This window comes from Microbacterium sp. STF-2 (assembly GCF_034650155.1).
GTDB lineage: Bacteria > Actinomycetota > Actinomycetes > Actinomycetales > Microbacteriaceae > Microbacterium > Microbacterium maritypicum_A.
This window is the reverse complement of sequence record NZ_JARKMW010000001.1, coordinates 2,208,329-2,432,050: the sequence shown is the minus strand read 5'-3', so window position 1 is coordinate 2,432,050 and position 223,722 is coordinate 2,208,329. Positions and strand designations below refer to the sequence as shown.

The window sequence follows — 223,722 nt, the reverse complement described above, 5'->3', positions numbered from 1 at the left end:
AGAGGATCCGACCCCCGTGCGCGAATCGGATGCGTCGGGCATCGAGGCCGTCCTCACGCACTCCGGTCATGCGCGGCTCTTCCGCATACGCAGCATCAGCAGCGCGAACACGGGGCCGCCGATCAAAGCGGTGACGATCCCGACCGGGAGCTCGCGTGGCTCGAACACGGTGCGGGCGATGGTGTCGGCCCAGATGAGGAACACGGCGCCCGCGAGGAACGAGACCGGCAGCAGCGCACGATGCCGGGCGCCGACGACCGCCCGAACCGCGTGCGGCAGGATCAGTCCGACGAAGCCGATCGACCCGCTCACCGCCACGAGCGCTCCGGTCAGCAGCGCCGTGCACACGAAGAGCAGCACGCGCAGCCGGGTCACCGGGATGCCGAGTGCCTCGGCCGCGGTGTCTCCCAGTACGAGGGTGTCCAGTGGCCGGGCTGCAGCCAGCAGGGGGACGGCGCAGACCGCCACGGCGACCCCGGCGAGGGCGGCGTCCGCCCAGTCGGCACCTCCGAGGGAGCCGAGCAGCCAGCTGAGGATCTCACGGTAGCTGTCGTTCGTCGCGCTCCAGAAGATCACGAGGCTGGTCAGTGCCGCGAGCACGGCCGACACGGCGAGACCGGCGAGGACCACGGCGGTGGCTCCTGCGGAACCGGCCGCGCGCGCGAGGCCCAACGTGAGTGTCAGGGCGAGCAGCGCACCCGCGAACGCGGCGAACGGCAGTGCCACCGCCGCACCGAGCACGATGACGATCACCGCGCCGGTCGAGGCGCCGGAGGACAGACCGAGCAGGTAGGGATCGGCGAGCGGGTTGCGGGTGAGGGCCTGCATCACGGCACCGCACAGGGCCAGGCCGCCTCCGACCGCCGCGGCCGTGAGAACGCGGGGTACTCGCCCCTCCCAGATGATCGCGTCGCGGAGCGGGGTGAGGCCTGTGGCCGCGCCGGTCAGGTGCGACCACACGCTCGCCGCGAGCTCGGCCGGGGCGACGTCGGCCGGCCCGATCGCGACCGCGGCGACCACCGATCCCGCCAGGGCGAGCAGCAGCACCGTGATCGCCGAGACGGTACGTCCCCGGGGGGTGGGGAGCGGATGCCGCCGCGACAGGGAGCGCCGTGCGCAGCGGAACCGTGACGCTCACTGCTCTCCGAGCTGCGTCACGATCGATTCCACGGCCTTCACGTTGCGGATGCCCGCCTCGGTCGCCGGGAAGTCGACCAGCACGTACCGCTCGTTCCGCACCGCGTCGAGCTGTGCGGTGACCGGGTTGGAGGTGAGCAGCGCGATCTTCGACGCGGCGGTGTTCCAGGCGGCGTCCACCAGCACGATCACGTCGGGGTCGGCCTCGGCGATCAGCTCCCACGAGCTCGACGTCCAGGTGTCGTGCACGTCGGCGAAGACGTTCTCGAGCCCGGCGGCCGACATGATCATCTCCGGCGCGCCGATGCCGGCGCCCACGAAGGGCTGGTCGGTGCCGGACGAGTACCAGAGCGCCGTGAGGCCACGGTCGTCGGGGGTGATCGCGTCGAGCTCTGCGCGCTGCTCGGCGATCAGCGCGCTCGCCGCCGCCGTCTCGCCGAGCAGTTGGCCGGCCTCCGCGAAGCCATCGAAGACCGTGTCGAATGTGAGCGGGTCGGGCATGTAGCCCGGAGCCTTGCAGGCCGCGGGGGCGACGTAGGTGGTGATGCCGAGATTCTGCAGGTCGGCTCGCTCACCGGCGCCGTCGACCGAGAAGTTCGACTCCCATCCGGCGAACACCAGGTCGGGCTCGAGGTCGAGCACGGCCTCCTTCGACGGCACCTTGTCGGAGACGACCGGGATGTCCTCGGCATCCGCCGCGAGATCGTCAGGCAGCGGGCCGTCGGAGAAGGCGGAGCCGATGATCCGATCCCCGGCGCCGAGGGCCAGCGCGAGTTCGAGAGTCGACGACTTCAGGGTGAGGATGCGCTGCGGCGTGGCGCCGAGCGAGACCTCGGTGCCGCAGTTGTCGAGCACGATCGGCTCGGTGCTGGGGGTTTCGGCGTCGGGCGCTTCGGCCGATGACGCCGGCGCGCCGGCGCAGCCGCTGAGTCCGGCGGCGATGAGCAGGGCGAGGGCGGGGAGGGCGCCGAGGGCGCGGGCGGTGGCAGGCATGGTTCTCCGGGAGACGAGGACGGGAAGGGCGCAAGAGAGAGCACGTTCGCAGTCCAGGTCGGGACCACCGGCGTCGGCCAATCGGGTCGACGCGATGGGGTCATGGTAGCGCGGATACTGGATCCAAATCAATACTGGATTCTGGATCCAAAATGGATAAGGATGGGAAACGCCCCACCGCAGCGGCGCACATCGCCGATCGCGACGCCGCGTTCAGCCGAGAGGAACCCATGCAGACCACACCCGTCTCGTACTTCAGCGAGGGTCAGCGCATCTCCGCCGTGTGGCGCACCCCCGACCACGCGGGGCCGTATCGCGCGATCGTTCAGGGCCCCGGTTGGCTCGGGCTGAAGGACGCCAAGCTCTACGTCCGCTACCACGAGGCCCTGGTCGAGGCCGGCTTCGCCGTGCTCGTGATCGACTACCGCGGCTTCGGCGACTCCGAAGGCGACCGCGGCTATCTCTCTCCGGCCTGGCAGCTGCAGGATCTGGTGAACGCCGTGACCTACCTGACCACGCGCGACGACGTGATCGCCGACGCGATCGGGGTCTTCGGCACCGGCGGCACCGGAGGCGGCAACGCCGTGCTCCTCGCCGACGCCGACCCGCGCATCAAGGCCGCGGTCAGCCAGGTGCCGGTCGCCGACGGCGAGGACTGGCTGCACCGCATGCGCAGCGAGTACGAGTGGCTCGACTTCCAGAAGTCCCTCGAAGAGGACCGCCGCCAGCGCGTCGCCACGGGGGAGGGGCGGATCGTGCACCCCCGTGAGGAGATCATGATCCCCACGGCCGAGCGTCGGGCGACGAAGATCAAGGCCGACGTCGACGACCGCATTCCGACAGCCGTGCCGCTCGCGTGTGCCGAGGGCATCATCGCGTACCGGCCGATCGACGCGGCAGGCCGCCTGACCACACCGCTGCTCGTGATCGGCGTCGAAGGCGACGCCACCACCCCGACCGACCACGCCGAGGCGCTGTACGAGGCGGCACGTGGACCGAAGCAGCTCATCATGCAGCGGCACACCACCCACTACGCCGCCTACGACGCGTACTGGGAGCAGACCACCCCGGTGATCGTGGGCTGGTTCGACCGGTACGTGCGCCCGGCGCACCTCATCCACCGGTCTTCGCCGTCGCCCGCGATCGGCGAATCCCTCACCACCGAAACCGTGCAGACACAGTCCGACAGCAAAGAGGAGGTCGCGCGATGAGCGTGGATCTGAAGATCACCGGCGGCACCGTCGTCACCCCCGCAGGGCCGGTCCTGGCCGACCTGCTCGTCGCCGACGGCAAGGTCGCGGGCATGGTCGCGGCCGGTACCGACGTCGCGGCTGCGCGCACGATCGACGCCGCGGGCAAGCTCGTGCTTCCCGGCATGGTCGACGTGCACGTGCACACCCGCGAACCCGGCTACGAGCACAAGGACGACATCTACACGACGAGCCTGCAGGCCGCGGCCGGTGGCGTCACCACGATGTTCGGGATGCCCAACCTCAAGCCGCCGACCACCGACGTCGCCACGTTGACCGACGTGTTCCACCGGTATGAGGAGTCGTCGATCGTCGACTGGAACCACAACCCCGCGCCGACGAAGTTCGATGAGATCGCCGGCATGAGCGAGATGGGCATCCGGGCGTACAAGATCTACATGGTCGTCGACACGGGCCGCGACTACCCGCACCCCTCCGGCACCGGCATCCACAACCACGGCCACCTGCTCGAGATCATGGATCACATCGCCCAGACCGGCAAGCGCTTCATCGTGCACCCGCACGACCAGGCGCTCATGGATTACATCGAGGGCGCCTACCTCGCCCGCGGCGAGAACACCCCCGAGGGCTACGCCTCCGCCTACGCCGCGCGCGAGGGTGTGATCTGGGACACGGCCATCGACGTCGTGCTGCGTCTCGCCGAGGCCTCCGGCTGTCCCGTGCACATCGCGCACATCCAGACCCGACGCTCGATCGAGGCCGTTCGGCGCGCCAAGCAGAACGGCATCGACGTGACCTGCGAGGTCAACCACTGGGCGCCGTTCCTGTCGACCTGGAACGACGTCGAGACCCTCGGCCCGTACGCGCTCAGCTACTGGGTGCCCGACGACAACCGCGCGGCCGTCTGGGAGGGCATGCGCGACGGCACGATCGACATCGCCGCCAGCGACCACGCCCCGCACACGCGCGAGGAGAAGGAGGTCGGGTGGACGCAGATGTGGAGTTCGCACACCGGCACCCCCGGCATCCAGTACTACTACGAGCTCATGCTCGACGCGGTCAACAAGGGCGAGCTCGACCTGCAGCGCGCGATCGACATGGTCGCCCACATCCCCGCCGCCAAGTTCGGCCTGGAGGGTGTGAAGGGATCGCTCACGATCGGGGCGGATGCCGACATCGTCATCGCCGACCTCGCCGACGAGTGGACGATCACGAATGACGGCGTGCTCTCGAAGATCGGCTGGACCCCCTACGACGGGCGCACCATCAGCGCGCGCATCCAGCGCACGCTCGTGCGCGGTGTCGACGTCTATGTCGGCGACGAGGTCGTCGGCGACCGCACTTTCGGAAAGCTCGCCGCATCGGCGGAAGACAGGGCGGCATTCGCCGCTGGAGAGGAACTGACATGAAATTCGGACTGCTGCTGCCGCACTTCGGCGAGGAGGCGAGCAAGGAGAAGCTCCTGGAGGGATCGAAGCTCGCGGAGAGCTTCGGATTCGACTCCGTCTGGGTGCGCGACCACCTGGTGTTCGAGCCGCACGGCGAGATGGAGAAGCCGAACCGCACGTTCTACGACGCGCTGACGACTCTCACTGCCATCGGTGCCGTCACCGACAAGATCGAGCTCGGCACCGGATCGCTCATCCCTTTCCGGCACCCGCTCGTCACCGCTCTCATGGCCGGCACGATGACCCAGCTGCTCGGCCCGCGCCTGATCCTCGGCTTCGGCGCCGGAACGTTCGATCACGAGTTCGACGCGATCGGCTGGGGCGACCTCGACCGCGTCGAGATGGTGCGCTCGAACGCCGAGATCCTGCGCCGTGTCTTCACCGAGAACGACGTCACCTACGACGACGGCATCTTCACATTCGAGAACGTCACGATCGAGCCCAAGCCCGTGGGGGGACGCATCCCGTTCTGGTACTGCGGCGCGACCCCGCGTTCGGCCCGTCTCGCGGCGGAGTTCGCCGACGGGTGGATGCCCGGACGTACGGGCCTGCTCACCATGGAGAAGCGCATCAAGACCATGCGCGAGATGACGGACGAGAACGGCCGCCCGATGCCGACCATCGCCGTCATCCCGCCCACGTCGATCGAGGACACCCGCGAAGAGGCGCTCAAGCACGTGAACATCCCGGGCCTTCTCGCCTGGGCGAACAAGGCCAAGTTCGCGGTGAAGCCGCCGTCCGGCAGCTTCGAGACCGTCGAAGACCTCGAAGGACAGCTCATCGTCGGCAGCCCCGACGAGGCGGTCGAGCAGATCAAGCGGTTCGAGGAGGTCGGCACCGAGCACCTGGTGTTCGACTTCCGCTTCAAGTTCGATCGGTTCTTCGAGCAGATCGAACTCCTCGGCACCGAGGTGCTTCCGAAGCTGCGATAAGCCGCGCACCGACGCGCGGCGATGAGACGAGAGGTCGACGATGACTGACGTGAACGACACCGCACGGGACTCGGCGGATCCGCTGATCTCGGTCACCGGGCTCTCGGTGAGCTACGACGTCGCGCGGACGGGGAAGAAGCTGATCGCGATCGAGGATGTCGACCTCGACGTGTTCGAGGGCGAGTTCATCACGGTGCTCGGCCCGTCGGGGTGCGGAAAGACGACGTTCATGAACGTCATCGCCGGCCTCGTCGCGCCGAGCACCGGGGCCGTCCTCGTCGATGGGAAGCAGGTCGACGGCCCCGGTCCCGACCGGGCCGTGGTCTTCCAGGACTACGCCCTCCTGCCCTGGCGGACCGTGTTCGACAACGTGAAGTTCGGACTCGAGATGCAGAAGGGTCTGCGCACCGCCGACTGGCGTGCGAAGGTGCAGGAGGCCATCGACATGGTGGGGCTCAAGGGGTTCGAGTCGTCGTACCCCCGTGAGCTCTCCGGCGGCATGCAGCAGCGCGTCGGGCTCGCCCGCGCGTTCGTCGCGGAGCCGCGCATCCTGTTGATGGACGAGCCGCTCGGCGCCGTCGACGCCCTCACCCGCGAGGTGATGCGCGACGAGATCGAGAAGCTCATCGAGGCGACGGGCAAGACCGTGCTCTTCATCACGCACTCGATCGAGGAGGCCATCCTCCTCGGTGACCGCATCGTCGTCTTCAAGAGCCACCCCGGTGCGATCAAGGAGATCATCACGACCGGCATCCCGCGCCCGCGCTCGGAACGGTCGGTGCAGCACGATCCGCGCTTCCTCGAACTCCGCGACCACCTCTGGGAGGCGCTGGAGGGTGAGGCCACGGCAGCGGCGGTGTCGAAATGACCGCGCTGCTCGCCACCGGGCCGAACCTCGGCAGGGGTGGCCTCGCCGCCTGGCTCGCGGGGCTGAGCGCCCGGGGCAAGGCGGCGGTCATCGCGATCGAGGTCGTCGTGCTCCTCGTGCTCTGGCAGCTGGTCGTCGGGGCGTTCGGCTGGATCAGTCCGGTCTTCCTGCCGCCGCCTCTGGCCATCGCGCAGGGGTTCGGCGAGATCGTGGCGAACGGATCGCTCGCCGCCAACGCCGGCATCTCGGTGCAGGCGTGGCTGACCGGTTTCGCGCTCGCGGTGGTCGTCGGCATCCCGGTCGGGCTCCTGATGGGAACATCGCTTCCTGTCGACCGCGTGATCGGTCCGATCGCGTGGACGATCTACGCCACGCCGTCGATCGCCTATCAACCGCTGGCGAAGGCGTGGTTCGGCTTCGGCATCGGTCCGGTGATCTTCCTCGTGACGATCAGTGCGATCTTCCCGATCCTGCTCAACGTCGCCGCGGGCATGCGCACCACGAACCCGTCGATCATCCGCGCCGCCCGCGTGTACGGGGCAGGGCGGATGCGGCTGTATCGCTCGGTGTACCTGCCGTCGACGATCCCGTTCCTGTTCGCGGGGCTGCGGCAAGCGGTCGTCCTCGCCACGATCGGCATGGTCGTGGCCGAGCTCGCGGGCTCGTCGAGCGGCATGGGCGCGCTCATCATCCGCGCCTCGAACACGTATCAGACCGACCAGGCGTTCGCCGCGATCGCCGTCGTCGTGCTGTGGAGCGTGGGCATGACCCAGGTGGTCACGGCCATCGAACGCGGGGTCGCGCCGTGGACGAGGAAGGGCACGCGATGAGCGTCGTCTCGGCAACCGGAACCGTCCGCATCGTGCGGCCGCGGCGTGTGGTGCGCTCCGGCGAGGGAAAGTGGACCCTGCTCCTGATCGGGGTGATCGCCGCAGTGCTGCTCCTGTGGGAGGCAGCCGTCAGCTGGTTCCACTGGATACCGGCGGCCTTCCTGCCCGCACCGACCGCGGTGGCCGTGGCGTTCGGCCAGCTCATGGTCGACCCCGAGTTCTGGAGCGCTTTCGCGTTCAGTGTCACCAACCTGCTGATCGGCCTCGCGATCGCGATCGTCGTCGGGGTCGTCGTGGGGCTTGCGGTCGGCTGGTCGCCGGTGCTGCGCTTCATGGTCGCGCCGTTCCTGTGGGTGCTGTACTCCACGCCCAAGGTCGCGCTCGCCCCGCTGTTCATCCTCGGCCTGGGCCTCGGCAGCGAGTCGAAGATCGCCCTCGTGATCCTGCTGGCGGTGTTCCCGATCCTGCTGAACACGATGGAGGGCGCGGTCACCGTGAACCCTTCGCTCGTCAACGCGGCCAGGGTGTACGGCGCGAAGGGGATCGGCCTCGGCTGGAAGGTGATCTTCCCTGCCACGCTGCCCTACAGCCTCTCCGGCATCCAGCGCGGTGCGGCCCTCGGCTTCACGGGCGAGGTGCTCGGCGAGTTCCTCGGCGGCACCGGCGGCCTCGGTCACCTGCTCGAGTTCGCCGCATACCAATTCCGGATGGACGAGGCCATCGCGATGGTCGTGGTGATGGTCATCATCGCCAACCTCACGCTGCTGCTCATCTCGATCCTCCGGCGCCGGCTCGCGCCCTGGTACGACGAGCGCAAGATCGTCGGCTGACCGGCACCGACGCAGACTCCCGACGCCCCTCGACTCCCGACCCCCGTCTCATGCGCGACGGGGGTCGGGTCCGTTCGGCGGGCATTCACTCGCGATCGAGTGGTACGCTTTGTTGTACCACTAGGGAGGTGGAGGATGTCCGCGATCTCGGCTACCGAGGCCCGCAAGAGCCTGTTCGGCCTTATCCAGCAGGTGAACGATGACCATGCGCCCGTCGAGGTCGTCTCCCGACGTGGGAACGCCGTCATCATGTCGAAGGACGACTACGACGCCCTCACGGAGACGGCGTACCTGCTGCGAAACCCTGTGGGTGCAGAGCGACTTCTCTCGGCGATCGAGCGTGCGCGCCGCGGTGAGGCCGAGCAGCACGACCTGATCGACGAGTGACTCGGAGATTGGCCTTCGACCCCCATGGGTGGGAGGACTACACGTACTGGCAGGGCCAGGATCGCAAGACGCTGAGGCGGATCAACCAGCTCATCGCCGACGTTCTCCGTGATCCCTTCGAGGGCATCGGGAAACCGGAGCCGCTGAAGCACGTGCTCTCCGGGGCATGGTCCCGCCGCATCGACCAGGCCAATCGCCTCGTCTACTACGTGAGCGACGAGCAGATCGTCATTCTCCAGGCTCGCGACCACTACTAGGACGCGGACCGAAGGGCCGTCTAGTCGACTGCCGGCTGGGTGTGAAGTGGCATCGCTCTGTATCCCGCGGGAGTTGCGGGGCCTAAGCGAACACGCCAGCCGCCATACAAAGAGGCCCCACCGCCATGCGCAACGGTGGGGCCTTTCGTGCGAGTCAGCGACTCACGGGTAGGTCAGCGTGGCCGGTCCCTCGTTGTCGAGGCCCAGGAGCTCCTGCGCCTTGCGGAGGTAGACGAGCTGCTCGTCATCGAACTCCAGCGGTTCGAGCTTCTGCGTCTCGATGGTGGTGTCCCACGCCTCGCCGTCGAAGTACAGGTTCGGGCAGGCGAGGTGTCCGTCGAGGATCCAGACGCTGTCCGAATCACGCAGTTCCGCGACGTCGAAGTCGTTGGCCTCGTAGATGTCCAGCGCCTCCTCCGCGTTCTCGGGGAACTCGCCGGGTGCGGGCGCCGTCATGAAGTCGGTGCCCTTGAGCGTGGCCCGCAGGAACCGTACGAGGGTGTTCGGATTCTCCTGCGCCCACTTCGTGCCGGCGATCTGCACGTCGTTCGCCCAGTTGCGCAGCGACTCGACCACGATGTTCGCGCCGTGTGATTCGAGGGCTGCCCTGTCGTCGGCGTAGAACGGCTGCAGGCTGATCTTGTCGTTGACGAAGAACTCCGTCCACGACTCCGATCCGGGGCCCGGGTAGACGACCTCGGTGTTTACGGATGCGACGTCCCAGCCCTCCTCTTTCAGCACCTGGGCGCGCTGGAACTCGGCGGGGTCGCCGGGAGTGCCGGCCAGCACGATCGACGTGCCGTCGAGGTCGTCGACGCTCTTCACGTCGGACTGCACCGCGAAGTCGAAGTTCTGCCGGCAGTAGTGCCCGGAGACCAGATCGATCTCGACGCCGCCGCGGATGGCGTCGATCACGGTGCCGGTGGATTCCACGCCGATGTCGGCGCTGCCGCTGGCGACGGCGGCGGTGACGTTGTCGGCGGTGATGACCTCGACGGTGAGGCCCTCGTCTTCGTAGTAGCCGAGGTCGGACGCCAGGACGAACATCGAGTACATCGTGATGTCGGGGAAGGGGATGGCCACCGTGATGCTGGTGTCCTCCGCGGCTCCGGGTTCGCCGTCGCCGAGGTCGACGGGTCCTTCCGGTGTCGGCGTCGGCGAGGCGCAGGCGGCGAGCAGCGTCAGTGCTGCTGCGCCCCCGACCACGGCGATGCCGAGTCTGTTTCGTGTCGTGCGCATGACTCTCCATTCGGGCAAGTGCGTGCGACTCCTCCGTGGAGTGGGGCGCCTCACGCGGATTTTGGGATACGGTATCCAATTTGGAATCGGGTGTCCATGGTTTGCGGGATATCGTGCTCGAACAGGGTCTAGACGACCGTGATGAAAATTGGATACAGTATCCCAAACAGATTCCCGCGATGAAGAGGTGAAGATGCGTGCCGCCGTGCTGAGCCGTCATGACCTGGACGGGCTGACCGTCGCGGAGACGGATGTGCCGGCACCCGGCGACGGCGAAGTGCTCGTGCGCGTCGAGACGGTCGGGGTGAATCAGCTCGACCTCAACGTCATCGCCGGTGTCGGCCCAGGAGCACGGGCGCAGCTGCCTCGCATCCTCGGGATCGACCCGGCCGGCGAGATCATCGCCGTCGGAGCGGGTGTCGACCAGAAGCGGATCGGCCAGACCGTGGTGGTCAAACCCAACATCGCCTGCGGGCAGTGCGCCCATTGCCAGGCCGGAGACGAAGCCGATTGCCCGAACCAGACCGTCGTCGGCGTGCACCGCGACGGGGGCGCCGCCGAGTACGTCGTCGTCCCCTCCCGCAACGCGATCGACCGCCACGGCCTCGACGCGGCACAGGCGACCGCCGTGGTGCACAGTGCCTCCATCGTGATCAACGCCGTGCGCACGGTCGCGCTCGCCGCGGGCGACAGGGTCCTCGTCACCGGCGCGGGCGGCACCCTCGGCCGTGCGGCGGTGGCCATCGCACTCGCTCGCGGGGCCCAGGTCGTCGCCGCGTCGCGCCGTACTCTCGCACCGCTCGGAGACGAGCAGCTCATCCAGGCTTCGGGAGCTGCTGCGCTGGCGGCGGCCCTCGACGGGGGAGAAGGGTTCGACGTCGTGCTCGATGTCTCCGGCCACGCTCCGACCCTGAGCGCCGGGATCTCGGCGTTGCGGTGGGGAGGTCGGGCCGTGTTCTGCGCGGCATCCGTCGACAGCGACCTGCGCATCGACGCCCGCGACTTCTACCTGCGTCGCAAGCGGCTGTCGGGTGTGGCCAGCGCACGCTACGACGATGTGGCCGAGGGTCTCGCGCTCGCCGCCGCCGGGGCCCTGCCCTCGCTCGTCGGCCGCCGCTACGCGCTGGACGACATCGCCACGGCGTATCGCGATTTCCCCCGCAAGGGCGACGGGAAGGTCGTCGTCGATGTGCGCTGACCGCCCTCGGTATCGAAGAGGAGACCAGAAGTGACGAATTCCGCATCACCCGGCGCGGGTGCGCTGGCCGGGATCCGCGTGGTCGAGCTGGGCCAGTACATCTCGGGTCCGTTCGCGGCCAAGCTGCTCGCCGACCTCGGCGCCGACGTCGTCAAGGTCGAGTCGCCCGAGGGGGACCCGATGCGCCGATGGGAGGGGCGGGCGACCATGAGTCCCCAGTTCGCCGCCTACAACCGGGGCAAGCGCGGGGTCGTGCTCGACCTCAAGAGCGACGAGGGGCTCGCTGCGCTGTTCGGCCTGGTCGACGATGCCGACATCGTGCTGGACAACTTCCGCCCCGGTGTCGCCGAGCGGCTCGGGTTCGGCCCCGATGCGCTGCACGAGCGCAACCCGCGGGTGATCACGTGCTCGATCACCGGTTTCGGCCCCACCGGGCCGGCCGCGAAGCGCCCTGCCTACGACACCGTGATCTCGGCGACTGGCGGCATGTACAGCCAGGTGGTCCCGGCCTCCACGATCCGTCCGCTGGGGCCTGCGTTCTCCGATCTGCTGTCGGGGATGTCGGCCGTACAGGCCGTGCTCGCCGCCCTGCACGCCCGTGACGTCAACGGGGTGGGCGAGCATGTCGAGGTCACGATGGTGGGTGCCCTGCTCGACTTCCTCACCGAGTCCGCTTCGGCGTTCCTCGAGACCGGACAGGTCTCATCGCCCGACTCGCGTCCGCGCCGCGCGCAGGCCTACGCCTGCCGGGGGTCGGACGACAAGGCCTTCGTGATCCATATGTCGGTGCCGGAGAAGTTCTGGACCGGCTTGCTCGACGTGCTCGAGCGGCCCGATCTCGCCGACGACCCGCGCTTCTCGACCCGGGAAGCGCGCGTGCGCAACTATGACGAGCTCGACGTGGTGCTCAAGGAGATCGCCGCCACCCGACCCCGGCAGTACTGGCTCGACCGGCTCGCCGCGCACGACATCCCGCACGGTCCGCTGAACACGATGGGCGACCTGTTCGACGATCCGCAGATCGCGAGCATGGGTCTGGTCGAGGAGATCGAGGGGCCTGACGGCGTGCTGCGCGTCCCGGTGCCCAGCATCGGGTTCCAGCGGTCCGGTCGACCCGAGCTGCGGTACGCGCCGGCGCTCGGCGCCGACACCGAGGAGATCACGGGACTGCGGACCGAATCTGAATCCGAACCCGCACGAGCGAAGGAGGGGGCAGCCTGATGCCCGGTATCGACGACCTCGTCGCGATCGACGTCCACACCCACCCGCAGACCGAGGAGTTCATCGCGGCGATGGGCCAGCGGCACTCCCAGATGTCCGCGCACTTCGGGCGCGAGCGGCCGGTGGTGTCGTTCGCCGAGCAGGCCGATCAGTACCGCGACCGCAGGATGATGGCCGTGATCGTGAACTCCGACTCGGAGACCACGAGCGGAATCAAGGGTGCACCGAACGACCTCCTCGGCAAGGCGCAGCAGGACCACCCCGATGTGTTCCTCGCCTTCGCCGGCATCGACCCGTGGAAGGGCGAGGCCGCGGTCGCCGAGATCCGTCGGATGCACGCCGAGTACGGCATCAAGGGCGTCGGCGAACTCAACCCGTCGCGGCAGAAGTTCCTCGCCAACGACCGTCGCTTCTTCCCGATCTGGGAGACCTGCGCCGAACTCGGGCTCGTGGTGATGTTCCACTCCGGGTTCCCCGGTGCCGGTGCGGGTACTCCCGGTGGCGGCGGGTATCGGCTCGAGAACGCACGCCCTGTGCCGTACATCGACGACGTGGCTGCAGAGTTCCCCGAGCTGAACATCATCAGCGCGCACCCGGCATGGCCGTGGCACCTCGAGAACCTGGCGATGGTGTGGCACAAGTCGAACGTGTACCTCGACCTGTCGGGGTGGGCGCCGAAGTACCTGCCGCCCGAGGTGGTCCGCTACGCCGACTCGCTGATCTCCGACCGGGTGCTCTTCGGGTCGGATTGGCCCGTGATGACCGCCGACCGCTGGATGGCCGAGTTCGACGAGCTCGGGCTCAAGGAGGAATCGCGTCGGAAGATCCTGCTCGACAACGCACGCACGCTGTTCCGACTGTGAGCGCGAAGGAAGGAGCCGATCGTGGCTGAACTGGTGATGGCCGCAGCGACCCCACACAACCCGCTGCTGTGGCGGGCGATGCGCGAGCCGATGCCCGACGATCTCGTGACGGTCGAGGCGAACTTCCGTCGCATCCGTGAGGCGATCTCGGATGCCGGGGTCGACACTCTCATCGTGCTCGGCACCGACCACGTGCGGCAGTTCTTCTCCGACAACTCACCTGCCTTCATCGTCGGCAAAGCCGCCTCGTACCACGGCACCTACGAGAACGAGGTGCGCACCTTCGGCATGGAGTACGCCGAACTGACCGGCAACCCGGAGCTGGCGACCCAGATCACCGGCCGCGAGGTGCTGCCCGAGACCATCGACTTCTCGGTCTCGCACGAGTGGCGGCTCGACCACAGCTTCGTGCTGCCGCTGCAGTACGTGCGTCCGGAGCTCGACCTGCCGATCGTGCCGATCCACGCGAACTCGATCCTGCCTCCGCTGCCGACCGCCGCCCGCTTCGCCGCTCTCGGACACCACCTGCGCACCGCGGTCGAGTCCTGGGACAGCGACGCCAGAGTGGGCCTGCTCACCTCGGGGCACATGGCAACCGACGTGGGTGGCCCGCGCACCTTCAACGGCTCGCCCGATCCGGAGTTCGACGCCGAGGCCGTCGGGTGGATGCGTGACGGCGACCTCGACGGGGCGATCGCCGGATGCCGGTTCGACCGCATCATGGCCGCCGGCAACGTCACGTACCAGTACGTGAACATCGTCGCCGCGCTCGCCGCCATGCAGGGGCGCCCGGCCGAACTCGCGGAGGCCACGACCTCGCGCTTCGCCTCCAGTCCGTTCTTCCTCTGGAGGGCCGCATCGTGAGCCGGTACATGATGAACAAGTTCATCCGCGCTGTCGAGATGAGCACCGCGAACGTGAACGCCTACGTCGCCGACACCGAGGGGTTCGTCGACGGGTGGCTCGCCGGGGGAGCGGGGCCCGACGCGGTCGCCGACGACCGGGTGCTGACCCCCGAGGAGCGCACCGCCTTCGTCAACCGCGACTACGGCGCGCTCTACGGTCTCGGCGCGCATCCGTATCTGCTGTGGCACTTCACCGAAGCCGTCTACGAGCACGAGTACACCGAGGGCTTCGGATGGCGCGAACTCGTCGAGCGATACCGCGCCGCGATCATCCCGTACGGCGAGGTCGACGACATCCCCTGACCTCGTGGAACGCCTGTGCGCAGGCGCGACGGATGCCCCGTGGGTGGGGTTTCCACGGGGCATCCGCCCATTCTGCGCCGGCGTCGAACGACGGTGTGAGCTGGGGGCTACGAATCCGTCGACGTGTGGGGTGGACGCAGCGGCGCACCGGCGGTGCGGGTCTCCTCCCCCGAGGACGGCCGCACCACCGGCGTCCTCACTACGCCGTCACGAGACGACGTCGCAGGAGTCCGGCGCTTCCGAGGAGGAGCAGGACGGCGGCGATTGCGAGCAGTCCGACCGGCGACGGAGCGCCGGTCATCGCGAGCCCTGACGCCTGACCGGTCGTCGCCGCGCCCGAGGCGAAGGCGGCTCCGGCCGTCGAGACCGGAGTCGTTCCGGGCGTCGTTCCCGGGTTGGTTCCGGGGTCGGTACCGGGATCCGTTCCGGGGTCGGTGCCGGGGTCGGTGCCGGGGTCGGTGCCGGGGTCGGTTCCCGTGCCGGGGTCGGTCACCGTCGCCTCGCCGATCACGGAGATGGCGTTTCCGCCCAGCGTGATGGGAAGGCTGATCGGCAGCGCCAGTTGGGTGCCGCCGAGGATGCCGTCGGTTCCGGTGGTGGTGTTGCCTCCGGTGGTGGGGGCGGTTCCTCCGGTGCTGCTGCCGGTGCCGGTGCGGGTGACGGTGGCGTCGTCGAGGACGGAGATCGCGTTGCCGGTCACGCCGATGGGGGCGGTGACGGGTGCCGTGATCTGGGTGCCGCCGAGGACGCTGTCGGTTCCGGCGGTGGTGTTGCCTCCGGTGGCGGGGGCTGCCGGTGCGGGACCAGCGGCTCCGGTTCCTGTCGAGCTCGTGTCACCGAGCAGCGAGATCGCGTTCCCCGACACCGTGACCGGTGCCGTGACGGGAGCGGTCGCCTGCGTGCCGCCGAGGACCGCGTCGTCACCCGACGTTCCCGCCGACGTGGCGGGAGCGGGGGGAGCGGTCGAGCCGGCGGTGCCGGTTCCCGTGGAGCTCGTGTCACCGAGCAACGAGATCGCGTTCCCCGACACCGTCACCGGTGCCGTGATGGGCGCGATGACCTGTGTGCCGCTGCCGATGCCGTCGTCACCGGATGCGGTCGCACCCACGGGAGCGGAGGAGGCCGGTGCCGCGGCCCCCTGCGCGTTCGGAGTGGTGCTCTCGGTGTCGCCGACCAGCGACACGGCGTTGCCCGTGACGGTGACCGGTGCGTTGACCGCGAGCAGCGCCTGCGTGCCCGAGAGCACACCGTCCAGACCGTTCGTGGTCACGAGAGGCGCTTCGGCCTGGGGAGCCGGGCTCGGGGAAGTGGCAGCCGGGGCGCTGGTCGTCGATGTGTCGAGCACGCTCACCGCGTTGTTCGACACGGTGACGGGAAGGTTCACGGTCACCGCGGCCTGAGTGCCGGATGCCGTGCCCGAGTCACCGCTCGTCTGTGCGGGTGCGGGTGCGGGTGCGGGTGCGGGTGCCGGGGCAGGCGCGGGCGCCGGAGCCGGGGCAGGCGCGGTGGACACGGCGTCGCTCAGCACCGAGATCGCGTTGTTCACGACCGAGATCGGTGCGGTGATCGCTGTCTCCACCTGTGTGCCGGAGAGCAGTCCGTCGTCTCCGGTCGTCTCAGCCGCGTTCGCGGCCGTCGCGCCGAGGAGCGTGATGCCCCCGGCGATGAGCGTGCCCCAGAGGGCCCGCTTGATGAAAGTACGCATGATCGTTCTCCTGACTGGATGGATCGTCTGATGGGTGCGCGCGATCACATGCGCGCGCAGCACGGCATCTGTCGTTCCCGGGGGAACGACGTGACGATCCGTCAGTCAGGAGAGACGTCGGTGTCGGCGACCGTCGACGAGGGAAGCTCGTCGTCGGAGGCGCCGGATGTCCGCTCGCCAGCACGGAGCGGAGAAGAGTTCGCGTCGCTGAGGCGCGCGGGGGATGCGCCGCTCCCGCCGCCGGAACCGGCGGAGGAGGACGCGGGGACTGTGGTGCCTGGCGGGCTCCCCGACGGGGGAGCAGTGGGCACAGAAGTGGCGTCGTCGGTGGTGGCGCCGATCGCGGTGGTGAGCGCGCCAGACGGCGGGGACACGGTCGACGGCACAGCTGTCGACGAGACCGCCGGCGTCGCTGCGGAGCTCTCCGTCGCGGGGGCGGCCGTCGGGGGGACCGGGGCCTCGGCGACGTTCGCGGGACCTTCGCCGGATCCAGGCGTCGTCGTCGACGGGTTGAGCGCTTCGAGCACGGGCGGAACCGTCTCGTTCGTGACGTTCCCGAGAAGAGCAGTGGTGTCATCGACGACGCCGACGACGTCACCCACCGCGGAGATCAGACCGAGGTCGGAGACGAGTCCGCCGACCACGGGGATGCGGGAGACCGCGTCGAGAATCGGATCGGTGATCTGAGAGACCGGTGCGTCGGTCAGGGCATCGGTGACAGGGGTGACGACCGCGGTCGCGGTCTCGGTCACGGTGTTCACGACGGGTGCGACGGCCGGACCGACGACCGGAGCATTCACGATCGGCTCGGTCACGGTGGCGACCACGGCGGGGACGGCCTGCTGCACGGGCGCGACCACCTGTGTCACCACGGGGGCGACCACCTGCGTGACGACCGGGGTCACGGGGGCCGTGACGGCCGACACCGTGTCGCTGACGAGCGAGGTGAGTCCGTCGAGCGGGCCGTCCTGTTCGTCCGCGTGCGCGGATCCGCCCGCGAGGAGAACCGTGAGCGTCGCCCAGGCGAGCACGCCGATGCCACCCCAGAAGACGGCGGCAGGTATGCCGCGTCGGGTGGCCCGAACGTCCACGTCGACCTCCCCCTCCGAAGGCAACGTACGTCGACGCCGTTGCGTCGATTGGGGCTGACGATACTCGCGCACGGACGTCGTGTCTAGAGGGTTCTCCGCGCGTTTCCGGGGATGTCCGGGTGTGACGCGCCCGGAGAAATCTCGGCTTGACTTTCCCCAAGTTCTACACATCCCATCCCCGCGGAGGGCAACCTTCAATGCCCGATTTAAACTGATTTCCATCCACAGGCTGGGGAAACGATAAAAGCCAGTTCAAATGGAATAAAAAAGTTTCGTATCCCGGTCCTCCACGGGGTTATCCACACCCGTTGTGCACAGACACTCCGAGTTTGTTCGCACGCTCTCCACAGAGTTATCCACAGGCCGTCTTGCATGTGGAAACAGTCGCTCGTAGCGTGGGCGAGCGACCGAATGTCGGAGGCAGCTGTTTTGCTGTTCAGAGCGGTGTGAGGGCCGAAGGCCGCACGGGCCCCGCCGTCGAAGCGTCTCATCAGAACATCGCATCGGAAACGTCGCATCGAAGGGAAGACTGTGTCGATCGCTGACATCTCAGAAGAGCGCATGGGCGCGAAGCGCGCGCCGGAACGCACGCCTCCCCACGACCTTCTCGCCGAGCAGAGCGCGCTGGGCGGAATGCTCCTGTCGAAGGATGCGGTCGCCGATGTGATCGAGACGCTCAAGGGTGCCGACTTCTACATCCCGAAGCACGAGCTCATCTTCGAGGCCATCCTCTCGTTGTACTCCCATGGCGAGCCCACCGACGTCGTCGCCGTCACCGACGAGCTCATCAAGACAGGCGAGCTCGGCCGCGCCGGCGGTGCCGACTACCTGCACACGCTGACGTCGATCGTCCCCACGGCGGCCAACGCCGGCTACTACGCGGGCATCGTCTCCGAGCGCGCGATCCTGCGCCGGCTCGTCGATGCGGGCACGCGCATCGTGCAGCTCGGGTACGCCGGTGAGGGCGATGCGACCGACATCGTCAACAACGCGCAGGCCGAGATCTACTCGATCACCGGATCCGAGACCGCCGAAGACTACGTCCCGCTGCAGATCGCCGTCGACGCCGCGCTCGAGGAGATCGAGGCCGCCAGCGGCCGCGACGGATCGATGACCGGAGTGCCGACCGGCTTCAAAGAGCTCGACGAACTGACGAACGGCCTCCACGGCGGGCAGATGATCGTCGTCGCCGCTCGACCCGCCATGGGTAAGTCCACGCTCGCGCTCGACTTCGCGCGCGCCGCATCCATCGGCCACAACCTCCCCTCCGTCTTCTTCTCCCTCGAGATGGGCAAGAGCGAGATCGCCATGCGTCTGCTCAGCGCCGAGGGTGCGATCCCGCTGCAGAACATGCGAAAGGGAAACCTCGACCCGCGCGACTGGACCACCGTCGCCGCGACCCGAGGGCGCATCAACGACGCCCCGCTCTACATCGACGACAGCCCGAACATGACGCTCGTCGAGATCCGCGCGAAGTGCCGTCGACTCAAGCAGCGCGAAGGACTGCGCATGGTCATCATCGACTATCTGCAGCTGATGACGTCGGGCAAGCGCGTCGAGTCGCGTCAGCAGGAGGTCTCGGAGTTCTCCCGAAGCCTCAAGCTCATCGCCAAGGAGCTGCAGGTTCCGGTCATCGCCCTCTCGCAACTGAACCGTGGTCCCGAGCAGCGCACCGACAAGAAGCCCGCGATCAGCGACCTGCGAGAGTCGGGCTCGATCGAGCAGGACGCCGACATGGTCATCCTGCTGCACCGCGACTCGGTGTACGACAAAGACGTGCGTCCGGGCGAGGCCGACCTCATCGTCGCCAAGCACCGTAACGGACCTACCGCGACGATCACCGTCGCGTTCCAGGGGCACTACTCGCGCTTCATGGACATGGCCCCCGGCGGCGACTTCAACTTGTAGGTTCCACGCCGAAATGACATATTCCACGGGTAGTTGGCAGGCACTTGGCATCCCTGCCATTTGCTGTGGACGATTGAGGGGTTCGGTGTGACTGATGCCAGCGAGACGGTGACCAGTCCACTGAGGCTCGAGTCGCTCGTTCCACGGTTCGTGAGCGACCAGCACGGCACTTATCGCGACGAGCTCGTCGACCTGCTCACCGACGACGATCGACGCGCGCGCGTATGGAATATCGCGTTGACCGGGGGGTACGGCAGCGGGAAGAGTAGCGTGCTCGCGGGCGTGCGAGACCAGCTCGGCAAGCGCGTGGTTGAGATCTCACTGTCGTCGCTCAGCGACGTCGGTGTTGAGCGTGGTGACGACCTCAACAACTACATCCAGAAGGAGATCGTCAAGCAGCTGCTCTATCGTGAGCGCCCCAGCCGCGTCCCGGGATCGAGGTTCAAGAGGATCAGCAGGCTGCCAGTAGGGCGAACGCTGGTTGCATCCGCGCTGGTCGCTGTCCTCATAGCACTCACCTTATGGATCACAGGTTGGGGAGCACCGTTCCAACTCGCCCCCGCCAACGAGGGCATGCGAGTCCCATTGCTGCTTTCTGCAGCGTTGATCGCCGGCGTGATCGCGTACGTGGTTATGGCGCTCCTGCACAACCGGATCCGAATCGACAAACTGGGAACCTCAGCGACGTCGGTGAGCCTGACCGCGGAGTCCGACGGTGGCAGCTACTTCGATGAGTACCTCGACGAGATCGTCTACTTCTTTGAAAAGACTCGTCGCGACATCGTGATCATTGAGGACCTGGACCGGTTCGAGGACCCGACAATCTACGCGTCTCTGCGTGAGCTCAACACCGTGCTCAACACGTCGCGACAACTTCGAAAGCGTCCGGTCCACTTCGTTTACGCTGTCCGGGACAGCATCTTCGAAGACCTTGAGGTGCCGCGCGATACGCCGGATGGCCCGGACGCAGCACCGGGCGTGTGGCAGGCCGACCGCGGACTGTCGGATGCGGCGACGCAGCGAACCAAGTTCTTCGAGCTCGTTGTCCCGATCGTGCCGTTCATCACACACCGCTCGTCTGCCGACCTCCTGTTCGATCTGGCCGCCGAGGTTGACTCGGCGATCTCCTTCGAGGCGGTCCGCGTGGTGGCGAAGCACGTGACAGATATGCGGCTTCTGCGCAACATCCTGAACGAGTTTCGGGTCTTCCACGCTCGTGTGCTGGCGGGCGGAAAGCTCGGCGGGCTCACCTCAAGCGGGTTGTTCGCGCTTGTTGCTTACAAGAACACCCATATGAAGCAGTTCGAGCTGATCCGGGTCGGATCAAGTGAGCTGGACGTGCTGTACCGACGCTCGCGAGAAATCATCGCGAGTGGGATGGATACTGCGTCGGCGACGCTCGCTGCGCTGCGTGAGCAGGGTACGCAGATTGCAGCGACTGATGCGCGCGCTGAGCAACTTGGCGCTGCGCTCCAAGATCTTGTCGAACGCTGGCTTCCACGGGTACATAGGCGTGGACACACTGCGACCTATCGAATTGGCGGAGCCGATTGGGCACCCGCCGCGCTCAGTACTGCCCGCTTCTGGGAAGCGGCAATCGACTCCGGCCACGCTCTGCAGGTCGTCGTGAATGGAGAGGTTCTTTTCGAGCTCACCGCTGACGAGATCGCTGCGGATCTGGGCGTGCCCGTCCCGGCGCGTTGGAGCGACCAAGTCGTCGCCGATACCGCGGCGGCTTCTGAGGATGCGCGCGCTGAGCTGCAGTGGTACCGCACGGCCGACTTCCAACAGTTGCTGATGCGACAGACGAGTGACTCTTCCTCGAGACTTATCCGCGGCACCGTCGACCCGCTTCTGCACGACCTCCTCGCAGAAGGGCTGATCGATAGGAACTTCGCACTCTACGCTTCCGAGTTTTACGGCGTCATTGCCTCTGCAGCCGCGATGACCTACGTGATCCAACACCTGCAAGCAGACACCCCGGATCACGACTACCCACTCGACGAGAAGGACGTCGACGCGGTGCTCGAGCTCGGCGGCCCGCGCGCGTTCGAATCGACCGGGCTGTTCAACATCGCGATCTACGACCAGCTGCTGGCGCGAGAAGACGGTCGGTTGGCGAAGAACATCGCCGCTCTCGCCGTTGCTGACCCCGCCGCCGTCGGCTTCATGCGCAGCTATTTGCAGCGTGGTCGGCTCCCAGCGACGCTCATCAGTCGCGTCGCAGCGCAGTGGGAGGGGGTCTTCAAGTTCATCGATACTGAAGGACCCGCCGTCGCGGCGGATCAGCTCGATCTCGTCGTCGCCGCCTTCGAGTCCTTGAATCCAGAGCTGGAGTACGAGGTACCCGACGACGTCAAGCGACTTCTCGCTGAGAACCCAGGGCGCCTCACGGAACTGAGTGCTGACGGTACGCCCCAGCGAGCGACTGCTGCGCTTACCCAACTCGGCGTCAGTCTCGCAGATATCCGAGCGCTCCCACCGGCCGCGCAGCGGTCTGTCGTGGTCGCGCGCCGTTACGAGGTAAATGCGCCGAACCTCGAGGTGGCAGTCGGCGGGGGCGACATCGCGCTCGATGCAATCATGCAACTCGAGGATCCGACGTTCGACCACGTTCTCGGGCACTTCGAGGCGTACCTGTCAAGCATCGACGCATCCCACCGCCCGAGTATCACCGACGTTGACATGGCAGTGGATGTGATGGAGGGCCGCGGAGCTTTCAAGGGCCGGCGCGGCAAGCGAGATCGCGCGGCGGATGCCCGCGGAGATGCTCATCCGAGACATCAATGCAGTGCCGGCGACGCTGCTTCCCGTTCTTGCTGAATCACACCGATTCCCCCTCACCTTCGCGAACGTCACGAACTACATCGCCGTACGCTCCCTGGACGCTCCTCTGATCGAGTACCTCGCTGCTTCGCCCACTCTCGCCGTCCCGCCAGAGACCGACGTGACCGCGCGCATCACTCTCGCCGCGCGCCTCGTCTCTGAGGATGAGCTCGATGTCGCCGCTCGTGTCACGCTTGCCGGACAGCTCGTAGACACGGTCCCAGCATCACGATCGATGGGGGATGAGGCGGATCTTGTCACGGCACTCATGAACGCAGGATTGCTCGACGACAGCGCTAGCACCTTCCAAGCTCTCGCCACCGCGCACGCACAGGAAGCATTTGTCGTGGAGTCTCAGACGGCGCCAGACTGGATCGTTTCGTCGAACGCGTCGGCGACATTCGTGGCGTCGCTCCTTCGCAATCCCGATGTCTCACCCCGGGTCAAGACTCTGCTTGCTGATGCGATTCCTCGAAACGCCGCTTGGGGATCAACCGATGTGCTTGAGGCGCTCGGCGCCTGGGCGGAGGTGACCCGCGAGCCCCTACCAGCCGAAACTCTACAGTTGATGCAGATGTCGGGAGCGTCGACCAGCTCAAAGGTCGCTGCGCTCAGCGCATCCGTGGCGACCGTGCCCGGCCTCGTACCGCAATACGTGGCCCAACTCGGCGGTGCGTACGCCGAGGTTCTTCAGCCCGCAAACACTTATGTCGATCTTCCGCTCGTCCCAGATCCGACACCGTTCCTGGAGTTGCTCAAGGACTCGGACACCGCCGTCTCATCCTTCAATGAAGTCGACGGCGTCATGCGTGTATACCGACACCGCCCGAGACCCAACGGTGACTAACCTACGATGCGGAGCGCTCGGTAGCGCGATCCTCTTCGACGTACTGGCTCGCCGCATTCCACCAGGGATTCTCGCGGACCCGATACAGAATGGTCCGCTCTCCAGGCACGCGCTCCACGAACTCGATGAAGTTCGCGCGGCGGAGCTTCTGGATCAGCGGATGCACGATTCCAGGAGAGAGTCTCGTCGCGTCGGTGATCGTCTTCGATGAGAACTTCCCGCCGCGCAGGCCCGCGATCTCGACCATGACGCTGTACATGTAGCTGTTGCCGAAGACGAGCCGGGATTCCTCCGGCGCGATGGGCTCCAACATCGTCATGTCCTTGAGTGTCGCACACGCGGCCGACGTGGGGTTCAGGCGGGCCTGCGCGCGTTGATTTCGTGGTCCCTATATTTGTATCCCTGACGGTGACTGTTGTGTATATGACATCGACTACAGTGAATGTCACATTCATTGGTATTCGTAAATCGCATATACCGAAGTAGCCCAGGAAATCAAGAGCGCGATCCTGAATCGTAATTCGCGAATCTATGGCAGAAGCGTGCATTCTCCCGGACCGATTCGACCCTCACGCTGGCTTCATGACGGCGCGCGAGCAACTCGAGACGCGGGGCGGAACGCGCCAGGCGGATGTCGGGCTGATGGTTCGCAAAATGGGTGGCGAGGTGGACGTTGTTCCGCTGCAGTCAGCTCGATTGAGCGTCTTCGACGCCGCCGTCCCGTGGCGTGAGTTCCGCTGGTACCGGGGGCAGCGGCACTTCTCGGGCAGCTACTGGTCGGCGACCATGCAAGCGCATGTCGGGTACGAGTCGCGACTCGAGTACGCGAACCTGCTGCTGGCCGACTTCGACCCTCGCGTCGACTGGATTCTCTCTCAGCCGTTCCTCCTCGAGGGGGAGGACAAGGGTGCACGCCGTCGCCACATTCCCGACTATCTGATGGTCCACGCGGACCACACCGTCTGCGTGGTGGATGTGAAGCCCGCCGCGAAGCTCACCGTCCCGAAGGTGCGTGACTCGCTGAGCTGGTCGCGGCGCGTGATCGAACCGCACGGGTGGGAGTACCGCGTCCAATCCGAGCCCGATGAAGTGTTGCTGCGCAACGTCCAGTTCCTTGCCGGCTACCGCCGGTCGTTCCAGTTCGCCGGCGGCGACGTCACCGCCGCGCTCGGCGAGCTGAGATCGCCCATGGCGTTCGGCGAGGCAGTGCGCGCGATCGTGCCCGTCACCGGCGGGCTTCTCGCAGCACGCGCGCTCGTCCTGCACCTGCTGTGGGCTCGCCGGCTGAGCACCGACCTGACTCGACTTCTGAGCGCCACGAGCATCGTGACGCGGGCCTGAGATACCACCACCTCAACACTTGAAGGAGATAGCGATGAGCAGCACGTGGACCCTGAAACCAGGCGTGGATATCGTCTACGACGGCGACGCCTGCACTGTTGCGGAGATCTGCGATGGCGCGGTCGTCGTCCGCACTCGAACTGGGCAGGTTCGGCGCCTGCGGATGATCGACCTCCTACGGCCACGCACTGAGGGAGGTACGACACACATCCCCGGAAACAGTCGCAATGAAGACGCGGGTCCACTGGGCGTCATCTGGGCCGATGCCAGCGACGCGGCCCGCGCGGTGTCCGCCGAGCGCGCTGATCATGTGCGAGAGGTCCTCACCGGCTACCGGTCGGGGACGGCCGAGATCGCACGTGAGGGCGAACCGAAGCTCGCCTACCATCCGGAGCGTCGCGTCGAAGAGCGGATCGCGGCGAAGGCGCTCGAGCTCGGTAAGGGCCGCCGGACCGTCGCGAGGTGGGTGGCGCGGTACAAGGATGCCGGCGAGATCGGACTGATCGATCACCGCAAGGCGCAGCCGGGCAATCTGCTCGTCAACTTCGACGACCGCTGGGTCACGGCGGCACGCGAGGTCATCGATGAGCAGACGCCGGAGTCGAAGGTCGCGAAAAGCATCATCATCGCGAGAGTCAACGCCCGAGCCGACCGCACCCACGGGCCAGGTATCGTCGCCGCCCCTTCTCGAAGCGCCGCATACAAGATCCTCGACGAGCTCTCCCGTGGCCGCGCGACCTTCTCCGGGAGCACCAAACGCAAGCGCTCCAACGCGAACCGGCCGCCCGCCCCCTATGGTCGCCTGCACGCCACCGCGCCCGGCCATTACGTCCTCCTCGACACGACACCGCTCAACGTCTTCGCCGTCGCCCCGGTGACCGGCAAGTGGGTCGCCGCAGACCTCACGGTCGCGATCGACCTCTACTCCCGCTGCATCCTCGGCATGCGGCTGACGCCCGGCTCAACGAAATCCATCGACGTATCCGGCGTGCTCATGGAAGCGTGCCAACCCTTCGACACTCCCGCGGAGTGGGGCACGAGCGCACGATGGCCCTTCCACGGCGTCGCCGGTTCCGTGCTCGTCGACCCGACGCGCATCCGCGTCCCGCGGTTCGTCCGTGCGGGGATCCTGCCCGACACGATCATCGTCGACCACGGCGCACCATACCTCTCGGAGCACGTGACCAGCGCGTGCGCACGCCTGGGCATATCCATCCAGCCAGCTCGCGTCTACCAGCCCACCGACAAGAGCCCCGTCGAGAGGTTCTTCCGCACCCTCGACACGTTCCTCCAGGAACTCCCCGGCTATAAGGGCGCCGACGTCGGCGGCCGCGGCGACGACGTCGAAGCCGACGCGGTCTACACGGTCCCGCAGCTGGAGCAGATCATCCGCGAATGGGTCGCGACGGTCTACCACCTCCGACCCCACGACTCCCTCGAGGATCCCCGCCTCCCCGGCGTCAAGCTCAGCCCCGCCGAGAGATACGACCAGGGGCTCGCCGTTGCCGGGCAACTGCGGATGCCGATCGACCGGAGCGTTCTCCTCGAGCTGCTGCCGGTGGTGAAACGGCAGTTCAACCATTACGGGGTCGAGATCCACAAGCTGCGCTACACCGGAGACTCGGTCGCGAAGTACCGCAACCGCGCCCGGTCGATCCACCGAGACAAGGGCACGGAATGGCCGTTCGTGGTCAACCCCGACGACCTGACGCAGATCTACTTCCACGACCCCGAGGACGGCACCTGGCACACCCTCGAGTGGGAGCACAAGGGAGCCTTCGACACACCGTTCAGCCTCGACGCGCTGGAGTACGCGAAGAAGATCGCGATCCGCCAGGGCCGCCCCTCTCAGGTCGACGACGTCGCCGCGCAGCTGCTCGAGGACTGGGGCGCGGGACGCGCGCTCACCCCATCGGAGAGGCGGATGAGTTCCCGCATGGCCGCGCAGCTCAACGAGAAGGATCCCGCGGCTGACGGGGTGTGGTCGCTACGCACCGTGCAGCGGATGCTCGAGGCCGAACTGAACCCCACCACAGATCTCGGACGGGAGCTCACCGGCGAGGTCCGCGACCCACGCAAACGCGTCGACATTCCCGAAACGGGCGATGACGACGACGAGGACGACATCGACGAACCCACGATCCGATCCGACTACCACTTCGAGCCGATGGAGATGATCCAATGACCACCACAGTCCCGGGCGAGCACGACGCGCCTCGCCGGCAGCGGAGCCTGTCGACCTACGAGGGATGGAAGGACTTCGCCGAACGTCCCCCGCGCGATAAGCCCGCGCTGCTAACGCCGGAGCAGCTTGCGTCGTTCGGCCCGGACGAGTTCGCGCGGTACAACGCGGACCGGCGGGCGTGGCACGCGAACATCCTGCTGCGCACCCGGCAGGTGCACGGGGTGCACCTGCAACTGGGCGACATCCTGGACAGCAACCTGCAGGACTCCGACCGGGTCAAATCCGCCGCCGCCCTCGACGCCCCACCGGCCCTCGGGAAGTCGACGGTGGTCAACACGTTCGGGCGCGACTTCCACCGTCAGCGGATCGCGGAAGTGGGCGAGTACCTCGACGAGGATCGCGACATCCTCCACCTCCCGGTCTGCCACATCACCGTCCCAGGGCGCCTCACGATCAAGGGCCTGCACATGATGATCCTCGGGTTCTACGCCCACCCCGCGACCGCGGGCATCCTGCACCGTTCGATGGCCGGCCGAGATCTGGCGCGGGCGGCCGCGGACTGCATCGAACGGCACGACACCCGCCTCGTGATCATCGACGATCTGCACTTCATCCAGATGCGCACCCGCGACGGTGTCGAGGTCGCGAACCAGCTGAAGTGGCTGTCCAACGAGTACAGCGCCACCTTCCTGTTCGCCGGCGTCGCGCTCCGCGAACGCGGCCTCGTCGGCGAGGGCGCGACCGGGAAGGAAGCGGCGATGGCGCAGACGTTCCGCCGCTGGACCGTGCTCAGCCTCGACCCGTACAGCCTGCGCACCAAGCAGACCCGCCAGGAGTGGGACAGCCTGCTCTGGCACATCGAACAGGCCCTCGTGCTCGCGGACGCGCACGAAGGGATGCTCGTCGACATGTCGCGGTACCTGTTTGCCCGCACCACCGGCAACATCGGCTCGCTCATGGACCTCATCCGCCGCGGCGCGTCCCGCGCCATCCGCACCGGCGCCGAGCGGATCGACCGGAAGCTCCTCGACGACATCCGCATCGACGAGGGAGCAGAAACGGAGCGCACCGAGCTGCAGGCCAAGCACGACCAAGAGGATCGGGCACGCCGTGAGCGGCGCCGACGCCGACTGAAGAGCGACGGCGCCGAAGAGACCGGCGAGGAGGCCGCCTGATGAGCGAGACGGCCGGTGCCGTGCGCGTCCTTCCGTTCCGGGTCCGCCCCTTGCCGGATGAGCCGTTCGACTCCTGGCTGGAGGCCTCGGCGGCCGCGAACCGCGCGACTGTCGCGGAGATGGCGTGCGCGCTCGGCCTGGTGGAGCAGGAGGGCGGCAGGGCGGTGTCAGCGACATCGTGGATGGCCGCGCAGTGGGCGACCGAGCTCACCGATGAGCAGGCGTCCCGGCTGGAGCGGTCGACGGGGATCCCGGCGGCGCAGTTCCAGGAGATGACGCGGATGCGGTTCGCACGCCACGCGATCCGCTACACCCGGCAGGGACGGATCAGCTTCCGCTGCCCCGTCGGCGGGATGGCGGGACGGTACTGCCCCGAATGCCTGGCGGACTCCGGAGGCAGGTGGCGGATGTCGTGGCAGTTCCCATTCACCTTCGCGTGCGTCAGACACCGCCGCATCCTCGCCGACAACTGCCCGGTGTGCCACAAGCCACCGCGTCACACCGGGCACCCGCTCGCCGGGATCCCACATCCCGGGCACTGCCACAATCCCGTCGCCGGTGCCGGGACGGGCCCGATCGCGAGCCGCTGCCGCGGCGACCTCACCGCGCATCCCGAACGCATCGCCGCACCCGACCCGGCGCTCCACGCACAGCGCCGAATGATGCAGATCCTCTCCACCGGCGAGGGCCGGTTCGGGATCTATGCGGACGCCCCGCAACCCGCGATCACCGTCCTCGAAGACATCCGTCTCCTCACCCGCGCCGCAGGAGTTACGCTCTGCGATGGCGGCGACCTCGACATGCCAGAGCTGGAAACGGACCTCCTCGCGGCGGTGCCTCGAGACAAGCATGAGTGGACGTGGGCGGGACCGCCCACAGCGGCCGGCGGCGCGGTCGGTACGACGATCGCGATCGCCGCACTCGAAGACCCCGACCGTGCGGTTCGGCTGCTGGCTGGGCGCCTCGCGGTGAGCACGTCGTACACCGGTCAGACGCCGCAGCTGCAGCGACTGATCGCCGCGTCCCTCGGACGCACCCGACGACCGACGCTGTTCCTACAAGCTGCGCCAGCCTCGGACGTAAACCCGGAAGAGCGGGCACGGAAGGTGCCCGCACAACTCTGGGATGAATGGACGAACGCGCTCACCCCACGCCGCATCAACGGCGACGTCGCCGCCTCCGCGCTGGCCGCGGCCGTCGTGTTCACCGGCACACGGCTGACCCACTCCGCTGCCCTCGCCCTCCTGGACTCGACGGCGCCCATTCGTCAGGTCACTCATGTGATGCGCGAGTTCGGGAGGCCGGGCGCGGAGACGCCCGCCCTCGCGGCGATCCTCAACCTCGCCGCCTACCTCGACAGCCACGAGACACCGATCGACTACGCACGCCGCCGCAGACTCGACTGCACTGAACTCCTTCCCGAAGAGGAATGGCAGCAGCTGTGCGCCCGACTGAATGTCCAACCCGGCTCCGGCGCCCGACACCGCCATGCGCGCGCCCACCTCTACCGGGCCATCACCGGCAACTCGATGCGACGCGCACCGGAAGCATGGGACGCGGCCGGGATATCTCCGCGGACGGTCACGACGTTCACGAAGACGCTGCCGGACACCGTGCGCCGCGAGCTGAACGATATCGGCCGCGCCTTCCTGCTCCGCCGAGGGATCGACGAGCCACTCAGCTGGGCGCCCCCGCTGTCGACGCACATCGAACCCGCCGTCCGCAGCGACCCCGTCGGTGAGTGGGCGACGGCCAGACCCGTCCGTGGCGCACTCGACACACCATCTCGCAGCCGCGAACTCATCGCCCAATACGGTGAGGGCGCGACCACCTATGAGCTCGCACGGCGGACGGGAGTATCGCGGCAGACGGTGTCGCGTGTGCTCGCCGACGGCAACAGCACCCTCCGCCGCGGACGGCCCACCACGTTCGTCATCGACGAGGCTTGGCTGCGCGAGCGGTACGAGACGGAAGGGATGACGCTGCGACAGATCGCGGCGCTCGTCGGCTGCAGCGCTCCCACGATCGCGCACCGCATCCAAGCGGCAGGCATCACGATGCGACCCGGCCCACACGACCGCACCCCTCACCCACTGGCCGGCCGGTCACGGCTCCTCCAGCGCGCCCTCGTCGGCCGCCACCCCATCGAACGCGCGCGCCGATTCCTCATCGCCACACAGCACGACAACGTGCGCGCCGCCGCGGCGACCATCCGCACGACCCAAAGCTCACTGAGCGCCCAGCTCGCAAGCCTCGGCGCCGACGTCGGCGGGGGCCTGTTCGTTGCCGCGGCACGCAACAGGCCGATGCGCCTCACCCCACTCGGCGAACGGCTCGCTCGCGAGCTCCATCGCGCCCTCGCCGCCGACCCCCATACCCAGACCACATCACCTACCGAAGAGAAGAAGGCATCATGGCCGAGAAGAAGCGGACCTCCAGTCGTCTGCAACGGGCAGCACGGGAGCGCATGAAGGTGACAGGGGAGAAGTACACCGCGGCGCTGATGGCCGTGACGGAGGACGCCGGGTCACAGACTGAGCTCAGCTCCCCGCCGACCACGCCCGCTGGTTCACTGCGCGCGTCCGTCGACCCCGAGGCGCGGCGGTGAGCCCCGGCTCTACCGAGGATGGCGAGCCGGTCCTCCAGCCCGACACGATGCAGTGGAACAACTCCGGGTGGACCGAAAAGCCGTGGTCGGCACCTCACCTGGCGCCGCTGTTCACCGAGCTCACGTCAGCGAAGAGCGCGCCGAGCTGGGCGCGTCGCGCTGTGAAGATCATCCACCGGTACACCCGCGAGCACGGCGAACCGCCGACGTTCCGCGAGCTGTTCACCGAGCTCGCCGCACAAGACCCCGACTACGCCGACCACGAGGAGGCGTGGTCGTCACGCGCAGTCCGGAGCCTCGTGATGGTGCATTGGCGAAGGCAGGGATGGGTGCGCTACCGGACCGAGACGCGCACTCTCCGATCCGGCCCCACCGCGAACGGCGACCTGTTCCCGGCTACCCGTCCGCCTCGTCGGGAGGGAGCGCGGCGAGAAGCTCCTCGAGAACGATGACGAGCTCGTTGTATCCCTGTGTGTAGAACAGCGCGTCCGAGCCCGGGGTTTCGCCGCCGACGATATCGGCGAGCACGGTGCGCGCTTCCCGAGTTGCGGCCTGCAGTCGTGTCTCGATGTCCGGCAGGCTGCGGATCCATTCGTCGATGACGGTGAAGCGGATGGGCGTGAAGTCGTGGGCGTCGACGCCGACGTGGAACTCGTGCCCGTGGGGGCCGTGATCGCGGGCATGCGTGTGACCGTGCAGCAGCGGAACGCCCTCGTCGCCGCGTGGGCGGTGCCTCGTATGCCGGTCGGTGCCGTGCGAGTCGCCGCTGTAGGGATAGTGGGATGCCAGGATCCGGTACCCGCGGCGGGTGCCCTCGATGACCTCGGGGAGTATGCTCCACCCGGCCGCCTCGTACAGCGGGGCGAATCGTTCGATCGCGCGCCTTGACTGTGTTGCCGGCGAAACTCGGTCGTGGTTGCCGGGCACGAGAAATCGTCGCCCGTTCAGGTGCTCGGTCAGCCCGACAGATTCCTCGATCGGTCCGAGCGCGAGGTCACCGAGATGAAGGACGATGTCGTCCGGTCCCACGACCTCGTTCCACCGTCGCACCAGCTCCGCGTTCATCTCTTCCACGGTCGCGAACGGGCGGTCGGCGAGTTCGCTGATCCGTGCGTGGCTGAAGTGCTGGTCCGAGGTGACGAAGTCCACCTGGTCGAAGTCAAACCACGGATACTGGCTCACACCGGCCTCCTTCGATGAGCGTGGCCCTCGAGAAATCTAGGGATATCTATCGTTTCGCTAGACGGGTGTAGATGTTCCTAGAGATCATCGAGGTCGACCCCGAAGCGCGCCGCCAGATCCTCGAGCGGTTCACCGCTCATGCCATCCCGCTCACGCACCACCCGCTCGACCTCGCGGTCGTCGATTGCTTTGACCAGCTCCTCGAGTACTCGGTCGATGTCGCCGCCGTTCGCGGCGGCGACTCGCGCCACTTCCCTTGCCGCGTCAGCGAGCGTGTAGAGACGCTCCCAGGGGTGGTCTCCGTGACGGGCGATCGCGACGGTCTCACGAGTGTAGGAGCGGTCGTCCCCGGCGACGAGCCAGCGTTCCTCGCCCTCAGCGGTGATGAAGAAATCGACCACACACTCACCGCACGGCATCTTGTAGACGCCCGGTTCGGTGGGCGCCGCCTCGGTCGCACGCGTGATCATCTCGCGGATGACGCCTTCCCAATCGACCGCCGGTTCATCGTCGCCCATGGTGACCTCCCGAAGTAGAACAGAGAAGTGTCTCACTTCGGCACCGCGGCGTCTAGGGCTCAGCCCCGTCGCGTTCGCGCATCAGTTCGCTTGACCACCGATGGTCTACCCGAGCTGGTGGGCAAGAATCACAGCCTGCACGCGGTCGCGGACGCCGAGCTTGGCGAAGATTCGGTTGATATGCGTCTTCACCGTTGCGGGTGATGCAGTGCCTGGCTGATCTCGCCGTTGGAGAGGCCGAGCGCGATCGCGTTGAAAACGTCGCGTTCTCGGGGGGACAGAACCGAGAGGCCCTGTCCGCCCGGGACGGGCTGGTCGCGGCCGGTGTAGGCGTCGATGAGCTGCCGTGTGATGCGGGGCGTCACGATGGCATCGCCTCGAGCGACGACGCGTACGGCGTCCACGAGTTCTTGGTGTGTCGCAGTTTTGAAGAGGAACGCACTCGCCCCCGCGCGGAGTGCCCCGAAGGCGTACTCGTCCAAGTCGAACGTCGTGAGTACGATCACGCGGCTCCGCAGCCCGCCGTCGACAATTGCGCGGGTGGCGTGGATACCGTCTTGACGCGCTGTGGGTGACGGAACGCCGCACCCGACTGTCGGCCGGCTATCTCGACCGGCGGTTCGCGGAGCTGCGGGACGAGGCCGGCTTGTCAAAGGCCCTGACTCTGCACAGCCTCCGGCATTCGTACGTGACGCACCTGCTCGAGTTCGGCTACGCCGACCGATTCGTCCAGGAGCAGGTCGGGCACATGCATGCTTCGACGACCTCGATCTACGCCTCCGTCAGCTCGGACTTCAAGAACCGGGTACTCGCGGACGCATTGAAGGCCCTCATCGAAGGAGAAGCAGATGACCGTTGAGCTCGAGACCGCATGGAGCCTCCGCAGCGTGATGGCCTCGCGCGGGATCTTCCAGACCTCCAAGCTGAAGCCGTTGCTCGAGGAGCGGGGCGTCGACCTGTCCCGGGAACAGGTGTACCGACTGGTGACGCAAGCACCGCAGCGGGTTCGCATCGACGTGCTCGCCGCGCTGTGCGACGCGTTGGAGTGCTCGCTCGACGACCTCGTGCAGGTCACCCGCCGGGAGGCTGCGGCCCCGGTCGCGGTGGGTGAAGAGGCGACGCGGGGTGCGATCGGCGATCTGCGGCCCGTGCGGGCCACGATCCGTCGCCCGCGCTCGAAGTAGGCCGCGGTGGCGAAGCCTCCGCAGGAGCCCAGGGTTGCTGAGGTCGCCGGGCTCGTCCACGCGATCGCGCCGGAGATCCCGGTGGAGCGCCTTGTTGAGATCGTGGCTGAAGTCGCACCCGTGCCGCTCACCCAACGGCGTCTCGAACTCGCGCTCCTCAAACAACCTGGAGTCCTCGAAGGGCGACACCGGAACGTACCGGTGACGGTGCAGGATCTGGCCCACGCTCTCGTGAACGAGGGTGCCGGGCGGGTCGTCTTGCCCACATGCGATTCCTGTGGACGTGCCGTTCGGATGCCTCACAAGACGCAGACCGGCGGTCGCCACTGCTCGCGCTGTGAACGGAATGCCCGATCGGTCGCGTGTGCCAGATGCGGACGAGTTCAGCCCGTGCAGCGCACCGTCGATGGGCAACGGTTCTGCCGGGACTGCTGGCGAGCCGATCCGCGGTCGTTCGGCGACTGCTCGCGATGCGGGCAGAACGCCACGATTATCGTCCGTCGCCCCGCGCTCGTCTGTCTCGCGTGCTACACCGCGCCGGTCAAGATGTGCGAGCTCTGCGGGGAGCCGGGCCGCGTAGCGACGCACCTGGACGGCCGACGGGTCTGCGCCCGCTGCTACTACGCGATGCGACGCCCCCAGCCGTGCCCGGAGTGCGGGCGGAAGGTGTTCCTCACTGGCTTCATGAATGGGCACAAGGTCTGCGCCGAGTGCGCAGGAGCTCCCGTGACGATGGCATGCCCGGGATGCGGGACGATCGAAGAGGTGCGCAAGCACCGGCTATGCGTAGAGTGCCGGCGACCTATCGCCATCCAGCAACTGCTTGCTGACGACAGCGGAGAGATCCGCCCCGAGCTGCACCCGCTCGCGGAGTATCTGGTGACGCACCACGGCAGTGCGATCTCCCTCGAGCGGTGGCTGTACAAGAGCCGCTGTGCGGTCGTCCTCCGTGAGCTCGCCGATGGCACGCTGCCCCTCACCGCGGACGCGATCATGACCAGAGCGCACGCCGGCCAGTCCGTGGCATTCCTGCTCTCGCTCCTCATCCGCTCAGGCGTGCTGCCCGATTTCGACATCCAAGCGGCGAGGTTCGAGCACTGGTTCCAACGGTGGCTTCCGACCGTCCCCCATCCCGAGGACCGGCTCCTCCTACGGCGGTACTGCACCTGGGAGCTGCTGCCGTCGGGCAGATCACTCAGGGGCAGACCAGCTACGGCCGTCCGATCCGGCTCCACCTATCAGAAGGTGCGTGCGGCGCTGAAGCGGTGCGCGGCCCTCCTGCAGCAGATCCGCGCGAGCGGCGAAACGCTGACGACATACCCGCAGCGATCTCTCGACGGCTTCCTCACCGGTTCGCCCTCACAACGGGATGCCCTCGCGCCGTTCACCCGGTGGCTGCGACGGCACCGCCTGAGCCGCCTCCGGGTCGAGTTCCGCAGCCATCGCCTCGAAGGGCGCGACTACGCCGCCGACCATCGGTGGACGATGGCACGCGCGTTCATCACGCGAGACGACATGGATCCCGTGACGCGAGTCAGCGGATTGCTCGTCCTGTTCTACGGGCTCCACCTGACCCGCATCGCAGCGATCACCCGCGCACAAGTCGATACGACCGCGCGCCCCATGACGCTGACGGTCGGAACTGAACCGATCGAGCTGCCCGAAGTCCTCGCCGAAGCAATGGTCCAGCTGCTCGACGGCAACCGCTCCGACACTTGGCTCTTCCCGGGCAGGAACCCGGGCCGACCGATCACCCCCGGGCCGCTCAGCCGTCGACTCCGTCAAGAAGGACTCCTCGCCGGCAGCGCTCGTGTCACCGCGCTGATGGACCTCACCCGACAACTGCATCCTCGAATCGTGTCCGACCTGCTCGGCATCACGGCGTCATCAGCTGCCGCCTGGGCACGCCTCTCCGGGGGCGAATGGTCCGACTATCCCGCGCTGCGCTCAACCTCGACCTGAGCACCAATGGCCTCCCGCTACGCTTGCGCCTCCAGTGGGACTGCCTGAATTATCGGACAGACCCCCGGGCTTGGCTACAGATAGCGGCAGACCTGATCCGAGCTGCACGTGTCGGGCTCGACGTGCTCGGCCTGGTCGCGGAGCCCGGCGAGGGTGTCGCGCAGGTCGTGGAGCTGCCTGAGCTGCTGGTCGATATCGGTGAGGCGTGCGTCGAGGAGGTCGCGGACGTGGCTGCAGGGCGCTTGGCCGTGGTCGCGGATGTGGAGGATCTGCTGGATCTGGGCGAGGGTGAGTCCAGCGGCTTGGCCGCGGTGGATGAAGTCGATTCGGGCGATGGTCTCGGCGGTGTAGTTGCGGTAGCCGCTGGGCGTGCGCCCGGCCGGCGGCAGGAGCCCCTGGTCCTCGTAGAACCGCAACGTCTTCGCCGTGGTGCCGGCCGCGTCGGCGAGCTCTCCGATCCGCATTCCCCGCCCCCCTTTTCGCTGGTCGCAAATTTCGTGCTTGACCTTCCCCTGTGGTGGAAGGTTCATGATGAGTGTATCAGCGGGATGTTCCAAGATGTCCAGGGAGGAATAAGGATGCCATCGAGGTTTGATCTGGCCGTGATTGGGTCGGGTGGCGCGGCATTCGCCGCGGCGATCCGCGCCACCACACTGGGAAAGTCGGTGGTGATGATCGAGCGCGGCACGTTGGGCGGCACGTGCGTGAACACGGGGTGCGTTCCGTCCAAGGCGCTGCTCGCGGCCGCCGAGGCCCGCCACGTGGCCGCGGATGCGGGCTCCCGGTTCCCGGGGATCGCCGCCACCGCTGGCCCGGTAGACATGCACGGGCTGGTGGGTGGCAAGCAGGACCTGGTCGAGGCGATGCGGAGTGAGAAGTACATCGACGTGGCAGAAGCCTACGGCTGGCCGGTCCGCCAGGGCGAGGCGGCGTTCGCCGGCACGCCGGATGCGTCGGTCCTCGAGGTCACCGCCGCGGACGGCACCGTCGAAACCATCGAGGCCGCCCACTACCTCATCGCCACAGGCTCCCGCCCGTGGGCTCCTGCCATCGAGGGGCTGGACGGCGTCGACTTTCTCACCTCGACGTCGGCGATGGAGCTGTCCGAGGTGCCTGACTCGCTGCTGGTGCTCGGCGGGGGCTATGTGGCGCTGGAGATGGCACAGTTGTTCGCCCGGCTCGGCTCGAAGGTGACTCTGCTGGTGAGGTCCCGGCTGGCGTCGAAGGAGGAGCCGGAAGTCTCCAAGGCGTTGCAGGAAATCTTCGCCGACGAGGGCATCCGAGTGGTCCGCCGCGCCATCCCCACCCGCGTCACCCGCGACCCGGGCACCGGCCAGATCGTCGCCGCGGCCGAGGTCTCGGGCGGCGTGCAGGAGTTCCGTGCCGACGAGATCCTCGTCGCGCTCGGCCGCGCCCCGGTCACCGACGGGCTCAACCTCGAGACCGTGCAAGTGAAGACCGGCGCGGCCGGAGAGGTCGTGGTCACCGACCAGTTGCAGTCCTCCAACCCTCGCGTCTGGGCGGCTGGGGATGTCACCGGGCACCCCGAGTTCGTCTACGTCGCAGCCCGGCACGGCACGTTGGTCGCCGAGAACGCCTTCACTGACGCCAGCACGTCGGTCGACTACACGCGGATGCCGCGGGTCACATTCACGAGCCCTGCCGTCGGCGCGGTCGGGATGACCGAGAAGGAGGTCATCGCGGCCGGGATCCGCTGCGACTGCCGTGTCCTGCCACTGGAGTACGTGCCCCGCGCGCTGGTGAACCGGGACACCCGCGGGTTCATCAAGATGGTCGCCAACGCGGACACCGGCGAGATCCTCGGCCTGACCGCGGTCGCCAAGGACGCCGGCGAACTCGCCGCCGCAGGTGTCCACATCCTCGGCAAGACCATCACCGAGGTCGCCGACGCGTGGGCCCCGTACCTGACCACGGCCGAAGGCATCCGGATCGTCGCCAAGGCCTTCACCACCGATGTGTCGATGCTGTCCTGCTGCGCCTGACCGCGCGCCAGACAGCGGATCCACCCCATCAGAAACTGGAGCCTCGCCCGCTCCTCGATCGGCCCGCCCGGGTCGAATCGATCTCCCCGGCCAGCGGCGACACGATCCGCGTCACCGTCGACTCGACCGCCGGTGTCACTAGCGTGGAACCGGCGACCGCGGTGGTGTCCTTGGTCAGCCCCGAGGCCATGCACTCGATTCGCTCCTCGTTCTGCAACCAGGTCCACTACTTCGCTTCCCGCGAGGACGCCGCCGGATGGCTCACGGAACACCCGATGGCCCAAATCCTCACGGTCGCCGATGCCTTCGAGGTTGGCAGCACCCTGATCACCGAGATGCTCGAGCGCCCCCGGACCGGTGCCGACGAACTGTCTGGAAGCTGCTGCGGTCCCGAGACCTGCTGCTGAGACGGCACCACGAGAGGACAGAACACCAATGCCTCCCAACCAGGACGACCAGCGAGGCGGCCGTGGCCTGCTCCTTGGGGCCGTCGCCGCACTGCTCGTGGTCGGCTGCTGCGCCCTCCTTCCACTTCTCGTCGTCGGAGGCACGATCACAGGGATCGGCACCCTCCTCCGCAACCCGTGGGTGATCACGGGCGGTGCCGCACTCCTGATCCTCGCGGTGGTTGCAAGCATCGTGATGACAGCGCGTGCCAGGCGACACCGCCGCGAAAACGACCCCGACTGCTGCCCGCCCCTTCGCCCGACCATAACGAAGACAGACCCGAGGCGAAGGGAAACCGGAACCAAATGATCATGGCCATTAGACCCCGGCATACGGCCCGCCCGATAGGCCCCTAGCCAGCAGGCAAGTCGCCGATCAACGCGCGCGAACTCTGATGTGAAATCTAAAGGTCATCCGCATGGTCCCGGATCAAGCCGTCACGCGGCGGCGACGTCCTGCGCGGTCACGTGCTTGCCTTCCGCGTCGACGCGGCGCGCAGGCCGTTGAGGATCACGATCACCTCGGCGATCTCGTGCACCAGGACCACGGCGGCGAGGCCCAGGACGCCGAACAGGGCCAGCGGGAGCAGCACGCTGATGATCAGCAGCGACAAGATGATGTTCTGGTTGATGATGTGCCGCCCCCGACGGGCGTGGTCGAACGCGCGCGGCAGAAGCCGCAGATCGTGACCGGTGAAGGCCACGTCGGCCGACTCGATCGCGGCGTCGGAGCCCGTCGCGCCCATCGCGATACCGATGTCCGCGGCGGCCAGCGCAGGGGCGTCGTTGATGCCGTCGCCGATCATCGCGACCGGCCCCTTCGCACCGAACTCTGCGATCGCGGCGGCCTTGTCCTCCGGGCGCAGCTCGGCGCGCACGTCATCGATCCCTGCCTGCGCAGCGAGGGCGCGGGCGGTGCGGGCGTTGTCGCCGGTGAGCATGGTCACCCCGATGCCCTGGGTCGCGAGGGTGCGGACCACTTCAGGGACCTCGGGGCGCAGCTCGTCGCGGACGCCGATCGCGGCGACCGGGACGCCGCCGCGGTGGACGATCACGACTGTCATGCCCTGCTCCTCCAGCCCCGCGACCCGGTCGCCGAGGGTCCCGGCGTCGAGCCAGCGCGGGCTGCCGACGGTGATCCGCGCGCCGGCGAGCTCGCCCTCGATGCCGTGCCCGGCCTGCTCGGTCACGCCCTCCGCCGCAGGGGCATCCGGCGCTGCGGCGGTGATCGCGGCGGCGAGGGGGTGGGTGCTGTGCTGCTCCAGAGCGGCCGCCCACGCCAGCGCCTCCGCCTCGCTCACACCGTCCACGGTGAGGACGGCGGTGACGGCGGGCTCGTTGCGGGTGAGGGTGCCGGTCTTGTCGACGGCGACGTGGCGGATCACGCCGAACCGCTCGAACGCGGCACCGGACTTGATGATCACGCCGAACTTGCTCGCCGAGCCGATCGCCGCGACCACGGTCAGCGGCACGGAGATCGCCAGTGCGCAGGGCGATGCCGCGACCAGCACGACCAGGGCGCGGGTGATCCACAGCTCCGGGTCGCCGAGCAGCGAGCCGATGATCGCGACCAGGGCGGCGAGGATCAGCACGCCCGGGACGAGAGGGCGGGCGATGCGGTCGGCGAGGCGGGCGCGGTCGCCCTTCTCCGCCTGAGCCTTCTCCACGAGGTCGACGATCGTGGTCAGTGAGTTGTCGGTGCCTGCCGCGGTCGTTTCGACCTCCAGTGCCCCGGCGGTGTTGATTGCGCCGGCGGAGACGGCATCGCCGGGTTCGACCTCGACCGGGATCGACTCCCCGGTGATCGCGGACGTGTCCAGGCTGGAACGTCCCGTGCGGACGACGCCGTCGGTCGCGATCCGCTCACCCGGCCGCACCAACATCAGCTGCCCGACAGCCAGATCCTTCGCGGCGACCTCGACCGAGACGCCGTCGCGGCGGATGGTGGCGGTCTCCGGGACGAGCTTGAGCAGTGCCCGCAGCCCGCCGCGGGCACGGTCCATCGCCTTGTCCTCCAGCGCCTCGGCGATCGAGTACAGGAATGCCAGCGCTGCGGCCTCCTCGACGTAGCCGAGGATCACCGCGCCGACCGCGCTGATGGTCATCAGCAGCCCGATGCCGAGCTTGCCCTTGAAGAGGTTCCGGATCGCGCCCGGCGTGAACGTCGACGCGCCCAGCAGCAGGCCGATCCAGAACAGCACCAGCGCAGGGATCTCCATCCCGGACCACTCCAGCGCCAGACCGGTGAGGAACGCCACACCGGAGAAGACCGGGACCATGATCCCGCGGTCCCGCCACCAGGGGCGCTCCGCCTCCTCGGCCTCTTCGCCGACTGCGGTCTCAGGCTCGTCGTGCTCGCAGCCGCACGCCGCGCTCACGCGCCCGCTCCCGTCCCGCAGCAGCCCGGCACCGTGCACGAAGCGTCCATGCAGGGCGCGTGCTCGTCCACCGCGAGCGTCACGTCCACCAGCGCGGTCAGCGCCGCCGCGAGGTGCGGGTCCGCGATCTCGTAGCGCGTCTGCCGCCCTTCCGGCTCGGCGACCACGATGCCGCAGTCGCGCAGACAGGTCAGGTGGTTCGAGACGTTCGAGCGGGTCAGCTCCAGCTCACGCGAGAGCACCGCCGGGTAGCTGGGGCCGTCGAGCAGGGTCATCAGTATCCGGGAGCGCGTCGGGTCCGCCATGGCCCGGCCGAGCCGGTTCATGACGTCGAGACGTGGAGCAATGGTCAGCATGCACTGATCATACAGTGTTGACTGAACTAATCCCAGGATGAATAGTGCACCCTGCGACATTCGGCCCTACCAGTAACCCCGCGGGCGCGCAGCAGCAGCCCGGCGTTTTCGAGCGCGCCGAGGACGCGGACGATGCTGGTGGTGTTGCAGGACACCACCCGGGTCAGGTCCCGGCCGAGCGCGGTGGCGTAGTTGGCCTGGGCGACGAAGGAGTGCCCGGTGGTCGAGTGCGCTTCCCCGCCCTGCACGATCACCTTTACTCCCGCCGCCTGGTAGCGGGGCAGGTTTCCGGCGGCGACGTGCTTGGGGGTCGTATCGACGATCACGTCGCTCTGCGCGAGGAGATCGTCGAGGGTTCCCTCGGGGCGGATGCCGGTGTCCACCATGCCGCTGTGCGCGTCGGGGGTGGCGGCGAATACGGGCAGCCGCGGGACGGCGGATTGTATTCGCCAGTCGGTGACGATGTCCGCGACGCCCACCAGGTGCATGTCGGGTTGGGCGTGGACGGCGTCGGCGACCCTCTTGCCGATCACTCCGTACCCGTTGACGCCGACTCTGATCCTGTCCATCTTCGTCTCCTTTCGTGGTGTTCTTGAGCCGTGCGCGGGTCAGGGGCGGGGTCGGCGGCGCCGCAGCGTCCACAGCAGATAGCTGCCGAGGGCGCCGATCGTGCCGGTCCCGGCGCCGATCAGGACGCCTTCCCGGGAGCGCCATTTCGTGTTCCCGCCGACGAGGGTGCCGATCCCGCTGATCAGCGCGGCGGCGATCATTCCCGCGACGACACGGTTGCCGACGCGTTCGGCGCGCCCGACGAGAGGTTCCAGCTCCGTCGCGCGCAGGTGCACCTCGAACCCGCCGTCTTCGAGGAGATGCCGGAGCCGGCTCAGGGTGGCGGGCAGCTCGGTGAGCAGTGCCCCGGTGTCGGCTCCCGCGCGCGCCCATCGCCGGGCCAGAGCCGGCAGGGACAGCTGGGCGCGGGTGAGCTGCTCAGCGTAGGGCTGCAGGGCGTCGAGCATCTGGAAGTCCGGATCCAGCCGCGCCGCGGTCCCTTCGGCCATCATCAGCACTTTGAACAGCAGCGCCGTCTCCTGCGGAAGGTGCAGCTGGTGCTGCTGCAGGATGCCGAGCAGCTGCTGGAGCATGATTGCGAGGCTGATCTCCGACAGCGAACGGCCCCGGTAGCGGGCCGTGAACGCGGTGATCGCCTGCCGCAGCCCTGCCCGGTCGACGACGTCGGCGGTCCGGGAGAGTTCTATCAGGGCGGTGGTGAGGGTGTCCGGGTCGTCGCGGGTGAAGGCGAGCACGATGCCGGCGAGGCCGTCCGTGGTCTGTTCGGTGAGCTCCCCGACCATCCCGAAGTCGATCAGCGCGAGCGCGCCGTCGGGCTGCACGAACATGTTCCCGGGATGGGGGTCGGCATGGAAGAACCGGTTGTCGAACACCATCGTGAGCACGATGTCGGCACCCAGCCGCGCGAGTGCGACCCGGTCGATGCCGGCGGCGTCCAGGCCCTCCAGGTCGTCGATCCGCACCCCGCTCATCCGCTCCAGGGTCAGCACGCGCGAGGTCGTGGTCTCCCCGTGCACGCGGGGAATCCGCACCCGCGCCGCGTGGGCGAACTCCTGCGCGAACCGTTCGGCGTTGCGGGCCTCCTGCAGGTAGTCCAGCTCGGCACGCAGCGTGCGGGAGAACTCCTCCACCAGCCCGGGCAGGTCGTACTGCCGGATGGCATCCCAGCGCCGGTCGGCGCGGTCGGCGAGGTTGCGGAGAATGTCCAGGTCTTCATGCACCTGCGCGACCACGCCGGGCCGGCGCACCTTCACGACGACCTCGGTGCCGTCGTGAAGAGTTGCCGCGTACGCCTGCCCGATGGACGCCGCCGCCAGCGGCACCGGGTCGAACTGGGCGAACACGTGCTCTGGGTCGGCGCCGAGCTCTTCACGGAGCACGTCCCGAATGCCCTCCCACGGTGCCGCGGCGACGTCGTCCTGCAGTTTGGCGAACTCGGCGACCCATGCCGCGGGGAGCAGATCGTGCCGGGTGGAGAGGATCTGGCCCAGTTTCACGAACGTCGGCCCGAGCTCCTCCAACGCGACCCGCACATGCTCGGGGTTCGTGTAGGGGTCCTCCTGCCGGGCGTGTCCGAGGGCGCCGCGGTGGAACGGCACCAAGCCGCCCAGGCCCAGCACGCCGGCCAGGACGCCGAGTCCGTGCCGGCGCAGCACGGCCCCGATCTGCCGGTACCGGCTACTCCCCGCGCCCATCAGCTCACGCCCCTCTCGGCTGGAGTGCCGGCCGATGCTCGTTCGAGGATGAAGTCGACGCGCGCGTCGGGGGCGAGTGCGGGGACGGTGACGACGGGAAAGCCCAGCTCCTGGTACACCAGCCCGAGCAGGTCGTGGATGCGCCGCTGCGCGGCGGGGTCCTCGGTGCGCGCGTAGTCGGACGCCAGCGGGAGCAGGTCAAGCAGGAACACCGTCGCGTACCGGGCGCCGGCCAGCGCGCCCAGCAGGGCGGTGCCGGGGGCGAGGCCGAGGAAGCGGTAGTAGGCGAGCGAGTCCGGCAGAGCACGGTCCAGGAACACGGTCTGTTGCGGGTCGAGGGAGCGTTCCTGCTCGATCTGCATGTCGACGACGGCGCGCTGGAACTCGCTCTGCCGTGCCCGCACCTCCGCGGTGCTGCGCCCGGTGATCCGTTGCAGGTCGATGTAGTGGCGGGCGTGCTCGATTGTGGTCGTGTACCCGCGGCCCCGCAGCAGGTTGACCGTGGTGGTCTTGCCCGAGCTGGGACCGCCCGTCACGACGTGCCAACGGGTGGTCTGTGCGGGCCGCGGCTCCTGGATGCCGGTCATGACCTCACCCTACACCCTGTACCCCTACAGGGTATGGTAGATTGTGGGTGGAGGTGCGAGATGGCACACGGGTATGTGGACAACAAGCCGGCGCTGCTGGCGCGGCTGAGCCGCGCGGAGGGTCAGGTGCGCGGGATCGCGCGGATGATCGACGAGGACGTGTACTGCATCGACGTGCTGACCCAGGTGTCGGCGGCGACGAAGGCGCTGGAGTCCGTCGCGCTGTCGCTGCTGGAAGACCACCTCGCGCATTGCGTCGCGCAGGCGACCGCCGAAGGCGGCCCGCTCGCGGAGGAGAAGCTCCGCGAGGCGAACGCCGCGATCGCGCGCCTCGTGCGCTCCTAACGTCGTCCCCACTCACATCGTTCAACGCTCTTGAAGGGAGCACATCATGACCGGACAGGGATTCCAGGACCTCGGCCTGCAGGCGACCAGCACCGGCGGTGGCTGCGCCTGTTGCAGCCCCACCTCCCACGCCACGGCAGCCACCGACACCGGCGCGCCGGCGCAGCAGACGGCGGCGGGTGAGACCGTGTCGGCGCAGTTCCTGGTGGAGGGGATGACCTGCGCGCACTGCGTGCGTAGCGTCACCGAGGAGGTCTCCGCGATCGACGGTGTCTCCGACGTCGCGGTCGATCTGCACGCCGGTGGCGTGTCCACGGTGACGGTGTCCAGCGCGACGCCGGTGGATGCGGAGCGGGTGCGGGCGGCGGTGGAGGAGGCCGGGTACAGCCTCGCCGCAGCCTCATGAGCACGCTGGACGTCGATCTCGACATCACCGGGATGACCTGCGCGTCGTGCGCGACGCGGGTCGAGCGGAAGCTGAACAAGCTGCCCGGGGTGGAGGCGACGGTCAACTTCGCCACCGAGAAGGCCCGCGTGCACTCGGAGGCCCCGGTGCCGGTGGAGGAGCTGATCGCGGCGGTCGAGCAGGCGGGGTACGGAGCGAGCCTCCCAGCCCCGCCTGTGCCCGACACGGCTGAGCAGACCATCCCGCGGGACGATGAGCTGGCGTCGCTGCGGCAGCGGCTGATCGTCTCGGCGGTGCTGGCGGTGCCGGTCGCGGTGCTGTCGATGATCCCCGCCCTGCAGTTCACCTACTGGCAGTGGCTCACGCTCACCCTGGCCGCGCCGGTGGTGGTGTGGGGGGCGTGGCCGTTCCACCGCGCCGCGGCGATCAATGCCCGGCACGGGGCGGCGACGATGGACACTCTGATCAGCGTCGGGGTGCTGGCCGCGTTCGGCTGGTCGCTGTACGCGCTGTTCTTCGGCGGTGCGGGGATGCCGGGAATGCGGATGAGCGTCACCTTCGTCGGCACCCCGCAGGCCGGTGGCCACGAGGTGTACCTGGAGGTCGCCGCGCTGGTGACCGTGTTCATCCTCCTCGGCCGCTACCTCGAGGTTCGTGCCAAGCGGCAGTCCGGCGAGGCCCTGCGCGCCCTGCTGGAGCTCGGCGCCAAGGACGCAGTGATCCTCCGCGAAGGCACTGAGCAGCGCGTCCCCGTCGCACAGCTCGTTCCGGGTGATGTCGTGGTGGTGCGGCCGGGTGAGAAGATCCCCGCCGACGGCCTCGTCACCGAGGGAATGTCCGCGGTGGACGAGTCGATGCTGACCGGCGAGTCCGTGCCGGTCGAAGTCGCCCCCGGCTCCCGCGTGGTCGGCGCGACTGTGAACACCGGCGGGCGCCTGCTCGTGCAGATCACCCGCGTCGGCGCCGACACCGAGCTGGCCCGGATGGCGCGGCTGGTCGAGGAGGCGCAGACCGGCAAGGCCCAGGTGCAGCGCCTCGCCGACCGGGTGTCGGCCGTCTTCGTCCCCATCGTCATCGTCCTCGCCCTGGCCGCGTTCGCCGGGTGGCTGATCGCGGGGGCGCCCTTGGAGGTCGCCTTCACCGCCGCGGTGACCACCCTGATCATCGCCTGCCCGTGCGCGCTGGGGCTGGCGACGCCGACCGCTCTGCTGGTCGGCACCGGCCGCGGCGCCCAGCTGGGCATCCTCATCCGCGGACCCCAGGTGCTCGAGCAGACCCGCCGCATCGACACCGTCGTGCTCGACAAGACCGGCACCATCACCGCCGGCACCATGACCGTCACCGGCATCCACCCCGCTCCCGGCACCGATGAGGCGGAGCTGATCCGGTTCGCCGCGGCGCTCGAGCACGGCTCCGAGCACCCCATCGGCCGCGCCATCACCGCCGCAGCCGACGGCCCGACGGATGCCGTGGAGTCATTCGCCGCCGAGGCCGGTCAAGGCGTGCAGGGCATCGTCGACGGCCGCCTGGTCGCCGCCGGCCGCGCCTCCTGGATCACCACCCAATGGGCGCTCCCCATCCCCGCCGAGCTCGCCGCGACCATCGCGGCGGACGAGGCGGCGGGGGCGACGGTGACGGTGGTGGCGTGGGACGGGCAGGTGCGCGGGGCGATCAGCGTCGCCGACACCATCAAACCCACCAGCCGTGAGGCGGTCGCACGGCTCCGGGAGCTCGGGTTGACCCCGATCCTGCTCACCGGCGACAACCCCGGCGCCGCCCGCGCGATCGCCAACCAGGCCGGGATCGAGGACGTCCGCGCCGGGGTCACCCCGCAGGGCAAGCTCGACACCATCCGCGACCTGCAGGCCGCGGGCCGGGTGGTCGCGATGGTCGGCGACGGCGTCAACGACGCCGCAGCCCTCGCCGCCGCCGACCTCGGGATCGCGATGGGCACCGGCACCGACGCGGCCATCACCGCCGCGGACCTGACCATCGTCTCCGGCGACCTGATGCTGGTCCCGGACGCGATCCGGCTGGCCCGCCGCACCCTGGGCACGATCAAGGGGAACCTGTTCTGGGCGTTCGCGTACAACGTCGCCGCGATCCCGGTCGCGATGCTCGCCCTGCTCAACCCCATCCTCGCCGCCGCGGCAATGGCGTTCAGCAGCGTGTTCGTCGTCACCAACAGCCTCCGCCTGCGCCGCTTCCGCCCCCTGCCCACCCCGACCCGTGCCGGCGCCCCCGCCACCCGAGAGCCCGCGCCCGTCCAGGCCTAACCATCGCTCGAGAAGGAGACACACCATGTCCCACGACCACGACCACTCCGGGCACGACCACACGCACGGGCACGACCATGGAGGACACGAGCATGGTGCGCACGAGCATCACCATCACGAGCCGCCGGCGGGGGCGACGAACCTGGTGACCTGTCCGGTGATGCCCGGCAACCAGGTCGACCCGGCCTGGGCCGAGCAGCGCGGCCTGTTCCGCGACTACCAGGGCAGCCGGTACTGGTTCTGCTGCGCCGAGTGCGGGCCGCTGTTCGACGCCGACCCGGCCCGCTACGCGCACGCCGCCTGACCGGCCAGATAACCCGGTCGGAGATAGAGGGTGGACACGGCGGTCGCGCTGGTGCAGGCGTACCTGCGGGTCAACGGCTACTTCACCGTCGCCGAATACCCCGTGCTGGACGCCACCGGTCCCGGCGGTCCCCGCACCATCACCGACCTGGACATCCTCGCCGTACGGCTGCACCGCGCACCGGGAGCGTCCGGGACCGTCGACGCACCGCTGGACCCGGCCCTGGGTGCCGGGGGCGGAGCGGACATGATCGTCGGCGAGGTCAAGGAAGGCCGCCCGCACCCCAACCCGGCGATGCGGGACCCGGCCGTGCTGGAAGCCGCGTTCACCCGGTTCGGGTGCTGCGCCCCGACCGATGCCGCCCGGCTGGTCGCCGAACTGCTGGGAACGGGACGGACGGTGGCGCCGGAAGGGCGCACGATCCGCACGGTCGTGTTCGGCAACCCCACCTCCCCGCCCGGGGCGGGGGCGCCGTGGCACACCGTCCCGTTCGCCCGGGTGCTGCGCTACCTCGAAGACCACCTGAGCGCGCACTGGGGCATCCTCGGCCGCACCCAGATCAAGGACGACACCCTCGCCCTGCTGGCCCTGCGGGAGAAGGCCCACCGCGCCGCGACCGGCGCCTCCCGCCAGGGCACGGACCGGTAGGGCGGGTCATGGCGGGGGAGCGTGTGCACACGCAGGGGGAGCCGGTGTGGGTGCGCACCCGTGGCGGGCGCGCACCCTATGCGATGGTGCTGCCGGGCCCCGCCGGGGCCCCGGGTGCCGACGGTGGTGTTCGAGGCGGGATCGGCGGCGACCCGCTCCACCTGGGCGTCGGTGCAGACCCGGGTCGCCGCGTTCACGCGGGCCGTGGTGTATGACCGGGCGGGGCTGGGTCGGTCCGTCCCGGATAGTGCACAGGGCGCACCCTGGACCGGATGGCCGACGACCTGAACGATCTGCTGGACGGCCTCGAGCCGAGCAGCGGGTTCGTGCAGGTGGGGCATTCCGCGGGCGGCCCGATGGTGCGGCTGGCCGCGTCCCGCCGCCCGGACCGGGTGGCCGGGCTGGTGCTGGTGGATCCGACCGATGAGGCAGCGGACCTCCTGTTCGGTATGCGGTTCCGGGTCGGGGAGAAGATCGTGATCGCCGTGGAGTGGGTGCTGGCCCGGGTGGGGATGCTGGAGCGGTTCTTCCGGTTCCTCGGGGAGGGGATGCCCGAGGATGTGCGGGCCGATCTTCACCGGGAGGCGTTCCGGCCCGCGGTGGTGGTCACCCAGGGTCGGCAAGCGCGCACCTTCCTCACCGAGCTGCACGCCTGGCAGGGCGACCCGCCGGCGCTGCCCGATGTCCCGGTCACCGTCATCTCCGGCAGTCTCGCGGACGGGATGCCGCGACGGGTCCGGGATGCCGCGACCGCCGCCGGGCGGTATCGGGCCGCACAGTCCCGGCAGGGCCGGCACGTGGTCGCTGCCCGCTCCGGCCACTACATCCCCGCCACAGAACCAGATCTGATCGCTGCGGAGATCCGCCGCCTCGTCCTCCCACCCGCAGGATAACCCCGGGTTGTCTGGCGGGCATGCCTAGTCAGGCCACAGCAGGGGTGCGCCGCCGCCAGGCGATCGCGCCGGTGAGGGCGAGACCACCCAGCCCACCCCACAAGGTGACAGCGGAGACGCCTTGCCCGATGAGGACGGCGGGGGTGATGCCGGTGCGCAGGTCGGTGTCGGCGATCAGCGCCCCGGCCTGTCCGGCGGGCAGACCGGTGAGGGTGCTGCCGTCGGGGCGGATGATCTGGCTGGTGCCGACGGTGGGAACCTGCCCGCATCGAGGACGGGGTGAAGGTGTTCGAACTGACCGTGTCCCAGATCCGCTGGGAGATCCTCCCCGGCGTCACCGTCGACGCGTACGCATACAACGGGCAGATCCCGGGGCCTCGGCTGCAGGTCACCCAGGGCGACCGGATCCGCATCGACGTCACCAACGAGCTCGACGAGTCCACAACCGTGCACTGGCACGGCCTGGACGTGCCCAACGAGATGGACGGGCCCGCCGGGATCACCCAGGATCCCATCCAACCCGGCGACACCTACCGGTACGAGTACACGGTGAAGCAGTGGGGCACGTTCTTCTACCACTCCCACGATCACGCCGACCGGCAGCAGGCCCTCGGCCTGTACGGGGCGCTGATCATCGACCCCGCCGACCCCGGCCTGCAGCCGCCCGCCGATCACGAGTACACGATCCAGCTGCAGGAGTGGCTGTCCCGGGAGGGACTGACCTATCCGGCGATGCCGATGGAAGGGGGCATGCCGAACTACTTCACCATCAACGGGAAGGCATACCCGGCCACCGAGACCATCGACATGAAGGTGGGCGAGACCCTCCGGGTGCGGTTCATCGGCTCGAACACCATCGACATTCACCCGATGCACATCCACGGCGGCCCGTTCACCGTCGTCGCCCGCGACGGGGCGGCCCTCACCACGGCGCAGCAGTTCCAGGCCGACACGATCAACGTCGGGCCGGGACAACGCTACGACGTGCTCTGGAACGCGCTCGAGCCCGGCCAGTGGCTCATCCACTGCCACATCAACCACCACACCACCAACAACAACGTGGAAACCGACGGCGCCGGCGGCCTGACCATGATCATCAACGTCACCGAATAACCCCACGAACCGAAGAACCGCCGCCGTTGTGGTCGCCGTTGCCGCGTCGAGTCACGTCCGCGCCCTCCGGCAGCACAGCATGCCGATGCCAGGGGTGCCCAGCTGATCGTGCCCGACCGTTTCGGTTGCCGGGGGCCGAGATCGCCCGCCCGCCCGCAACGGGGCGCGGTGACCTCGCCGTGGTCAGGTGGTCGCGGGAGGGAGGACGCGTCGGCGGCGGGCGACGGTGACGGCCGCGGCGACCGTGAGCGCCGCCGAGACGGCGAGGAGCACGGCACCGAGGAGGATCTGCCCCGGTGGCGGGGCGGCGGCGGTGACGGGCTGGTAGAGGTTGCGCTGCTGGCTCGGCGGGCCGGTGAGCTGCTGATCGACGGGCACCCACACTTCGAGGGTGCGTTCGCCGGTGGCGAACTGGGCGTACACGAACCACAGCCCCGGTGACGGCAGCGCCAGTTCCCCGGTGAAGGTGCCGGGAGGCGGGGTGCCGGGTTGCGCGCGCAGCGGCGCGGTGAGGTCCTCTCCGGCGCGGCGGGCGACCAGCCGGGTCGGGGTGAGGTCGGTGTCGTCGTTGAGGCGGATGCCGGTGATGGTGACGGTCAGCTGCCCGGTGCCGTCGCCGGTGACGGTCATCTGTGCGGTGCCGTAGGCGGTGCCCTGGCCGGGGTCGTGCGCCTGCGCGGGTGGCGGCGGGGCGAGGGCGACCAGCAGAAGGGTGAGGGCCGCGGCCGCGGCCCCGGATCGGAGGCGAGTCCCCGGCCGCACGGTGAGGGCGATCATGCTGACGATGATCACCGTGGTGGTGCCGACGGCGGACCAGGCGACGGGTGTGGGTGGGACGCTGCTGATCCCGGTCCCGGAGGCCAGCAGTTGCAGGGTGGTCACGGCGAGGGCGGCCACCGGCCACCGCCACCGGGGGACGGGCAGGGCCAGCAGGAAGAGCCCGGCCACGGCGACCGGCAGGTCGGGGGCGAGCCACCCCGCGCTGGTGAGCAGCACCCACAGCACCACCCGGAACACCAGGTACCCGGCGACGACGAGGACGATGCGGGTGCGGCCGGGGACCAGGGCGGTGATCACCCATGCCGCGCCGAGCGTGGTCGCCAGCAGCAGCGGCAGGTACAGGGTCTCGGTGAACTGGGGCACGTCGGTGTCGTATTCCATCACGATGATCAGTGCCGCCCCCAGCACGCCTGCGGCCAGGGCGATCCGCGGCGGAGCGGGCACGAGCCGGTCGGTGCCGGTGAGCAGGCCGATCAGCACGCACAGGGTGCCGATCACCGATAGCAGGTGCGGGGGCGACCAGAGCACCGCGTCACGCCCGAACGCGGTGTGCCAGAACGCGTCGGCGGGCGCGGCCGCCGCGGTCGCGACCGCCGCGGCGACCGCGAGGGCGAACCCGGGAGTGCGGAACACGGCGGCCACGGAGCGGGTGGCGGCCAGCCGCCGCCACCCCCACCCGGCGATCACGACCCCGACGGTGAGGATCGACGCATACAGCAGCAGGTGCGGGGGGATGAAGGTGCTGTCCCGGCCGAGGGTGGTGTGCCAGGAGTCGTCCCAGTACGCCGACCCGACCCCGGCGGCCGCGGCGGCGGCAGCGACCCAGACGCCCCCGGCCCCCAGCGCCGGGGAACCGCGGGCCGGGTCCGGCTCGGACGGGATGGAGGCGCGGTCACGGGTGCCGTGGGGTCGCATGGTCTGTCCTTTCTCTGATGCGGAGGGCGCCGGTCACTGCGGTCGGCGTTGCCGGGCGGCGTGCCCGCCCGGGGTGCCCGCCCGGGGTGCCCGTCCTGGCGGTCGGTCGTGCTAGAGGGGGAGCACGGTGGCTCCGATGAGGTTCTGGATGCTGGAGATGAGGAGTGACCAGGCTCCGCTGATCATCGCGATGCCGGTGGCGATCATGAGGACCCCGCCGGTGATGTTGATGGTGCGGATGTGGCGGCGCAGGAACGCGATGCTTCCGGTAGCCCAGTTCAGGCCGGCCGCAGCGGCGATGAAGGGCAGCCCCAGACCGAGGCAGTAGGTGACGGCGAGGAGGGCGCCGCGGGCGGGGTTGCCGGTGGTGAGGCTGAGGGCGGAGATCGCGGCGAGGGTGGGGCCCAGGCACGGGGTCCAGCCGAGCCCGAACGCGATGCCGAGCAGGGGAGCTCCGGCCAGCCCGCTGGGTGGGTGGATGGCGGGTTTCGCGGTGCGTTGGAAGAGCCGGAACACGCCGAGGAACACGAGCCCCATCAGCAGGACCACGATCCCGAGGATGCGGGTGAGGAGATCTTGCCAGCGGATGAGCCAGGCCCCGAGGGCGCCGAACGCGGCCCCGTAGCCGATGAACAGGACGGAGAAGCCGAGGGTGAACAGTCCGGTCCCGGCCAGCGCCCGCCACCGGGAGACCCCCGCGGTGGTGGTGCCGGTGAGGTAGCCGAGGTAGCCGGGCACGAGGGGGAGCACGCAGGGGGAGGCGAAGGACACCAGCCCGGCGAGGAGGGCGAGGGGGAGGGCGGCCCAGATGCTGCCGGCGGTGATGATCTCCCCCATCAGGGGCTCGTCTCGGCGAGGATGGTGTCGATGAGAGCGGCGAGGGTGGTGCGGGTGGGGAGTTGCCCGATGATCCGGGCGGCCATCCGGCCGGTGCGGTCCAGGACGATGGTGGTGGGCACGGCGCCGGGGGCGGCTTTCCCGGCGAACGCTGCTTGCACGGTGCCGGTGGTGGCGTCCAGGATCGACGGGTAGGTGATGCCGAACTGGTTCTCGAACGCGGCGGCGGTGTCGGCGCTGTCGCGCACGTTGACGCCGATGAACACGACACCGTCGGGCTGGTAGGTCTGGGCGAGGGCTTCCAGGTCGGGCGCTTCGGCACGGCAGGGCGGGCAGGCGGCGTACCAGAAGTTCACCACGACGACCGAGCCTGCCCACGCGGTGGAATCCGCCTGCTCCCCGGTGCCGGTGGTGCCGGTGAAGGTGACCGGGTCGTCGCGCTGGTCGGCGGGGATCTCCCGCACGGTCTCGTCCGCGGACAGATACCCCGGGGACGGGGAGGAGGACAACAGGCCGGGCGTCTGGGCGGTGCACCCGGCCAGGAGCAGGACGAGCGCGCCGAACACGGCGACCGCGGCGGCGGTGACGGCGCGGCGGGGTGGGCGTGTCAGGGTGGTGGGGGTGCGCATGCGGGATCACTCCGGTCGGTCAGGTGTTCGTGCTCTTGCTGGTGGGGCGGCGGCGGCCGGCGAGGATCGCGCCGGTGATCAGTAGCAGCGCCCCGGTCGGGTACCCGGCGACCAGGTCGAGCCAGCCGGGGGGCTGGCCGGGGCCGAACACTTCCAGGTGCGCGAGCCAGTGGATGATCGCGACGATCGCGCCGGCGGCCATCAGGGCCTGGCCGACCCGGACGAGCAGTCGGTGTCGCCGCCAGGCGCGTTGCGGGTCCTCAGCCGGGGCGGGTCGGGGGGTGGTGCGGGTCATGAGCGGGGTCCTTTCGCAGGGGGCGGGTCACAGTCCGGAGTAGGAGTGCAGGCCGGTGAAGAAGACGTTGACGACGCCGAAGTTGAACAGCACGGCGGCGAAGCCGACGATGCACAGCCAGGCGGCGCGGGTGCCGGCCCAGCCGCGGGTGGCGGTGGCGTGCAGGTATCCGGCGTAAAGCACCCAGATGATGAACGTCCACACCTCTTTCACGTCCCACCCCCAGAACCTGCCCCAGGCGCGGCCGGCCCAGATCGCCCCGGCGATCAGGGTGAAGGTCCACAGGATGAACCCGACGATCGTCAGCCGGTATGCGAGCCGGTCCAGATCCTCCGGCCCGGGCAGACTGTCACGCAGCCGGGTGAGCCGGGAGGGGCGACCCCGGCGGCGGGTGGTGAGCAGGTAGGTGAGGGAGACGAGGAACGCGAGCCCGAAGAACGCGGTCGCCAGCAGCGCGACCAGCACGTGGATGACCAGCCACCCGGATTGCAGGGCGGGCATCAGGGGGACGACGGGGACGTAGAAGCTGACCGTCGCGACGCCGAGCAGCAGCACGGTCAGCCCGAGCACGGCGCTGCCCAGGTACGCCAACCGCACCCGCAGCGACACGGCCAGGAAAGTGGCGATGATCAGCGCGGTGCCGGTGAGGGAGAACTCGAACATGTTCGCCCACGGCACCCGGTCCGCGGCGACCCCGCGCAGCACCACCCCGGCAAGATGGAACACCCAGCCCAGCACGGTCAACGCGAACCCGACCCGCGCCGCCTTCCCCGCACCCCGTCCGCCACCCGGGACAGCGGCGGCGGGTGTGGTGTCGGGGGCGGGGGTGGGGGGTGTGCCTGCCAGGTTCGGGTCGGTGGTGCGGGTGGCGCCGGCGGTGACCGGCACCCGGGCGGTGACCGGGACGGCAGGGGTGCTGGCGCGGCGGGCGAGGTGAAGGGTGTAGGCGACGAACGCGGCGGCGTAGATCGCGATCGCGGAGTACACCAGCAGCAGGGACAGGGCGTCAAGGAACGGGGTCATCAGAGCCTCCTCGAGGGGGTGTGGGGGTCGGGGTGAGGCGGGTGGCGAGGGTGTCGACGGTGGGTTGCAGGCGGGGGTCGTCGCCGCGGGCGAGCCCGGCGACCTCCAGCACCGTGCCGCCGCGGCGGCCGGTGGTTGTGCGGACCCAGAGGCGGCGGCGGGGCACGAACAGGGACAGGGCCAGCCCGGCCATCGCGGCGACCGCGGCGATCAGGGTGGGGGTCTGGGTGGGGTCGGCGGCGATCTCCAGCGACGCGAACCGGGGGATCGGGCCGAGCTCGATCGTGCCCAGCCCGTCCGGCAGCGGAACCGGGGTGCCGGGGACCAGCTGCAGGGCGGGGGTGGGGGTGCCGCGCCCGGCGATCTGGGTGAGGGTGCTGGTATCCAGTGCGTACACCGACACCGGGACCCCGGTGTTCAGGCCCAGGTCGCCGACGTACACGTTGAAGGTGACGACCGGGTCCAGCAGGTCCGGGTAGCTGGACGCGAACGCCCCAGAGGCGGTGGTCGCGCGGGTGGGGTACAGCATCCCGACCAGGCCGACCTGCTCGGCCAGCCCGTCGGGAACCTTCACGATCCCCAGGCTGGTCAGATTCGCGTCCTGCGGCAGGAACGGGACCGTGTCACGGAACACGATCTTCCCGGCCGGGTTTCGGACGGTGAGGCTGGGGGCGTACCCGTTGCCGAGCAGGTAGATGTCGGTGCCGGCCACCGGCAGCGGCTCGTTGACCCGGATGCTGGAGGCCTGCCGGGTGCCGCCTGTGGTGGTGGTGACCTGCGCGTCGAAGCTCTTCGGCATGCCGAGCGCGTTGACGTTGTCCAGGACGTAGTCGACGCGGAACCGGTCCAGGGTGAGGGAGAACGTCGGGATCTGCGTGTCGGTGATGAACCGGCCGGCGGTGAACGAGTCGTACGCGATCCGGGTGGACGCGAACGTCTGCCCCTCCACCAGCACCCGCTGCCCGGTGAACCGGAACCCGCCGCCGACGCCGACCACGACCAGCACCGCCAGCAGCGCCACGTGGAACAGCAGGTTCCCGGTCTCCCGCAGGTAGCCGCGTTCGGCTGCGACCGAGTCCCGTCCGTCGTCGCCGCGGACCCGGCGGGTGCGGTACCGCTGCCGACGCAGCGCCTTCTCGGCCGCGTCCAGGACCGCACCGGGGGGCGTGTCGGGGAGGAGGCGGCGGGTGTGGGCGGGCAGGCGGGACAGGTTGCGGGGGGTGGCCGGGGGCGGGGCGAGCAGCGCGGTCAGGTGGTGGCGGATGCGGGGGATGACGCAGCCGATCAGCGACGCGAACAGCAGCAGGTAGATTGCGGAGAACCACACCGACCCGAACACGTCGTGCAGCTGCAGCAGGTCCACCGCCCACATCCAGCCCGGGTTGGTCTTGTCGAACTGGATCACCCCGTTCGGGTCGGAGGAGCGTTGTGGGACCAACGACCCGGGGATCGCGGCCACCGCGAGCAGCAGCAACAACACCAGGGCGGTGCGCATGCTGGTCAGCTGCCGCCACGCCCACCGCGCCCACCCCGACACGCTCAGGCGCGGATTCGTGGGCTCGTCCACCGGGCGGTCGACGTGATCGGCGGGCAGCTGCGGGGCCTGCTCACTGCGGATCGACACGCGCATCCTCCCTCTCCCGGACGGGTGTGCGGCGGCGGGCGCGCCAGGAGGCGTGGGCGAGCAGCCCGACCCCCAGTGCGGCGGCCACCAGGGCGGTGAGCACGTTCGCTTTCAGCCCGCCGGCGAGCAGCTCGGTGGGATCCAGCCGGATGGACTCCAGCGCCGCCCGCCCTGCCCCGTACCACAGCAGGTACACGCCCAGACTCCGTCCGGCGCCCAACGTAATCCGGCCGTGCCGGCGGCGGTGCTGCTCGAGCAGCACGATCACGGCGGCACCGGCCAGGTTCCACAGCAGCTCGTACAGGAACAGCGGATGAAACAGGGTCCCCGCCGGGGTCCCCGGCGGGATCGCGGGAGCTGAGGGGTCGATCTGCAACCCCCACGGCAAGCTGGTGGGTGGGCCGAACAGTTCCTGGTTGAAGTAGTTCCCCAACCGCCCCACCGCCTGGGCGACCAGCATCCCCGGGGCGAGCGCGTCCAGGAACAGCAGCACCGGGATCCCGGCGCGACGGGTGGCAATCACGATCCCGACCAGCCCGCCCAGGATCGCACCGAAGATCGCGATCCCGCCCTCCCAGATGTAGAGCACCCGCCACAGGTCCGCGCCAGGGAAGAAGTAGTCGCCGGGATGGGTGAGCACATGGTAGATGCGGGCGCCGAGGATCCCGAACGGCACCGCCCACATCGCCACATCCACCACGACCCCGGCCGGGTGCCCGACTGCCCGCAGTCGACGGCCGGTGATCAGCACCGCCAGCACGATCCCGGCCAGGATCGCCAGCGCGTAGAACCGGATCTGGAACGGCCCGACCTGCACGAAGCTGATCCCCGGGCTCGGGATCAGCGCCGGAGCCACAATGAGGAGTGCGTCCATCAGGACCTCACCCTCGCCGGAAGCCACGCCAGCGGGTCCACCGCTTCGCCTCCGGTGCGGATCTCGAAGTGCAGGTGTGCGCCGAAGCTGCGTCCACTGTCCCCGACCCGGCCGACCATCTGCCCCACCCGCACGGTCTGTCCCGGGGTCAGGGCGAGGGACCCTTCCCGCATGTGCGCGTACGCGCTTTCCACGACCTGCCCGTCGATCTCGTGCCGGATCACCACGTACACCCCGTACGCGCCGCCCTGCTCCGTCGCGGTGGTGACCACCCCGTCGGCGATCGCCTGGATCGGGGTGCCGATCCCGGGGGTCATGTCCAGTCCGGCATGGAAATTTGAGCAGGACGGGCATGGCGGGGTGCGATAGCCGAACGTGCTGCTGATCGGCACCCCCACCGTGAACGGCCACTGCACCGCCGACGCCGGGTCATTGGTGAACGTGTCCGCGGTGTGCGCGTACGACTCGGTCCCGACGGGGGCGGTCACCGCCACCGTGTAGTCCCCGCGCACCATCACCGTCCCGGTGACGGTGTCGGGGGTGGTGAACGTCTGGGCGCGCACCGGGGTGCGGGTCGCCTCGACGGCGAACACCGGCTCCGGCGTCAACGGGATCAGCAACGGCAGTCCGGCGATCGACGCGACCGGGAGCATCACCGCGCCGGCGAGCATCCGGGATCGGGTGAGCGTGCGGCGCGGCGCGTGTCGAGGTGTCCGGGCGGCACGGGTGGGCCGACGGCGTCGATCGCGTCGCGTCTGGACGGGTGGGGAAGACAGGGCGGCTCTCGCCGCACGGCGCGTTCCGGTACCGGGAGTCGGGGTGGAGGGGGCGGGTTCGGGCATACAAGACTTTCCTGGATGAGGGGGACGATGAAGGTGCGCACGGTCGCCGTCACACGGTCCAACCGGGAGCCGCGGCCCGGAGTGCACGGCGAGAATCCGGGATCGGATCACCCATGGCGCTGCCGCAGACGGGTCGCGCTCGCCTGCGGGCCGCACATCGTGGACCGTCGGCGACATCACGCGCCGGCGGCGGCTCAGGCGGCGGGCGCGGGCGGGGTGCTGATCAGGTGCGGCTGATCGACAGCACGATCAGGGAGGGCCGCAGAAGAGGCGACCCGGACGTGAACGAGCTCGACCTGCCGGGGAGGGATCGCAGCCACGCCAGCAGCGACATCCACCCGTCCCGGGCCGGGAGCACCAGGATGAGCAGGGTCAGCAACGCGAGCAGACACGTCACGGCAGCGAAAGCATGAGACGTCCCGCAGACCGTCTCATCGCACGAGGGCGTCACCACCCCGCTGACCAGGACATCAGCGGCGGCATCGGGGGCCGCAACGACTGCGGAGGCGGACACGACAGTGCCCGCCTGGTCCTCTTCCAGACTCAGCGAATGCATCGCAAGCAGCCCCGCGATGATCGCGGTCACCGCGGCCAGGTAGAACCACAGGGCACGCCGGGACCCGAGTGCCCGCCGTCGCGCCACCACCTGGTTCACCGTCGACGCCCCTTCCTCGATCACGCCCAGCATACCCCGGGCGGGTAGCCATCCCCGAAGCGATACCCATCCTGGATACCCCGAATGGGTATATGCTGAGTGGTAGGGGGGCACCCGCTCCCGTGCGTGGTGTTCTGACCGTGTCGCGGAGGCAAGGCACCGCTACCCTGGACGGGAAGGAGGTCGGTCGTGAACGTGATTCGCTCGCACGCGCGTCTGACCCCCGGGGTGCGACGGCTCCTGCTGGCCGCTCCGATCGCCCTGGCGATCATCACCGGGCTGCTGTCCATGCACGTCCTGACCGGTTCCCACCAGCCCGCCCTGGCATCAGAGACCAGCGCGATGAGCACGCACAGCCAGGTCGGCTCCGCACCAGCCGCCGCCGACGATACGCCGATGACCGCAGCTGCGGCGGAGGGCGCTGGAGGGCATTGCCAGGACGGGTGCGGCAGCCCTGCGGGGATGCCGGATCACTCGATGCTGATGATGGTGTGCGTGCTGGCGCTGCTGGCCGCGGTGATCGTCCTGCTCGCCCCGACGTCCCGTGCCCTTCTCACATACGCCGTAGCCCGCTCGCGCTCCCATACCCGGACTCTGCTGGTCGGATTGCCGCATCCCCGCCCGCCTTCACTGCTTGTCCTGTCCATCAGTCGCACCTGATTCCGCCTGAACCCCGGCGACCCTTGCCGGGGATGCTGCACCCTGCCCTCCCGGGCACTGAATCAGACCCTCACCGACTGAATAGACAAGGACACCCCTGATGCGTTTTCGTACTCTCACGCTGACCGCCGGCGCCCTGGCCACCGTGCTCGTGCTCGCCGGCTGCGCCCCCACCGACGGCACCATGCCCGGCATGGACCACGGACCCGGGGGGATGACCAGCACCGCCCCCTCCCAGTCCGCCGCCGCGTTCAACGCCGCGGACGAGATGTTCGTGACCATGATGATCCCGCACCACCAGCAGGCCATCGAGATGGCCGATCAAATCCTCGCGAAAGACGGCATCGACGAGCGAGTCGTCTCCCTCGCCGAGCAGATCAAGGCCGCACAGGACCCGGAGATCCAGACTATGAAGGGCTGGCTGGAGGAGTGGGGCGTCCCGTACGACGACTCCATGTCCGGGATGGACGGCATGGACATGGGCGGCGGGATGATGTCGGAGGACGACATGGCCGCTTTGGATGCCGCGACCGGGGTCGAGGCGACCCGCCTGTTCCTGAACGGCATGATCGCTCACCATCAGGGCGCCGTGACGATGGCGCAGTCGGTGCTCACCGACGGGCAGAACACGGACGTGGCCGCCCTCGCGCAGCAGATCATCGACGGGCAGACCGCCGAGATCACCACGATGCAGGACATCCTCGCCAGCCTCTGAACCGGTACCCCTCGGACGGGACCCGCGCTCCGATGCCGGTCCCGTCCGAGGCCCCACCCTCGACCCCTGTGCGGTCACCGGTATCCGGCGTACCCGCACGGAAAGGCTCTCCGTTCATGATCTCTCCCACCACCCGCAGACTGGCGATCACGGCCACCGTCACCGTCGCGCTGCTGCTCACGGGCTGCAGCACCACCCCTGCGGAGCCCGATGCCCCCGCGGGCACCGCGGCCGGGTTCGGGCATGTGCACGGCATCGTCGACGCCGGTGACAGCACCGTGCTGCTGGGCACCCACACCGGCCTGTACACGCTGGGCGAGGACGGCACCGTCACCGGCCCGGTCGGTGGCATCGACCTGGACGCGATGGGACTGACCGCTACCGGTGACACCCTCTACGCGTCCGGGCACCCCGGCCCGTCCACCCCGGCGGAGCTCGGCGCCCCCAACCTCGGCATCATCCGCAGCCTCGACGCCGGCGCCTCGTGGGAACCGGTCGCGTTCACCGGGGAAGAGGACTTCCACGTCCTCACCGTCACCGGCGACGGCACCCTGTACGGGATCGGATCCTCCCGCCCGCTGCTGCGCACCAGCAGCGACGGCGGGCAGAGTTGGGCGGACGGTGCCGAGCTGCCCGCCGTCGACCTGGCCGCCGCGACCGACGGCACCCTGTACGCCGCCACCCAGGACGGGCTGCAGCACAGCACCGACGGTGGCGCCACCTTCACCCCGGCGCCGGACGCGCCAGTGCTGTACCTGGTGGAGACCGACCCAACCGGTGGGGTGGTCGGAGTGGACACCGACGGGACGTTGCGACGCCTAGTCGGCACCGGCTGGGAGAACGTCGGCACCACCACGGGAACCGTCCAAGCCCTCGGGGTCACCGGGGACGGTGCGGTCGTCCTGGTCGATGACCGCGGCGTGGTCTGGATCCGCGACACCACCGCCACCGTTCTCATCCCGGCGGCAACACCATGACCACCGTCATTCGCACCTGGCGCGACCCGAGCGGTCGCGGATCGGAAGGAGACCGACCATGACCCCCACACCGGCACCCTCCGCGTGGGCGCACCGCACCACTGATGCCACCGTCGAGCAGTTGGCGGCGGTGGATGCGTGGTGGCGGGCGGCGAACTATCTGAGCATCGGCCAGATCTACCTGCAGGGTAACCCGCTGCTGCGCCACCGCCTCAGCCGGGACGATATCAAGCCGCGGCTGCTGGGCCATTGGGGCACCACCCCGGGCCTGAACTTCCTCTACGCCCACCTGAACCGTGCCATCCGCGACCGCGACCTGAACACCCTGTACGTGACCGGGCCCGGGCACGGCGGACCCGGCATGGTCGCCAACGCCTACCTGGACGGCACCTACACCGAACGCTACCCGGGCATCGACCGCACCGAAGAGGGGCTGCGGGCGTTGTTCCGGCAGTTCTCCTTCCCCGGCGGGATCCCCTCGCACGCGTCACCCGAGACGCCGGGGTCGATCAACGAGGGCGGCGAGCTGGGCTACTCCCTGGTGCACGCCTACGGGGCCGCGTTCGACAACCCCGACCTGCTGGTCGCCTGCGTGATCGGTGACGGGGAGGCAGAGACCGGGCCGTTGGCGACCGCGTGGCACGGTAACAAGTTCCTCAACCCCGCCGCGGATGGGGTGGTGCTGCCGATCCTGCATCTGAACGGGTACAAGATCGCCAACCCGACCGTGCTGTCCCGCATCCCCGAGGAAGAGCTGGTCGCGCTGCTGCGCGGCTACGGCCATCACCCCCACGTCGTCACGGTCGGCTTCGATGGCGAGACCCCGCAGGAGTCCCACGCGACGTTCGCGGCGGTCCTGGATGCGGTGCTGGATGAGATCGCGGACATCAAGGCCGCCGCGGCGGCCGGGACGCTGGAGGGGCGGCCGGCGTGGCCGGCGATCGTGCTGCGCAGCCCGAAGGGGTGGACCTGCCCGAAGATCATCGACGGTCTGCCGGTGGAGGGCACCTGGCGGGCCCACCAGGTGCCGCTCGCCGAGGTCCGCGACAATCCCGAGCACCTGCGGATCCTCGAGGACTGGCTGGCGTCCTACCGCCCGCACGGGCTGTTCGACGTGATCGGCGCCCCCCGCCCGGCCACGGTCGCGATCGCGCCGGAGGGGGATCGGCGGATGAGCGCGAACCCGGCCGGCAACGGCGGACAACTCACCGTCCCGCTGCGGCTCCCGGACTTCCACAAGCACGCGCAGCCGGTCGACCCGGCCGAGCGGGGTGCGGGAACCGGGGAAGCGACCCGCGTGCTGGGCGAGTGGCTGGCGGGGGTGATCCGGGACAACCCGGACAACTTCCGCATCTTCGGCCCGGACGAGACCGCCTCCAACCGGCTCGCCCCACCCGTCTACCAGGCCACCGGCAAGCAGTGGAACGCGGCCGTGGAGCCCGTCGACGAGCACCTGGCCCCGACTGGGCGGGTGATGGAGGTGCTCAGCGAGCACCAGTGCCAGGGCTGGCTCGAGGGCTACGTCCTTACCGGCCGGCATGGGCTGTTCAACTGCTACGAGGCGTTCACCCACATCGTCGACTCGATGTTCAACCAGCACGCCAAATGGCTCGAAGCGGCCCGGGAGGTGTCGTGGCGGGACCCGATCCCGAGCTTCAACTACCTGCTCTCCAGCCACGTCTGGCGGCAGGACCACAACGGGTTCTCTCACCAGGACCCCGGGTTCATCGACCTCGCCCTGAACAAGAGCCCCGACATCGTCCGCGTCTACCTGCCGTTCGACGCGAACACGCTGCTGTCCACCTACGACCACTGCCTGCGCTCGGCCGGGTACATCAACGTCGTCGTCGCCGGGAAGCAGCCCGCCCCGCAGTGGCTGACGATGGACGAGGCGATCGAGCACTGCACCCGCGGGCTCGGGATCCTGCCGTGGGCGGGCACCGAAACCGAAGGCACCGAGCCGGATGTGGTGCTCGCCGCCGCCGGCGACGTCCCCACCCTCGAGACCCTCGCCGCGGCGGCGCTGCTGCGCGAGCACATCCCCGACCTGAGAGTGCGGGTGGTGAACGTGGTCGACCTGACCCGGCTGCAATCCGAGGACCAGCACCCGCACGGTCTCCCGGACCGGGAGTTCGATGCGATCTTCACTCCCGACAAGCCGGTGATCTTCGCCTACCACGGCTACCCGTGGCTGATCCACCGACTCACCTACAAGCGCGCCGGGCACCAGAACCTGCACGTGCACGGCTTCCAGGAGCGCGGCACCACCACGACCCCGTTCGACATGGTCATGCTCAACGACCTCGACCGGTACCGGCTCGCGATCGACGTCCTCGACCACGTCCCGGGCCTCGCCGCCCGCCACGCCGGCCTGCGGCAGGAGCTGCAGGACGCCCGCCTGCACGCCCGCGCCCACACCCGCGAGCACGGCACCGACATCCCCGCCGTCGCCGACTGGCAATGGCCCCACCCCGACACCACCGACCCCACCCTCGGGAAGGAACCGAAATGAGCGACACCAGAACCGTGACCCTGCAGGTCAGCGGCATGATCCGCGCGACCTCCAAGAACGTCACCGAAGCCCACCTGAGCCGCCAACCCGGGGTGATCGCCGTGGACGCGAACCCGGTCTCGCAGACCGCGACCGTCACCTACGACCCCGAGACCACCTCGGTCGCGCACCTGCAGCAGTGGGTCATCGACTGCGGGTATCACTGCGCCGGCCAGTCCGTCCCCGACCATATCTGCGACCCCGCGCACGACCCGCACGACGAGGGTGCGCACGACCACAGCGCCCACCACGGCCCCGCAGCTGAGGGCGCACAAGAACCGCACGCGAGTCACGACGCGCACGAGGGCCACACGGATGCCACGGGTCACGCCAGCCACGCGGGCAATAAGGGTCCTGCGGGCTATCACGACGACCCCGTCCACGATCACGCCGCTGGCCACGACCACACGCACGCCCCGTCGGCGACGGCGGATGACGGTGAGCATGCCGGTCACCACGTCGAGCACGCCGGTCACACCGCGGCCGCGGGTGGGCACGATCATGGTGCAGCGTCGGGTCACAGTGCGCAGGAGATGATGGGCCACGGTGGGCATCACGGCGGGATGTCGATGGACGCGATGATCCGCGACATGCGCAACCGGTTCCTGGTCGCGCTGATCCTGTCGATCCCGATCACCCTGTGGTCTCCGATCGGGCGGGAGGTGATCGGATTCGAGGTGCCGGCACCGTTCGGGCTGCGCGATGACGTGTTCATGCTGATCCTGTCGCTGCCGGTGATCTTCTACTCGGCGTGGATCTTCTTCGACGGCGCCTACCGGGCGCTGCGCGCGAAGACCCTCGACATGATGGTGCTCGTCGCAGTCGGTGTCGGCGCCGGCTGGCTGTACTCCCTCGCGGTCACCCTCACCGGCGGCGGTGAAGTGTTCTACGAAGCCGCCACGGTGCTTGCCACCTTCGTGCTGCTGGGGCATTGGGTGGAGATGCGCGCCCGCGGCGGCGCGAACGACGCCATCCGCACCCTCCTGGAGCTCGCACCCTCGCAGGCGGTCGTGATCCGTGACGGGCAGGAGGTCGAGATCCCCACCAGCGAGGTCGTCCCGGGGGATCTGATGCTGGTGCGGCCGGGGGCCAAGATCCCCACCGACGGTGTCGTGGAATCCGGAGAGTCCGAGGTGGACGAGTCGATGGTCACCGGCGAGTCCATGCCGGTGGACAAAGCGCCCGGGTCGGAGGTGATCGGAGCGACCGTGAACACCGTCGGCACCCTCCGCGTCACAGCCACCAAAGTCGGCTCGGACACGGCGTTGGCGCAGATCGTGAAGCTCGTGCAGGAGGCGCAGAACTCCAAAGCCCCCGGGCAGCGCCTCGCCGACCGGGCAGCGTTCTGGCTCGTCCTGGTCGCCCTGATCGGCGGCACCCTCACCTTCCTGGTGTGGCTGCTCGCCGGCGCTGCAATCCCGATGGCGATCCTGTTCGCTATCACCGTCGTCGTCATCACCTGCCCCGACGCGCTCGGCCTCGCCACCCCGACGGCGATCATGGTCGGCACCGGGCTCGGCGCGAAACGGGGCGTGTTGTTCAAGAACGCCTCCGGGATCGAAACCGCCGCCCACATCGACACGGTCGTGTTCGACAAGACCGGCACCCTCACCAAGGGGGAGCCGGAGGTCACCGACTACATCCCCGTCGGCGGCGACGAGCTCGAGACTCTCTCCCTCGCGGTCGCGTTGGAGCGGGAATCCGAGCATCCTCTGGCGAAAGCGATCGTGAATTACGCCGACGCCCGCGACATCCCCCGTCGCACCGCGACCGCGTTCCGAAACGTCACCGGGCAGGGCGCGATCGCCACCGTCGACGGTCGACAGGTCGTCCTCGGCAACCCGCGCCTTCTCACCGGGGAGGGGATCGACATCAGCGGGGTGCAGGCCGCTCAGCAGGACCTGGCTGGGTCCGGCCGCACCGCGATCCTGTTCGCCGTGGACGGGCAAGTCGCCGGGATCATCGGTCTCGCCGACGCACCCCGGGACACCGCAAAGACCGCGATCGACGCTCTCCACGAGCAGGGCGTCGAGGTCGCAATGCTCACCGGGGACAACAAGCCCACCGCCGACCGGATCGCCGCTCTCCTCGGCATCGACACCGTGATCGCGGATGTGCTCCCCGAGGACAAGTCCGCGAAGGTCGCCGAGCTGCAGAAGACGGGCAAGAAGGTCGCGATGGTCGGCGACGGCGTCAACGACGCCCCCGCCCTCGCCCAGGCCGACCTCGGCATCGCGATCGGCGCCGGCACCGACGTCGCCATCGAGACCGCCGACGTGGTCCTGATGCGCTCGGACCCGCTCGATGTTGCGATCGCACTCAAGATCGGCAAGGGCACACTGCGAAAGATGCGGCAGAACCTGGGCTGGGCCATCGGATACAACGCCGCCGCCCTCCCCATCGCCGCTGGCGTGTTCTATCCGGCGTTCGGGATCATGCTGTCCCCGGAGATCGCCGCCCTGTCGATGTCCGGTTCCTCCGTGATCGTCGCCGTCAACGCCCTCCTCCTCAAGCGGCTCCGCCTGCCCGCCCAGGCGCCCGCTGCGACGACCATGCAGAAGGAGCCCGAACATGCCTGACCGTCCGCTCTCTCCCACACCGTCCTCCCCGATGCTGCTGACCCGACGAGGTGTGCTCGGACTCGGACTGGGCGCCGTCGCGGCAGCCGTGCTCGCCTCCTGCACCCCCGCGCCGCAATGGGTGACACCCAGCGGCGCAGCGGTGTCCGGCACGGAGAAGAACCGCGGCGGCACCGGCCGAGTCACCACCGTCGACCTCACCGCCGCCCCCACCACGCTCGACCTGGCCGGTACCGCCGCCGGCACCTGGGCGTTCGGAGGTATCCCCGCCCCGGTAATCCGGCTCACCGCAGGCGACACGCTGAAAGCGACCGTCCGCAACCAGCTCGACGCGGACACCTCCGTGCACTGGCACGGACTCGCCCTCCGCAACGACATGGATGGGGTCCCTCCGGTAACCCAAGCCCCCATCGCCCCGGGCGGACAGTTCGCATACGAGTTCGTCACCCCGCATCCGGGCACCTACTGGTTCCACCCCCACGTCGGCCCGCAACTGGACCACGGCCTCTACGGTGCGCTCATCATCGACGACCCGGACGAGAAGGTGACGTGGGACGACGAATGGGTGCTGATCCTCGACGACTGGCTCGACGGGGTCACCGCTACCCCCGACCAGGTCCTCACCGACCTCTCGGCGGGGATGGGAAACATGGGCGGGATGGGCGACATGTTCATGCGGATGGGAAACATGCTCATGGGCGCCACTTCCGACTTGCTCGGCGGTGACGCTGGCGACGTCTACTACCCCCACTATCTGATCAACGGGAAACCCCCCGCCGACCCTGCCCAGTTCACTGGCACCCCCGGCAACGTGGTACGCATCCGCCTCATCAATGCGGGCAGCGACACCGCGTTCCGGTTCGCGATGGGTGGTCACGCGCTGACGATTACGCACACTGATGGATTCCCTGTCGAGCCGGTGGAGGTCGACAGCATCCTGCTCGGGATGGGCGAACGTTACGACGTGCAGGTAACACTCGGCGACGGGGTCTTCCCGGTCGTGGCAGAAGCTGAAGGAAAACGAGACCGCGCGTTCGCGTTGGTCCGCACTGGTAGCGGCACCGCGCCGATGAGCGACGTCGAGGTTTCGGAACTGGATAGCCGTCAGGTGGGGACAGCGCAGAATCTGACCGCCGCCGCCGAGGTTGCCCTGAGCCGGACCACCCCAGACCGGCTGATCGACCTCACACTGACGGGCGGGATGGCGGCCTACGACTGGGGAATCGACGGGCGCCAATTCGACATGACCGACCCTTTGCGGGACGTGCACGCCATCAGCAAGGGGGAACGGGTTCAGCTACGGATCCGGAACGACACCAAGATGTGGCATCCGTTCCACCTGCACGGCCACACCTACCAGCACGCGAACGGCGGCCCCCGGAAGGACACCTCCATCATCCTCCCGGGCCAGACCCTGACAGTCGACTTCGACGCCGACAACCCCGGCCAGTGGGTCGCGCACTGCCACAACATCTACCACGCCGAGACCGGCATGACCACGGTGCTCGGATACCAGTCATGAACCGCGCGTTCATCCCCAGCACGGGAGGATGATCGCGCGGGCGATCGGACGGCGGCGGCGGACGTCAAGTCTAGTGGACTTCCTACTCTTATGTAGGGATCTGCCATTTCGCGCGGAATCCTGCTGACGAAACTGCTGCCAATTAGCGTGGAATCCCCGAGTTCTCCGCCACCTTGACCGGGAACCTACACAACTGAGCGTCGGCTCCGTCGCTCACAGCGGGGTGGGAGCGAGGGGAGTGAAGTCGAGGGGATCCGGTTCGCGGTCGCCTCGACGAAGCCATTCGATCGCTTCATAGAGGTCGTCACCTATGCGCGTCAGTGAGTTGAAGCGAGACGTGTGGAAGATCGGCAGTTCGCCGTCGTCGTCTCGGGCACCGGTGTCCCAGGCGAGGTAGTCGCCGTTCTCGCTCATCGCGAAGACGACGAGGCGCTCTGCGATGCTCCAGGAGCCGTCGGGTTCGATCTTCCAGTCGTACCCTTCGGCCCGCCCTTCCCGGAAGTCACGGTGCAGCGCCCCGGTCAGGTATCAGCCCCGACCCACCACGCCGTCGCCGAATCCGGAGGGGACCGGCGTGTAGATGAGCCAGAGCCCGACGGTCAGATTCCATCGCGGTTCGCTCTCCACCCCCGAATGCTACCGACCGAAACGCATACGCTCACGCAACATCGGATGCGGTGAGGTGGGCGTATGGCTCACTCCGCTCACTCTCGCCCGTCGTCCGGCCCGCGGTTCCTCGTCGCGGGCCTCGCGGCTCTGGCGGTCGTCGCCGTCACGCTGACGCCGCGCCGGTTCGCGAGCCCTGCTCGTGCGCTCTTCATGGACCTCGCCCATGTCTTCGCGGCGCCTCTGGTCGAGCCGATGACCTTCATCGAGGTGGAGAGCACCCTCAACGCACTGCTCTTCGTCCCTCTCGGAGCCGCGGTGGCGCTTGCGCTCAGCCGGCGGCTCTGGATGCTCGCGCCCGTGCTCGTCTTCTGTGCGTCGTTCGCGATCGAGAGTGTCCAGGCCGCGATCCCTGGGCGTGTCCCTGACGTGCAGGACATCGTGTGGAACACGATCGGCGGGATCATCGGCGCCGTCGCGGTGGGAATCGTGCGAGGGCTCTGGGCCCTGGGGCGACGGCGTTCGTGAGGACGCCGTGGGCCCACGCGCCTATCGGGCGGCGTCGCGCCGAGGCGGAGCGTCATCCCATCGGGGTGACGGGAGGTGCAGCAGCACCAGACCGATGCCGGCGATCACGGAGTTGCGGAAGGCGGGGTCGAGCCCGTTCCACGACGTGGAGCGCCACATCTGGAACCACTCGCCGCCGATGGAGATGAATCCGCCCACGAAGAGCAGGATGATCATCACGAGTCCGATCGACGACCACACGCGGGCGGCGTGGAAGCCGTGGCCGAGGAATCCGCGCACGAAGAACACGACCGCGACGATCAGGACGATCGCGCTCAGCGACTCCCAGATGATCACGCCGATGTACGCGATGTTCCACAGCACGGGATTGTCGATCGCCCGCCACATCACGTCAGGGTCGAGACCTTTTCCGGCATCCTGACCGAAGTTCGTGGTGTCCATCGCCAGCACATGCTGCACGAAGTCGAAGTTCGTGCCGTAGTCGGTGATGTTGCCGAGGGCGACGAGGAAGATGTAGAGCCCGTTCACGAGGACGAGCGCGGCTGCGGCGAAGGGCAGCGAGCCGAGCAGGTGCCAACGAGGTGAGCGCAGCGGTGCGTCGGTCGTAGTCATGACCAGACAGTATCGGTCGGCTGTCCTCGCGTCGAGGATGGCCTCAGTCACGCGGTCGACGGGGATCCCGGGTCGTTTCCGGGAAGCGTGGGAGCATCCGCGTCGACACTCCGGCCGCCGCGACGACGAGTGCGAGCGCGGCGAGTCCGATCGGCAGTGTCGCAGCGACCGCGATGCCGCCGACGAGCACGGGCCCGCCGGCATCCCCGAGTTCGCGCCCGAGCTCCGCCGTGCCCATCGTGCGGCCCATACGCTCGTGCGGTGTCGTGTCGGCGAGGTGTGCGAACGCGAATGGTGTGGCGAAGCCGATCCCGATTCCGAGAAGTCCCGCGGCGACGTAGAGCCCGGGCAGTGCGGGGACGAGTGCGGCCGTCATGGTGCCGGTGGTGATGGTCGCAAGGCCCAGCGCCATCCCCGCTCGATCGCTCATATGGGCGCTGTCGCGCAGTCTTCCCGCCCAGGGTTGAGTGAGCGTCGAACTCAGTGCCAGGACGGACGCGAGCGCGATGCTCGCGAGCAATGGCGCGTCCTGGCCGCTCGCCATGGCGGGGAGGAAGCCGATCGATGCGCCGAGTGCCCCTGTGGAGGCTGCCAGGGCCAGGGTAGGCACGAGGAACCCCCGCTCGGTCGTCTGGCGGACGAGGTCTGCGACGGTGTAACGCGGGCGCGGGAGGGGATCGAGGCGGGGGAGGGTGGCCGCCACCCAGAACGCGGTCAGGATCGCGACGGCGCTCAGAATGGTGAAGAGGAGCGCGAAGCCACCCGTGAAGATCAGTGCGGCGCCGATGAGTGGACCCAGCGTGTAGCCGAGTCCCTTCCAGGAACCGTATCTGCCGAAGTATCGCCCCTTCGCGCCCGGGGCTGCGAGCCGTGCGACCGTTGCAGAAGAGGCCGGCGAGAATGCCGACGCCGCCGCGCCCTGCCCGAGCCGCGCGACGGCGAGGGCGATGGTGTTCGACGACCACAGCCCCACGAGCGACACGATCCCGAAGGCGAGGAGCCCGAAGACGATCACGGGTTTGGCGCCGATGCGGTCGGCCAGCGAACCGAAAACCGGCTTGAGGAACACCTCGGCGAGGTCGTAGACAGCCAGGAGCGCGCCCATCCGCAGGAGGTCGAGACCAATGTCCTGCCCCGTCGCCCCGATGCCGGCCGCGATGCTGTGGGCGCCGAACGCAGTGACGAACCCCGCGGCGTAGAGCGGGGCGATCGTCCGCGCGGCGACCGCCGGCTCGCTCACGCGTGAACGGCCTGGTAGACGAGGTCCGTGAACCGCGCGAGCTCGGCGACACATGTGGCGAGTTCGCGGTCGGCCTCCTTGGATGAAGGGGATCCGAACACGTCGCGGCTGCGAATGGTGCGATGCCACCGCTGCAGGCGATCGAGGCTCTGCTCCTCCTCTTCGAGCTCGGCAAGAGTGAACTTCTTCTTGTCGATCTCGCGCGCGATCTCGGCCTCGTACTTCTTGCAGTCGGCGATGAACTCCGTCCAGTCATCGGCCCGCGCAGCATCGAAGAGTTCTCGAAGCGCGGCGGTGTCGCCCCCGTCTGCCTGGGTGCGGAGTACGAGGATGGCGCCGTCGCCGCGCTGAGCGAGGGCGCGGGCGCGCTCGACTCCCGCGACGCACGCCGGAACCTCCGGGACCACCCAGGTTCCCTGCCCCGCAGGGACCGCTCCGAACTGGCGCAGCTCTCGCCAGACCGCGACACGGTGCCTCGAGGGAGTTGCGGGCACCTGGACCAGGAGCACGAGCCAACGATCGAGATTCGTCACAGTGAGAATGTAACAGTCGTTACATCCCTTCGGTGAAGAGTTGCCGGATACCGTGGAGGGAAGCGATCGCGAGCAGACAGGGAGGGGCGAGCCTTGGCGAATGACTCCGGGAGCGACGTGCGCATCCGCGACGGCTATGCCGCGCGTGCCACCGAGTACACGGAGCTGTTCGGTGACATCGGGCAGATGGATGACATCGACCGGGAGCGCATCGGACGCTGGGCGGATGGCATCGACGGGCGCATTCTCGATGTCGGCTGCGGACCCGGGCACTGGACCGCCTTCCTCGTCGATCGAGGCGCTGACGCCGAGGGCATCGACCTCGTGCCGGAATTCGTCGACGATGCCTCCGCACGGTTCCCGCAGGTGCCGTATCGGGTGGCGTCACTGACCGACGCCGACGTCCCGGCGGGCTCACTCGGTGGCGTGCTCGCCTGGTACTCGCTGATCCATGCGGCTCCGGATGAGTTGCCGTCCCTGCTCGCGGCCGCTCGGCGCGCGATCCGCGAGGGCGGTCACCTGCTGATCGGGTTCTTCGACGGGAAGGACGGCGAACCTTTCCCGCACGCGGTCACCACGGCGCACTACTGGTCGGTGGACGGGATGTCGGCGCTGCTCGAATGCGCGGGGTTCTCCGTACTCGACAGCGATGCGCGGGTACAGGACGGACGGCGTCCGCACGCGTCGATCAGCGCCGTCGCGTTCTGATCGCAGCGTGCGGACGTGCGGTGTCGATCAGGCGAGACTGCGGAAGAACTTCCGGATGTCCGCGGCGAGAAGCTCCGGCTCCTCCATCGCCGGGAAGTGCCCGCCCTCGGTGAACTCGCTCCAATGGCTGATCGCACCGGTCGGATCCATCGTGCGCCGAATGAGCGGATGCGCGTCGAAGACAGCCCAGCCGGCCGGTACCCCTGCCGGCACGGCGAAGTCGAGCTCGGCGTGCTCGGACTCGTAGAAGAACTGAGCGATTGAAGCGCCACTGCGGGTGAACCAGTACAGGCTGACATTCGTCAGGAGCTGGTCGCGATCGACGTCCGGTGCCCGGTGGCCGCTGTCGATCCTGCGGGCGAACTTCTCGACGATCCACGCGAGCTGACCGACGGGCGAGTCCGTGAGCGCCGGTCCGATCGTGTCCGGTCGATGGTTGTGCATGCCGATGTAGCCGCGCTCTGCCGCACTCGCGACGTGTGCGGCCTCGAGCTGGGCGAGTTCTTCCTCTGACAGGCCCTCGGGGGCGGGGAACATGTTGCCGACCAGCCCGAGCCATACGCGGTCGCTGCCGAAGTGGGTGCCGATGACGCGGTCGGGGTGGATCCCTGCAAGTCGTCCGGTGATGCCCGTGCCGACGTCGGTGCCGTGGGTCCCGAACCGGTCGTAGCCGAAGCGTGTCATGATCTCGGCGTATGCTTCCGCCGTCCGTGCGAGGTCCCACCCGGTACCGGACAGCGGGTTCGAGAAGCCCAGGCCGGGCAACGACGGGATGACCACGTGGAACTCGTCGGTCAGCAACGGGATCAGTCGTAGGTACTCGACGAACGACGCCGGCCAACTGTCGCTGAGGAGCAGCGGCGTGGCCTGCGGGTTCGTCGACCGCGCGTGGAGCACGTGGAACGTCTGGCCTTCGATGACCGTGGTGAACTGCTCGTGCATGTTGAGGGTCGCCTCCTGCGCCCGCCAGTCGAAGCCGTCGCGCCAGTACTCGGCGAGCTCCTTCAGATACGGAAGCGGGGTGCCCCGACGGAAGTCGGCGCGATCGTCTCGACCGGGCACGGCAAGCGGCCACTGTGTACGGGTCAGGCGATCGTGAAGATCATCGACGGCGCTGTGCGGGATGTCGATGCGGAAAGGGGTGAGAGAGGTGTTCTGGGTCATGCTGTTCACGCTCTCAGGCAATGCGGAAGACCAGCTTCCGCATTTGCTGAGAGGATCAGACATGCTCGAGACCTCGGCCCGTCTGCTGGAACTGCTGTCGTTGCTTCAGCTCAGACGGGACTGGACGAGTTCCGCACTCGCCGACCGACTGGGTGTGAGCACGAGGACCGTGCGCGCCGACATCGGCAAGCTCCGCTCGCTCGGCTATCCCGTGGACGCGCGACCCGGTGTCGCCGGCGGGTACCGGCTGGCCGCGGGGGCGGCGATGCCTCCACTGCTGCTCGACGATGACGAAGCCGTCGCCGTCGCGGTCGGGCTGGGGGCGGCGGCGACCTGGCGGCTCGGCGTCGAAGAGACCTCTCTCACCGCCCTCGCCAAGCTGGAACAGGTGATGCCCGCCCGCCTCCGCCGCCGTGTCGACGCGATCCGGAAGGCGACCAGCGTGGTTCCCGGGGCCGAACCCCCACTCGATCTCGCAGCACTCAGCACGGTCGCCGCGGCGATCCGCGGTCACGAACGGCTCCGCTTCGGCTACACGAAGCCAGGCGGCAGAGAAGAGCCGCGGCATGCCGAACCGCAGCGGCTGGTGAGCTGGGGGCCGGTCTGGTACCTGCTCGCGTGGGACCTCGATCGAGACGACTGGCGCATCTTCCGCGTCGATCGCATGGTTCCGCGGGCGCCGACCGGGGTGCGCTTCCGACCCCGCGCGATCCCGGAGGGCGATGTCGTCGAGTACGTCGTGCGTCGTGTCACGGAGACCTCCACTTCGTGAGGCTCAGGCGGGAGCACTGGGCAGTCGGAAGGTCGTCCGCGGGATGTCGTCGACGAAGCGGTGCGCCAGCGCGAAGGCCTGCTCCTCGGTGAGGCGGTGCTCTGCGACGAGAGTGGACAGGTAGCCCGCATCGAGCCGCCGGGACATGTCATGGCGTGCGGGAATGGAGCAGAAGGCCCGGGTGTCGTCGACGAACCCGCTGGTCTTCGTGAAACCGGCGCTGTCCGTCACCGACCTCCGGTAGCGGGAGATGGCGTCGGGGGTGTCGAGGAACCACCACGGTGCACCGGCGTACACAGAGGGGTAGAAGCCGGCGAGCGGTCCGATCTCCCGGCTGAACGCGGTCTCGTCGACCGTGAACAGCACCATCCGGAACGTCTCGTCGGTGCCGAAGTCGTTGAGGATCGGGGTGAGCGGCCGCGTGAATGAGGCGACATCCGGCAGGTCGTGTCCGCTGTCCGGGCCGAACTGCGCGAGCGTGTCGCGGTGGTGGTTGCGGATCACGCCGGGGTGCAGCTGCATGACCAGTCCGTCCTCGGACGACATCTCGGCCAGTCGGTACAGCATGTTGCGGCGGTATGCCGTCGCGGCTTCCGCGGTGACGTCCCCCCGGAGCCCGGCGGCGTGGATGCGCTCTGCGTCGGCACTCGTCAGCGGCTGCGAGCCGGCGTCGAGCACACCGGTGTCGGTGGCCGTGCCGCCCGCCGCCCGGAATGCGGTCCGTCGGCGGCGCAGGGCGTCGAGCAGCCCGGCGTAGCTCGCGGCATCGGTGCCGGCAGCTTCCGACAGCTCCGAGAGTGCAGCCGACCATCCCTCAGCCGACGGATCCATGTAGCGGTCGGCGCGAAACGTCGGAAGCACGTGCCCGCGGAAGGACGGATCGTCGCGCAGTCGTGCATGCGCAGCGAGGTCGTCGGCGGGGTCGTCGGTCGTCGCGAGCACCTCGATGCGGAAGCGCTCGAACAGCGCCCGTGGGTGGAATGCGGGGATTCGCAGTTGCGCGTCGATGTGGGCGTACAGCTCATCGGCAATGCCCGCGCTCGGCTGCTCGGTCACCCCGAACACCTCGGACAGCGACGACTCGAACCAGTAGCGCACCGGCGTTCCGAGGAAGACGTCCCAGTTCGCGCAGAACGCCCGCCACACCTCCTGCGGATCGGCGGGTGCGGCTCCGCGACCCAGCGCGCCGAGGGGCACACCAACCGCGTGGAGCAGACGCAGCACATAGTGGTCGGGCGTGATCAGCAGCGTCGCAGGATCGGAGAACGGTTCGTCGTCGGCGAGCAGCGCGGCGTCGACATGCCCGTGCGGCGACAGGATCGGTGCCGGAGCGACCGCGTCGTACAGCCGTCGGGCGAGCTCGCGCACGCCGGGATCGGCGGGGAGGAGTCGGTCGGCGTGCGGGCTGAGCACAGTGCTCATGAGTCTCCTCCAGGGGTACGGCGGGGTGCGGAGCCGGTCGACTCCCGCACGGTCAGGTGGGTGGGCAGTGCGGCGATGTGCCGTCGGTTGAGCGCGCCCGCTCCGATGCGCTCGCTCTGCAGGCGGTCGAGCAGCATCGACACGGACAGGCGTGCGGCCTGTTCGATCGGAGCGGTGAGGGTCGTGAGTGGCGGGTTGCAGAAGTCGGCGCCGAAGATGTCGTCGCAGCCGACGATGCTCATGTCCTCCGGAACGCGCACGCCGCGTTCCTTGAGCCGGATCAGCATGCCGATCGCGAGGAGGTCGTTGAAAGCCACGCAGGCGGTCGCACCGGTGTTCAGCGCGGCATCCGCCGCCGCCGCTCCCGCCTTCGTGCGGGGCTGGTACGGCCCCACCTTCGTGTGCTCGATCCCGAGGCGCTCGCACGCGGCCGCCACGGCCCGCCAGCGGAGATTGCTCGCCCAGCTGGTCGGGGGACCGGCCACGTAGCAGATGCGTCGATGCCCCAGGGAGGCGAGGTGCTCGACGGCCTGGTCGAAGCCGAGCGGCGTGTCGATGAACACCGAAGGCACTCCGGGCACGGCACGGTTCAGGGCCACGAGGGGGAGCTCGGTGCTGAGCTCGGCCAGCCGCTCGTCGGACAGGCGGGACGCGGTCAGGATCGCTCCGTCGTAGGAGCTGCGCAGTTCTTCGAGGGTGCTCTCCTCCATCTCGGGCGACTCCTCGGTGTGCACCAGGATCTGCGAGTAGCCCGCCACCCGCAGGGCCTGCTGGGTACCGCGGATGATCCCGAAGTAGAACGGGTTCGTGACGTCGGAGACCAGCACGGCGACCATGCGGGTCGACGGCGTCGATGCCGTGCCGGAGGCGGCGGTGGGCGTGTAGCCGAGGTCCTTCGCGACGCGGATGATGCGGTCGCGGGTGCCGGGGTTGCCACGGCCGGGGACGGCGAGGGCGCGCGACGCCGTGGAGATCGCGACGCCGGCGGCATCGGCCACATCGGCGAGCGTCGGCCGGTGCGAAGGCGGTGTGGGGGACGACATGGGGCAACAGAATCACAAGATGGCAATTACTGGCAATGAATTGCTAACAATTGCCACGCTTGCCTACCTTGGCGAAGACGCAGTCACGTCCACTCACTGTCTCGAAGGAGAGTTCAATGAAGTCTCGACCCCTGATCGCCCTCGGGGCGATGGCCGCAGCAGCGATCGCGTTGACCGCATGCTCGGGATCCACCGCCGGCACGGACGACGGCGACGCCGGTGGCACCGTCGACGGGACCGGCCAGACGCTCACGGTGATGATGGCCGCGAACGGTCTCTACCCCGAGCAGCAGAAGGAGTGGTTCGGGAAGGTCTCCGATGCCTTCGAGGAGAAGACCGGAGCCAAGGTCGAGTTCGAGACCTTCGCGAGTGCCAACGACGAGCTGACGAAGATCCAGACGTCCGTGCTCTCCGGTCAGGGCCCTGACGTGTACGGACTCGGCACCACCTTCACCCCGACCGCGTACGCGACCGGCGCCTTCGTGAAGCTCACCGACGCCGACTGGGACAAGGTGGGGGGACGCGACCGCTTCGTGCCGTCGACCCTGGGCATCTCCGGCCCGAGCGAGAAGGACGAGATCGCCGTCCCGTTCGTGAGTCGTCCGTTCGTGATGGCCTACAACACCGAGCTGCTCGCCGCCGCCGGCATCGACGAGCCGCCCACGACGTGGGACGAGTTGACCGCCGCTGCCGCGAAGATCGAATCCGGAGACGTGCACGGTCTCGCGATCGGATACGCCGACAGCTTCGACCCCTGGAAGTTCGTCTGGGGCATGAGCGTGCAGGCGGGCAATCCGCTGATCGATGTCGAGGCCAAGAAGGCGGAGATCGACGATCCCGCCGTGGCCGCCGCCTACGACACCTACTTCGGCTGGTACCAGGACGGACTCGTCGACCCGGCAGCCATCGGGTGGAAGAACGCCCAGGCCGTCGCCGCCTTCGCCGAGGGCAAGGCCGCCTTCCTTCCCATGACCTCGGCGAACTCGAAGCCCACGTTCGCGGGTTCCCCCGTCGCCGACTCCTACGCCTACGCCCTCCTCCCGACCATCCCGCCGGGGGAGACCGAGTTGCCCAAGGACGGAGAGGAAGCGGCCAGCATCCTCTCGGGAGACAACCTCGTGGTCGCCCAGTACTCGCCGAACCAGGACCTCGCGTTCGCGTTCATCGAGATGCTCACCAGCACCGAGTCGCAGCTCGACTACTTCGACACGTTCGGCGAGCTGCCGACGGGGGTGGAGGCGGCCGCACAGGTCGAGAAGGACAACCCCGATCTGAGCGCCAACGTGCAGGCGGCCTCGCAGTCGGTCGCCACTCCGTTCACGGGCGCCTGGGGTGACACGCAGCTCGCGCTGACCAACGTCGTCGTGCAGTCGCTGCCCGCGTTGCAGGGGGGAACGCTCAGCCAGAGCGACATCGCCGCGGCGATCGCCGAGGCCCAGGCGAGTTCGCAGTCCGCGCTGGACAAGTCCAAGTAACGACGCGAGGACCCGCACATGGCGATCGCGACCGATACGCGTCGGAAACGCACCGACGACACGCCGCCGAGCGAGCGGCCCCGCCCGCTGTGGATGCTGCTCCCCGGCGGGGTGCTGATGACACTGCTGATCCTGGTGCCGCTGCTGCTGGCCTTCTGGATCTCGATGCTCGATCTCGACCAGTACACGATCAGGCAGTGGCTGCAGGCGCCGTTCGTCGGCCTGGGAAACTTCGTCGAGGCGTTCTCCACTTCTCCGCTGCTGCGGGGGATCTGGCTGAGCGTCAGCTACGCACTGATCGTGTCGGTCGCGGCGATCCCCCTCGGCGTCACGGCGGCGCTGGCCACGCAGAACGCCTTCCGCGGCCGTGGGCTGGTGCGCTCGGTGTACCTGATCCCGTACATCCTCCCCGCGTTCGTCGTGGCGACCGTCTTCCGGGCGATGTTCCAGCCCGAGGGCGTGGTGGACGAGGCCTTCGGCGTCTTCGGCGTCGATCCGGGGCTGTGGTTGAACGGACCGCAGAGCTACTGGACCCTGGTGATCACGCAGCTCTGGGTGAGCTGGCCGTTCGTGTATCTGCTGACCCTCGCCGGTCTCCAGGCGGTGGATGCGGAGGTGCACGAGGCGGCGGCGCTCGACGGCGCCGGCTGGGGGATCAAGCTGCGCAAGGTGATCCTGCCGTACCTGCGAGGATCGATCCTGCTGGCCTTCATCCTCACGTTCCTGCACAGCATCAACGCCTTCACGATGCCGTTCGTGCTCTTCGGGATCCCGGCCCCCGTCGATGTCGAGGTCCTGCCGGTCCTCACCTACGTCACGGCGTTCCAGAGCTTCCGGTTCGGGCTCTCCGCGGCGATGGCGGTCGCCTCTCTCGCGATCGTCGCGATCCCCCTGTTCGTCTACCTGCGCGCTGTGCGCCTCGACACCGGAGAGGACGCGAAGCGATGAGCGTCACCACCACGATCGCGCAGGTCAACCCGCGCCGGAGCCGCCCGGGCGGTCACAGCCAGGTCGACCGCCTGCTGCCGCGTCCGCTTCTCGTGGCCGCGAACGTCTTCCTGTGCCTGGTCGTCTTCGGGCCCGTCTCGTACATGCTGTTCGCCTCGATCAACGCCGATGTCGCGGTCGCCGGAGGCGCGTACTGGCCGACCGAGCTGCGTCTCGACAACTACATCAAGGTCTGGCGCAGTGTCGATCTCGCCGGAGGTCTGGCCAACAGCCTGCTGATCTGCGGGGCGGTCGCGGTCGTCTGCGCGGCCGTGGCCGTGTCGATGGCCTGGGTGCTGGTGCGATTCACCTTCATCGGCCGCGTCACGATCCTTCGGGGTCTGCTCGGCCTGCAGTCGGTGCCGGGAACCCTCATGCTGCTGCCGGTGTTCGTGATGTTCTCGACGCTGTCGTCGGTGCTGCGCATCCCCACCATCGGCACGCACTGGTCGGTGTTCGTCACCTACCTCACCTTCGCGCTGCCGTTCTCGACCTGGGTGATGGTGACGTACATCCGCGGGCTGCCGCGCGAGCTCGAAGAAGCCGCCCGCATCGACGGTGCCTCCAATTTCCGCGTCCTCACCCGCATCGTGCTGCCGCTGAGCTGGCCCGGGATCGTGGTCTCCGCGATCTTCGCGTTCCTGCAGGGGTGGAACGACGTGCTGTTCGCCTCGGTCATGACCAACCGCGACAGCCGGACCGCCGCGGTGGCCCTGCAGATCTTCGGCGCGACGCAGGAGACGGGTGCGGTGCCGCTGTACGGACAGATGATGGCGGCCTCGCTCATCTGCGCCATCCCCGTCGTCGTGTTGTATCTCGTGTTCCAGCGTTATCTCGTAGGCGGTCTCACCGCAGGAGGAGTGAAATGACCCCGTGGAAGCTCTCAGGATTCGGTGACGAGATCGATCCCGGTCCGGCCGTGCAGATCGCCGTGCTCCAGGCGCTCGGCGCGCGGCACATCGAGGTGCGCAGCGCGCGGGGGGTGAACATCGTCGATCTCGATGAGTCTCAGCTGACGCAGCTCGCGGCCGTCGTGCGCGAACGCGGCATGTCGGTCTCGGCGGTCGCCTCGCCGATCGGCAAGGTCGACGTGTCCCTACCGGTGGAGCACGAGGTCGGTCGACTGCAGCGGGCGATCCGTGCCGCCGACGTCCTGGAGACCCCGTATATCCGCATCTTCTCGTTCTTCCGCGACGAGAACCTTTCGGCCGAAGACATCCGCGACGACGTGCTCGTGCGCATGGCGGCGCTCGCGCGCACCGCCGAGGCGGCCGGGGTCACCCTCGTGCACGAGAACGAGAAGGACATCTACGGCGACATCCCCGCACGCGTGCTCGACGTGATCGAGTCGGTCGGTTCGGACCGGCTGCGCATCGCCTGGGACAACGCCAACTTCGTGCAGGTCGGCGTCCGTCCGTTCACCGACGGCTACGCGATGCTGCGACCGCACCTCGAGTATCTGCAGCTGAAGGATGCGCTCGCAGCGACCGGCGAGGTGGTCCCGGTGGGCGAGGGCGACGGCGAGCTGCGCGAGACCCTCACCGCCCTGCGCGACGACGGCTATGCGGGGTTCGCCTCGCTCGAACCGCACCTCGCCGACGTGAACGCCCTCGGCGGGTTCTCCGGCCCCGAGGCCTTCGGCCGCGCCGGTCGGGCCCTGCGCACCCTCACGGACGAGATCGGAGTGACCCTCTCATGACCGACGCAATCCTCGACGTCGCGATCGTGGGATGCGGCATCATCGGCGTCAATCATGCCCGAGCGATCGCGAGCACTCCCGGCCTGCGCATCGTCGCCGTCGTCGACGAGGTGCCGGCGGCGACCGCACGGCTGGCCGACCTCGTCGTCGACGAGCTGGGCGGCGCGCGACCGTCGGCCCACGCCGAGATCGAGTCGATCCCCGCCGATGTCGACATGGTCGTGATCTGCACCCCGAGCGGCTCCCATGTCGAGCTCGCCGAACGGGCGGTCGCCCGCGGGATGCACGTCGTGCTGGAGAAACCCCTCGACGTGTCGATGGAGCGCGGCCGCCGCTTGGCGGAGATCGCCAGGGATGCGGAGACGCGCGGCATCCGGATCTCGGTGATCAGCCAGCACCGCTTCGACCCCGGTGCCGTGGCCGTCGCCGACGCCGCCCACTCCGGACGCCTGGGACGGATCACGAGCGCGGTGGCCTCGGTGCCCTGGTGGCGCTCTCAGGAGTACTACGACTCGGGCGCCTGGCGAGGCACCTGGGAGCTCGACGGCGGAGGCGCCGTCATGAACCAGGGCGTGCACACCGTCGATCTGCTGCTGTGGTTCCTCGGCATGCCGGCCGAGGTGTTCGCCCACACCGCGCTGCTCGCACACGAGCGGGTCGAGGTCGAAGACGTCGCCGTGGTCACGGTGCGCTTCGAATCGGGGGCGCTCGCCGTGCTGCACGCCACGACCGCGGCCTTCCCCGAGCAGCCGGTGCGGCTGGCCGTGCACGGTGCGCAGGGGACCGGCATCATCGAGAACGACCAGCTCGCCCGGCTGTGGATCGACGGCGAGCCGACCGACCGCAGCGCCGACTGGGTGCCGGAGGGGCATCGACTCGGCGACGACCGCAACCCGCAGGCATTCGCCGAGGGCCACGCCCGTCAGTACGCCGACATCGTCGAGAGCATCCGCGACGGGCGGGCTTCCCGCGTCGGGGTGCCCGAGGCGCTGCGGGCGCTCGCCGTCGTGCGCGGCATCTACGTCTCGGCGACCACCGGCTCGCCGGTGCGCATCGCCGACCTGATCGACGGCACCGTCGACGACACGAACGTGCGGACAGGAGGCATCGCATGAAGTTCTCCGTGTTCACCGCGGCGACCCCCGACTGGGAGCCCGCGGAAGCGGCCCGCCGCATCGCCGCGATCGGCTACGACGGCATCGAGTGGCGCATCACCGACCAGGACGAGGCGGATCCGCCCGGGTTCTGGGCCGGGAACCGGGCGACCTGGCCGCTCACCGGGCTCGAGGGGTCGGTCGCCGAGATCGCCCGCATCACCCGCGAGGCCGGGCTGGAGTTCAGCGGCATCGGCGGCTACGCGCTCGCGCCCGACCGGGACGACGTGCTGCGGACGCTCTGGGCGACGGCGGACCTCGGTGCGCGTCAGGTGCGCGTGCGCATCCCCTTCAACGACGCCCAGGACTATCGCTCGGTGTTCGCGCAGACCAGGGACGACCTGGAGTGGGCCGCGGAACAGGCGGGGACACTCGGCGTGAAGGTGCTGGTCGAGCTGCACCACCAGACGATCTCGTCGTCGGCGTCGGCCGCCCTCCGGCTGGTCGACGGCATCGATCCGCGCACCATCGGCGTGATCCACGACCTCGGCAATCTCGTGATCGAAGGACAGGAGGACACTCGGGCCGGGCTCCAGCTTCTGGGCGAGTACCTCGCTCACGTGCACGTGAAGAACGCGGTCTGGCAGCGCACCGGGCAGACCGGGCTCGATGGAGATGTGCGCTGGGAGTCGGTGTGGGCGCCGCTGCGCGAGGGCATCGCCAGTGTGCCGGACTACTTCCGTGCTCTCGCCGAGGTCGGGTACGACGGCTGGGTGACGCTGGAGGACTTCTCGACGGATGCTCCGCTGGAAGAGCGACTGGTCGACGACCTCGCCTTCCTCCGCGCGTGCGCCGGTGCCGCGGGCATCGGATCGTGACCGGGCCGGCGCGCACGCAGCATCCCCCGGTCCGTGCCGCTCATCTGGGGATGGGCGCCTTTCACCGCGCCCATCAGGCCTGGTACACCCAGCAGGCGAACGACCGCGCAGGCGCGGACGACGGCTGGGGCATCGCCGCTTTCACCGGACGCACCCCCGAGGCCGCGGAACTGCTGTCACGGAACGACGGCGTCTACACCGTGCTGGAGCGTTCGGCCGACGGGGATCGGGCGACGACCGTGCAGTCGATCGTGCGCGCGGTCCCCGGATCGGATGAGGCGTCCTGGCTCGCCGTGCTCGCCGATCCGCAGGTCGCCGTGCTGACCGTCACCGTCACCGAGGCGGGGTACTCCGCCGGTTCCGCGGTGCCCGGACGTATCGCCGACGGCCTCGTCGCTCGGGCGGACACCGACGCAGGACCCATCGCGGTCGTGAGCTGCGACAACCTGCCGCGGAACGGACGGGTGCTGCGCGACGCGGTACTCAAGGCCGCCGGCACCGAGGCTGCGCGCATCTCGGACACCGCGTCGTTCGTCGACACCGTGGTCGACCGGATCACCCCGGCGGTCACGGCAGTCGACATCGATGCCGTGCGGAAGCTCACCGGTCTCGACGATCCGTCCACCGTCGTGACCGAGCCGTTCACGGAGTGGATCCTCGCCGGAGAGTTCCCCGGCGGCGCACCGGACTGGGCGCAGGGCGGTGCACGATTCGTGGCCGACGTGGGTCCGTACGAATCGCGAAAGCTCTACCTGCTCAACGCCGGCCACAGCTTCCTCGCGGCCGCCGGTCGTCTGCGGGGATACGAGACGATCGCCGAGGCGTTCGACGACCGCGACCTCCGTGGCGACACCGAAGCGCTCTGGGCCGCCCAGCGGACCGCGGTCGATCTGCCTGCCGCAGAACTCGACGGATGGCTCGACGACCTGCGCGTCCGCTTCGCGAACCCGCGCATCGCCCATCGACTCGACCAGATCCGCCGCGACAGCCCGATCAAGGTGGCGCTACGGCTCGTGGCTCCCGTGCGCCGACGGCGTGAGGACGGCCTCGCCGTCGACGACGCACAGGTGCACGCCCTGGAGACCTGGATCCGCTCGCTCCTCGAACTCGACCCGACCGACACCGCGACGGCCGCCGTCGCGCGCACCATCGGCGCCGTGCCCGAGAGCGATCGCACGCGCACCGTCATCGACCACCTCACTCCCGAAGGGACCCTCGCATGAGCATCGACAAGGCTGAGGTCATCGTCACCAGCCCGGACCGGAACTTCGTCACCCTCAAGCTCACGACCGCCGACGGCGTCTCGGGCCTCGGCGACGCGACCCTCAACGGGCGTGAGCTCGCCGTCGTCGCGTACCTCACTGAACACGTCGTCCCGCTGCTGATCGGCGCCGACGAAGACCGCATCGAGGACACCTGGCAGTTCCTCTATCGGAGCGCGTACTGGCGGCGAGGCCCCGTCACGATGGCCGCCGTCGCCGCGGTCGACATGGCACTCTGGGACATCAAGGGCAAGAAGGCGGGGATGCCGGTCTACCAGTTGCTGGGCGGGGCATCGCGTTCCGGCCTGCTCGCCTACGGTCATGCCTCGGGAAAAGAGCTGCCCGAACTCTTCGACTCCGTGCGCGCGCACCTCGACCAGGGGTATCGGGCGATCCGCATCCAGACGGGTGTTCCCGGGCTCAAGGCCATCTACGGCATCGCCTCGCAGGCCGCAGACGCCGGGGGCGGCGAAGCCCGGTACGACCACGAGCCGGCCCGGCGGGGTGCGAAGCCGGTCGAGGAGGATTGGGACACCCGCGCCTATCTGAACCACCTGCCGGGCGTCTTCGAGGCGGTGCGCAACGAGTTCGGCCCCGACATCCCCCTGCTGCACGACGGTCACCACCGGATGACGCCCATCCAGGCGGCGAAGCTCGGCAAGGCACTCGAACCGTACGACCTCTTCTGGCTCGAGGACTGCACCCCCGCCGAGAACCAGGAGGCGCTGCGGCTCGTGCGTCAGCACACGACGACACCCCTCGCGATCGGCGAGATCTTCAACACCGTCTGGGACTTCAAGGACATCATCCGCGATCAGCTCATCGACTACGTGCGCGGCGCCGTGACGCACATGGGCGGCATCAGCCCGCTGAAGAAGACGCTCGACTACGCGGCGATGTATCAGATCAAGTCCGGCATGCACGGGCCCACCGACATCTCGCCGGTCGGCATGGCGGCGGCGATGCACCTCGGCCTCGCCATCCACAACTTCGGCATCCAGGAGTACATGCAGCACGGCTCGCGCACCGACAGGGTGTTCCAGCAGTCCTTCACCTGGCGCGAAGGCCTGCTGCACCCGGGCGACAAGCCGGGCCTGGGCGTCGAGCTCGACGTCGACGAGGCGGGAAAGTACCCGTATGAGCGGGCCTATCTGCCGTACAACCGTCTGGCGGATGGAACGGTGCACGACTGGTGACCAGCGAGTCTCGGCAGATCGTCGTCATGGGGGTGTCCGGGGTGGGCAAGACCACGGTGGGGCGGGAACTCGCGCGCCGGATGGGTGTCGCGTTCATCGATGCGGATGATCTGCACGGGCCGGAGAACATCGCGAAGATGGCGGCCGGTGCTCCGCTCGACGACGACGACCGATGGCCGTGGCTCGACCGGGTGGGGGCGGCGCTCGCCGCAGATCCGGCGGTCGTCGTCGCCTGCTCGGCCCTGAAGCGCAGCTACCGTGACCGGCTGCGCGCCTCGGCCCCGACCGTCTTCTTCGTGCACCTCGACGCGCCCCGAGAACGGGTGGTCGCGCAGACCACCGCGCGCCGGGACCACTTCATGCCGCCGGCGCTGCTGGCGTCGCAGCTGCAGGCGCTGGAGCCCCTCGGGCCGGACGAGCAGGGGATCGCGGTGACCGTGGATGCCGCGCCCGAAGAGCTCGTGGAACGCATCTGCCAGGCCCCCGTCTGACCGCACCCGCCTCAGGGGATCGGCACCGCCCGGTCCGCTCCGAGGCGCTTCATGACCATGGTCGAAGTGAGCCGCTGCACGCCCGGCAGCGCGCCGAGCGTGTTGTCGTAGAGCTCCTGGTAGGCGCTCATGTCGCGGGTGAGGATGCGCAGCATGTAGTCGGGGTCGCCGAACAGGCGCTGGGCCTCGACCACCGCGGGGATCGCCACGACGGCCTCCTCGAACGCCACGATCGTGTCCTTGTCGGTGCGTCCGATCGTCACGAACACGATGGCCTCGAACGTGAGGCCGACGGCTGCGGGCGCGACGACCGCGCGGTATCGCTCGATCGCTCCGGACTGCTCCAGTTCCTTGAGTCGGCGATGGCACGCGGACAGGCTCAACCCGACCTGGGAGGCGAGGTGCGTCGCACTCATCCGTCCGTCATCCTGCAGCAGGGAGAGGATCTCCCGGTCAAGTGCGTCCATGGTGACAATTCTTGCAGGTGAAGGGCGCGATCACCCGAAGAATCGGAGCACCTTTCGCGTGATTCTTCGTAGTCTCTTCCTCGGATTGAGGAGGACCGATGGATATCGCTCTGGTCATGCAGTTCTGGGTGGTCGCCGTGATGCTGGCGCTGACCCCCGGAGCGGACTGGGCGTATGCGATCTCCGCCGGCCTGCGCGCCCGCTCGATCGCGCCGTCCATCCTCGGGATGATCGCCGGGTACACCGTCGTGATCGTCGCCGTCGCGCTCGGTCTCGGAGCGCTGGTCACCGCGTATCCGGTAACCCTCACGACCCTGACCGTGATCGGCGCGCTCTATCTGATCTTCCTCGGTGCGACGACGCTGGCCACGCGCCCTGCGCCGATCGCGGAGAGCGGCGAACCGGTCGCCACCGGGGGGTGGGGGCAGTTCCTGCGGGGATCCGGTGTGAGCGGGATCAACCCGAAGGGGCTCCTGCTGCTGCTCGCCCTGTTGCCGCAGTTCACGAGCCCGCACGGCTGGCCGTCGACGACGCAGATGCTCGCCCTCGGCGGCTTGCACCTGTTCAACATCGCGATCGTCTACACGACAGTGGGGCTGCTCGCCCGTCGTCTCCTGCGCACCCGGCCGCGTGCGAGCTCTGTGGTCACCCGGATCGCGGGCATCGCCATGACCGTCATCGGCGTCGGCATCCTCGCGGAGCAGGTGATCGAGTGGCTGTGAGCGCCTACGTCTCTCTCCCGTCGATGCCGTCTTTTCTCCGGTCGATACCGTCTGCGATCTCGACCTGCCGCAGTAGCGTCGGAGGGAGGGCGGCGATCGGCGGGAGAAGAGGGGCTTCATGACTTCCAATGGACGGACGAACGCGGCTCTGCAATTGCTGCTGCCGGCGTTCCTGCTCGGGGCGATCATCGCGATCTCCTTCCTCGAAGCCCCGTTGAAGTTCCTCGCGCCCGGCGTCACGATCCCGATCGGTCTCGGCATCGGTCGACTCGTCTTCACCGCGCTGAACGTGCTCGCGGGTGTCGTCCTGGTCGTGCTCACAGCCGTGAGTGCCCGGGCGAAGGCCGGACGCACGACCCTGCTGATCCTCGGTGTGATCTGGCTGGTGTTCCTTCTCGAGATCGCCGTCATCCGCCCGGTGCTCAACCGGCGCAGCGATCTGGTGATCGCCGGGGCCGAGGCGCCGGGCACGAATTGGGCGCACTATGCGTACATCGCCGCCGACGTGGCGATCATCGGGCTCCTCGTCGCATTGGTCGTCGTCACCGTGCGGCGGGTCCTGCCGGCGGAAGCGCGATAGTCGACCGCTCCGCACCTCTTCCGAAAGCCCACGCATTCCGATCTATCGGCATACAGATTCCCTGAACGCGGCCACCTCCATCACGGCAGTGAAATGTTGAATGTTGCCGGCCGGATCCTGGCCGGACATCAACCGGAGGAACACCATGAAACTGAAGAACCGAATCGCCGCTACCGGCATCACCATCGCCCTGGCCGCGGGTGTCGCGCTCATCGGCGCACCGGCCGCCAACGCTGCCGAAGCCCAGGTCGACAACTACGGAGCCGTGAACTACCCCTTCGCGCCGAGCGATGACACGAGCGTCGGCCAGGCGGGAATCGGCTGGGTGCGACTTGCCGACGGCACGCTGGGCCAGGAGTCCGAGCAGACCTTCGGATCGGCCGCGAAGGTCACTCTCGACGACAACGTCGATGTGGTCCAGGCCGGAGAGAAGGTGCGCATCACGGTCACCGCGACCAACCGCTCCAGCTTCACTCGCCTGATCTCCACGGCGATCCCGACGGCCTACGGTCTGACCGTGACCGGTGCCGAATCGTCCCTCGGCGAGCCAATCGTCAGCAGCAGCCATGTCTTCGCCTCCTTCGGCGAGCTGGAGCCGGGCGAGACCGGCACGGCGGTCATCACGGCCGAGGTCGGTGACGTCGCCCCCGGAACCACTCTGCAGACCCGCGCCTACGTCTATCAGGACCTCTCGGGTCCGATGTCGCAGATCAGCGACACGAACACCGTCATCGGCTGAATCGGCCGCTGACACGTGCGGTGGGTTCTTCGGAATCCACCGCATTTCGCTGTTCGGTCAGGGGCGGACGCGGACCGTGCGTCCCTCGAAGGTCACCAGGTCGCCGTCGCGCAGCTGGCGCCCGCGTCGGCGATCGACCTCGCCGTTCACGGTGACGTATCCGTCGATGATCACCTCTTTGGCGTCGCCGCCCGAATCGAGGAGGCCGGCGAATTTGAGGAACTGCCCGAGGCGGATCACCTCACCGCCGATGGAGATGTCGTCGATCGGTGCGGAGTTCGTCATCCTTGAATGCTAATCGCACGAGGCGCGAGCCGGAGGAACTCGTCGAAGTCGACCAGGAAGCGGGTGATCATCTCCTGCTCCTCGCTGTCGAGCTCGCGCGAGGGCGCGCGGCAGGTCGCCGATCGAAGGAGGCCGCGCTGTGCGGAGATCTCCTTCTCCGCCGCGATGATGAGTTCGACCGACTGCATCCAATACGAGATGTAAGGGAGGAGCCGCGCGTGCAGTGCCGCCGCCCGCTGGCGATCACCGTTCTCCCATGCGTCGCAGATGGCGAGGTAGATCTCGGGGAACGACGAACCGGGTTGTACACCGACCGCCCCGCGGCGCAGCGCATCGATGAGCTGGACGCCGGCGTAGCCGACGAGGCAGGAGAGACCGGGGGCCGCCTCGCGCAGCGCCGAGATGAGCTGGCCGGGTGGAACGGATTCCACCTTCACCTGCACGAGGTTCGGGTGGGTTGCTGCCAGCTCGGCGATGACGGCCGCATCGAGCGCCGTGCCTGTCTGAGCCGGAGCGTATTGGAGGATCGCCGGGGTCGATCCGGTCGTGTCGAGGATCGCACCGATATGCGCGCGAACGGCCGTGCGACTGGGGCTCTGGGTGTGGGGCGGAAGGATGTTGATCATGTCGGCGCCCTGCTCGACGGCGCGGCGAGCACGCTCCACTGCGACCACAGTGGCGTGGTCGGGCACCGAGACCACCACGACGATGCCGTGCCGGTGCGCCTCGTCGAGGAGTGCCCCGGTGAGTTCATCGCGCTCGAGGTCGGTCAGCTTGTAGAACTCGCTCGCGAAACCGGGGTACATCACGCTTCGCACTCCCGCATCCGCAAGCGAGCGCACGAGGTGGCGGAGCGACTCGACGTCGATCCGCCCATCGTTGGTGAATGGCGTTTCGACGACGGGGCAGACGCCCTCGATGCGTGTGTTCATCACGGCGGGACTCCTTCGGGTGGGTCAGAACGGGCTGCGCGAGGGCTCGTCGCCGCTGGAGCCGACGAGGAAGTCGAGGTCGACGCCCTGATCGGCCTGGAGCACGTGGTCGGTGTAGAGCCGGGTCCAGCCGCGCGTGCTCGCGACCACCGGAGCCGGAAGCTCGGCACGCCGCCGCTCGAGCTCGGCGTCGTCGACGAGCATGTCGATCGATCTCCCTGCGACATCCAGCCGCACGAGGTCTCCGGTGCGGATCAGTGCGAGCGGACCGCCGGCTGCCGACTCCGGCGCGACGTGCAGCACGCACGCGCCGTATGCCGTGCCGCTCATGCGCGCATCCGAGATCCGCACGAGATCGCGCACTCCCTGGTCGAGCAGCTTCTTCGGGAGGGGAAGGTTGCCGACCTCGGGCATGCCGGGGTAGCCGCGGGGGCCGCAGCCGCGCACGACGAGCACGGTGTCGGCGGTGACGTCGAGGTCGGGGTCTCCGGCCACGGCGAGGTATGACTCGAGGTCGTCGAAGACGAGTGCCGGGCCCGTGTGGTCGAGAAGGTGCGGCTCGGCGGCGCTCACCTTGATCACGGCGCCGTCGGGCGCGAGGTTGCCGCGCAGCACGGCGGTGCCCGACCCCGCGGGCTGTACAGGGTTCGACAGTGGACGGATGACCTCGGGGTCGTCGTTGCGGGCCGAGGCGACGTTCTCACCCAGGGTCCGACCCGTCACCGAAGGCGCGCCGGTGTGGAGCAGGTCGCCGAGCTCCTTCATCAAGGCGGGGACCCCGCCGGCGTACGCGAACTCCTCCATCAGGAATCGCCCGCTCGGCATGAGGTCGACCAGCAGTGGGATGGCGTGGCTGAACTCGTCGATGTCGTCGAGCGAGAGCGGCACCCCGAGCCGTCCGGCGATGGCCAGCAGGTGCAGCACGGCGTTCGTCGATCCGCCGCACGCGGCGTTGACGACGAGGGCGTTCTCGATCGCCTCCCGGGTCATGATCATCGAGGGACGCAGGCCTTCGAGGGCGAGTTCGACGGCGCGGGCTCCGGTGTCCTCGGCGAGGACGAGCCGCCGCGAGTCGACGGCGGGAAGGGCGGCGCCACCGGGCAGCTGCATCCCCAGCGCCTCGGTGATGCTCGCCATCGTCGAGGCCGTGCCCATGGTCATGCAGTGGCCGGCGGAGCGGTTCAGGCAGCTCTCGAACTCGGTGAACTCCTCCTGGGTCACGTCGCCTGCTCGCAGCGCCTCGGTCATCCGCCAGATGTCGGTGCCGCTGCCTACCGGGCGCCCGCGGAACCGGCCGTTCAGCATCGGGCCGCCGGTGAGCACGATCGAGGGGATGTCGACGCTCGCGAGGGCCATCAGGGCTGCCGGGGTCGTCTTGTCGCAGCCGGTGAGGACCACGACGGCGTCGAGGGGGTTCGCGCGGCAGAGCTCTTCGAGCTCCATCGCCATCATGTTGCGGTAGATCATCGACGACGGGCGCATGAACGGTTCGCCGAGCGAGAGCACGGGAAACTCGAGTGCCGTGCCGCCTGCCTGCTGGATGCCGCGGCGGGCCGCGTCGGCGAGCCCCTTCAGGTGGATGTTGCAGGGCGTGAGCTCCGACCAGGTGTTCGCGATACCGATGACAGGGTGCCCGTCGAATTGCCGGCCGGACAGGCCGGACTGTCGGAGATGATGGCGAGCGATGAAGCCGTTCTTGCCCCTCTCGCCCAGCCAGGATCGAGACCGCAGCGGGCTGCGTCCGATGTTCTCGGCGTTCATGCTGTCACTCGTCTCGGCCGCACAGTCGTTCTCCATTGATCGATGTCGGGGTGCTGGCGTGTGCCTGCGCCATCGTGAATCTCGAAAACGCAACATTCGTTGCGTTGTCGTTGATTAGGCATATTATATGTTTACCCGCCCGAGAGCGGATCACATCCCCCGGCACAGCCGCCGGAGTATCGAAGAAGATAAGGATCGCTGATGAAGCAGCATGCAGCTCGCCCCACTTGGTTCCGGCTCGCCGCCGTCGGGGTCACGGCATTCACCATCGCGGCGCTCGCCGCCTGTTCCTCCGGCCAGGAGACGGCCGGACCCGCAGATTCGGGCGGAACCAAGGACGGCACGCTCACGATCGCCCTGTTGCAGAAGCAGGGCGACCAGCAGTACTTCATCGACGAGGCCACCGGCGCGAAGGACGCGGCGAAAGATGCCGGCGATGTCACGGTCAACGTCGTCGATCTGGGCACCGATGCCAACAAGGCGATCTCCGAGGTGGAGGCCGCCATCGCGCAGCAGGTCGACGGCATCATCATCGTCGTTCCCGACGGGAAGATCGGCCCGCAGGTGATCCAGCTCGCGAACGAGGCCGGCATCCCGATCATGGCGGCCGACGACCCGATCGAGGACGCTGCCGGTGTCGCCGCCGCGTTCACCGGGTTCGACGGCGCATCGATGGGCGAGAAGGTCGGCGCTGAAGCCGCACGCCTGTACCAGGAGGCCGGATGGACGGCAGCCGACACCCGCATCCTCTCGGCCTACCGCCAGGACCAGCCGAACTGCGTCGAGCGGATCGAGGGTGCCGCTTCCGCCTTCGCCGACGCCGTCCCCGACGGTCCTGAGGTCATCGACATCGGCACCGACAACTCGGCCACCGACGCCCAGGACAAGGCCGGAGCCGTGATCACGGCGAACGCCGGCGTCAAGCACTGGGTCGTCTGGGGCTGCAACGACGAGAACGAGACCGGCGTCGTGACGGCGCTGCAGAACTCGGGCGTCGCATCCACCGACATCGCCGGCGTCGGACTCGGCGCCTACCTGACCTGCAAGGACTGGAATGCCGGACAGGAGACCGGCAACAAGTCGGCACTGTTCATCTCCGGCGTCGAGGTCGGCAAGGCGGCCGTCGGCTCGATGATCGCGCTGCTGCGCGACGGAACCGAGCTTCCTCCCAAGACGGTCGCGAACACGGAGATCGTCGACGCGAGCAACTGGGAGGCGAAGGGCGTGGTCTGCACCTGATCGTCTGAACACATGGGGGCGATCCGACGGATCGCCCCCGCGTCATGACCGTGACGACAGAAAGGTGATGAGGAAGTGTCGGAAGAGTCGATCGTTTTGCAGGCCGTTGGTGTCGCGAAGAACTTCGGCGTCGTGCGGGCCCTCCGCGGCGTCGAGCTGGAGCTGCGCGCTGGTGAGGTCACCGCGCTGATGGGCGAGAACGGGGCGGGCAAGTCGACGCTCCTGAAGATCCTCAACGGGGACTACCGCCCCGACGAGGGCGAGCTGCGCATCGACGGGGAAGCCGTGCACTTCTCGGATCCGGCCGATGCGCGTGCTGCCGGTCTGCGCGTCATCGCGCAGGAACCGGAGATCATCCCGTGGGTCTCGGTCGCCGAGAACATCTACGTCGGCGCTCTCGGCGGTCTCGCGTATCGTCGTGGCGACGTGCTGAAGCGGGCGCGCGAAGAGCTGACCCGCTGGGGCTTCCATCGTGTGATCAAGGCGGAGACGCTCGGATCGGAGCTCTCTCCGGCACAGCGGCAGATCGTGGAGATCATGCGCGCGGTGATCACCCGCCCGAAGATCATGTGCTTCGACGAGCCCACATCGTCCCTCGGTGACGAGGAGGTGTCGCTGCTTTTCGCGCTGATCAAGAAGCTGCAGAGCGAGGGCGTCGCGATCGCCTACGTCTCTCATCGGATGGGTGAGATCTTCCAGCTCGCCGACCGGATCACCGTCCTGCGTGACGGCGCGTTCGTCGGCACGAAGCTGGTCGGCGAGACCGACCACGACGAACTCGTGCGGATGATGGTGGGGCGTGACCTCACCCAGTTCTTCCACCGCGAGGCCGCAGCCCTCGGCGATGTCGTCCTCGAACTCGCCGGCGTCTCCAATCAGCACGTCAGCGACATCTCGCTCACCGTCCGTGCGGGCGAGGTGTTGGGCATAGCGGGGCTGGTCGGTGCGGGACGCAGCGAGTTGATGAAGACGATCGCGGGCGACTTCGTCGTGCACTCGGGCGAGATCCGCGTGCAGGGCAAGCGCCGTCGCATCCGCCAGCCCGCCGACAGCATCAGGGCCGGCATCGGATTCGCACCCGAGGAGCGCAAGGCCGAGGCCCTGCTGCTCGAACGTTCGGTGCGGGACAATGCGGCGCTCGTCGTGCTCCGTCAACTCTCGCGCTGGATCTTCGTGAAGGATCGCGCCGAGCGCGCGCTCGCGCAGGAGTACGTGGATGCGCTCCGCATCCGCACGCCCTCCACCGATCAGCTCGTCGGGAAGCTCTCCGGCGGCAATCAGCAGAAGGTGGTGCTGGCGCGCTGGCTGGCGACCAAGCCCAAGCTGCTCCTCCTCGACGAGCCCACCCGTGGCATCGACGTCGGAGCGAAGTCCGAGATCTACGCGATCATCGACCGCCTCGCCCACGAAGGCGTCGCAGTGATCGTCGTCTCCAGCGAGCTCCCCGAGATCCTGGGCGTCTCCGACCGCATCTACGTCATGGCGGGTGGGCGCATCAGCGGCGAGCTGTCGCGCGCCGAGGCCACTGAAGAGAACATCCTGGCGCTCGCGATGGACGAAGAGGCCGCCGCATGAGCATCGATTCCCGAAAGGAAACATCGACCGTGACCACCACCGCCGCGAACACCACATCAGTGGAGACGCAGCCCCTCTCACCGGTCCGGCGCGTCATCGCCGCGATCGGTGTGCAGAACCTCTCCCTCATCCTCGCGATCGCCGTCGTCGTCGCGATCATCGGCATCCAGAACCCGTTGTTCTTCGGGGTGCAGAACCTCAAGGTCATCGGAACGGCGATCTCGATCATGGGTCTGCTCGCCGTGGTGCAGACCATCGTGATCATCCTCGGCGCGCTCGACATCTCGGTCGGGTCGATCGCCGGTCTCACCTCCGTCACCTCGGCGATGATCTTCACCGTCGCAGGACCCGCGATCGGGGTGGTCGGCGCCGTCGCCATCGGCGTGCTGTGCGGTCTGATCAACGGCTGCATCATCGTGTTCGGCCGGGTGAACCCGGTGATCGCGACACTGGCGACGCTCGCGGCCTTCAAGGGGATCTCGCAGCTGCTCTCCGACGGACGTGCGCAGGGCTACACGGGCGCCGACCCGTTCTTCATCTTCCTGGCGCGAGGGGCGATCATCGGCATCCCGACCCTTATCTGGGTGCTCGTGATCGTCGCGGTGCTCGCGCACATCGTGCTGCGGTACACCTCGATCGGCCGGAACATCTACGCTGTCGGCGGCAACAACATCGCCTCCCGCCTGGCCGGCATCAACATCAACCGCTACATCATCGGCGTCTACATGGTCACCGGGGCGATCGCCGCGGTAGCCGGCATCCTCATCACCGCGCGCACGGGATCGGGGCAGCCGATCTCCGGTTCCGAGGGGCTCGAGCTGCAGGCCATCACGGCCGCGGCGCTCGGTGGCGCGGCGCTGAAGGGCGGCAAGGGAACCATCGCCGGGACGATTCTCGCGGTCGTGCTCCTCGGTGTGCTGACCAACGGCATGACCCTGCTCGGGGTGAACACGTTCTGGCAGAACGTCGCCCAGGGCGCACTGCTCGTGATCGCGGTCGTGATCCAGCAGCTCCGCTCCGGCGAGCGGCGCATCGGCATCCCCGGATGATGCGCGTGGTGCGGGGCGGCGAGTCTGCTCCGCACCACGGCTTCGGGAGATCAGCCGATCTCCTCCAGATGCAACCACCAGGAGAGCGGCCGACCGGGGCCGACAGTCGGCGCCGCGCCAGCCTCGACGGCATCTGCGAGAGAGTCGTACGGCGTCAGCGCCGGCTCGATCGCGATCACCGGCGCGGAGGCGAAGGTGCCGGGGTCGATCCAGAGGGCGACGCAGGGGAGGGACACTGCATCCCAGCTGACGCGCAGACCGGTTCGGTCGGGTCGACGCAGCACGATGCGATCGATCGGGGTGGTCGACCACCACTTCGCTCCGGCGAGCGAGTCGAGGAGCGCTGCCGGGTCGTTGTCCGCCTCGATGACCCGTGTCATGTCCGTCGGATAGACGCGCCGCCATGGAGCCGCCGCACCGAGTTCGATGATCGTGCCCGGGGTCCAGATGAACTGCGGATGCGCGGCCCACTGCACCGGGCGCACCTCGTCGGACGTGAGGGAGTAGTCGAGGCGCGCACCTGTGGAGTCGTGGTGGATGCGTCGGCGAAGCGTCATGCCGTCGACCTCGACCGCGTGCGATCCGCCGTCGCCCGCCCAGCGCCGGTTCCAGGCTTCGCCGTGATCGCCCCACTCCTCGAAGCCGTTGCCTCGCGGGACGCGGCAGGCGTCGATGGTCGGCAGCATCTCGTCCCAGCCGCCCAGCGAGGTGGCGGTGAAGTCCGTGGGCGTGCGCTCACCGACCGGCTGGTGCAGCCACTCCTCGGCGCCGCGCAGGCTGTTCGCTCTCGCACCGTCCGCCAGGTCGATGGCGCCGAACGAGAGTGCGGTCACAGAGAGTCTTCGTAGGAGCGGACGATGAGGTCGCCGGCGGTGCGGGCGGCCTGGTCGGCATCGCCCGCGGCGACGGCTGCGGCGAGCTCGCAGTGCAGATCGACGGCGACGGCCGAGATGCCGTGACTCGCGACCACCTGGATGCGGTCGTCGAGTGCCGCGCCGACCAGCGAGAGCAACTCGGCGATCAGGGGGTTGCCCGCCGCTTCGAACAGCGTCGCGTGGAAGTCGACATCTGCGGCCGTGAAGGCGTCGACATCTTCCGGCTCAAGCGCATCGCGCATCCGTTGAGAGGCGGCGACGAGACGTTCGGCGGTCGCGTCATTGCGGCGAAGGGCCGCAAGTCGAGAGGCCGTCGGTTCCACGGCCGAGCGCAGCTCCAGCAGATCCTGCCTGGCATCCTTGGCGTCCGGTCCGGAGAGTCGCCAGCGGAGCACGTCGACGTCGAGGGCGTGCCAGGCGTCATCGGCGAGCACGCGCGTGCCGACGTTCTGTCGAGCGACGATGAGCCCCTTCGCCTCGAGCACGCGCATGGTCTCCCTGACCACTGTGCGCGACACCCCGTACTGCTCGCCGAGCTCATCGAGCGGCAGTTGCGCGCCGGGGGCGATCTCATGGTGCACGATGCGGCGGCCGAGGTCGTCGACGAGCACGCCGTGCAGCCCGCGCCGGGCGGCCATCACGCGAACCTCGCGCTGTAGGCGCCGTCGACGGCCCAGTCGGCGCCGTTGACGTAGGACGCGGCTCTCGAGAGCAGGAAGCACACGACGGCCGCGATCTCCGACGGCTGCGCCGGACGCCCGGTCGGCTGGACCGCGAGCGTGGCGGCGAGCTCTTCCGGACGCTCGGCGAAGTGGGTCTCGGAGAGAGGGGTCCAGACGAGTCCGGGGGAGACGGCGTTCACGCGGACGCCCCGGCCGGCGACGTCGAGGGCGAGCGAGCGGGTGAACCCCAGCTGCCCCGCCTTGGCTGCGGCGTAGGGGAACATCCCCGCCATGGTCATCTTGGAGTGGATGCTGGAGATCGAGACGATGGATCCGTGCTCGGCGGTGAGCATGACCGGAAGGACAGCCCGCGCACACAGCCAGGACGCCTTCAGGTCGAGGTCGAAGAAGTCGTCCCATTCGGCGACGCTCATGGTCGTGGGGTCGCTGTAGGCGTTGCGGCCGGCGTTGTTCACGAGACCGCTCGGTGCGCCGAGGGCCGTCGTCGCCTCCTCCACCCAGTGGGCGACTGCGGCTTCGTCGGTCACGTCGGCGACGGTGCCGTGCACGTCGAGGCCGTCTGCGGCGAGGGCGGCGACCGCGGCTTCGACGCGTGCGGGGTCGAGGTCGCAGAACGACACGGTCGCTCCCTGCTCGCGTGCGGTGCGGACGACGGCGTTGCCGATGCCCTGGGCGCCCCCGGTGACGAGGATCACTTCTCCTCGGAGAAGATCGGCACCGTTCATGCCGCCGCCCCTTCTCGGGAAGGTGCCACTGTCGTCATGCTCAACCCTCTGCTTCCTCGCATCGCCGACACCCGTCGGTGCGCATACTATGATAATAGTATTATCTCGCGTCGATTGCCCGGCGCCGGAGACATCTCAGCGAGGGAGCCGGATGCGCATCAGTCGGATCGAGACGTTCAGCGTGGCCCCGCGCTGGCAGTTCCTTCGCATGGAGACCGACGACGGAGTGGTCGGTTGGGGCGAGCCTATCGTGGAGGGAAGCGCAGACGTCGTGGCTGCGGCGGTCGATTCCCTGTCCGAGATCCTGATCGGTTCCGACCCGACCCGCATCGAAGATCTGTGGCAGACGATGACCCGCGGCGGCTTCTACCGCGGCGGTCCTGAGCGCTCCTCCGCGATCTCCGGCATCGACCAGGCGCTGTGGGACATCCGCGGCAAAGCGCTGGGCGTGCCGGTGTACGACCTGCTGGGCGGACCGGTCCGCGACCGGATCAGAGCCTACGTGTGGGTCGGCGGAGACGATCCGGCCGAGGTCGCCGCGCAGGCGGCCGCCCGCGCCGCCGAGGGCTACACCGCTGTCAAGATGAACGCCTCCGGTCGGATGCGCCACCTCGAGTCGCGAGCCGCCGTGCAGGGCGTGGTCGACCGCGTCGAGTCAGCCACGGCGGCGATGGATGGTGGCGATGTCGCGATCGACGCACACGGTCGGTGGTCGGTCAGCGTCGCAAAGACCATGTGCCGGGCGCTCGAGGCCCACGTCGCACCGCTGTTCCTCGAAGAGCCGCTCGTCCCCGAACTCACCCACCGCCTCGACGGGCTGTGCGGCGGCACGTCGGTGGCGATCGCGACCGGAGAGCGCCTGTACTCACGGTGGGACTTCCGGTCGGCGCTCGAAGCCGGTATCGCGCTCGCCCAGCCCGATGTCTCACACGCCGGTGGCATCTCCGAGACCCGACGCATCGCCGCGCTCGCAGAGCTGCACGGGGTGGGGCTCGCACCGCACTCTCCGCTCGGACCGATCGCCCTGGCCGCCTGCCTCCAGGTCGACATCGCCAGCCCGAACGCGGTGCTGCAGGAATCCAGTCTCGGCGTCCACTACAACGAGGGTGCCGACCTGCTCGACTACCTCATCGACCCCGAACCGCTCACGGTGAAGGAAGGCTGGTTCGAGCGTCCGATGCGTCCGGGCCTGGGCATCGAGGTCGACGAGGCCGCCGTACGCAGGGCTGCCGGTGTGGGACTCTGGCGCTCGCCGTTGTGGCGTCACGATGATGGGAGCTTCGCCGAATGGTGACCAGACTCGAACCCGGCGACGGCGTCCGCAGCACCCGGATCGTGGCGATCGTGCGAGACCGCACCGGGGTGCACCTCCGCGCAGCGTGCGACACGCTCCTCGATGCCGGGGTGTCCGTGCTCGAGGTGACGACCAATACTCCCGGTGCCGCAGGGGTCGTGGCGGATCTCATCGCTGCGGGCGCGACCGAGGTGGGCATGGGAACGGTGCGCACCGTCGAGCACGTGCGCCAGGCCGCCGACGCCGGAGCGTCGTTCATCGTCACCCCAACGGTCTCGCTGCCGGTGGGGCTCGCCGCGCAGGAAGCGGGTATGCGTTGGTACCCCGGCGCTGCCACCCCGACCGAGATCGAGACGGCGTGGACCGCCGGTGCCACGGCCGTGAAGGTCTTCCCGGCCGGCGTCCTCGGGGGTGTGCGCTTCATCCGCGAGGTGCGCGCGCCGCTCGACGACATCCCGCTGATCCCCACCGGGGGTGTCCGCATCGACGACATCGCCGACTATCTGGCCACAGGTGCGCTCGCCGTCGGGATGGGGTCGCCCCTGCTTGGTGATGCCGTCGCGAGCGGCGACCTGAAAGGTCTCCGGGTACGAGCCGAGGCCGCGCTCGCCGCGGTGCGCGAGGCCACGGCCTGAACGACGACAGCACCCCCGGCGAAACGAGGGTGCTGCTAATCGGCCCGGCCGGCTCGGCTCGGCTCAGTCGGTGTCGGTTCCGACGACCGCGAAGTCGACGCCGAAGTCGATGTCGATCGAACGGTTGTCCGACGTGAGGACGGAGGCGTCGTAGGGGCTCACGTCGTCGCCGTCGACATCGAGGTCGGTGATCATGCCTTCGGCCTCGGCGAGTGCCGCCGAGACGAGGGCGCGGATCGTCTCGTCGTCGAGCGTGAGCGCGGGGCCGGTGTCATCGCCGTCGGCCACATCGGTCGAGATGACGGATGCGGCGAGGTCCTTGTCGACACGGACCTCGGTCTCATCGCCCGCGGTTGTCGTGAGCTGCACCTCCCACGTACCGTCGCGTTTCGCATCGATCGAGGTGACCTCGCCGTCGGCGGCTCCGCGTGCCGCATCCGCGATCGTGATGAGTTCGTCGGCGGATGCCGTGCCGATGCCTGTCACCGGGCCGCGGCCGTTCGAGGGGGCGTCGCCGCGGTCGTCGCCGCGGTTGCCCTCACGCGGGGCGTGGTCATCCGCGTCGTCGTGGCGGGGACCGTCGGACATGGAGGAGCGGTCGTCGTCGCCGAACTCGTCGCCGATCGCGGCACCGACCGCGATGCCGCCGCCCGCCAGGACCACGGCTGCCGCGATGCCCCCGCCGATGAGCAGTGCGCGCTTGCGCCCGGGCTTCGGCGCGGGAGCCGCGGGAGCGGGCTCGGCGGTGGGGAACGTCGGGTGCTGCCCGGAACCTGCTGCCGTAGCAGCCGCATCCGGGGCCGGGGTCACCGGTACGGTCTGCGCATCCGGGGTGCCCTGTGCGGTCTGGTCGGAAGCTGGCGTCTGGTCGGGAGTGGGTGTCTTGTCGTCCATGTCTCGATGGTGCCGCGCAGGCGCTGAAGCCATCCTGAAGCGTCCTGAAGACCTCTTCAGGAACCGGACTTCCGGCCGGTCAAGTGCTGAGGGGGAGGGTGAGGACGAAGCGTGCGCCGCCCCAGCGGGAGTCGTCGACCGTGAGGGTTCCCCGACTGCGGGTGGCGATGCCGCGGGCGATCGCGAGCCCCAGTCCGCTGCCTCCGGCGTCGCGGCTGCGGGCTTCGTCGAGGCGCACGAAGCGCTCGAAGATGCGCTCGCGTTCCTCGGCCGGCACCCCGGTGCCGTCGTCCTCGACCGTGACGAACACGTGGCCGTCGGACGGGATCACCCCGATCGCGATGCGTCCTCGGCTGTGGCGCACGGCATTGTCTGCAAGGTTGCGCACCAGTTGGCCGAGCAGGCGCGGGTCTGCGTGCACCCTTGCGGCTTGGACGCCGGAACCGTCGACGTCGAGCCCGGCCGCACGCAGCCGGCGCACCTCGCTGAGCGCGATGTCGTCGAGGTCGACCGCTTCGTCCAGCGTGCTCGCGCCTTCGTCGAGACGGGCGAGCAGCAGCAGCGATTCGACGATCCCCTGCAGACGCAGCCCTTCCTCCGACACGACCTCGGCGAGTTCGCCGATGCTCGTCACGTCGGGGTGGGCCTGGGCGAGCTCAGCGTGTTGACGGATGGTCGCGAGCGGGGATCGCAGTTCGTGCGAGGCATCCGAGACGAAGCGCCGTTGCGCGGTGGCCGCGGCGTCGAGTCGGTCGAGCATGCCGTTCATGGTGGTCGCGAGTGCGGCGATCTCATCCGCGGTCTCCGGCACCGGCACCCGCTGGTGCAGGCGCTCGGCGGTGATGCCGTCGACCTCTTCGCGGATGCGCTCGACAGGGCGGAGCGCGCGACCGACCACGAGCCAGGTGGTCACGGCCACGAGCAGCAGCAGCAGGGGGACCGCGATGGCGAGCAGCGTCGCGACCGTCGCCAGGGTCTCGGCATCGTCATCCATCGAGACGGCGAGCACGAGCGTCTGATCGCCGTCGATGTCTTCCGAGACCACCACGACGGTGTCGCCGTCGACGGTGGTCGTCTGCGGGTCGTCATCGGCGGGGAGCGGCGTCGAACCCAGCTTGTCGCGAGCCTCCTCGCTCGCCGCGCGTACCGACCCGTCCGGACCGAGGATCTGCAGGATCTCGTCGTCGAGCGCGTCCACGCCCTTACCGCCCGGCCCACCGGCACGTTCGGCGAGCTCGCTGAGCCGCTGCTCCGCGGCGCGTTCGGTGCTGCCGTGGATGCTGGCGCTGAGGACGCCGTAGAACGAGAAGGCGCCGATGAGCAGTGCGACGGCCACGACGACGGTCGCTCCGAGCGTGGTCCTGCCGCGCACCGAGCGCCAGCCGCGGCTAGCCACCGTTCGCCGCCAGCCGGTAGCCCGCACCGCGGATGGTCTCGATGGCCTCGCGTCCGAAGGGCTTGTCGAGCTTGCGGCGCAGGTGTCCGACGTAGACCTCGACGATGTTGGGGTCGCCGTCGAAGTCGTCGTCCCAGACGCCGTCGATGAGAGCCCGCTTCGACAGCACCTGGCCGCGATGACGCATGAGGTACTCGAGCACCGAGAACTCCCGCGCGGTCAGGGTCACGGGCGTCTCCCCGCGCCAGACGCGGTGCGCGGCGGGGTCGAGTCGGAGATCGCCGGCTTCCAGAACGGCCGGACGGGCGACGGCACCGCGGCGCACGAGGGCCCGCAGGCGTGCGACGAGGATCGCGAACGAGAACGGCTTGGTGACGTAGTCGTCGGCGCCGGTCTCGAGCGCCTCCACCTGATCCCACTCGCCGTCCTTCGCCGTGAGCATCAGCACGGGCGTCCAGTTCTCCTCGGCCCGAAGCGCCTCGCACACCTTCCAGCCGCTCATGCCGGGCATCATGAGGTCGAGCACGATCGCGTCGTACCGCGTCTCGCGTGCGCGCCAGAGTCCGTCGACGCCGTTGTGCGCCACGTCGACGGCGAAGCCCTCGGCCTCGAGGCCGCGGCGTACGCCCTCGGCGAGACGCACCTCGTCGTCCACCACCAGGATCCGCATCCCTCCAGTGTGGTGGCTCCACGCTGAATCCGGGCTGAAGCGGTCGCCTCGCCATACTCCGACTCGAAAAAGTCAGTCGGCGAGAGCAGCCTGGATCTCACGGATCACTTCGCCGAGGGTGCCGGAGTCGAGCAGCCCGGGGCCGAGCGGGCCGGCGGAGTCGGTGCCGAGGGGCGGCAGGCGTCGGAGTGCGGTGGCGGCGTCGACGGAGAGCATGCGGAGCTGCCATCGCACCTCTTCGACACGTGCTCCGCGAGCATTCGGGTGGGCCAGCTCGACGGCCTTCGCGGCGTAGGCGGCTGCTCCGAGCGCGTGCGCGCCCATGTGTGCGACTCCTGCGGCCTGGGCTGCCGAGCGGGCCGCGGCGACTCCGGCGGGCGATGTGGCGCTGTGGGCAGCCCGGCCGGCGACGAAACGTCGACGGATCTCGCCCGCAGCCGCGAGCTCGCCCCGCGCGAACGCCCGTGCCCTGGCGATGGCGTCCCGGGCCCGAGCGTCGTCGGGCGCCTCGGCCTCGAACAAGGGCAGCACCCGCTCTGCGCAGTCAGCGGCCCACACCGCGACGGTGCGGCGGTCCGCGTCGGTCATGCCCTGTGGGGTCGTCATGCTCACCTCGCTCGGCGTTCGATGCGTGATCGTGCGGCCTCGTGCGCCTCGCGAAGAAGGGTGAGCACCGCATCCGCCGTCCGTTCCGCAGGGTTGATCACGCACACCCAACCGGACATGCCGTAGAGCGGATGCCGGTGGAACACGTCGGCCTCGGTCGGATCGGCGTCAGCATCCACGATCGACTCGGTCTGTGCGCGCCCGACGTGGATGTTCACCCGGAAGCGTCCCGGAGCGTCGAGGGCGGATGAGGCGTCGTCGGGATAGTCCTTCGTGATGATCGTGCCGTACGGCTGAGTGCGCTCCGGCATCCGTCCGTCGGGCGCGTAGGAGAAGTACGCGTCTCCCCACGACAGCTCCGGAAAGTCGCTTCCGGGCCCGGGCGCGACGACGAGGACACCGTCGAAGCCACGGACCGTCTCGATGATCTTCTGCATTTCCATCCTTCAATGGTGAGGTGGAAGTGCTTATGTGGACTTCTGTCCGTAAGCGAAGGGGGAAAAGGTGCAGAACCCTCAAGAGGCGACATTCACGACGGTGCAGCTCGGACGGCTGGTCGGCTACTCGACCCAGCAGGTGCGCGATCTCGAGCGCCTCGGCGTCATCCCCGCGGCAGAGCGCGGTGCGAACGGGTATCGCCGGTATCGGATGCCGCATGTCACGGCCCTGCAGGCGTACCGCGCGATGGCAGCCGCGCTCGGCCCGGTGCCCGCCCGCCGGCTCATGCCGGACCTGATCGAGGGGACGCTCGAGCGAGCCGCCGAGCGGATCGACGATCTGCACGCGAACCTCTCCCGTGAGCGTTCTCGGGTGCGGGAGGCGCTGAGCGGACTCGATGTCGCCGTGGCCGAGGCCGACGACGTGTTCGCCGAGGAGGACGCGATGACGATCGGCGAACTCGCCCAGGCGCTGGGCATCCGTCCGTCGGCCTTGCGTCACTGGGAGCGCGAGGAGCTCGTGCATCCGCTGCGGGGTGCGGCGTCGACCCGTTCCTACGGTTCCGCCGCGATCACCGAGGCGCGGGTGGCAGCGGCTCTCCGCTCCGGCGGCTACGGCATTCCGGCGATCGCCCGCATCCTCGACGAGGTGCGCACTCACGGTCGCACCTCCGAAGTTCAGCGGATCCTCACGGAGAGGCTGGCCGACCTCACGCGCCGTAGCGTCGCCCTGCTCGGTACCGCGGGGCACCTGCACGACCTGCTCGCCGACCGTCTCCCCGGGGCGGGATCGTCGGTCACTCCCGAGCGCTGATCAGTGCGGCGAGCCGCTCGACGATCGGATTCGCGTCGAGCGGATCGGTGATGATCGCGGTGATCGCCTCGAACGGGAGGACAGGAAAGCGAGCGGCGGCACCGACCTTCTCTTCGCTGGCCAGCACCACGGTCTCCGTGCACCGCGAAGCGAGTGCCCGCTTCGTCACCGCGTCGTCGAGCTCACCCGTCGTGAGACCGTGCACGGGATCGACGCCGGTCACGCCGAGGAAGAACACATCGGCGGCGAGGTGCTGGATGGCCTCCATCGCGAGTCCTCCGCCGGTGACCAGGGAGTGCCGGGTGAGCTCCCCGCCGATCATGACCACACGGGCGTCGGAGTGTTCGGCCACGGAGAGCGCGACGACGGGACTCGGGGTGATGACCGTGATGCCGGCGCCGGAGGGGAGCAGCCGAGCCATCGCGAGGGTCGTGGTCCCGGCGTCCAGCACGATCGTCGCTCCGGGACGGATGCGCGCGACGGCCGCACGTGCCACCCGCTCCTTGCTCTCGGTCGCGAGGCCGTGCCGGTCGCGCACCGGTCGTTCGGGCTCGGGGATCGGCAGGGCGCCGCCGTACACCCGCTGGAGCTTCCCCTCCTCGGCGAGTTCGCGGAGATCTCGGCGGATGGCGTCTTCCGACACTCCGAGCTCGTCGGCCACCGCTTTCGCGACGACGCGTCCGTCGCGGGCGAGAAGGTCGAGCAGGTGGTCCTTGCGTTGCGCAGCGAGCATTTGTTTCCTCACGAAGTTGCACGATTGTGCATGATTCAGACTACAGTCATCTCCATGACGAAGCCACTCCTGATCCTCATCGCCGGCCCCTATCGCTCCGGGACGAACGGCGACCCCGACCTCATCGCCCGGAACCTCGCGCGCCTGGAAGAGGCCTCCGGCCCGATCTTCCGCCTCGGCCACGTGCCGATGATCGGGGAGTGGGTCGCGCTGCCGATCCTGCGCACGCTCGAGCCGGCCGACTCCGATGCCGATGCCGATGCCGGTGACGGTGACGTCATGTACGAGACCGCGCACCGCCTGCTGCAGCACTGCGACGCCGTGCTGCGCCTGCCGGGGGAGTCGTCCGGTGCCGACAAGGACGTCGAGATCGCGCAGCAGCGCGGGCTGCCGGTCTACCGCTCCCTCGAGGAGATCCCCCGGCGGTGATTCCGTAGGCTGGAGGTATGACCAAGAACCTCTGGACCATCCTCGGCGTCGTCCTCGCCGTCGTGATCGCGTGGTGGATCGTGAGCGCCCTGTTCTCGGTCCTCGCGTTCATCTTCAAGCTCGCGATCGTCGCGGTCGTGGCCGTGGTGGTCTTCCTCGTCCTGCGTGGGATCTTCGCCCGCAGCGACGACTGACCCACGGCCGTCGAATCGCGCACCTGGTCGCCGATTCGCCGCGGAAGCGACCACGTGCGCGATTCGAGAGCGGCTACGCCTTGGCGAACGCGCCGACCCGGTACTTCGCGGCGCGGTGCGTGTCCTGCACGCGGTCGCCACGGCCGTGGAGCTTGTTGCGGAGCGTCCCGGGTGCGTATTCCTCGGGGTAGGCGCCGCGCTCGCGCAGCACCGGGATCACGTGCTCGATGATGTCCTGCCAGGTGCCGGGGGTGACCGCGTAGGCGAGATTGAAGCCGTCGATGTCGGTCTCGTCGACCCAGGACTGCAGATCGTCGGCGATCTCAGTGCCGGATCCGACGATCGTGGGCCCGAGGCCGCCGATCGCGTTGTGGCGTCCGAAGTCGCCGACCGTCCACTCGCGGCCGAGGTCGGCCTCTTCCTTGAGGTGCTGCAGCACGGACTGGATCGCGTTGGACTCGACGTTGCCGACCGGCTCGTCCTCGGCGTACTGCGACAGGTCGACGCCCATCCACCCCGACATGAACGTGAGCGCGCCCTCGGGGCTCGCGTAGGAGAGGTACTCGGCGTGCTTCGCCGTCGCCTCCTCGCTCGTCGCGGCGGTGATCACGGTGAGAAGCGTGTAGATGCGGGCGTCGTACCGGTCGCGGCCCGCCGCTTCGAGGGCATCGCGGATGCGCTTCACGGTGCCGGCGAGCACCTCCTTCGAGGGCGCGGCGACGAAGATGGCCTCGGCGTTCTCGGCCGCGAACTTCACGCCCCGCGGGCTCGCGCCGGCCTGGTAGATCACCGGCGTGCGCTGCGGCGACGGCTCGGAGATGTGGATGCCGGGAACGCTGAAGTGCTTGCCCTCATGCCCGATCGGGTGCACCTTGCCCGGGTCGGTGAAGATGCCGCGCTCGCGGTCCTCGACCACGGCATCGTCTTCCCACGAGCCCTCCCAGAGCTTATAGAGCACCTCGACGTACTCGTCCGCGTGGTCGTAGCGGTCGTCGTGGGCGAGCTGGTCCTCCTGACCCATGTTGCGCGCGGCGCTGGGCAGATAGCCGGTCACGACGTTCCAGCCGACGCGGCCCTGCGTGAGGTGGTCGAGCGTGCTCAGCCGGCGCGCGAACGGATAGGGGTGCTCGAACGCGGTGCCGGCCGTGATGCCGAAGCCCAGGTTCTCGGTGACGGCCGCCATCGCGCTCACCAGCAGGATCGGGTCGTTCACCGGCACCTGCGCGCCGTTGCGGATCGCGGCCTCGTTCGTGCCGCCGTACACGTCGTAGGTGCCGAGCACGTCGGCGATGAAGATGCCGTCGAAGGTCGCGCTCTCCAGCAGCTTCGCCAGATCGGTCCAGTACGAGATGGTGTTGTACTGCCGTGACCGGTCGTCGGGGTGCCGCCACAGGCCGGACGACTGGTGGGCGACGCAGTTCATGTCGAAGGCGTTGAAGCGGATCTGACGGGTCATGGGCTCCATGAAAGGCGAAGGGCGCCGGTGAATCCAGGGTCGCCGACACGCGCCGACACATTCGGGTGCGACAGCCTCCGCTCTGGCAGTCGGCACACCCGGCGGGCTCTACCCTTGACTGGTGACCGACGAGACCGCGACAGCCCAGCGTCTGGTGCGGCGCTTCGCCCGCGAGACCAACCTGCTCGTGGCCGGTCGCGACTTCTCCGTCGTGGGAACGGATGCCGTGGCCGACGAGCTGCGTCGACTGCTGCCCGCTTTCGGTGCGCATCTCGGAAGCACCGGCACGGTCGGCCACGGAGTCGTCTTCGCACCGGGTGCGACGCCCGAGATCCTGCTCGACGGCAAGGCTCTCCCGGCGCGTGAGACGGCTCACGACCGTGTCGATGCGGCCGGACGTCACATGCCCGTCGCCACCGATCGCGCGCGACGCCTGCGCGAGGCCGGCACGGTGAAGGGTGTGCGGATCGGCATCGCGATGGTGCTGGAGCCGAAGACCGCCCAGCTCGCCCTGCTGCTGCGGGATGCCGGAGCGACGGTCGCCGTCTACGCCCACCCGGATGAGATCGACGTCGAGGTCGCCCAGGTGCTGCGATCCCGCGGAATCCCCGTCGACGGTGACCCGGCCCTGTCGGCAGCTGCGGAGCGCGCCGCCGCCGTGGCCTTCCTGCGCCGCGGCTTCGACCTGCTGCTCGACGACGGCTCCCACCTGATCCGTCTCGCGCACGAGGAGGGTCTCGCAGCCGCGCTGCGTGGGGCGGCGGAGGAGACCACGAGCGGACTCACGCCCCTGCGGCTCATGGAGCGCGAAGGAGTGCTCGAGATCCCGGTCATCGCGGTGAACGACGCCCTCACCAAGACCTCCTTCGACAACCGCTACGGCACCGGCCAGTCGTGCGTGTTCGCGATCGCCGATGCGCTGGACGAAGTGGGCATCGACCTCCGCGACCAGCCTGCCGTCGTCGTCGGCTACGGCCCGGTCGGTGAGGGCGTCGCCGCGCACCTGCGGGCCCTCGGCGTGCAGGTCGGCGTCGCCGAGACCGATCCGGTGCGTGCTCTCCGAGCCGCGCACGACGGCTATCGGATCGGACGACTGCACGACCTCGCCCCGGGAGCGCTCGTCGTCTCGGCCACCGGGGCGCCGCACACGGTCGACGCCGAGGTGCTGCGAGCGGCGGCGATCGTCGCGGTCGCGGGCGGGGTTCCACACGAGGTCGACCTCGACCCTGCGAAGCTGCGACCGTTCGCGGGCGAGAGCGGCGCATCCTCTCCGTTCGTCGAGCGCGCCGGCGAAGGTGCGCTCGTGATCGCCCGAGGCGGGTGCGTGAACCTGTCTGCCGGCGAAGGCAACCCGATCGAGATCATGGACCTCTCGTTCTCGGTGCAGCTCTTCGCCGTCGAGCACCTCCTCACGCACGGTCTGCCCGCCGGCGTGCATGCGCTGCCGCCCGAGACCGACACCGTCATCGGCGCGGCCGCTCTCGCCCTGCGCGGCGCGCACATCGACCAGCGCAGCCCGGCGCAGGTCGATGCGCAGCGCGAGTGGCGCTCGCCGCGATTCCGAGGAGAATCCGCATGACCGCCGTGACCGTCTATTCCGCGGGACTCGTCGTGCCGATCACCGCGCCGCCGATCGTCGACGGCGCGGTCGCGGTGCGCGACGGCCGCATCATGCACGTCGGAGAGCGCGAGTGGGTGCTGCGGTCGCTGTCCGAACGGGGCATCGCCGCCGACGAGGTGCACTGGCCCGGGGTCCTGACCCCCGGGCTCGTGAACGCGCACACGCACTTGCAGTACACCGGCATGGCCTCGGTCGGGCGCGGGCAGTACGACGGCTTCGACGACTGGGTGCGCGCTTTCGACCCGGTGTACGAAGGCGGTCGCGACTGGGCGGCGGATGCGGCCGACGGTGCGACGCAGGCGCTGCGTTCCGGCACGACGGCTGTGGCCGATGTCGTGACCGATCGTGCGGCGGCGACCGCGCTGCACGATGCCCGGCTGCACGGCATCACCTACTGGGAGGTGATGAGCTGGACCAACGCCGACTGGGCCCGTACCGGGCGTGCGCAGGTGGAGCAGGCGCTCGACGCCCTGCCGACCCCGCCGGGGACGGGCCTTTCACCCCACGCCCCCTACTCGCTCGACATCGAGCCGCTGCTGGAGATCCCCGATATCGTGCGCGAGCGCGGCGGACGCATCCACATCCACCTCGGCGAGGCCGCGTTCGAGAGCGAGTTCGCCCACGAGCATCCGCAGGCGTGGCACACGGCCGGGCTCGCCAGCTTCCAAGAACTGCGCCAGGCCGGATTCGGCACCAGCGCCACCGAGTTCGTCGATCAGCTCGGCGTGCTCGGGCCCGACTGCCACATCGCGCACGGCGTCTACATGAGCGCCAGGGACCGCGCGATCCTGCGGGAACGCCGCACGACGGTGGCCCTGTGCCCGCGGTCGAACGCCGTCATCGGACTCGAGGAGCCGCCGATCGCCGCGTACCTGCGCGAGGGCAGCCCGATCGCCGTCGGCACCGACTCGCTGTCGTCGAGCCCGTCGCTCGACGTGCTGGCCGACGTGGCGGAGCTCGCGCGCATCGCCCGCGCGCAGGGGTACACCGACCGCGACCTGCACGCGCGCCTGCTCGGTGCCGCGACCCTCGGCGGTGCGCACGCCATGGGGATCGACGTGGGCCCGGACCGCACCGGCTACCTCGCCGTGGGGGTCCTCGCCGACCTCACCTTCTTCGACGTCCCGGCGGGCCCCGATGCGGTGGTCGAACTCGTCGAGCACGGTGCCGGCCGTACCGCTGCCACGATCATCTCCGGCGAGGTGCGCTACGCGATCGACTCCTTCGACCGTGCAGCGGTCACCCCGTGACCGTTCCGATCGCCACCCCTGGAACTGGAGGCATCTCATGACGCAGCGCCCCGCGACCGCCGAGCGGCTCGACCTCGCCCCGCATCCGGAAGGCGGCTGGTTCCGCCGCACCTGGACGAGCCCGCTTCCCGTCGAGACGCCGAACGGTCAGCGGCCGGCGGCCACCTGCATCCACTACCTCCTCCTGCCATCGGAGAAGAGCGAATGGCACGTCGTGACCAGCGACGAGTTGTGGCTGTGGCACGGGCCCGGCCGACTCGAACTCCGCCTCGGCGGAGACGGTGCGGAACCGGGCGAGGCGACGGCGATCGTGCTCGGCCCCGGAGAGGCGGCGCAGGTGCGTGTGCCGGCCGGCGTCTGGCAGGCCGCGAGGCCGCTCGACGCCGACGAGGTGCTGGTGTCGTGCTTCGTGTCCCCAGGTTTCGACTTCGCCGATTGGCGACTCGCCGCATCGCCTACTCTGTAGAGGCAGACCGTGTCTGCAGAAGCAGACCCGTCCTGCCTCGCCGTCTTCTCCATACCCTTCCTCGCCCTGGAGTCATCGTGCCCTTCGCTCCCGCCCTCCGCCGCGCTGCAGCCGTCGCCGCTGCTGCCGCCGCCATCGCCCTCACCCTCTCCGCCTGCAGCTCGCCGTCCACGGGCTCCGGCAGCGGAGACGGCTCGGGCCTTCCGACCGTGACCGAGGGCAAGCTCACGATCGCGACCGGCGAGCCCAACTACGAGCCGTGGTTCGTCGACGACGACCCCTCCAACGGTGAGGGCTTCGAGGGCGCGGTCGCCAACGCCGTCGCCGAGCAGCTCGGCTACACGGCCGACGACATCGTCTGGGTGCGCACCACCTTCGACGGCGCCATCGCACCGGGCCCCAAGGACTGGGACATCAACCTGCAGCAGTTCTCCATCACGGATGACCGCAAGAAGGCCGTCGACTTCTCGTCGCCGTACTACACGACCACGCAGGCCGTCGTCGCGGTCGGCGGCTCGCCCGCGGCATCGGCGACCACGATCGACGAGCTCAAGGCCACCAAGGTCGGCGTGGCCAGCGGGACCACCAGCTACACGGTCGCCAAGGCCCAGCTCGGCGAAGCGAACCTCAACGTCTTCAACTCGGTCGACGACGTGGTGCTCGCGCTCAAGGGCGGGCAGATCGACGCCATGATCACCGACCTCCCCGGCGCCTTCTACGTCGTCGGTGCCCAGCTCGACGACGGCGTGGTGACCGGTCAGTTCGCCGACGCGAACGGCGGCGACGACTTCGGCATCGTCCTTCCCAAGGGCTCCGCGCTCACGGCCGACGTCACCAAGGCCGTCGACGCCCTGCGTGACGATGGCACGCTCGACGAGCTGCAGCAGAAGTGGCTCAGCGACGCGGTCGACGTCCCCGTCCTGAAATGACCTCGACCTCCGTCGACGCGGAGTGGCAGCCGAGCGAACTCGAGCTGTCACGCCGCGCTCTGCGGCGTCGGGCGACCACCCGATCCATCCTGATCGCGTTCGGCAGCAGCATCGCCCTGTTGGCGGTGCTCGTCGTCGTCGTCGTCAACACCCCCGGCTGGGCGATCGTCAGCCAGACGTTCTTCGATCCGCAGGTCGCGCTGGAGAGCATCGGTCCGATCTTCCAGGGACTGCTCGTCAACCTCCTGGTGCTCGTCATCGCCGTGGTGTGCGTCGCGATCCTCGGCACGCTCCTGGCTACCATGCGCTCGCTGCGCGGCCCGGTGTTCTTCCCTCTGCGCGCGATCGCCGCGGCCTACACCGACTTCTTCCGTGGCATCCCGCTGCTGATCGTGCTGTACCTCGTGGGGTTCGGCATCCCCGCGCTGATGATCTTCCCGCGCATGCCCCCGATGTTCTGGGGCACGATCGCGCTGGTCCTCACCTACTCCGCCTATGTCGCCGAGGTGCTCCGTGCAGGCATGGAGGCCGTGCATCCCTCGCAGCGCATCGCCGCGCGGTCGCTCGGGCTGACCCACGGGCAGACGCTCCGGATCGTCGTGATCCCGCAGGGCGTGCGCAAGGTCGTCCCCGCCCTCATGAACGACTTCGTCTCGATGCAGAAGGACGTGGGGCTGATCTCGGTGCTCGGCGCCGTCGATGCGGTCCGTGCGGCACAGCTGATGGTCGCCGAGACCTACAACTTCACACCGTACGTCGTCGCCGGCCTCATGTTCATCGTGCTCAGCTGGCCGATGATCCGCCTGACCGATGTCGTCACCGCGCGTCTGAACAAGCGCGAGCAGGCCGGAGGAGTCGTATGAGCGTGCCCGTGATCGAGGCCAGGGGTGTGCGCAAGCGCTTCGGCGATCATGACGTGCTGCGCGGCATCGACCTCGCGGTCGGCACGCACGAGGTGGTCGTGCTGATCGGCGCGTCCGGCTCGGGCAAGTCGACCCTCCTCAAGACCATGAACCTCATCGAGGGCATCGACGACGGGCAGATCTTCCTCTCCGGCGAGGACATCACCGACCCGCGGGTGGACGCCGACGCGGTGCGGGCCCGGATCGGGGTCGTGTTCCAGCACTTCAACCTGTTCCCGCACCTGACCGTGCTCGACAACGTCACGCTCGCCGCCGTGCGCGTGCACGGCATGCGCAAGACGGAGGCGCGCGCCCAGGCACGCGCGTTGCTCGACACGCTCGGCCTCGGCGCCAAGGCCGACGAGTACCCCGACCGGCTCTCCGGCGGGCAGCAGCAGCGCGTGGCGATCGTGCGCGCGGTGCTCACGCAGCCCGAGGTGCTGCTGCTCGACGAGATCACCAGCGCCCTCGACCCGCAGCTGGTGGGCGAGGTGCTCGATCTGGTGCGACAGCTGAAGCAGCAGGGCGCCACGATCGTGATGGCGACCCACGAGATGTCGTTCGCGCGTGAGGTCGCCGACCGCATCGTGTTCCTCGAGCACGGTGTCGTCGTCGAGCAGGGACCGCCCTCCCAGGTGTTCGATGCCCCGCAGCAGGCGGCCACCGCGGAGTTCCTGGCGCGCGTGCAGCACTGACGCCCGGCGGGAAGCGCGCGGCGTCGACGCTCATCCGCTCGACGGATCGAAGCGGTACTGAGGGTGGATGCGCGCCCTCGGAGGTGCGTGCTGAGCTTGAGGTCTCCGCCGATTCCTCGAGAGGTCCCACGTGAGCACGCCCCACATCATCCCGTCTTCCGCCGCGCCGACGGCCGACGCCTCCGCGGCCGACTCCGGCGACGGCCCACGCCGCGGCGGAGGCGCCTCCACACGTCGGCGCCGCATCGTCGGCGTCGACGTCGCGCGCGGACTCGCCCTGGTGGGGATGTTCGGCGCACATCTGATGGTCGCGAGCGGTCCCGACCTGACCCTGACCGACCCGTCGACATGGCTGGACATCGTCAACGGTCGCTCCTCGATCCTGTTCGCCCTGCTGGCCGGGGTCTCGCTCGCGCTGATGACGGGCGGTGCCGGTACCGCGTCACCGGACGAGCTCCGGAAGATCCGGTTGCGCCTGGTCGGTCGCGGGGCGGCGATCTTCGTGATCGGGCTCGTGGTCGAGCTGCTGGGCTCGGGAATCGCCGTGATCCTCACGCTCTACGGCGTGCTGTACATCCTGGCGGCGTTCACGGTGCACCTGCGCACCAGAGTGCTGGTGATCGCGGGGGCGGCACTCGGCATCCTCGGTCCGCCGCTGCTCGCCCTGATCGGCACGCTCTCGCCGGATCTGGGCGGCCCGGGGCTGTCGCTGGTGCTGTTCGGCACCTACCCGATCACGGTCTGGGCTGCGCTGCTCTGCGCTGGTCTCGTGATCGGACGCCTCGACCTGACCCGGGTGAAGACGGCAGTCGTCATGCTCGTCTGCGGAGGACTGATCGCGATCGGCGGTTACGCGCTGGGTGCGCTCCTCACGTCGCCGCCGCAGGAAGTCGCGTCGTCGAGCTCCACGTCCGGTTCGGGTTCGGGTTCGGGTTCGATGGGCATGATCCCCGGGGACGAGGTCGACGTCTCCGGACTGGCGTGCCAGACCAGTGACGGCGTCGTCGTCTGCTTCCCGCCGGAGAAGGCCTCGCTGTTCACGGACGACGGCGGCGGCATCGAAGAGGGGCAGTCGTACATCGATCGCGTGGCTTCGGAGGACCCGCCCGCGAAGATGCTCGAAGCGGTCATCAGCGTCTCGGCCCACTCCGGCGGCGTGCTGGAGGTGCTGGCATCCGGCGGCTTCGCGGTGGCCGTCCTCGGCCTGTGCCTGCTGGTGACCCGTTATGCGCGGTGGGCCGTTCTCCCGCTGGCGGCCTACGGCGCGGTTCCGCTCACCGGCTACGTCGTCCAGGCGATCCTCATCCTGGCGGGGGCGGCGACCTGGCTGCCCAACCCGGTGCTGCCGTGGATCGCGCTCTCACTGCTCATGATGGCCGGCGCGCTCATCTGGACGCGCACGGTCGGCAAGGGCCCGCTCGAACGACTCACAGCGTGGGCAGCCGACGCCATGGCGCTGACAGCGAAGACGACGCGCACGGCGAAGCGCCGGCGCTGAAGACGGCCTCGTGTCGAGGAGGGGCGACATCGAGGCGGAGGGGGATGCCCGGGGGGAGGGGAGCTCAGGCGAGCTCTTCCTCCTCCGGCCGTCGCGGGCTCGGGTCGGGCGGCAGGATCTCGATCGGATGCGCGGCGGTGCGCTGCGCCCGCCACCAGATCACGAAGCCGATCGCGGTGAAGACGCCGTAGAAGACGTACATGAAGCCGGTGGCGTAGTAGCCGGAGCTGAACAGCAGCGGCACCCCGACGACGTCGACAGCGATCCAGACCAGCCAGAACTCGGTCCAGCCCTTCGCCATGCCGTAGGTGGCCAGCAGCGAGCCGACGAACGTCCAGGCGTCGGCCCACACCGGCTCCCACGATCCCAGCAGGCGGAACAGCGGGGTCAGGGCGACCGTGCCGACGACCATCACCAGCACCATGCCGATGCGGGCGCTCGTCGGCGCCCAGCGCGGGACCACGCGTCCGCCGTCGAGGTTCCGCCAGCGCACCCATCCGTAGATGGCGACCGCGATGAACATGATCTGCCGCCCGGCCTGGCCGAGCAGGTGCGGCAGTGACGGATCGGGGCTGAGAGCGGAGCCGAGGAAGACGGTGAGCAGCAGCAGGTTGCCGATGATGCCGACCGGCCATGCCCACACCTTGCGTCGCATGCCGCCGAGCGCGCTGGCGAGACCGAACGCGTTGCCCACGACCTCCCGCACCAGGAGTGTCTGCCCGCCGGGCAGCATCCACTGCGAGTTGAAGGCGTCGACGAACCACTGCAGCAGGTTCATGGTCGGGATCCGGCGTCGGGTTCGGGGCGGTCGTCGAGCACCCGCTGCAGCATGCTCAGGTCGAGCCAGCGTCCGAACTTGGCACCGACCTGCGGCATGCGTCCGACCTCGACGAAGCCCAGGCGCTCGTGCAGGGCGATGGAGGCGGCGTTCCCGCTTTCGATCCCGGCGATCATCACGTGCATCCCCGCGTCCCGCGCACGATCGACGAGCGCCGACATGAGGGCGGTGCCGATGCCGCGACCGTGCTGGCCGTCGAGGACGTAGACCGAGTGCTCGACCGTGTGGCGATAGCCGCTGTGCGGACGCCATTGCGCGTACGACGCGTAGCCCAGCACCCCCGTGTCGTCGACGGCGACGATGACTGGGTAGCCGCGGGCGGTGCGATCGGCGAGCCAGGCGACGCGGTCGGCGAGGTCGACCGCCTCTTCGTTCCAGATCGCGGTGGTGTGCAGCACGGCATGGTTGTGGATCGCGGTGATGGTCTCGAGATCGGCGGTCTCGGCGTCCCTGATTCGCACGGTTGTCATCGGCGGGCGTTCTCTCTTCTTCTGCGCTTCGGGTGCGCATCCTTCTTCGGCGCTTCGGGTGCGCATCGCCGACGCTAGCAGGAGGAACGGGCGCTGGGCGTGCTGCGGCCGAACAGTTACGGGGGCGACGTGCGGGCACCGCGCTTGTCCCCCGAACGGCCTACAGACGCGCACACGAACCATGTCTACTGTGTAGAACGTATTGTTTTAGTAGGCGGGTGCATCGGAGGATCTCATGTCTTTGGAACACGCGCGTCGCGCAACCTGGCGCACAAGAGCGGCCAGCGCGCTGATCGCACTCGTCCTGTCCGGGGTGGGAGTTCTCGCCTTGGCGGGCCCTGCCGCAGCCGCGCCGAGTGATTGCCCATCCGGGTACACGTGCAGTTACTCGGGTTACAACTACACCAACGACGCATGGCAGCAGCCGTCCACGCACAAGTTCGCGAACTGCGTGGATGTCATGGCCATCGGCTGGAGGTCCTACGGCGACGTCATCTCCTCCACCTTCAACAACGGGCGCTCCCAGAACTCCTACCTCTACAAAGGACAGAACCAGACAGGAGGGAAGGGCCTCCTTATCCTCCGGGGGCAGGGCTTCGGCAATGTGGGTAGCTACAACGACGAGATCGAGTCGGGATACTTCAGCGGCACCCTCAGTAGCGTTGGTTCGGCTCTATGCCGGTGACTTCTCCGCGCGTAGGTGGCCGCCTGGTCATGGCGACCGTCCTTGCGGTCACGGTTGCCGGGGGTCTGGTGGGGTGTACCGCGTCCGACAGTGAGACGGATGCGGGGGTGAGGAATCAAGCGGCTTGGAAGATGCCTCTTGATGAGTTCGTCGTGTATTCCCCGGACCTGGACAACTATGCGGAGCAGTTGTTGATCTCGGATTGTCTGGGTGCGCAGGGGTATGAGTGGCCGGTGCCGTGGCAGGATACCGACTTCCCCCGTGCGGAAGACTTCAACCGGGTAGGTCTGCGGCTGTTCAATCTGGAACTGGCAAAGAAGTGGGGTTACCATTTCGCGCGGCTGGATGATCCGGAGAGCGCTGAGCTGTGGTTGACATACACAGAGACAGTGGATTCGTACTTTCCGAATCAGGAACTGGATGACGCGCTCGTGGCCTGCACTGACAAGATCCGCGCGAAAGACAAGGACTTCGCATCCACCGCCGACGGGCTGAACTACAACGCTGAGCTATCCGCCCAGGCTTGGGACATCGTGGAGCAGGATCCGGATGTGGTCAAGGCGGTGAAAGCCTGGCGGGAGTGTCTGACCCCACGGGTGGATTACGCGGTGACTCAAGAGCAACCTTGGGAAGGAGCTCCTTATGAGGTGGCAGAGGTGTGGGGTGCGGTGACCGGGTCGTCGTCCGCGCCTTCGGCGGAGGAGCTTGCTGCGGCTGTTGCTGATGCGGAGTGCCAGGAGTCGAGTGGGTGGGCCTCGCTCTGGTATGAGCGGAATTGGGAGGAGCAGGAGAAGCTCGTCGCGGAGAACAGGGACAAGCTCGATCGGATCCGTGCGGACGCGATCGAACGGAAGAAGAAGCTGTTGACGATCGTGGCGGAGAACGCGCCAGCCGCGCCCTAGAGAGGCGGCGCGAGAGTTGGCTCGGTAACGAGCCTTGGCCGATCAGTGAGTGATGAGAGTCCGATGGATGAAGTAGGTGTGCCGGAGACGGCGAGACGGTCACGCTGGATCGTCGTGATCGCCGTGGTGCTGATTGTGGCGCTGATCGGTGCCGGGTTTTGGTTTGCGGCGCAGTTCCAGTCGTCGGCGCAGCAGGAGGCCAACGCCAAGGCGCCCGCCCCCGGGCCGGTCTTCGCAGAGGTCACGCAGGGGGCGCTGGCTGGCGAGGTCGGCTTCACCGGGCAGGCGGGCCCGTCGACGCAGACTCCGGTGACGGTGCTCCCTGTCGCGGAAGCGTCGCTCACCGTCGTCACCGGACGCCCACTGGCGACGGGTGCGACCGCTTCTTCGGGGCAGGTTCTCACCGAGGTCAACGGGCGCCCTCTCTTCGGTGTGCAGTCGGCCTTCTCCTTCTACCGCGACATGGGCGTCGGGGATCGTGGCCCGGATGTCGAGGCATTACAGGCTGCACTCGTGGCGCGGTCGTACCAGCTCAACGCCGATGGGCGGTTCGGAGGCGAGACGGCTGCGGCGGTGAAGCGCTGGTATCAGGACAATGGCTATGAGGCCCCCACTCGCAGTGCCGCGGCGGAGAAGACGAGCCCGGAGGGGGGCGAGAAGGCGGCAGATCCGAGCGAGAAGGCGCCGGCTGCCGAGGGGTATGTTCCTGTCGCCGAAATTCTGGCGATGCCTTCTGCGTCCGCGCAGGTCGTGAAAGGTGTTCAGGTCGGGCAGCGTTTGGCGGCGGAGGGTGTGCCGGACTTCATCCTCGGGTCGGCGGATCTGGTGGTCACGATCACGGTTCCCGTCACCGATCTCGGGGATGTGGTCGCAGGAGACGCGGCGGTGATCTCGATCGGTGGCACTGAGGTCGAGGGCATCGTGGGAGACATCCGCCCCTCTGACTCGGCCGAAGACTCAGAGGGATCGGGCTCGAACGGTGATGCGGAACAGGCCGCACCCGAGGTCACTTTCGCCGTGGTTCCGAAAACAGCGCTGCCGGGGTCGTCGGGGCGGGCGCGGGTGGCGGTGATCAAGCAGATCGTGGCCGAGGACGCGCTGATCGTCCCGGTTCTCGCCGTGTCGGACCGAGGGCCTGACAAGAACGTTCTGACGAAGCAGCACGCCGACGGAACGCTCCTCGAGGTGCCGGTCACAGTCCTGGGCACACTGCAGGGCGAGGTAGCCGTCGAGCCGCGCGACGAAGGTGCCCTGAAGGCCGGCGAACTGGTTCGAGTCGGTTGACGTGTCGCTGATTCAGTTGCGGGGAGTGCGTCGGACGTACTCCTCGGCGGGTCGGCCCGAGGTCGATGCGCTTCGCGGCATCGACCTGGAAATCGACCAGGGGGAGTTCGTTGCGATCGTCGGGCCATCGGGCGGTGGCAAGACGACGCTGATGAACATCCTGGGGCTTCTCGACGACCCGACGGCGGGTAGTTATGTTCTCGACGGCGAGGAAGCTCGTGCCGGCGACGGTCGCCGCGCGGCGAGCGTGCGCGCACGGAAGATCGGATTCGTGTTCCAGGCCTTCCACCTTCTCGAGGCCAGGCCGGCCATCGACAGTGTCGAGTTGAACCTGCTCTACCGGGGCGTGCCCCGTGTGGAGCGGCGTGAGAGCGTTCTCGGCGCCATCGACTCTGTCGGCCTCGCAGACCGCGCCTTCCAAAGCACCTCGACACTGTCGGGCGGGCAGCGTCAACGCATCGCCATCGCCCGTGCGATCGCCGGGGATGCGAAGCTGATTCTCGCCGACGAGCCGACCGGCAACCTCGACTCGGTCAACGCCGCTCGGGTTCTCGATGAGCTCGAACGTATCAATCGCGATGGGGCGACGGTCGTCGTCGTCACTCATTCGGCCGAGGTCGCGGCACGGGCGCGTCGTGTGGTCCACATCGCCGACGGTGCGATCGTGTCCGACGAGCGACAGTCCGGCAGCGGAGCGAGTACGGCATCGAAAGCCCCTGCGGACGGGCCGCCGGCTTCTCCTTCGAATGATGCCCGCACGTCCCGCACGAGAGAAGATGAGCGGGTGCGGCTCACCGGGCGCATCCGGTTCGCCGACATGCTTCGCGACGCCTGGGCATCCGTGACGTCGAGAAGGTATCAATCGATCGGACAGGGGCTCGCCGTCGCCATCGCCGTGGCGTTGACGATCACCACTCTCGGGCTTGCGGCATCGGCGCGAGCGCAGGTATCCGCCACATTCGATGCCCACCTGAATCGTGAGGTCTCGGCGACGTGGTCGACGGGGGCCAAGAACTCGCTTCCGCCCGAGGAGGTTCCGCAGGCGATCGAGCGACTCAGCGGAGTGGATGCGGCTGCGGTCGTCATCGATCTCAACGTCAGCACGGTCTCGACGTTCGCGGAGGCACGCCAGATCCGGCCGCACGTCGCCATCGGAGATATCGTCGGTGCTGCGCGTCTCACGGTCGACGAGGCACCGTGGCATGCGGGACCCCTAGCGGGCGGCGAGGCCTACATCGGAGATCTTCTCGCGAAGGACATGCGGCTCAGCAGCATTGATGGCGCTCCCACGATCTCGGTTGATGGCGTCATATATGTCGTCGCTGGCATCATCACCACGTCCGCGCGCCTCCCCCTGCTCCGCGGCGAGGTGGTCGTGGGACCCCGCGACGGCCTCACAGCAAAGGGGGCCGTAGACGTGACGATGCTGGCCGTGACGTCCTCCGGCGCAGCGCAGCAGGTCGCCAAGCAATTGCCTTCGGCGTTGAACCCGTTCGAGCCGGAGCGGATCGTCGTCGTTGCGCCGACCGATTCCGCACAGCTGAGGGGGCAGGTCGAACAGGGCGTGCAAGCCACCCTCACCGCGTTCACGCTGCTGGCGCTGATCGTCGCGATCGCCGCACTCATGAACGCCACGCTCCTCGCTGTCAATGCGCGCCGCGGCGAGATCGGCATGCGCAAAGCGCTCGGAGCACGAGACCGGCAGATCGGAGAACTCATCACTCTGGAATCCGCAATCGTCGGTGTCGTCGGAGGGGCCGCGGGCCTGGTACTCGGTATGGCGGCAATCCTCGTCGTCACCGTGAGCCAACGATGGGCCCCCGTGTTCGACATCGTGCTGCTTCCGATCGCCATCGCTGTCGGCCTGATCGTCGGTGCCGGGGGAGGCGGACTGGCCTCGATCCGCGCCGCGCGTCTGCGCCCCGCGGAGAACCTCCGCAGCTGACATCCTCGCTGGACGCCGTCCGGGCGTGCTGCGACCGAACAGTCACAGAGCTCAGCGCGCAGTCGTCGTGCTCACGGCTTCGCGCACGAGGATCGCACGCCGCATGTCGGCCATGATCGGGTCGAAGAATCGCTCACGATAGCGGGCCTCGCTCACCGCGGAGAACACGAAGGGGAGGGCGGCGATCACCGAGAGCAGGGTGGCCGCCTTGAGCAGGTTGACGGTGAGCGGCAGCTTCGCCCCGAAGAACTCCAGGGGCTGCACCGCGAGCGGCTGTGCGGCGCTGCCGGGACCGAGCCAGATGCCGACGACGCCCGTGGGGACGGCGATGCCTCCGATCACGATCAGCAGCGCCGCGAGGAGCCCGGCGAAGAACAGGGCCTGCACCAGCTGCGCGACGGTCATCGCGAGCAGGATGTTGATGCGCTGCGGTGCGCGCAGTCGCCCCGGAGCGCCGGAGGTGACGGGGCGGCCTTCGGCGGGCGTGCCGACGAGCAGGGCGGCTCGCTGCTCGGGACTCGGTGCCTGAGCGTCGTCGTCGATCTCGGAGGCGCTGACTCGCAGCACGACGATCCCCGCGAGCACCGCGACGACCAGGCCGAGCAGGGCGATCGATCCCCAGGAGAGGGCGGATGCCATCTGCCAGACCTCGGCGGAGAAGAACGAGAACACGACGAGCATCAGGATCACCGGGAGGGCGATCGATGCCATGTGACCGATCGCCGAGGCGTTGCGCACCGCGAGGCGCGAGGCCCAGGAGATCATTGCGCCGCCGCCCATGCCGGTCACCAGGATGCAGAGGCCGAGCACCAGGATCGTGCGGAGGACCGGGCCGACGGTCGCGTCGGGCTGGGCGCTGTATCCGTAGACGATCGTGAAGGCGAGGCACGCGGCGATCAGCACGAGCGCGACCGCGGTGCCGATGCCCACCGGGAGGCGACGCAGCAGGGCGCGCACGAGGTAGTAGGCGGCCCACGCGAGCCCGATCGCGAGCAGGAAGATCACCACGGCGAGGAGGACGAGCAGGATCTCCCATTCCGTGGAGTCGTCGTCGAGAGCGAAGTCGAAGACGACCTCGATCCCGTCCTGGAAGAGGTACGCGGCCACCGCGACCCACGCGATCAACGGTGCGACACGGCGGGGGAGGTCGGTGAACCAGCGGCGTAGCGGAACGAACGTCGGAAGGCCCTGTTCACGGAACCAGCGGTCGGCATCGCGCTTCGTGCTGCGCAGCTTCGGGGACGCGGACATGGCGATGAGACTACGGCAATGACGAGGCGCGGAGTTATCCACAGGCCTTCCTGAGATTCGAACATATCTTCTAAGATGGAGGTATGGCGAACCCGCATCTGAACCCGCTCCTCGAGGCGATGACGTACCTCGAAGACGCGTGGGGCGATGCGACGAACGCGGCCGATCTGAGCCGCGCGCAGCTGCTCGATGCGCACCGGGCGATGGGACTGGTACAGCGTCGGCTCGACGGCATCCATGCCGAGATCGCGGCGGGCATCGCGCGGGAATCGCGTCCGGAACTGGGGCCTGCGGGTCTCGCGAAGCAGCAGGGATTCCGCAACCCGGCGACCATGATCGCCGCCACGACCGGCGGATCGACGGGCGACGCGGTGCGGCTCGTCAAGATGGGGGAGGCGACCGCGCCGCGGGCGAACCTCATCGGCGAGAAGCTGCCCCCGCGGTACCCCGAGGTGCAGCGGGCGATCGGCGCCGGCGAGCTCAGTGCGGCGGCCGCGGCGCTGATCGTGGCCCTGCTCGACCGGGCGCGCGTGAAGGCCGGGATCGAGCGGATCGTCGATGCCGAGCGACTGCTCGTCGAACGTGCGGCAGGGCTGTCGCTCGATGACGTGCGCAAGCTCGTCGTGCACGCCGAGGCCTGGCTCGATCCCGACGGTGTGGCTCCGCGCGAAGATGAGGCCCGGTCGCGGCGCTCGCTGACGATGTTCGAGCGCGACGGGTCGCTGCATCTGACCCTGCAGACCGACATCGCGTCCGGCGCTCCCGTGAAGGCGGCGATCCAGGCGTACGTGACGGCCACGTTCCAGGCGCGGGCGCACGTGCTCGACCCCGCGGCGCCTGATGCCGACCGTCGCACGGTCGCGATGATCCAGGCCGATGCGCTCGTCGAGATCTGCGCGCATGCGAGCGGATGCGACAACGGCGGGCTTCCGGTATCCGGTGCGACCGTCGTCGTCCGCGTGGGGCTCGACGACCTGACCGCAGGCACCGGATTCGCGACGGTCGACGGCCTCGATGAGCCGGTCAGCATCGCCTCATGTCGTCGGATGGCGGCGGGTGGGGGCATCATCCCCGTCGTGCTCGGCGGTGGCGGCGAGATCCTCGACTGGGGGCGCGAGAAGCGGCTGTTCACCCGCGCCCAGAGACTCGCGCTCGTGGAACGCGACGGCGGTTGCGTGATGTGCGGGTTGCCCCCGCAACTCACCAGGGCGCATCACCTGCGCTGGTGGCAGCGGGATGCCGGACCGACCGATCTCGACAACGGAGTGCTGCTCTGCGAGAGCTGTCATCATCGCATCCACGACAACGACTGGGAGATCAGGATCGAGGGGCGGGGGTTCGCGGCGCGGGTGTGGCTCATTCCGCCGCCGAACGTCGACCCCGAGCGCAGACCGAGGCTTGGCGGCAGAGCCCGGTACGACATCGCGGCGTGAGTGCGCCGTCTCCTCGGGCAGACACCTTCGTCGCGCTCGTCCGGTGGACTCAGCCCGACGAGGTCGGGGCGTTCTCGATAGATTTCAGTCGGGAGGTGAGGGCGGCGAACCCCGCTGACCAGGCCGCGCCCAGCCCCGCAGCAGTGGCGCTGGCAGCAGTGAGCTGGCCACCGGACTCGCCGATTGCGGCGAAGACGAACCAGACCGCGGCCGCACCGATCCCCACGATGGCGATGGCGGAGATCAGGCGCCGGGTCCGACGCAACTGCGTGGCGTGATCGGTGCTCATGCTCCGATCAAACCGGAGCGGACGGCGGGCCGCATCCCCCGCGCGGCGGATAGCGACGACTCGGGCCGGGGCTCGGGCTGGGGCTCGGGCGGGGGCTCGGGCTCGGGCTGGGGCTCGGGCTCAGACGTGGACGTCGGCGGGGGATGCCTCGCCCTCGTGGAAGCTGGGGGTCTTGCCGAACAGGCGGGCGATGCCGAGCACGATCCCGACGACGAGCAGCCCCAGGATGAGACCGGCGATCGCGGAGATGATGGTGTCCACGATCCAGACAACGACCGGACCGAGGCCATGGAGCGCTTCCTCGACCGCGTGCAGCACATCGACCGGGAAGTGCCACCCCACCTCGCCGAGGTTCACCAGCACGAGATGGCCGCCGACCCAGAGCATGGCGACCGTGCCGAGGATGCTGATGAAGCGGAACACCCCGGGCATCGAGCGCACGATCCTGGTGCCGGTGTGCCGCACACGCTGCACCGGGTTCTTCGCCATCTTCAGACCGATGTCGTCGATCTTCACCAGCAGTGCGACAGCGCCGTAGACGACACCCGTCATGAGGAGGGCGATCACGGCGAGGATCGCCAGCGTCGCCCAGATGTCGAGCCCCTTCTCGAGGCTCGCGAGCGAGATGAGCATGATCTCGGTCGAGAGGATCAGGTCGGTGCGCACCGCACCGAGCACGAGCTTCCTCTCATCGCGCGCTCCCTCGTCGGCGTGACCGTGCTGCACGCCGAACCACTCGAGCACCTTCTCGGCGCCCTCGAAGCACAGGTACGCCCCGCCCAGGATCAGCAGATACGGCAGCACCCACGGAGCGAACGCGGTCAGCAGCAGCGCCGCCGGGATGATGATCACGAACTTGTTCGCCAGCGACCCGAGGGCGATCTCGCCGACGACGGGCAGCTCCCTCGCGGGCGTGAGGCCCTGCACGTACTGCGGAGTCACCGCGGCGTCGTCGATCACGACGCCGGCCGCCTTGGCCGACGCCTTCATCGCTGCGCTCAGGATGTCGTCGACGACGGCCAGAAGTCCAACGGACATGGGCGGATCCCCCTCGTGGTGTGCAGTGCGCAGGCAACTCTATCGAGTCGGAGGGGCACGGCTGTCGAGTCGGAGGAGGGATCCGGCCGGCGACCTCAGCCCTGGGATTCCTCCGCCGCGCTCGCGAGCACACGTTGCAGCGGCTGATAGTGCTCGATGACGGCCTGCCGATAGCGTTCGACATCACCCGAACGTGCGGCGTCGAGCATGTCGCCGTGCGCCTTCGCCGTCTTGTGGATGTCGTCGGGCTGAGGGATGCCCAGCTGGGGGAGCACGGCCGTGTGCACATCCCAGAAGGCGCCGACCAGCTGACCGACCAGGCGGTTGCCGATCGCGCCGAAGAGGCGGGTGTGGAACGCGCGGTCCTCGTCGAGGAAGTGCTCCCCGCGCTCAGCCTTGGCGACCATGTCGGCCACCAGGGCGTCGAGCTCGGGGTCGGGGTCGTCCTGAGCGGCGGCCACCACGCGTTCGGCCATCGACAGATCCAGCGCCAGGCGCACTTCGACGACCTCCCGCAGCGCCTGCAGGGATCCCTCCGGCGACAGCACCCCGCGGAACACGAGGGCTTCCACCATCGGGTCCAGCGACATCGGTCCGACATACGTGCCGTGGCCGTGACGCACATCGACGATGTCGAGGGTCGAGAGCGTGCGGATCGCCTCGCGCACGGAGGATCGCGAGACGTCGAGCTCCTCGCAGAGCTCCGCCTCGGTCGGCAGCGGGTCGCCCGGCGTGAGCCCCCGGGTCAGGATGAGCTGCTTGATCTGATCCGCCGTGGTCGAGCGCCGCATGCGTGACGCCCTACTCGTGGTGGACTTCATGGGGCTCCCTCTCGTGCCTGGCAGAAACGCTCCGATCATCTCACTCTTGTGATCTGATCGAACCTGTGTTTAGAGTACATCAGACATCAGATGTCCTCAAGATGTTCCCCCCCACCACCCTGGAGCACACATGAACCGACACATCACCCGCCGCCGCGCGGGTCGATTCGCGATGGCGGTCGCCGGCACAGTCGCCGCGTCCGTCGCCCTCGCCGGCTGCGGCGCGGGCACCACCAGCACTCCCGACGAGAGCGCAGCCGCGAGCGAGATCGACCCCGACGGCATCATCGAAGCGGGCATCTCGTACACGCTGAACGGCAGCTTCGACCCGATGGTCGCGTCGGGCGCCGTCACGGTCTCGGCGAACTGGCACATCTTCGAGGGGCTGGTCGACCTCGACCCCGTCACCCAGAAGTCTGCCCCCGCCCTCGCCGCCGACCTCCCGACGAAGATCGACGACACGACCTACGAGATCGACCTCCGCGAAGGCGCCACCTTCCAGAACGGCGATCCGGTCACCGCCGACGACGTGGTCTTCAGCTACGACCGCGTGCTCGACCCGAACAACAACTCGCTCTTCCTGTCGTTCGTCGACTTCATCGACACCGTCACCGCGGTCGACGACGACACCGTGCGGATCACCACCGACTACCCGTTCTCGCTGATCAACGACCGCCTCGGTGTCGTCAAGATCGTCCCGAAGTCGGTCGTCGAAGCCGACCCCGAGGGCTTCGCCACCAACCCCGTCGGTTCCGGTCCGTACTCGCTGGTGTCGGCCGTTCCCGAGGACAAGCTCGTCTTCGAGCGCTACGACGACTACAACGGGCCGCGCCCCGCGCTCGCCGCCGGCATGAACTGGAACCTGCTCTCCGACGCCTCCGCTCGCGTCACCGCGATGTCCACGGGCACCGTGCAGGCGATCGAGGACGTGCCGTACATCGACGTCGACGCGCTCGCCTCCTCGGCCGACGTCGACAGCGTGCAGTCGTTCGGCCTGCTGTTCATGATGTTCAACACCAAGGCGGCGCCGTTCGACGACGTCCGCGTGCGCCAGGCCCTGCACTACGCCCTCGACATGGACAAGATCATCGGCACCGGCATGCTCGGCAACGCCACGCCCGCGACCTCGTTCCTGCCCGAGACCTACCCGAACTACCACGAGGCCTCCACGGTCTACACCTACGACCCCGAGAAGGCGAAGGAACTGCTCGCCGACGCGGGCGTCTCCGACCTGTCCATCACCCTGCTCACCACCGACACCGGATGGGTCAAGGAGGTCGCCCCGCTGATCAAGGAGTCCCTCGACGCGATCGGCATCGACACGACGCTCGACATCGGGCAGTCCGCGTCGATGTACGAGAAGGTCGACTCCGGCGACTACACGGTGGCCGTGGCCCCCGGTGACCCCTCGGTCTTCGGCGTCGACCCCGACCTGCTCATGAACTGGTGGTACGGCGAGAACGTCTGGACCCAGACCCGCACCAACTGGGCCGACTCTCCCGAGTACGCCCAGCTGCGCACGCTCCTCGACACCGCCGTCCAGCAGGAGGGCGAGGAGCAGCAGAAGACCTGGGACGAGGCCTACGACCTGCTCTCCGACCAGGCCGTGCTCTACCCGCTGTTCCACCGCAAGCTGCCGACCGCATGGAGCAGCCAGGAGCTGGTCGGATTCCAGCCCGTCCCCACCACCGGACTGTCGTTCCTCGACGTCGGCGTGGCGGCGAAGTAGCCCGCACCAGGGGGCGCGCTCACCCGACGAGTGCGCCCCCTGTCTCTCCCATACCCCCGGAAGGAGCGGCACGTGTCCCACACGCTCCGCCTCATCGGCCGGCGACTGCTGCAGCTGCCGCTGATGATCCTCGGCATCACGTTCCTCGTGTTCTTCGTGATGTCGTTCTCCCCCGTAGACCCGGCGCGCACCGCGCTCGGCGAGACGGCGTCGCCCGAAGCCCTCGAGGCGTACCGCGAGGACCACGGCCTCGACCTCCCGCTGTTCGTCCGCTACGTGAACTTCCTGCTCGGACTCGTGCAGGGCGACCTCGGCACCTACTCCGCACGCAGTCTCCCGGTGATCGACGAGGTCGCCCGCGCCTTCCCGGTGACCCTGGCCCTCACCTTCCTCGGGCTCCTCATCGCGGTGATCGTCGCCTTCGTGATCGGCGTCCTCGCCGCCGTCTACCGCGACCGCTGGCCCGATCAGGTGATCCGCGTGTTCGGCGTCGCGGCGCTCTCCACGCCGTCGTTCTGGCTCGCCATCCTGCTCATCCAGGTCTTCACCCTGGGGCTGAACCTGCTGCCGGCCTCCGGGCCGCTCCCGGATTTCTGGAGCGACCCCTCCGGATGGCTCGCCCGCATGACCCTCCCCGCCATCGCGCTCGCCGTGCCGGTGATCGGTCAGCTCTCCCGCGTCGTGCGCACCTCGATGGTCGAGGAGCTCGACCGCGACTACGTGCGCACCGCCCTGGGCGCCGGCATCCCGCGAGTGATCGTCGTCGGTCGCAATGTGCTGCGCAACGCCCTGATCGCCCCGGTCACCGTGCTCGGACTCCGCATCGGCTACCTGCTCGGCGGTGCGGTCGTGATCGAGATCATATTCGCCATCCCGGGAATGGGAACGCTCATCCTCAACGGCGTCACCAACAACGAACCCAACCTCGTGCAGGGTGTGACGCTCGCCGTGGCGCTCGCCTTCGTCGTGATCAACATCATCGTCGACCTCCTGTACGTGCTCATCAATCCTCGAATCCGGGCGGTGTGACATGCGACGCAAACTCACGGAACGTCTCTCCGTTCCCGGTCTCCGCTGGGGCCGGCTGTCCCTCGGATCGATCATCTGCATCGCCGTGCTGGCGATCATCGGGCTGGCGGCGATCTTCGCACCGCTCATCGCGCCCTTCGACCCGCTGGCGTCCGGGACTCCGGTGCAGCCGCCGAGCGCGGAGCACTGGTTCGGCACCGACCGACAGGGCCGCGACATCTTCTCCCGTCTCGTCTTCGGTGCCCGCTACTCGCTCGTGATCGGCATCGGCGCGACACTCGTCGCGCTGCTGGCCGCCTGCGTGCTCGGGACGATCGCCGCCACGGCCCCGAGGTGGATCTCCGAGACGCTCATGCGCGTCATGGACGTCGTGATGTCGTTCCCCGGCATCGCGCTCGCCGCCGTCTTCGTGGCGGTGTTCGGCAAGTCGCTCCCCGTGCTCGTGCTCACGATCGCGTTCCTCTATGTGCCGCAGCTCACCCGCATCGTCCGCGCCAACATCCTCGACCAGTACGGCGAGGACTACGTCTCGGCCGTGCGCGTGATGGGCGCGGGCACCCCGCGCATCATCGTCCGCCACGTGGCGCGCAACGCCATGGCCCCCGTGCTGGTGTTCGCGACCGTGCTCGTCGCCGACGCGATCGTGTTCGAGGCTTCGCTGTCGTTCCTGCAGGCCGGGGTTCCCGACCCCGAGCCGTCGTGGGGCAACGTGATCGCCGCCGGCCGCAATCTGCTGATGAGCGGCGCGTGGTGGGCGACCTTCTTCCCCGGCATCCTCATCATGCTCACGGTGCTGTGCCTCAACATCCTCTCGGAGGGGATGACCGATGCGATGGTGTCGCCGCGGGCACGCAAGATCACCGCGGATGCCGCGGGCACCGAGGAGTCCACGCACGAGCTCGAGGTCGCAGCGATCCCCGACGACACCCACGTGATCCCCACCGTCGACACGGCGGTGAACCTCTCCGTTCCGAGCGGGGTGCCCGACACCCTGGTGCCGCGCGCCGAGGCCGTTCCTCTCGCCGAGCGACTGGCCGAGCTCCGTCAGCGCGAGCTCTCGCGCACCGACCGCCTGGTGTACACGGCGGAGGAGAAGCCTCTGCTCGACGTGCAGGATCTGTGCATCTCGTTTCCCCGTCATGGCGACGTGGACGTGGTCGACCACGTCAGCTTCACGGTGCGCCCCGGCGAGACGATGTCGCTGGTGGGGGAGTCGGGCTGCGGCAAGTCGATCACCTCGCTCGCGATCATGGGCCTGCTCGATCCGAAAGCCGACATCCGCGGGCGCATCCTGTTCGACGGCGAGGACCTGCTGCAGATGGCACCCAAGGAGCGCAACGCGCTGCGCGGCCACGACATCGCGATGGTCTACCAGGACGCACTGAGCTCCCTCAACCCGGCGATGCTCATCCGCTCCCAGATGAAGCAGCTCACGTCGCGCGGCGGCACCCGCACCGCCAGGGAGCTGCTGGAGCTCGTGGGTCTCGACCCCGACCGCACCCTCGCCTCGTACCCGCACGAGCTCTCGGGAGGCCAACGGCAGCGCGTGCTCATCGCCATGGCGCTCACCCGGAACCCGCGACTGGTGATCGCCGATGAGCCGACCACGGCCCTCGACGTCACGGTGCAGGCGCAGGTCGTCGACCTGCTCATGCGGTTGCAGAAGGAGCTCGGATTCGCGCTCCTGTTCGTCTCGCACGACCTCGCGCTCGTCGCCGAGCTCACGCACCGGATCACGGTGATGTACGCGGGCCAGGTCGTCGAGCAGGGCACGACCAGAGAGGTGCTGACCCAGCCGGTGCACGAGTACACGCAGGGGCTCCTCGGCGCGGTGCTCTCGATCGAGGCCGGTTCCGATCGTCTTCATCAGGTCTCGGGCGTCGTGCCGTCGCCGCGAGACTTCCCGACGGGCGACCGCTTCGCGCCGCGCTCCAGCGACCCCGCCCGGTACGCGGGCGTCGCCCCGGTGCGGCGGCACATCGCAGGAACCGAGCACTACTACTCCGCGCATCCCGACGATGCGCCCGTCGAGCCGATCGGAGCAGGACGATGAGCGAACCCGTCATCGAGCTCAAGGACGTGCACGTCCGCTACAAGACCCGTGCCTCCTCGCTCTTCCGGCCGCAGTACGTGGACGCGCTTGCGGGGGTCTCGCTCACCGTGAAGCGCGGGCAGACGCTCGGCATCGTCGGCGAGTCGGGGTCGGGCAAGTCGACTTCGGCCAAGGTGCTCATCGGCCTCGAGAAGCCCACGAGCGGGCAGGTCGTGTTCGGGGGAGAGCCGGTGCGATCCTTCACGCCCGCCGTGCGCAGACGACTCGGCCGCATCCTCTCCGTGGTGTTCCAGGATCCGGCGACCGCCCTGAACGCGCGGATGACGGTGCGCGATGCGCTGCTCGACCCGATGCAGGTGCACCGCCTCGGCAGCCCGTCGACCCGGAGCCGAAAGGTGCGCGACCTGATCGGTCTCGTCGGACTGCCGGCATCGGCCCTGGACGCCCTGCCCAGCCAGCTCTCGGGGGGCCAGCGCCAGCGTGTGGCGATCGCCCGGGCGCTCGTGCTCGACCCGCAGGTGATCGTCGCCGACGAGCCCACCTCGGCGCTCGACGTCTCGGTGCGTGCCCAGATCCTCAATCTGCTGACCGACCTGAAGGATCAACTCGGCCTCGGGATGGTGTTCATCTCCCACGACATCCAGACCGTCCGCTATCTCTCCGACGAGATCGCCGTGATGAACAAGGGGCGCGTCGTCGAGTTCGGCGATGCGGCCCGCGTGTTCGACGCGCCCTCCGACGAGTACACCAGAACGCTGCTGGGCGCTGCGCCCTCGCTGCTCGAACCCCACCACTGAAACGACCGGAACACACATGTCTGCTGCCTCTCCCGCCCCCGTCTTCGCGGGCGTCGTCCCGCCCGTCGCCACCCCGCTGCTCGAGGACGGATCGATCGATCACGTCTCCCTCTCCCGCCTCGTCGACCGTCTGGTCGCCGAGGGGGTGTCAGGACTGTTCGCGCTCGGCTCCACCGGCGAGACCGCGTACTTCACCGACGACCAGCGCGTCGAGTTGCTCCGCACGATCGTCGCCGCGAACGCCGGTCGGGTGCCGGTCATCGCCGGCGCGATCGAGCTCACGGCGCCGCGCATCATCGAGACCGCCCGCCGTCTGATCGATGCCGGCGCCCAGGCGATCGTCACGACGGCTCCGCTGTACACACTGAACTCGGCAGCCGAGGTCGCCGACCACTTCCGCACCATCGCGGCGGCCATCGACGCCCCGCTGTGGGCCTACGACGTGCCGGTGCGCGTGCACTCCAAGCTCGGCATCGACCTGCTCGTGCAGCTGGGCACCGAAGGGGTCATCCACGGCGTGAAGGATTCCTCGGGTGACGACGTCTCGTTCCGGCGCCTGATCGCGGCGAACGATGCCGCAGGGGGTCCGCTGCAGCTGCTCACCGGACATGAGGTCGTCGTCGACGCCATGGCCCTCGCCGGTGCCGACGGCGTGGTTCCCGGGCTCGCGAACGTGGAGGCCGCGGGGTACGTGCGACTGTGGGAGGCCGCGAAGAGCGGCGACTGGGAGACGGCTCGGGCCGAGCAGGAGCGCATCAACCGCCTGTTCGACATCGTGTTCCAGCCGAAGGGCCTCTCGGGTGATGCGACCGGTGTCGGCGCGTTCAAGGCGGCCATGCACGCCCGTGGCATCATCGATCACGCCACGATGGCGAACACCGTGCAGGCGCTCGACGTCGACGCGGTCGCCCGCATCCGCGACATCCTCGACGAGCTGCATCTGCTCCCGGTCGCCGTCGGCTGATGGGCGAGGTCGTCCTCGCCGTCGACATCGGCGGCACCAAGACGGCCGCGGCCCTCGCCGACCGCGACGATGCACTGCTGCGGACCGAGGTGGCCGCGACGCCGGCGGCCCAGGGGCCGGTGGCGGTCGTCGCCACCGTCGTCGCGCTCGCCGGACGTCTCCTCGCCGGCAGCGGGCTGCGCCTTTCGGGCGTCGGCATCGGCACGGCCGGGGTCGTGGATGCCGGAACCGGGACGATCGTTTCCGCCACGGATACGTTCGCGGACTGGCCGGGTACACCGCTGGCCGCACTCGTGCGCTCGGGACTCGGCGCGCATCTGCTCCCCGACGCTCCCGTCGCCGTGCAGAACGACGTCGACGCGCACGCGGCAGGAGAGCATCGACACGGTGCCGCGGCCGGGGCGGCGAGTGCGCTCGTCGTCGCGGTCGGCACCGGTGTCGGTGCAGGAGTCGTGCTCGACGACAGGGCCGTGCGGGGTGCGCATCACGTCGCGGGGGAGATCGCGCACCTGCCCGTGCCGGGAGCCGCACACCTGCGCTGCCCCTGCGGGCGCTTCGGGCACCTCGAGGCCATCGGCTCCGGCATCGGGATGCATCGGCACTTCCGGTCTCTCGGAGGCGATCCCGGCATCACCGATGCGCGGGGGGTCGCGATGGCAGCTGCGGCCGCGGACCCCATCGCCCGCCGGGCCCTCGACGAGTCGGCCGCGGCGGTGGGTCGGGCCCTCGCGGGGGCGGCGACGCTTCTCGACCCTGAGCGCATCGTGGTAACCGGGGGCGTGCCGAACATCGGTGAGTCCTGGTGGCTTCCGATGCGCGCCGCCTTCCACGCCGAGGCGATCGATGCGCTGCAGAACACCCCCATCCTGCCGGGCGCGCTCGGCGACGACGCACCGCTGCGCGGAGCCGCGGCATCCGCCTGGAGGCGACCATGAGATTCACCGACACCCTCGAACGACTGCGGGGTGGACTGATCGTCTCGTGCCAGGCCTACCCGGGTGAGGCCATGCGCGACCCCCGCACGATGGCGCAGGTCGCGGCGTCCGCCCTGGCCGGAGGAGCAGCCGGAATCCGCGTGCAGGGGCTCGATGACATCCGCGCGACGGCACACCTCCCTGTTCCGATCGTGGGGCTGTGGAAGGACGGCGATGCCGAAGTCTTCATCACTCCGACGCTCCGGCACGCTCAGGCCGTGGCCGACGCGGGCGCCGACATCGTCGCGGTCGACGGGACGCGGCGCCCGCGCCCGGACGGGCTGACGCTCACGGAGACTATCACGGGCCTTCGCGCGCACACCGACGCGCTGATCATGGCCGACTGCGGCTCCCTCGACGACGCGATCGCCGCCGAGGCCGCCGGCGCCGATATCCTCGGCACCACCCTGTCGGGATACACCGGAGAGCGCCCGAAGACCACCGGGCCCGACCTGGAGCTCATCGCGCTGATCGCCGCCCGTTGCCGCCGCCCGACCGTCGCCGAGGGGCGCGTCCACACACCCGAGCACGCCGCGGCCGCGATCGCCGCCGGGGCGTTCTCGGTGTGCGTCGGCACCGCCATCACGCATCCGTCCACGATCACCACCTGGTTCGCCGATGCCGTCGCGGGAGCACGCGCATGACCGCGCCCATCCTCGTCAGCGCCTACCCGGCCTCTCCCGCCCACGCGCACTGGGATCCGGTGCTCGAAGGCGCGCTGCTGCCCGCATTGTGCGCGCTTCCCGGGATCGCCGGGCTCGAGGTGCCGTGGATGGGGCGCCTGCATCCGCACGATGACGCCTGGTTCCTCGCGAACGTGCCGGCCGTGCCGCTCGCCGTCACCCCGATCCCGTTCGTCATGGGGCGCGTCGGGGCACACCCCGGGTATGGCCTCGCCTCGGCCGATGAGGAGGGGCGCGCGGCGGCGGTCGCCGATCTTCGGAGGGTCGCCGCCGACGTCGCGCGCATCGACGGCGAGAGCGCCGCATCCGTCGCGGTGGTGACGGTGCACTCCGCGCCGCGAGCGACGGCCGCCATGGAGCCGCTCGTGCGCTCGCTGGGGGAGGTCGCCGCACTCGACTGGTCCGGCGCGCGCCTGGTCATCGAACACTGCGATGCGTTCGTGCCCGGCCGGGTCCCTGAGAAGGGTTTCCTGCCCTTGGACGCCGAGATCGCCGCGATCCGCTCGTCGGGACTGCCGATCGGAGTGTGGCTCAACTGGGGGCGTTCCGCGATCGAGCTGCGCGATGCGGATGCCGTCACCGCGCAGATCGCGGCGGCGGCGGCGTCCGGCCTCCTCGTCGGCCTGGCGTTCTCAGGGGCCGCCCCGGTGCAGAGCCCGTATGGCCACCCGTGGAGCGATGCGCACCTGCCGATCGTCTCGACCCACCCGGAATCCGCTTCGCTCCTCGACGACGCGCACGTCGCCGCAGCGCTCGCCGCTGCGGGCGACGTCGAGTGGCTGGGGCTGAAGACGGCCCGCCGCCCCGACGACACCACCGCGGCGGATGCCCTGCGCACGGTCGCGCGGAACCTCGAGGTGGTGCGCGCCGCAGGCTGACCGGAGGGAACGGCGGCAGCCGTCGGCGCGGTGTCGTCGACGGCTCGCCGCGTGAGCCCGGGGAGTCGAACGCCGCTCGCGGGACGACGAGATCCGGCCTTGTCCGTGGGGAGACCCCTCGCTAGAGTGACTTGAAATCTGACATCAGACGTCATATTTCCGCACGAACAGAAAGGTCTGTCCATGCACGTTCCTCCCTCGCCCCCTTCCCGGAGCCGCCGCCTGCTGCGATGCGGCACGATCGGAGCGCTGGTCCTCGCGCTCAGCCTCCCCGCCGCCGCTGCCTCGGCGGCCCCGGCGCCCGGGTATCTGACCGATCCGAACGCCGACCCCGGCGACTACCTCGAACTGAACATCGGCGCCGACCGCACGGCTTCGAACTACTTCTACCGGATCCCCGCGCTCACCCACCTCGGCGACGGCGTGGTCCTCTCGGCGTGGGATGCCCGGCCGGGAAGCGCCGCTGACGCCCCCAACCCCAACTCGATCATCCAGCGCCGCTCGACGGACAACGGTCGTACCTGGGGTCCGCTGCAGATCATCGCCGCGGGGAAGACCGGGAGCGGCCAGTACGGCTACTCCGACCCGAGCTACGTCGTCGACCGGCAGAGCGGTCGGGTCTTCGCGTTCTTCGTGCGCTCCCAGGACCAGGGGTTCCAGGGGAGTGCCTACGGCGACGACGACGCGAACCGGCAGGTTCTGGGAGCGGCCGTGATCCATTCCGACGATGGCGGCGCGACCTGGAGTGCGCCGCGGCTCATCACCGACGTCGCCAAGACCTCCAACGGCACGACCAGCGGGGGTGTGTACACGCCCGTCGCGGGCGATGTGAAGGGCACGTTCGCCACTTCGGGCGAGGGGATCCAGCTGCGCTACGGCGCGCATGCCGGGCGGCTCATCCAGCAGTACGCTGGCACCGTGCGTCAGGCCGACGGATCCACCGCGATCCAGGCGTACTCGGTGTATTCCGACGACGGCGGCGACACCTGGCAGCGTGGCGAATACGTCGGCACCGGCATGGACGAGAACAAGGTCGTCGAGCTCTCCGACGGACGCGTCATGCTCAACTCGCGAGACAGCTCCGACGGGCGTCTTCGCAAGGTCGCGATCTCGACCGACGGCGGTCACAGCTATGGTCCGGTCACCCGCGACGCCGAGCTGCCCGACCCCACGAACAACGCCTCGATCACCCGCCTGCATCCGGACGCCGCCGCGGGCAGCGCCGACGCGAAGAAGCTGATCTTCACGAATGCCGCCAACGGGGCGAACAGCAACCGTGTGAACGGAGCGGTGCGCCTCTCCTGCGACGACGGCGAGACCTGGCCCGGTCTGCGCACGCTCGAGACGGGGACCTTCGCCTACTCCAGCGCGACGGCGATCGATGACGGCAGGGTGGGGGTGCTGTGGGAGGCGGGCTACACGAACACGATGCAGTTCTCCGCGTTCGACGACGCGTGGCTGAACGCGGCGTGTGCGCCACTGTCGGTGCCGAAGACCGCTCTGACCGCCGGCGTCGCCACCACGGTCCCGGTCACGATCACGAATCAGGAGGCGGCCGCGCTCAGCGGCGCCGTGACCTTCCACACCGCTGCCGGATGGACCGCGACCACCGCGCAGATCACCGGCCTCGCACCGGGAGCGAGCGCCACCGTGAATGTGCAGGTCACCGCCCCGCAGGGCGTCTCTGGTGAGCAGCGTCTCCAGGCCGCCTTCACCGCCGCCGACGGACGCCTCAGTCAGACCACCGCGACGCTCACCCTTCCGCAGTCCTCCGCGCTCGGAGCGACCCTCACGGCGACGAACACTTCGGCCCCGCGCGACGTCGCGACGAATCCGTACACGGTGGGGGAGCAGCTGAGCTTCCGAGTGCGGGTCGTGAGCACGGCGGGCGTCACGACGGTCGTCACTCCGGCGACGAACACCTTCACCGCCGGCTTCGCTCCCACCGCGTGCCGATGGCTGAATCTCCCGGCCTACGACGCCTACAACTGCAGCACTCCTCGACGCACGCTCACGCAGGCCGACATCGACCGCGGATGGTACACGCCGGAGTTCGCGTTCACCGTGGCACCGGCCGACGGCTCGGCGCCGGCGGTCACCGTGACCCACGCGGGCGCGCCGGTGGCTCTGCGCGGCTGACGAGCATCCGTCATCCCCCGACGAGCGGTCCGTGGAACCCCCCAGCCCGCAGAAACTCCCCGCCCGCAGAAACTCACAGCCCGTTCTCAGGGCCGCGGGACCAAAACGGGCCGCTCGTCGGTTCTCCTCTATGACGGCGCAGCCAGCGACGTCGGACAAGGAGTCAGATCATGTCGAACGACTACGGCACGACCCCCGAGGCCGTCAGCGGCCTCACCCCTCTGCAGTATCGGGTGACCCAGCAGGACGCGACCGAGCCGCCCTTCCGCAACGCGTACTGGGACAACCACGACGACGGCATCTACGTCGACGTCGTCTCGGGCGAGCCTCTGTTCTCGTCGACCGACAAGTTCGACAGCGGCACCGGATGGCCGAGCTTCACGAAGCCCATCGACGCGGATGCCGTGACCACGCGCACCGACCGCTCGCTGTGGATGAAGCGCACCGAGGCGCGCTCGGCCGTCGCCGACAGCCACCTCGGTCATGTGTTCGACGACGGCCCGCGCGCCGAGGGCGGCCTGCGCTACTGCATGAACTCGGCGGCTCTCCGCTTCATCCCGGCCGAAAGCCTGGAGGAAGAGGGGTACGGTCGCTACAGCGCCCTCTTCGCACGCCCCACCACCGACACCCCCGCACCTTCCGACACCACCGAGGAGCAGTCATGACCGACACCGGAACCATCACCCGCACGCCCGGGACCGAGACGGCCGTTCTCGCCGGCGGCTGTTTCTGGGGGATGGAAGACCTGATCCGCCGTCAGCCCGGTGTGCTCGACACCCGGGTCGGCTACACCGGCGGCTCGAACGAGCACGCGACCTACCGCAACCACCCCGGCCATGCCGAGGCCGTGGAGATCGTGTTCGACCCGACGAAGACGACCTACCGCGACATCCTGGCGTTCTTCTTCCAGATCCACGACCCGTCGACGCTGAACCGTCAGGGCAACGACATCGGTTCGAGCTACCGCTCGGCGATCTTCCCGCTCACCCCCGAGCAGGAGGCGATCGCGCGCGACACCATCGCCGATGTCGACGCTTCGGGCCTGTGGCCGGCGAAGGCCGTCACCACGATCGAGCCGGCAGGGCCGTTCTGGCAGGCCGAGGAAGAGCACCAGGACTACCTGATCAAGTACCCGAACGGCTACACGTGCCACTTCCCGCGTGCGGGTTGGGTGCTGCCGAAGCGCGACGAGGCCGCCGCCACCGTCTGACGCGGAACCCGAGAATGGCCCGGTCGCATCCGACCGGGCCATTCCTCGTGAGCGGTCTACGCCTCGGCGAGGAACGCCACGGCCGCGTCCTTGAAATCGCGCGAGCCCGGGGCGTTGAAGTGGTTCCGGTTCGGGATCTCGAAGAACCGTGCGTCGGGGGCGGCTGCGGCCAGCGCCCGCGAACCCTCGATGATCGCGTCCTTCGAGCCGGTGGCGAAGAGGATCGGCCGCGTCGGCGCATCCGAGGGATCGGGGTCGATCATGCCCGACGCCCGCATGCCCTCCGCGAGCGCGACGAGTGCCTGCAGGTCGTTTCCCGGCACCCGTTCGGTCAGCGCGATGTAGTTCTGCGTGGTCCGATCGGCCACCGGGGTGCCGTCGGCGATGTAGTTCCGGACCTGTTCGAGATCGAGTCGCGCCAGAGGGATGCCGTCCGGCACCCCTCCCAGCACTGCACGCCCGATGCGGTGCGGCAGCTCGCGAACGACCTCCCAGCCCACGCGTGCGCCGAGCGAGTAGCCGACGTAGAGGGCGTCGTCGACGAGGTACGTGTCCATCACGGTCTCGACATCGGTCACGAGTGTGCGGATCCGGTAACCGTCGGGGTCATGTGGCTTCTCGCTGAGGCCGTGGCCGCGCTGATCCAGTGCCAGCACGCGATAACCCGCGCGCGTCAGCTCGCGTACCCATCCGGTGAGCACCCAGTTGTCGCGCGCGCTCGACGCGAAGCCGTGCACGATCACCACGACGGGGGCGTCGAACTCGCCCCAGGTGTAGGTCGCCAGTCGTGTGCCGTCGGCGGCGTACACCTGCTGGGGTTCGGGCATGCTGGTCAGGTCGGAGAGAGGGACGGCCACCTCTCCATCTTGGCCCTGTTCCTGGACGGCGGCGTCAGGTGCGGGATCAGCGCGTCGACCTGATCGGCCACACCGCGAACGCGCCGAGCACCGACAGGACTATGCCCACGGGGAAGAGCCCGGCGAAGCCGAATGCGATCACGATCAGACCCGAGACTCCGGGGGCCAGCGTCTGGGGCAGGGTGGCCGCGATGTTCACGACCCCGAGGTCTTTCGCGAACGACTGCGCCGAGGGGAGCACCTCGCTCATCAGTGCGGTGTCGACGGCCTGGAACATGCCGAACCCGAGCCCGGCGATGAACGACATGATCATCCACGCCTCGATCGTCGGTGAGATCCACGGCAGCAGCAGTGCAAGACCGGTGACCACCGACGAGGCGAACACGAACGGCTTGCGTCGCCCGACCCTGTCGGAGAGTGGACCGGAGATGATCGTGGAGATCAGGATGCCGGCGAGGCTGAGGAGCCCGACCAGCGGGATGACCGTCTCGGGCTTCTCGATGTGCAGATAGTCGGTCATGATGTAGAGCTGATATCCGGTCACGGAGAAGTAGCCCGTGAACAGCAGCAGGCGGCCGAGGAACGCCCAGAAGAAGTCGGGGTGCTTGATCGGGCTGACCCAGAAGGTGCGCAGGAACGCGCTGAGGTCGAACGGCTCGGGCGTGATCCGTTCGCTCGAGTAGTCCGGGTTGAACACGACGAACAGTGTGATGACGACGAGGGCGAAGACCGCGAAGACCAGGTAGCCCGCGGCGATGCTGTTGAAGAACAGGGAGCCGATGATCTGACCGCCGAGCGAGCCGACCATGAGGCCGATGCCGGAGAGGGCGGCGAAGGTTCCCCGGCGCTTGAGGGGCACGCGGTCGGGCATCACGGCGGAGAGCGGGCCCTGGGCAAAGTTGTACGCGATCTGCACCAGAGTCCACGCGATGGCGATGCCGACCAGGGAGTCCGCAAAGGCGAGGCCGACCAGGGCCAGGCCTCCGGCGAGGACGCCGACGATCATCCACGGTGCACGCCGACCGAAGCGGGAACGCGTCCGGTCGGAGATCTGCCCGGCGATCGGCTGCGCGATCATCGCCGCGAACGCACCGATCGTCGCGATGATCGCGAGGTTGGCGACCTTGTTCTCCTCGCCGAGCGCGACCGTGACCTGCTGGGGGAGGAGGATGCCGGGGACCGCGCCCCAGATCAGGAAGATGCCGAGGTTGGCGGGGATGATCCAGCCGAGCAGGCGCCGGATCCCCTTGAGGGGCGGGGGCGGGTCGTCGTTGCCGGCGGCGGTGCGGATGAACGTCGTCTCCGTGATCGGGACGGTGCTCTTGGGGACGGTGCTCTCGGGGGTTGCGGGCGTTCCAGACATCGTCGTCGTGGTCCTCTCGGGTCGGGCAGAACGGGCAGGGCAGAACAGGTCGTGCAGAACGGGGGTCAGGCGGGGAGCGCCACCAGGCGGGAGCGCAGCGTGTCGATCGTCTCGGCCGGCAGGGTGGCGCCGGCGAAGCCGAGGACGGTGTCGAGCGGCATGTTCTGCGCTGCGGCGAGCATGGGGTTGCCCGGCAGTTCCGGGACGAGCTCGGTGATGATCGCGAGCGCCTCGGCATCGGCGAGCACCTGGGCGACGGTCGCGCTGGTGAGGTCGAAGCGTCCGCCGGGTGCGGCGACATCCGCCATCTCGATCGTCGTGGACGCGGGGTCGGGTCGTGCGGCAGGCGACCAGTCGAGGTACCGGAGGCCGTGGCCGAACGCGAACGACGGGTCGACCGTGTCCGACGGCACGTCGGGGCGGCTCGCCGCCACGGCTTCCATCGACGACGGCACCTCGAAGGGCAGCGACCCCTGGGGCTCCACCGCGCCGAACAGCACATTCACGAGCGCGGTGTCGGAGGCGCCGTAGTTCGCGATGATCGTCGAGGCGACGTCGAGAAGCGGGGCGAGGATCGCCGGACGATCGAGGTAGACGTCGAGCACGAGCGGCACGCGGGCGGCCAGATCGCGCAGGTGCGCGAGTTCGTCGTCGTGGAACTCGAGGGATCCGGCGCGGAAGAACGATTCGATGTCGGCCCCGTTGCCGCGCGGCTCCCACGGGGCGTCGGTGCGCACGATCGCGACGTCGGCGCGGTCGGGGTCGGTGACCACATCGGCCCAGCCGGCGAGCTCGACGGCGTCGAGGCCTTCGACGTAGACGGTCGGGCGCCCCTGCAGCGGCAGATGCGCCGCCCCGCCGCCGTTCGTGAGCAACGTGAGTGAACGTGCCTGGGCCTCGAGTCCGGCGGCGCGGGCGTCTTCCCGACCGACGATCGCATCCGCAGCTTCGACATCGACGAACCGTGCGTCGTCGAACAGCCCGAGACGGAACTTCTCACGCAGCAGCCGGCGCACCGAGGTGTCGAGCCGGGACTCGGGCACCGAGCCCGCCCGCACGAGCCCGATCAGAGCCTTCGGGTTGAACTCACCGCCGAACTGGTCCACACCGGCATCGAGCGATTTCATCATCCGCTCGTCGTAGGTGAGCGACTCCACACCCCAGAAGGTGCGGGACAGGATGCCCCAGTCGGTGCACACGATCCCGTCGAAGCCCAGCTCGTCACGCAGCAGGCCTTGGATGATCTGTTTGTTGAACCCGAAGCCGACCTCTTCGTACTCGGTGCCGATCGGCATGCCGTAGTAGGGCATGATCTGCGAGACGCCGGCGGCCAGCAGGTCGCGGAACGGTTGCAGGTGCAGGTCGAATCGTCCGCCCGGGTACACCTGCTCGCGGCCGTATGAGAAGTGCGGATCCTCGCCGTCGAGCTGGGGGCCGCCCCCGGGGAAGTGCTTGGCCATGGCCGAGACCGATTCGGCTCCGAGCTCGTCGCCCTGCAACCCGAGCGTGTAGGCGACGCCGAGACGCCCGGTCACCTCCGCGCTCTGGCCGAACGTGCCGGAAGCCCGCGCCCAGCGCGGCTCGGTGGCGAGGTCGATCTGCGGGTGCAGGGCGGTGCGGATGCCGACGGCCAGGTACTCGCGACGCACGACCTCGGCGAAGCGGCGGGTGAGCTCGGGGTCGTCGATGGCGCCGAAACCGAGGAACTCCGGCCACTGCGAGAAGGGGCCGGCGATGAGCGCGGCGGCCGGGTTGTTCGAGAACGAATGACGCGGGTCGCTCGACAGAGAGAACGGGATGCCGAGGCCGCGTCGCCGGGCCTCCTCCTGCAGGGCGTTGTGCCATGCGGCGATCTCCCGCGCCGACGGGGCCTGCAGGATGTTCACGTGCGTGATGCCACGGTCGATGATGGTGCGCATCGACGGGGACCCGAACAGGCCGGGGGCGTCGAGGTCGTCGCCGAGGGTCGCCATCGGCTGGAACATCTGCCCCGCCTTGTCCTCGAGCGTCATTCGGGTGAGCAGGTCCTCGACACGCTGATCCACGGTCAGGGTGCGGTCCTGGTACGGGTGCGCGATCGCGCTCACGGGAACTCCTTCGTTCGGGTACGGCGGGTCTTTCGGGTACGGCGGGCGGTGCGGGTGCGGCGGGTGGTTCGGTTAAATATCTACACTTGTGTCGGTTTTGTCAAGAGCGGTGCTACGGTTTCCCCCATGGCTGATGCGACGACGCTGCGAGGGCGCGGATACGCGAACGGCCGAGCGCGCCGCGAGGAGATCATCCGCGTGGCCTCGGACCACTTCGCCGAACGCGGCTTCCTCTCGGCGACGATCCTCGAGATCGCCGCGGTGTGCGGCATCTCGCGCGCGGGACTGCTGCACCACTTCGCCGACAAGGAAGCCCTGCTCGAAGCCGTGCTCGAAGCCCGCGACATCGAGGATCGCGACCGCTTCCGTCCCTACGCCCGCGGCTACGGCGGTATGGGCGTGCTGCGCGGAATGGTCGATCTCGCCGACCACAACCGTCTCGTGCCGGGTCTGATCGAGCTCTTCGTGCGGTTGTCGTCCGAGGCGTCGGCTGCCGATCACCCGGCGCACGAGTACTTCCGGCGCCGCTACGAGAGGATCCGTTCGAGCACCGGACAGGCGATCGCGCTCGCCATCGCGTCCGGTCAGCTGCGACCCGACATCGATCCGCACGACGCGGCTTTGCGCCTGACCGCGACCATGGACGGTCTGCAGACCCAGTGGCTGTTCGACCGGTCGATCGACATGGCCGGCGCCATCCGCGCGATGCTGCGGGCGTGGATGACCCCGGCGGGCGAGGTGGCGTTCGAGGCGATCGTCCCCGAACCGGAGCCGGTCGGCGCCTGACGCGCCCGGCAGCGCCGGGGACGACGAAACGGCCTCCCGGAGACCGAAGTCTCCGGGAGGCCGTTTCCGTTCCGGTGATCGCGAGGATCAGACGCGGTCGCGCAGCGCGGCGCCGAGTGCGGCGTCGACGTTCGTCCAGTACTGGAAGAAGCGCTCGCGGATGGCGTCGACGGTGATCGAACGCCCCTGGCCGGTGAGCGTCTCCAGGAAACGTGCCCGCTGCTCGGCGTCGAACACCTCGCGGTAGAGCGTGCCGGGCTGCCCGAAGTCGTCGTCCTCGGGGTGCAGGGTCGCGGCGGAGCGCTGGATCTCGCCGTCGGCCTCCCAGTTCACCTCGATGCCCTTCGACGGGTCGGCCTCCGGGCCTCCTGCCGCTCCATAGGAGTTCGGCTGGTAGGTGCGGTGCGCGGCGTCGTTGAACTGGTAGCGCATCGAGCCCTCGTGCTGGTAGTTGCGCGCCTCGCTCGCGTGCGGCTGGTTCACCGGCAGCTGGTTGTAGTTCGGGCCGATGCGGTGGCGCTGCGCGTCCGGGTAGGCGAAGATGCGCCCCATCAGCATCTTGTCCGGGGAGATGCCGGTGCCCGGCACCTGGTTCCCCGGCGAGAAGGCGGCCTGCTCGATCTGTGCGAAGAAGTTCTCCGGGTTGCGGTTCAGGGTCAGCGTGCCGACCTTGATGCGCGGGTAGTCCTTCTTCGAGATGGTCTTGGTGAGGTCGAACGGGTTGAACCGGTACGCCTTGGCCTCGTCGTAGGGCATGATCTGCACGTACAGGTCCCACTTCGGGAACTCACCGTCGGCGATCGACCGGAAGAGGTCGCGCCGGTAGTGGTCGGCGTCCGACCCGGCGAGCTGCTCGGCCTCTTCGTTGCTCATCGCCTCGACGCCCTGCTGCGAGATGAAGTGGTACTTCACCCAGAAGACCTCGCCTGCGGCGTTGACCCACGAGTAGGTGTGCGAGCCGTAGCCGTTCATGTGCCGCCAGCTGAGGGGCAGGCCGCGGTCTCCCATCAGATACGTGACCTGGTGGGCGCTCTCCGGCGACAGCGTCCAGAAGTCCCACTGCATGTCGGGATCGCGCAGACCCGAGTCGCCGAGGCGCTTCTGCGAGTGGATGAAGTCCGGGAACTTGATCGCGTCGCGAAGGAAGAACGTCGGGGTGTTGTTGCCGACGATGTCGAGGTTGCCCTCGTCGGAGTACATGCGGAGCGAGAACCCGCGCACGTCACGCCAGGTGTCGGGCGAGCCCTGCTCCCCGGCGACGGAGGAGAAGCGGATGAGGGTCTCGCTGGCCGCACCCGGCTGGAAGACGGCCGCGCGCGTGTAGGCCGACACGTCTTCGGTGACGACGAACTCGCCGAACGCGCCGCCGCCCTTCGCGTGCGGGTTGCGCTCCGGCACCCGCTCGCGGTTGAAGGCCGCGATCTTCTCGACCAGGTAGTGATCGTGCAGGACGGTGGGGCCGTCGGCGCCGACCGTGAGCGAATGCGTGTCGCTCGCGATCGGGGCTCCGGCCTGCGTGGTGGTGGCAGGTTTCGTCATGGTGTTCTCCTTCTCCGCGCAGGCGCAACGATTACCCCCATCCGGGGACGGGTGATCGGCGGACTGCTATTGCGCGGCGTTCTGGCAACTGGGGCAGAGGCCCCAGAAGGTGACTTCGGCTGTCTGGACGGTGAATCCCCCCGTCGAGGACGGGGTGAGACACGGCGCTTCGCCGACGACGCAGTCCACATCGCCGATGGCACCGCAGGAGGTGCAGACGACGTGGTGGTGGTTGTCGTTGATGCGCCGCTCGTAGAGCGCCGCGGAGCCTGCCGGTTCGATCCGGCGGATGAGGCCCGCCGTCGTCAGGTCCGCGAGGATGTTGTGCACCGACTGGATCGACGTGGTCGGCAGCACCTCAGACACGGCACGGTAGAGCCGCTCCGCGTCTGAATGGGCCATGGAGTCGAGAGCCTCGAGAACGGCGACGCGGCCCGCGGTCGCGCGCAACCCGGCAACGCGAAGCGCCGAGTCGAGTTCTGTCTCCATCCATCAAGCATACCTCTTCATTTGAATAACTCAAAAGAAAGTATTCCGGCATGCCGCGGAGGGATCGAGGTGGGGTCGAGGTGATTTCACCGAGGTCGCAGCATAAAAAAAGGGGTTGGACCCAGGGGATTCGTCGGTTACTGTGAGCAAAGTCTCAGCTTCTGGTGACGCTGAGAAAACGGAGGGCGACCCCATGCGGAATCCAGCCACTCATCATGGTCGTACGAGCCGTGACCGTCTCAAGCCCTGGGCCGTCGCCGCACTGTTGACGCTCGTGCTCACCGCGCTGATCGTGCCCGCGTCGCCCGCCACGGCGGCTCCGGGCGATGCCGCCCAGCTGTATCTCGGACCCTCCACGGAAGCGGCCACGGTCGGATCCGACAAAGACCTCGTCGCGCCGACGGAGTGTCCGTCGAACTCGGTGCTCACCGGCGTGCAGACGGAGAACCGCACGGCCGACTCTCCGTCCAACGCCAACTCGATCCTCGTGCGTTTCAGCATCCAGTGCTCCACGATCACCGTGAGCAACGCCGGGACCGTCACGGGAACCGTGAACCCCGCGTGGATCACCGGTCCCGTCTACAACGAGAGCCGTGGCAACGTGCAGACCGGCGTGTGCCCCGCCAACACCTTCGTGCACCGCATCACCGGGACCACCTTCGTCGGCGACGGCACGAACCGCTGGCCCTCATCGGTGCAGATCACCTGCCGGCCGATGACCTTCAGCGCGGCGGGCGAGCTGCGGATCGATCTCGCCGCCACGCCCACCGTCCTCACCATCGGTGAGAACTTCAACACGACCGGCGGCTTGGACACCCCGACGCCACGTTGCGGGCCTGCGGCCACCACCGGGACCAGCGACATCCTCGTGCGCGGCTACCGTGCGCAGGGAGGCGGCGAGGGCATCGACGGCTTCACGCCCTCCTGCGCCACCATCCCCGACGACTACGGCGATGCCCCGGCCGGCTACGGGGTCGTGTCCCACGAGCTGAATGCCGCCACCTACCTCGGGTGGTCAGCCGACACCGAGGCGGCGATGCAGTACAGCGCGAACGCGACCGGAGACGATCAGGTCGGCGGCACCGCGCCGAACCAGTTCATCGACGACGAGAACGGCGTCGCGACGTTCGGGCCGATCACCGCAGGGATCACCAGCAGCTACTCGGTGTCGGTGCTGGCGTCGAACAAGGTGCCGGGTCAGCCGGCGACGCTGGTCGGCTGGGTCGACTTCAACCGCGACGGCGTCTTCGACGCGAACGAGGGGGCATCCGCGGTGGTCCCGGCGGGAACGCCCGACGGATCCTCGGTCACGCTCACCTGGCCGGGCATCATCGCACAGACCGTCGCGGGACCGACCTTCGCGCGGTTCCGGATCTCCAGCGGCACCGCCCTGACCACCTCCATGCCCACGGGCGCGGGAGGGGTGGGCGAGGTGGAGGACTATGCCCTCACCATCGCCGCGGCGAACCCGGGGATCTCGCTGTTCAAGTCCGCATCGCCGTCGGGGCCCGATGACTTCACGGTCGGACAGGTCATCGACTACTCCTTCGTGGTCACCAACACCGGTGACGTGCCCCTCGCCGACATCAGCGTCGACGAGACCGCCTTCACCGGCTCGGGGAGCATGACCACCCCGGTGTGTCCGACGACACCGCTGGCTCCCGGGGCGCAGGCGACCTGCACCGCGAGCTACACCCTCACCCAGGCCGACATCGACAGCGGGACCCTCACCAACACGGCCACCGCGACGGGTGTCCCGCCGGGCATCCTCGTGCCTCCCGTCTCCCCGCCCTCCACCGTCAACGTGCCGTCGACGGCGACATCCGCGATCACCCTCGTGAAGAGCGCCGACACCTCCGAGATCACGGCAGCGGGTCAGGCGGTCGGCTACTCCTTCGTGGTCACCAACACCGGCAACGTGACCCTCACGAACGTCGCGGTCGATGAGACGGCGTTCTCCGGAACCGGTACCTCTCCGGCGATCACGTGCCCCGCGGGTGCCGGGTCGATGATCCCGGGTGCACAGATCACGTGCACCGCGTCGTACACGACGACCGCTGCGGACTACACCTCCGATTCCCTCGACAACACCGCCACAGCGACGGGAACCCCGCCCTCGGGCACTCCGCCGGTGTCTGCGCCGTCGACCGTCGAGATCCCCGTCGTCTCGGCACCGGCGCTGACCGTGTCAAAGACCGCCGACCGCACGCGGATCACGGCAGCGGGCGAGACGATCAACTACTCGTTCCTGGTGACGAACACCGGAAACGTCACACTCACGGGTGTGACGGTGACGGAGACGGCATTCACCGGAACGGGGACACCCCCCGTGGTCACGTGCCCCGCGGGCGCGGCATCGCTCGCCGCGGGCGCGACCGTCACCTGCACGGCCTCGTACGTCGTGACCCAGGCCGACATCGATGCCGGAGGCGTCACGAACACCGCGACCGGTACGGGCACGCCGCCGACCGGAGAGCCTCCGGTGTCGCCCCCGTCGACCGTCGTCGTCCCGCCGGACCCGGTGCCCGGGATCACGGTCGTGAAATCGGCGAGCCCGAACACGCCGGACGCCTACCAGGTGGGCCAGGAGATCACCTATTCCTTCGTGGTCACGAACACCGGCAACGTCACCCTCGCGAACGTGACGGTGAACGAGGAGAGCTTCTCCGGGACCGGCGCACTGTCGCCCGTCGTGTGCCCGGCCGGCGCGGCGTCGCTCGCCCCGAGCGTGCAGATCGTCTGCACCGCCACGTATGTGCTGACCCAAGCCGATGTGAACGCGGGCCGGGTGACGAACAGCGCCACCGCGACCGGAACGCCCCCGGGCACGCTCGTCCCGCCGGTCTCGCCGCCCTCGGAGACCGAGGTTCCCATCGATCCCGTCCCGGGCATCAGCATCGTGAAGTCGGCCACGCCGGCGACCATGACGGCGGTGGGGCAGATCCTCGCATACTCCTTCGTGGTCACGAACACCGGAAACGTCACGCTCGAAGACGTGACGGTCGATGAGACCGCCTTCTCCGGGTCGGGATCGCTGTCCGCCATCGAATGCCCTGCGGGTGCCGCGAGCATGTTGCCGGGCCAGATCATCACCTGCACCGCGCAGTACCAGACGACGCAGGCCGACGTGGACTCGGGCCTGCTCACGAACACGGCCGTCGCCACCGGAACTCCGCCCTCGGGGCAGCCTCCGGTCTCGCCGCCGTCGACGGTCGAGGTCCCCTTCGACGGGCCCAACGCGTTGACCCTCGAGAAGCGCGCGAATCCGGTCGATGTGAACGGCAACGGCGTCATCGATCCCGGTGACCGCATCGAGTGGACGATCCTCGTGACCAATACCGGTGCACAGACCATCGACGACATCGTCGTGACCGACCCCACCGCGGGGCCGGTCACGTGTCCGTCGACGAGTCTGGGCTCCGGGGTGCAGATGACCTGCACGGTGCCGCCGCACACCGTCACCGCCGCCGACGTCGAGAGGGGTCAGGTGCGCAACGTGGCCACCGCGACAGGCGTCCCACCCGATGGCGGGACGATCGTTCCTCCGCCGTCGGAGACGACGACACGGGTGTTCCCTCCGCCGCCGCCCACACTGGCGGTGACGGGAGGCACGCTGTCCGCGGCGCTCCTTGTCGGAGGGCTGATGCTGTTCCTCGGGGCCTCGCTGCTGAGGCGGCGTCGACTGTCCTGACACCGAGACAGCGCTCAGTGGACGCAGTCCGGAGAGCTCAGACGAAGCGGACGGTCTGCTGCAGGCGGGTGCGCACGTCAAAGAGCTCGTTGCCCCCGATCGCCCGCGCCTGCGGCACACCCTGACGCAGCACCATCGCGAGAGCGCTGCGTCGCACCACGACGACCGGAACTCCGCGGCTCGTGCCGAGCGGCGTGACGGCTTGGGCGAGGTCGTCGTCGGGCAGCACGATGATCGCCCCGCCGAAGCGCACGCGCGCGGCCTTCGCGACGGTGCGCATCCGACGCAGAGCAGCGGTGACCGGCGCGCGCGTGCCCAGACTCGGGCCGGTGATCTCGCCGCGGCGGAAGCCCACGACACCCCCGAAGTCTTCCGACATCACGCCGTACAGTCCGGACGGGCCGAGCACCACATGGTCGAGTTTGTCGTCGGCATCCGCTCCCACCGCGACGTCGTGCCACACCGTGAAGCCCATGCCGAGGTCGGAGACCGTGCGGGCCGTGGCCTCCTCCGCCAGCGCGTCGGCGAGCATCCGCCGCAGGTCACGCGGAGCCGAGCGCACGAGCGCGGGGTCATACGGATCGGGGACCTCGACGCCGCGGCCGGCCCATTCGCGGATGAGCACGAGGTAGCGTTCACGGCGCCAGCCGCCGGGGTGCCCGTAGGACCGGGCGCGGGGACGGGTGTCGGTGCGGGCGGCGGGCGGGCGCCATCCGCTCCACTCGGTCCCGGGCTCGGCGGCCGCCGCTCCTGCCACACCGGAGCGGCGGTCGTAGGCGGCGCGGCTCTCGACGGTGCCGACCAGCTCCCACGCGCGCTGCACCTGGATGAACATCGCCGCATCTCCACCGGTATCGGGGTGCGTCTGCCGGAGGCGGAGGCGATAGGCGCGGCGCAACTCGACGTCGTCGACCGTGGGGTCGACGTCGAGGATCTCGTAGGCCGAAGCCGAGAGCGGACTGTCGAACATCGCTCTCCCTCCGCGACCGCGGCATCCAGGATATCCGGCGGCCGTTGTGGTTCTCCCGATGCCGGGGCGTCAGGCGGGCACGTCGACGATGCGCTCCACGCCGAGGACGGGTGCGATCCCGCCGCCCGATGCGGCGGCGAGATCGTCCGCGAGGTGCGCGAGCTCCGGCTCCGGTGCCCACAGCTCGAGCGTGGCTGTCGCCGCGTAGGTCGGCTCGCCGAGCGTCGCGCCGTGATGCGCCGCCCATTCGCGCAGCAGGTTGTCGTAGCGGCCGGCGTCGGCGTGCGGCACCTCGAGCGTCACCTGGCGCAACGCCGCCCGCCGCACGAGCGCCGCTAGGTCGAGTGCTTCCGACACCGCTGACGAGTAGGCACGCACCAGGCCACCCGCTCCGAGCTTCACCCCGCCGAAGTACCGCGTCACGACCGCGACGACGTCGGTCAGTTCGCGCCGGCGCAGCACCTCGAGCATCGGGATGCCCGCGGTGCCGGAGGGCTCGCCGTCATCCGACGACCGCGCCTGATCGCCGAGCAGGCCCGTCACCATCGCCGTGCAGTTGTGGTTGGCATCCCACGCCTTCTTGCGGATGCCGGCGATCACGCCCTCGGCCTGCTCGACCGAGGTGACGGGCTCGATCCGCGTGAGGAAGCGTGACTTGCGGATGACGGTCTCATGCTCGACGGCAGCCGCGATGGTCGCGGGGTAGCTGCGGGCGGCGGTCACCCGCCTCACGATACCGATGCCGCGGGAGGCTCAACGATCGACGAACGCCATCTGCTGCGGGTTGTAGCGGTCACCGCTCACGCCGATGCGTGTCGCGAGGGCAGTGAGGTCGGCGACCTCGTCGGCCGAGAGTGCGACGGCCGTGCTCGCGGCGTTCTCCGCGATGCGGGTGGTGCGCCGGGTGCCGGGGATCGGCACGATCCACGGCTGCTGGGCGAGCAGCCAGGCCAGCGCGATCTGGCCGGCCGTGGCGTCCTTGGCGGCGGCCAACTGCGCGACGTGCGCCACGATCGCCTGGTTCGCGGCCCGGTTCTCTGCCGTGAAGCGCGGAATCGTGGCGCGGATGTCGCCGGCCGCGAAGTCGGACGCGGTGTCGACGGTGCCGGTCAGGAAACCTTTGCCGAGCGGGCTGAACGGCACGAATCCGATGCCGAGTTCGGCGAGCACCGGCAGGATCTCAGCCTCGGGGTCGCGGGTCCACAGGGAGTATTCGCTCTGCAGCGCGGTGACGGGATGTACGGCGTGCGCGCGGCGGATCGTCTCGGCCGACGCCTCGGAGAGCCCGAAGTGGCGCACCTTCCCCTCGGCGATCAGCTCGCCGACCGTGCCGGCGACGTCCTCGATCGGCACATCGGGATCGACACGGTGCTGGTAGAAGAGGTCGATCACGTCGGAGCGCAGACTCCGCAGCGATGCCTCGGCCACCCGGCGGATCTGCTCGGGTCGACTGTTCAGGCCGACGCTCTTGCCGTCCTGGATATCCCACCCGAACTTCGTCGCGAGCACGACCCGGTCGCGGATGGGCTCGAGTGCCTCGCCCACGAGCTCCTCGTTCACATGCGGTCCGTACACCTCGGCGGTGTCGAAGAAGTCGACGCCGTGATCGACCGCAGAGCGCAGCACCGCGATCATGTCGTCGCGGGTACCCGGATTGGGGCCGTAGCTCTGTGACATGCCCATGCAGCCGAGTCCGACCGCCGAGACCTGAAGGCCCTGTCCGAGAGTGCGCGTGTGCATGAGTGGTCCTTTCGTCGCGGCCGCGGACGGATCGGCGGCCTGGACCCGACGCTACGCGCACGTGCGGCGACGGGGGAGGGTCTGGTGGAACCCCGTTGACGGGGGCCCCTCTCTCGGCAGGAGGCTGCTGCCGGACCCTCCTGCGCGCCGCGCGGATCCATCGAAGGGTGGAGACCCGTCTCCGCCCCCTGCGCGATCCGGTCGAGGGTGAGGGCGGCTGGACTGGAGTCATGCTCCGCACCCTCCGCTCCCTTCCGCTGTGGCTCACCTCTCGTCGCGGGGGATGGATCTCCCTGCTGATCGCGGCGGTCGCGTTCACCGCCCTCCTCGGCGCGTTCGGACGGGCATCGGTCCCGGCAGGCAACGACGTGGCTCCGCCGGATTCCGAATCCGCGCAGGCCGCGCTCCTCGCCGAGCAGTTCCCCGACGCGGACGAGCACACGGTACTGCTGGTCGCCTCCCGTGACGACGACGCGCAGCTCAGCGATGCCGACCTCGCCGCCCTCGGTGCGCTCTCGGGCGATGTCGAAGCGGAGACCGGGCACGCCCCCCACGGTCCGATCGTCAGCGACGACGGCGAGGCCGCGGTGATCCAGGCGACGCTGACCCTGGACGACGACGACGTCGCTGACGCCGTGCACGGTCTGCGCGACACCGTGGCGGAGCATCCCCTCACCGGGATGCACGTGCAGGTCACGGGCGGGCCCGCGTTCGGTGTGGACGTCGCCTCCGCGTTCGACGGCGCGGACTTCACGCTGTTGATGGTGACCCTCGGGATCGTGGCCCTGCTGCTCATCGTCACGTACCGCTCGCCCGTGCTGTGGATGATCGCCCTCATCGTGGTCGCCCTCGCCGATCAGCTGGCCAACAAGGCGACCGCGGCGATCGGCGCCGGGCTCGGGCTGCAGTTCGACTCCGGGATCGTGAGCGTGCTCGTCTTCGGTGCCGGAACGAACTACGCCCTCGTGCTCATCTCGCGCTACCGCGAAGAACTCGCCCGCGAGACCGATCATCGCCGCGCCCTGGTCGCCGCCTGGCGTGCCACCGCCCCCGCGATCGTCGCCTCGAACGTCACCGTGGTCCTGGCGCTGTCGACTCTCGCCCTCGCGGTGATCCCGGGAACGCGCGGGCTCGGCATCGCCTCTGCCGTGGGCCTGCTGATCGCGCTCGCCGCCGTGCTCCTGGTGCTGCCACCGGCGCTCGCCGTGTGCGGCCGTCGACTGTTCTGGCCGTTCGCGCCGCGCGTGGGCGATGTCGCGGCCACGGGCCGCGTGTGGGGTGCGGTGGCTCAACGCGTCTCCCGGCGCCCGTGGGTGCCGCTGGTCGGCGGACTCGCGCTGCTCGGCGTTCTCGCCGGTGGGCTCGCCGGAGCGTCCGTCGGGCTCACCCAGGTCGAGAAGTTCCGTGTCGTGTCCGAGTCGGCCGCAGGTCTCACGGTGCTCGGCGATCACTTCCCGGCCGGGGAGGCGCAGCCGATGATCGTGATCGGCGATACGGCGGAGGCCGATGCGCTGGTCGCCGCGATCGACGACGTGCCGGGTGTGCTCCGGGTATCGGCGACCGGGGAGAGCAGCGACGGAGCGCTCACCCGTCTGCTCGTCGTCGGTGAGCCGGCGCCCGGAACGCCCGCGAGCCTCGACCTGGTGAGCGCGGTACGAGAGGCCGTGCAGACGGTGCCGGATGCCGACGCCGTGGTGGGCGGCCCGGTGGCGGCGGATCTCGATGCGCGCGAAGGCAATCGGCGCGACCTGCTGCTGGTCGTCCCGCTCGTCCTCGCCGTCAGTCTGCTCGTGCTGATCGTGCTGCTGCGTTCCCTGGTGGCGCCGGTGCTGCTGCTCGCGGTGAACATCCTCAGCGCGGTCGCGGCCATCGGTGCCGGCACGTGGCTGAGCAGGGTCGTGTTCGGGTGGGACGCGCTCGACCTCCAGGTGCCCCTGTTGTCGTTCCTGTTCCTGGTCGCGCTCGGGATCGACTACACGATCTTCCTCGTCCATCGCGCGCGCACGGAGGCACGGACGGTCGGCACGCGGCAGGGGATGGTGCGCGCCCTCACCGCGACGGGCGGCGTGATCACGAGCGCCGGTGTCGTGCTCGCGGCCGTGTTCGCTGCGCTGGGCTTGCTGCCCCTCGTCACGCTCGGGCAGATCGGCCTCATCGTCGGGATCGGCGTGCTCGTCGACACCTTCGTCGTGCGCACCCTGGTGGTCCCGGCGATCTTCGCGATCGTCGGCGAGCGGATGTGGTGGCCGCGGAAGGCCGGGGGTGCGGGATCCCGCGGGGATCGACACGCGGATCGACACGGAGACCGGCCGCACGGGGGAGAATACGAAGATGCCGCAGTCGCCATCTCCGCAGACGCGGACTGAGCGTTCCGGCCGCGTCGATTCCGCGGCCGGGATCCGCGCGCCGCGCACGTGGGCGAGCCTGGTCGGTTCCATCCGGATCGGTCAGGCCGTCATCACGGTCGTGCTGCTCGTGGTCGGTGCGTGGCGCGCCGCGGCGGACGGTGTGCCGCTGCCGTGGGTCCTCGCCCTCTCGCTCGTCTTCCTCGGCTGGTACGGCGGCGGTCTGCTGCTCGGCGAACGCACCGCCGACCGTCGCCTCGCGACCTGGTGGCTGCTCGGGCTGACCCTCATCTGGCTCGGCGCGGTCGTGGTCTCGCCGGAGTTCGTGTGGCTCGCCTTCCCGCTGTGGCTGCTCGCCGGATTCGTGATGCGCCTGCGGTGGGCGCTGCTGCTCAGCGTCGTGGTCCTCGCCGTGGTGGTGACCGCTCCGCTGCTGCACACCGGCACCACGACCTATGCGAACGTGATCGGTCCCCTCGTGGGCGGCGTCTTCGCGCTGGGGATCTCGCGCGGGTACCTCGAGCTCGTCCGCGACGGGCGCGAGCGCCGTCGGCTGATCGCCTCGCTGGTTGCGACCCAGGAGGAGATGGCAGCTTTGCAGGACGAGCTCGCCCGCACCCAGCGCGAGTCGGGGGCGACGGCCGAGCGCACCCGGGTGTCGCGCGACATCCACGACACCGTCGCGCAGAGCGTGTCGTCGATCGGGATGCTCGCGCGTTCGGCCCTGGAGGTCGACGATCCGTCGCAGCGCACGCGCGCTCTCGAGCAGATCGGCGCCCTGGCTGCGGAGGGGATGGCGGATGCTCGGCGCATCGTGAACGCCCTGGCGCCGGCGGAGCTGGAGTCGACGGCGCTCGGCGACGCCCTCGCCCGGATGCTGGAGCGCCTCACCGAGGAGACCGGGATCGAGGCCGCTCTGCACGCCGACGACGACCTGCCGTCGCTCGGCATCGACGCCGAGGTGGCCCTGCTGCGGACGGCGCAGTCGGCCCTCGCGAACGTCCGCTCCCACGCATCGGCCTCCCGTGTCGTGGTCACCCTGGCCGATGCCGGCGATGCGGTGCGCCTCGACATCGTCGACGACGGGATCGGGTTCGACGCCCGGCACTGGGACGCCCAGGGCGGCGTCGGCAGCCGCGGCGGCGGCTACGGACTGCGCTCGATGCGTGCGCGCCTGCGGGAGCTCGGCGGAGGGCTCGACGTGGAGAGCGCCCCTGGCGACGGCACCGCGCTCTCGGCGCACATCCCTCTGGGCCGCGCCGCTCAGGGGCGACGGAACGGAGAACAGGGATGACCCCGGTGCGCGTGCTGCTCGTCGATGACCATCCCATCGTCCGCGCCGGTGTGCGCTCGCTGTTCGACCACCGTGACGACGTCGAGGTGGTCGGTGAGGCGGCGTCCGGAGAAGAGGCGCTCGCTCTCGCTCGGCACCTGCATCCCGATGTCGTGCTGTGCGACCTGCGGCTCGGTGAGGGCATGGACGGCGTGCAGACGACCGCCGCCCTGCGCACGCAGGATCCGGCCCCGGCCGTCCTGATCCTCACGACATTTGATCGCGACGCCGAGATCCTCGGTGCGATCGAGGCGGGAGCGGCGGGGTACCTGCTCAAGGATGTCGCCCCCGACGAGATCGTGCGTGCGATCCGGCAGGCCGCATCCGGCGGACTCGTGCTCAGCCCGGAGCTCAGTGAGCGGGTGGTGCAGGTCATGCGCGCGCCGCGGGTGCGGCTGACGGGCCGTGAGCTGGAGGTGCTCCGGCTGCTCGACACGGGGGCGTCGAACCGCGAGATCGCCAAGACGCTGTTCGTGACGGAGGCCACCGTCAAGACCCACCTCGTGCACGTGTTCGAGAAGCTCGGCGCCGACAACCGGGCGCGTGCCATCGCCATCGCACGCGAGTCCGGTCTGCTCTGAGTCCGGTCTGCTCTGAGTCCGGTCTGCTCCGAGTCGCCCGCTGGCGCGGGCCGCGTGTGCGGGGCCGGACCCTGTCAACCGTTCGATGGATCCCCGGAACGGCCGCGACGCCGAGGCTGGAATCAGACCGAAAGGATTCCCGATGCGCAGACTCTTCACCGCCGCGTTCGCCTCCATGATCGCGGGCGTCGCCTCCGGACTCTTCTACCGAGAGTTCACCAAGATCAACGGCTTCCCCGAGGGGGAGGCGACGCAGCTCGGGCTCGTGCACACGCACCTGCTCGTGCTGGGCTTCATCGTGCTGTTGATCGTCCTGCTCCTCGAGAAGGCGTTCGCGCTCTCCGAGAGCCGCCTGTTCGGCTGGTTCTTCTGGCTGTACAACGCGGGCCTGGTGCTCACGTCGGCCATGATGATCTGGCACGGCTGCCTCACGGTGCTCGGGCAGGAGTCGTCGAGCATGATCGCGGGCATCGCGGGGCTGGGCCACATCCTGCTCAGCGCCGGTATGGTGCTGCTGTTCCTCGCCCTGCGGAAGCGTCTGTTCGCGACGAAGCCCGCCGCCCCGGCCGCCGCCGCCCCGGCTGCCGCCGCCCCGGCCGTCTCGGCCTGACGGCGTTCACAACTCAGGAACGTCAGGGCCGGACAGCCGTGTCCCCGTGATCCGGTCCGGTGCCCGACGAAGTTCCTGAGTGGTGAACAGAGACCGCCCGAGGCCGGAGTCAGTCCGCCTCGACCGAGTCGTCGCGGAGGTGCGCGATGTGCGCCGCGTGCCGGGCCAGGTGGTTCGGGGAGCGGCGCACGAACAGCCAGGCCACGAGCAGCACGACGAACCAGATCGGCGTCACGAGCAGCGCGGTCAGCGTGTCGGGCTGGGTCGTGAGCGCCCACAGGATGAACACGAAGAACGCCAGCACCACGTAGACCATGAACACACCGCCGGGCAGCCGGAAGGTCGACGCGGCGACCTTGTCCTTGCGGGTGCGCCGGTACACGAGGTAGCTGCACAGGAAGATCGTCCAGACGAACATGAAGCACAGGGCCGAGACCGTGGTCACCATGTCGAACGCGGTGCCGATGTCCTTGCCCGCGTAGAGCAGCACGACGCCGGAGAGCAGCAGGATGCACGACAGGAACAGTGCGTTCTGCGGCACCCGGCGGCGCGAGAGGCGGGCGAACATGCGCGGGGCGTCGCCGTCCTGTGCGAGACCGAACACCATGCGCGAGGTCGAGTAGATGCCGGAGTTCGCGCTCGACATGGCGGAGGTCAGCACCACGAGGTTCACCACCGTCGCGGCGATGCCGAGTCCGGCGAGGGCGAACATCGCGATGAAGGGGCTCTCGCCGGCGACGTACTCGGTCCACGGGGTGACCGCCATCAGCACGATGAGCGCGCCCACGTAGAACAGCAGCACACGGATCGGGATCGCATTGATGGCCTTGGGCAGGTTGCGCTTCGGGTCCTTGGTCTCCGCCGCTGCGGTGCCCACGAGCTCGATGCCGACGAACGCGAACACCGCGATCTGGAAGCCCGCGACGAAACCCATGAATCCGTGCGGGAACATGCCGCCCTTGTCCCACAGGTTCGAGAAGCTCGCGGTGCCGGCGTCGTGTTGGAATCCGGTGAAGATCATCACGAGTCCGGTGATGATGAGCGCCACGATCGCGACGATCTTGATCAGCGCGAACCAGAACTCCATCTCGCCGAACGCGGCGACGGTCGGGAGATTCAGGGCGAGCAGGATGACGATCACCAGCACGCCGGGGATCCACAGGGGGATTCCGGGGATGAGCGCATCCGTGTATCCCGCGATCGCGATCACGTCGGCGACGCCGGTGACCACCCAGCAGAACCAGTAGGTCCACCCCGTGAAGAAGCCCGCCCACGGGCCGAGCAGGTCGCTCGCGAAGTCGCTGAACGACTTGTACTTCAGGTTCGACAGCAGCAGCTCGCCCATCGCCCTCATGACGAAGAACAGCATGAAGCCGATGATCATGTAGACGAAGATCACCGAGGGGCCCGCGACCGAGATGGTCTTGCCGCTGCCCATGAACAGCCCGGTGCCGATGGCCCCGCCGATCGCGAGCAGTTGGATGTGGCGGTTGCTCAGCGCTCGCCGCAGATGCTGTTCCTCTCCGTCCGCGGCGGTGTCGCGCTCGCGTCCGGTTCCCCCCGTGTGCTGCTTCGTCACTTTCTTCCTCCGGTCCTCGTCGACGGTTGCCGTCCGACGGTACCTGGAGGAGGGGCCGAGTCCAGAATCGAGTACCGGTCTTCCGGCCCGCCGAATCGATTCGATAAGCTGGTGGCACCCCCGATCATCCCCTCAGTTCTGCGAGCCGCTCCTTCATGGCCACCTCCCTCACCACGGGCCGTCCGTGGCGCGTCATCCTTGCCTTCTCCATCCCGCTCCTGCTCGGCAACGTGGTGCAGCAGCTGTACCAGTTCGCCGACGCCATCGTCGTCGGCCGGCATCTCGGCGTCACCTCGCTCGCCGCCGTCGGAGCGACCGGCAGCCTGCTGTTCCTGCTGCTCGGGTTCGCCTGGGGGTTGACGAGCGGTTTCGCGATCCCGATCGCCCAGGCATTCGGCGCGAGGAACGACGCGGCCGTGCGCCGATCGGTCGCGACCGGCGTACTGCTCAGCGCCATCACGAGCGTCATCCTGACCGTGGGGGCGCCCCTCCTCGCCGGCCCGATCCTGTCGCTGCTGCAGACGCCGCCCGAGCTGATGGCCGAGGCGACGATCTTCACGCAGATCAGCTTCCTCGGCGCGAGCGCGACGATGTTCTTCAACTACCTGTCCGCGATCATCCGTGCGATCGGCGACTCGAAGACGCCGCTGGTGTTCCTGACCGTGTCGTGTGCGCTCAACGTCGGCCTCGTCGTGCTGATGGTCGGGCCCCTCGAATGGGGAGTGGGGGGAGCTGCGCTCGCCACGGTCGTCGCTCAGGCCGTCTCGGTGGCGCTGTGCCTGGAGTTCGTGCGTCGGCGCCTGCCGATGCTGCACCTGCGCCGAGCCGACTGGCGCATCACCCGTGACGACATCGCCGAGCACCTGCGACTCGGCCTGCCGATGGGGTTCCAGGCGTCGATCATCGCGATCGGCACGCTCACGGTGCAGGTCGCGTTGAACACCCTCGGCGCCGACGCGGTCGCGGCGTACACCACGGGCTCGCGCGTCGACAGCCTCGCGGTCGCCCTGCTGTCTTCTCTCGGCCTCGCCGTCTCGATGTACGCGGCGCAGAACCACGGCGGTCGTCGGCCCGACCGCATCCGTCGCGGTGTGGTCGAGGCGACCTGGATGGCGGTCGCCGCCGGTGTGGTCCTCGGTGCCCTGCTGGTCGCATTCGGCGCCCCGATGGTGCGCCTGTTCATCGGCGAAGGATCCGACGTCGTCGTCGACGACGCGCATCGGATGCTCATCATCAACGGCTGCGGGTACTGGGCGCTCGGCATGCTGTTCGTGCTGCGCGGCGCTCTTCAGGGACTCGGTCACACGCTCGTGCCCACCGTGACCGGCGTGATCGAGCTCGTGATGCGCGTGGGCGCGGCGATCGTGCTGGGGGCATGGATCGGATTCGACGGTGTCGCGTTGAGCAACCCGCTCGCCTGGCTCGGAGCGATCGTGCTGCTCGTCCCCGCGTACATCCGCGCCCACCGCGCTCTCGGACGGCTGCCCATCGACCCCGCGGAGGCGACGGAGACCTCGGCCATCGCGATCGTCGGACCGACCGACGGGTCGATGGTCGTGGACGCGGTCGTCACCCAGCCGGTGCGGGTCGTGCGGGCGCGCCGCCTGCGGTGGCCACGTCGTCGCTGACAGCCGCGCCGCTGTCTTTCCGACTGCGCCGGTCCGTACAGATATCCGCCTTCAGGATGATGCGAGTCGCACTTGAGGCGGATGCCCATTCCGGGGGACACTTCTAATGTCGAATGAGTGGAGTAACCACTGACGGGGGGTCGTCATGACGACATTGAGAATGGCCAGTGATCTGGCTGCGGTGATGGTGCCGATCGGTTACGTGGGTGCGGCGCTCGCCGTCATCTTCGCGATCGTCGCGGCGGTCGCGATCGTCCGGGGTTCCGGTGGGCTCGCCGGGGGCGCGGTGGGTCTGTGGATCGTGGGCGCGCTGATGAGCTTCGCGGCGTCCTTCGCGCGCGAGTGGACGCCGCTGATCGTGGCATGCGCGGCGCTGGCGGCGATGCTGATCGTCGGGAGCGTCGTGCGCGCGATCGTGAATGCGGCCGGGGTGGAACGTGCCGACCGCGCGGTCGAGGAGCTGCCGAAGGCGGTTCCCGCGTCGAAGACGCCCGTCACGGCGACGTCGAAGACGCCCGTCGCGGCGACGTCGAAGACGCCCGTCGCAGCGACGTCGAAGGTTGCGCTCACGAAGACCGGGCCGGCGACGGCGACGATCGCCGTCGTGCGCTGACCTCAGCGGTAGTCACGGTCACGGTGCTGCCCGGCCTCGTCGCCGGACTGCACCCGCGCGGCTTCGCGTGCCCGCAGCTCGACGCGTCGGATCTTGCCGGAGATCGTCTTGGGGAGCTCGGGGACGAACTCGATGATCCGCACCCACAGATGCGATGACAACCGTTCGTGCGCGTGGGCGAAGATCGCGCGCGCCGCATCCGAACCGACGGCCGGAGCTTCCGGGGTCAGGCAGATATAGGCCTTCGGCACCGCCAGGCGCGTCGGATCGGGACTCGGGATCACCGCTGCCTCGATCACGAGGTCGTGCTCGAGCAGCACGGACTCGAGCTCGAAGGGCGAGATCTTGTAGTCGGAAGCCTTGAAAACATCGTCGGAGCGGCCGACATAGGTGAGATAGCCGTCGTCGTCGCGCACCGCGATGTCGCCCGTGTGGTGGTAGCCGCCCGTCCGTGACTCCGCGGTCTTCTCCGGGTCGTCGTAGTAGCCGGCCATGAGCCCGAGCGGCGGCTGCGACAGATCGAGCGCGATCTCACCCTCGTCCTGCCCCTCGGTGACTGCGCCGGTGACCGGGTCGAGCAGCACCACCGGATAACCGGGCAACGGGCGTCCCATCGAGCCGACCTTGACCGCCTGGCCGGGGGAGTTGCCGATGCACGCGGTCATCTCGGTCTGACCGAACCCGTCGCGGATCGTCCCGCCCCAGGCGTCACGCACCCGGTCGATGACCTCGGGGTTCAGCGGCTCGCCCGCGCCCACCAGTTCGCGCGGAGGGCGGGTGAGCCGGGCGAGATCGGCCTGGATCAGCATGCGCCACACCGTCGGCGGCGCACAGAACGTCGACACGTGGTGGGTGTCCATGACCTGCATGAGCGTGTTCGCGTCGAAGCGGGCGTAGTTGTAGACGAAGACGGTGGCCTCGGCCAGGAACGGCGAGTAGAAGCTGGACCACGCGTGCTTGGCCCAGCCGGGGGAGGAGATGTTGAGGTGCACGTCGTCGGGGCGCACCCCGAGCCACCACATGGTCGACAGGTGCCCGATCGGGTAGGAGGCGTGGGTGTGCTGCACGAGCTTCGGGCGGTTCGTCGTGCCCGAGGTGAAGTAGAGCAGCGCGGTGTCGGACGAGGGGGTCGGACCGTCGGGCTCGAAACCCGCCGGAGCGGCGGTGGAATCGGCGAAGCGTGCCCAGCCGGAGGAGATGTCGTCGCCGACGCCGATGCGCAGGATGCCGGGATCGATGTCGTCGAGGCGATCGGCGAGCGCTCCGAGAGTGATGACCGCCCGCGCGCGTCCGTGCTCGACGCGGTAGGCGAGGTCCGAAGCCGACAACAGGGTCGAGGTCGGGATCGACACGGCGCCGATCTTCGTGATCGCCAGCATCACCTCCCACAGCTCGATCGTGTTGTTCAACATCACGATCACGTGGTCGCCGCGACCGATGCCGAGCGTGCGGAGCCAGGAGGCGACCTGGTCGGATCGCGCCGAGAGCTGCCCGTAGGTCCAGGAGCGCAGGCTCAGGTCGGCCTCGACGATCTGCACCGCCGGGCGGTCGGGGTTCTCACTCGCGACCACGTCGAACCACTCCAACGCGAAGTTGAACTCGTCGACCTCCGGCCAGACGAATCCGTCGCGGGCCGCCGCATAGTCGGTGGCGTTCGCGAAGAGGAAGTCCCGCATCTCGCGGACGGTGTGCGTGGCGGCGGTGGCGCTGCGGCTCATGGTGCTCCCTTGCTCCTGGCGGGCGTGCCTTCCATCCTCGCGCACGCACCGACGCTCCGCTCGTTCCGGTCGCACTTCGTGCCGTCTGAAACGGAATCGGACGGCACGAAGTGCGACCGGAAGGGTCAGGTGGAGAGCACTCCCGGCCCGTCGCGCAGTTCGAACACGAGCTGGGTCTCGGTGCCGCGCACGACGGGGTGCACCGTGATGTGCTCGAGAACGATGTCGCGCAGGGCCGTCGCATCCTGCACGGCCACATGCACGAGGAAGTCGTCGACGCCGGCGACGTGGAACACCTGGAGGACGCGCGGGATGTCGACCAGGGCATCGAAGAGGGCCGTCACCTTGTCTCCTGTGTGGTTCGCCAGGCGCACCTTGATGATCGCCTGCAGCGGGAAACCCAGAGCGGCCCCGTCGACGCGGATGCGCGTGTCGCGGATCACTCCGCGCTCGCGCAGCGCCCGCACCCGATGTGCGCAGGTCGACTCGGCGAGGCCGAGGCGATGTGCGAGCGCCTTGTTCGTCGTCTCGGCGTCGCGGCTGAGCACCGCGAGCAGCTCGAGGTCGGTCTCGTCGAGTTGTGCTTTCGCCAACGGGGGGCCTCCTTGCCCTTCGGATCCTGCACAGGATAGCGTTCAGCGTCGAATTTCTGGCGGCTTCTGTCGAGTTCCTGCGGTTTCATCGTGATTCCGGCAACGTGGAGTCATGACTGCACCGCTGCATCCCGACACCGTCGCCGTCCACGGCGGCCGCTCCGACCTCGAGGGGCTCGGGGTCCACGCGCTGCCGATCGATCTGTCGACCACGAACCCGCTCCCGGACATCGAGCGCGGCGGCGACTCGTACGAGGCCATGGCGACGGGAGGGCGTCCTCCGGCGGACGGCAGCATGGTCTACGCGCGACTGTGGAACCCCACGGTCGCCCGCTTCGAGGAGGCACTCGCCGAGCTCGAGCACGCCGAGGCCGCGGTCGCCTTCGCCTCGGGCATGGCCGCGATGACGGCCGTGATCCTGGCGCACACGGGAGCGACCGGGGCGCGCCACGTCGTCGCGGTGCGTCCGCTCTACGGGGGGACCGACCATCTGCTCGGCTCCGGCCTGCTCGGCGTCGAGACCACCTACTGTCGCCCCGATGAGGTCGCGGCGGCCGTGCGCCCCGACACCGGCCTCGTCGTGGTGGAGACCCCGGCGAACCCCACCCTCGACATCGCCGACATCGCCGACGTCGTGCGCCAGGCCGGCACGGTGCCGGTCGTCGTCGACAACACGTTCGCGACCCCGGTGCTGCAGAATCCGATCGACCTCGGGGCGGCGATGTCTCTGCACAGCGCCACCAAGTACCTGGGCGGGCACGGCGATGTGATCGCCGGCGTCGTCGCGTGCAGCGAGGAGACGGCGGAGGCTCTGCGCCGCGTGCGGGCGGTGACGGGAGGGCTGCTGCATCCGCTCGGGGCCTATCTGCTGCACCGCGGCCTCACGACCCTCCCCGTGCGGGTGCGGCACCAGCAGGAGAGTGCGCGGCGGATCGTGCAGTGGCTCATCGATCGCCCCGAGGTCGCCGAGGTGTTCTACCCGGGACTCGACGGCGACCCGCGCGGCATCCTGGAACGGCAGATGCGCGGTACCGGCGCGATGATCGCGATGCGCATGCGCGGGGGTTTCGCCGCGGCCTCTGCGGTCACCACCGCGACCGCACTGTTCACGCACGCGGTGTCGCTCGGCGGAGTGGACTCGCTGATCCAGCATCCGGCGGCGCTCACGCATCGGCCTGTCCCTCCCGAAGCGCGTCCGGCAGCCGACGTGCTGCGTCTGTCGATCGGTTTGGAGGATGTCGACGACCTCATCGCCGACCTCGCCCAGGCGTTCGCCGGCGTTCCGGCCTTCGAGGTCGATGCGCCCCTCTCCGACCGGGTCACCTCCTCGCGCGCGGCACACCGGGGGGCAGTTCGCGCCTGAGGAGGTGGCTCGGCGTTCCTGTGGCGGATCAGAGGGAGGGGAGCCGGATCGTGCCGGTGGCGATGCGCTCGGTCGGCATCCGGTCGCGGTCGTAGGTGATCTCCGTATAGCCGTGCGGGGTCGGCATCCCATCGTCGTCGAGGCTGACGAACACGATCTTCTCGATCGTGAGGATGCGCTTGCGCGTGATCATGTTCCTGGCCACCGCGCGCATGGTGAGCGACGTCGTGCCGAAGTGCGTGGCCTGCAGGCCGATCTCGATCAGATCGCCCTGCACGGCCGAGGCCTCGAAGTTGATCTCCGAGATGTGCTTGGTGACGGCACGGTAGTTGCCGAGCTGGACGATCGCATAGATCGCCGCTTCTTCATCGATCCACTTCAGCAGGCTGCCGCCGAACAATGAACCGTTCGCGTTGAGGTCCTCCGGACGCACCCACTTGCGCGTGCGGAAATTGAGTCCGTCCTCCGACCACTGCCACGCCGGTGCCTTCTGCTTCGCCATGGGCACGAGGCTAGGCGGGTCGTGAGTCCGCGATGTTACGGCCCCTTTTCGCGCAGGGCACAGGGGCCTGGCACCCCCGTTTGTGCACTAGCCACAAGAAACTGAGTTTCATCGGTGCTGAGACTTGGTTTCGAGCGGCAAATCCGGGGGTCGCGAGTCGGGGTGCCCATACAGTCGCCGGTGGCAACGACGCCACTGACCCCGGGAGTCCTCAATGACGAGTACCACGCCCCACTCGCACGGAATCGGCATGCGCATCGCCGTGATCGTGCTCAGCCTGCTGCTGGCCGCGATGGTGATCCTGTTCTTCGCGACGACGAGCAAGATCGCCGCCGGTGCCTCCGAGCTCGCCGACGGAACGACGTCCGCGAAAGACGGATCGGCCGACCTCGCTGCCGGTGCCGCAGACCTCTCGGCCGGTGCGTCGCAGCTCGCCACGGGGACAGGTGTCCTCTCCGCGGGCGCGGCCAGCGCGCAGGAGGGCTCCCAGAAGTTGAGCGACGGGGCCACGACGGCGGCGAGCGGTGCCATGAGCCTGGCCGACGGCGCGAGCAGCCTCGCCGCCGGCGCATCGACCGCGGCAGCCGGTGCCGGCAAGGTCAGCGGGGGAGCCCAGAGCGCGCTCGCCGGGGCTCAGGAGCTCTCGACGAAGATGGCGCAGGCGGATGCCGGGGCGCAGACGCTGGCAGCGGGAGTGTCGACCCTGGCCGCCGGAGTCAACGGAGCGCACGCGTACGCCGGGCAGGTACTGGCGGGTGCGAGCGCGCTCAGCGGCACGCTCGGCACGAAGGTCGACGCGAACGTGATCGCTCTCGCGCAGCCCGAAGCGAAGAGCCTCCTGCAGGGAGTGGCCGCTACGGCGCCAGGGCATTCGCAGCAGCTCGCCGATGCTCTCGCCGGGATGCTCGCCGCCGACCCGAAGAACCCGCAGCTCCAGGCGCTCGCCGGCCTGGCTGCCGGCGTCGATCAGGAGGTCGACGCGATGGCTCCCGTGGCGGCCAAGGGGTCCGACCTCGCCCAGGGGCTCGTCGCCGCCGCCGGCGGGTCGGCGAAGGTCACGGCCGGGGTCAACGGCCTCATCAACGGCGACGTCGCGAACAAGTGGCCGGGCACCGTGGCGCTGGTCGCTCCCCAGGGGGCGCCGGCCCTCGTCGCGGGCGCGCAGTCCCTGCACTCCGGCACGTCGCAGCTCTCGGCCGGCGCCGCCACGCTGGCCGCCGGGCTGCAGACGCTCTCCACCGGGGCCTCCTCCCTCTCCTCCGGCACGGCGAACCTCAGCGCGGGCGCAACCCGCCTGAACGACGGCGCCAGCACGCTCGCCACCGGCGTCGGTGCGCTGCAGGCCGGGGCCGGCGACCTCAACATCGGCATCGAGAAGCTCTCCGCCGGCGCGGCGACGGTCGCGGACGGCTCCGGCGATCTCGCGGACGGCGGCGACAAGCTCGAGGCCGGGGCCGCCGACCTCGCCGCGGGGAACGGGTTGATCGCCGACGGCTCCGACACCCTCGCCACCGCCACCGCGGGGGCCGCGCCCTCGATGCTGCCGTGGATCCTCGGCATCGCCCTGGCCGGGCTGATCGCGATCGGCTTCTGGGTCGGTCACCGCATCTCCCATCGGCGCTCACTGGCCCTCGCCGCCTGATCCGCGTCCGCTCACCCCACCCGCCTCCATCCCCACCCGAGGGCCTGGGCGGATGCCTCCCCACCGGCATCCGCCCAGGAACTCGCATCTGCCCGCATCCGCTCGCATCTGCCCGCATCCGCTGACGGCAGAGCCGCCCAGGGCAGAATCCGCTCCGCACGCCTGCGGGGCGACAGAGGCTGGGGGCATGAGCGAAGACAACCCCATCCCGCAGTTCGGTCCCGAAGCCCGCCGCGCACTGTTCCACGAGCGGGTGCTCGTGCTCGACGGCGCTCTCGACGACGACAACGGCACGCTGCTGATGACCCAGCTGCTCGCGCTGTCGGCCGAGGACCCCGTCGCCGACATCGCGCTGTGGATCCACTCGCCCGGCGGCTCCGTGCCGTCGATGCTGGCCATCCGAGACATCATGCGGCTGATCCCCAACGACGTCGCCACCCTCGCCCTCGGACTCGCCTGCAGCGCCGGACAGTTCCTGCTCTCCGCCGGCACCCCCGGCAAGAGACGGGCGCTGCCGCACGCACGCATCCTGATGCATCAGGGTTCCGCGGGCATCGGCGGATCCGCGGGCGAGCTCGAGACGCAGGCCGACGACCTGCGGCATATGCGCGACACCGTGCTCGGCCTCATCTCCGACGACACGGGCCAGCCCATCGCGCGCATCTTCGAGGATTCCCTTCACGACCGCTGGTACACCGCGGTGCAGGCGCAGGACTACGGCTTCATCGACGGCATCGTGGCCTCGATCGCCGAGGTGATGCCGCGACGTCGCGCGCGCGTCGGACTGGGGGCGGACGCATGAGCGGCTACACGATCCCGAACGTCATCGCGCAGCATCCCCGAGGCGAGCGCATCATGGACGTCTATTCGCACCTGCTCGCGGAGCGGGTCATCTACCTCGGCACGGGCATCGATGCGGGGGTCGCGAACGCCCTCATCGCGCAGCTGCTGCATCTCGACGCGGACAGCCCCGACTCCGGCATCCAGTTCTACATCAACAGCGAGGGCGGCGATCCGGGCGCAGCGCTCGCGATCTACGACACCATGCAGCACATCCGTCCCGGCGTCGCGACCACCTGCGTCGGGCAGGCCATCGGACCGGCAGCACTCCTCGTCGCTGCCGGAGATCCGGGTGCGCGGGCCGCCCTCGCCCATGCGCGCATCGTGCTGCACCAGCCGGCCGGACAGTCCCGGGGTGCGATCCCCGACCTGATCCTCGCGGCCGACGAGGTGGTGCGGGTGCGCTCCGACATGGAGGAGATCCTGGCCAGGCACAGCGGCCGGACGGTCGCGGAGCTCCGGGTCGACACCGATCGCGACCGGGTGTTCACCGCCGCCGCCGCCCTCGACTACGGGCTGGTCGACACGGTGCTGGGAGCGCGGAGCTGATCTGCAGTCCGGGCTCGCGGACGGATGCATGAGCGGCGGACGACTGCATGACCGGTGCGATGCCTGTGGTCATGCATCCGTCCGTCGATCATGCAGATGACGGCTCCGGGATCACGCGGCGAGGGCGAACGCGCCACGCGAAGGTGCCGTCGATCGCAGACTGTCGGCAACGTCGCTCGTCAGCTCGACGAGGCTCGTGTCGAGGGCTCCGGCGATCGCGGCGATCATCTCGCTCGACGGCTCCTTCAATCCACGCTCGACCTCGGAGAGGTACTGCGGCGAGACACCGGCCTTGTCGGCGGTCTCGGAGAGGGTCTCCTCGCGGTCGTGACGTCGGCGGCGCAGCTGGTCACCCAGCAGGTGTCTCCACAGGGGCTCGGGATCGCTCGGGCGGGGGCGTTCGGAGCGAGGGGTGCGCGGGAATGCGAGGATGTCGGCCATGCCTCACGATAATCCGCGGCATCCGGCGGCTTCGAGCGGTTCTGCTCAGAGCAGAACCGTGGTTCAGCAGTCTGCGCGCCCCGAGGTGTGATCGGGAGTGGGAGTGCGATCGGGAGCGGGCTCGGGCTCCGCGGCGACAGATGCGGCCGCATCCGTCGCCGCCCAGCTGGCGAGCATCCGCAGCTTGTCCGCCGACGCCGTGCCCGGCTCCGCGGTATAGGTCGACAGGTGGAGTCCCGGATCGGCCGGCAGCTCGAACGCCTCGTAGGTCAGCTCCATCTCTCCGACGATCGGATGCGCGATGCGCTTCACGCCCGTGCGGTGGAAGCGCACGTTGTGGGCGGCCCACAGGGTGCGGAACCGCTCGCTCCGCGTCGAGAGTTCGCCGACGAGATCGGTGAGCTTCCGATCGAACGGATTGCGGCCGGCCTCACCGCGCATCGCCGCGACGAGCTCCTGCGTGTTGCGGTCCCACTCCGGGTAGAACTCCTGCGCCACCGGATCGAGGAACGCGAAGCGGGCGCTGTTGGGCTGCGGCTGCGCGAACACCGGCGCGTAGAGGGCACGGCCCAGGGCGTTCCCGGCCAGGTAGTCGAAGTAGTTGTTGCGCACGATCGCCGGCGCCTCGGTCATGGCATCGAGCAGGCGGAGGATGCTCGCACGCAGCTCCGTGGCCTTCTTCCGCGGCGTGCGTGCGACCGGCGAGGCGTTCGCGGTGCGGGCGAGGTCGAACAGGTGCGCGGTCTCGGCCTCGTCCAGCTGGAGCGCGCGGGCGAGGGCGTCGAGCACGCTGTCGGACGCGCCGGACAGGTCGCCGCGCTCGAGCCGCGTGTAGTAGTCCACGCTGACACCCGCGAGGAGCGAGACCTCCTCGCGGCGCAGGCCCGGTACGCGGCGGTTGCCCCCGAATGCGGGGAGGCCTGCCTGATCGGGGGTGATGCGTGCGCGCCTCGTGGAGAGGAACTCGCGCACCTCGCTGCGGGTGTCCATGCCTTCGACGGTACGCGCTCAGCGACCGTGGAGGGAGGTACTGGCGGTACCGGTGACCGATCCGCGACGCCTCACAGTGCCGCGGTCACCCCGGGCAGCAGCTTGCCGAGGATCGCCCCCAACTGTTCGCGCTCCTGTACGGTGAGCGGATCGAGCACGAGCTCCCGCACCTGCTCGACGTGCACGGGGGCGGCCGTGCGCAGCATCTCCCGTCCGGCCGGAGTCAGTGCGGCCGAGAGGGTGCGCTTGTCGGACCCGCACGAGGTGCGGGTGACCCAGCCGCGTTCCTCGAGAGAATCCAGAGCGTGGCTCAGGCGGGAACGGCTGAGGCCGGCGATGCGGGCGAGCTCGGTCATGGTGACGGCGCTCTCACCCTGACCTGCCAGGGTGACGAGGATCGCGTATCGGGCGTGGTTGAGCCCGACCTCTTCCTTCAGCGTGCGATCGAGCACCTGCGGCAGCAGCTGGACGAACCGGATGACGGGGAGCCAGGTCTCCATCTCGGTGTCGTCGAGGCGACGCGGATGCTGCTGCTCCGCCGTCATGCTGTCCTCCTGGGTGTCACTCGGGTATCCCGCGGGTGTCACGCTGCCGACAGGTCGAGCGTGTGCGCCGTGTGGTCGCGCTTCGCCTGCAGGTAGCGGGTGTTCGCTTCAGACAGGTGCACCTCGGTGCGCACGCGCTCGGTGACGCGGATGCCGAGCGCTTCGAGCTGCACGGCCTTGTCGGGGTTGTTGCTCAGCAGGCGGATGCCGTCGACGCCCAGCGCGTTCAGCATCTGGGCGGCCACCGTGTAGTCGCGCTCATCTTCGCCGTGGCCCAGGGCGACGTTCGCCTCGTACGTGTCGAGGCCCGCGTCCTGCAGCGCGTAGGCATCGAGCTTGGCGTACAGGCCGATGCCGCGGCCCTCCTGGCGGAGGTAGAGCAAAAACCCGCCCTCGTCGGCGATGCGCTCGACGGCTTCGCGCAGCTGGGGGCCGCAGTCGCAGCGCTCGGACCCGAACACGTCGCCGGTGAGGCATTCGCTGTGCGGACGGACGAGCGGCGCGTCCCCGCCGTCTATCGCGCGTTCGAGTGCGGCGCGCCAGTCGCCGAGCCCGAGCAGCAGGTGCTCGCGGCCGTCGACGAGGCCGTCGAAGGTGACCACGTCGGCGGTCGTGGAGAAGCCGTCGCCGAAGCGCAGCGGCACGCGGACGCGAGTGCGTTCCGTGGCGACCGGAGCGACGGTTGAAGTTTCAATCATGTCGGGTGCAACGCGGCGCTCGGCGGACTATTCCCGGATCCCAGGATTTCGGAGGGGTTCCGTCAGAACCTCCCATCCGCGAGGGATTCGGTGTGGACTGGAGTCCACGCGACAGAAGGAGCAACACGAATGCGCGGAGTAGTCATGCACGCCCCCGGAGACGTCCGGGTCGAAGAGCGCGAGAAGCCCACCATCTCCCGGCCGACCGATGCGGTGATCCGCATCGCCGCAACCTGCATCTGCGGCTCGGACCTGTGGCCCTACCGCGGTGCCAACGACGTCGACCACGCGCCGATGGGGCACGAGTACGTCGGCGTGGTCGAGGAGATCGGCGCCGAGGTGCAGACGCTGCGGGTCGGCGACTTCGTCGTCGGATCCTTCATGGCGTCGGACAACACGTGCGAGATCTGTCAGGCGGGGTACCAGTCCCGCTGCGTGCACGTGGTGCCGATGGGGCGCTACGGCACGCAGGCCGAGTACTCGCTCGTCCCGCACGCCGACGGCACGCTGGTCGTCACGCCCGGCCGGCCCGACGCCGATCTGATCCCCTCACTGCTCGCCGCGTCCGACGTCCTCGGCACGGGATGGTTCGCAGCCGTGGCCGCCGAGGTCGGACCGGGGAAGACCGTCGCCGTGGTCGGCGACGGCGCGGTCGGGCTCCTCGGGATCCTCGCCGCACGGGAGCTCGGTGCCGAGCGCATCATCGCGATGAGCCGGCACGCCGATCGGCAGGCGCTGGCGCGCGAGTTCGGCGCGACCGACATCGTCTCCGAACGCGGGGATGAGGGAGTGGCCCGCATCAAGGAACTCACGAACGGTCTCGGTGCGCATTCGGTGATCGAGGCCGTCGGCACCCAGGAGTCGATGATGCAGGCGATCCGCTCCACCCGCCCCGGAGGTCACGTCGGCTTCGTCGGCGTCTCTCACGACGTGGCGCTGCCCGGCGAGGAGCTGTTCTACTCCGGCGTGCACCTGCACGGCGGGCCCGCTCCGGTGCGCCGCTTCCTCCCCGAGCTGATCCAGCTCATCTGGGACCGGAAGATCGACCCGGGCAAGGTGTTCGACCTCACCCTTCCGCTCGAAGAAGCCGCCGAGGGCTATCGGGCCATGGACGAGCGCCGCGCCACGAAGGTGCTGCTCACGGTGTGACCTCGCGGCGGGCGGAGATCTCCGTGTCGGGCGGAGATTCGACAGGAGATTCTCCGCCCATGGCGTGGTTCTCCTCCCGAGCCTGCGGTGATGTTTGTGGCTGTGCCCTGCGCCGCACGATCCTCAACTCGCTCGCGAGGATGCCGAGCACGACGAGCGCTCCGCCCACGAGCGCGGTCGCGGGCAGGCGTTCACCGGCGATGCGTCCGATGACTCCTGCCCACACCGGTTCCCCGGCGTAGATGATCGTCGCGCGGGTGGGGGAGACCGACTTCTGGGCCCAGTTCATCGTCAACTGGATCAGGCAGCTCGCCGCTCCCAGGCCGACCGCACAGCCGACCCAGATCCACGAGAACTCCGGCACGCCCTCGCCGACCACCGGCATCGTGAGCAGTCCCAGCGCTCCCGCGGTGAGCAGCTGCACCACGGTGATGCGTCCGAGGTCGATCTTCCCGGCGAAGAGGCTGATCAGGATGATCTCGGCGGCGATCGGCAGCGTGCTGATCATGGTCGCGATCTCGCCTGCGCCGAGAGTCAGCGCGAAGGCATCGGGGCCGGCGATGAACAGCAGCCCGACGAAGGCCAGACCTGCCCCGACGAACGCCATGGCGGGCGGGCGCTTGCGGAACACGGCCCACTGCGCCAGCGGCACCAGCGGCACGTACATCGCGGTGATGAAGGCCGAGGTGCTGCTGTCGATGGTCTGCAGCCCCAGCGTCTGGAGGCCGTAGCCGAGGTAGATCATCACCCCGATCGCGACGCCCGCGCCGACATCGCGCCAGCGGATGCCGCGCAGCACGCGTCGGAAGATCACGACGCTGATCAGTCCCGCGATGAGGAACCGGATGCCGACGAAGAACCAGGGTCCGGAGTGCTCCATCGCCCAATGCACGAGCAGGAACGTGCCGCCCCAGACGGCGGTGATCGCGATGAGCGCGGCTTCCTGCGGTCGGAACCGCATCCAGCGGAGACGAGAGGGCATCGTTGGCCCTTTCTCGACGTTGCCGGATCGAGCCTAGTGCGCCGGACCCGTCGCTCGGATCGTGACGGAAGAAGACGATGGCGCACCGGACGCCGCCGCCGACTCGGTAGCCTCGCAGCATGAGCGACTTCGTGAGTGCCGTCGAACTGAACGACCTGCTGACCCGGGGTGCACCGGTGCGCGTGATCGACGTGCGGTGGCGCCTGGATCGTCCGGAGGCCGGGCACGACGACTACCTCACCGGGCACATCCCGGGCGCCGTGTTCGCCGCGCTCGACACCGAGCTCTCCACCCATGGCGAGCCGTCGGAGGGACGGCACCCGTTGCCGTCGACGGCCACCCTCCAGGACGCGGCGCGTCGGTGGGGCGTGCGTGCGGGCGACACGGTGGTCGCCTACGACGACTTCAAGGGGATCGCGGCCGCCCGTGCCTGGTGGCTGCTGCGTCAGGCCGGCGTCGATGTGCGGGTGCTCGCCGGCGGCATCCGCGGGTGGAAGGATGAGGGCTTCGCCGTCGCGACCGATGATGTGGCGCCGGATCGTGGCGATGTCGTCCTCACGGAGATCGGTGAGGATGCGCTGACGATCGACGAGGCCGCCGCGTTCCCGGCATCCGGTGTCCTGGTGGATGTGCGGGCCCCCGAACGCTACCGCGGCGAGACCGAGCCGCTCGATCCCGCGGCAGGACACATCCCCGGCGCACGCAACCTGCCCACCCTGCTGCATCTGGACGCCACAGGCCGCATCCTCGACCGGGAGACCGTGCTGGCGAACTTCGCCGAGATCGGCGTCACGCCGGGCACGGCCGTCGCGGCATACTGCGGTTCCGGCGTGACGGCCGCGCACACCGCCCTGGTCCTGCATGAGGTCGGCATCGAGGCGAAGGTCTTCCCCGGGTCGTGGAGCCAGTGGTCGAACACCCCCGGCCGACCGGTCGCGACCGGAGATCAGCCCGGCTGATCCTCCCGGGGGCCATAGCCCCAGTGCAGTCCGAGGGCGCCGGGGCCGAAAGCCCGGCGCACCAGATGCACCGACGTTCCCCGGGGCGGCGGCAGCGGCGTCATGATGACCCCGTCCGGTGTCTCGAGGTGCTCCTCGCACCAGTCAGGGATCGCGTCCGGATGGAAGCGTGTCCACACCAGCAGCTCTCTGGCCTTCTGCGCCAGGGCGTGGCCGGTGTCGCGCGTCGCGGGGTAGTCGGGCGGGTACTCCACCGACCACTCCACCATCGCCGTCTCCGGCGCGGTCAGCGGCACATCGAGCTCGAACAGCACCCCGTGCACCTCGCCGTCGGGGTGGGAGTAGCGCGCGGCGATCCGGCCCCCTGCCACCGCCTTCAGCAGAGGTGCGGGGGTGCGCACCCCGGGGGTGATCTCGAGGAAGGGGATCGCCGTGATCGTGCCGACCGTGGACTGCACGATGCTGCGCGTGATGCTGAATGCGACGTTGCCGTCCGCGCCGACATCGGTCACCGAATGCGTCGTGAGCTCGCGGGAGGTGTCGGGGTAGGAGGCGCCGAGCGCGCGGAAGGCGTCGATCACCGCCAACTCGAGCTCTTCCTCGTCGATCGGGAACTGGTTGGGTCCGAGCGGACCTGTGCGGTTCGTCGATCGGAGCAGTCTGCTCAGCGCCCCCGTGTCGAGTCCGAGGAGTTCCTCGATGTCGCTGAGCGCGGCGAGCGACTGCGCCCCCTCCGGCCGTCGCGCGCCGGATCGCCAGTAGCTCAGCGTGGCCATCGACACGCGGTTCCCGCGCGCCTTGAGCTGACGCTGCAGCCACGACAGCGTCACCGGCTTCGCGTTTATCGCGTCGCGCAGGGCGTTCGCGAAGTCATCGGGTTCGGCTCTGCGCGCGTCATCTTCGAAACTCATCACAGATCCCCTCCGGTATGTGAAGATCAGCGCCTTAGAGTGAGCATACGACCGCACGCGCGTACCTCAGGGGACCGGGTGGGCATGTGGGGTCACTTGGCCGTCTTCGCAGGCAGGGTGCCCGACCCTGCGATCACCGGCCTGACGCAGTGATGCCCCCTTGCTGCGTATGTCGTGAAGCCCGGCAATCGATCTGGGGAGATCAGCCGGGCTTCACGAATCCTCCCTCCGCAGGGCTCCCGGCGTTGCGGCTCCGCCGCCCCGCGTAGACTGGGAGCAACACCCCGGAGGACTCTGGACCGTCATGTCTGCCCCTGCTCGCGCATTCACCATGCGCCACGTGCAATTGCTGCGCGCTCTGTTCGCCGCAGTCGCTGCACTGATGATCACGTTCTCGTCTGATCACTCCGCCGCCGTCGGCCTGTCCGTGTTCAGCGGCTTCGTCTTCATCACCGCTCTCGTCCAGGTGCTCGCCGCCTGGCTGGTGCTCCCCGCCGGCTCACGCTGGTCGTACGTCCTGCTCGCCGCGGTCGGCGTCGTCGCCGGCATGGTGAGCGGAATCCCGGTGTGGCGTTCCGACGACCTGTTCTTCATCATCGTCTCCTGCTGGGCCATCGTCAGCGGCGGCATCGAGCTGCTCGCCGGCATCCGCTCCCGGCGCACCGGCGGCATGCTGTCGCGCGATGCGATCACCGTCGGGGGCCTGGGTGTTCTGCTCGGCGTGGCCCTGCTGCTGATCCCGGCCGGGTTCCTGCAGGAGTACACGATCGACAAGGCCGGCACGTTCGTCCTCTCCGGGATCATCCTCGGCGTCGGCATGTTCGGCGGCTATGCGGCGATCGTCGCGGTCTTCCTCGGCATCGCCGGCCTCACGCCGAAGCAGGTCGATGCCGTCGCCACGGTGTCCGAATCGAACGACAGCGCCGCCCCCGCGGAGCATGGAGGAGAGCGATGAGCGACGAGAAGCCCACCCGCCGGGACATTCTGCGGCCCCTGCACCTGCTCCTCATCGCGCTCGGCTGCGGCGTCTTCGCCATGGTCGTCACCCTGGTCTCGACCGGAGCCTTCACCGCACGCGTGAACGCGTCGATCGCCGACGGCACCTACGACGGGCTGACCCCGATCGCGCTGGGGCTCGTCGTCGGCGGTGGGGCGTTCATCGTGACGCTGCTGATCCTGGCGATGCTCATCCTCGCCGTCGATCCGTCCGACGTCACCAAGACGATCGATCGTCCGGTGCTGTACGACCCGGAGCCCGACGGGGAGAGCCCTGACTCCGAGGCTTCCGGCCGCCCGGCGTCCTCCTGACGCGCTCCGCAGGAGCGGTAGATCTGCTCGTCGACGGGACCCTCTAACATCCGATTAAAGAGCGCGTCAGGCGTTCTGAGTTGCGCGGATCTCGGGTACTTTCGGCGTACCCTCTGGACAATCGTCTCTAGACATCCGATGTCTCGTGTCGGACACTGACTTCTGACGCGCCCCGCATCCACGACCGGTTGCGAGACCGCACGGCCCCAGATGATCAACGATGCTCCGGAGGTTTGCTGTGATGATGGACCCCATTTCCCGCCGACAGGCGCTGCAGGTGGGCGGCCTCGCCCTCCTCGCCCCGCTCGTCCCTCAATTCCTGGCCGCTCGGCCTGCGGCTGCGAACGCATTCTCGGTGGACGCCGCTCTGCGCGCCGTCCCCGCCGGTGCGATCCCGCGTCCGCAGCTCTCGCCGTACGCCCTCTGGTACGCGACCCCGGCGACGAGCTGGGAGACGCAGGCGCTCCCCATCGGCAACGCGCGCCTCGGCGCGAAGTTGTTCGGGAACCCGGACGCCGAAGTGATCCAGTTCAGCGAGCAGAGCCTGTGGGGCGGCGTCAACGACTACGACAACGCGCTCGCCGGCCAGCCCGACGGAGCGTACGACACCAGCGTCACCGGTTTCGGTTCGTTCCGCGACTTCGGCGAGGTGACCGTCGCGTTCGGCGCGCGCACCGTCGTGAGCTCGCCGGGAGGCCCGTACGAGGTATCGGGTGGCGAGAGCGTCGAGAAGACCTTCGACGGGAATCCGGCCACGAAGTGGTGTCTGATCGCGCCGCCCGCCGAGGTGATCTGGCAGGCCGATCTCGCGGAGCCGGTCGCCGTCTCCTCCTACGCGCTCACGAGCGCGAACGACGTCCCCGCCCGCGATCCGCAGGACTGGCGGTTCGAAGGGTCTGCCGATGGAGCGGCCTGGGTCGCGCTCGACACGCGGGCTGAAGCGCCGTTCCCGCAGCGGCTCCAGACCAAGAGCTTCTCGTTCGCGAACACGACGGCGTACGCGCACTACCGCTTCGTCTTCGCGCCGAAGGCGGGGGTCAGTCACTTCCAGGTCGCCGAGGTCGCGCTCGGCGGGGTCGACCTCGCACAGGGGAGCGCCGTCTACGTGTCGTCGCCCAGCGGCCACGCCGACTCCCTCGTCGGCACCGTGGACGCCGACCCCGCGACCGTCTGGGCGGTTCCGTCGACCGGGTCAGGGGCGGTCTGGCAGGTCGAGCTCAGCGCCAAGCTCGCCCTGAACGGCTACGTGCTCACGAGTGCTCCCGACGCGCCGGAACAGGATCCGCGGGACTGGACGGTCTCCGGCTCGGACGACGGGCTCGGCTGGAAGACGCTCGACACGCGCACCGGGGAGACGTTCCCGGAGCGCGGCACCGGGCGGGTCTTCTCGTTCGCGAACACCACCGCCTACACGATGTACCGCATCTCGTTCTCCGCACCCGGCGCGCTCCGTCTCGGCGGCATCGCCTTCACCGGCGGTGGCTTCAGCACCGCCGGAGCCCGCGCCGTCGTCGATTACCGACGTGCACTCGATATCGCGGACGGCACCCACAGCACCCACTTCGCCACCGCACAGGGCACGGTGCTGCGTGAGGCGTTCGCCAGTCGGGATGCCGACGTGATCGCGGTGCGGTTCACCGCCGACCGCCCCGGTGCGCTCACCGCTCTCATCACCCTGGTCTCGAAGCAGGACGGCGTCGCGACGACAGTCGACGCGGGCGGCCGCCGAATGGGCTTCGCCGGAACCATGGCCAACAACCTCACGCACGCGGCCGCGGTGCGCATCGCGGAGACCGACGGAGAGGTGGTCGCCGCCGAGGGCGGACTGCGCGTCTCCGGCGCAGCGAGCATCACCCTGCTGCTCGACGCCCGCACCGACTACCGCCTGAGCGCCGCACACGGATGGCGCGGTGCGGCGCCGCAGCCGGCGATCGAGAAGGCCCTGAACGCGGCGGCCTCCCGCTCGTGGAAGAGCCTCCGCTCGGCGCACACCGCGCAGGTCTCCGAGCTCATGCAGCGCGCGAAGGTCGAATGGGGGGTCACCGACGGCGCCGTGATGGCGATGCCCACCGACCGTCGACTGCTCCGCTACGGCACGGGCGAGGCCGACCCGACGCTGGAGCAGACGCTCTACGCCTACGGGCGCTATCTGCTCCTCAGCTCGTCGAAGCCCGGCGGGCTGCCCGCCAACCTCCAGGGACTGTGGAACAACAGCAATCAGCCGGCGTGGGCCAGCGACTACCACACGAACATCAACATCCAGATGAACTACTGGGGGGCCGAGACCGCTGACCTCCCGGAGTCGCACGAGGCCCTCGCGACCTTCATCCGTGAGGTGGCCGTGCCCAGCAGAATCGCCACGCGGAACGCGTTCGGCGCCGACGTGCGCGGGTGGACCGCCCGCACCTCGCAGAGCATCTTCGGCGGCAACGCGTGGGAGTGGAACACGATCGCCAGCGCCTGGTATGCGCAGCACCTCTACGAGCACTGGGCGTTCACGCAGGACAAGAAGTACCTGCGCGATCTGGCCTACCCGCTGATCAAGGAGATCTGCCAGTTCTGGGAGGACCAGCTCAAAGAGCTCCCCGACGGCACCCTGGTCGCGCCGATGGGCTGGTCTCCCGAGCACGGCCCGCGCGAAGACGGGGTGATGCACGATCAGCAGATCATCTGGGACCTCTTCCAGAACTACCTCGAATGCGCGAAGGCCCTCGGCGTCGACAAGAAGTACCAGGGGACGATCGCCGACATGCAGCAGCGCCTGGCTCCGAACAAGATCGGCCGCTGGGGGCAGCTCCAGGAGTGGCAGACCGACCGCGACGACCCGAACGACATCCATCGGCACACCTCGCACCTGTTCGCCGTGTACCCGGGACGCCAGATCACCCCGGATACTCCGGAGCTCTCGGCGGCGGCACTGGTCTCACTCAAGGCGCGTTGCGGAGAGAAGGAGGGCGTGCCGTTCACCGCTGCCACAGTCTCGGGCGACAGTCGCCGTTCCTGGACCTGGCCGTGGCGCGCGGGACTCTTCGCGCGCCTGGGCGACGCCGAGCGGGCAGGCATCATGGTCCGCGGCCTGCTCACGTACAACATCCTGCAGAACCTGTGGGCGAACCACCCGCCGTTCCAGCTCGACGGCAACTACGGCATCGTCGGCGCGATCGCGGAGATGCTCGTGCAGAGTCATGGCGACGTCATCCGGCTGCTGCCCGCCGTCCCCGCGGACTGGGCGGTGAGCGGATCGTTCGCCGGGCTCCGCGCACGGGGCGGATACCGCGTGGACTGCACGTGGCGGGACGGGAAGGTCGTCGCCTACGACGTCGTCGCCGATCGGGCACCGAACATGAGCAACGTGATCGTGGTCGTGAACGGAGAACGTCGCAAGGTGAAGCCGGGCAACCCGAAGAACGGCAAGCCCATGCGCGACCTCGGCCCGGCGCACTGACCCCGGCGGCACCGACGTCGGAGGGCGACGTCGGTGCCGCCATCCCGCATGAATCCGGAATACCGCTGCGGTTGATCGGCTTGTCCCTGTAGTGACTGCCTCCGTCGACCGCGCCTCCATCGGACTCCGGTCGGAGCGGGGCCCCATTCTCGGCGCGCTCATGCTGGCCACCGGCCTGATCGCGATCGACGCCACGATCCTCGCGACCGCCGTGCCCAGCATCGTCCGCGACCTCGGCAGCTACCAGCAGTTCCCATGGCTGTTCTCGGTGTACCTCCTGGCACAGGCCGTGAGCGTCCCCATCTACTCCCGCTTCGCGGACACCGTCGGACGCAAGCCGATCATCCTGCTCGGCATCGCCCTGTTCCTGCTCGGCTCCATCCTCTGCGGATTCGCGTGGAGCATGCCCGCGCTGATCGTGTTCCGCATCATCCAGGGCATCGGCGCCGGTGCCGTGGCACCGATGTCGATGACCATCGTCGGCGACATCTACACCGTCGCCGAACGTGCCAAGGTGCAGGGATACGTCGCGAGCGTCTGGGCGATCTCGTCGGTCGTCGGCCCGGCGCTCGGGGGGATCTTCGCGCAGTTCGACGCCTGGCGGTGGATCTTCTGGATCAACATCCCGCTCTGTCTGATCGCCGGATGGATGCTGCTGCGCAACTACAAGGAGCAGAAGCAGACCCAGAAGCACAGCATCGATTACGGGGGAGCGGTGCTGCTCACGATCGGGCTGACCGCGCTCATCCTCGGCATGCTCGAGGGCGGGAACGCCTGGGCGTGGCTGTCGGTGCAGAGCGCCCTCTGCTTCGGTCTGGGAGTGATCGCGCTGATCGCCTTCGGGTTCGTCGAGCGCCGCGTCGCCGAGCCGATCGTCGACCTGCGCCTCGCGGGTCGACGGCTCATCCTCACCACCACGATCGTGTCGCTCGGTGTCGGCGCACTGATGCTCGGTGTCACCAGCTTCGCTCCGGCCTACCTCGAAGGGTCCACCGGCATCGCCCCGTTGCTCTCCGGTCTCGCGGTCGCCGCTCTGACCCTCGGCTGGCCGCTCGCCGCCGCGAACGCGGGACGCCTGTACCTGCGCATCGGCTTCCGCCGCACCACGTTGATCGGCATGAGCATCACGACGGTCGCCGCCATCGCCCTGGCCTCGGTCGCCTCGTGGCCGAATCCGTTCGTGATCGCCGGCATCGCGTTCCTCTTCGGCTTCGGGCTCGGATGGAGTGCGGCGCCGACGCTGATCGCCGCGCAGGCCTCGGTCGGCTGGGGCGAGCGCGGGGCGGTGACGGGTATGAACGCGTTCGCGCGCTCGGCCGGGAGCGCCGTCGGCGTGGCCGTGTTCGGGGCGATCTCCAATGCCGTGATCGCGCAGGGCGTCGGTCCCGACGATCCCGGCACGATCATCCATGCGTCGGTGTGGGTGTTCGTCGCGGTCGCCGTGACCGCGGTGCTCACCCTGCTCGCCGCCGTCTTCATGCCGAAGGACAGTGTCGAGGAGCACTCCGGAGAGTCGGCCCCCTAGCCCGCGTGCCTTCCTGACCCGTGCACTCGTCGATCGTGACGGCGACTGGGTGAGGAGTCGGGCTCAGCCTCGCGGCTACTGCGCGAGCTTCTCTGCGATACCCGTGTACGTCGCCGGGGTCAGCGCGAGCAGGCGCTGCTTGGCGGCGTCGCCGATCTCGAGACCCTGCACGAACTCGGCGAGGTCGGCCGCGCCCACCCTGTGGCCGCGCGTCAGCTCCTTGAGGAGTGCGTACGGATCGGTGATCGTGGAGCGTCCGGCGACGACCTCGGCGCGGATGACGGTCTGGATGGCCTCGGCCAGCACCTCCCAGTTCACGTCGAGGTCGGCGAGCAGCACGTCGCGCGACAGCGAGATCGCGTTCAGGCCGCGGCGCAGGTTGTCGAGCGCGAGCAGCGAGTGCCCGAAAGCCACGCCGATGTTGCGCTGCGTGGTCGAGTCGGTCAGGTCGCGCTGCAGGCGGCTGGTGACCAGCGTCTGGCCGAGCGATGCGAGCAGGGCGCCCGAGATCTCGAGGTTCGCCTCGGCGTTCTCGAAGCGGATCGGGTTGATCTTGTGCGGCATCGTCGACGAACCGGTGGCCCCGGCGACCGGGATCTGCGCGAAGTAGCCGAGCGAGATGTAGGTCCAGATGTCGGTGGCGAGGTTGTGCAGGATGCCGCCGGCGTGACGCACGCGGTCGTACAGCTCGACCTGCCAGTCGTGCGACTCGATCTGGGTAGTGAGGATGTTGAAGCCGAGCCCCAGGCCCTCGATGTACTCGCGGGCGATGGTCGGCCAGTCGGCGTCGGGGTCTGCGGCCAGGTGCGCAGACCAGGTGCCGGTCGCGCCGGAGAACTTGGCCAGGTAGTCGGAGGCGGCGATCTGACCGCGCACCCGCTCGAGGCGCCAGGCGAACACCGCGAGCTCCTTGCCCATCGTCGAGGGCGTCGCGGGCTGGCCGTGCGTGCGCGAGAGCATCGCGGCGTCGGCGTGCTCGACGGCGAGCTCGCGGAGCTTCGCGATCACGGTGTCGAGGGCCGGGAGCCAGACCTCCTCGACAGCGCGCTTCACGGTGAGGGCGTAGGAGGCGGAGTTGATGTCTTCACTCGTGGCCGCGAAGTGCGTGAGTTCGGCGATGCCGTCGAGTCCGAGCGTCGAGAGTCGATCGCGCACGAGGTACTCGATCGCCTTCACGTCGTGCTGGGTGACGGCTTCCTTCTCGGCGAGCCAGTCGATCTCGGCCTGACCGAAGTCGCGGTAGAGGGCGCGCAAGCGCTCCTTGTCCGACTCCGGCAGCGGCGAGGTCTCGAACAGCGAGCGGTCGGTGAGGGCGATCAGCCACTCGACCTCGACCTCGACGCGCGCCCGGTTCAGGCCGGCCTCGGACAGGAAGTCGGCGAGACCGGTGACGGCGCCGCGGTAGCGACCGTCGAGCGGGCTCAGGGGCTGCGGCGGGAGCGAAGGCTGGAAAGTCAGGGGAGTCCTCCTGATCGGGCCCCTCAGATGCGGGGCGTGCGGGGGAGACGCAGAGCGGGTTCGAGCTGGCGGAACAGGCCCCGAGTCGCCGCCTCAATCATACCGAGCACGGAATCGAACATCTCCGCGCCCGCGTAGTAGGGGTCGGGCACGTCATGGGTCGTGGCGTTCGGGTCGAAGGCGAGAAGCAGGGTGACCTTCCCCTCCTCGTCCTCGTCGTGCGCCCATTCCCGCAGGATGCGCTCGTGCGTGCGATCGAGGGCCACGACGAGGTCGTTGTCCGCGAAGGCCGCGGCGGTGAACTGGCGGGCGCGGTGCTGGGAGCCGTCGTAACCGCGACGGGCCAGGGAATCGATCGTGCGGTGGTCGGCGCGCTCGCCGAGATGCCAGTCGCCTGTTCCGGCGCTGCGCGAGACGATGCGCGGGCCGAGTCCCTGCCGCTCGGCGAGGTCGCGGAAGACGACCTCGGCCATGGGAGAGCGGCAGATGTTCCCCGTGCAGACGAAGATCACGCGGAAGGGATCCGGGGATGTCACACCTACATTCTGCCCGGCCGCGGGCCTCCTGCACAGCGCGCACCGCCTCGCGCGATCCTCTGCACACCCTGACCGGGCATCCATCTCTCCACCGTTCGCGGCGATCGGGCCGGGCGAGAAGCCCGTGATCCCGGAAGCTGGGGCCATGTACTCGTTCGTCAACATCCTCGATGGCGGCTCCGCGCACCTCGGCGACCTGCTTCTCGCCTCCCAGGAGATCGGAGAGGCGATCTCCACGCTCGAAGAATCCGGGGCGACTCTGGTCGCGCTCACCGATCGCTCCGACTGGCAGTCCGAGGGGTTCCGCGCGCTGAACGCGTTGCTCGAACGGCTGCGCGACGACACCGGAGTCGAGATCGGACACCTCTCGGTGCGGAGATGGGAACTCGGCGGGGCGGTATGAGCGGCGTAATGAGGGCGGCGGAATGAGCATGGTCGCAGGCAGGGAACCGTCGGCGGATGGCGGGGGATTGAGCATCGATCACGGCGGGGCGATCGCCGTCGACACCGAGCAGCTGCGCGATCTCGGGGCACGGATGCGATCGGTGGCGTCGGAGTACGACCACGCACGCGCCGCGGTCCGCCGGGCACACGCGCTCATCTCCTCGGCGCCGGAGACCGGTTCGGGAGTCGATGTCGGTGCACTGCAACGGAGTGTCGAGCGGATCGATGAACTGTGCGTCGAGATCGAGAACGCCTGCACGGGAACCCTGGTGATGGCTGACGCGTTCGAGGTGGTCGAGCTGCGCGCGCAGGCGGAGGCGCTCGCCCTCACCGATGCCGCGGCGGCGAGCGCCGTGCAGGCGCGCGCCGACCGGCTCGTCGCCGATGACGAACGGATCGGGACCATGGCCGAGTGGCTGGTGGCCGGCTGGAAGGAGCGGCGATTCGAGGGACTGGGCGAGCAGTACGACCTGGCGGGGGCGCTCCCGCCGCTGTTCCTCGCCGGGGCGATGGTGGGCGTCGCATCCGGGCTCGGCACGGTCCGGCCGGGGATGACGCTGGCGGGGAAGGCCGATCCCGTGCAGGTCACGCCCGTGAAGACGTCGGCTCCGAATGCGCCTGCCGGCCTCGCTGCGGCATTCCGTCGCATACCGGGAGCGGCCTCGCAGGTCGCGGTCGAGAAATACACGATGGTCGGTGGGGCGACCCGGTATGTGGCCTACGTCGCCGGGACTCAGGAGTCCCTGCCGTGGCGGTCGGGGAAGTCCGAGCCGTGGGACATGAAGTCGAACATCGAGCTCTATCAGGGCCGCGCATCGGCGTCGTATCAGGCCACGGTCGACGCGTTGGGCGCGGCGGGGGCGAGGCCGGGGGATCAGGTCGACGTGGTCGCGCATTCGCAGGGCGGGATGATCGCCGCCCATCTCGCGATGGAGAGCGATTTCGAGGTGTCGATGCAGCTGACCGCGGGGAGCCCGACCGAACCGACGCTCGGAGAGGATCAGACCCTGGTCCAGCTCCGCCACACCGACGACGTCGTCTCGGCGCTCGCCGCCGGGGGCTCCGCGGCCGGCACGGGATCCCCCGACAGCTTCACGGCCTCGCGCGAAGGGGATCCGCACGACGGGATGCAGGATCTGCAGTTGCAGACCCACCATCTCGAGACCTACATCGAGACAGCGGAGATGGTGGATGCGTCGGGCGATCCCCGCGCCGAGGCTCTCGACGACTACTGGGACGAGCTCGGCCAGGCGGTCGAGGTCGAGCGGACCGAGTACCACGCCGAGCGAAAGGGGTGATGACCGACTTCGAGATCAGCCGGCTGCTTTTCGAGCGGCGGGAGGAGCGCGCTTTCTCAGTCGCGGCGGCTCTTGCTCTGCGGGCGCAGGATGAAGCCGAAGATGCCGTTGATGATCGAGATGATGAGCGCGGCCACCACGCCCCACCAGAAGTCGCCGACCGTCAGGCCCCAGCCGAAGCCACTCGTGATCCAGGCCGTCAGCCACAGCAGGAAGCCGTTGATCAGGAACCCGATCAGCCCGAACGTGATGATGTAGAGCGGGAACGCGACGATCTTCACCACGGTGCCGATGATCGTGTTCACGAGGGCGAAGATCGCGGCCACCGCGAGCAGGGTCAGCACCAGCTGCAGCGTCTCGCCGGGTGGGAAGGCGGTGATCACGACCTGCAGGGCGGGGATGAGCGTGACGACCCAGAGGGCGAAGGCGTTGACGACGACGCGGATGATGAAGCGCATAGTCCGACCAGTGTCCCACGGACGCCCGCGAGATGTCAGCGCGCCGTGTCTTCCCGGATATGGGCGGCAATGACCTGCGCGATCTGCTTCAAGTCCAACCGACTCTGTGCGACGTCGAGGACGAAGTCGAATGCCTCGTCGTTCGTGAACGTCGGCTCGTAGCCGTTGAGTCGGATGAAGATGAAGGTGAGGCAGAGCGAGATGCGCTCGTTACCATCGAACAGCGCGTGGTTCTGAGCTACCGAACTGTCAGCGCGGCGGCCTTCGCTTCGAACGTCGGGTACGCGTCGGCGCCGAACATCCCTGCGGATGGTCAAGCGAGCGCGGAGAAGAGCAGTCCTTCGTCGCGGACGTGCAGGCCGAGCTTCGCGATCAGGGCGAGGGCCTGGTAGCGCTCGGTGATCTCGTCCGCGATGGAGAGCACGCGATCCGTCTTCGACTCGCTGTTCGCGAAGCTCGTCGCCGCCTCGATGATCACCGCGTGCTTCGAGGTGTGCCGGGCGCGCGCGATCGCCTCGAGCTGAGCATCGAGTTCTTCCGGAAGTCGCACCGTCATCGCCATACCGGAATGGTACGACCGCGAATCGGTCGTCGACAGGGGAGAAGCCGCCGGGGAAGAGCCTGCTGCCCTCGTAGACTCGACCTCGTGACCGAGCCGATCCTGCCCCGCATCCGTCCCGCCATCGCCGCTCTCGCGCCGTATCGTCAGGGCAAGCAGGCAGGGCCCGATGCGTTCAAGCTGTCGAGCAACGAGAACCCCTTCGATCCGCTGCCCTCGGTGCTCGAAGCCCTGCAGAGCACGACGCCGATCAACCGCTACCCGGATGCCACCGCCGGCCGCCTGCGCGCGCGTCTCGGAGCCCGTTACGGGGTCGAGCCCGACCAGGTGCACGTCGCTTCCGGCAGCGTGTCGATCCTGCACCAGCTGATCCTCGCGACCGCATCGGTCGGCGATGAGGTCATCTACGCCTGGCGTTCCTTCGAGGCCTACCCGAGCCTGCCGCTCGTGGCGGGCGCGACCGGGGTGCAGGTTCCGCTCACCGCCGACTCCCGCCACGACCTCGACGCGATGGCGGACGCCGTGACCGACCGCACCCGTGCGATCATCCTGTGCACGCCCAACAACCCGACCGGTCCGATCATCACGTCAGCCGAGTTCACCGCCTTCGTCGAGCGCGTCCCGAACGATGTCCTGATCATCCTCGACGAGGCGTACGCCGAGTTCGTCACGGCGCCCGACGCGGTCGACGGTCTCGCCGAGCGCGTGTTCGAGCAGCACCCGAACGTCGTGGTGCTGCGCACCTTCTCGAAGGCCTACGGCCTCGCCGGCCTCCGCGTCGGCTACGCGATCGGCCACGAGAAGGTGCTCGACGCCGCGCGCACCACCGGCATCCCCCTCTCGGTCACGTCCGCCGCCGAGAACGCCGCGATCGCGAGCCTCGACGCCGAGCCCGAGCTGCTGGAGCGTGTTGCCGTGATCGTCGAGCGACGCGTCCGCCTGGTCGAGGGCCTCCGCGCACAGGGCTGGGACGTCCCCGACTCCCAGTCCAACTTCGTCTGGCTGCCCGCGGGAGAGCGCACCGACGAGGTCGCTGCGGCCTTCGTCGAGAACGACCTCATCGTCCGGCCGTTCTCGGGGGACGGCATCCGCATCTCGGTGGGCGAGGAGGGCTCCATCGCCCGCGTGCTCGAGGTGGCCGCTTCGGTCCGCTGAGCCGTCGCCGCACCGGCCCGGGGCGGTTTTCCGCGGTTTTCTCCGGGTTCCGGGCAGTTACAAGGGCGTCCTAGGTATGCGTGACGACGCATGCGGGCGCGGGTAGCGTGAGAGCGTGACCACCTCCGAGACACCCCTTGTGAGCGTTCTGGACGAGACCGGACGGTACGCCCCGTCGGCCGCCGCAGAACGGTACCTTCCCCTGATCGAAGCGATCGGCGACGCCGAACTCGAGCAGTTCTACCGGGACATGGTCGTCATCCGCGCGATCGACACCCAGGCGACGAACCTGCAGAGGCAGGGGCAGCTCGCGCTGTGGCCGCCGAGCCGGGGGCAGGAGGCGGCGCAGGTCGGCTCCGGTCGTGCGGCCCGTGCGCAGGACACGATCTTCCCTTCGTACCGCGAGCACGCGGTGACCCGCATCCGCGGCGTCGACCCGGTCGACATCATCAAGCTGATGCGTGGTGTCTCGCACGGCGGGTGGGACCCCACCGACCCCAAGAACGGCAACACCCGGCTGTACACCCTCGTGCTCGGGTCGCAGGTGCTGCACGCGGCCGGCTACGGGATGGGTCTCGCGTTCGACGGCCGCACCGGTACAGGCGACCCGGACCGCGACGAAGCGGTCATCGTCTACTACGGCGACGGTGCGTCCAGCCAGGGAGACGTGCACGAGGCGATGGTCTTCGCCGCGAGCTACCAGGCGCCGACCGTCTTCTTCCTCCAGAACAACCACTGGGCGATCTCCGTGCCTGTCTCCACGCAGTCGCGTGTGCCGCTGGTGCAGCGCAGCGCGGGCTACGGCATCCCGAGCGTCCGGGTCGACGGCAACGACGTGCTGGCCAGCTATGCGGTCTCCCGCACAGCTCTCGACGAGGCCCGTGCCGGTAAAGGTCCGCAGGCGATCGAGGCCGTCACCTACCGGCTCGGCGCGCACACCACCAGCGACGACCCGACGAAGTACCGCGGCAGCGACGAGGAGCAGTACTGGGCCGGTCGCGACCCCATCGTCCGGATGCGCGCGTTCCTCGAAGGACGCGGTGCCTCGGCGCAGCTCTTCGCCGACGTGGAGGCCGAGGCGGCGGATGCCGCGGAGGATCTGCGCGCCCGCACGGTCGAGCTGGGGCCGCCCAGCCCGGACAAGATGTTCGACCACGTGTACAGCGAGCCGCATCCGCTGATCGACCAGCAGAAGGCCTGGCGCGCGCAGTACGAGGCGTCGTTCGAAGACGCGTCGCTCGAAGGAGGAGCCCGGTGACTCTCGAGACGATGCCGCTCAGCAAGGCGCTGAACGCGGGTATGCGCAAGGCGATGGAGAACGACCCGAAGGTCCTGCTCATGGGCGAGGACATCGGCAAGCTCGGCGGCGTCTTCCGTGTGACGGAGCACCTGCAGCGCGACTTCGGCGACCGCCGGGTGCTGGACACCCCGCTGGCCGAGTCGGGCATCGTCGGGACCGCGATCGGCATGGCGATGGTCGGGTTCCGTCCCGTCATCGAGATCCAGTTCGACGGCTTCGTGTTCCCCGCGTTCGACCAGATCACCACCCAGCTCGCGAAGCTCACCAACCGGCACGAGGGCGCCATCAGCATGCCCATCGTGATCCGGATTCCCTACGGCGGGCACATCGGCGCGGTCGAACACCACCAGGAGAGCCCCGAGGCGTATTTCGCGCACACCCCGGGTCTGCGGGTGGTCTCGCCGTCGACGCCGAACGACGCGTACTGGATGATCCAGGAGGCGATCGCCTCGAACGACCCGGTGATCTTCATGGAGCCGAAGAGCCGCTACTGGCAGAAGGGCGAGGTCGAGCTCGATTCCTCCGCCGTGCCGCTGCACTCCTCACGTGTCGTGCGCACGGGCAGTGACGTGACCCTCGTCGGCCACGGCGCGATGGTCACCACCCTCCTGCAGGCCGCGGCGCTCGCCGAAGCCGAGGGCACGAGCTGCGAGGTCGTCGACGTGCGCTCGCTGTCGCCGGTCGACTACGAGCCCATCCTCGACTCGGTGCGCAAGACCGGACGCATGGTCTACGCGCAGGAGGCCCAGGGCTTCGGAAGCATCGGCGGGGAGATCGCGGCGACCGTCATGGAGCGCGCGTTCTATGCGCTCGAAGCTCCAGTGCTGCGCGTCTCCGGTTACGACACCCCGTTCCCGCCCGCGAAGCTCGAAGGCGCATATCTCCCGGATGCCGACCGCATCCTCGAGGCCGTCGATCGCTCACTCGCCTACTGACATCCCCGCTCGGCCGAAAGGACTCGTCATGAGCACGCAGAACTTCACCCTCCCCGACGTCGGGGAAGGCCTGACCGAGGCCGAGATCGTGGCCTGGAAGGTCGCCCCCGGCGACACGGTCGCGATCAACGACGTCCTCTGCGAGATCGAGACGGCCAAGTCGCTCGTCGAGCTGCCGTCGCCGCACGCGGGTGTGGTGGGCGAGCTGCTGGTCGAGGAGGGAACGACGGTCGAGGTCGGCACGCCCATCATCACCTTCGTGACCGAGCCTGCGGCGGGTGCAACGGCCGCTCCCGTCGCCGTGGCTCCCGCCGCAGAAGAGGGCGGCGGATCGGTGCTGGTCGGCTACGGCACGGGCGGCGGCGCCACTTCGCGTCGCAAGCGCCCGGCCGAGCGTCCGGTGCGCTCGTCGGTGGGCGTGATCGCGAAGCCGCCGATCCGCAAGCTCGCGCGCGACCTCGGCGTCGACCTCACCACGGTCGCCGCGACCGGTGCCGACGGCGAGGTCACCCGGGACGACGTCATGAAGCACGCGTCGCAGGCGAGCGTCTTCCGCAACATCGAGACTCCCGAGTGGGGAGCCGTGCGCGAGGAGACCGTGCCCGCACCGCAGGCTGCACCGGCAGGGCTCGCGCGAGGGCTCACTCCGACCCAGCCTTCGGCCGCCGGCGACGACCGCACCGAGTCGATCCCGGTCAAGGGTGTGCGCAAGGCCACGTCTTCAGCGATGGTGCAGAGCGCGTACTCGGCCCCGCACGTGACGGTCTGGAAGGAGATCGACGCGAGCCGCACGATGGAGCTCGTGAAGCGTCTGAAGGCCTCGCCCGATTACGCCGATATCCGCGTCTCGCCGCTGCTGATCATGGCTCGCGCCGTGATCTGGGCCGCCCGTCGCACGCCGATGGTGAACGCGGCCTGGATCGAGACCGAAGCCGGTGCGGAGATCGCCGTGCGCCACTACGTGAACCTCGGGATCGCCGCCGCCACCCCGCGCGGCCTGCTGGTGCCGAACATCAAGGACGCGCAGGACCTCGGCATGAAGGACCTGGCGCGGGCTCTGAACCGTCTCACGCTCACGGCGCGCGAGGGCAAGACTCCACCGGCCGATCAGCAGGGCGGCACGATCACGATCACGAACATCGGTGTGTTCGGGATGGATGCCGGCACGCCGATCATCAACCCCGGCGAGGCGGGCATCGTGGCGATGGGCACCATCAGTCAGAAGCCGTGGGTCGTCGACGGCGAGGTGCGTCCTCGTTGGGTGACCACGGTCGCAGGGTCGTTCGACCACCGCGTGATCGACGGCGACGGCATGAGCCGCTTCATCGCCGACGTCGCCTCGGTCCTGGAGGAGCCCGCGCTGCTCGTGGACTGACCCCGCGTCGGTCAGCGTCAGATCAGGCGAACGCGCCGGATCATGCCGATCCGGCGGCAGGTTGCCGGTTCTCGCAAGATGGCCTGATGTCGAGGCGGGGGCGCGCAGGGCGGCGCCGGATCCCGCGTCAGGCGCTCGCGCGAAGGCGCTCCTCCGCCAGACGCGGCACCGCGTGCTCCCTCGCCGCCTTCCGGGCGGTCGCCACGGCTCCCCGTGACACGACTTCGGCCCCGAGCGTCGACGCGAGGATCTCCGGCGCCGGCAGGTGCAGCTCTTCGGGGAGGATGCGACGGGCTGCGGTCAGCACGGGCTCGATGCTCTCGGCGACCGCTCCGCACACGATGACGCGCGCCGGGTCGTACATGCTGCCGAGCACGCCGACGATGCGGGCGACGGTGGCCCCGACGCGCGAGGTGACCAGCACGGCGTCCGGATCGCCGGAGGCCGCGAGGGTCAGGACCAGACGGGGGTCGATGCGGTCGGCCTCGACGAGCCGGCCGACGGTGCTGTCGCCGGCGATCTCCCCGGAATCCACGGCTGCACGCACCTGATCCTGCACGGCGTAGCGGAGCCCGAACGCCGAACCCACACCCACGATGTGGTCGAAGACGACGCCCTCGCCGACACCGCCGTGCGCACCGTGCAGCACATGGCCGTCGACCACCACGCCGCCGCCGAACCGTTCGCTCGCGAGCAGCGCCACGTAGTCGCGGCATCCGATCGCCGCGCCCTCAGCGCCCTCGGCGATGGCGGCGAGTTGCGCGTCGTTCTTGATCTGCACGACCGGGGCCCAGTCGCTCAGTGCCTCGGCGAGTCCAGGGTTGGTCCGTTCCCAGAAGCCGTCCGGGTGAGGTGGGGAGATGCCGTCGCGGTTCACGGGCGCCGCGACGCCGACGCACAGCGCGAGCACCTGGTCGCGCGTCACCTCGGCCTCGGCGAGCGCATCGTCCAGGCGCTCCAGTATCGCCGTGCGCCGCTCGGGCGCCGACTGCCCCGGCTCGAACTCCACGCGGTGATGCACGAGGGTCCGATCGAGGGGGTCGGCCACGGTCACGGCGAGGTGGGTGTCTCCCGCGTCGACACCGATCACGACCCCGAGATCGGGGGCGAGGACGAAGCGACGCGAGGGGCGGCCGGAGCGGTAGGTGCCCGCGGCGCGGGCGTTCGGCAGCTCGCGCAGCACCTCGGCCCCGACCAGCGTGTCGATGGCGTCGATCGCGGTGGAACGGGTCAGGGAGGTGCCGGCCATCGCCTCTGTCGCGGTGAACTCGCCGGCGGTCCAGGCGAAGTCGAGGACGGCACCGACGCTCGCGCGTCCGGTTCCCAGGTCTGCGGAGACTTCTGTCATGGCCCTTGACCTCCCTGTCCTCCAATGAGAGAGTACCGTTCGATAGAGTAAATTCGCTCACTAGATTTAGTGCAGGAATTTATATGACGGAAGGACGACGGTGTCTGAGAGACGAACACGCGCGGTGCGAGCGGCGGCCGCGGCCCTGGGGGTCACCCTGGTCGGCACAGCCCTCGCGGGTTGCGCCGCCGACACGGGAGCGGAGACCATCCGCTTCACCTTCAGCAAGCGCGAGGCGATCGAGTTCATGACCGCCCTCGTCGCCGAGTACAACTCCTCGCAGAGCGACGTGAAGGTCGAGATCGACACCTCGGGCGTCGATGTCGTCTCGGCGAGTTTCGTGCGGGGCAACCCGCCCGACATCATGCTCGCCAACTACAACTACGAGATCGCCCGGTTCGTGCAGCGCTGCGCGCTCACCGATCTCGCAGGCACCGACGCCGCCGCGGGCATCCGCGACGACCTGCAGCCGCTGATGGACCAGTACGGGTCCTGCGAGGGCCGCACCAGCGCCCTCCCGTACTCGGTGATGGCCGCGTCCGTCATCTACAACAAGGAGATCTTCCAGGCGCAGGGGCTCGAGGTCCCGCAGACCTGGGACGAGCTGCTCGCGGTGTGCGACCAGCTCAAGGCCGCCGGCATCGATCCGTTCTACGGCACGTTCAAGGACGACTGGACCGTGGGCCAGGGGTGGTACGACTACACCGCGGGCGGCTCGGTGGACGTGATCGATTTCTTCGATGCCCTCGCTGATGAGGGCGCGGACGTCGGTCCCGACTCCGCGGTCTCGTTCTCGAAGGACTTCGCCGAGCCGATGGACAAGATGATGCAGCTCGCGAACGACTACACCAACGCGGATGCGCCGAGCCGCGGCTACGGCGACGGCAACCTCGCTTTCGGCAAGGGCGAGGCCGCGATGTACCTGCAGGGCCCGTGGGCCTTCAGCGAGATCGCGAAGACCGCACCCGACCTGCAGTTGGGCACCTTCCCGCTGCCGATGACCGACGACCCGGCCGACCTCGGCGTGCGCGTCAACATGGACCTGGCCGCGATGATCCCCGAGGGTTCTCGCCATCAGGAGGCCGCCCGCGACTTCCTCGAGTTCCTCTACGAGCCGCAGAACATCGCGGAGTACAACGCCTCGCAGCTCGGCTTCACCCCGACGAAGGGTGCTCCCGCCCCCGACGACCCCCGCATCGAGGGGATGGTCGAGTACTACGACAACGGGCAGATCTACCAGGGCCCGTCGGTGCTCGTGCCCAAGACGCTTCCGATCATGAACTACGCGCAGGCGATGGTGCTCGGCGCCTCTCCGACCTCCATCCTGCGCACGATGGACGCGGACTGGGCCCGCATCGCCTTCCGCGCGCCGATCCCGTCGACGAAGGACGCCGCGTCCGCTTCCGGCGCCCCATCCGCTTCCGGCGAGACAGAGGAGTCCGCGCCATGAGCACCACCACCCCCACCACGCCCGGTGACAGCACGACCCTCATCGTCACCGGCGGCGACCGGAAGCTCCGGCGGCACACGCGTCGCGTCGAGCCGATCTACTACCTGTTCCTGCTGCCGACGCTGGTGCTCTTCACGCTCGCGATCACGGTTCCGGGAGTCATCGGCATCTTCTTCAGCTTCACCGACTCGATCGGCATCGGGGAGTGGAGCTTCAACGGACTGACGAACTACATCGCGCTGTTCAGCGATCCGTCGATCCTGCAGAGCTACCTGTTCACCTTCGGGTTCTCGATCGCCACGGTGATCGTCGTCAACGTGGTCGCGTTCCTGCTGGCGGTCGGGCTCACCTCGCGCATCCGCTTCAAGACGGGCCTGCGCACGATCTTCGTGATCCCGATGGTGATCTCGGGCATCATCATCGCCTACGTCTTCAACTTCCTGTTCTCGAACTCGATCCCCGCGGCTGGCGCGGCGGCCGGCATCCCCTGGCTCGAGACGAGCCTGCTCGCCAACCCCGACCTCGCCTGGATCGCCATCGTCATCGTCACCGCCTGGCAGGCCGTGCCCGGCACCCTGCTGATCTACATCGCCGGCCTTCTCTCGGTTCCCGGCGAGGTGTACGAGGCGGCGAGCATCGATGGCGCCAGCAAGGCGCAGCAGCTCACCCGCATCACGCTCCCGCTCGTCGCGGGCTATGTGGTGATCAACGTGATCCTCGGATTCAAGGGGTTCCTGAACGCCTACGACATCATCGTCGGCCTCACCAACGGTGGTCCCGGAACCTCCACCCGCAGCGTCGCGATGACGATCATCGCGGGCTTCAACGGCGGCGACTACGCCTATCAGATGGCCAACGCGACCATCTTCTTCATCGTCGCCGTGCTCATCTCCCTCCTCCAGCTGTCGCTGACGCGCGGAAGGAACGCACTCTGATGTCGACGCAGACACTCACCACCGTCCCCACCTCGGGCAAGAAGCCGCGCGTGCGCATGGAGCGCGTCAACTGGTCGGGCACGATCATCCTGATCCTGTGCGCCGTGACCGTGCTCCTGCCGCTGTACGTGACCATCTCGATGGCGCTCAAGACCACGGGTCAGGCGGTCGACGGCAATGCCTTCTCGCTGCCGGCCCCGTTCAGCGTCGACGGTTTCGTCGAGGCGTGGACGCTGACGAAGTTCCCCGTCGGTGCGGGCATCTCGCTACTGGTCACCGCCGGCACCGTGATCGCGACGATCGTGCTGGCGGCCTTCGCCTCTTACGCCATCGTGCGCAACTGGGACCGTCGGCTGTTCCGCTACTCGTTCTTCTACCTGCTCGCGGCGATGTTCATCCCGTTCCCGGTCGTGGCTCTGCCGCAGATCCAGCTCACCGGACGCGTCGGGCTCGACAACCCGTTCGGCGTGATCATCCTCGCGACCATGTTCCAGCTGAGCTTCAGCGTGCTGCTGTTCACCGCGTTCCTGCGCTCGATACCGATCGAGCTCGAGGAGAGCGCGCGCATCGACGGAGCCACGACCTGGCAGACGTTCTGGAAGCTCATCTTCCCGCTGCTCGCCCCGATGAGTGCGACGGTCGGCATCTTCGCCTTCCTCTACGCCTGGAACGACTTCATGATGCCGTCGCTCATCATCGCCGATCCGGCGCTGCAGACGCTGCCGGTGCGGCAGAACCTGTTCCAGAACCAGTTCAGCAACAACTACAACGTCGCCTTCGCCTCGTACCTCATGGCGATGGCGCCCGCGATCGTGGCCTACCTGTTCACGCAGCGGTGGGTCATGGAGGGCGTCACCCAGGGCGCCGTCAAGGGCTGACCGCCGCACCGCTCGAACCGCTCGAAGCCACCGAAGAACCCGAACACTCGAAGCCACCGAATCACCGGAAACACAGAAGGAGTCCTCCCCTCATGACCGACGCGCTTCTCGCCGAGACCCGCACCGCCGAAGACGCCGCGTGGTGGCGTCAGGCCGCCGTCTACCAGATCTACCCGCGCAGCTTCGCCGACGCGAACGGCGACGGCATCGGTGACATCCCGGGCATCGTCTCCCGGGCCGACTACCTGCAGGGCCTCGGTATCGATGCGGTCTGGCTCAGCCCGTTCTATCCGTCCGCGCTCGCCGACGGCGGATACGACGTCGCCGACTACCGTGACGTCGACCCGCGGCTGGGCACCCTCGCCGACTTCGACGACATGGTCGAGGCGCTGCACTCCCGCGGCATCCGCGTGATCGTCGACATCGTCCCGAACCACTCGTCCGACCAGCACGAGTGGTTCCAGGAGGCGCTCGCTGCGGGGCGCGGCTCGGCGGCGCGCGACCGGTACATCTTCCGCGAGGGCACCGGACCCGACGGCTCCGAGCCGCCGACCGACTGGGACTCGGTGTTCGGCGGCAGTGCCTGGGAGCGCGTGGAAGACGGGCAGTGGTATCTGCACAACTTCGCCGTGGAGCAGCCCGACCTGAACTGGGACCACCCCGAGGTGCGCGCCGACTTCCTGAAGACGCTGCGCTTCTGGTCGGACCGCGGTGTCGACGGATTCCGCATCGACGTCGCCCACATGCTCACGAAGGACCTCAGCGAACCGCTGCCCTCGCGTGCCGAGCTCGACGCGATGGACCGCACCTCGGGCACGCACCCGATGGTCGACCGTGACGACGTGCACGAGATCTACGCCGAGTGGCGTGCGGTGTTCGACGAGTACGACCCGCCGCGCACCGCCGTCGCCGAGGCCTGGGTGGAGACGCCGGAGCGCCGGGCGAAGTACGCGTCGGCCGAGGGGCTCGGGCAGGCGTTCAACTTCGATCTGCTGGTCGCCGACTTCGACGCCGCGCAGTTCCGCAGCATCATCGCCGACAACCTGCAGCAGGCGGCGGCGACCGGATCGTCGACCACCTGGGTGCTGTCGAACCATGACGTCACCCGCCATGCCACCCGCTACGGGCTCCCGGCACTGAACGGCCGTCCGGTCAAGCAGGGCACCGAGTGGGTGAAGGCCGGCGGTCCGGCGGACGCACTCGACCGTGAGGGCGGGCTCCGCCGGGCGCACGCGGCCACCCTGCTGCTGCTCGGCCTGCCTGGCAGCACCTATCTCTATCAGGGGGAGGAGCTCGGTCTCCACGAGGTCGCGCAGATCACGCCGGAGCAGCGTCAGGACCCGGGCTTCTTCCGTGGTGCCGAGTTCGACGGCCTCGGTCGGGACGGATGCCGCGTGCCGCTGCCGTGGACCGCTGCGGGATCCTCGTACGGATTCGGGGCCGCAGGCGCGCACCTTCCGCAGCCGGAGTGGTTCGCGCAGTATGCGGTCGACGTCGAGGCGGCGGACCCGTCGTCGACGCTCTCGCTGTACCGGGAGGCCCTGCGCCTGCGGCACCTGCTGCAGACCGGCGAGACCCTGGAGTGGATCGAGACCGGCCGCGACGATGTGCTGCGCTTCGCCCGCCCGAACGGCTGGCAGGTGGTGTCGAACTTCGGCGCCGCGCCCGTCGACCTCGGTGCGGATGCCGCCGACGTCGTGCTCGCGAGTGCTCCGCTCGAGGGCTCGACGCTTCCCGGCGAGGCCACGGTCTGGATCGCGCCGGCCGAGCTGCGCGCCTGAGCTCCCGCAGCTGCGAAAACAGAGACGATTCGCGTCACGCGCGGGGTGTTGATCACCGACACCCCGCGTGAACGTCGAATCGTCTCCGTTTTGGCAGGCAGGCAGGTTCGTGGGCAGCAGGTTCCTGGCCAGGTGGGGCGGCGGATTTGATAATGGTTCTCATTAGCGTTTAGAGTGAGGGCATGAAGAAGCCCGTCGTCGCCCTCGCCCTCGCATCCGTCGCCGCTCTCACGCTGGCCGGATGCTCCACCCCCTCGGCGGGAGAGGGCGACGACGGCACCATCACGGTCGTCGCGAGCACCAACGTCTACGGCGACATCGCCGCGACGATCGGCGGCGATCGCGTCGACGTGCAGTCGATCATCACCTCCGCCTCGCAGGACCCGCACTCCTACGAGGCGAGCGCCCGCGACCGGCTCGCGGTGCAGAAGGCCGACCTCGTGATCGAGAACGGCGGCGGCTACGACGCCTTCATCGACACGCTGCTGCAGGACGCGAAGGACCCGCATGTGGTCACAGCCGTCGAGTACTCGCACGACTTCCCCGGGAACGAGGGGCACGACGAGGCGGGCCACGACCACGCCGACGAGTCGGCGAGCGCTGCCCCCGAGGAGAGCGACGCGCCCGAGGACGAGGCGCACGATCACGCCGACGACGAGGCCGGGCACGAGGGCCACGACCACATCGAGGGCTTCAACGAGCACGTCTGGTTCGATCCGCACACCATGATCCACGTCGTAGAGGCCATCGCCGACGAGCTGACCGAGCTCGACCCCGACGGAGCGAAGGAGTTCGCCGCGAACGCGGCCACCCTCACCGCCGACCTCGAAGGCTTCGAGACCGAGCTGGCGACCCTCAAGACGGAGGCGCCCGACGTCGACGTCTTCATCACCGAGCCGCTGCCCGGCTACCTCGCCGCAGCCGCCGGATTCACCGATGTCACCCCCGACGGATTCGCCGAGTCGGTCGAAGAAGGCACCGACGTCGCCCCGGCCGTGCTGCTGCAGGCGCTCGACGTGATCGGCAGCGGTCAGGTGACGGCACTGCTGACCAACGCGCAGACCGGCGGGTCCGAGACCCAGCGCGTCGAAACCGCGGCGAAGGACGCCGGCATCCCCATCGTCGCCTTCACGGAGCTGCTCGAGGACGGATCGTCGTACTCTGAGTGGATGAGTGACGCGATCCAGAGCCTCGCCGCCGCCGTCAAGTCGTGAGCGGCGCCGCACAGCGCGGGAATCCGGTCCTCGAGATCTCCGACGCGTCGCTGCAGCGCGGTGATCGCGAACTCTGGTCGGGCCTCGACCTCACGGTCGAGCCGGGGGAGTTCATCGCGGTGCTCGGCCCCTCCGGGTCGGGCAAGACCACCCTGCTGCGGAGCATCCTGGGCCTGCAACCGCTGTCTTCGGGCACGATCCGCGTCGCGGGTGAGCCCGTGCACCGCGGTAACTCCCGTATCGGGTACATCCCGCAGCAGCGCTCGCTCGCCCCCGACACGAGCATGCGAGCCCGCGACCTCGTCGCCCTCGGCGTGCAGGGGAGCCGCTTCGGCTTCCCGATCCCGCACCGTGGCGACCGCGCCAAGGTCGACCACCTGCTCGAGGCGGTCGGCGCCTCGCACTTCGCCGATCGCCGGGTCGGACTGCTCTCGGGCGGCGAGCAGCAGCGGTTGCGGGTCGGTCAGGCCCTCGCCGACGAGCCGGATCTGCTGCTGTGCGACGAGCCGCTGTCGAACCTCGACCTCGCGAACCAGGTCGCCGTGACCGACATCATCGATCGTCAGCGCCGTGAGCGCGAGGCGGCGGTGTTGTTCGTCACCCATGACATCAACCCGATCCTCGGCCGGGTCGACCGCATCCTCTACATCGCCGGCGGACGGTTCCTGCTCGGAACCCCCGACGAGGTGCTGCAGACGCGCGTGCTCACCGACCTCTACGGCACTCCGGTGTTCGTGCTCCGCGCGGGCGACCGGCTGGTGGTCGTGGGCGTGCCGGACGCCGAGCCCCACCACGACCACGGCGACCACGAGCACGGACACCACGACCACGGAGGAGCGGCATGAGCGTCGCACTGGGCATCGTGCCGCTGGTCGACTGGAGCGACGTCTTCTCGTTTCAGGACTACGGCGAGCTCGTCACCCTGCTCGCGAACTCGATCATCGCCGGCGCGGTGCTCGGCATCGTCGGCGGACTCATCGGCGTCTTCGTGATGCAGCGCGACCTGGCTTTCGCGGTGCACGGCGTGAGCGAGCTGTCATTCGCGGGAGCGGCTGCCGCCCTGCTCTTCGGCGGAAGCGTGGTGGCCGGGTCTCTCGGCGGAGCGCTCGTCGCCGCCATCCTGATCGGGGTCCTCGGGGCCAAGGCCAGGGACCGCAACTCCATCGTGGGTGTGCTCATGCCGTTCGGCCTGGGCCTCGGCATCCTGTTCCTCTCGCTCTACGACGGCCGCAGCGCCAACCGCTTCAGCCTGCTCACCGGCCAGATCGTGTCGGTCTCGAGCCCCGACCTCGGCTGGCTCATCGGCATCAGCATGGTCGTGTTGATCGGGCTGCTGGTGATGTGGAACCCGCTGCGGTTCGACTCGCTCGACCCGGAATCGGCTGCGGCCCGCGGCGTGCCGACCCGTGCCGTCAGCCTGCTGTTCATGGTGCTGCTCGGCCTGATCGTCGCGGTGAGCGTGCACATCATCGGTGCGCTCCTGGTGATGGCGTTGCTGGTCACCCCCGCGGCCGCCGCGATGCGCGTCACCGCAGGCCCCATCGCCGTGCCGTTGCTGGCCGCGCTGTTCGGCTTCGTCTCCGCGGTCGGCGGCATCCTGCTGGCCCTCGCCGGCACGCTCCCGGTGAGCCCGTACATCACAACCCTGTCGTTCACGATCTACGTGGTGTGCTGGATCGTGCAGAAGGCGCGGGCCCGAGTGCGCCGTGTGCGGGCCTGAGATCCTCTCCCAGCCCTCGCCAACCCCCGCGGCCTAGACTCTTCATATGGCTCAGCGGAACACCTGGCAGCGCGAACGTGTGCGCGAAGCACTCGCCGACGCGCGCGGATTCGTGAGCGCGCAGAGCCTGCACGCCGCGCTGCGCGACGACAACACCGGCATCGGCCTCGCCACCGTCTACCGTGCGCTGGCCGGACTCGCCGCCTCCGGAGACGCCGACTCGCTGCAGAGTCCCGAGGGCGAGGCGCTGTACCGCGCCTGCACCACGCAGGGCCACCATCACCACCTCATCTGCCGATCCTGCGGTCTGACCGTCGAGATCGAGGCCAAGGACGTCGAGCAGTGGGCGCACCGCACCGCGGCACTGCACGGCTTCACCGAGGCCGCCCACGTGGTCGACATCTTCGGGCTGTGCACCCCGTGTGCGAACAAGCGCGACGCCGAGAGGGCCGCGTCCGCGTGAGCTCCTCGGCAGCAACGGCGACCCGTCACGGCCACTCCCATCGCCCGGCGCCCTCGCCGCGATCGGCATGGATCGGCGTCGGCCTGGGCGCTGCCATCATCGCCGCGCTCTTCCTGATCGATGCCTTCCTGCCGACGCTGTTCCCCGCCTCGCTGCCCACCCGCGCGCAGGACGGGCTCACCCTCGCGCTGAGTGTGCTCATCGAAGCCCTGCCGTTCGTGATCCTCGGCGTGCTGCTCTCGATCGTGGTGCAGGTGTGGCTCCCGGCCGATGCGATCCACCGCTGGCTGCCGAAGCGCGCGTGGGCCCGCCGTGCGGTGCTGTCACTGTTGGGCATGCTGATCCCGGTGTGCGAGTGCGGCAACGTGTCCTTCGCCCGTGGCCTCATGATGCGCGGCCTCGCGCCGGCCGAAGCGATGACGTTCCTCATCGCCGCGCCGATCGTGAACCCGATCGTGATCCTCACCACGCACGCCGCTTTCGGCTGGGACGGTGGGATCCTCGTCGCCCGGCTCGTGGGCGGCTACCTCATCGCGAACCTCATCGGCTGGATCTACAGCCGCCACCCCGACCCGGACGGCATGCTCACCCAGCGCTTCGTCGACACCTGCGAGCTGGTCACCCACGAACCGGGCACGCCGGTGCGCCGCAGTCTCACCCAGTTCCTGATCGAGCTGCGCGCCGTCATGCCCGCACTCGTGATCGGCTCGGCGCTCGCCGGGGCCGTGCAGGTACTGATCCCGCGCGAGTGGCTGCTCGCGATCGGGTCGAACCCGGTGCTGTCGATCGTCGCCATGATGGCGCTCGCGATGACGGTGGCCATCTGCTCGAACGTCGATGCGTTCTTCGCGCTCTCGTTCGCCTCGACGTTCTCGTCCGGCGCCCTCGTCGCCTTCCTGCTCGTCGGTCCGCTCGTCGACATCAAGATGCTGGCGCTCATGCGCACCACGTTCACCGCGCGCACGCTCGTCGGGATCGTCGGCATCGTGCTCGCCTCGGCTTTCGCGATCGGTATCGGGGTGAACGTCCTTGTCTGAGCAGACGGCGCGGTCCGAGCAGACCGCCACCCGCATACGTGCACTCGGCACCCGCTGGCTGGGTGTGGGGCTCGCGACCGTCATCTCGGTCGTCACCCTCGGCCTCGGTCTCACGGGGCGCCTCAACCTCTACATCAGCCCGGAGTCGGTGTGGTTCGCCTGTACCGCCGCGGTCGTGACCCTGGCCGGAGCGATCTGGTCGTGCACCCTCCCGTTGGGGGAGGAGGGCGACCACGGCCACGACCACGGGCCTGTGCCCGCTCCCGCAGTCCACGGCGACCGCGAGGGTGCGGATCAAGACGGTGCGGATCACGACGGTGCGGATCACGATGGTGCCCCGGCCTCCTCTCGCCGCGCGCTCGCCGGAGTCGCGGCCGTCGCCGGCGGAGTCATCGCCTCGGGTGTCGTCGTGGCGGGTCTCGTCCTGCCGCCGGCCTCCCTGTCGGTCGAGCTCGCGATGTCGCGCGCGGGAGAGCAGAGCGCATTGTTCGCCGGCGCGGACTCGGTCGCGCTCGGCGTGGCCGACACGTCGACGTTCGGCGTCGGCGACTGGGCGAGCGTCTTCACGGCGGCGACGAACACGGCCGCTTACGACGGCGCCGCGGTGAAGCTCACGGGCTTCGTGACGCCCGGCGCGTCGGGGGACGACGGTGTGAACCTGACCCGTCTGGTCATCACGCATTGCGTGATCGATGCCCAGACCGCCGTTCTGCCCGTCGATGTGAAGCCCGACGAGTACGCGACCGGCCAATGGGTCGAGATCACCGGCACCGTGCGCGCGGATGCCGACGGCAAGCTCCGCATCGAGCCGACCGATGTCGTCACGATCGATGAGCCGGGAGACCCCTATGAGTACTGACGACGAGCGCCCAGAGGTGCCCGCCGTCCCGCGCACCCGCGCGGAGATGCGTGCAGCGCGAGAAGCTGCCGAAGCGGCGGAGGCCGAGCGGATCGACCGCGCGGTGGCGTCTGCCGACCATGTCGCACCGCCCGCCGACCAGCCCACCCCGGCCGATCGGCCGGGCGATCAGCAACCTGCCGGTGCAGACGAAGCGGCTGCGCGCGAGGCGGCTGCGCGTGAAGCCGCTGCTCGTGAAGCCGCGGTCCGTGAGGCAGGTGACCGTGAGGTCGCCGAGCAGGAGGCCGCCGCCCGCAAGATGGCCGCCTTCGAGGCTGCGGCGCGCGAGGATGCGGAGGCGACCGCTCTTCCGCCCGTCCCCCTCGCGACCGAACCCGTGTTCGTCGGCGCCGCACCGGAACCCGTCGTCGAGACCTCGGTGGCCGGTGCAGCGGTAGGTGCGGCGGCACATGACGCGACAGTGGATCCATATGCGCCGCCGACCCCCCGCGCCACCGCCGAGCGCCGGGTCCCGCCCGCGCCGGGGAGCCGACGCCGGTTCGTGCTCACGGTTGCCGCGGTCCTCGGGGTGCTCGTCGTCGTCGGGACGGGGTTGGGCATCGCCAGCCTTCTTCAGGGTCCGCGCATCAGCGATGTGCAGGTCGATGCGGCACAGGCGATCGAATCGTCCGGCAGCCGCGTGATCCTCACTGCGAACCAGGCACTCGCCGACATCGACCCGGCGCAGGTCACGGTCGAGCCGGAGGTGCCCTTCACGGTGGATGCCTCGGGGCGCGGCGTGGGCGTGCGATTCACGGTCCCGCTCGACGACTCGACCGAGTACACGGTCCGTGTCGCCGATGTGGTCGGTGCCGGCGGTGGCCCGAAGACGACGCTGACCACGAGCTTCACGACGCCGCCGTCGAACATCTTCCTGCTGCGTCGCGATGTCGCGGGCAAGGACAAGATCTTCCTCACCGACCTCAGCGGCGAGAAGGCCGTCCCGGTCTTCGAGCACGACAAGATCAACGACTTCCGCGCGACCTCCACGCAGCTCGTGGTGTCGGTCGAGGAGGACGACGGGTCCCGCCTGCTCGTGATGGACCGCGACGGCAAGAACCAGCGTGAGCTCACTCTTCCCGGTGAGGGATACGTGGGCGCGATCCAGGTCTCCGAACGCGGCGGCCTCGTCGGCTACAGCTACTCCGACAAGGAGCTCAGCGACACCGAGGGGCGCGCGAGCGTGCTGGTCACCCAGTCGCTGAGCGGCGATGACGACCCGCAGATCATCGAGGTCGCCGGCACCGAGGCGAGCGTCTTCGTCTGGCAGTTCGTGCCCGACAGCGCAGCCGTGCTGTTCATCGACTTCGACGGAGCCCTCTCGCTCGTCGACCGTTCGACCGACACGGGTGTGCAGTCCCTCGGCCTCGCGGCCACCATCCAGGGGATCTCCCGCGGCACCTACACGGCGATCGTCGAACGGCTCGACGGGGCCGTGGTCGAACTCAACCTCGCAGACGGGTCGGAGCAGCCGCTCGCGGCATCCGATCCCGACTACGGGACGGCGAGCTCGATCACGCCGTATCCCGGTGGCACGTTGCGCCACGTGATCGCTCGCGACGACGAGGGGCTGCCGATCGGACAGGTGGTCGTGCGCGTCGACGACGACGGCGCGGCGACCCCGCTGGTCGAGGTCGGATCCACGGACTCGATCCTGCAGGCCTGCGCGTCGCCGAGCGGCCAGTACGCCGCCGTCGTCGTTGCTCCCGACCTGGCGAACAACGCCTACGACGGGATGCTGCTGCCGCTGCCCGAGAACGTCGAGACCCACCTGATCGACATGGCTTCCGGCAAGGAGATCGTCGCCCTCACCGGCTTCGACGCCTCGTGGTGCCAGACGGCTCCGCGCTTCTGAGATGACGGACGGTCCCGACCTCCTCCGCGGCGTCGACCTGCCGCACGAAAGCCTGCGCCGTGCCGTCCGTGCAGACCTGAGCGCCTCCGCGGTCGACGTCGCACCGCGCCTGCTCGGAGGCGAGCTGCGCACGGTCGTCACGATCGGGAACGACTCCGTTCCCGTCGAGGTGCGGTTGCGCATCACGGAGGTCGAGGCGTACCACGGGCAGGGCACGGGCGAGATCCCCGATCCGGGTTCTCATGCGCGCATGGGGCGCACGGCCCGCAACTCCACGATGTGGGGCGAGCCGGGCCACCTGTACGTGTACCTGAGCCACGGCATCCACTCGTGCGTGAACGTCGTGTGCGGCCCTGAAGGGCAGGGCGACGGCGTGCTGCTCCGGGCGGGCGAGATCGTGAGCGGCACGGAGGCGGCGGCCCTCCGACGTGGCGTCGCGCTTCCCCTTCGGCGCACGACGCTGCGGGACCTCGCCCGCGGGCCGGGTCGTCTCGGACAGGCGGTGGGATTGCGGCATCCCGTGCACGACGGGATCGACGCGATCACGGGTGGGGAGCGTCGCGGAGCACGAGCCGAGCTGTGGCTGGGTCCGCAGCGGGACGACGTGGCCAGCGGTCCGCGCGTCGGTGTCGCCGGCGTCGCCGGGACCGCGGCTTTCCCGTGGCGCTTCTGGATCGACGCGGACCCGACGGTGTCGCCGTTCCGATGGGGCAGGGGCGCGGCCGAGGCTGCTGCCGAACTCGCTTCGGGGGAGCCGGGATCGACCGGGTCGGCACCCGTGCTAAACTGACTCTTTGTCTGCGCACACTCCTGTGCGCAGTTCGCGTGCTTCCCCTTCTGCGGCCGAGAGATCGGCGGGTCGTGGTTGCGTGCAGACAAGGGATCTTGGGTGGGGCCGTCCGGCCTCACGGTATAGAAGGAGTCACATCATGGCAGCAGTGTGCCAGGTGACCGGAGCTGTTCCCGGCTTCGGACACAATGTCTCGCACTCGCACCGCCGGACGAAGCGCCGCTTCGACCCGAACGTGCAGAAGAAGACGTATTTCGTTCCCTCGCTCGGTCGTAAGATCACGCTCAACGTGTCCGCCAAGGGCATCAAGGTGATCGACGTCCGTGGCATCGAGAACGTGGTCAAGGACCTCCAGGCGAAGGGTGTGAAGCTCTAATGGCCAAGAAGGCTCAGGACGTACGTCCGATCATCAAGCTGCGTTCGACGGCAGGTACGGGATACACGTACGTGACCAAGAAGAACCGCCGCAACACCCCCGACCGCCTCGTGCTCAAGAAGTACGACCCGGTCATCCGTCAGCACGTCGAATTCCGAGAGGAGCGTTGATCAATGGCTAAGAAGAGCAAGATCGCTCGCAACGAGCAGCGCAAGGTCATCGTCGAGCGTTACGCCGAGCGTCGCGCCGAGCTGAAGAAGACCCTGGTCGACCCGAACGCCACCGACGAGGCCCGCGAGGCCGCTCGCGTCGGCCTGCAGAAGCTGCCGCGCAACGCGTCGCCGGCTCGCGTGCGTTCGCGCGACGTCATCGACGGCCGCCCCCGCGGTGTCCTCACGAAGTTCGGCATCTCGCGTGTCCGCTTCCGTGACATGGCGCACCGTGGCGAGCTGCCCGGCGTGACCAAGTCGAGCTGGTAAGTCTCAGCAGACAGTCGAATGGGGCGAGGATCTTCGGATCCTCGCCCCTTTCGCGTCCCCACCCTCACGTTCGCTCCGCGCCTGTGTCTCCTGTCTCTGTCTCCTGTCTCCTGTCTCCTGTCTCCTGTCTCCTGTCTCTGTCTCCTGTCTCTGTCTCGTGAAGCGCCACGCGAAGGGCGGACTTCTCGCTGATAGGCGGACTTCGGTGATGGGGTTCGCCGCCCATCACGAGGAAGTCCGCCCGAAGACTGCCCCTGCACAGCGAGTAGCCACTGCTAAGGAGTCAACAGAGGGCGGATCTGTGGCGCTGCGGGGCCGTCGAGGCGCGGCAGGCTCGAGGCATGGATGTCGTGCGCGCCCTCACAGCCAGGAACGGGATCGCGCGGGTCGTCACTATGCGCCGAGCGGGGGTCACCGAGCACGCGCTGCGGCAAGCGGTGCGCGCAGGGGCGGTGGTCTCGGTGTGCCGGGGGTGGGTGGGACTCCCCGGTGCGGACCCGATGCTCGTCGCGGCGGCGAAGCGAGGAGTCGTGCTCAGTTGCGTCACCGTTGCCGCGCGGAAGGATCTGTGGGTGACGGCCGTATCGCGACCGCACCTGGCGGCACCCCCGAAGTCCGGTCACGCGAAGGATGCTCGTGGGGTCGTGCACTGGAGCCGGCCGATCTTCCCTCGAGATCCGGATCTGCTCGAGGACTCGATCGAGAACGCGCTCGTGCTCGTGGCGCGCTGTCAGCCATATGAAGATGCGCTCGCGACCTGGGAGTCCGCGATGCGGGCAGGGGCCGTGGACCACGACGTGCTCGAACGGGCACCCCTGCCGCCGGCGGCGAGGCGGCTCCTGGGCGACGCCCGTCCCTTCGCCGACGCGGGGACGGAGACCATCTTCCGCACGCGGATGGCATGGCTGGACCTGCCGATCACGCCGCAGGTCTGGATCATCGGGCACCGAGTGGACTTCTTGATCGGCGAACGACTCGTCGTGCAGATCGACGGTGGGCATCATGTCGGAACCCAACGCACGAGCGATATCGCGCACGACGCCGAGCTGATGCTCCGCGGCTATCACGTGATCCGCATCGGCTACGACCAGCTCATGAACCACTGGGCGGACGTGCAGAGCCTGATCCTGGCTGCGATCGCTCAGCGCCTCCATCTTGCGCGCTGATCCCCGCACCTCTGCACTCCGCGACGGGCGGAGAACTCCCCGTCGGGCGGAACCTCTCAGGAACATCCTCCGCCCATCGGCGAGAACTCCTCCCCACACGGGGTGTGGAGGTGTGGGGGGTGGGGGTGTGGGGGACGGGGAGGACCGCGTCGCGCCGGCTTTCGCGCGCACGTCCAGCGCCGTGATCAAGGCGCACCGGCCCCGTTGAGGGCCTTGGTTTCTGTGACTGGAGTGACAAAAGTGACGCGACACGCCCAGTAATTGCCCAAAACCCGCGAAATGACGCGGAAATGAGGGTGGTGGTTGGTACATTCGAGGCGGTCGCTAGACCAGGAGCACCCGCTCCGATACCCACAACGATGCGACGGGATCTCGTCGCTGGAGGATGACATGGCTGACAAGTCCATCACCAAGACCGAGCTCGTCGCGAGCATCGCAAGCGCCACGGGCCAGAGCCAGGCCACCGTCTCCGGTGTCCTCGACTCGCTGTTCGCCACGGTCTCCGACGCTGTTGCCAAGGGCAGCAAGGTCTCCATCCCGGGCTGGATCTCCTTCGAGCAGGTCGACACCGCTGCTCGCACGGGCCGCAACCCGCAGACCGGCGCCGAGATCAAGATCCCGGCCGGCAAGCGCGTCAAGGTGACCGCTGGTTCCAAGCTCAAGGCTGCCGTCAAGTAATTCGACCGCACCTCTTCGAAGGCCGCTCCCGTTCCGACGGGAGCGGCCTTCGTGCTTTCTCACCGCCGGTCGCGCCTAGGCTGGAGGGGTGAGTTCCCGCAGCGAGTCGACGAGTCGGATTTCGGCGTATCGAATCGCGGGAATCGTCATCCTCCTGCTCGCCGCGATGGCAGCCCTCGTGCTGGCGCTGCTCGTCGGCGGAGGCGCCAAGCCGCCGCTCCTGCAGGATCCGGGGCCGTTCGTGCTCTGGGGCACGCCGATCGCCAAGCTCGTCATGAACATCTCGGGCGCGGTCATGCTCGGCTCGCTCGTGCTCGCGCTGTTCGGACTGCGCGCGGGGGACCGATCATTCGACGCCGCCCTGAACATCGCCTCGGTGGGAGCGGCCGTGTTCACGGTTTCCGCGGGTCTCGCCGGCTTTCTCGCCTTCATGGCCGCCTTCAACCCGAAGCTCAGCATCGAACGCGAGTTCGGCACGCAGCTCGGTCGATTCCTGCTGGAGCTGCCGCTGGGGCAGTCCTGGCTCATCACCACCATCTTCGGTGCGATCATCACGGTGCTGGCGTTCGCGTGGCGTTCGTGGACACCCACACTGATCACGGCCCTCCTCGCCGCCGCATCCTTCCTCCCGCTCGCGACTCAGGGCCATGCCGGCGACCTCGCCGGGCACAACATGGCCGTCAACTCGATCCTGTTGCACACGATCGGCGCCGCCGTCTGGCTCGGCGGTCTCCTGCTCCTGGTCCTGCTGCGCGGACGAGCCGATGTCGACACCGCGCAACTCGTCGGGCGCTACTCGTCGCTCGCGATCGCCGCTTTCGCCGTGGTCGCCGTGTCGGGCGTCACCCGGTCCATCGTCGCCGTCGGCAGCTGGGATGCGCTGTGGGCGACGCCCTACGGCTGGATCGTGCTGGCCAAGGTCGCACTTCTGGGAGGAATGGGGCTGCTGGGGGCCTGGTACCGCGCCCGCCTGATCCCCAAGCTCTCCGGTCAGCGCGCGGCCGGCTGGTTCTGGCTCCTCGTGCTGTGCGAGGTCGCGTTGATGGGTCTCGCCTCGGGTGCTGCCGCCGCACTCGCACGCACACCTCCCCCCACCGGGGAGGTCGCCGCGTTCGCCCAGACCCCCGCGCAGATCCTCACCGGCTCGACGCTGCCGCCGGAACTGACGATCGAGCGCTGGTTCACCGCCTGGGACTTCGACGTGCTCTGGCTCGTCGCCGCCGGCTTCGGACTGTTCCTCTACCTGGCAGGAGTGCGGCGGCTGCGACTGCGCGGCGACCGCTGGCCGATCCATCGCACCGTGTTCTGGGTGCTCGGCATGCTGATGCTCGTCTGGGTGACCAGCGGACCGCTCAACGCCTACCAGGAATACCTCTTCAGCATCCACATGATGGGCCACATGATGCTGTCGATGGCGATCCCGCTGCTGATGGTGTCCGGTGCCCCCATCACCCTCGCCCTGCGTGCGATCCACAAACGCGACGACGGCACCCGAGGCGGTCGCGAGTGGATCATGTGGGCCGTGCACTCGCCCTTCGCCCGCGTCGTGACGCACCCGTTCGTGGCGGCGGCGATCTTCATCCTGTCGCTCTGGGCGTTCTACTTCACCGACCTCGTGCGCTGGTCGATGTACGAGCACCTCGGCCATGAGTGGATGGTCATCCACTTCCTGATCTCGGGCTACCTCTTCGTGATGAGCCTGATCGGCGCCGACCCGGTGCCCTACCGTCTGCCCTACCCCGGTCGTCTGATCACCCTGATCGCGGTGATGGCGATGCACGCCTTCTTCGGCATCGCGATCATGATGCAGGAGGGCCTCATGGTGGCCGACTGGTTCGGGTCGATGGGCCGTGACTGGGGCGTGGACCCGCTGCAGGATCAGTACGTGGGTGGCGGCATCGCCTGGTCGATCGGCGAGATCCCCACGCTCATCCTCGCGATCACGGTCGCGATCCAGTGGAGTCGCAGCGACACCAAGCTGCAGCGCCGCGCGGACCGGCACGCCGATCGCACGGGAGACGCCGAGCTCGAGGAGTACAACGCCAAGCTGGCTGCCCTCGCCGAGCGCGACGAGCGGGAGCAGCGCGCAGGCCGCTGAGGCCGGCTCGCTCGGGCGTCAGCCGACGGGCTGCTCTCCGGGGGAGCCGATCCTGATCGACGCGGTGCCGTCGGGAAGGATCGCGATCGTTCCCGTGAGCTGGAAGGGGACGTCTTCCGACAGCGGCTGGGTCTTGCCGTCGAACAGCGACTTGATGTCGACGTCGACGTGAGCGACCGCATCCGTCGTCGGGATCTGCCACTGCCCGCCGTCGGGGGTGACCGTGACCCGTGGCTGGGTCGCGATCGACCACTTCGGGGCCGAGGCGAGGCGGTTCGTGACCCGCAGGCCGAACGGGCAGGCCGTCGGCTGCAGCACCTCCTGCGTCGTGCACTCGGTGAGGAAAGCCTCGACGCGCTCCTGCACCACGTCGATGAACTCGTCGGTCGGCTCGGTCTGCACATCGAGCGGCGTGACGGCGAGGGGGGTGTCGGCGAGCACTCCGTGGCCGGAGGCCGTCGATATGGGGGTGTCCACCGTGATCGCATACAGTCCGGGGGTGAACACCAGCAGCGGCAGCGGGTCGAGGGGGACGGCATCGGCGCCGTCGATCGACACCTGACGCCGATCGACCTCGAACCCGTTCACGGCGAACTTGTCCGCACCGCGAACCGTGAGATCCACGACGGCCAGGGGGCTCGTCGTGAAACGCCAATGGGGGGTGACTCCCGCCCATCCGTCCTGTTCGATCAGGAACGTACTGGTCCCGGGGTGGCCGCTCGCCTGGTAGCTGACGGTGACGGCGGTGCCGCCGTCTGCGGGTTTCTCCGACGTCACCGTCACGTCGGTCAGAGGCGCGAGCGCGGCGCGGCGGAGCATCGCCTCGGATGCCGCGGGGTCGATGCCCGCGGCATCGAGTGTCTCGCGGTCGATCGCGACCCCGGGAACACGCAGCGCGTCAGCGGCGCGACCGGAGGAGAGCAGGTCGAGGTAGCGGACCACGAACGCCGACGGTCCGTAGAACTGCTGATACAGCGTGACGCCGCCGGCTCCGAGTGCGGCGACGAGCATCATGCCGACGACAGCGAGCATCGCCAGGTCGACCCCCAGGCGCGCGCGCCGGGGCGCGCTCGCACGTGCCCGGTCCATGGCGTCAGTCTAGGAGGGTGTCCTGGGGGGACGCCGAGCGTCGGCGGGCGTGCGCGGATGCCGGGCCGTAGCATGGACGAGCGCCCTGTCCGCCCGCTGCCCCTGTGAGAACCGTGTCCCTTCCCGCCCTGTCCGAGGAGCAGCAAGAGCTGTTCCGCCTCATCGAGGACACCGGCGAGCACGTCTTCATCACCGGTCGAGCCGGGACCGGCAAGTCGACCCTCCTGCAGCATTTCGCGTGGAACACGAAGAAGCAGATCGCCATCTGCGCGCCCACGGGCGTGGCGGCGCTCAACGTCGAGGGGCAGACGATCCACTCGCTGTTCCGCCTGCCGATCGGTCTGATCGGGGACGCCGACATCGATCAGAACGACGCGACCCGTCGCATCCTGAACGCCATCGAGACGCTCGTGATCGATGAGATCTCGATGGTCAACGCGGATCTGATGGATGCGATCGACCGCTCCCTGCGCCAGGCGCGGGGGCGCAGGGGCGAGCCGTTCGGCGGCGTGCAGGTCGTCATGTTCGGAGACCCCTACCAGCTGGCGCCCGTGCCGCCCCGCGGCGATGAGGCCCGCTACGTGCAGGACCACTACCGCTCGTTCTGGTTCTTCGATGCGAAGGTGTGGGCAGGGACCGGCGGCGGTACCGGCGAGTCCGATCAGGACGGACTCTTCGCGGTCGACTCGCGGGCCGAACTGCACGTACGCGAACTCGTGCAGATCCACCGCCAGTCCGACGACGGGTTCAAGGCCATGCTGAACGCCGTGCGCTACGGACGGGTCACCGCCGAGATCGCCGGGGTGCTGAACGCCCAGGGAGCGCGGACCCCACCGGACCCGGAGCCGGGGGAGGTGCCGATGATCACGCTCGCGACCCGCAACGACATCGTGAACAGCATCAACAGTCGTCACCTGGCCGCATTGCCGGGCAAGGAGCAGACCGCACGTGCCGAGGTGAGCGGAGACTTCGGGCGGGGCGAGGCCGCGCTCCCCGCCGAGTCGGAGCTGAAGCTGAAGGTCGGAGCGCAGGTCATGTTCCTGCGCAACGACACCGCGATGTCGGGGGAGCCGCCGCGGTGGGTCAACGGCACCATCGGCACGGTCGTACGCATCCTCGGCAGCGCTGTGCGTGTCGACATCGACGGCGAGGAGGTCGACGTCGAACCGGCCGTGTGGGAACGGTTCCGATACGCGTACGACCAGAACACCAAGAAGCTCTCCCGTGACGTGGTCGCGGAGTTCACCCAGTTCCCGTTGCGCTTGGCGTGGGCGGTCACGATCCACAAGTCGCAGGGCAAGACCTACGAGCGGGCGATCATCGACCTCGGCTCCGGGGCGTTCGCACCGGGGCAGACCTACGTCGCGCTCAGCCGGCTGACCTCGCTCGACGGGCTCTACCTGTCGCGTGCGCTGCGACCCCGTGACATCCGGGTCGACGAAGACGTGCGCCGGTTCATGCGCGACGCCTGGCTCGCGGCATCGACCCCGGAGCTGCCGAAGAGCTGAAGGCCCGACCCTGGCTCAGGCTCCGGCAGCGGCTCCGGCTCTCGCAGCGGTTCAGGCAGCGGCGCGCGCGCGGTCGAGGTCTTCGAACAGCTCGGTGTTGAAACGGTAGGCGAGGAGCACCTCGTCGATCACGCGCTCGCGCTCGGCATCGTCCCAGGGAGCGGCGTCGAGCTGCTCGCGGTACACGTCCTTGAAGGCGGCCGGATCCGCGATGTCGTCGAACAGGTAGAAGCCGATGCCGTTGGTCTCGAAGCCGAAGCGGCGTGCCATCACGCGTCCGATGAAGATGCCTCCGGAGAGGTCGCCGAGGTAGCGGGTGTAGTGGTGGGCGACGAAACCGCCGGCCCACGTGGCGCCCACCTGACGGATGCGGTCGACGTAACGCTGCGTGGTGGGCAGCGCGACGATCCGCTCGCGCCAGTCGGCACCGAGCAGGAACTCGAGGTCGGCTTCGAGCGCGGGTAGACGCGTGAGTTTGTCGGTGATGAAGACCGAGGCGACCGGATCCTGGCGCATGCGCTCGCCGGCGCCCTCGAGGGCCTCGTAGATGAAGTAGTGCTGTGCGACGAGGGAGATGTAGTCCTCGCGCGATCCCTCGCCCTTCAGGAGGTCGGACATGAAGCCGGCGGTCTCGCTGCGGGAGTGCGATCCGGACGAACGCTCGCGCAGGGCGGCGGAGAAGGAGAGGATCTCGGGCATGAGGCCAGTGTAAGGGTTACCTAACCCCGGAGGGAAGCCGGATCCGTCAGGCGTGCGGGCGAGGTTCGACGCCGAGCCGGGCGCAGGCGGCGTCGTACAGCGCCACGACCTCACGGCGCACCGAGGGGCGGTCGTCGATCGGGCCGCCGGGCCACGGCACGCGCAACTCGGTGACGGCGCCGTCGTGTGTGATCTCCCACAGCCCGCCGTCCCCGTCGAAGCCGGTCATGATCGATGCGGTGATCTCCGCATCCGACGGCTCCGCGAACGCCCGGGCGATGAGGATGTTGTCATCGGTGTGGTCGCCGTTCATGTGGCGGAGGACGGCGGTGATCACGTCGGCATCGAAGGTGTGGGGCATGACGACAACCTTATGCGGGGCTCGACGTCTGCTCCGGGGCCGACTTTCAGCATCGGCGCTCTAGACTCGGGAGACACGTCTTCGGGGGTTCTTTCCATGCAGCTTCTCTCGTCGCGCCGGTGGCGCGCCGCAACGGCCACGGCGGCTGTGCTCGCTCTCGCTCTCACCGGATGCTCTTCCGAGGAGTCCTTCTCGTACACGCCCCCCGCTCAGGTCGACGGGGCGCTCCCCGATGACACGGTCGCCGCGATGCAGGCCGCCGTCGACAACGCCCTCGTCGCGTCCGGTGCGACGGGCGCGATCGTCGGTGTCTGGGCGCCGTGGAGCGGGAGCTGGGTGGCCGGCATCGGCACGCAGGACCGCGAGGGCGGAGCCGAGGTGTCGACCGACATGTCTTTCCGCATCGCCGACGTGACCCGTCTGATGACCTGCGACGTGCTCTATGCCCTCGCCGACCGCGATGTGGTCGAACTCGATGCGAACGTCGCGGACTACGTCTCGGGTGTCGCCGACATGCGAGACGAGGGCATCACCCTCCTCGACCTGTGCAACGGCACCAGTGGGGCGGGATCCTCCGAGGGAACCGTCAAGTCGGCGTGGCTGAACACCCCCGACCGGGTCTGGTCTCCTCTGGAGCTGGCCGGTTTCGGCCTGGCGCGTGACCGCGTCGCCCCGCACACCACCTTCCGCGACTCGGATGCCGGCTACCTCCTGCTGGGGCTGGCCCTCGAACGCGCCTCGGGGATGACCGCCTCCGAGCTGATCGCCGAATACGTCACCGAGCCCCTCGGGCTCCCGGACACTTCGCTGCCGAGCCCGACCCCTGCGCCGCCGGGAACCGGAGCGGTACTGAACGGTCATTTCCTCAACGCCGTCGAAGGCGGGTTCGACTGCGCCGCCCCCGTCGACATCACGAAGCTGTCGTCCAGCTCGGGCTTCACCGACTCCGGTGTCGTGTCGACCATCACCGACCTGGGTCGCTACGCACAGGCGGAGGCGAAGCAGGCGCTGCGCACCGAGGAGAAGCCGGACCGCTTCGGTGAGCCGCTCCCGGCTGCCGACGGAGCCGACTCCTGGTTCCAGGCCACGGGTGGTGCCTACCTCGTGGGATCGATGATCGGTCAGCACGGCTGGACGCCCGGATACGCCACGGCGGCGTACTCCGACCCTGCCACCGGGTTCACCGTGGCCGTCGTGCTCAACGACTCGACGGCCGGGGCGCAGTTCGCCCAGCAGCTCTCGTGGGAACTCGCCGCCATCGCCTCGAAAGCCCCGGCCGCTGCGGGGCAGACCGCGCCCGAGTTCGGCCTTCCGTTCACGGCCGAGCAGTACCACCAGGCGATCGCCGATACCGCGATCCCCTGCGTGGCCCCGCCCGCTGCGGAGTGATCCCGCTCTGACCGACAGGAACGCGAAGGGGCGACGATGGCGATCATCGACAATGCGATCTACGTGGATGGCGTCCGCACCGAGAATCCGGTGACCCTCAGCGAGACCTTCGAGCGCATGCGGGAGCGTGGCGGCATGGGGTGGATCGGCCTCTATCGGCCGAGCGAGGAGGAGATCCGCGCGGTCGCGGACGAGTTCGGCATCCATGCGCTCGTCGTGGAGGACGCGCTCTCCGGTCACCAGCGCGCCAAGCTCGAACGCTACGGCGAGGTGCTGTTCATGGTGCTGCGGCCGGCGCGTTATCTCGACGACGTCGAGGAGGTCGAGTTCGGCGAGGTGCACGTGCTCGTCGGCCCCGACTTCGTCGTGACGATCAGGCATGCGGAGTCACCGGACCTCGCGCGTGTCCGCCGACGGCTGGAGGCCGACCCCGCCCTCCTCGCCCGTGGTCCCGAGGCCGTGATGTACGCGATCCTCGATGAGGTCGTCGACGAGTACACGCCCGTCCTCGCCGGGCTCGAGAACGACATCGACGAGATCGAGAGCCAGCTGTTCGAGGAGAACACCGACGCCACCCAGCGCATCTACGACCTGGGGCGGGAGGTCATCGACTTCCAGCGGGCCACGCAGCCGCTGTCGGGCATGCTGGAGGCCCTGCTGCGCGGGTCGGACAAGTACCAGGTGACCGAAGAGCTGCAGCGGTATCTCCGCGACGTGCTGGATCACACCCTGCGCGTCAGCGACCGCGCCACGACGTTCCGCACCGTCCTCGACAACGCGCTCACCGTCGAGTCGACGATCGTCGCGCGTCGCCAGAACGAGGAGATGCGGCGGATGACGGAGCTCAGCATCCGTCAGAACGACGAGGTCAAGAAGATCTCGGGATGGGCGGCGATCCTGTTCGCCCCGACGCTCGTCGGCACGATCTACGGCATGAACTTCGATCACATGCCCGAGCTGCACTGGCTTCTCGGTTACCCGATGGCGGTCGGGATGATGATCGCGCTGGGCTTCGGGCTCTACGCGGCCTTCAAGCGCAAGGGCTGGCTCTAGAGCCGGGCCGCGCGTCAGTCCTCGGAATCGGCCTCGGGCATTCCGGGACCGGGCCCCGGACGCACCGGTGCCCCCGGGGCGATGTCGATGCGGGTGTTGCCTTCGTGCTCGCTGACCTCGACGCGGGGTGCGGCGTCGGCCTCGGTGGCGTCCGGTGCGGACGTCAGCTGATCGTGCCGCTTCTCCGCGCTCGTCATCTCGTCGGCGGACGTGTGCTCAGGCGTGCTCATGGTTCTCCTTCTGGTCGTGGACGGGCTCGCCGTCGGGGCGGGCGTTCTTCTTCTCGGAGTGCTTCCTGCCCCAGCGCGCCAGCACGTACAGCACGCCTCCGACGGCGAGCAGGATCGCGCCGAAGAGCCAGACGGCCGGACGCTGCTGGGTGAGGAGCAGGATGCAGGAGCCGACGCCGAGCACGGGGACGAAGGTCCACACGCGGAAGTGATCGTTGTCGACGCGGTCGCGACGCAGCACCAGCACGGACACGTTGACGCTGAGGAAGACGACGAGGAGGAGCAGGACCACCGTCTCGGCGAGCGTCGCCAGATCGCCGACGAGCGTCAGCCCCATCGCCACGAGGGTGGTGGTGAGGATCGCGACCCAGGGGGTCTTCCGCTTCGGGAGCACGCGGCCGAGGGCGGCGGGCAGCAGGCCCTGCTCGGCCATGCCGTAGGTGAGACGGCTGACCATGATCATCGTCAGCAGTGCGCCGTTGGCGACCGCGACGAGCGCGATGAGGCTGAACAGCCAGGAGGGGATGCTGACGCCGGTGGCCTCGACCACGGCGAGCAGGGGACCGCTCGACTCCTGCAGTTCTGCGGCTGGGAGGGCGATCGAGCTCGCCAGACCGACGAGCACGTAGACCGCTCCGGCCGTGAACAGGGCGCCGAAGAGGGCGCGAGGGTACGTCCGGCGCGGATCCTTCACCTCTTCGATCATGTTCGCGGACGTCTCGAACCCGACGAACGAGTAGTAGGCGATGACGGCACCGGACAGCACTGCGACGGCGACGCTCGTCCCTTCCGGCGCCTCCGCGACACGGGAGACGTCGCCGCCTCCGCCGGCCACGAAGACCGCGACCACGGCGATCACGATGACCAGGCCGCTCAGCTCGATCGCGGTCATCACGAGGTTCGCGCCCATGGATTCGCGGATGCCGCGGGCGTTCAGGAGGCCGACCAGGGCGAGGAAGGCGATCGCGACCGGGATCGTCGGCAGATCGAGGAACGCGCCCAGGTAGTCGCCCGCGAACGCGATGGCGAGGCCGGCCGCACTCGTGACTCCTGCGGCGAGCATGCTGAATCCCACCAGGAACGACACCAGCGGACTGTGGAATGCGCGCTCCGCGAAGACGGCGGCTCCTCCGGCGCGCGGATACTTCGTGACGAGTTCCGCATAGGAACCCGCCGTGAGCATGGCGAGCAGCAGCGCCAGGAGCAGAGGCGCCCACAGCATCCCGCCCACCTTCTCGGAGAGCACCCCCATCAGGGCGTAGATGCCTGCGCCCAGCACGTCCCCGAGGATGAACGCGAACAGGAGGGGGCCGGTGATCGCCCTCCGCAGCCGGGTCGAGGTCTCGGCGGCGGGCGCGGTCTCCGTGGTCATCCTCGAACGGTACGGGGAAGGGCGAAGAGCGGCCATGGGGTTGACATCGCTCGCCCCCGCCATTGCCCCGAGATCGGTATCCGTGATTCCATCGGGGCATCGTGAGCACACACAGCGTCTTCAATCAGGCCCCGCCGCGCGTCGATATCGACGAGTACGGGGCGAACATCGCGCTGACCGAGGCGGTGCGGCTGCACGGCGCGGAGTGGGCGGACGAGGCGTTGCGGGGCATCGGTCGTCGCGTCGGGTCGGCGGGCTTCCAGGACGACGCCCGGCGGGCGAACCGGAACGAGCCCGTGCTGCGCACGCACGACCGCTGGGGCGAGCGCATCGACGAGGTCGAGTACGACCCCGCCTATCACCGGGTCATCGGCGCAGCCGTCGCCGACGGGGCGCACACCGCCGCATTCGCGGACCCCCGTCCGGGGGCCGGCGCCGCTCGCGCCGCCACGTTCATGCTCTACGCGCAGGTCGAGCCCGGTCATGCCTGTCCGGTGTCGATGACGCATTCGGCCGTTCCCGTGATCGCCGCGCATCCACGCCTCGCGGAGGAGTGGATGCCCCGGCTGCTGTCGCGTTCGTACGAGCCCGGCCTGCGCCTCGGAAAGCCCGGCGCCCTGTTCGGCATGGCCATGACCGAGAAGCAGGGCGGGTCCGATGTGCGGGCGAACACCACGTCCGCCGTGCCGCAGGGCGACGGGCGCTATGCGCTGACCGGCCACAAGTGGTTCTGCTCCGCACCGATGTCGGACGCCTTCCTGGTGCTCGCGCAGGCGCCGGGTGGGCTGTCGTGCTTCCTGCTGCCGCGGCTGCTCGACGACGGCACGCGCAATCGGCTCCGTTTCCAGAGGCTCAAGGACAAGCTGGGCAACCGGTCGAACGCCTCGAGCGAGGTGGAGTACGAGCAGGCCGAGGCGACCCTCGTGGGGGAGGAGGGGCGCGGCGTGCGCACCATCATCGAGATGGTCACCCGCACGCGGCTCGACTCGATGCTCGGCTCGCTGGCCGGCATGCGCCAGGGGGTCGCCGAGGCCGCCTGGCATGTGCGGCATCGGTCGGCGTTCGGGCGCACCCTCATCGATCAGCCCGCGATGACGGCCGTGATCGCCGACCTGCAGCTCGAGGTCGAGGCGGGGACGGCGGTCGCGATGCGGCTCGCCCGTGCGTACGACGATGACGCCTCGGCACAGGATCGGGCGTTCCGCCGGCTGGCGACGGCGGTCATGAAGTACTGGGTGTGCAAGCGCGCGCCCGGCCACGCCGCCGAGGCGCTCGAGTGCCTCGGGGGCAACGGCATCACGACGGACTGGCCCCTCGAGATGCGGTACCGCGAGCAGCCGGTGATGGCGATCTGGGAGGGCTCGGGCAACGTGATCGCGCTCGACGTGCTGCGGGCGCTCGCCCGAGAACCCGAATCGCTCGAGGCCTTCGACGCCGAGGTGTCGGCGGTGCGGGGCGTGGACTCCCGGTTCGACGCCCATCTGGATCGCACGAGGCGTCTGGTGGCAGAGATGGCGGCGGATCCGATGCCGGACGCCTCGGCGCGCAGGCTCGTCGAGGCCCTCGCGCTGACCCTGTCGGCGGCACAGCTGCTGCGCGCGGCGCCCGCCGCGGTCGCCGACGGGTTCATCGCCGCCCGCATCGACGAGGGTTCCGGCCTGTTCGGTGCGCTGCCCCGAGGCGTGGACAGCGCCGCGATCGCCGCTCGCGCGTAGGTTCAGCGAATTCACAGAAAGCCCGCGCGGCTCCCGATATTCCGGTCGGCGCAGCGATAGCGTCAGTGCCGCAAGAGGGGTGCGTCGACCGGAGTGAGCGGCCAAACGAGCCTCCTCTCCCACGAATCCCCAAGACAAAGGGCTCTCTCATGACTGGTACGGCACGCAAGGCGCTCGCAGAAGCGACCGCCACCTTCCTCTTCGTCCTCGCGATCATCGCGGCGGTCAACAGCGGCAGCCCGCTGACCCCGCTCGCGATCGGCTTCACCCTGATGGTGCTCGTGTACTCGACGGGTCACATCTCGGGTGCACACCTGAACCCGGCCGTCTCGGTCGGTGTGTTCCTGCGCGGCGGCCTCAGCGTCGTCGACTTCATCGCCTACCTCATCGCCCAGTTCGTCGGTGGTGCCGTGGCCGCGCTCGTCGCGCTCGCCGTGTGGCCCGCCGGCGAGAAGGCCATGATCATCGAGGTCGGGCCGGCGTTCCTCGTCGAGGCCCTCTTCACGCTGATCCTGGTGTGGGTCGTGCTCAACACCGCCACGTCGAAGGACACCGCGGGCAACTCCTTCTACGGTCTCGCGATCGGTGCGACCGTCTTCGTCGGTGCGGCCACGGTCGGATCGATCTCGGGCGGCGGCTTCAACCCGGCCGTCGCGCTCGGCCTCTCGGTCAGCGGTCACTTCGCGTGGAGCTCGCTGTGGCTGTACATCGTCGCCCCGGTCGTCGGCGCCGTGATCGCCGCGATCCTGTTCCGCGTGCTCAACACGGACGACGCCAAGAAGATCGCCGCCGCGGAGTAGCCTCCGCAGCGGGAACGAAGCGCCGCATCCTCGTCGGAGGGTGCGGCGCTTCTGCGTGCGGCGATCGTCGCCGGGTGCACATGTCGGGAGAACGCACGGAGGTCGACAAGAAGAGTGTCGAATCGTCCTGCATCCGTGAATCCGTCCGACGGGTGACCGAGTGTCGGGTCAGCCGGCCGGGATCGAGGCGACGGCGGTCGGACCCGTGCCCGACGACACCGGATCGCGAGACAGTGCATCGCGAGACAGTGGATCGCGAGACAGTGCATCGCGAGACAGAGCGCTGCGGGCACGGGCCGCCGCCACGACCATCACGACGAGCGCGATGCCGGTGAGGATCGCCCCCATCCAGATCGGCGAGGTGTAGCCGAGCCCTGCCGAGATGCCCATTCCGCCCGCCCACGCACCGAGCGCGTTGCCGATGTTGAAGGCGCCGATGTTGGCGCCGGAGGCGAGGGTGGGCGCTCCGCCGGCGTACTGCATGACGCGGCTCTGCAGCCCGGGGACCGTGCCGAACCCGAACCCGCCCATCAGGAACAGGGCGATGATCGTGGCGATGCCCGACGGCGCGGCGACCGAGAACAGGGCGAGCACCATCACGAGGGCGGCGATGAAGATGACCAGGGTGCGGTCGATCGCACGGTCGGCGAGTCGTCCGCCCAGCCAGTTGCCGAGCACGAGGCCGGCGCCGAAGAGCACGAGCAGCCACGGCACGGTCGAGGTCGCGAAGCCGCTCACCTCGGTGAGCGTGTAGGCGATGTAGGTGAAGGCTCCGAACATCCCGCCGAACGCGAGGATCGTGACGATGAGCGAGAACCACACCTGACCGGAGCGGAAGGCGGACAGTTCGCTGCGCAGGCTGACGTGTGCGGTCGGACGCGGGAGACGGGGGACCAGCAGTGCGATGCCGACGAAGGCCAGCACGCCGATGCCGGAGATCGCCCAGAACGTCGAGCGCCAGCCCAGCTCCTGGCCGAGGAAGGTGCCGAACGGCACGCCGAAGACGTTCGCGGCGGTGAGGCCGGTGAACATGATGGCGATGGCGCCCGCCTTCTTCTCGGGGGCGACGAGGCCGGCCGCGACGACGGAGCCGATGCCGAAGAACGCGCCGTGGCAGAGGGCGGCGATGATGCGGCCGAGCATGGCGATGCCGTGGTCGTCGGCGAGTGCGGTGAGAACGTTCCCGATGATGAACAGCACGATGAGGCCGAGCAGCACGGGCTTCTTGGGCAGACGGGTCGCCGCGGCGGTGAGCACGAGGGCACCGACCACGACGGCCAGCGCGTAGCCGGAGATGAGCCAGCCGGCGGCGGACTCGGTGACGCCGAAGTCGTGGGCGACCTCGGGCAGCAGGCCCATGATGACGAACTCGGTGAGTCCGATGCCGAACGCCCCGATGGCGAGGGCGATCAGTCCTAGAGGCATGACGATTCTCCTGGTACATTCGTGGGGATACTTGCAGACGCGGCATATTGCGCATCGAAGGACAATGATTGCACACGCAAGTATCCAGCGCAAGCAACTATCTCGGAGGATGGCCATGGGTATCGGTGACGACGCGGTGGAGGTGCGCGCGCAGGGGTGGCGGACGCTCGCCGCCCTGCACGGCCTGATCGAGTCGGCCCTCGAGCGCAGCCTGGCCGACGCCGCCTCGCTCTCGGTGGTCGAGTACACGGTGCTGGATGCGCTCGACCGTCAAGACGGATGGCATATGCGCATGCAGCAGCTCGCCCGAGCCGCGGCCCTGAGCCCCAGCGCCACGACACGCCTGGTCAACCGTCTGGAAGACCGCGGACTCCTCACCCGGATCCTCTGCGCCGACGATCGTCGGGGCATCTACACCGAGCTCACCCCCGCAGGGCGTGAGCTCTACGAGCGGGCTCGACCCATCCACGACGCCGCCCTCGAGCAGGTGCTCGAAGACGCCGCGGCGCAGCCGGAACTCGCCCCCGTCGTCGACGCGCTGCACGGCGTCGCGCTGCCGGCGCTCGCCGCGGGCTGATCGAGACGCATGCACGGCTCCGCTGCGCCCTCCTCCCGCACCCTCCTCGTCGGCTCCGGCAAGATCGCCGCGCGCCTGGCGCCACAGTTCCTCGAAAACGGCGAGGTGTACGCGCTGCGTCGAAGCGACAGTCCTCCTCCTGCGGGTGCGATCGGGATCCGCGCCGACCTGGCGGCGCCGCTCGCCGCGCGGCTTCCCGCGGTCGACCGCATGCTCGTCACGCTCCCACCTGGTGACACCCCCGCCGCCTATCGCACCGCGCTGACGCATCTCGCCGCCGCCCTGCCGGCGATCCCCGCGCGCACGGTGTTCGTGTCGTCGACCGGGGTCTTCGACGGTTCGGGGTCCGCGCGGCCGGTCACCGAGCGGGATCAGCCAGGGCCCACGAGCATGCGCTCGCGAGGGCTTCTCGACGGGGAGCGGGCAGCGGTCGAGATCTTCGACGCGACGATCGTGCGGCCGGCGGGAATCTACGGACCAGGACGCGAGTACCTTCTGCGCACGGTGCGCGCGGGGGTGGCGGTGGAACATGCGCGACGTACAAACCGCATCCACGAGACCGACCTCGTCCGCACGCTCGAGATGCTGCTGCGGATGCCGGAGCCGCCACGACTCCTGCACGCCGTGGACGAGAGCCCTGCTTCGCTCGGCGACGTCGTCACGTTCATCGCACGCGAGCTGGGGGTCGAGGTGCCGCCGGATATCGCCTCGGCGGAACCGGGCGGGTTCGTCTATGACGGCACCCTCCTGCGGTCCATGCTCGGCCGCCTCGACTACCCCACCTATCGAGAGGGCTACGCCGCGATGATCGCCGGCTCGGCCGCGTAGCCTGGGGCCATGACGATCACAGCCGCACGCACCGCCATCGACGTCGTCGACTGGCGGCGTCGGGTCTTCGCCCTGTACGACGCCGTTCGGATCGCCGACTCCCCGGAAGAGGCGCACGAGCTCTGGCGGATCGAGCGGGACGATCTGATGCTCCGCCATCCCGCCACCCCGCTGCTGTCGGAGGATCGGGCGCTCTTCGAAGGACTCCCGATCGCCTCGTACGATCCGCAGTGGCGATTCGAACTGCCTGTCCTCGCCGCCGATGAGGGAGGCTTCGAGTTCGCGACCGGCACCGACGGCATCGTTCCGTTCGAGCGCGTCGGTCGGGTCGAGATCCCCGACGCCGGGTCGCTCGACGTCTGGCGGCTGAAGTCCTACGGCGGCGGTCTCTTCATCCCGCTGCGCGACGCGCTCGCCGGTCGTCCCGGCGGAACCTACGGCGGCGGGCGCTACCTGATCGACACGATCAAGGGCGCCGACCTGGGGTCGGATGCGGACGGCGGCACGATCGTGCTCGACTTCAACTTCGCCTACAACCCTTCGTGCGCGTACGACCCGGCGTGGGCCTGCCCGCTCGCGCAGCCGGGCAACGTGCTCCCGGTGCCGGTCCCTGTGGGCGAGATGTACGGGACTCCGTCCTCCTGAACGTCCCGTTCCGCAGGCCGCTGCGCGGGATCCGCACTTCTTTGTGACGTTTCGGCCCTTCCGCACGTCCTATCTCCGAGCGAGCGTTTCGCTCCCGGCGGGAGTCTCATACGGGACCCGCGACCGGTCTTCAGATCGAGATGGGACACCTCATGGCAAACCAGGACCAGACCACCCCCGCTCCGGCAGAGAAGGAGCTCGCCCAGGCCGCACCGAAGGCCGCCACCGGCGCATCGCGCGTCGACCGGTCGAGCGGATTCTCCGCATCGCGCGTCCCCACGGACGCCAATGCCGCGGGCAAGACCACCATCGCCGACGGCGTGGTCGCCAAGGTCGCCGGCATCGCCGCACGTGAGGTCGCCGGCGTCTACGCGCTCGGCGGCGGCGGCGCACGTGCCTTCGGTGCGATCCGCGACGTGATCAACGCCACCGACCTCGCCCAGGGCGTCAAGGTCGAGGTGGGCGACACGCAGGCCGCCGCCGACCTGACCATCGTGGTCGAGTACCCGGCGCCGATCCAGGACGTCGCGAACAACGTCCGTGCCGCTGTCGCGGGCGCGATCAGCCGCCTGGTCGGCCTCGAGGTCGTCGAGGTCAACGTCGAGGTCAACGACGTGCACGTGCCCGGCGACGACAGCGACGAGAGCGAAGAGTCGCGAGTCTCATGAGTGCCACAACGGTCGGCGCCCTGATCGGCGCTCTCCTCGCTCTCGCGGCTCTGCTGTTCGGCTTCTGGGGATTCCTCCTCATGGCCGTCTTCGCGGGCATCGGCGCGCTCGTGGGTCGGATCGCGTCCGGCAAGCTCGACGTCCGCGGTCTCGCGGACGTCTTCACCGGGCGGCGCACCTCCTGATGCGCGCCGACCAGCACATCGCCGGCGGCGCTCCCTCGGGAGCCGCCGCCGGCGGGGCCGCCGTCCGCGGACGCGTCGAGGTGAAGGATCGCGTCTACCGCACCGTCACCGAGAAGGCGTCTGCGACGTTGATCGGGGTGCCTCGCAGCGACGTGAAGGTCGATGTCGCCGAGCACCCGCGGGGGATCAGCGTGCGGATCGCCACGCCTCTTCCCGTTCCCCGCCTGGACGACACGGCCGCGATCGCGCAGACCGTGCCCGTCCTCGAACGTGCGCGGGATCTGCAGGAGCAGCTGCAGCAGAGCCTGAGCACGATCCTCGGACGCAACGTCATCCGCATCAATCTCACCGTCACCGGTGCCACCATCCCGGAAAGGAGACGAGTGCAATGAGCACCCCGGTTCTGCGCCGTGTCATCCGACGCGAAACGCACTCGCCGCGCACCGTCGCGATGTTCGTCGCGGTCATCCTGCTCATCCTCGCCCTCGCGTACATCGGGCTCGAGATCGTGCTGAGCCTCGCCGCGCAGCCCGCACTCCTGGTCGGTCCCGCCGCGGCGGGAGGCTGGCTCATCGGGCTGCCCACCGCACAGCCCGCCGGGCTCGTGATCGCCGGCAGTGTGGTGCTCGCCCTCATCGGGCTGACCTTCGTGGTACTGGCCATCACTCCGGGGCGACTGTCCAAGCACGTGCTGGATGCCGGCGGACGCGCGGTGGTCGTCGACAACGGCGTGATCGCCAGCGCGTTGGCTCAGCACCTCGCGGAGGAGACGGGTCTCACGCGCGACAGCATCACCGTCGGTGTCGGACACCGCACCGTCGACGTGACCGTGCGCCCGGGAATCGGCGTGCCACTTGACGCATCCGACGTGCGGGCAGCCGCCGAGGCGGAGCTGCAGTCGTATCGGCTGACCGACAGGGTTCGCACGCGGGTGCGCATCGAGCGCCCCACCGAGAAGGAAGACGAGCTGTGAACAACACCAACCGTGCGTTGAATCGCACCCTGCTCCTGATCATCGGGCTGCTGTTCCTCGCGCTCGGCGCCCTCGGCATCGCCATCATGAGCTGGCCGACGCTGTCCGACATCTGGACAGCAGGCGGCAAGGATGCGCGGTCCTGGCTGGACCAGGCGATCGCCGCGACGGCCATCGCGGGAGGAGCACTGTCGTGGATCGGCATCGGCGCGGTCGTCGCGATCGTGGTCGTGATCGTGCTGCTGATCCTCGCGCTCACGAGCATCGCCGGACGACGTTCGAAGACCGTGCTCCGGTCGACGGGAGCGCAGAACCCGCTGGGGCGTGTGACGGTCAACGAGTCGTTCGTCTCGGACGCGGTGAAGAACTCCCTCACGACGCGCGACGAGGTCCTCTCGGCGCAGGTGACGGCCAACGATGTGCGTCGCAGCCCGGTGCTGCACGTCTCCGTGACGCCGCGTCAGAACACCGACCCGCGGGAGCTCGTCGACCATGTCGACCGTCTGCTCGCCAACCTCGCTGTCCTCACCGGACGCGACACCGCGACGTTCGTCTCGATCCACACGAGCCTCCGGGCCCGGCTCGCGCACGACCAGCGCCGTCTCTCCTGAGAAAGCAGGCATCATGCGCAACAAGATCCTCCTCATCGTCGGCGTCGCCTTCGTCGCCTACATCTTCGGCAGTCGCGCGGCGACGGTGCAGATCAACAAGGGCGAGTCGGTCCGGCACCAGCTGGTGCGGCTGTGGAACGACCCCCGGGCGCGGAAGCGGCGCAAGAAGGCCGCCGAGAAGGCGTCGAAGAAGGCACGCAAGGCCCTCCGCCGCT

224 protein-coding genes and 1 pseudogene (2 of these 225 only partly in view) are annotated in these 223,722 nt (G+C 69.1%); 142 read left to right on the top strand and 83 right to left on the bottom strand.

Features of this window, described 5'->3' with window-relative positions:
* The 3 genes from MicroSTF_RS11755 to MicroSTF_RS11745 form a co-directional block, all read right to left on the bottom strand.
* Positions 1 to 70, bottom strand: the 5' end (the start) of a protein-coding gene (locus MicroSTF_RS11755) for an ABC transporter ATP-binding protein (RefSeq protein ID WP_322955787.1). Its footprint begins 740 nt before the window's first position; only the first 70 of its 810 coding nucleotides appear in the window; the start codon lies at positions 68 to 70; its stop codon lies beyond the left edge, outside the window.
* Entirely contained in the window at positions 67 to 1,047 is a 981-nt protein-coding gene (locus MicroSTF_RS11750; protein WP_416338478.1) for a putative F420-0 ABC transporter permease subunit, read from the bottom strand. The genes MicroSTF_RS11755 and MicroSTF_RS11750 overlap by 4 nt, the downstream gene beginning before the upstream one ends.
* 87 nt (positions 1,048 to 1,134) lie before the next feature.
* The gene (locus MicroSTF_RS11745) at positions 1,135 to 2,130 is read right to left on the bottom strand and encodes a putative F420-0 ABC transporter substrate-binding protein (protein WP_322955785.1); all 996 of its coding nucleotides are present in this window, start codon (positions 2,128 to 2,130) and stop codon (positions 1,135 to 1,137) included.
* A gap of 230 nt (positions 2,131 to 2,360) precedes the next feature.
* Between MicroSTF_RS11745 and MicroSTF_RS11740 the strand changes: the two genes are divergently transcribed.
* The 8 genes from MicroSTF_RS11740 to MicroSTF_RS11705 all read left to right on the top strand — a co-directional run bounded on the left by MicroSTF_RS11740 (position 2,361) and on the right by MicroSTF_RS11705 (position 8,893).
* Positions 2,361 to 3,341, top strand: coding sequence for an alpha/beta hydrolase (locus MicroSTF_RS11740; protein WP_322955783.1), 981 nt, complete (start codon positions 2,361 to 2,363; stop codon positions 3,339 to 3,341).
* Complete coding sequence (locus tag MicroSTF_RS11735) at positions 3,338 to 4,750, top strand: dihydroorotase (protein WP_029268024.1); 1,413 nt, start codon at positions 3,338 to 3,340, stop codon at positions 4,748 to 4,750. The genes MicroSTF_RS11740 and MicroSTF_RS11735 overlap by 4 nt, the downstream gene beginning before the upstream one ends.
* Complete coding sequence (locus MicroSTF_RS11730; RefSeq protein ID WP_021201484.1) at positions 4,747 to 5,721, top strand: LLM class flavin-dependent oxidoreductase; 975 nt, start codon at positions 4,747 to 4,749, stop codon at positions 5,719 to 5,721. Before MicroSTF_RS11735 ends, MicroSTF_RS11730 begins: the two co-directional genes overlap by 4 nt.
* Before the next feature lie 40 nt (positions 5,722 to 5,761).
* Entirely contained in the window at positions 5,762 to 6,589 is an 828-nt protein-coding gene (locus tag MicroSTF_RS11725) for an ABC transporter ATP-binding protein (protein ID WP_297557346.1), read from the top strand.
* Entirely contained in the window at positions 6,586 to 7,419 is an 834-nt protein-coding gene (locus tag MicroSTF_RS11720) for an ABC transporter permease (protein WP_136024768.1), read from the top strand. Before MicroSTF_RS11725 ends, MicroSTF_RS11720 begins: the two co-directional genes overlap by 4 nt.
* Positions 7,416 to 8,249 (top strand): ABC transporter permease, encoded by an 834-nt coding sequence (locus MicroSTF_RS11715; RefSeq protein ID WP_029260748.1) that lies wholly within the window; start codon positions 7,416 to 7,418, stop codon positions 8,247 to 8,249. Before MicroSTF_RS11720 ends, MicroSTF_RS11715 begins: the two co-directional genes overlap by 4 nt.
* Before the next feature lie 135 nt (positions 8,250 to 8,384).
* Complete coding sequence (locus MicroSTF_RS11710) at positions 8,385 to 8,636, top strand: type II toxin-antitoxin system Phd/YefM family antitoxin (RefSeq protein WP_021201488.1); 252 nt, start codon at positions 8,385 to 8,387, stop codon at positions 8,634 to 8,636.
* Between the two features lie 8 nt (positions 8,637 to 8,644).
* Positions 8,645 to 8,893, top strand: coding sequence for a Txe/YoeB family addiction module toxin (locus tag MicroSTF_RS11705; RefSeq protein WP_021201489.1), 249 nt, complete (start codon positions 8,645 to 8,647; stop codon positions 8,891 to 8,893).
* 162 nt (positions 8,894 to 9,055) lie between these two features.
* Here the strand turns inward: MicroSTF_RS11705 and MicroSTF_RS11700 are convergent, their stop codons facing one another.
* Positions 9,056 to 10,132 (bottom strand): ABC transporter substrate-binding protein, encoded by a 1,077-nt coding sequence (locus MicroSTF_RS11700; RefSeq protein WP_322955777.1) that lies wholly within the window; start codon positions 10,130 to 10,132, stop codon positions 9,056 to 9,058.
* A gap of 193 nt (positions 10,133 to 10,325) precedes the next feature.
* On the opposite strand from MicroSTF_RS11700, the gene MicroSTF_RS11695 reads away from it, so the two are divergent.
* The 5 genes from MicroSTF_RS11695 to MicroSTF_RS11675 are packed head-to-tail and all read left to right on the top strand — an operon-like array spanning position 10,326 to position 14,622.
* On the top strand, positions 10,326 to 11,330 hold the full coding sequence (locus MicroSTF_RS11695) for an alcohol dehydrogenase catalytic domain-containing protein (RefSeq protein ID WP_322955775.1): 1,005 nt from the start codon (positions 10,326 to 10,328) through the stop codon (positions 11,328 to 11,330).
* A gap of 30 nt (positions 11,331 to 11,360) precedes the next feature.
* The gene (locus MicroSTF_RS11690; RefSeq protein WP_322955773.1) at positions 11,361 to 12,551 is read left to right on the top strand and encodes a CaiB/BaiF CoA-transferase family protein; all 1,191 of its coding nucleotides are present in this window, start codon (positions 11,361 to 11,363) and stop codon (positions 12,549 to 12,551) included.
* Entirely contained in the window at positions 12,551 to 13,414 is an 864-nt protein-coding gene (locus MicroSTF_RS11685) for an amidohydrolase family protein (RefSeq protein ID WP_322955771.1), read from the top strand. Before MicroSTF_RS11690 ends, MicroSTF_RS11685 begins: the two co-directional genes overlap by 1 nt.
* Positions 13,415 to 13,435: 21 nt before the next feature.
* Positions 13,436 to 14,278 (top strand): hypothetical protein, encoded by an 843-nt coding sequence (locus MicroSTF_RS11680; protein ID WP_051671241.1) that lies wholly within the window; start codon positions 13,436 to 13,438, stop codon positions 14,276 to 14,278.
* Entirely contained in the window at positions 14,275 to 14,622 is a 348-nt protein-coding gene (locus MicroSTF_RS11675) for a hypothetical protein (RefSeq protein ID WP_021199426.1), read from the top strand. The genes MicroSTF_RS11680 and MicroSTF_RS11675 overlap by 4 nt, the downstream gene beginning before the upstream one ends.
* Positions 14,623 to 14,821: 199 nt before the next feature.
* Here MicroSTF_RS11675 and MicroSTF_RS11670 read toward each other — a convergent pair whose 3' ends face one another.
* Entirely contained in the window at positions 14,822 to 16,327 is a 1,506-nt protein-coding gene (locus MicroSTF_RS11670; RefSeq protein WP_322955766.1) for a hypothetical protein, read from the bottom strand.
* Between the two features lie 101 nt (positions 16,328 to 16,428).
* Positions 16,429 to 17,418: a hypothetical protein gene (locus MicroSTF_RS11665; RefSeq protein WP_029260739.1), complete on the bottom strand. Its 990-nt coding sequence runs from the start codon at positions 17,416 to 17,418 to the stop codon at positions 16,429 to 16,431.
* Positions 17,419 to 17,949: 531 nt separating this feature from the next.
* Here MicroSTF_RS11665 and dnaB point away from each other — a divergent pair.
* From dnaB to MicroSTF_RS11650, 3 genes are all read left to right on the top strand, one after another.
* Complete coding sequence (gene dnaB / locus MicroSTF_RS11660; protein WP_416338476.1) at positions 17,950 to 19,326, top strand: replicative DNA helicase; 1,377 nt, start codon at positions 17,950 to 17,952, stop codon at positions 19,324 to 19,326.
* An 87-nt stretch (positions 19,327 to 19,413) separates the two neighbouring features.
* Complete coding sequence (locus MicroSTF_RS11655) at positions 19,414 to 22,149, top strand: P-loop NTPase fold protein (RefSeq protein ID WP_288120567.1); 2,736 nt, start codon at positions 19,414 to 19,416, stop codon at positions 22,147 to 22,149.
* The gene (locus MicroSTF_RS11650; RefSeq protein ID WP_322955761.1) at positions 22,082 to 22,999 is read left to right on the top strand and encodes a hypothetical protein; all 918 of its coding nucleotides are present in this window, start codon (positions 22,082 to 22,084) and stop codon (positions 22,997 to 22,999) included. The genes MicroSTF_RS11655 and MicroSTF_RS11650 overlap by 68 nt, the downstream gene beginning before the upstream one ends.
* Before the next feature lies 1 nt (position 23,000).
* On the opposite strand, the gene MicroSTF_RS11645 is transcribed toward MicroSTF_RS11650, so the two are convergent.
* Positions 23,001 to 23,318 (bottom strand): hypothetical protein, encoded by a 318-nt coding sequence (locus MicroSTF_RS11645; protein ID WP_215486953.1) that lies wholly within the window; start codon positions 23,316 to 23,318, stop codon positions 23,001 to 23,003.
* A gap of 263 nt (positions 23,319 to 23,581) precedes the next feature.
* Between MicroSTF_RS11645 and MicroSTF_RS11640 the strand changes: the two genes are divergently transcribed.
* The 5 genes from MicroSTF_RS11640 to MicroSTF_RS11620 all read left to right on the top strand — a co-directional run bounded on the left by MicroSTF_RS11640 (position 23,582) and on the right by MicroSTF_RS11620 (position 30,760).
* Entirely contained in the window at positions 23,582 to 24,340 is a 759-nt protein-coding gene (locus tag MicroSTF_RS11640) for a TnsA-like heteromeric transposase endonuclease subunit (RefSeq protein WP_215486952.1), read from the top strand.
* A gap of 34 nt (positions 24,341 to 24,374) precedes the next feature.
* The gene (locus MicroSTF_RS11635) at positions 24,375 to 26,525 is read left to right on the top strand and encodes an integrase (RefSeq protein ID WP_299985433.1); all 2,151 of its coding nucleotides are present in this window, start codon (positions 24,375 to 24,377) and stop codon (positions 26,523 to 26,525) included.
* Complete coding sequence (locus MicroSTF_RS11630) at positions 26,522 to 27,700, top strand: AAA family ATPase (RefSeq protein ID WP_299985435.1); 1,179 nt, start codon at positions 26,522 to 26,524, stop codon at positions 27,698 to 27,700. Before MicroSTF_RS11635 ends, MicroSTF_RS11630 begins: the two co-directional genes overlap by 4 nt.
* A complete protein-coding gene (locus MicroSTF_RS11625) occupies positions 27,700 to 30,171 on the top strand; it encodes a TniQ family protein (protein WP_322955753.1) in 2,472 nt (823 codons plus the stop codon). The genes MicroSTF_RS11630 and MicroSTF_RS11625 overlap by 1 nt, the downstream gene beginning before the upstream one ends.
* 133 nt (positions 30,172 to 30,304) lie before the next feature.
* Positions 30,305 to 30,760 (top strand): hypothetical protein, encoded by a 456-nt coding sequence (locus MicroSTF_RS11620; protein WP_147251391.1) that lies wholly within the window; start codon positions 30,305 to 30,307, stop codon positions 30,758 to 30,760.
* Here the strand turns inward: MicroSTF_RS11620 and MicroSTF_RS11615 are convergent.
* The 4 genes from MicroSTF_RS11615 to MicroSTF_RS11605 form a co-directional block, all read right to left on the bottom strand.
* A complete protein-coding gene (locus MicroSTF_RS11615; RefSeq protein ID WP_322955749.1) occupies positions 30,705 to 31,490 on the bottom strand; it encodes a hypothetical protein in 786 nt (261 codons plus the stop codon). The genes MicroSTF_RS11620 and MicroSTF_RS11615 overlap by 56 nt on opposite strands.
* Positions 31,491 to 31,567: 77 nt before the next feature.
* Positions 31,568 to 32,008, bottom strand: coding sequence for a zinc ABC transporter ATPase (locus MicroSTF_RS11610; RefSeq protein WP_322955746.1), 441 nt, complete (start codon positions 32,006 to 32,008; stop codon positions 31,568 to 31,570).
* Between the two features lie 105 nt (positions 32,009 to 32,113).
* The gene (locus MicroSTF_RS19215) at positions 32,114 to 32,200 is read right to left on the bottom strand and encodes a hypothetical protein (protein ID WP_349885370.1); all 87 of its coding nucleotides are present in this window, start codon (positions 32,198 to 32,200) and stop codon (positions 32,114 to 32,116) included.
* Entirely contained in the window at positions 32,197 to 32,514 is a 318-nt protein-coding gene (locus MicroSTF_RS11605) for a LuxR C-terminal-related transcriptional regulator (protein ID WP_322955743.1), read from the bottom strand. Before MicroSTF_RS11605 ends, MicroSTF_RS19215 begins: the two co-directional genes overlap by 4 nt.
* 26 nt (positions 32,515 to 32,540) lie before the next feature.
* On the opposite strand from MicroSTF_RS11605, the gene MicroSTF_RS11600 reads away from it, so the two are divergent.
* The 3 genes from MicroSTF_RS11600 to MicroSTF_RS11590 all read left to right on the top strand — a co-directional run bounded on the left by MicroSTF_RS11600 (position 32,541) and on the right by MicroSTF_RS11590 (position 35,154).
* Positions 32,541 to 32,867 carry a tyrosine-type recombinase/integrase gene (locus MicroSTF_RS11600; RefSeq protein ID WP_275587390.1) on the top strand — a complete coding sequence of 109 codons (327 nt, stop codon included), beginning with the start codon at positions 32,541 to 32,543 and terminating at the stop codon, positions 32,865 to 32,867.
* Positions 32,857 to 33,192, top strand: coding sequence for a helix-turn-helix domain-containing protein (locus MicroSTF_RS11595; protein ID WP_060960789.1), 336 nt, complete (start codon positions 32,857 to 32,859; stop codon positions 33,190 to 33,192). Before MicroSTF_RS11600 ends, MicroSTF_RS11595 begins: the two co-directional genes overlap by 11 nt.
* Positions 33,193 to 33,924: 732 nt before the next feature.
* The gene (locus MicroSTF_RS11590) at positions 33,925 to 35,154 is read left to right on the top strand and encodes a hypothetical protein (protein ID WP_223849007.1); all 1,230 of its coding nucleotides are present in this window, start codon (positions 33,925 to 33,927) and stop codon (positions 35,152 to 35,154) included.
* 74 nt (positions 35,155 to 35,228) lie between these two features.
* On the opposite strand, the gene MicroSTF_RS11585 is transcribed toward MicroSTF_RS11590, so the two are convergent.
* Positions 35,229 to 35,618 carry a heavy metal-responsive transcriptional regulator gene (locus MicroSTF_RS11585; protein WP_017828519.1) on the bottom strand — a complete coding sequence of 130 codons (390 nt, stop codon included), beginning with the start codon at positions 35,616 to 35,618 and terminating at the stop codon, positions 35,229 to 35,231.
* A 114-nt stretch (positions 35,619 to 35,732) separates the two neighbouring features.
* Between MicroSTF_RS11585 and merA the strand changes: the two genes are divergently transcribed.
* Positions 35,733 to 37,157, top strand: a complete 1,425-nt coding sequence (gene merA / locus MicroSTF_RS11580) for a mercury(II) reductase (RefSeq protein ID WP_036286088.1) — start codon at positions 35,733 to 35,735, stop codon at positions 37,155 to 37,157.
* The gene (gene merB, locus MicroSTF_RS11575; RefSeq protein ID WP_082829205.1) at positions 37,067 to 37,564 is read left to right on the top strand and encodes an organomercurial lyase; all 498 of its coding nucleotides are present in this window, start codon (positions 37,067 to 37,069) and stop codon (positions 37,562 to 37,564) included. Before merA ends, merB begins: the two co-directional genes overlap by 91 nt.
* 503 nt (positions 37,565 to 38,067) lie before the next feature.
* Here the strand turns inward: merB and MicroSTF_RS11570 are convergent.
* The 5 genes and pseudogenes from MicroSTF_RS11570 to MicroSTF_RS11550 form a co-directional block, all read right to left on the bottom strand.
* Entirely contained in the window at positions 38,068 to 39,981 is a 1,914-nt protein-coding gene (locus MicroSTF_RS11570) for a cation-translocating P-type ATPase (protein WP_322955735.1), read from the bottom strand.
* Positions 39,978 to 40,337, bottom strand: coding sequence for a Cd(II)/Pb(II)-sensing metalloregulatory transcriptional regulator CmtR (gene cmtR / locus MicroSTF_RS11565; RefSeq protein WP_060960787.1), 360 nt, complete (start codon positions 40,335 to 40,337; stop codon positions 39,978 to 39,980). The genes MicroSTF_RS11570 and cmtR overlap by 4 nt, the downstream gene beginning before the upstream one ends.
* A gap of 77 nt (positions 40,338 to 40,414) precedes the next feature.
* Positions 40,415 to 40,906: pseudogene (locus tag MicroSTF_RS11560) on the bottom strand (type II glyceraldehyde-3-phosphate dehydrogenase); the annotation flags it as partial.
* Between the two features lie 39 nt (positions 40,907 to 40,945).
* Complete coding sequence (locus MicroSTF_RS11555; protein WP_036286080.1) at positions 40,946 to 42,601, bottom strand: ABC1 kinase family protein; 1,656 nt, start codon at positions 42,599 to 42,601, stop codon at positions 40,946 to 40,948.
* The gene (locus MicroSTF_RS11550) at positions 42,601 to 43,188 is read right to left on the bottom strand and encodes an AAA family ATPase (RefSeq protein ID WP_036286077.1); all 588 of its coding nucleotides are present in this window, start codon (positions 43,186 to 43,188) and stop codon (positions 42,601 to 42,603) included. Before MicroSTF_RS11550 ends, MicroSTF_RS11555 begins: the two co-directional genes overlap by 1 nt.
* Before the next feature lie 60 nt (positions 43,189 to 43,248).
* Between MicroSTF_RS11550 and MicroSTF_RS11545 the strand changes: the two genes are divergently transcribed.
* From MicroSTF_RS11545 to MicroSTF_RS11510, 8 genes are all read left to right on the top strand, one after another.
* Positions 43,249 to 43,533, top strand: a complete 285-nt coding sequence (locus MicroSTF_RS11545) for a metal-sensitive transcriptional regulator (RefSeq protein ID WP_005049572.1) — start codon at positions 43,249 to 43,251, stop codon at positions 43,531 to 43,533.
* Positions 43,534 to 43,579: 46 nt separating this feature from the next.
* Positions 43,580 to 43,939 (top strand): heavy-metal-associated domain-containing protein, encoded by a 360-nt coding sequence (locus MicroSTF_RS11540; RefSeq protein ID WP_051498747.1) that lies wholly within the window; start codon positions 43,580 to 43,582, stop codon positions 43,937 to 43,939.
* Positions 43,936 to 46,215: a heavy metal translocating P-type ATPase gene (locus tag MicroSTF_RS11535; RefSeq protein WP_060960785.1), complete on the top strand. Its 2,280-nt coding sequence runs from the start codon at positions 43,936 to 43,938 to the stop codon at positions 46,213 to 46,215. Before MicroSTF_RS11540 ends, MicroSTF_RS11535 begins: the two co-directional genes overlap by 4 nt.
* 25 nt (positions 46,216 to 46,240) lie before the next feature.
* Positions 46,241 to 46,519: a YHS domain-containing protein gene (locus MicroSTF_RS11530; RefSeq protein WP_005049577.1), complete on the top strand. Its 279-nt coding sequence runs from the start codon at positions 46,241 to 46,243 to the stop codon at positions 46,517 to 46,519.
* A 30-nt stretch (positions 46,520 to 46,549) separates the two neighbouring features.
* Positions 46,550 to 47,167 carry a hypothetical protein gene (locus tag MicroSTF_RS11525; RefSeq protein WP_067165095.1) on the top strand — a complete coding sequence of 206 codons (618 nt, stop codon included), beginning with the start codon at positions 46,550 to 46,552 and terminating at the stop codon, positions 47,165 to 47,167.
* Between the two features lie 272 nt (positions 47,168 to 47,439).
* Positions 47,440 to 48,060 carry an alpha/beta fold hydrolase gene (locus MicroSTF_RS11520; RefSeq protein ID WP_197464332.1) on the top strand — a complete coding sequence of 207 codons (621 nt, stop codon included), beginning with the start codon at positions 47,440 to 47,442 and terminating at the stop codon, positions 48,058 to 48,060.
* Positions 48,061 to 48,181: 121 nt separating this feature from the next.
* On the top strand, positions 48,182 to 48,343 hold the full coding sequence (locus tag MicroSTF_RS11515) for a hypothetical protein (RefSeq protein WP_322955714.1): 162 nt from the start codon (positions 48,182 to 48,184) through the stop codon (positions 48,341 to 48,343).
* A gap of 2 nt (positions 48,344 to 48,345) precedes the next feature.
* A complete protein-coding gene (locus MicroSTF_RS11510; protein WP_322955712.1) occupies positions 48,346 to 49,173 on the top strand; it encodes a copper oxidase in 828 nt (275 codons plus the stop codon).
* 183 nt (positions 49,174 to 49,356) lie between these two features.
* Here the strand turns inward: MicroSTF_RS11510 and MicroSTF_RS11505 are convergent, their stop codons facing one another.
* From MicroSTF_RS11505 to MicroSTF_RS11465, 9 genes are all read right to left on the bottom strand, one after another.
* Positions 49,357 to 50,868 carry a hypothetical protein gene (locus MicroSTF_RS11505; protein WP_322955710.1) on the bottom strand — a complete coding sequence of 504 codons (1,512 nt, stop codon included), beginning with the start codon at positions 50,866 to 50,868 and terminating at the stop codon, positions 49,357 to 49,359.
* A gap of 111 nt (positions 50,869 to 50,979) precedes the next feature.
* Complete coding sequence (locus MicroSTF_RS11500; RefSeq protein ID WP_322955709.1) at positions 50,980 to 51,705, bottom strand: cytochrome c biogenesis CcdA family protein; 726 nt, start codon at positions 51,703 to 51,705, stop codon at positions 50,980 to 50,982.
* A complete protein-coding gene (locus tag MicroSTF_RS11495; protein WP_322955706.1) occupies positions 51,705 to 52,334 on the bottom strand; it encodes a TlpA disulfide reductase family protein in 630 nt (209 codons plus the stop codon). Before MicroSTF_RS11495 ends, MicroSTF_RS11500 begins: the two co-directional genes overlap by 1 nt.
* Before the next feature lie 19 nt (positions 52,335 to 52,353).
* Positions 52,354 to 52,629, bottom strand: a complete 276-nt coding sequence (locus MicroSTF_RS11490; protein ID WP_215487172.1) for a hypothetical protein — start codon at positions 52,627 to 52,629, stop codon at positions 52,354 to 52,356.
* A gap of 27 nt (positions 52,630 to 52,656) precedes the next feature.
* Entirely contained in the window at positions 52,657 to 53,652 is a 996-nt protein-coding gene (gene ccsB / locus MicroSTF_RS11485; protein ID WP_215487173.1) for a c-type cytochrome biogenesis protein CcsB, read from the bottom strand.
* The gene (gene resB / locus MicroSTF_RS11480; RefSeq protein WP_322955701.1) at positions 53,636 to 55,282 is read right to left on the bottom strand and encodes a cytochrome c biogenesis protein ResB; all 1,647 of its coding nucleotides are present in this window, start codon (positions 55,280 to 55,282) and stop codon (positions 53,636 to 53,638) included. The genes ccsB and resB overlap by 17 nt, the downstream gene beginning before the upstream one ends.
* A complete protein-coding gene (lgt, locus tag MicroSTF_RS11475; protein WP_322955700.1) occupies positions 55,260 to 56,150 on the bottom strand; it encodes a prolipoprotein diacylglyceryl transferase in 891 nt (296 codons plus the stop codon). Before lgt ends, resB begins: the two co-directional genes overlap by 23 nt.
* Complete coding sequence (locus tag MicroSTF_RS11470; RefSeq protein ID WP_322955698.1) at positions 56,150 to 56,992, bottom strand: M23 family metallopeptidase; 843 nt, start codon at positions 56,990 to 56,992, stop codon at positions 56,150 to 56,152. Before MicroSTF_RS11470 ends, lgt begins: the two co-directional genes overlap by 1 nt.
* Positions 56,993 to 57,215: 223 nt before the next feature.
* Positions 57,216 to 57,671, bottom strand: coding sequence for a DUF6153 family protein (locus MicroSTF_RS11465; protein WP_056207388.1), 456 nt, complete (start codon positions 57,669 to 57,671; stop codon positions 57,216 to 57,218).
* A 165-nt stretch (positions 57,672 to 57,836) separates the two neighbouring features.
* Between MicroSTF_RS11465 and MicroSTF_RS11460 the strand changes: the two genes are divergently transcribed.
* From MicroSTF_RS11460 to MicroSTF_RS11435, 6 genes are all read left to right on the top strand, one after another.
* Positions 57,837 to 58,307 (top strand): DUF6153 family protein, encoded by a 471-nt coding sequence (locus MicroSTF_RS11460; RefSeq protein ID WP_036286051.1) that lies wholly within the window; start codon positions 57,837 to 57,839, stop codon positions 58,305 to 58,307.
* Positions 58,308 to 58,407: 100 nt separating this feature from the next.
* Entirely contained in the window at positions 58,408 to 59,022 is a 615-nt protein-coding gene (locus MicroSTF_RS11455; RefSeq protein WP_322955685.1) for a DUF305 domain-containing protein, read from the top strand.
* Between the two features lie 116 nt (positions 59,023 to 59,138).
* Positions 59,139 to 59,999 carry a F510_1955 family glycosylhydrolase gene (locus MicroSTF_RS11450; RefSeq protein WP_322955683.1) on the top strand — a complete coding sequence of 287 codons (861 nt, stop codon included), beginning with the start codon at positions 59,139 to 59,141 and terminating at the stop codon, positions 59,997 to 59,999.
* Between the two features lie 58 nt (positions 60,000 to 60,057).
* Complete coding sequence (locus MicroSTF_RS11445; RefSeq protein ID WP_322955681.1) at positions 60,058 to 62,511, top strand: phosphoketolase family protein; 2,454 nt, start codon at positions 60,058 to 60,060, stop codon at positions 62,509 to 62,511.
* Positions 62,508 to 65,129, top strand: coding sequence for a heavy metal translocating P-type ATPase (locus tag MicroSTF_RS11440; RefSeq protein ID WP_322955679.1), 2,622 nt, complete (start codon positions 62,508 to 62,510; stop codon positions 65,127 to 65,129). Before MicroSTF_RS11445 ends, MicroSTF_RS11440 begins: the two co-directional genes overlap by 4 nt.
* 31 nt (positions 65,130 to 65,160) lie before the next feature.
* Positions 65,161 to 66,651 carry a multicopper oxidase family protein gene (locus MicroSTF_RS11435; protein ID WP_322955677.1) on the top strand — a complete coding sequence of 497 codons (1,491 nt, stop codon included), beginning with the start codon at positions 65,161 to 65,163 and terminating at the stop codon, positions 66,649 to 66,651.
* A gap of 213 nt (positions 66,652 to 66,864) precedes the next feature.
* On the opposite strand, the gene MicroSTF_RS11430 is transcribed toward MicroSTF_RS11435, so the two are convergent.
* A complete protein-coding gene (locus MicroSTF_RS11430) occupies positions 66,865 to 67,065 on the bottom strand; it encodes a hypothetical protein (protein WP_051668214.1) in 201 nt (66 codons plus the stop codon).
* 276 nt (positions 67,066 to 67,341) lie between these two features.
* Between MicroSTF_RS11430 and MicroSTF_RS11425 the strand changes: the two genes are divergently transcribed.
* A complete protein-coding gene (locus tag MicroSTF_RS11425) occupies positions 67,342 to 67,785 on the top strand; it encodes a VanZ family protein (RefSeq protein WP_021199430.1) in 444 nt (147 codons plus the stop codon).
* Positions 67,786 to 67,806: 21 nt separating this feature from the next.
* On the opposite strand, the gene MicroSTF_RS11420 is transcribed toward MicroSTF_RS11425, so the two are convergent.
* The 3 genes from MicroSTF_RS11420 to MicroSTF_RS11410 are packed head-to-tail and all read right to left on the bottom strand — an operon-like array spanning position 67,807 to position 70,170.
* Positions 67,807 to 68,397, bottom strand: a complete 591-nt coding sequence (locus MicroSTF_RS11420) for a DUF2165 domain-containing protein (protein ID WP_021199431.1) — start codon at positions 68,395 to 68,397, stop codon at positions 67,807 to 67,809.
* 43 nt (positions 68,398 to 68,440) lie between these two features.
* A complete protein-coding gene (locus tag MicroSTF_RS11415; protein WP_322955669.1) occupies positions 68,441 to 69,637 on the bottom strand; it encodes an MFS transporter in 1,197 nt (398 codons plus the stop codon).
* Positions 69,634 to 70,170: a Chromate resistance protein ChrB gene (locus tag MicroSTF_RS11410; RefSeq protein WP_167255069.1), complete on the bottom strand. Its 537-nt coding sequence runs from the start codon at positions 70,168 to 70,170 to the stop codon at positions 69,634 to 69,636. Before MicroSTF_RS11410 ends, MicroSTF_RS11415 begins: the two co-directional genes overlap by 4 nt.
* Before the next feature lie 93 nt (positions 70,171 to 70,263).
* On the opposite strand from MicroSTF_RS11410, the gene MicroSTF_RS11405 reads away from it, so the two are divergent.
* Complete coding sequence (locus MicroSTF_RS11405) at positions 70,264 to 70,878, top strand: class I SAM-dependent methyltransferase (protein ID WP_322955664.1); 615 nt, start codon at positions 70,264 to 70,266, stop codon at positions 70,876 to 70,878.
* Positions 70,879 to 70,905: 27 nt separating this feature from the next.
* Here MicroSTF_RS11405 and MicroSTF_RS11400 read toward each other — a convergent pair whose 3' ends face one another.
* Positions 70,906 to 72,042, bottom strand: a complete 1,137-nt coding sequence (locus MicroSTF_RS11400) for an epoxide hydrolase (protein WP_322955662.1) — start codon at positions 72,040 to 72,042, stop codon at positions 70,906 to 70,908.
* A 61-nt stretch (positions 72,043 to 72,103) separates the two neighbouring features.
* Between MicroSTF_RS11400 and MicroSTF_RS11395 the strand changes: the two genes are divergently transcribed.
* On the top strand, positions 72,104 to 72,814 hold the full coding sequence (locus MicroSTF_RS11395) for a helix-turn-helix transcriptional regulator (RefSeq protein WP_322955660.1): 711 nt from the start codon (positions 72,104 to 72,106) through the stop codon (positions 72,812 to 72,814).
* 3 nt (positions 72,815 to 72,817) lie between these two features.
* Here MicroSTF_RS11395 and uxaC read toward each other — a convergent pair whose 3' ends face one another.
* Both uxaC and MicroSTF_RS11385 read right to left on the bottom strand, forming a co-directional pair.
* Positions 72,818 to 74,236, bottom strand: coding sequence for a glucuronate isomerase (gene uxaC / locus MicroSTF_RS11390; RefSeq protein WP_322955658.1), 1,419 nt, complete (start codon positions 74,234 to 74,236; stop codon positions 72,818 to 72,820).
* The gene (locus MicroSTF_RS11385) at positions 74,233 to 75,279 is read right to left on the bottom strand and encodes a LacI family DNA-binding transcriptional regulator (RefSeq protein WP_021199438.1); all 1,047 of its coding nucleotides are present in this window, start codon (positions 75,277 to 75,279) and stop codon (positions 74,233 to 74,235) included. Before MicroSTF_RS11385 ends, uxaC begins: the two co-directional genes overlap by 4 nt.
* 116 nt (positions 75,280 to 75,395) lie before the next feature.
* On the opposite strand from MicroSTF_RS11385, the gene MicroSTF_RS11380 reads away from it, so the two are divergent.
* Genes MicroSTF_RS11380 through MicroSTF_RS11340 form a run of 9 tightly spaced genes read left to right on the top strand, consistent with a single transcriptional unit; the run spans position 75,396 to position 84,361 of the window.
* Positions 75,396 to 76,754: an ABC transporter substrate-binding protein gene (locus MicroSTF_RS11380; RefSeq protein WP_322955656.1), complete on the top strand. Its 1,359-nt coding sequence runs from the start codon at positions 75,396 to 75,398 to the stop codon at positions 76,752 to 76,754.
* Positions 76,755 to 76,772: 18 nt separating this feature from the next.
* On the top strand, positions 76,773 to 77,702 hold the full coding sequence (locus MicroSTF_RS11375; RefSeq protein WP_231479927.1) for a carbohydrate ABC transporter permease: 930 nt from the start codon (positions 76,773 to 76,775) through the stop codon (positions 77,700 to 77,702).
* The gene (locus MicroSTF_RS11370) at positions 77,699 to 78,610 is read left to right on the top strand and encodes a carbohydrate ABC transporter permease (protein ID WP_029260728.1); all 912 of its coding nucleotides are present in this window, start codon (positions 77,699 to 77,701) and stop codon (positions 78,608 to 78,610) included. Before MicroSTF_RS11375 ends, MicroSTF_RS11370 begins: the two co-directional genes overlap by 4 nt.
* A complete protein-coding gene (locus MicroSTF_RS11365; RefSeq protein ID WP_322955652.1) occupies positions 78,607 to 79,440 on the top strand; it encodes a sugar phosphate isomerase/epimerase family protein in 834 nt (277 codons plus the stop codon). Before MicroSTF_RS11370 ends, MicroSTF_RS11365 begins: the two co-directional genes overlap by 4 nt.
* Positions 79,437 to 80,555: a Gfo/Idh/MocA family oxidoreductase gene (locus tag MicroSTF_RS11360; protein WP_322955650.1), complete on the top strand. Its 1,119-nt coding sequence runs from the start codon at positions 79,437 to 79,439 to the stop codon at positions 80,553 to 80,555. Before MicroSTF_RS11365 ends, MicroSTF_RS11360 begins: the two co-directional genes overlap by 4 nt.
* Entirely contained in the window at positions 80,552 to 81,412 is an 861-nt protein-coding gene (locus tag MicroSTF_RS11355) for a sugar phosphate isomerase/epimerase family protein (RefSeq protein WP_029267994.1), read from the top strand. Before MicroSTF_RS11360 ends, MicroSTF_RS11355 begins: the two co-directional genes overlap by 4 nt.
* On the top strand, positions 81,382 to 82,635 hold the full coding sequence (locus MicroSTF_RS11350; protein WP_322955648.1) for a mannitol dehydrogenase family protein: 1,254 nt from the start codon (positions 81,382 to 81,384) through the stop codon (positions 82,633 to 82,635). The genes MicroSTF_RS11355 and MicroSTF_RS11350 overlap by 31 nt, the downstream gene beginning before the upstream one ends.
* Complete coding sequence (gene manD, locus MicroSTF_RS11345; protein ID WP_029267990.1) at positions 82,632 to 83,870, top strand: D-mannonate dehydratase ManD; 1,239 nt, start codon at positions 82,632 to 82,634, stop codon at positions 83,868 to 83,870. The genes MicroSTF_RS11350 and manD overlap by 4 nt, the downstream gene beginning before the upstream one ends.
* Positions 83,867 to 84,361: a gluconokinase gene (locus MicroSTF_RS11340; protein WP_322955645.1), complete on the top strand. Its 495-nt coding sequence runs from the start codon at positions 83,867 to 83,869 to the stop codon at positions 84,359 to 84,361. Before manD ends, MicroSTF_RS11340 begins: the two co-directional genes overlap by 4 nt.
* Positions 84,362 to 84,372: 11 nt before the next feature.
* On the opposite strand, the gene MicroSTF_RS11335 is transcribed toward MicroSTF_RS11340, so the two are convergent.
* Positions 84,373 to 84,828, bottom strand: coding sequence for an Lrp/AsnC family transcriptional regulator (locus MicroSTF_RS11335; RefSeq protein ID WP_021199448.1), 456 nt, complete (start codon positions 84,826 to 84,828; stop codon positions 84,373 to 84,375).
* Positions 84,829 to 84,926: 98 nt separating this feature from the next.
* Between MicroSTF_RS11335 and MicroSTF_RS11330 the strand changes: the two genes are divergently transcribed.
* The 3 genes from MicroSTF_RS11330 to MicroSTF_RS11320 all read left to right on the top strand — a co-directional run bounded on the left by MicroSTF_RS11330 (position 84,927) and on the right by MicroSTF_RS11320 (position 86,869).
* A complete protein-coding gene (locus MicroSTF_RS11330) occupies positions 84,927 to 85,550 on the top strand; it encodes a LysE family translocator (protein WP_297557389.1) in 624 nt (207 codons plus the stop codon).
* A gap of 118 nt (positions 85,551 to 85,668) precedes the next feature.
* Positions 85,669 to 86,130, top strand: a complete 462-nt coding sequence (locus MicroSTF_RS11325; protein ID WP_322955643.1) for a hypothetical protein — start codon at positions 85,669 to 85,671, stop codon at positions 86,128 to 86,130.
* Between the two features lie 145 nt (positions 86,131 to 86,275).
* Positions 86,276 to 86,869 carry a hypothetical protein gene (locus tag MicroSTF_RS11320; protein ID WP_029260721.1) on the top strand — a complete coding sequence of 198 codons (594 nt, stop codon included), beginning with the start codon at positions 86,276 to 86,278 and terminating at the stop codon, positions 86,867 to 86,869.
* A 57-nt stretch (positions 86,870 to 86,926) separates the two neighbouring features.
* Here MicroSTF_RS11320 and MicroSTF_RS11315 read toward each other — a convergent pair whose 3' ends face one another.
* From MicroSTF_RS11315 to MicroSTF_RS11305, 3 genes are read right to left on the bottom strand one after another with little or no spacing between them, the layout of a single operon-like run.
* Positions 86,927 to 87,154 carry an RNA-binding S4 domain-containing protein gene (locus MicroSTF_RS11315; RefSeq protein ID WP_021199452.1) on the bottom strand — a complete coding sequence of 76 codons (228 nt, stop codon included), beginning with the start codon at positions 87,152 to 87,154 and terminating at the stop codon, positions 86,927 to 86,929.
* A complete protein-coding gene (locus MicroSTF_RS11310; protein ID WP_322956375.1) occupies positions 87,151 to 88,086 on the bottom strand; it encodes a dihydrodipicolinate synthase family protein in 936 nt (311 codons plus the stop codon). Before MicroSTF_RS11310 ends, MicroSTF_RS11315 begins: the two co-directional genes overlap by 4 nt.
* Before the next feature lie 24 nt (positions 88,087 to 88,110).
* Positions 88,111 to 89,847, bottom strand: coding sequence for an IlvD/Edd family dehydratase (locus tag MicroSTF_RS11305; RefSeq protein WP_322955642.1), 1,737 nt, complete (start codon positions 89,845 to 89,847; stop codon positions 88,111 to 88,113).
* 201 nt (positions 89,848 to 90,048) lie between these two features.
* Between MicroSTF_RS11305 and MicroSTF_RS11300 the strand changes: the two genes are divergently transcribed.
* The 3 genes from MicroSTF_RS11300 (at position 90,049) to MicroSTF_RS11290 (ending at position 93,710) form a co-directional block, all read left to right on the top strand.
* Positions 90,049 to 91,086 (top strand): substrate-binding domain-containing protein, encoded by a 1,038-nt coding sequence (locus MicroSTF_RS11300; protein WP_315068650.1) that lies wholly within the window; start codon positions 90,049 to 90,051, stop codon positions 91,084 to 91,086.
* Positions 91,087 to 91,161: 75 nt separating this feature from the next.
* Positions 91,162 to 92,661: a sugar ABC transporter ATP-binding protein gene (locus tag MicroSTF_RS11295; protein WP_297557396.1), complete on the top strand. Its 1,500-nt coding sequence runs from the start codon at positions 91,162 to 91,164 to the stop codon at positions 92,659 to 92,661.
* A 29-nt stretch (positions 92,662 to 92,690) separates the two neighbouring features.
* Positions 92,691 to 93,710 carry an ABC transporter permease gene (locus MicroSTF_RS11290; RefSeq protein ID WP_046398922.1) on the top strand — a complete coding sequence of 340 codons (1,020 nt, stop codon included), beginning with the start codon at positions 92,691 to 92,693 and terminating at the stop codon, positions 93,708 to 93,710.
* Positions 93,711 to 93,760: 50 nt separating this feature from the next.
* On the opposite strand, the gene MicroSTF_RS11285 is transcribed toward MicroSTF_RS11290, so the two are convergent.
* The 3 genes from MicroSTF_RS11285 to MicroSTF_RS11275 are packed head-to-tail and all read right to left on the bottom strand — an operon-like array spanning position 93,761 to position 95,993.
* Positions 93,761 to 94,543, bottom strand: coding sequence for a hypothetical protein (locus tag MicroSTF_RS11285; protein WP_322955639.1), 783 nt, complete (start codon positions 94,541 to 94,543; stop codon positions 93,761 to 93,763).
* Positions 94,540 to 95,223 carry a FadR/GntR family transcriptional regulator gene (locus MicroSTF_RS11280; protein ID WP_021199459.1) on the bottom strand — a complete coding sequence of 228 codons (684 nt, stop codon included), beginning with the start codon at positions 95,221 to 95,223 and terminating at the stop codon, positions 94,540 to 94,542. The genes MicroSTF_RS11285 and MicroSTF_RS11280 overlap by 4 nt, the downstream gene beginning before the upstream one ends.
* Positions 95,223 to 95,993 carry an SDR family NAD(P)-dependent oxidoreductase gene (locus MicroSTF_RS11275; protein ID WP_021199460.1) on the bottom strand — a complete coding sequence of 257 codons (771 nt, stop codon included), beginning with the start codon at positions 95,991 to 95,993 and terminating at the stop codon, positions 95,223 to 95,225. Before MicroSTF_RS11275 ends, MicroSTF_RS11280 begins: the two co-directional genes overlap by 1 nt.
* Before the next feature lie 151 nt (positions 95,994 to 96,144).
* Between MicroSTF_RS11275 and dgoD the strand changes: the two genes are divergently transcribed.
* A complete protein-coding gene (gene dgoD, locus MicroSTF_RS11270; RefSeq protein ID WP_297557403.1) occupies positions 96,145 to 97,287 on the top strand; it encodes a galactonate dehydratase in 1,143 nt (380 codons plus the stop codon).
* Positions 97,281 to 97,922, top strand: coding sequence for a bifunctional 4-hydroxy-2-oxoglutarate aldolase/2-dehydro-3-deoxy-phosphogluconate aldolase (locus MicroSTF_RS11265; RefSeq protein WP_322955634.1), 642 nt, complete (start codon positions 97,281 to 97,283; stop codon positions 97,920 to 97,922). The genes dgoD and MicroSTF_RS11265 overlap by 7 nt, the downstream gene beginning before the upstream one ends.
* A 63-nt stretch (positions 97,923 to 97,985) precedes the next feature.
* Here MicroSTF_RS11265 and MicroSTF_RS11260 read toward each other — a convergent pair whose 3' ends face one another.
* The 5 genes from MicroSTF_RS11260 to MicroSTF_RS11240 form a co-directional block, all read right to left on the bottom strand.
* Positions 97,986 to 98,816 (bottom strand): hypothetical protein, encoded by an 831-nt coding sequence (locus MicroSTF_RS11260; RefSeq protein WP_315068639.1) that lies wholly within the window; start codon positions 98,814 to 98,816, stop codon positions 97,986 to 97,988.
* Positions 98,817 to 98,895: 79 nt separating this feature from the next.
* The gene (locus MicroSTF_RS11255) at positions 98,896 to 100,212 is read right to left on the bottom strand and encodes a sensor histidine kinase (RefSeq protein ID WP_297557409.1); all 1,317 of its coding nucleotides are present in this window, start codon (positions 100,210 to 100,212) and stop codon (positions 98,896 to 98,898) included.
* The gene (locus MicroSTF_RS11250; RefSeq protein WP_021199465.1) at positions 100,205 to 100,882 is read right to left on the bottom strand and encodes a response regulator transcription factor; all 678 of its coding nucleotides are present in this window, start codon (positions 100,880 to 100,882) and stop codon (positions 100,205 to 100,207) included. Before MicroSTF_RS11250 ends, MicroSTF_RS11255 begins: the two co-directional genes overlap by 8 nt.
* A gap of 72 nt (positions 100,883 to 100,954) precedes the next feature.
* On the bottom strand, positions 100,955 to 101,488 hold the full coding sequence (locus MicroSTF_RS11245; protein ID WP_322955631.1) for a putative immunity protein: 534 nt from the start codon (positions 101,486 to 101,488) through the stop codon (positions 100,955 to 100,957).
* 2 nt (positions 101,489 to 101,490) lie between these two features.
* The gene (locus MicroSTF_RS11240; RefSeq protein ID WP_322955629.1) at positions 101,491 to 101,925 is read right to left on the bottom strand and encodes a DUF6194 family protein; all 435 of its coding nucleotides are present in this window, start codon (positions 101,923 to 101,925) and stop codon (positions 101,491 to 101,493) included.
* Positions 101,926 to 101,992: 67 nt separating this feature from the next.
* Between MicroSTF_RS11240 and MicroSTF_RS11235 the strand changes: the two genes are divergently transcribed.
* Complete coding sequence (locus MicroSTF_RS11235; protein WP_081860213.1) at positions 101,993 to 102,739, top strand: MerR family transcriptional regulator; 747 nt, start codon at positions 101,993 to 101,995, stop codon at positions 102,737 to 102,739.
* On the opposite strand, the gene MicroSTF_RS11230 is transcribed toward MicroSTF_RS11235, so the two are convergent.
* Complete coding sequence (locus MicroSTF_RS11230) at positions 102,723 to 103,472, bottom strand: DeoR/GlpR family DNA-binding transcription regulator (RefSeq protein WP_029260715.1); 750 nt, start codon at positions 103,470 to 103,472, stop codon at positions 102,723 to 102,725. The genes MicroSTF_RS11235 and MicroSTF_RS11230 overlap by 17 nt on opposite strands.
* 54 nt (positions 103,473 to 103,526) lie before the next feature.
* On the opposite strand from MicroSTF_RS11230, the gene MicroSTF_RS11225 reads away from it, so the two are divergent.
* Together MicroSTF_RS11225 and MicroSTF_RS11220 are read left to right on the top strand one after the other, a co-directional pair.
* Positions 103,527 to 103,901: a DUF4406 domain-containing protein gene (locus MicroSTF_RS11225; RefSeq protein WP_322955626.1), complete on the top strand. Its 375-nt coding sequence runs from the start codon at positions 103,527 to 103,529 to the stop codon at positions 103,899 to 103,901.
* 17 nt (positions 103,902 to 103,918) lie between these two features.
* On the top strand, positions 103,919 to 104,095 hold the full coding sequence (locus MicroSTF_RS11220; protein WP_029260713.1) for a hypothetical protein: 177 nt from the start codon (positions 103,919 to 103,921) through the stop codon (positions 104,093 to 104,095).
* Between the two features lie 73 nt (positions 104,096 to 104,168).
* On the opposite strand, the gene MicroSTF_RS11215 is transcribed toward MicroSTF_RS11220, so the two are convergent.
* The gene (locus MicroSTF_RS11215; protein ID WP_322955624.1) at positions 104,169 to 105,551 is read right to left on the bottom strand and encodes an LLM class flavin-dependent oxidoreductase; all 1,383 of its coding nucleotides are present in this window, start codon (positions 105,549 to 105,551) and stop codon (positions 104,169 to 104,171) included.
* Between the two features lie 121 nt (positions 105,552 to 105,672).
* On the opposite strand from MicroSTF_RS11215, the gene MicroSTF_RS11210 reads away from it, so the two are divergent.
* The 7 genes from MicroSTF_RS11210 (at position 105,673) to MicroSTF_RS11180 (ending at position 112,912) form a co-directional block, all read left to right on the top strand.
* The gene (locus tag MicroSTF_RS11210) at positions 105,673 to 107,130 is read left to right on the top strand and encodes an adenosylhomocysteinase (RefSeq protein WP_322955622.1); all 1,458 of its coding nucleotides are present in this window, start codon (positions 105,673 to 105,675) and stop codon (positions 107,128 to 107,130) included.
* Positions 107,127 to 108,422, top strand: coding sequence for an amidohydrolase family protein (locus tag MicroSTF_RS11205; protein WP_322955620.1), 1,296 nt, complete (start codon positions 107,127 to 107,129; stop codon positions 108,420 to 108,422). The genes MicroSTF_RS11210 and MicroSTF_RS11205 overlap by 4 nt, the downstream gene beginning before the upstream one ends.
* A gap of 37 nt (positions 108,423 to 108,459) precedes the next feature.
* On the top strand, positions 108,460 to 108,888 hold the full coding sequence (locus MicroSTF_RS11200) for a cupin domain-containing protein (RefSeq protein WP_029267957.1): 429 nt from the start codon (positions 108,460 to 108,462) through the stop codon (positions 108,886 to 108,888).
* A gap of 77 nt (positions 108,889 to 108,965) precedes the next feature.
* On the top strand, positions 108,966 to 109,817 hold the full coding sequence (locus tag MicroSTF_RS11195; RefSeq protein ID WP_029260708.1) for an ABC transporter substrate-binding protein: 852 nt from the start codon (positions 108,966 to 108,968) through the stop codon (positions 109,815 to 109,817).
* Positions 109,814 to 110,680, top strand: a complete 867-nt coding sequence (locus MicroSTF_RS11190) for an amino acid ABC transporter permease (protein WP_029260707.1) — start codon at positions 109,814 to 109,816, stop codon at positions 110,678 to 110,680. Before MicroSTF_RS11195 ends, MicroSTF_RS11190 begins: the two co-directional genes overlap by 4 nt.
* Positions 110,677 to 111,414 carry an amino acid ABC transporter ATP-binding protein gene (locus MicroSTF_RS11185; protein ID WP_021199478.1) on the top strand — a complete coding sequence of 246 codons (738 nt, stop codon included), beginning with the start codon at positions 110,677 to 110,679 and terminating at the stop codon, positions 111,412 to 111,414. The genes MicroSTF_RS11190 and MicroSTF_RS11185 overlap by 4 nt, the downstream gene beginning before the upstream one ends.
* Positions 111,415 to 111,544: 130 nt before the next feature.
* Complete coding sequence (locus tag MicroSTF_RS11180; RefSeq protein WP_051671237.1) at positions 111,545 to 112,912, top strand: heparan-alpha-glucosaminide N-acetyltransferase domain-containing protein; 1,368 nt, start codon at positions 111,545 to 111,547, stop codon at positions 112,910 to 112,912.
* A gap of 64 nt (positions 112,913 to 112,976) precedes the next feature.
* On the opposite strand, the gene pnuC is transcribed toward MicroSTF_RS11180, so the two are convergent.
* Together pnuC and MicroSTF_RS11170 are read right to left on the bottom strand one after the other, a co-directional pair.
* Positions 112,977 to 113,690, bottom strand: a complete 714-nt coding sequence (gene pnuC, locus MicroSTF_RS11175) for a nicotinamide riboside transporter PnuC (RefSeq protein ID WP_029260705.1) — start codon at positions 113,688 to 113,690, stop codon at positions 112,977 to 112,979.
* Entirely contained in the window at positions 113,687 to 114,220 is a 534-nt protein-coding gene (locus tag MicroSTF_RS11170; protein WP_315068611.1) for a GNAT family N-acetyltransferase, read from the bottom strand. The genes pnuC and MicroSTF_RS11170 overlap by 4 nt, the downstream gene beginning before the upstream one ends.
* A gap of 235 nt (positions 114,221 to 114,455) precedes the next feature.
* Between MicroSTF_RS11170 and MicroSTF_RS11165 the strand changes: the two genes are divergently transcribed.
* The 4 genes from MicroSTF_RS11165 (at position 114,456) to MicroSTF_RS11150 (ending at position 119,036) form a co-directional block, all read left to right on the top strand.
* The gene (locus tag MicroSTF_RS11165; RefSeq protein WP_029260703.1) at positions 114,456 to 114,905 is read left to right on the top strand and encodes a peptidase inhibitor family I36 protein; all 450 of its coding nucleotides are present in this window, start codon (positions 114,456 to 114,458) and stop codon (positions 114,903 to 114,905) included.
* Positions 114,906 to 114,934: 29 nt separating this feature from the next.
* Entirely contained in the window at positions 114,935 to 115,807 is an 873-nt protein-coding gene (locus MicroSTF_RS11160) for a hypothetical protein (RefSeq protein ID WP_036331805.1), read from the top strand.
* A gap of 63 nt (positions 115,808 to 115,870) precedes the next feature.
* Entirely contained in the window at positions 115,871 to 117,091 is a 1,221-nt protein-coding gene (locus MicroSTF_RS11155) for a peptidoglycan-binding domain-containing protein (RefSeq protein WP_315068606.1), read from the top strand.
* Position 117,092: 1 nt separating this feature from the next.
* Positions 117,093 to 119,036, top strand: a complete 1,944-nt coding sequence (locus MicroSTF_RS11150) for an ATP-binding cassette domain-containing protein (RefSeq protein ID WP_036271968.1) — start codon at positions 117,093 to 117,095, stop codon at positions 119,034 to 119,036.
* Positions 119,037 to 119,087: 51 nt separating this feature from the next.
* Here MicroSTF_RS11150 and MicroSTF_RS11145 read toward each other — a convergent pair whose 3' ends face one another.
* On the bottom strand, positions 119,088 to 120,287 hold the full coding sequence (locus MicroSTF_RS11145; protein WP_029260699.1) for a hypothetical protein: 1,200 nt from the start codon (positions 120,285 to 120,287) through the stop codon (positions 119,088 to 119,090).
* Positions 120,288 to 120,370: 83 nt separating this feature from the next.
* Between MicroSTF_RS11145 and MicroSTF_RS11140 the strand changes: the two genes are divergently transcribed.
* Positions 120,371 to 121,720 (top strand): HNH endonuclease, encoded by a 1,350-nt coding sequence (locus MicroSTF_RS11140; RefSeq protein WP_322955606.1) that lies wholly within the window; start codon positions 120,371 to 120,373, stop codon positions 121,718 to 121,720.
* Positions 121,721 to 121,769: 49 nt separating this feature from the next.
* Here MicroSTF_RS11140 and MicroSTF_RS11135 read toward each other — a convergent pair whose 3' ends face one another.
* The 3 genes from MicroSTF_RS11135 to MicroSTF_RS11125 all read right to left on the bottom strand — a co-directional run bounded on the left by MicroSTF_RS11135 (position 121,770) and on the right by MicroSTF_RS11125 (position 123,868).
* On the bottom strand, positions 121,770 to 122,009 hold the full coding sequence (locus tag MicroSTF_RS11135) for a hypothetical protein (protein ID WP_029260697.1): 240 nt from the start codon (positions 122,007 to 122,009) through the stop codon (positions 121,770 to 121,772).
* A gap of 120 nt (positions 122,010 to 122,129) precedes the next feature.
* Positions 122,130 to 123,047, bottom strand: coding sequence for a DUF808 domain-containing protein (locus MicroSTF_RS11130; protein ID WP_322955603.1), 918 nt, complete (start codon positions 123,045 to 123,047; stop codon positions 122,130 to 122,132).
* A 95-nt stretch (positions 123,048 to 123,142) separates the two neighbouring features.
* Positions 123,143 to 123,868, bottom strand: coding sequence for a FadR/GntR family transcriptional regulator (locus MicroSTF_RS11125; RefSeq protein ID WP_029260695.1), 726 nt, complete (start codon positions 123,866 to 123,868; stop codon positions 123,143 to 123,145).
* 130 nt (positions 123,869 to 123,998) lie between these two features.
* Here MicroSTF_RS11125 and MicroSTF_RS11120 point away from each other — a divergent pair, with 130 nt between their 5' ends.
* The 11 genes from MicroSTF_RS11120 to msrA all read left to right on the top strand — a co-directional run bounded on the left by MicroSTF_RS11120 (position 123,999) and on the right by msrA (position 136,324).
* On the top strand, positions 123,999 to 125,597 hold the full coding sequence (locus tag MicroSTF_RS11120) for an ABC transporter substrate-binding protein (RefSeq protein WP_021199490.1): 1,599 nt from the start codon (positions 123,999 to 124,001) through the stop codon (positions 125,595 to 125,597).
* A 72-nt stretch (positions 125,598 to 125,669) separates the two neighbouring features.
* A complete protein-coding gene (locus MicroSTF_RS11115) occupies positions 125,670 to 126,626 on the top strand; it encodes an ABC transporter permease (protein WP_322955600.1) in 957 nt (318 codons plus the stop codon).
* Position 126,627: 1 nt separating this feature from the next.
* Complete coding sequence (locus MicroSTF_RS11110) at positions 126,628 to 128,679, top strand: dipeptide/oligopeptide/nickel ABC transporter permease/ATP-binding protein (RefSeq protein ID WP_297557441.1); 2,052 nt, start codon at positions 126,628 to 126,630, stop codon at positions 128,677 to 128,679.
* Complete coding sequence (locus MicroSTF_RS11105) at positions 128,676 to 129,476, top strand: ABC transporter ATP-binding protein (RefSeq protein ID WP_021199493.1); 801 nt, start codon at positions 128,676 to 128,678, stop codon at positions 129,474 to 129,476. Before MicroSTF_RS11110 ends, MicroSTF_RS11105 begins: the two co-directional genes overlap by 4 nt.
* Before the next feature lie 16 nt (positions 129,477 to 129,492).
* Complete coding sequence (locus MicroSTF_RS11100; protein ID WP_021199494.1) at positions 129,493 to 130,440, top strand: dihydrodipicolinate synthase family protein; 948 nt, start codon at positions 129,493 to 129,495, stop codon at positions 130,438 to 130,440.
* Entirely contained in the window at positions 130,440 to 131,375 is a 936-nt protein-coding gene (locus tag MicroSTF_RS11095; RefSeq protein ID WP_029260692.1) for an ROK family protein, read from the top strand. The genes MicroSTF_RS11100 and MicroSTF_RS11095 overlap by 1 nt, the downstream gene beginning before the upstream one ends.
* Entirely contained in the window at positions 131,372 to 132,058 is a 687-nt protein-coding gene (locus MicroSTF_RS11090; protein WP_322955594.1) for an N-acetylmannosamine-6-phosphate 2-epimerase, read from the top strand. Before MicroSTF_RS11095 ends, MicroSTF_RS11090 begins: the two co-directional genes overlap by 4 nt.
* Positions 132,055 to 132,975, top strand: coding sequence for a DUF4862 family protein (locus MicroSTF_RS11085; protein WP_322955593.1), 921 nt, complete (start codon positions 132,055 to 132,057; stop codon positions 132,973 to 132,975). The genes MicroSTF_RS11090 and MicroSTF_RS11085 overlap by 4 nt, the downstream gene beginning before the upstream one ends.
* 183 nt (positions 132,976 to 133,158) lie before the next feature.
* Positions 133,159 to 135,114, top strand: coding sequence for a sialidase family protein (locus MicroSTF_RS11080; RefSeq protein WP_322955591.1), 1,956 nt, complete (start codon positions 133,159 to 133,161; stop codon positions 135,112 to 135,114).
* 170 nt (positions 135,115 to 135,284) lie between these two features.
* Entirely contained in the window at positions 135,285 to 135,779 is a 495-nt protein-coding gene (gene msrB / locus MicroSTF_RS11075; protein ID WP_322955588.1) for a peptide-methionine (R)-S-oxide reductase MsrB, read from the top strand.
* Positions 135,776 to 136,324 (top strand): peptide-methionine (S)-S-oxide reductase MsrA, encoded by a 549-nt coding sequence (msrA, locus tag MicroSTF_RS11070; protein WP_029260687.1) that lies wholly within the window; start codon positions 135,776 to 135,778, stop codon positions 136,322 to 136,324. The genes msrB and msrA overlap by 4 nt, the downstream gene beginning before the upstream one ends.
* A gap of 56 nt (positions 136,325 to 136,380) precedes the next feature.
* On the opposite strand, the gene MicroSTF_RS11065 is transcribed toward msrA, so the two are convergent.
* From MicroSTF_RS11065 to MicroSTF_RS11055, 3 genes are all read right to left on the bottom strand, one after another.
* Complete coding sequence (locus tag MicroSTF_RS11065; RefSeq protein ID WP_322955585.1) at positions 136,381 to 137,181, bottom strand: alpha/beta hydrolase; 801 nt, start codon at positions 137,179 to 137,181, stop codon at positions 136,381 to 136,383.
* A gap of 46 nt (positions 137,182 to 137,227) precedes the next feature.
* Complete coding sequence (locus tag MicroSTF_RS11060) at positions 137,228 to 138,544, bottom strand: MFS transporter (protein WP_322955583.1); 1,317 nt, start codon at positions 138,542 to 138,544, stop codon at positions 137,228 to 137,230.
* Between the two features lie 65 nt (positions 138,545 to 138,609).
* A complete protein-coding gene (locus tag MicroSTF_RS11055; protein WP_322955581.1) occupies positions 138,610 to 140,631 on the bottom strand; it encodes a glycoside hydrolase family 3 N-terminal domain-containing protein in 2,022 nt (673 codons plus the stop codon).
* A 126-nt stretch (positions 140,632 to 140,757) separates the two neighbouring features.
* Here MicroSTF_RS11055 and MicroSTF_RS11050 point away from each other — a divergent pair, with 126 nt between their 5' ends.
* On the top strand, positions 140,758 to 141,417 hold the full coding sequence (locus MicroSTF_RS11050) for a TetR/AcrR family transcriptional regulator (RefSeq protein WP_051668199.1): 660 nt from the start codon (positions 140,758 to 140,760) through the stop codon (positions 141,415 to 141,417).
* A gap of 87 nt (positions 141,418 to 141,504) precedes the next feature.
* Here the strand turns inward: MicroSTF_RS11050 and MicroSTF_RS11045 are convergent, their stop codons facing one another.
* Both MicroSTF_RS11045 and MicroSTF_RS11040 read right to left on the bottom strand, forming a co-directional pair.
* Entirely contained in the window at positions 141,505 to 142,956 is a 1,452-nt protein-coding gene (locus MicroSTF_RS11045; protein ID WP_029260682.1) for a catalase, read from the bottom strand.
* A 66-nt stretch (positions 142,957 to 143,022) separates the two neighbouring features.
* Positions 143,023 to 143,445, bottom strand: coding sequence for a Fur family transcriptional regulator (locus tag MicroSTF_RS11040; RefSeq protein ID WP_029260681.1), 423 nt, complete (start codon positions 143,443 to 143,445; stop codon positions 143,023 to 143,025).
* 193 nt (positions 143,446 to 143,638) lie between these two features.
* On the opposite strand from MicroSTF_RS11040, the gene MicroSTF_RS11035 reads away from it, so the two are divergent.
* Positions 143,639 to 147,136 carry a GEVED domain-containing protein gene (locus tag MicroSTF_RS11035; protein WP_322955579.1) on the top strand — a complete coding sequence of 1,166 codons (3,498 nt, stop codon included), beginning with the start codon at positions 143,639 to 143,641 and terminating at the stop codon, positions 147,134 to 147,136.
* Positions 147,137 to 147,173: 37 nt separating this feature from the next.
* Here the strand turns inward: MicroSTF_RS11035 and MicroSTF_RS11030 are convergent, their stop codons facing one another.
* From MicroSTF_RS11030 to MicroSTF_RS11020, 3 genes are all read right to left on the bottom strand, one after another.
* The gene (locus MicroSTF_RS11030; protein ID WP_315068567.1) at positions 147,174 to 148,106 is read right to left on the bottom strand and encodes a DnaJ domain-containing protein; all 933 of its coding nucleotides are present in this window, start codon (positions 148,104 to 148,106) and stop codon (positions 147,174 to 147,176) included.
* Between the two features lie 69 nt (positions 148,107 to 148,175).
* Complete coding sequence (locus MicroSTF_RS11025; RefSeq protein WP_136024707.1) at positions 148,176 to 148,829, bottom strand: IMPACT family protein; 654 nt, start codon at positions 148,827 to 148,829, stop codon at positions 148,176 to 148,178.
* A gap of 30 nt (positions 148,830 to 148,859) precedes the next feature.
* Positions 148,860 to 149,846, bottom strand: coding sequence for an aldo/keto reductase (locus MicroSTF_RS11020; RefSeq protein WP_322955574.1), 987 nt, complete (start codon positions 149,844 to 149,846; stop codon positions 148,860 to 148,862).
* A gap of 230 nt (positions 149,847 to 150,076) precedes the next feature.
* Here MicroSTF_RS11020 and MicroSTF_RS11015 point away from each other — a divergent pair, with 230 nt between their 5' ends.
* The 4 genes from MicroSTF_RS11015 to MicroSTF_RS11000 all read left to right on the top strand — a co-directional run bounded on the left by MicroSTF_RS11015 (position 150,077) and on the right by MicroSTF_RS11000 (position 154,715).
* A complete protein-coding gene (locus tag MicroSTF_RS11015; RefSeq protein WP_322955572.1) occupies positions 150,077 to 152,212 on the top strand; it encodes an MMPL family transporter in 2,136 nt (711 codons plus the stop codon).
* A complete protein-coding gene (locus MicroSTF_RS11010; RefSeq protein WP_029260669.1) occupies positions 152,178 to 153,485 on the top strand; it encodes a sensor histidine kinase in 1,308 nt (435 codons plus the stop codon). Before MicroSTF_RS11015 ends, MicroSTF_RS11010 begins: the two co-directional genes overlap by 35 nt.
* Complete coding sequence (locus tag MicroSTF_RS11005) at positions 153,482 to 154,105, top strand: response regulator (protein ID WP_029260668.1); 624 nt, start codon at positions 153,482 to 153,484, stop codon at positions 154,103 to 154,105. The genes MicroSTF_RS11010 and MicroSTF_RS11005 overlap by 4 nt, the downstream gene beginning before the upstream one ends.
* A 142-nt stretch (positions 154,106 to 154,247) precedes the next feature.
* Positions 154,248 to 154,715 (top strand): DUF2871 domain-containing protein, encoded by a 468-nt coding sequence (locus MicroSTF_RS11000; RefSeq protein WP_029267911.1) that lies wholly within the window; start codon positions 154,248 to 154,250, stop codon positions 154,713 to 154,715.
* 109 nt (positions 154,716 to 154,824) lie between these two features.
* Here the strand turns inward: MicroSTF_RS11000 and cycA are convergent, their stop codons facing one another.
* On the bottom strand, positions 154,825 to 156,294 hold the full coding sequence (gene cycA / locus MicroSTF_RS10995; RefSeq protein ID WP_029260666.1) for a D-serine/D-alanine/glycine transporter: 1,470 nt from the start codon (positions 156,292 to 156,294) through the stop codon (positions 154,825 to 154,827).
* Positions 156,295 to 156,449: 155 nt separating this feature from the next.
* On the opposite strand from cycA, the gene MicroSTF_RS10990 reads away from it, so the two are divergent.
* The gene (locus MicroSTF_RS10990) at positions 156,450 to 157,922 is read left to right on the top strand and encodes an MATE family efflux transporter (protein WP_029260665.1); all 1,473 of its coding nucleotides are present in this window, start codon (positions 156,450 to 156,452) and stop codon (positions 157,920 to 157,922) included.
* 145 nt (positions 157,923 to 158,067) lie between these two features.
* Positions 158,068 to 158,535 (top strand): hypothetical protein, encoded by a 468-nt coding sequence (locus tag MicroSTF_RS10985; protein WP_136025500.1) that lies wholly within the window; start codon positions 158,068 to 158,070, stop codon positions 158,533 to 158,535.
* Between the two features lie 2 nt (positions 158,536 to 158,537).
* Here MicroSTF_RS10985 and MicroSTF_RS10980 read toward each other — a convergent pair whose 3' ends face one another.
* Positions 158,538 to 160,253, bottom strand: coding sequence for an AMP-binding protein (locus MicroSTF_RS10980; RefSeq protein ID WP_322955566.1), 1,716 nt, complete (start codon positions 160,251 to 160,253; stop codon positions 158,538 to 158,540).
* A gap of 125 nt (positions 160,254 to 160,378) precedes the next feature.
* The gene (locus MicroSTF_RS10975; protein ID WP_021201573.1) at positions 160,379 to 160,846 is read right to left on the bottom strand and encodes an Lrp/AsnC family transcriptional regulator; all 468 of its coding nucleotides are present in this window, start codon (positions 160,844 to 160,846) and stop codon (positions 160,379 to 160,381) included.
* Between the two features lie 112 nt (positions 160,847 to 160,958).
* On the opposite strand from MicroSTF_RS10975, the gene MicroSTF_RS10970 reads away from it, so the two are divergent.
* Positions 160,959 to 162,209 (top strand): trans-sulfuration enzyme family protein, encoded by a 1,251-nt coding sequence (locus tag MicroSTF_RS10970; RefSeq protein WP_021201574.1) that lies wholly within the window; start codon positions 160,959 to 160,961, stop codon positions 162,207 to 162,209.
* Positions 162,210 to 162,237: 28 nt separating this feature from the next.
* On the opposite strand, the gene MicroSTF_RS10965 is transcribed toward MicroSTF_RS10970, so the two are convergent.
* Positions 162,238 to 162,711 carry an acyl-CoA thioesterase gene (locus tag MicroSTF_RS10965; RefSeq protein ID WP_051671231.1) on the bottom strand — a complete coding sequence of 158 codons (474 nt, stop codon included), beginning with the start codon at positions 162,709 to 162,711 and terminating at the stop codon, positions 162,238 to 162,240.
* A 214-nt stretch (positions 162,712 to 162,925) separates the two neighbouring features.
* On the opposite strand from MicroSTF_RS10965, the gene MicroSTF_RS10960 reads away from it, so the two are divergent.
* From MicroSTF_RS10960 to MicroSTF_RS10950, 3 genes are all read left to right on the top strand, one after another.
* Positions 162,926 to 164,353, top strand: a complete 1,428-nt coding sequence (locus MicroSTF_RS10960) for a hypothetical protein (RefSeq protein ID WP_136024688.1) — start codon at positions 162,926 to 162,928, stop codon at positions 164,351 to 164,353.
* Between the two features lie 187 nt (positions 164,354 to 164,540).
* On the top strand, positions 164,541 to 165,155 hold the full coding sequence (locus MicroSTF_RS10955) for a ClpP family protease (RefSeq protein ID WP_021201577.1): 615 nt from the start codon (positions 164,541 to 164,543) through the stop codon (positions 165,153 to 165,155).
* Positions 165,152 to 165,742 (top strand): ClpP family protease, encoded by a 591-nt coding sequence (locus MicroSTF_RS10950; RefSeq protein WP_322955562.1) that lies wholly within the window; start codon positions 165,152 to 165,154, stop codon positions 165,740 to 165,742. The genes MicroSTF_RS10955 and MicroSTF_RS10950 overlap by 4 nt, the downstream gene beginning before the upstream one ends.
* Positions 165,743 to 165,853: 111 nt before the next feature.
* Here MicroSTF_RS10950 and MicroSTF_RS10945 read toward each other — a convergent pair whose 3' ends face one another.
* The 4 genes from MicroSTF_RS10945 to MicroSTF_RS10930 form a co-directional block, all read right to left on the bottom strand.
* The gene (locus MicroSTF_RS10945) at positions 165,854 to 166,183 is read right to left on the bottom strand and encodes a helix-turn-helix domain-containing protein (RefSeq protein ID WP_021201579.1); all 330 of its coding nucleotides are present in this window, start codon (positions 166,181 to 166,183) and stop codon (positions 165,854 to 165,856) included.
* 63 nt (positions 166,184 to 166,246) lie between these two features.
* Positions 166,247 to 167,173 (bottom strand): helix-turn-helix transcriptional regulator, encoded by a 927-nt coding sequence (locus MicroSTF_RS10940; RefSeq protein WP_315068530.1) that lies wholly within the window; start codon positions 167,171 to 167,173, stop codon positions 166,247 to 166,249.
* Between the two features lie 71 nt (positions 167,174 to 167,244).
* A complete protein-coding gene (locus MicroSTF_RS10935) occupies positions 167,245 to 167,718 on the bottom strand; it encodes a MarR family winged helix-turn-helix transcriptional regulator (protein WP_136024686.1) in 474 nt (157 codons plus the stop codon).
* A gap of 38 nt (positions 167,719 to 167,756) precedes the next feature.
* The gene (locus MicroSTF_RS10930) at positions 167,757 to 168,416 is read right to left on the bottom strand and encodes a GTP cyclohydrolase II (protein WP_031208311.1); all 660 of its coding nucleotides are present in this window, start codon (positions 168,414 to 168,416) and stop codon (positions 167,757 to 167,759) included.
* 129 nt (positions 168,417 to 168,545) lie between these two features.
* Here MicroSTF_RS10930 and MicroSTF_RS10925 point away from each other — a divergent pair, with 129 nt between their 5' ends.
* On the top strand, positions 168,546 to 169,565 hold the full coding sequence (locus tag MicroSTF_RS10925) for a zinc-dependent alcohol dehydrogenase family protein (protein ID WP_136024685.1): 1,020 nt from the start codon (positions 168,546 to 168,548) through the stop codon (positions 169,563 to 169,565).
* On the opposite strand, the gene MicroSTF_RS10920 is transcribed toward MicroSTF_RS10925, so the two are convergent.
* Positions 169,555 to 170,547 carry a DMT family transporter gene (locus MicroSTF_RS10920; protein ID WP_322955554.1) on the bottom strand — a complete coding sequence of 331 codons (993 nt, stop codon included), beginning with the start codon at positions 170,545 to 170,547 and terminating at the stop codon, positions 169,555 to 169,557. The genes MicroSTF_RS10925 and MicroSTF_RS10920 overlap by 11 nt on opposite strands.
* 119 nt (positions 170,548 to 170,666) lie before the next feature.
* On the opposite strand from MicroSTF_RS10920, the gene MicroSTF_RS10915 reads away from it, so the two are divergent.
* A complete protein-coding gene (locus MicroSTF_RS10915; RefSeq protein ID WP_322955552.1) occupies positions 170,667 to 171,506 on the top strand; it encodes a sulfurtransferase in 840 nt (279 codons plus the stop codon).
* On the opposite strand, the gene MicroSTF_RS10910 is transcribed toward MicroSTF_RS10915, so the two are convergent.
* Positions 171,494 to 172,417 (bottom strand): hypothetical protein, encoded by a 924-nt coding sequence (locus MicroSTF_RS10910; RefSeq protein ID WP_029260654.1) that lies wholly within the window; start codon positions 172,415 to 172,417, stop codon positions 171,494 to 171,496. The two genes, MicroSTF_RS10915 and MicroSTF_RS10910, sit on opposite strands and share 13 nt — an antisense overlap.
* Positions 172,418 to 172,721: 304 nt before the next feature.
* Here MicroSTF_RS10910 and MicroSTF_RS10905 point away from each other — a divergent pair, with 304 nt between their 5' ends.
* From MicroSTF_RS10905 to MicroSTF_RS10890, 4 genes are all read left to right on the top strand, one after another.
* Entirely contained in the window at positions 172,722 to 173,372 is a 651-nt protein-coding gene (locus tag MicroSTF_RS10905) for a hypothetical protein (protein ID WP_029264845.1), read from the top strand.
* Positions 173,369 to 173,725 (top strand): hypothetical protein, encoded by a 357-nt coding sequence (locus MicroSTF_RS10900; protein ID WP_021201588.1) that lies wholly within the window; start codon positions 173,369 to 173,371, stop codon positions 173,723 to 173,725. The genes MicroSTF_RS10905 and MicroSTF_RS10900 overlap by 4 nt, the downstream gene beginning before the upstream one ends.
* A gap of 241 nt (positions 173,726 to 173,966) precedes the next feature.
* On the top strand, positions 173,967 to 177,170 hold the full coding sequence (locus MicroSTF_RS10895; protein WP_208323783.1) for a glycosyl hydrolase family 95 catalytic domain-containing protein: 3,204 nt from the start codon (positions 173,967 to 173,969) through the stop codon (positions 177,168 to 177,170).
* Between the two features lie 91 nt (positions 177,171 to 177,261).
* Positions 177,262 to 178,695: an MFS transporter gene (locus tag MicroSTF_RS10890; RefSeq protein WP_029264843.1), complete on the top strand. Its 1,434-nt coding sequence runs from the start codon at positions 177,262 to 177,264 to the stop codon at positions 178,693 to 178,695.
* A 75-nt stretch (positions 178,696 to 178,770) separates the two neighbouring features.
* Here MicroSTF_RS10890 and purB read toward each other — a convergent pair whose 3' ends face one another.
* Positions 178,771 to 180,153: an adenylosuccinate lyase gene (purB, locus tag MicroSTF_RS10885; protein WP_046399053.1), complete on the bottom strand. Its 1,383-nt coding sequence runs from the start codon at positions 180,151 to 180,153 to the stop codon at positions 178,771 to 178,773.
* Between the two features lie 23 nt (positions 180,154 to 180,176).
* The gene (locus tag MicroSTF_RS10880; protein ID WP_231479804.1) at positions 180,177 to 180,626 is read right to left on the bottom strand and encodes a low molecular weight protein-tyrosine-phosphatase; all 450 of its coding nucleotides are present in this window, start codon (positions 180,624 to 180,626) and stop codon (positions 180,177 to 180,179) included.
* Between the two features lie 187 nt (positions 180,627 to 180,813).
* Between MicroSTF_RS10880 and MicroSTF_RS10875 the strand changes: the two genes are divergently transcribed.
* Entirely contained in the window at positions 180,814 to 181,092 is a 279-nt protein-coding gene (locus tag MicroSTF_RS10875) for a hypothetical protein (RefSeq protein ID WP_315068511.1), read from the top strand.
* Between the two features lie 22 nt (positions 181,093 to 181,114).
* Entirely contained in the window at positions 181,115 to 182,431 is a 1,317-nt protein-coding gene (locus MicroSTF_RS10870; protein WP_315068509.1) for a hypothetical protein, read from the top strand.
* Positions 182,432 to 182,487: 56 nt separating this feature from the next.
* Here MicroSTF_RS10870 and MicroSTF_RS10865 read toward each other — a convergent pair whose 3' ends face one another.
* From MicroSTF_RS10865 to MicroSTF_RS10855, 3 genes are read right to left on the bottom strand one after another with little or no spacing between them, the layout of a single operon-like run.
* The gene (locus MicroSTF_RS10865) at positions 182,488 to 182,889 is read right to left on the bottom strand and encodes a phage holin family protein (RefSeq protein ID WP_021201595.1); all 402 of its coding nucleotides are present in this window, start codon (positions 182,887 to 182,889) and stop codon (positions 182,488 to 182,490) included.
* Between the two features lie 35 nt (positions 182,890 to 182,924).
* Positions 182,925 to 183,206 carry a type II toxin-antitoxin system death-on-curing family toxin gene (locus tag MicroSTF_RS10860; protein WP_168436352.1) on the bottom strand — a complete coding sequence of 94 codons (282 nt, stop codon included), beginning with the start codon at positions 183,204 to 183,206 and terminating at the stop codon, positions 182,925 to 182,927.
* Positions 183,203 to 183,451, bottom strand: coding sequence for a ribbon-helix-helix protein, CopG family (locus MicroSTF_RS10855; RefSeq protein ID WP_315068503.1), 249 nt, complete (start codon positions 183,449 to 183,451; stop codon positions 183,203 to 183,205). The genes MicroSTF_RS10860 and MicroSTF_RS10855 overlap by 4 nt, the downstream gene beginning before the upstream one ends.
* Positions 183,452 to 183,535: 84 nt before the next feature.
* Between MicroSTF_RS10855 and MicroSTF_RS10850 the strand changes: the two genes are divergently transcribed.
* From MicroSTF_RS10850 to MicroSTF_RS10835, 4 genes are all read left to right on the top strand, one after another.
* Positions 183,536 to 184,603: a histidinol-phosphate transaminase gene (locus tag MicroSTF_RS10850; RefSeq protein WP_322955539.1), complete on the top strand. Its 1,068-nt coding sequence runs from the start codon at positions 183,536 to 183,538 to the stop codon at positions 184,601 to 184,603.
* A 115-nt stretch (positions 184,604 to 184,718) separates the two neighbouring features.
* On the top strand, positions 184,719 to 185,861 hold the full coding sequence (locus MicroSTF_RS10845) for a thiamine pyrophosphate-dependent dehydrogenase E1 component subunit alpha (protein WP_029264838.1): 1,143 nt from the start codon (positions 184,719 to 184,721) through the stop codon (positions 185,859 to 185,861).
* Positions 185,862 to 185,872: 11 nt separating this feature from the next.
* A complete protein-coding gene (locus tag MicroSTF_RS10840; protein ID WP_029264836.1) occupies positions 185,873 to 186,838 on the top strand; it encodes an alpha-ketoacid dehydrogenase subunit beta in 966 nt (321 codons plus the stop codon).
* 28 nt (positions 186,839 to 186,866) lie between these two features.
* Entirely contained in the window at positions 186,867 to 188,213 is a 1,347-nt protein-coding gene (locus tag MicroSTF_RS10835; RefSeq protein ID WP_029264835.1) for a dihydrolipoamide acetyltransferase family protein, read from the top strand.
* A gap of 127 nt (positions 188,214 to 188,340) precedes the next feature.
* On the opposite strand, the gene MicroSTF_RS10830 is transcribed toward MicroSTF_RS10835, so the two are convergent.
* Positions 188,341 to 189,561, bottom strand: a complete 1,221-nt coding sequence (locus MicroSTF_RS10830) for an ROK family protein (protein WP_029264834.1) — start codon at positions 189,559 to 189,561, stop codon at positions 188,341 to 188,343.
* Positions 189,562 to 189,661: 100 nt separating this feature from the next.
* On the opposite strand from MicroSTF_RS10830, the gene MicroSTF_RS10825 reads away from it, so the two are divergent.
* The 18 genes from MicroSTF_RS10825 (at position 189,662) to MicroSTF_RS10740 (ending at position 207,379) form a co-directional block, all read left to right on the top strand.
* A complete protein-coding gene (locus MicroSTF_RS10825) occupies positions 189,662 to 191,011 on the top strand; it encodes an ABC transporter substrate-binding protein (RefSeq protein ID WP_297557534.1) in 1,350 nt (449 codons plus the stop codon).
* Positions 191,008 to 191,946 carry a carbohydrate ABC transporter permease gene (locus MicroSTF_RS10820; RefSeq protein ID WP_021201605.1) on the top strand — a complete coding sequence of 313 codons (939 nt, stop codon included), beginning with the start codon at positions 191,008 to 191,010 and terminating at the stop codon, positions 191,944 to 191,946. The genes MicroSTF_RS10825 and MicroSTF_RS10820 overlap by 4 nt, the downstream gene beginning before the upstream one ends.
* Positions 191,946 to 192,824, top strand: a complete 879-nt coding sequence (locus MicroSTF_RS10815; RefSeq protein ID WP_021201606.1) for a carbohydrate ABC transporter permease — start codon at positions 191,946 to 191,948, stop codon at positions 192,822 to 192,824. The genes MicroSTF_RS10820 and MicroSTF_RS10815 overlap by 1 nt, the downstream gene beginning before the upstream one ends.
* A 92-nt stretch (positions 192,825 to 192,916) precedes the next feature.
* Positions 192,917 to 194,605, top strand: a complete 1,689-nt coding sequence (locus tag MicroSTF_RS10810; RefSeq protein ID WP_297557539.1) for an alpha-amylase family glycosyl hydrolase — start codon at positions 192,917 to 192,919, stop codon at positions 194,603 to 194,605.
* Positions 194,606 to 194,787: 182 nt separating this feature from the next.
* Positions 194,788 to 195,819, top strand: coding sequence for a metal ABC transporter solute-binding protein, Zn/Mn family (locus tag MicroSTF_RS10805; RefSeq protein WP_297557543.1), 1,032 nt, complete (start codon positions 194,788 to 194,790; stop codon positions 195,817 to 195,819).
* Positions 195,816 to 196,664: a metal ABC transporter ATP-binding protein gene (locus MicroSTF_RS10800; RefSeq protein WP_322955530.1), complete on the top strand. Its 849-nt coding sequence runs from the start codon at positions 195,816 to 195,818 to the stop codon at positions 196,662 to 196,664. Before MicroSTF_RS10805 ends, MicroSTF_RS10800 begins: the two co-directional genes overlap by 4 nt.
* A complete protein-coding gene (locus MicroSTF_RS10795; RefSeq protein WP_029264828.1) occupies positions 196,661 to 197,539 on the top strand; it encodes a metal ABC transporter permease in 879 nt (292 codons plus the stop codon). Before MicroSTF_RS10800 ends, MicroSTF_RS10795 begins: the two co-directional genes overlap by 4 nt.
* A gap of 46 nt (positions 197,540 to 197,585) precedes the next feature.
* A complete protein-coding gene (locus MicroSTF_RS10790) occupies positions 197,586 to 198,002 on the top strand; it encodes a Fur family transcriptional regulator (RefSeq protein ID WP_021201611.1) in 417 nt (138 codons plus the stop codon).
* A complete protein-coding gene (locus MicroSTF_RS10785) occupies positions 197,999 to 199,039 on the top strand; it encodes a permease (RefSeq protein WP_322955527.1) in 1,041 nt (346 codons plus the stop codon). The genes MicroSTF_RS10790 and MicroSTF_RS10785 overlap by 4 nt, the downstream gene beginning before the upstream one ends.
* The gene (locus MicroSTF_RS10780; RefSeq protein ID WP_322955524.1) at positions 199,032 to 199,898 is read left to right on the top strand and encodes a TIGR03943 family putative permease subunit; all 867 of its coding nucleotides are present in this window, start codon (positions 199,032 to 199,034) and stop codon (positions 199,896 to 199,898) included. The genes MicroSTF_RS10785 and MicroSTF_RS10780 overlap by 8 nt, the downstream gene beginning before the upstream one ends.
* On the top strand, positions 199,888 to 201,792 hold the full coding sequence (locus tag MicroSTF_RS10775; RefSeq protein WP_322955522.1) for a hypothetical protein: 1,905 nt from the start codon (positions 199,888 to 199,890) through the stop codon (positions 201,790 to 201,792). The genes MicroSTF_RS10780 and MicroSTF_RS10775 overlap by 11 nt, the downstream gene beginning before the upstream one ends.
* A gap of 1 nt (position 201,793) precedes the next feature.
* On the top strand, positions 201,794 to 202,582 hold the full coding sequence (locus tag MicroSTF_RS10770) for a DNA-3-methyladenine glycosylase (RefSeq protein WP_322955520.1): 789 nt from the start codon (positions 201,794 to 201,796) through the stop codon (positions 202,580 to 202,582).
* Positions 202,583 to 202,721: 139 nt separating this feature from the next.
* Positions 202,722 to 202,958, top strand: coding sequence for a 50S ribosomal protein L28 (gene rpmB / locus MicroSTF_RS10765; RefSeq protein ID WP_017203559.1), 237 nt, complete (start codon positions 202,722 to 202,724; stop codon positions 202,956 to 202,958).
* Positions 202,958 to 203,128 (top strand): 50S ribosomal protein L33, encoded by a 171-nt coding sequence (gene rpmG, locus MicroSTF_RS10760; RefSeq protein WP_017203558.1) that lies wholly within the window; start codon positions 202,958 to 202,960, stop codon positions 203,126 to 203,128. Before rpmB ends, rpmG begins: the two co-directional genes overlap by 1 nt.
* A 3-nt stretch (positions 203,129 to 203,131) precedes the next feature.
* A complete protein-coding gene (gene rpsN, locus MicroSTF_RS10755) occupies positions 203,132 to 203,437 on the top strand; it encodes a 30S ribosomal protein S14 (protein WP_017829734.1) in 306 nt (101 codons plus the stop codon).
* A gap of 341 nt (positions 203,438 to 203,778) precedes the next feature.
* Entirely contained in the window at positions 203,779 to 204,603 is an 825-nt protein-coding gene (locus MicroSTF_RS10750) for an endonuclease domain-containing protein (RefSeq protein ID WP_029264825.1), read from the top strand.
* A gap of 390 nt (positions 204,604 to 204,993) precedes the next feature.
* Positions 204,994 to 205,281 carry an HU family DNA-binding protein gene (locus MicroSTF_RS10745; protein WP_017203554.1) on the top strand — a complete coding sequence of 96 codons (288 nt, stop codon included), beginning with the start codon at positions 204,994 to 204,996 and terminating at the stop codon, positions 205,279 to 205,281.
* Between the two features lie 166 nt (positions 205,282 to 205,447).
* The gene (locus MicroSTF_RS10740; protein WP_136024780.1) at positions 205,448 to 207,379 is read left to right on the top strand and encodes a cytochrome c oxidase assembly protein; all 1,932 of its coding nucleotides are present in this window, start codon (positions 205,448 to 205,450) and stop codon (positions 207,377 to 207,379) included.
* Positions 207,380 to 207,397: 18 nt separating this feature from the next.
* On the opposite strand, the gene MicroSTF_RS10735 is transcribed toward MicroSTF_RS10740, so the two are convergent.
* Entirely contained in the window at positions 207,398 to 208,468 is a 1,071-nt protein-coding gene (locus MicroSTF_RS10735) for a hypothetical protein (protein WP_021201618.1), read from the bottom strand.
* Positions 208,469 to 208,581: 113 nt separating this feature from the next.
* Here MicroSTF_RS10735 and MicroSTF_RS10730 point away from each other — a divergent pair, with 113 nt between their 5' ends.
* The gene (locus tag MicroSTF_RS10730) at positions 208,582 to 209,976 is read left to right on the top strand and encodes an ATP-dependent DNA helicase (protein WP_029264824.1); all 1,395 of its coding nucleotides are present in this window, start codon (positions 208,582 to 208,584) and stop codon (positions 209,974 to 209,976) included.
* Positions 209,977 to 210,027: 51 nt separating this feature from the next.
* Here the strand turns inward: MicroSTF_RS10730 and MicroSTF_RS10725 are convergent, their stop codons facing one another.
* Together MicroSTF_RS10725 and MicroSTF_RS10720 are read right to left on the bottom strand one after the other, a co-directional pair.
* Positions 210,028 to 210,675 (bottom strand): heme oxygenase (biliverdin-producing), encoded by a 648-nt coding sequence (locus MicroSTF_RS10725; RefSeq protein ID WP_021201620.1) that lies wholly within the window; start codon positions 210,673 to 210,675, stop codon positions 210,028 to 210,030.
* Between the two features lie 46 nt (positions 210,676 to 210,721).
* Positions 210,722 to 211,036, bottom strand: a complete 315-nt coding sequence (locus MicroSTF_RS10720; RefSeq protein ID WP_029264823.1) for a DUF2470 domain-containing protein — start codon at positions 211,034 to 211,036, stop codon at positions 210,722 to 210,724.
* Positions 211,037 to 211,132: 96 nt separating this feature from the next.
* Here MicroSTF_RS10720 and MicroSTF_RS10715 point away from each other — a divergent pair, with 96 nt between their 5' ends.
* Positions 211,133 to 212,425: a serine hydrolase domain-containing protein gene (locus tag MicroSTF_RS10715; protein WP_322955479.1), complete on the top strand. Its 1,293-nt coding sequence runs from the start codon at positions 211,133 to 211,135 to the stop codon at positions 212,423 to 212,425.
* A 36-nt stretch (positions 212,426 to 212,461) separates the two neighbouring features.
* Positions 212,462 to 213,478: a magnesium/cobalt transporter CorA gene (corA, locus tag MicroSTF_RS10710; protein ID WP_021201623.1), complete on the top strand. Its 1,017-nt coding sequence runs from the start codon at positions 212,462 to 212,464 to the stop codon at positions 213,476 to 213,478.
* Between the two features lie 14 nt (positions 213,479 to 213,492).
* Here the strand turns inward: corA and MicroSTF_RS10705 are convergent, their stop codons facing one another.
* Positions 213,493 to 213,708: a multidrug transporter gene (locus tag MicroSTF_RS10705; RefSeq protein ID WP_322955476.1), complete on the bottom strand. Its 216-nt coding sequence runs from the start codon at positions 213,706 to 213,708 to the stop codon at positions 213,493 to 213,495.
* A complete protein-coding gene (locus MicroSTF_RS10700) occupies positions 213,695 to 215,080 on the bottom strand; it encodes an APC family permease (protein WP_322955474.1) in 1,386 nt (461 codons plus the stop codon). The genes MicroSTF_RS10705 and MicroSTF_RS10700 overlap by 14 nt, the downstream gene beginning before the upstream one ends.
* Positions 215,081 to 215,181: 101 nt before the next feature.
* On the opposite strand from MicroSTF_RS10700, the gene MicroSTF_RS10695 reads away from it, so the two are divergent.
* Positions 215,182 to 216,795: an acyl-CoA dehydrogenase family protein gene (locus MicroSTF_RS10695; protein WP_322955472.1), complete on the top strand. Its 1,614-nt coding sequence runs from the start codon at positions 215,182 to 215,184 to the stop codon at positions 216,793 to 216,795.
* 149 nt (positions 216,796 to 216,944) lie between these two features.
* Entirely contained in the window at positions 216,945 to 217,595 is a 651-nt protein-coding gene (locus MicroSTF_RS10690; RefSeq protein ID WP_297557597.1) for an MIP/aquaporin family protein, read from the top strand.
* A gap of 168 nt (positions 217,596 to 217,763) precedes the next feature.
* Here the strand turns inward: MicroSTF_RS10690 and MicroSTF_RS10685 are convergent, their stop codons facing one another.
* Positions 217,764 to 219,020: an MFS transporter gene (locus tag MicroSTF_RS10685; RefSeq protein ID WP_322955468.1), complete on the bottom strand. Its 1,257-nt coding sequence runs from the start codon at positions 219,018 to 219,020 to the stop codon at positions 217,764 to 217,766.
* A 115-nt stretch (positions 219,021 to 219,135) separates the two neighbouring features.
* Between MicroSTF_RS10685 and MicroSTF_RS10680 the strand changes: the two genes are divergently transcribed.
* The 9 genes from MicroSTF_RS10680 to MicroSTF_RS10640 all read left to right on the top strand — a co-directional run.
* On the top strand, positions 219,136 to 219,597 hold the full coding sequence (locus tag MicroSTF_RS10680) for a MarR family winged helix-turn-helix transcriptional regulator (RefSeq protein WP_029264817.1): 462 nt from the start codon (positions 219,136 to 219,138) through the stop codon (positions 219,595 to 219,597).
* Between the two features lie 9 nt (positions 219,598 to 219,606).
* Positions 219,607 to 220,425: a sugar nucleotide-binding protein gene (locus tag MicroSTF_RS10675; protein WP_322955465.1), complete on the top strand. Its 819-nt coding sequence runs from the start codon at positions 219,607 to 219,609 to the stop codon at positions 220,423 to 220,425.
* A gap of 9 nt (positions 220,426 to 220,434) precedes the next feature.
* Complete coding sequence (locus MicroSTF_RS10670) at positions 220,435 to 221,070, top strand: DUF1684 domain-containing protein (RefSeq protein ID WP_021201631.1); 636 nt, start codon at positions 220,435 to 220,437, stop codon at positions 221,068 to 221,070.
* A 152-nt stretch (positions 221,071 to 221,222) separates the two neighbouring features.
* Positions 221,223 to 221,738, top strand: a complete 516-nt coding sequence (locus MicroSTF_RS10665; RefSeq protein ID WP_029264815.1) for an Asp23/Gls24 family envelope stress response protein — start codon at positions 221,223 to 221,225, stop codon at positions 221,736 to 221,738.
* Positions 221,735 to 221,923, top strand: a complete 189-nt coding sequence (locus tag MicroSTF_RS10660; RefSeq protein WP_017829702.1) for a DUF2273 domain-containing protein — start codon at positions 221,735 to 221,737, stop codon at positions 221,921 to 221,923. The genes MicroSTF_RS10665 and MicroSTF_RS10660 overlap by 4 nt, the downstream gene beginning before the upstream one ends.
* Positions 221,923 to 222,315 carry a hypothetical protein gene (locus tag MicroSTF_RS10655; RefSeq protein WP_021201633.1) on the top strand — a complete coding sequence of 131 codons (393 nt, stop codon included), beginning with the start codon at positions 221,923 to 221,925 and terminating at the stop codon, positions 222,313 to 222,315. The genes MicroSTF_RS10660 and MicroSTF_RS10655 overlap by 1 nt, the downstream gene beginning before the upstream one ends.
* A complete protein-coding gene (locus MicroSTF_RS10650; protein WP_021201634.1) occupies positions 222,312 to 222,896 on the top strand; it encodes a DUF6286 domain-containing protein in 585 nt (194 codons plus the stop codon). Before MicroSTF_RS10655 ends, MicroSTF_RS10650 begins: the two co-directional genes overlap by 4 nt.
* Positions 222,893 to 223,507, top strand: a complete 615-nt coding sequence (locus MicroSTF_RS10645; RefSeq protein ID WP_292766260.1) for a hypothetical protein — start codon at positions 222,893 to 222,895, stop codon at positions 223,505 to 223,507. Before MicroSTF_RS10650 ends, MicroSTF_RS10645 begins: the two co-directional genes overlap by 4 nt.
* Positions 223,508 to 223,520: 13 nt before the next feature.
* Positions 223,521 to 223,722 carry the 5' portion of a hypothetical protein gene (locus MicroSTF_RS10640; RefSeq protein WP_021201636.1) on the top strand. It continues 2 nt past the right edge of the window, so 202 of the gene's 204 nt are visible here — the first part of the coding sequence; it begins with the start codon at positions 223,521 to 223,523; only part of the stop codon is in view: it crosses the right edge, with 1 base visible at position 223,722.

Coding starts and splice junctions, on each gene's coding strand:
- MicroSTF_RS11745 (WP_322955785.1), bottom strand. CDS start 2,130: ATGCCTGCCACCGCCCGCGCCCTCGGCGCCCTCCCCGCCCTCGCCCTG.
- MicroSTF_RS11740 (WP_322955783.1), top strand. CDS start 2,361: ATGCAGACCACACCCGTCTCGTACTTCAGCGAGGGTCAGCGCATCTCC.
- MicroSTF_RS11735 (WP_029268024.1), top strand. CDS start 3,338: ATGAGCGTGGATCTGAAGATCACCGGCGGCACCGTCGTCACCCCCGCA.
- MicroSTF_RS11730 (WP_021201484.1), top strand. CDS start 4,747: ATGAAATTCGGACTGCTGCTGCCGCACTTCGGCGAGGAGGCGAGCAAG.
- MicroSTF_RS11725 (WP_297557346.1), top strand. CDS start 5,762: ATGACTGACGTGAACGACACCGCACGGGACTCGGCGGATCCGCTGATC.
- MicroSTF_RS11720 (WP_136024768.1), top strand. CDS start 6,586: ATGACCGCGCTGCTCGCCACCGGGCCGAACCTCGGCAGGGGTGGCCTC.
- MicroSTF_RS11715 (WP_029260748.1), top strand. CDS start 7,416: ATGAGCGTCGTCTCGGCAACCGGAACCGTCCGCATCGTGCGGCCGCGG.
- MicroSTF_RS11710 (WP_021201488.1), top strand. CDS start 8,385: ATGTCCGCGATCTCGGCTACCGAGGCCCGCAAGAGCCTGTTCGGCCTT.
- MicroSTF_RS11700 (WP_322955777.1), bottom strand. CDS start 10,132: ATGCGCACGACACGAAACAGACTCGGCATCGCCGTGGTCGGGGGCGCA.
- MicroSTF_RS11695 (WP_322955775.1), top strand. CDS start 10,326: ATGCGTGCCGCCGTGCTGAGCCGTCATGACCTGGACGGGCTGACCGTC.
- MicroSTF_RS11685 (WP_322955771.1), top strand. CDS start 12,551: ATGCCCGGTATCGACGACCTCGTCGCGATCGACGTCCACACCCACCCG.
- MicroSTF_RS11670 (WP_322955766.1), bottom strand. CDS start 16,327: ATGCGTACTTTCATCAAGCGGGCCCTCTGGGGCACGCTCATCGCCGGG.
- MicroSTF_RS11650 (WP_322955761.1), top strand. CDS start 22,082: ATGCCCGCGGAGATGCTCATCCGAGACATCAATGCAGTGCCGGCGACG.
- MicroSTF_RS11645 (WP_215486953.1), bottom strand. CDS start 23,318: ATGACGATGTTGGAGCCCATCGCGCCGGAGGAATCCCGGCTCGTCTTC.
- MicroSTF_RS11640 (WP_215486952.1), top strand. CDS start 23,582: ATGACGGCGCGCGAGCAACTCGAGACGCGGGGCGGAACGCGCCAGGCG.
- MicroSTF_RS11635 (WP_299985433.1), top strand. CDS start 24,375: ATGAGCAGCACGTGGACCCTGAAACCAGGCGTGGATATCGTCTACGAC.
- MicroSTF_RS11630 (WP_299985435.1), top strand. CDS start 26,522: ATGACCACCACAGTCCCGGGCGAGCACGACGCGCCTCGCCGGCAGCGG.
- MicroSTF_RS11625 (WP_322955753.1), top strand. CDS start 27,700: ATGAGCGAGACGGCCGGTGCCGTGCGCGTCCTTCCGTTCCGGGTCCGC.
- MicroSTF_RS11610 (WP_322955746.1), bottom strand. CDS start 32,008: ATGGGCGACGATGAACCGGCGGTCGATTGGGAAGGCGTCATCCGCGAG.
- MicroSTF_RS11595 (WP_060960789.1), top strand. CDS start 32,857: ATGACCGTTGAGCTCGAGACCGCATGGAGCCTCCGCAGCGTGATGGCC.
- MicroSTF_RS11590 (WP_223849007.1), top strand. CDS start 33,925: ATGGCATGCCCGGGATGCGGGACGATCGAAGAGGTGCGCAAGCACCGG.
- MicroSTF_RS11585 (WP_017828519.1), bottom strand. CDS start 35,618: ATGCGGATCGGAGAGCTCGCCGACGCGGCCGGCACCACGGCGAAGACG.
- merA (WP_036286088.1), top strand. CDS start 35,733: ATGCCATCGAGGTTTGATCTGGCCGTGATTGGGTCGGGTGGCGCGGCA.
- cmtR (WP_060960787.1), bottom strand. CDS start 40,337: ATGCTGACCATTGCTCCACGTCTCGACGTCATGAACCGGCTCGGCCGG.
- MicroSTF_RS11555 (WP_036286080.1), bottom strand. CDS start 42,601: ATGGGCGCGGGGAGTAGCCGGTACCGGCAGATCGGGGCCGTGCTGCGC.
- MicroSTF_RS11550 (WP_036286077.1), bottom strand. CDS start 43,188: ATGACCGGCATCCAGGAGCCGCGGCCCGCACAGACCACCCGTTGGCAC.
- MicroSTF_RS11545 (WP_005049572.1), top strand. CDS start 43,249: ATGGCACACGGGTATGTGGACAACAAGCCGGCGCTGCTGGCGCGGCTG.
- MicroSTF_RS11540 (WP_051498747.1), top strand. CDS start 43,580: ATGACCGGACAGGGATTCCAGGACCTCGGCCTGCAGGCGACCAGCACC.
- MicroSTF_RS11535 (WP_060960785.1), top strand. CDS start 43,936: ATGAGCACGCTGGACGTCGATCTCGACATCACCGGGATGACCTGCGCG.
- MicroSTF_RS11530 (WP_005049577.1), top strand. CDS start 46,241: ATGTCCCACGACCACGACCACTCCGGGCACGACCACACGCACGGGCAC.
- MicroSTF_RS11520 (WP_197464332.1), top strand. CDS start 47,440: ATGGCCGACGACCTGAACGATCTGCTGGACGGCCTCGAGCCGAGCAGC.
- MicroSTF_RS11505 (WP_322955710.1), bottom strand. CDS start 50,868: ATGCGACCCCACGGCACCCGTGACCGCGCCTCCATCCCGTCCGAGCCG.
- MicroSTF_RS11500 (WP_322955709.1), bottom strand. CDS start 51,705: ATGGGGGAGATCATCACCGCCGGCAGCATCTGGGCCGCCCTCCCCCTC.
- MicroSTF_RS11495 (WP_322955706.1), bottom strand. CDS start 52,334: ATGCGCACCCCCACCACCCTGACACGCCCACCCCGCCGCGCCGTCACC.
- MicroSTF_RS11490 (WP_215487172.1), bottom strand. CDS start 52,629: ATGACCCGCACCACCCCCCGACCCGCCCCGGCTGAGGACCCGCAACGC.
- ccsB (WP_215487173.1), bottom strand. CDS start 53,652: ATGACCCCGTTCCTTGACGCCCTGTCCCTGCTGCTGGTGTACTCCGCG.
- resB (WP_322955701.1), bottom strand. CDS start 55,282: ATGCGCGTGTCGATCCGCAGTGAGCAGGCCCCGCAGCTGCCCGCCGAT.
- lgt (WP_322955700.1), bottom strand. CDS start 56,150: ATGGACGCACTCCTCATTGTGGCTCCGGCGCTGATCCCGAGCCCGGGG.
- MicroSTF_RS11470 (WP_322955698.1), bottom strand. CDS start 56,992: ATGCCCGAACCCGCCCCCTCCACCCCGACTCCCGGTACCGGAACGCGC.
- MicroSTF_RS11455 (WP_322955685.1), top strand. CDS start 58,408: ATGCGTTTTCGTACTCTCACGCTGACCGCCGGCGCCCTGGCCACCGTG.
- MicroSTF_RS11450 (WP_322955683.1), top strand. CDS start 59,139: ATGATCTCTCCCACCACCCGCAGACTGGCGATCACGGCCACCGTCACC.
- MicroSTF_RS11445 (WP_322955681.1), top strand. CDS start 60,058: ATGACCCCCACACCGGCACCCTCCGCGTGGGCGCACCGCACCACTGAT.
- MicroSTF_RS11440 (WP_322955679.1), top strand. CDS start 62,508: ATGAGCGACACCAGAACCGTGACCCTGCAGGTCAGCGGCATGATCCGC.
- MicroSTF_RS11435 (WP_322955677.1), top strand. CDS start 65,161: ATGCTGCTGACCCGACGAGGTGTGCTCGGACTCGGACTGGGCGCCGTC.
- MicroSTF_RS11430 (WP_051668214.1), bottom strand. CDS start 67,065: ATGAGCGAGAACGGCGACTACCTCGCCTGGGACACCGGTGCCCGAGAC.
- MicroSTF_RS11425 (WP_021199430.1), top strand. CDS start 67,342: ATGGCTCACTCCGCTCACTCTCGCCCGTCGTCCGGCCCGCGGTTCCTC.
- MicroSTF_RS11420 (WP_021199431.1), bottom strand. CDS start 68,397: ATGACTACGACCGACGCACCGCTGCGCTCACCTCGTTGGCACCTGCTC.
- MicroSTF_RS11400 (WP_322955662.1), bottom strand. CDS start 72,042: ATGACCCAGAACACCTCTCTCACCCCTTTCCGCATCGACATCCCGCAC.
- MicroSTF_RS11395 (WP_322955660.1), top strand. CDS start 72,104: ATGCTCGAGACCTCGGCCCGTCTGCTGGAACTGCTGTCGTTGCTTCAG.
- uxaC (WP_322955658.1), bottom strand. CDS start 74,236: ATGAGCACTGTGCTCAGCCCGCACGCCGACCGACTCCTCCCCGCCGAT.
- MicroSTF_RS11385 (WP_021199438.1), bottom strand. CDS start 75,279: ATGTCGTCCCCCACACCGCCTTCGCACCGGCCGACGCTCGCCGATGTG.
- MicroSTF_RS11380 (WP_322955656.1), top strand. CDS start 75,396: ATGAAGTCTCGACCCCTGATCGCCCTCGGGGCGATGGCCGCAGCAGCG.
- MicroSTF_RS11375 (WP_231479927.1), top strand. CDS start 76,773: ATGGCGATCGCGACCGATACGCGTCGGAAACGCACCGACGACACGCCG.
- MicroSTF_RS11370 (WP_029260728.1), top strand. CDS start 77,699: ATGAGCGTCACCACCACGATCGCGCAGGTCAACCCGCGCCGGAGCCGC.
- MicroSTF_RS11365 (WP_322955652.1), top strand. CDS start 78,607: ATGACCCCGTGGAAGCTCTCAGGATTCGGTGACGAGATCGATCCCGGT.
- MicroSTF_RS11360 (WP_322955650.1), top strand. CDS start 79,437: ATGACCGACGCAATCCTCGACGTCGCGATCGTGGGATGCGGCATCATC.
- MicroSTF_RS11355 (WP_029267994.1), top strand. CDS start 80,552: ATGAAGTTCTCCGTGTTCACCGCGGCGACCCCCGACTGGGAGCCCGCG.
- manD (WP_029267990.1), top strand. CDS start 82,632: ATGAGCATCGACAAGGCTGAGGTCATCGTCACCAGCCCGGACCGGAAC.
- MicroSTF_RS11335 (WP_021199448.1), bottom strand. CDS start 84,828: ATGGACGCACTTGACCGGGAGATCCTCTCCCTGCTGCAGGATGACGGA.
- MicroSTF_RS11330 (WP_297557389.1), top strand. CDS start 84,927: ATGGATATCGCTCTGGTCATGCAGTTCTGGGTGGTCGCCGTGATGCTG.
- MicroSTF_RS11325 (WP_322955643.1), top strand. CDS start 85,669: ATGACTTCCAATGGACGGACGAACGCGGCTCTGCAATTGCTGCTGCCG.
- MicroSTF_RS11320 (WP_029260721.1), top strand. CDS start 86,276: ATGAAACTGAAGAACCGAATCGCCGCTACCGGCATCACCATCGCCCTG.
- MicroSTF_RS11315 (WP_021199452.1), bottom strand. CDS start 87,154: ATGACGAACTCCGCACCGATCGACGACATCTCCATCGGCGGTGAGGTG.
- MicroSTF_RS11310 (WP_322956375.1), bottom strand. CDS start 88,086: ATGAACACACGCATCGAGGGCGTCTGCCCCGTCGTCGAAACGCCATTC.
- MicroSTF_RS11305 (WP_322955642.1), bottom strand. CDS start 89,847: ATGAACGCCGAGAACATCGGACGCAGCCCGCTGCGGTCTCGATCCTGG.
- MicroSTF_RS11300 (WP_315068650.1), top strand. CDS start 90,049: ATGAAGCAGCATGCAGCTCGCCCCACTTGGTTCCGGCTCGCCGCCGTC.
- MicroSTF_RS11280 (WP_021199459.1), bottom strand. CDS start 95,223: ATGGCCGCCCGGCGCGGGCTGCACGGCGTGCTCGTCGACGACCTCGGC.
- MicroSTF_RS11275 (WP_021199460.1), bottom strand. CDS start 95,993: ATGAACGGTGCCGATCTTCTCCGAGGAGAAGTGATCCTCGTCACCGGG.
- dgoD (WP_297557403.1), top strand. CDS start 96,145: ATGCGCATCAGTCGGATCGAGACGTTCAGCGTGGCCCCGCGCTGGCAG.
- MicroSTF_RS11265 (WP_322955634.1), top strand. CDS start 97,281: ATGGTGACCAGACTCGAACCCGGCGACGGCGTCCGCAGCACCCGGATC.
- MicroSTF_RS11260 (WP_315068639.1), bottom strand. CDS start 98,816: ATGGACGACAAGACACCCACTCCCGACCAGACGCCAGCTTCCGACCAG.
- MicroSTF_RS11250 (WP_021199465.1), bottom strand. CDS start 100,882: ATGCGGATCCTGGTGGTGGACGACGAGGTGCGTCTCGCCGAGGGCGTA.
- MicroSTF_RS11245 (WP_322955631.1), bottom strand. CDS start 101,488: ATGACGACCCCACAGGGCATGACCGACGCGGACCGCCGCACCGTCGCG.
- MicroSTF_RS11240 (WP_322955629.1), bottom strand. CDS start 101,925: ATGCAGAAGATCATCGAGACGGTCCGTGGCTTCGACGGTGTCCTCGTC.
- MicroSTF_RS11230 (WP_029260715.1), bottom strand. CDS start 103,472: ATGCTCGCTGCGCAACGCAAGGACCACCTGCTCGACCTTCTCGCCCGC.
- MicroSTF_RS11225 (WP_322955626.1), top strand. CDS start 103,527: ATGACGAAGCCACTCCTGATCCTCATCGCCGGCCCCTATCGCTCCGGG.
- MicroSTF_RS11220 (WP_029260713.1), top strand. CDS start 103,919: ATGACCAAGAACCTCTGGACCATCCTCGGCGTCGTCCTCGCCGTCGTG.
- MicroSTF_RS11215 (WP_322955624.1), bottom strand. CDS start 105,551: ATGACCCGTCAGATCCGCTTCAACGCCTTCGACATGAACTGCGTCGCC.
- MicroSTF_RS11205 (WP_322955620.1), top strand. CDS start 107,127: ATGACCGCCGTGACCGTCTATTCCGCGGGACTCGTCGTGCCGATCACC.
- MicroSTF_RS11200 (WP_029267957.1), top strand. CDS start 108,460: ATGACGCAGCGCCCCGCGACCGCCGAGCGGCTCGACCTCGCCCCGCAT.
- MicroSTF_RS11190 (WP_029260707.1), top strand. CDS start 109,814: ATGACCTCGACCTCCGTCGACGCGGAGTGGCAGCCGAGCGAACTCGAG.
- MicroSTF_RS11185 (WP_021199478.1), top strand. CDS start 110,677: ATGAGCGTGCCCGTGATCGAGGCCAGGGGTGTGCGCAAGCGCTTCGGC.
- pnuC (WP_029260705.1), bottom strand. CDS start 113,690: ATGAACCTGCTGCAGTGGTTCGTCGACGCCTTCAACTCGCAGTGGATG.
- MicroSTF_RS11170 (WP_315068611.1), bottom strand. CDS start 114,220: ATGACAACCGTGCGAATCAGGGACGCCGAGACCGCCGATCTCGAGACC.
- MicroSTF_RS11165 (WP_029260703.1), top strand. CDS start 114,456: ATGTCTTTGGAACACGCGCGTCGCGCAACCTGGCGCACAAGAGCGGCC.
- MicroSTF_RS11160 (WP_036331805.1), top strand. CDS start 114,935: ATGGCGACCGTCCTTGCGGTCACGGTTGCCGGGGGTCTGGTGGGGTGT.
- MicroSTF_RS11155 (WP_315068606.1), top strand. CDS start 115,871: ATGGATGAAGTAGGTGTGCCGGAGACGGCGAGACGGTCACGCTGGATC.
- MicroSTF_RS11145 (WP_029260699.1), bottom strand. CDS start 120,287: ATGTCCGCGTCCCCGAAGCTGCGCAGCACGAAGCGCGATGCCGACCGC.
- MicroSTF_RS11140 (WP_322955606.1), top strand. CDS start 120,371: ATGGCGAACCCGCATCTGAACCCGCTCCTCGAGGCGATGACGTACCTC.
- MicroSTF_RS11135 (WP_029260697.1), bottom strand. CDS start 122,009: ATGAGCACCGATCACGCCACGCAGTTGCGTCGGACCCGGCGCCTGATC.
- MicroSTF_RS11130 (WP_322955603.1), bottom strand. CDS start 123,047: ATGTCCGTTGGACTTCTGGCCGTCGTCGACGACATCCTGAGCGCAGCG.
- MicroSTF_RS11125 (WP_029260695.1), bottom strand. CDS start 123,868: ATGAAGTCCACCACGAGTAGGGCGTCACGCATGCGGCGCTCGACCACG.
- MicroSTF_RS11120 (WP_021199490.1), top strand. CDS start 123,999: ATGAACCGACACATCACCCGCCGCCGCGCGGGTCGATTCGCGATGGCG.
- MicroSTF_RS11110 (WP_297557441.1), top strand. CDS start 126,628: ATGCGACGCAAACTCACGGAACGTCTCTCCGTTCCCGGTCTCCGCTGG.
- MicroSTF_RS11105 (WP_021199493.1), top strand. CDS start 128,676: ATGAGCGAACCCGTCATCGAGCTCAAGGACGTGCACGTCCGCTACAAG.
- MicroSTF_RS11100 (WP_021199494.1), top strand. CDS start 129,493: ATGTCTGCTGCCTCTCCCGCCCCCGTCTTCGCGGGCGTCGTCCCGCCC.
- MicroSTF_RS11095 (WP_029260692.1), top strand. CDS start 130,440: ATGGGCGAGGTCGTCCTCGCCGTCGACATCGGCGGCACCAAGACGGCC.
- MicroSTF_RS11090 (WP_322955594.1), top strand. CDS start 131,372: ATGAGATTCACCGACACCCTCGAACGACTGCGGGGTGGACTGATCGTC.
- MicroSTF_RS11085 (WP_322955593.1), top strand. CDS start 132,055: ATGACCGCGCCCATCCTCGTCAGCGCCTACCCGGCCTCTCCCGCCCAC.
- MicroSTF_RS11080 (WP_322955591.1), top strand. CDS start 133,159: ATGCACGTTCCTCCCTCGCCCCCTTCCCGGAGCCGCCGCCTGCTGCGA.
- msrB (WP_322955588.1), top strand. CDS start 135,285: ATGTCGAACGACTACGGCACGACCCCCGAGGCCGTCAGCGGCCTCACC.
- msrA (WP_029260687.1), top strand. CDS start 135,776: ATGACCGACACCGGAACCATCACCCGCACGCCCGGGACCGAGACGGCC.
- MicroSTF_RS11060 (WP_322955583.1), bottom strand. CDS start 138,544: ATGTCTGGAACGCCCGCAACCCCCGAGAGCACCGTCCCCAAGAGCACC.
- MicroSTF_RS11050 (WP_051668199.1), top strand. CDS start 140,758: ATGGCTGATGCGACGACGCTGCGAGGGCGCGGATACGCGAACGGCCGA.
- MicroSTF_RS11045 (WP_029260682.1), bottom strand. CDS start 142,956: ATGACGAAACCTGCCACCACCACGCAGGCCGGAGCCCCGATCGCGAGC.
- MicroSTF_RS11040 (WP_029260681.1), bottom strand. CDS start 143,445: ATGGAGACAGAACTCGACTCGGCGCTTCGCGTTGCCGGGTTGCGCGCG.
- MicroSTF_RS11035 (WP_322955579.1), top strand. CDS start 143,639: ATGCGGAATCCAGCCACTCATCATGGTCGTACGAGCCGTGACCGTCTC.
- MicroSTF_RS11030 (WP_315068567.1), bottom strand. CDS start 148,106: ATGTTCGACAGTCCGCTCTCGGCTTCGGCCTACGAGATCCTCGACGTC.
- MicroSTF_RS11020 (WP_322955574.1), bottom strand. CDS start 149,846: ATGCACACGCGCACTCTCGGACAGGGCCTTCAGGTCTCGGCGGTCGGA.
- MicroSTF_RS11015 (WP_322955572.1), top strand. CDS start 150,077: ATGCTCCGCACCCTCCGCTCCCTTCCGCTGTGGCTCACCTCTCGTCGC.
- MicroSTF_RS11010 (WP_029260669.1), top strand. CDS start 152,178: ATGCCGCAGTCGCCATCTCCGCAGACGCGGACTGAGCGTTCCGGCCGC.
- MicroSTF_RS11005 (WP_029260668.1), top strand. CDS start 153,482: ATGACCCCGGTGCGCGTGCTGCTCGTCGATGACCATCCCATCGTCCGC.
- MicroSTF_RS11000 (WP_029267911.1), top strand. CDS start 154,248: ATGCGCAGACTCTTCACCGCCGCGTTCGCCTCCATGATCGCGGGCGTC.
- MicroSTF_RS10990 (WP_029260665.1), top strand. CDS start 156,450: ATGGCCACCTCCCTCACCACGGGCCGTCCGTGGCGCGTCATCCTTGCC.
- MicroSTF_RS10985 (WP_136025500.1), top strand. CDS start 158,068: ATGACGACATTGAGAATGGCCAGTGATCTGGCTGCGGTGATGGTGCCG.
- MicroSTF_RS10980 (WP_322955566.1), bottom strand. CDS start 160,253: ATGAGCCGCAGCGCCACCGCCGCCACGCACACCGTCCGCGAGATGCGG.
- MicroSTF_RS10970 (WP_021201574.1), top strand. CDS start 160,959: ATGACTGCACCGCTGCATCCCGACACCGTCGCCGTCCACGGCGGCCGC.
- MicroSTF_RS10965 (WP_051671231.1), bottom strand. CDS start 162,711: ATGGCGAAGCAGAAGGCACCGGCGTGGCAGTGGTCGGAGGACGGACTC.
- MicroSTF_RS10960 (WP_136024688.1), top strand. CDS start 162,926: ATGACGAGTACCACGCCCCACTCGCACGGAATCGGCATGCGCATCGCC.
- MicroSTF_RS10955 (WP_021201577.1), top strand. CDS start 164,541: ATGAGCGAAGACAACCCCATCCCGCAGTTCGGTCCCGAAGCCCGCCGC.
- MicroSTF_RS10950 (WP_322955562.1), top strand. CDS start 165,152: ATGAGCGGCTACACGATCCCGAACGTCATCGCGCAGCATCCCCGAGGC.
- MicroSTF_RS10945 (WP_021201579.1), bottom strand. CDS start 166,183: ATGGCCGACATCCTCGCATTCCCGCGCACCCCTCGCTCCGAACGCCCC.
- MicroSTF_RS10940 (WP_315068530.1), bottom strand. CDS start 167,173: ATGGACACCCGCAGCGAGGTGCGCGAGTTCCTCTCCACGAGGCGCGCA.
- MicroSTF_RS10935 (WP_136024686.1), bottom strand. CDS start 167,718: ATGACGGCGGAGCAGCAGCATCCGCGTCGCCTCGACGACACCGAGATG.
- MicroSTF_RS10930 (WP_031208311.1), bottom strand. CDS start 168,416: ATGATTGAAACTTCAACCGTCGCTCCGGTCGCCACGGAACGCACTCGC.
- MicroSTF_RS10925 (WP_136024685.1), top strand. CDS start 168,546: ATGCGCGGAGTAGTCATGCACGCCCCCGGAGACGTCCGGGTCGAAGAG.
- MicroSTF_RS10920 (WP_322955554.1), bottom strand. CDS start 170,547: ATGCCCTCTCGTCTCCGCTGGATGCGGTTCCGACCGCAGGAAGCCGCG.
- MicroSTF_RS10915 (WP_322955552.1), top strand. CDS start 170,667: ATGAGCGACTTCGTGAGTGCCGTCGAACTGAACGACCTGCTGACCCGG.
- MicroSTF_RS10910 (WP_029260654.1), bottom strand. CDS start 172,417: ATGAGTTTCGAAGATGACGCGCGCAGAGCCGAACCCGATGACTTCGCG.
- MicroSTF_RS10905 (WP_029264845.1), top strand. CDS start 172,722: ATGTCTGCCCCTGCTCGCGCATTCACCATGCGCCACGTGCAATTGCTG.
- MicroSTF_RS10900 (WP_021201588.1), top strand. CDS start 173,369: ATGAGCGACGAGAAGCCCACCCGCCGGGACATTCTGCGGCCCCTGCAC.
- MicroSTF_RS10895 (WP_208323783.1), top strand. CDS start 173,967: ATGATGGACCCCATTTCCCGCCGACAGGCGCTGCAGGTGGGCGGCCTC.
- MicroSTF_RS10880 (WP_231479804.1), bottom strand. CDS start 180,626: ATGGCCGAGGTCGTCTTCCGCGACCTCGCCGAGCGGCAGGGACTCGGC.
- MicroSTF_RS10870 (WP_315068509.1), top strand. CDS start 181,115: ATGAGCATGGTCGCAGGCAGGGAACCGTCGGCGGATGGCGGGGGATTG.
- MicroSTF_RS10865 (WP_021201595.1), bottom strand. CDS start 182,889: ATGCGCTTCATCATCCGCGTCGTCGTCAACGCCTTCGCCCTCTGGGTC.
- MicroSTF_RS10855 (WP_315068503.1), bottom strand. CDS start 183,451: ATGGCGATGACGGTGCGACTTCCGGAAGAACTCGATGCTCAGCTCGAG.
- MicroSTF_RS10840 (WP_029264836.1), top strand. CDS start 185,873: ATGCCGCTCAGCAAGGCGCTGAACGCGGGTATGCGCAAGGCGATGGAG.
- MicroSTF_RS10835 (WP_029264835.1), top strand. CDS start 186,867: ATGAGCACGCAGAACTTCACCCTCCCCGACGTCGGGGAAGGCCTGACC.
- MicroSTF_RS10830 (WP_029264834.1), bottom strand. CDS start 189,561: ATGACAGAAGTCTCCGCAGACCTGGGAACCGGACGCGCGAGCGTCGGT.
- MicroSTF_RS10820 (WP_021201605.1), top strand. CDS start 191,008: ATGAGCACCACCACCCCCACCACGCCCGGTGACAGCACGACCCTCATC.
- MicroSTF_RS10815 (WP_021201606.1), top strand. CDS start 191,946: ATGTCGACGCAGACACTCACCACCGTCCCCACCTCGGGCAAGAAGCCG.
- MicroSTF_RS10810 (WP_297557539.1), top strand. CDS start 192,917: ATGACCGACGCGCTTCTCGCCGAGACCCGCACCGCCGAAGACGCCGCG.
- MicroSTF_RS10805 (WP_297557543.1), top strand. CDS start 194,788: ATGAAGAAGCCCGTCGTCGCCCTCGCCCTCGCATCCGTCGCCGCTCTC.
- MicroSTF_RS10795 (WP_029264828.1), top strand. CDS start 196,661: ATGAGCGTCGCACTGGGCATCGTGCCGCTGGTCGACTGGAGCGACGTC.
- MicroSTF_RS10790 (WP_021201611.1), top strand. CDS start 197,586: ATGGCTCAGCGGAACACCTGGCAGCGCGAACGTGTGCGCGAAGCACTC.
- MicroSTF_RS10775 (WP_322955522.1), top strand. CDS start 199,888: ATGAGTACTGACGACGAGCGCCCAGAGGTGCCCGCCGTCCCGCGCACC.
- MicroSTF_RS10770 (WP_322955520.1), top strand. CDS start 201,794: ATGACGGACGGTCCCGACCTCCTCCGCGGCGTCGACCTGCCGCACGAA.
- rpmB (WP_017203559.1), top strand. CDS start 202,722: ATGGCAGCAGTGTGCCAGGTGACCGGAGCTGTTCCCGGCTTCGGACAC.
- rpmG (WP_017203558.1), top strand. CDS start 202,958: ATGGCCAAGAAGGCTCAGGACGTACGTCCGATCATCAAGCTGCGTTCG.
- rpsN (WP_017829734.1), top strand. CDS start 203,132: ATGGCTAAGAAGAGCAAGATCGCTCGCAACGAGCAGCGCAAGGTCATC.
- MicroSTF_RS10750 (WP_029264825.1), top strand. CDS start 203,779: ATGGATGTCGTGCGCGCCCTCACAGCCAGGAACGGGATCGCGCGGGTC.
- MicroSTF_RS10745 (WP_017203554.1), top strand. CDS start 204,994: ATGGCTGACAAGTCCATCACCAAGACCGAGCTCGTCGCGAGCATCGCA.
- MicroSTF_RS10740 (WP_136024780.1), top strand. CDS start 205,448: ATGGCAGCCCTCGTGCTGGCGCTGCTCGTCGGCGGAGGCGCCAAGCCG.
- MicroSTF_RS10735 (WP_021201618.1), bottom strand. CDS start 208,468: ATGGACCGGGCACGTGCGAGCGCGCCCCGGCGCGCGCGCCTGGGGGTC.
- MicroSTF_RS10725 (WP_021201620.1), bottom strand. CDS start 210,675: ATGCCCGAGATCCTCTCCTTCTCCGCCGCCCTGCGCGAGCGTTCGTCC.
- MicroSTF_RS10720 (WP_029264823.1), bottom strand. CDS start 211,036: ATGCCCCACACCTTCGATGCCGACGTGATCACCGCCGTCCTCCGCCAC.
- MicroSTF_RS10715 (WP_322955479.1), top strand. CDS start 211,133: ATGCAGCTTCTCTCGTCGCGCCGGTGGCGCGCCGCAACGGCCACGGCG.
- corA (WP_021201623.1), top strand. CDS start 212,462: ATGGCGATCATCGACAATGCGATCTACGTGGATGGCGTCCGCACCGAG.
- MicroSTF_RS10705 (WP_322955476.1), bottom strand. CDS start 213,708: ATGAGCACGCCTGAGCACACGTCCGCCGACGAGATGACGAGCGCGGAG.
- MicroSTF_RS10700 (WP_322955474.1), bottom strand. CDS start 215,080: ATGACCACGGAGACCGCGCCCGCCGCCGAGACCTCGACCCGGCTGCGG.
- MicroSTF_RS10690 (WP_297557597.1), top strand. CDS start 216,945: ATGACTGGTACGGCACGCAAGGCGCTCGCAGAAGCGACCGCCACCTTC.
- MicroSTF_RS10685 (WP_322955468.1), bottom strand. CDS start 219,020: ATGCCTCTAGGACTGATCGCCCTCGCCATCGGGGCGTTCGGCATCGGA.
- MicroSTF_RS10680 (WP_029264817.1), top strand. CDS start 219,136: ATGGGTATCGGTGACGACGCGGTGGAGGTGCGCGCGCAGGGGTGGCGG.
- MicroSTF_RS10675 (WP_322955465.1), top strand. CDS start 219,607: ATGCACGGCTCCGCTGCGCCCTCCTCCCGCACCCTCCTCGTCGGCTCC.
- MicroSTF_RS10670 (WP_021201631.1), top strand. CDS start 220,435: ATGACGATCACAGCCGCACGCACCGCCATCGACGTCGTCGACTGGCGG.
- MicroSTF_RS10665 (WP_029264815.1), top strand. CDS start 221,223: ATGGCAAACCAGGACCAGACCACCCCCGCTCCGGCAGAGAAGGAGCTC.
- MicroSTF_RS10660 (WP_017829702.1), top strand. CDS start 221,735: ATGAGTGCCACAACGGTCGGCGCCCTGATCGGCGCTCTCCTCGCTCTC.
- MicroSTF_RS10655 (WP_021201633.1), top strand. CDS start 221,923: ATGCGCGCCGACCAGCACATCGCCGGCGGCGCTCCCTCGGGAGCCGCC.
- MicroSTF_RS10650 (WP_021201634.1), top strand. CDS start 222,312: ATGAGCACCCCGGTTCTGCGCCGTGTCATCCGACGCGAAACGCACTCG.